This is a genomic window from Sphingomonas hengshuiensis (assembly GCF_000935025.1).
Lineage (GTDB): Bacteria > Pseudomonadota > Alphaproteobacteria > Sphingomonadales > Sphingomonadaceae > Sphingomonas > Sphingomonas hengshuiensis.
Genome location: NZ_CP010836.1, coordinates 4137192 through 4362892 on the forward strand (window position 1 = coordinate 4137192; position 225701 = coordinate 4362892).

Annotated in this window: 225 protein-coding genes, 1 tRNA gene, 9 pseudogenes and 1 riboswitch (2 of these 236 cut by a window edge); of the genes and pseudogenes, 89 read left to right on the forward strand and 146 right to left on the reverse strand. The window is 66.1% G+C overall.

The genetic code is table 11. The annotated features are described in order from the left end of the window. Positions 1 to 1351, reverse strand: partial view of a helicase-related protein gene (locus TS85_RS18705; protein ID WP_044334254.1) — the 5' portion only. Its footprint begins 1154 nt before the window's first position; only the first 1351 of its 2505 coding nucleotides appear in the window; the start codon lies at positions 1349 to 1351; its stop codon lies beyond the left edge, outside the window. A 250-nt stretch (positions 1352 to 1601) separates the two neighbouring features. Here TS85_RS18705 and TS85_RS18710 point away from each other — a divergent pair, with 250 nt between their 5' ends. Next, on the forward strand, positions 1602 to 3083 hold the full coding sequence (locus TS85_RS18710; protein ID WP_044334256.1) for a M23 family metallopeptidase: 1482 nt from the start codon (positions 1602 to 1604) through the stop codon (positions 3081 to 3083). Positions 3084 to 3108: 25 nt separating this feature from the next. Here TS85_RS18710 and TS85_RS18715 read toward each other — a convergent pair whose 3' ends face one another. From TS85_RS18715 to TS85_RS18735, 5 genes are read right to left on the reverse strand one after another with little or no spacing between them, the layout of a single operon-like run. Further along, positions 3109 to 4755, reverse strand: coding sequence for an ATP-binding protein (locus TS85_RS18715; RefSeq protein WP_077228688.1), 1647 nt, complete (start codon positions 4753 to 4755; stop codon positions 3109 to 3111). A gap of 58 nt (positions 4756 to 4813) precedes the next feature. Continuing rightward, the gene (locus tag TS85_RS18720; RefSeq protein WP_173426286.1) at positions 4814 to 5536 is read right to left on the reverse strand and encodes a TIGR02186 family protein; all 723 of its coding nucleotides are present in this window, start codon (positions 5534 to 5536) and stop codon (positions 4814 to 4816) included. A gap of 35 nt (positions 5537 to 5571) precedes the next feature. Then, the gene (locus TS85_RS18725; RefSeq protein ID WP_044334259.1) at positions 5572 to 6489 is read right to left on the reverse strand and encodes a sulfite exporter TauE/SafE family protein; all 918 of its coding nucleotides are present in this window, start codon (positions 6487 to 6489) and stop codon (positions 5572 to 5574) included. Positions 6490 to 6537: 48 nt separating this feature from the next. Then, complete coding sequence (locus tag TS85_RS18730) at positions 6538 to 7566, reverse strand: hypothetical protein (RefSeq protein ID WP_052508006.1); 1029 nt, start codon at positions 7564 to 7566, stop codon at positions 6538 to 6540. Further along, positions 7563 to 8426: a glycosyltransferase family 2 protein gene (locus TS85_RS18735; RefSeq protein ID WP_077228689.1), complete on the reverse strand. Its 864-nt coding sequence runs from the start codon at positions 8424 to 8426 to the stop codon at positions 7563 to 7565. Before TS85_RS18735 ends, TS85_RS18730 begins: the two co-directional genes overlap by 4 nt. 125 nt (positions 8427 to 8551) lie before the next feature. Here TS85_RS18735 and TS85_RS18740 point away from each other — a divergent pair, with 125 nt between their 5' ends. The 4 genes from TS85_RS18740 to TS85_RS25810 are packed head-to-tail and all read left to right on the forward strand — an operon-like array spanning position 8552 to position 10539. Then, on the forward strand, positions 8552 to 9073 hold the full coding sequence (locus TS85_RS18740; RefSeq protein WP_044334261.1) for a helix-turn-helix domain-containing protein: 522 nt from the start codon (positions 8552 to 8554) through the stop codon (positions 9071 to 9073). Between the two features lie 55 nt (positions 9074 to 9128). Then, entirely contained in the window at positions 9129 to 9497 is a 369-nt protein-coding gene (locus tag TS85_RS18745) for a hypothetical protein (protein WP_044334263.1), read from the forward strand. A 32-nt stretch (positions 9498 to 9529) separates the two neighbouring features. Next, entirely contained in the window at positions 9530 to 10006 is a 477-nt protein-coding gene (locus TS85_RS25805; protein ID WP_052508008.1) for a hypothetical protein, read from the forward strand. A gap of 11 nt (positions 10007 to 10017) precedes the next feature. Next, complete coding sequence (locus TS85_RS25810) at positions 10018 to 10539, forward strand: JAB domain-containing protein (RefSeq protein WP_162184740.1); 522 nt, start codon at positions 10018 to 10020, stop codon at positions 10537 to 10539. A 728-nt stretch (positions 10540 to 11267) separates the two neighbouring features. On the opposite strand, the gene adh is transcribed toward TS85_RS25810, so the two are convergent. Beyond that, entirely contained in the window at positions 11268 to 12785 is a 1518-nt protein-coding gene (adh, locus tag TS85_RS18760; RefSeq protein ID WP_407082125.1) for an aldehyde dehydrogenase, read from the reverse strand. A gap of 140 nt (positions 12786 to 12925) precedes the next feature. Next, on the reverse strand, positions 12926 to 13879 hold the full coding sequence (locus tag TS85_RS18765) for a GAF domain-containing protein (RefSeq protein WP_044334267.1): 954 nt from the start codon (positions 13877 to 13879) through the stop codon (positions 12926 to 12928). A gap of 617 nt (positions 13880 to 14496) precedes the next feature. Between TS85_RS18765 and TS85_RS18770 the strand changes: the two genes are divergently transcribed. The 8 genes from TS85_RS18770 to TS85_RS18795 all read left to right on the forward strand — a co-directional run bounded on the left by TS85_RS18770 (position 14497) and on the right by TS85_RS18795 (position 20329). Continuing rightward, entirely contained in the window at positions 14497 to 15246 is a 750-nt protein-coding gene (locus TS85_RS18770; protein WP_044334268.1) for a LuxR family transcriptional regulator, read from the forward strand. An 82-nt stretch (positions 15247 to 15328) separates the two neighbouring features. Beyond that, positions 15329 to 15955, forward strand: a complete 627-nt coding sequence (locus tag TS85_RS18775) for an acyl-homoserine-lactone synthase (protein ID WP_044334269.1) — start codon at positions 15329 to 15331, stop codon at positions 15953 to 15955. Positions 15956 to 15963: 8 nt separating this feature from the next. Then, complete coding sequence (locus TS85_RS18780; protein ID WP_044334270.1) at positions 15964 to 16848, forward strand: phytanoyl-CoA dioxygenase family protein; 885 nt, start codon at positions 15964 to 15966, stop codon at positions 16846 to 16848. Further along, positions 16845 to 17429: a GntR family transcriptional regulator gene (locus tag TS85_RS24270; RefSeq protein WP_052508010.1), complete on the forward strand. Its 585-nt coding sequence runs from the start codon at positions 16845 to 16847 to the stop codon at positions 17427 to 17429. The genes TS85_RS18780 and TS85_RS24270 overlap by 4 nt, the downstream gene beginning before the upstream one ends. A gap of 97 nt (positions 17430 to 17526) precedes the next feature. Then, positions 17527 to 17658 (forward strand): benenodin family lasso peptide, encoded by a 132-nt coding sequence (locus TS85_RS25555; protein WP_227698536.1) that lies wholly within the window; start codon positions 17527 to 17529, stop codon positions 17656 to 17658. A gap of 79 nt (positions 17659 to 17737) precedes the next feature. Next, positions 17738 to 17860, forward strand: a complete 123-nt coding sequence (locus TS85_RS26280) for a hypothetical protein (RefSeq protein ID WP_265102099.1) — start codon at positions 17738 to 17740, stop codon at positions 17858 to 17860. Positions 17861 to 17924: 64 nt separating this feature from the next. Next, entirely contained in the window at positions 17925 to 18581 is a 657-nt protein-coding gene (locus tag TS85_RS24275) for a lasso peptide biosynthesis B2 protein (protein ID WP_052508011.1), read from the forward strand. Continuing rightward, positions 18578 to 20329 (forward strand): asparagine synthase-related protein, encoded by a 1752-nt coding sequence (locus TS85_RS18795; RefSeq protein WP_044334272.1) that lies wholly within the window; start codon positions 18578 to 18580, stop codon positions 20327 to 20329. Before TS85_RS24275 ends, TS85_RS18795 begins: the two co-directional genes overlap by 4 nt. On the opposite strand, the gene TS85_RS18800 is transcribed toward TS85_RS18795, so the two are convergent. The 4 genes from TS85_RS18800 to TS85_RS18815 all read right to left on the reverse strand — a co-directional run bounded on the left by TS85_RS18800 (position 20318) and on the right by TS85_RS18815 (position 27004). Next, positions 20318 to 22384, reverse strand: coding sequence for an Atxe2 family lasso peptide isopeptidase (locus tag TS85_RS18800; RefSeq protein WP_162184741.1), 2067 nt, complete (start codon positions 22382 to 22384; stop codon positions 20318 to 20320). The two genes, TS85_RS18795 and TS85_RS18800, sit on opposite strands and share 12 nt — an antisense overlap. 38 nt (positions 22385 to 22422) lie before the next feature. Continuing rightward, on the reverse strand, positions 22423 to 25338 hold the full coding sequence (locus tag TS85_RS18805; RefSeq protein ID WP_162184742.1) for a TonB-dependent receptor: 2916 nt from the start codon (positions 25336 to 25338) through the stop codon (positions 22423 to 22425). A 116-nt stretch (positions 25339 to 25454) separates the two neighbouring features. Beyond that, a complete protein-coding gene (locus TS85_RS18810) occupies positions 25455 to 26447 on the reverse strand; it encodes a FecR family protein (RefSeq protein WP_052508013.1) in 993 nt (330 codons plus the stop codon). Next, positions 26447 to 27004, reverse strand: a complete 558-nt coding sequence (locus TS85_RS18815) for an RNA polymerase sigma factor (protein WP_077228693.1) — start codon at positions 27002 to 27004, stop codon at positions 26447 to 26449. The genes TS85_RS18810 and TS85_RS18815 overlap by 1 nt, the downstream gene beginning before the upstream one ends. A 569-nt stretch (positions 27005 to 27573) precedes the next feature. Here TS85_RS18815 and TS85_RS18820 point away from each other — a divergent pair. From TS85_RS18820 to TS85_RS25565, 8 genes are all read left to right on the forward strand, one after another. Next, positions 27574 to 28473, forward strand: a complete 900-nt coding sequence (locus tag TS85_RS18820; RefSeq protein ID WP_044334276.1) for a LysR family transcriptional regulator — start codon at positions 27574 to 27576, stop codon at positions 28471 to 28473. A gap of 137 nt (positions 28474 to 28610) precedes the next feature. After that, on the forward strand, positions 28611 to 28775 hold the full coding sequence (locus tag TS85_RS25560) for an SOS response-associated peptidase family protein (RefSeq protein ID WP_155006477.1): 165 nt from the start codon (positions 28611 to 28613) through the stop codon (positions 28773 to 28775). 142 nt (positions 28776 to 28917) lie between these two features. Continuing rightward, positions 28918 to 29502: a hypothetical protein gene (locus TS85_RS18830; protein WP_052508015.1), complete on the forward strand. Its 585-nt coding sequence runs from the start codon at positions 28918 to 28920 to the stop codon at positions 29500 to 29502. A 533-nt stretch (positions 29503 to 30035) separates the two neighbouring features. Continuing rightward, a complete protein-coding gene (locus tag TS85_RS18835; RefSeq protein WP_044334277.1) occupies positions 30036 to 30236 on the forward strand; it encodes a hypothetical protein in 201 nt (66 codons plus the stop codon). A 20-nt stretch (positions 30237 to 30256) separates the two neighbouring features. Beyond that, a complete protein-coding gene (locus TS85_RS26450) occupies positions 30257 to 30847 on the forward strand; it encodes a helix-turn-helix domain-containing protein (RefSeq protein ID WP_227698807.1) in 591 nt (196 codons plus the stop codon). 59 nt (positions 30848 to 30906) lie between these two features. Continuing rightward, entirely contained in the window at positions 30907 to 31257 is a 351-nt protein-coding gene (locus TS85_RS18840) for a hypothetical protein (protein WP_044334278.1), read from the forward strand. Positions 31258 to 31326: 69 nt separating this feature from the next. Beyond that, the gene (locus tag TS85_RS18845) at positions 31327 to 31797 is read left to right on the forward strand and encodes a hypothetical protein (RefSeq protein WP_155006478.1); all 471 of its coding nucleotides are present in this window, start codon (positions 31327 to 31329) and stop codon (positions 31795 to 31797) included. Then, positions 31757 to 32257: a helix-turn-helix domain-containing protein gene (locus tag TS85_RS25565; RefSeq protein WP_155006479.1), complete on the forward strand. Its 501-nt coding sequence runs from the start codon at positions 31757 to 31759 to the stop codon at positions 32255 to 32257. Before TS85_RS18845 ends, TS85_RS25565 begins: the two co-directional genes overlap by 41 nt. Before the next feature lie 2 nt (positions 32258 to 32259). On the opposite strand, the gene TS85_RS18850 is transcribed toward TS85_RS25565, so the two are convergent. The 12 genes and pseudogenes from TS85_RS18850 to trbB form a co-directional block, all read right to left on the reverse strand. Beyond that, positions 32260 to 32481, reverse strand: a complete 222-nt coding sequence (locus TS85_RS18850; protein ID WP_044334280.1) for a hypothetical protein — start codon at positions 32479 to 32481, stop codon at positions 32260 to 32262. A gap of 55 nt (positions 32482 to 32536) precedes the next feature. Continuing rightward, a complete protein-coding gene (locus TS85_RS18855; RefSeq protein WP_044334282.1) occupies positions 32537 to 32749 on the reverse strand; it encodes a DUF2274 domain-containing protein in 213 nt (70 codons plus the stop codon). Then, a complete protein-coding gene (locus tag TS85_RS18860; RefSeq protein WP_044334283.1) occupies positions 32746 to 33954 on the reverse strand; it encodes a TrbI/VirB10 family protein in 1209 nt (402 codons plus the stop codon). The genes TS85_RS18855 and TS85_RS18860 overlap by 4 nt, the downstream gene beginning before the upstream one ends. Continuing rightward, positions 33951 to 34958: a P-type conjugative transfer protein TrbG gene (gene trbG / locus TS85_RS18865; RefSeq protein ID WP_044334284.1), complete on the reverse strand. Its 1008-nt coding sequence runs from the start codon at positions 34956 to 34958 to the stop codon at positions 33951 to 33953. The genes TS85_RS18860 and trbG overlap by 4 nt, the downstream gene beginning before the upstream one ends. After that, positions 34955 to 35638, reverse strand: coding sequence for a conjugal transfer protein TrbF (gene trbF, locus TS85_RS18870; RefSeq protein WP_044334286.1), 684 nt, complete (start codon positions 35636 to 35638; stop codon positions 34955 to 34957). Before trbF ends, trbG begins: the two co-directional genes overlap by 4 nt. Positions 35639 to 35642: 4 nt before the next feature. Next, a complete protein-coding gene (trbL, locus tag TS85_RS18875) occupies positions 35643 to 37094 on the reverse strand; it encodes a P-type conjugative transfer protein TrbL (RefSeq protein WP_044334287.1) in 1452 nt (483 codons plus the stop codon). 1 nt (position 37095) lies between these two features. Next, entirely contained in the window at positions 37096 to 37446 is a 351-nt protein-coding gene (gene trbK-alt / locus TS85_RS18880; protein WP_044334288.1) for a putative entry exclusion protein TrbK-alt, read from the reverse strand. A 10-nt stretch (positions 37447 to 37456) separates the two neighbouring features. Further along, entirely contained in the window at positions 37457 to 38206 is a 750-nt protein-coding gene (gene trbJ, locus TS85_RS18885) for a P-type conjugative transfer protein TrbJ (RefSeq protein WP_155006611.1), read from the reverse strand. Between the two features lie 5 nt (positions 38207 to 38211). Continuing rightward, the gene (gene trbE, locus TS85_RS18890; protein ID WP_044334290.1) at positions 38212 to 40638 is read right to left on the reverse strand and encodes a conjugal transfer protein TrbE; all 2427 of its coding nucleotides are present in this window, start codon (positions 40636 to 40638) and stop codon (positions 38212 to 38214) included. A 7-nt stretch (positions 40639 to 40645) separates the two neighbouring features. After that, positions 40646 to 40924, reverse strand: coding sequence for a VirB3 family type IV secretion system protein (locus TS85_RS18895; protein WP_044334291.1), 279 nt, complete (start codon positions 40922 to 40924; stop codon positions 40646 to 40648). After that, positions 40924 to 41253, reverse strand: a complete 330-nt coding sequence (locus TS85_RS18900; RefSeq protein ID WP_044334292.1) for a TrbC/VirB2 family protein — start codon at positions 41251 to 41253, stop codon at positions 40924 to 40926. The genes TS85_RS18895 and TS85_RS18900 overlap by 1 nt, the downstream gene beginning before the upstream one ends. Then, positions 41250 to 42175 (reverse strand): annotated as a pseudogene (gene trbB, locus TS85_RS18905) (P-type conjugative transfer ATPase TrbB). Before trbB ends, TS85_RS18900 begins: the two are co-directional and overlap by 4 nt. A gap of 707 nt (positions 42176 to 42882) precedes the next feature. Here trbB and TS85_RS18910 point away from each other — a divergent pair. Then, positions 42883 to 43485, forward strand: a complete 603-nt coding sequence (locus TS85_RS18910) for a hypothetical protein (protein WP_155006480.1) — start codon at positions 42883 to 42885, stop codon at positions 43483 to 43485. 49 nt (positions 43486 to 43534) lie between these two features. Here the strand turns inward: TS85_RS18910 and TS85_RS18915 are convergent, their stop codons facing one another. The 16 genes and pseudogenes from TS85_RS18915 to TS85_RS18980 all read right to left on the reverse strand — a co-directional run bounded on the left by TS85_RS18915 (position 43535) and on the right by TS85_RS18980 (position 54586). Then, complete coding sequence (locus TS85_RS18915) at positions 43535 to 43951, reverse strand: hypothetical protein (RefSeq protein ID WP_044334295.1); 417 nt, start codon at positions 43949 to 43951, stop codon at positions 43535 to 43537. Beyond that, positions 43948 to 45924 (reverse strand): conjugal transfer protein TraG, encoded by a 1977-nt coding sequence (locus TS85_RS18920; protein ID WP_044334297.1) that lies wholly within the window; start codon positions 45922 to 45924, stop codon positions 43948 to 43950. Before TS85_RS18920 ends, TS85_RS18915 begins: the two co-directional genes overlap by 4 nt. Before the next feature lie 11 nt (positions 45925 to 45935). After that, positions 45936 to 47675 carry a relaxase/mobilization nuclease domain-containing protein gene (locus TS85_RS18925; protein WP_455430884.1) on the reverse strand — a complete coding sequence of 580 codons (1740 nt, stop codon included), beginning with the start codon at positions 47673 to 47675 and terminating at the stop codon, positions 45936 to 45938. A 247-nt stretch (positions 47676 to 47922) separates the two neighbouring features. Beyond that, positions 47923 to 48564, reverse strand: a complete 642-nt coding sequence (locus TS85_RS18930; RefSeq protein WP_227698537.1) for a lytic transglycosylase domain-containing protein — start codon at positions 48562 to 48564, stop codon at positions 47923 to 47925. A 62-nt stretch (positions 48565 to 48626) separates the two neighbouring features. Next, positions 48627 to 48971 carry a DUF736 domain-containing protein gene (locus TS85_RS18935; protein ID WP_044334301.1) on the reverse strand — a complete coding sequence of 115 codons (345 nt, stop codon included), beginning with the start codon at positions 48969 to 48971 and terminating at the stop codon, positions 48627 to 48629. Continuing rightward, complete coding sequence (locus tag TS85_RS18940; protein ID WP_044334302.1) at positions 48971 to 49552, reverse strand: S26 family signal peptidase; 582 nt, start codon at positions 49550 to 49552, stop codon at positions 48971 to 48973. Before TS85_RS18940 ends, TS85_RS18935 begins: the two co-directional genes overlap by 1 nt. Next, a complete protein-coding gene (locus TS85_RS18945; protein ID WP_077228696.1) occupies positions 49549 to 50079 on the reverse strand; it encodes a DUF2840 domain-containing protein in 531 nt (176 codons plus the stop codon). Before TS85_RS18945 ends, TS85_RS18940 begins: the two co-directional genes overlap by 4 nt. Further along, on the reverse strand, positions 50076 to 50351 hold the full coding sequence (locus TS85_RS18950; RefSeq protein WP_044334303.1) for a helix-turn-helix transcriptional regulator: 276 nt from the start codon (positions 50349 to 50351) through the stop codon (positions 50076 to 50078). The genes TS85_RS18945 and TS85_RS18950 overlap by 4 nt, the downstream gene beginning before the upstream one ends. Positions 50352 to 50471: 120 nt before the next feature. Continuing rightward, a complete protein-coding gene (locus tag TS85_RS24280; protein ID WP_162184743.1) occupies positions 50472 to 50963 on the reverse strand; it encodes a DNA -binding domain-containing protein in 492 nt (163 codons plus the stop codon). 96 nt (positions 50964 to 51059) lie between these two features. Next, positions 51060 to 51185 (reverse strand): annotated as a pseudogene (locus TS85_RS26455) (transcriptional regulator domain-containing protein); the annotation flags it as partial. A 227-nt stretch (positions 51186 to 51412) separates the two neighbouring features. Continuing rightward, the gene (locus tag TS85_RS18960; RefSeq protein ID WP_044334305.1) at positions 51413 to 51736 is read right to left on the reverse strand and encodes a DUF736 domain-containing protein; all 324 of its coding nucleotides are present in this window, start codon (positions 51734 to 51736) and stop codon (positions 51413 to 51415) included. A gap of 573 nt (positions 51737 to 52309) precedes the next feature. Further along, positions 52310 to 52492 (reverse strand): hypothetical protein, encoded by a 183-nt coding sequence (locus tag TS85_RS24285; protein WP_052508020.1) that lies wholly within the window; start codon positions 52490 to 52492, stop codon positions 52310 to 52312. 30 nt (positions 52493 to 52522) lie between these two features. Next, positions 52523 to 52717, reverse strand: coding sequence for a hypothetical protein (locus TS85_RS24290; RefSeq protein ID WP_155006481.1), 195 nt, complete (start codon positions 52715 to 52717; stop codon positions 52523 to 52525). A 123-nt stretch (positions 52718 to 52840) separates the two neighbouring features. Further along, on the reverse strand, positions 52841 to 53008 hold the full coding sequence (locus tag TS85_RS25895) for a hypothetical protein (RefSeq protein ID WP_173426246.1): 168 nt from the start codon (positions 53006 to 53008) through the stop codon (positions 52841 to 52843). 418 nt (positions 53009 to 53426) lie between these two features. Next, positions 53427 to 53789 carry a nucleotidyl transferase AbiEii/AbiGii toxin family protein gene (locus TS85_RS18970; RefSeq protein WP_044334309.1) on the reverse strand — a complete coding sequence of 121 codons (363 nt, stop codon included), beginning with the start codon at positions 53787 to 53789 and terminating at the stop codon, positions 53427 to 53429. Positions 53790 to 54388: 599 nt separating this feature from the next. Then, positions 54389 to 54586 carry a hypothetical protein gene (locus tag TS85_RS18980; protein ID WP_044336648.1) on the reverse strand — a complete coding sequence of 66 codons (198 nt, stop codon included), beginning with the start codon at positions 54584 to 54586 and terminating at the stop codon, positions 54389 to 54391. A 123-nt stretch (positions 54587 to 54709) separates the two neighbouring features. On the opposite strand from TS85_RS18980, the gene TS85_RS18985 reads away from it, so the two are divergent. Further along, positions 54710 to 55357 (forward strand): SOS response-associated peptidase, encoded by a 648-nt coding sequence (locus TS85_RS18985; protein WP_044334314.1) that lies wholly within the window; start codon positions 54710 to 54712, stop codon positions 55355 to 55357. 335 nt (positions 55358 to 55692) lie between these two features. Here TS85_RS18985 and TS85_RS18990 read toward each other — a convergent pair whose 3' ends face one another. From TS85_RS18990 to TS85_RS25580, 4 genes and pseudogenes are all read right to left on the reverse strand, one after another. Next, positions 55693 to 56292: a glutathione S-transferase gene (locus TS85_RS18990; protein ID WP_077228698.1), complete on the reverse strand. Its 600-nt coding sequence runs from the start codon at positions 56290 to 56292 to the stop codon at positions 55693 to 55695. 432 nt (positions 56293 to 56724) lie between these two features. Beyond that, positions 56725 to 57021 (reverse strand): hypothetical protein, encoded by a 297-nt coding sequence (locus TS85_RS18995; RefSeq protein ID WP_227698538.1) that lies wholly within the window; start codon positions 57019 to 57021, stop codon positions 56725 to 56727. A 55-nt stretch (positions 57022 to 57076) separates the two neighbouring features. After that, a pseudogene (locus TS85_RS19000) lies at positions 57077 to 57746 on the reverse strand (DsbA family oxidoreductase). Positions 57747 to 58629: 883 nt separating this feature from the next. Further along, positions 58630 to 59280 (reverse strand): DUF2971 domain-containing protein, encoded by a 651-nt coding sequence (locus TS85_RS25580; protein WP_155006483.1) that lies wholly within the window; start codon positions 59278 to 59280, stop codon positions 58630 to 58632. Between the two features lie 992 nt (positions 59281 to 60272). Here TS85_RS25580 and TS85_RS25815 point away from each other — a divergent pair. Then, a complete protein-coding gene (locus tag TS85_RS25815) occupies positions 60273 to 60650 on the forward strand; it encodes a DUF4406 domain-containing protein (RefSeq protein WP_162184744.1) in 378 nt (125 codons plus the stop codon). Positions 60651 to 60671: 21 nt separating this feature from the next. Here TS85_RS25815 and TS85_RS19015 read toward each other — a convergent pair whose 3' ends face one another. From TS85_RS19015 to TS85_RS19040, 6 genes are all read right to left on the reverse strand, one after another. After that, a complete protein-coding gene (locus tag TS85_RS19015) occupies positions 60672 to 62132 on the reverse strand; it encodes a hypothetical protein (protein ID WP_044334318.1) in 1461 nt (486 codons plus the stop codon). Positions 62133 to 62146: 14 nt separating this feature from the next. Then, complete coding sequence (locus tag TS85_RS19020; protein WP_044334320.1) at positions 62147 to 62422, reverse strand: hypothetical protein; 276 nt, start codon at positions 62420 to 62422, stop codon at positions 62147 to 62149. Positions 62423 to 62769: 347 nt separating this feature from the next. After that, positions 62770 to 64128: a hypothetical protein gene (locus tag TS85_RS19025; RefSeq protein WP_044334322.1), complete on the reverse strand. Its 1359-nt coding sequence runs from the start codon at positions 64126 to 64128 to the stop codon at positions 62770 to 62772. A 238-nt stretch (positions 64129 to 64366) separates the two neighbouring features. Continuing rightward, a complete protein-coding gene (locus tag TS85_RS19030; RefSeq protein WP_044334324.1) occupies positions 64367 to 65059 on the reverse strand; it encodes a DUF7002 family protein in 693 nt (230 codons plus the stop codon). Between the two features lies 1 nt (position 65060). Continuing rightward, a complete protein-coding gene (locus TS85_RS19035) occupies positions 65061 to 66656 on the reverse strand; it encodes an adenylosuccinate synthetase (RefSeq protein WP_044334326.1) in 1596 nt (531 codons plus the stop codon). Positions 66657 to 66876: 220 nt separating this feature from the next. Further along, on the reverse strand, positions 66877 to 67038 hold the full coding sequence (locus TS85_RS19040; protein WP_227698539.1) for a hypothetical protein: 162 nt from the start codon (positions 67036 to 67038) through the stop codon (positions 66877 to 66879). Positions 67039 to 67116: 78 nt separating this feature from the next. Between TS85_RS19040 and TS85_RS19045 the strand changes: the two are divergent. Continuing rightward, positions 67117 to 67941 (forward strand): annotated as a pseudogene (locus TS85_RS19045) (transposase); the annotation flags it as partial. 562 nt (positions 67942 to 68503) lie between these two features. On the opposite strand, the gene TS85_RS19050 reads toward TS85_RS19045, so the two are convergent. From TS85_RS19050 to TS85_RS19110, 12 genes and pseudogenes are all read right to left on the reverse strand, one after another. Beyond that, positions 68504 to 69409: a HEPN domain-containing protein gene (locus tag TS85_RS19050; protein ID WP_044336657.1), complete on the reverse strand. Its 906-nt coding sequence runs from the start codon at positions 69407 to 69409 to the stop codon at positions 68504 to 68506. Positions 69410 to 69456: 47 nt separating this feature from the next. Then, positions 69457 to 69648: a sigma factor-like helix-turn-helix DNA-binding protein gene (locus tag TS85_RS25585; protein ID WP_155006484.1), complete on the reverse strand. Its 192-nt coding sequence runs from the start codon at positions 69646 to 69648 to the stop codon at positions 69457 to 69459. A 622-nt stretch (positions 69649 to 70270) separates the two neighbouring features. Then, positions 70271 to 71293, reverse strand: a complete 1023-nt coding sequence (locus TS85_RS19055; protein ID WP_044330860.1) for an IS110 family RNA-guided transposase — start codon at positions 71291 to 71293, stop codon at positions 70271 to 70273. A 156-nt stretch (positions 71294 to 71449) separates the two neighbouring features. Next, complete coding sequence (locus TS85_RS19060) at positions 71450 to 72373, reverse strand: DUF2493 domain-containing protein (RefSeq protein ID WP_044334328.1); 924 nt, start codon at positions 72371 to 72373, stop codon at positions 71450 to 71452. 310 nt (positions 72374 to 72683) lie between these two features. Continuing rightward, complete coding sequence (locus tag TS85_RS19065) at positions 72684 to 73709, reverse strand: DUF7146 domain-containing protein (RefSeq protein ID WP_044334330.1); 1026 nt, start codon at positions 73707 to 73709, stop codon at positions 72684 to 72686. Positions 73710 to 73723: 14 nt separating this feature from the next. Further along, a complete protein-coding gene (locus TS85_RS19070; RefSeq protein WP_155006485.1) occupies positions 73724 to 73981 on the reverse strand; it encodes a hypothetical protein in 258 nt (85 codons plus the stop codon). A 242-nt stretch (positions 73982 to 74223) separates the two neighbouring features. Next, a complete protein-coding gene (locus TS85_RS19080; RefSeq protein ID WP_044334335.1) occupies positions 74224 to 74448 on the reverse strand; it encodes a DUF6117 family protein in 225 nt (74 codons plus the stop codon). A 64-nt stretch (positions 74449 to 74512) separates the two neighbouring features. Beyond that, positions 74513 to 76624, reverse strand: a complete 2112-nt coding sequence (locus TS85_RS19085; protein WP_044334340.1) for a ParB/RepB/Spo0J family partition protein — start codon at positions 76622 to 76624, stop codon at positions 74513 to 74515. A gap of 122 nt (positions 76625 to 76746) precedes the next feature. Then, positions 76747 to 77946: a hypothetical protein gene (locus TS85_RS19090; RefSeq protein WP_044334342.1), complete on the reverse strand. Its 1200-nt coding sequence runs from the start codon at positions 77944 to 77946 to the stop codon at positions 76747 to 76749. A gap of 178 nt (positions 77947 to 78124) precedes the next feature. Further along, positions 78125 to 79342 (reverse strand): annotated as a pseudogene (locus TS85_RS19095) (IS3 family transposase). Positions 79343 to 79473: 131 nt separating this feature from the next. Further along, on the reverse strand, positions 79474 to 81045 hold the full coding sequence (locus TS85_RS19105; RefSeq protein WP_052508022.1) for a sulfatase family protein: 1572 nt from the start codon (positions 81043 to 81045) through the stop codon (positions 79474 to 79476). A 52-nt stretch (positions 81046 to 81097) separates the two neighbouring features. Continuing rightward, positions 81098 to 83764: a TonB-dependent receptor gene (locus tag TS85_RS19110; protein ID WP_162184745.1), complete on the reverse strand. Its 2667-nt coding sequence runs from the start codon at positions 83762 to 83764 to the stop codon at positions 81098 to 81100. Between the two features lie 800 nt (positions 83765 to 84564). Between TS85_RS19110 and TS85_RS19115 the strand changes: the two genes are divergently transcribed. Then, on the forward strand, positions 84565 to 84762 hold the full coding sequence (locus TS85_RS19115) for a DUF6961 family protein (RefSeq protein WP_155006486.1): 198 nt from the start codon (positions 84565 to 84567) through the stop codon (positions 84760 to 84762). Positions 84763 to 84777: 15 nt separating this feature from the next. Then, positions 84778 to 84972 (forward strand): DUF5818 domain-containing protein, encoded by a 195-nt coding sequence (locus TS85_RS19120; RefSeq protein ID WP_155006487.1) that lies wholly within the window; start codon positions 84778 to 84780, stop codon positions 84970 to 84972. A gap of 190 nt (positions 84973 to 85162) precedes the next feature. Here TS85_RS19120 and TS85_RS19125 read toward each other — a convergent pair whose 3' ends face one another. After that, positions 85163 to 86425 (reverse strand): MBL fold metallo-hydrolase, encoded by a 1263-nt coding sequence (locus tag TS85_RS19125; RefSeq protein ID WP_044334349.1) that lies wholly within the window; start codon positions 86423 to 86425, stop codon positions 85163 to 85165. A gap of 471 nt (positions 86426 to 86896) precedes the next feature. Between TS85_RS19125 and TS85_RS19130 the strand changes: the two genes are divergently transcribed. Both TS85_RS19130 and TS85_RS19135 read left to right on the forward strand, forming a co-directional pair. After that, on the forward strand, positions 86897 to 87505 hold the full coding sequence (locus TS85_RS19130; protein ID WP_044334350.1) for a type IV toxin-antitoxin system AbiEi family antitoxin domain-containing protein: 609 nt from the start codon (positions 86897 to 86899) through the stop codon (positions 87503 to 87505). A 29-nt stretch (positions 87506 to 87534) separates the two neighbouring features. Beyond that, a complete protein-coding gene (locus TS85_RS19135; RefSeq protein ID WP_227698540.1) occupies positions 87535 to 88416 on the forward strand; it encodes a nucleotidyl transferase AbiEii/AbiGii toxin family protein in 882 nt (293 codons plus the stop codon). 178 nt (positions 88417 to 88594) lie between these two features. Here the strand turns inward: TS85_RS19135 and TS85_RS19140 are convergent, their stop codons facing one another. Both TS85_RS19140 and TS85_RS19145 read right to left on the reverse strand, forming a co-directional pair. Then, entirely contained in the window at positions 88595 to 89923 is a 1329-nt protein-coding gene (locus TS85_RS19140) for an amidohydrolase (RefSeq protein ID WP_044334353.1), read from the reverse strand. Positions 89924 to 90032: 109 nt separating this feature from the next. Next, positions 90033 to 92975, reverse strand: a complete 2943-nt coding sequence (locus TS85_RS19145; protein WP_077228702.1) for a TonB-dependent receptor domain-containing protein — start codon at positions 92973 to 92975, stop codon at positions 90033 to 90035. Between the two features lie 264 nt (positions 92976 to 93239). Between TS85_RS19145 and TS85_RS19150 the strand changes: the two genes are divergently transcribed. Together TS85_RS19150 and TS85_RS19155 are read left to right on the forward strand one after the other, a co-directional pair. Then, positions 93240 to 94361, forward strand: coding sequence for a PepSY-associated TM helix domain-containing protein (locus tag TS85_RS19150; RefSeq protein WP_162184747.1), 1122 nt, complete (start codon positions 93240 to 93242; stop codon positions 94359 to 94361). 116 nt (positions 94362 to 94477) lie between these two features. After that, positions 94478 to 94930 (forward strand): MarR family winged helix-turn-helix transcriptional regulator, encoded by a 453-nt coding sequence (locus tag TS85_RS19155; protein WP_077228704.1) that lies wholly within the window; start codon positions 94478 to 94480, stop codon positions 94928 to 94930. Positions 94931 to 95244: 314 nt separating this feature from the next. Here the strand turns inward: TS85_RS19155 and tnpC are convergent, their stop codons facing one another. The 9 genes from tnpC to TS85_RS19200 form a co-directional block, all read right to left on the reverse strand. Next, positions 95245 to 96738, reverse strand: a complete 1494-nt coding sequence (gene tnpC / locus TS85_RS19160) for an IS66 family transposase (RefSeq protein WP_044336661.1) — start codon at positions 96736 to 96738, stop codon at positions 95245 to 95247. A gap of 121 nt (positions 96739 to 96859) precedes the next feature. Further along, positions 96860 to 97207, reverse strand: coding sequence for an IS66 family insertion sequence element accessory protein TnpB (tnpB, locus tag TS85_RS19165; protein ID WP_044334359.1), 348 nt, complete (start codon positions 97205 to 97207; stop codon positions 96860 to 96862). Next, positions 97204 to 97578, reverse strand: coding sequence for an IS66-like element accessory protein TnpA (gene tnpA, locus TS85_RS19170; RefSeq protein WP_044334361.1), 375 nt, complete (start codon positions 97576 to 97578; stop codon positions 97204 to 97206). Before tnpA ends, tnpB (TS85_RS19165) begins: the two co-directional genes overlap by 4 nt. Before the next feature lie 273 nt (positions 97579 to 97851). Continuing rightward, on the reverse strand, positions 97852 to 99012 hold the full coding sequence (locus TS85_RS24855) for a hydrolase (RefSeq protein WP_407082126.1): 1161 nt from the start codon (positions 99010 to 99012) through the stop codon (positions 97852 to 97854). A gap of 62 nt (positions 99013 to 99074) precedes the next feature. Continuing rightward, positions 99075 to 100481, reverse strand: coding sequence for a succinylglutamate-semialdehyde dehydrogenase (gene astD, locus TS85_RS19180; protein ID WP_044334364.1), 1407 nt, complete (start codon positions 100479 to 100481; stop codon positions 99075 to 99077). Next, the gene (locus TS85_RS19185; RefSeq protein WP_044334366.1) at positions 100478 to 101482 is read right to left on the reverse strand and encodes an arginine N-succinyltransferase; all 1005 of its coding nucleotides are present in this window, start codon (positions 101480 to 101482) and stop codon (positions 100478 to 100480) included. Before TS85_RS19185 ends, astD begins: the two co-directional genes overlap by 4 nt. Next, on the reverse strand, positions 101482 to 102690 hold the full coding sequence (locus tag TS85_RS19190; protein ID WP_044334368.1) for an aspartate aminotransferase family protein: 1209 nt from the start codon (positions 102688 to 102690) through the stop codon (positions 101482 to 101484). The genes TS85_RS19185 and TS85_RS19190 overlap by 1 nt, the downstream gene beginning before the upstream one ends. A gap of 4 nt (positions 102691 to 102694) precedes the next feature. Then, entirely contained in the window at positions 102695 to 104044 is a 1350-nt protein-coding gene (locus TS85_RS19195) for an FAD-binding oxidoreductase (protein WP_227698808.1), read from the reverse strand. 71 nt (positions 104045 to 104115) lie between these two features. Then, positions 104116 to 105138, reverse strand: a complete 1023-nt coding sequence (locus tag TS85_RS19200; RefSeq protein WP_044334370.1) for a 2-oxoadipate dioxygenase/decarboxylase family protein — start codon at positions 105136 to 105138, stop codon at positions 104116 to 104118. 95 nt (positions 105139 to 105233) lie between these two features. On the opposite strand from TS85_RS19200, the gene TS85_RS19205 reads away from it, so the two are divergent. Further along, positions 105234 to 106148 carry a LysR substrate-binding domain-containing protein gene (locus TS85_RS19205; RefSeq protein WP_044334371.1) on the forward strand — a complete coding sequence of 305 codons (915 nt, stop codon included), beginning with the start codon at positions 105234 to 105236 and terminating at the stop codon, positions 106146 to 106148. A 53-nt stretch (positions 106149 to 106201) separates the two neighbouring features. Here TS85_RS19205 and tnpB (TS85_RS25590) read toward each other — a convergent pair whose 3' ends face one another. The 3 genes from tnpB (TS85_RS25590) to TS85_RS25010 all read right to left on the reverse strand — a co-directional run bounded on the left by tnpB (TS85_RS25590) (position 106202) and on the right by TS85_RS25010 (position 109515). After that, positions 106202 to 106801, reverse strand: a complete 600-nt coding sequence (gene tnpB, locus TS85_RS25590) for an IS66 family insertion sequence element accessory protein TnpB (protein WP_077228706.1) — start codon at positions 106799 to 106801, stop codon at positions 106202 to 106204. Between the two features lie 120 nt (positions 106802 to 106921). Then, positions 106922 to 108553 (reverse strand): tannase/feruloyl esterase family alpha/beta hydrolase, encoded by a 1632-nt coding sequence (locus TS85_RS19215; RefSeq protein ID WP_162184749.1) that lies wholly within the window; start codon positions 108551 to 108553, stop codon positions 106922 to 106924. 210 nt (positions 108554 to 108763) lie between these two features. Continuing rightward, positions 108764 to 109515, reverse strand: a protein-coding gene (locus tag TS85_RS25010; protein WP_155006490.1) for an IS5 family transposase whose coding sequence is annotated in 2 segments (ribosomal slippage) — positions 108764 to 109185 and positions 109185 to 109515 — 753 coding nt in all. Because the reading frame shifts where the segments join, the coding sequence is not laid out codon by codon here. 89 nt (positions 109516 to 109604) lie between these two features. Here TS85_RS25010 and TS85_RS19230 point away from each other — a divergent pair. Continuing rightward, a pseudogene (locus TS85_RS19230) lies at positions 109605 to 109727 on the forward strand (transposase domain-containing protein); the annotation flags it as partial. Then, the gene (locus tag TS85_RS19235; RefSeq protein WP_052508025.1) at positions 109724 to 110290 is read left to right on the forward strand and encodes a plasmid pRiA4b ORF-3 family protein; all 567 of its coding nucleotides are present in this window, start codon (positions 109724 to 109726) and stop codon (positions 110288 to 110290) included. The pseudogene TS85_RS19230 and the gene TS85_RS19235, both read left to right, overlap by 4 nt. A gap of 31 nt (positions 110291 to 110321) precedes the next feature. Here TS85_RS19235 and TS85_RS25595 read toward each other — a convergent pair. Further along, positions 110322 to 110459: pseudogene (locus tag TS85_RS25595) on the reverse strand (IS3 family transposase); the annotation flags it as partial. A 345-nt stretch (positions 110460 to 110804) separates the two neighbouring features. Between TS85_RS25595 and TS85_RS19240 the strand changes: the two are divergent. The 3 genes from TS85_RS19240 to TS85_RS19245 are packed head-to-tail and all read left to right on the forward strand — an operon-like array spanning position 110805 to position 113060. Next, positions 110805 to 111002, forward strand: coding sequence for a hypothetical protein (locus TS85_RS19240; protein WP_044334376.1), 198 nt, complete (start codon positions 110805 to 110807; stop codon positions 111000 to 111002). After that, positions 110992 to 111396, forward strand: a complete 405-nt coding sequence (locus tag TS85_RS26165; protein WP_227698541.1) for a recombinase family protein — start codon at positions 110992 to 110994, stop codon at positions 111394 to 111396. Before TS85_RS19240 ends, TS85_RS26165 begins: the two co-directional genes overlap by 11 nt. After that, the gene (locus TS85_RS19245) at positions 111315 to 113060 is read left to right on the forward strand and encodes a recombinase family protein (protein WP_227698542.1); all 1746 of its coding nucleotides are present in this window, start codon (positions 111315 to 111317) and stop codon (positions 113058 to 113060) included. Before TS85_RS26165 ends, TS85_RS19245 begins: the two co-directional genes overlap by 82 nt. Positions 113061 to 113083: 23 nt before the next feature. On the opposite strand, the pseudogene TS85_RS19250 reads toward TS85_RS19245, so the two are convergent. Next, a pseudogene (locus tag TS85_RS19250) lies at positions 113084 to 113313 on the reverse strand (transposase); the annotation flags it as partial. 46 nt (positions 113314 to 113359) lie between these two features. On the opposite strand from TS85_RS19250, the gene TS85_RS19255 reads away from it, so the two are divergent. Then, a complete protein-coding gene (locus tag TS85_RS19255) occupies positions 113360 to 113593 on the forward strand; it encodes a hypothetical protein (protein WP_044334378.1) in 234 nt (77 codons plus the stop codon). A gap of 91 nt (positions 113594 to 113684) precedes the next feature. On the opposite strand, the gene TS85_RS19260 is transcribed toward TS85_RS19255, so the two are convergent. The 3 genes and pseudogenes from TS85_RS19260 to TS85_RS26170 all read right to left on the reverse strand — a co-directional run. Continuing rightward, positions 113685 to 115277, reverse strand: coding sequence for a recombinase family protein (locus tag TS85_RS19260; RefSeq protein ID WP_044334379.1), 1593 nt, complete (start codon positions 115275 to 115277; stop codon positions 113685 to 113687). A gap of 157 nt (positions 115278 to 115434) precedes the next feature. Next, on the reverse strand, positions 115435 to 115638 hold the full coding sequence (locus tag TS85_RS25600) for a hypothetical protein (RefSeq protein WP_155006491.1): 204 nt from the start codon (positions 115636 to 115638) through the stop codon (positions 115435 to 115437). A gap of 536 nt (positions 115639 to 116174) precedes the next feature. After that, positions 116175 to 117082, reverse strand: a pseudogene (locus TS85_RS26170) (DDE-type integrase/transposase/recombinase); the annotation flags it as partial. Positions 117083 to 117209: 127 nt separating this feature from the next. On the opposite strand from TS85_RS26170, the gene TS85_RS19275 reads away from it, so the two are divergent. The 6 genes from TS85_RS19275 (at position 117210) to TS85_RS24870 (ending at position 122515) form a co-directional block, all read left to right on the forward strand. Then, a complete protein-coding gene (locus tag TS85_RS19275) occupies positions 117210 to 118550 on the forward strand; it encodes a hypothetical protein (RefSeq protein WP_155006492.1) in 1341 nt (446 codons plus the stop codon). A gap of 82 nt (positions 118551 to 118632) precedes the next feature. After that, complete coding sequence (locus TS85_RS19280; protein WP_044334382.1) at positions 118633 to 119394, forward strand: hypothetical protein; 762 nt, start codon at positions 118633 to 118635, stop codon at positions 119392 to 119394. Positions 119395 to 119396: 2 nt separating this feature from the next. Further along, complete coding sequence (locus TS85_RS19285) at positions 119397 to 120713, forward strand: hypothetical protein (RefSeq protein ID WP_044334383.1); 1317 nt, start codon at positions 119397 to 119399, stop codon at positions 120711 to 120713. Next, entirely contained in the window at positions 120710 to 121630 is a 921-nt protein-coding gene (locus TS85_RS19290) for an OmpA family protein (protein WP_155006493.1), read from the forward strand. Before TS85_RS19285 ends, TS85_RS19290 begins: the two co-directional genes overlap by 4 nt. Before the next feature lie 4 nt (positions 121631 to 121634). After that, entirely contained in the window at positions 121635 to 121853 is a 219-nt protein-coding gene (locus TS85_RS25605) for a hypothetical protein (protein ID WP_155006494.1), read from the forward strand. Positions 121854 to 121939: 86 nt separating this feature from the next. Beyond that, positions 121940 to 122515: a thermonuclease family protein gene (locus TS85_RS24870; protein ID WP_227698543.1), complete on the forward strand. Its 576-nt coding sequence runs from the start codon at positions 121940 to 121942 to the stop codon at positions 122513 to 122515. Between the two features lie 253 nt (positions 122516 to 122768). Here TS85_RS24870 and TS85_RS19295 read toward each other — a convergent pair whose 3' ends face one another. Further along, the gene (locus TS85_RS19295) at positions 122769 to 123512 is read right to left on the reverse strand and encodes a glycosyltransferase (RefSeq protein ID WP_227698544.1); all 744 of its coding nucleotides are present in this window, start codon (positions 123510 to 123512) and stop codon (positions 122769 to 122771) included. Positions 123513 to 123684: 172 nt separating this feature from the next. Between TS85_RS19295 and TS85_RS19300 the strand changes: the two genes are divergently transcribed. Both TS85_RS19300 and pbpC read left to right on the forward strand, forming a co-directional pair. Further along, positions 123685 to 129432 (forward strand): alpha-2-macroglobulin family protein, encoded by a 5748-nt coding sequence (locus tag TS85_RS19300; RefSeq protein WP_044334385.1) that lies wholly within the window; start codon positions 123685 to 123687, stop codon positions 129430 to 129432. A gap of 176 nt (positions 129433 to 129608) precedes the next feature. Continuing rightward, positions 129609 to 131681: a penicillin-binding protein 1C gene (gene pbpC, locus TS85_RS19305; protein ID WP_044336665.1), complete on the forward strand. Its 2073-nt coding sequence runs from the start codon at positions 129609 to 129611 to the stop codon at positions 131679 to 131681. A gap of 183 nt (positions 131682 to 131864) precedes the next feature. Here pbpC and TS85_RS19310 read toward each other — a convergent pair whose 3' ends face one another. Further along, positions 131865 to 132386, reverse strand: a complete 522-nt coding sequence (locus tag TS85_RS19310; protein WP_044334386.1) for an RcnB family protein — start codon at positions 132384 to 132386, stop codon at positions 131865 to 131867. A 111-nt stretch (positions 132387 to 132497) separates the two neighbouring features. Continuing rightward, complete coding sequence (locus tag TS85_RS19315; protein WP_077228875.1) at positions 132498 to 132974, reverse strand: outer membrane protein assembly factor BamE; 477 nt, start codon at positions 132972 to 132974, stop codon at positions 132498 to 132500. Between the two features lie 118 nt (positions 132975 to 133092). On the opposite strand from TS85_RS19315, the gene TS85_RS19320 reads away from it, so the two are divergent. Both TS85_RS19320 and TS85_RS19325 read left to right on the forward strand, forming a co-directional pair. Continuing rightward, entirely contained in the window at positions 133093 to 133605 is a 513-nt protein-coding gene (locus tag TS85_RS19320) for a ubiquinol-cytochrome C chaperone family protein (protein WP_044336667.1), read from the forward strand. Beyond that, positions 133602 to 134135, forward strand: coding sequence for a YceD family protein (locus TS85_RS19325; protein ID WP_044334387.1), 534 nt, complete (start codon positions 133602 to 133604; stop codon positions 134133 to 134135). The genes TS85_RS19320 and TS85_RS19325 overlap by 4 nt, the downstream gene beginning before the upstream one ends. Here the strand turns inward: TS85_RS19325 and TS85_RS19330 are convergent. Next, positions 134132 to 134404, reverse strand: coding sequence for a hypothetical protein (locus TS85_RS19330; protein WP_044334388.1), 273 nt, complete (start codon positions 134402 to 134404; stop codon positions 134132 to 134134). The genes TS85_RS19325 and TS85_RS19330 overlap by 4 nt on opposite strands. Positions 134405 to 134498: 94 nt before the next feature. Then, entirely contained in the window at positions 134499 to 135152 is a 654-nt protein-coding gene (locus TS85_RS19335; RefSeq protein WP_044334389.1) for a TetR/AcrR family transcriptional regulator, read from the reverse strand. Positions 135153 to 135269: 117 nt separating this feature from the next. Between TS85_RS19335 and TS85_RS19340 the strand changes: the two genes are divergently transcribed. After that, positions 135270 to 137624, forward strand: a complete 2355-nt coding sequence (locus TS85_RS19340) for a TonB-dependent receptor (protein WP_044334390.1) — start codon at positions 135270 to 135272, stop codon at positions 137622 to 137624. 157 nt (positions 137625 to 137781) lie between these two features. Next, positions 137782 to 139029 (forward strand): spinster family MFS transporter, encoded by a 1248-nt coding sequence (locus TS85_RS19345; RefSeq protein ID WP_044334391.1) that lies wholly within the window; start codon positions 137782 to 137784, stop codon positions 139027 to 139029. Positions 139030 to 139038: 9 nt separating this feature from the next. Here TS85_RS19345 and TS85_RS19350 read toward each other — a convergent pair whose 3' ends face one another. The 9 genes from TS85_RS19350 to rpmI all read right to left on the reverse strand — a co-directional run bounded on the left by TS85_RS19350 (position 139039) and on the right by rpmI (position 147888). Then, positions 139039 to 140610: a peptide chain release factor 3 gene (locus TS85_RS19350; protein WP_044334392.1), complete on the reverse strand. Its 1572-nt coding sequence runs from the start codon at positions 140608 to 140610 to the stop codon at positions 139039 to 139041. Positions 140611 to 140628: 18 nt separating this feature from the next. Further along, entirely contained in the window at positions 140629 to 141492 is an 864-nt protein-coding gene (locus TS85_RS19355; protein ID WP_044336668.1) for an aldose 1-epimerase family protein, read from the reverse strand. Continuing rightward, a complete protein-coding gene (locus tag TS85_RS19360) occupies positions 141489 to 142088 on the reverse strand; it encodes a cytochrome b (RefSeq protein WP_155006495.1) in 600 nt (199 codons plus the stop codon). The genes TS85_RS19355 and TS85_RS19360 overlap by 4 nt, the downstream gene beginning before the upstream one ends. Before the next feature lie 21 nt (positions 142089 to 142109). Further along, positions 142110 to 142853: an SDR family NAD(P)-dependent oxidoreductase gene (locus tag TS85_RS19365; protein ID WP_044334393.1), complete on the reverse strand. Its 744-nt coding sequence runs from the start codon at positions 142851 to 142853 to the stop codon at positions 142110 to 142112. 154 nt (positions 142854 to 143007) lie between these two features. Further along, positions 143008 to 145431 (reverse strand): phenylalanine--tRNA ligase subunit beta, encoded by a 2424-nt coding sequence (pheT, locus tag TS85_RS19370; RefSeq protein WP_044334394.1) that lies wholly within the window; start codon positions 145429 to 145431, stop codon positions 143008 to 143010. Continuing rightward, a complete protein-coding gene (gene pheS, locus TS85_RS19375) occupies positions 145428 to 146528 on the reverse strand; it encodes a phenylalanine--tRNA ligase subunit alpha (protein ID WP_044334395.1) in 1101 nt (366 codons plus the stop codon). The genes pheT and pheS overlap by 4 nt, the downstream gene beginning before the upstream one ends. 71 nt (positions 146529 to 146599) lie before the next feature. Continuing rightward, positions 146600 to 147220, reverse strand: a complete 621-nt coding sequence (locus TS85_RS19380; RefSeq protein WP_044334396.1) for a LysE family translocator — start codon at positions 147218 to 147220, stop codon at positions 146600 to 146602. Positions 147221 to 147305: 85 nt separating this feature from the next. Further along, on the reverse strand, positions 147306 to 147671 hold the full coding sequence (rplT, locus tag TS85_RS19385; RefSeq protein WP_044334397.1) for a 50S ribosomal protein L20: 366 nt from the start codon (positions 147669 to 147671) through the stop codon (positions 147306 to 147308). 13 nt (positions 147672 to 147684) lie between these two features. Continuing rightward, on the reverse strand, positions 147685 to 147888 hold the full coding sequence (gene rpmI, locus TS85_RS19390) for a 50S ribosomal protein L35 (RefSeq protein WP_044334398.1): 204 nt from the start codon (positions 147886 to 147888) through the stop codon (positions 147685 to 147687). 190 nt (positions 147889 to 148078) lie between these two features. Further along, positions 148079 to 148279: riboswitch (cobalamin riboswitch) on the forward strand. 172 nt (positions 148280 to 148451) lie between these two features. Between rpmI and TS85_RS19395 the strand changes: the two genes are divergently transcribed. From TS85_RS19395 to TS85_RS19405, 3 genes are read left to right on the forward strand one after another with little or no spacing between them, the layout of a single operon-like run. Next, positions 148452 to 150371 (forward strand): TonB-dependent receptor plug domain-containing protein, encoded by a 1920-nt coding sequence (locus TS85_RS19395; protein ID WP_044334399.1) that lies wholly within the window; start codon positions 148452 to 148454, stop codon positions 150369 to 150371. A gap of 13 nt (positions 150372 to 150384) precedes the next feature. Next, complete coding sequence (locus tag TS85_RS19400) at positions 150385 to 150930, forward strand: hypothetical protein (RefSeq protein WP_052508028.1); 546 nt, start codon at positions 150385 to 150387, stop codon at positions 150928 to 150930. Beyond that, a complete protein-coding gene (locus TS85_RS19405; protein WP_044334400.1) occupies positions 150927 to 151856 on the forward strand; it encodes a cobalamin-binding protein in 930 nt (309 codons plus the stop codon). Before TS85_RS19400 ends, TS85_RS19405 begins: the two co-directional genes overlap by 4 nt. Before the next feature lie 8 nt (positions 151857 to 151864). Here TS85_RS19405 and TS85_RS19410 read toward each other — a convergent pair whose 3' ends face one another. After that, positions 151865 to 152425: a TlpA family protein disulfide reductase gene (locus tag TS85_RS19410; protein WP_320407129.1), complete on the reverse strand. Its 561-nt coding sequence runs from the start codon at positions 152423 to 152425 to the stop codon at positions 151865 to 151867. 16 nt (positions 152426 to 152441) lie between these two features. Between TS85_RS19410 and argH the strand changes: the two genes are divergently transcribed. The 5 genes from argH to TS85_RS19435 are packed head-to-tail and all read left to right on the forward strand — an operon-like array spanning position 152442 to position 157040. Then, on the forward strand, positions 152442 to 153821 hold the full coding sequence (gene argH, locus TS85_RS19415; protein ID WP_044334401.1) for an argininosuccinate lyase: 1380 nt from the start codon (positions 152442 to 152444) through the stop codon (positions 153819 to 153821). Further along, positions 153818 to 154060, forward strand: coding sequence for a hypothetical protein (locus TS85_RS19420; RefSeq protein ID WP_044334402.1), 243 nt, complete (start codon positions 153818 to 153820; stop codon positions 154058 to 154060). The genes argH and TS85_RS19420 overlap by 4 nt, the downstream gene beginning before the upstream one ends. A 12-nt stretch (positions 154061 to 154072) precedes the next feature. Continuing rightward, positions 154073 to 155332 carry a diaminopimelate decarboxylase gene (lysA, locus tag TS85_RS19425; protein ID WP_044334403.1) on the forward strand — a complete coding sequence of 420 codons (1260 nt, stop codon included), beginning with the start codon at positions 154073 to 154075 and terminating at the stop codon, positions 155330 to 155332. Beyond that, the gene (locus tag TS85_RS19430) at positions 155329 to 156090 is read left to right on the forward strand and encodes a precorrin-2 dehydrogenase/sirohydrochlorin ferrochelatase family protein (RefSeq protein WP_044334404.1); all 762 of its coding nucleotides are present in this window, start codon (positions 155329 to 155331) and stop codon (positions 156088 to 156090) included. The genes lysA and TS85_RS19430 overlap by 4 nt, the downstream gene beginning before the upstream one ends. Beyond that, complete coding sequence (locus TS85_RS19435) at positions 156087 to 157040, forward strand: zinc transporter ZntB (RefSeq protein WP_044334405.1); 954 nt, start codon at positions 156087 to 156089, stop codon at positions 157038 to 157040. Before TS85_RS19430 ends, TS85_RS19435 begins: the two co-directional genes overlap by 4 nt. Before the next feature lie 3 nt (positions 157041 to 157043). Here the strand turns inward: TS85_RS19435 and TS85_RS19440 are convergent, their stop codons facing one another. Both TS85_RS19440 and TS85_RS19445 read right to left on the reverse strand, forming a co-directional pair. Then, the gene (locus TS85_RS19440; protein WP_044334406.1) at positions 157044 to 157637 is read right to left on the reverse strand and encodes a response regulator transcription factor; all 594 of its coding nucleotides are present in this window, start codon (positions 157635 to 157637) and stop codon (positions 157044 to 157046) included. A gap of 88 nt (positions 157638 to 157725) precedes the next feature. Continuing rightward, complete coding sequence (locus tag TS85_RS19445; protein ID WP_044334407.1) at positions 157726 to 158259, reverse strand: NADPH-dependent FMN reductase; 534 nt, start codon at positions 158257 to 158259, stop codon at positions 157726 to 157728. 104 nt (positions 158260 to 158363) lie between these two features. On the opposite strand from TS85_RS19445, the gene TS85_RS19450 reads away from it, so the two are divergent. Then, positions 158364 to 159443, forward strand: a complete 1080-nt coding sequence (locus TS85_RS19450) for a CaiB/BaiF CoA transferase family protein (protein ID WP_044334408.1) — start codon at positions 158364 to 158366, stop codon at positions 159441 to 159443. Position 159444: 1 nt separating this feature from the next. Here TS85_RS19450 and TS85_RS19455 read toward each other — a convergent pair whose 3' ends face one another. From TS85_RS19455 to TS85_RS19540, 18 genes are all read right to left on the reverse strand, one after another. Then, a complete protein-coding gene (locus TS85_RS19455) occupies positions 159445 to 159843 on the reverse strand; it encodes a flagellar export chaperone FliS (protein ID WP_044334409.1) in 399 nt (132 codons plus the stop codon). Then, positions 159843 to 161249, reverse strand: coding sequence for a flagellar filament capping protein FliD (gene fliD, locus TS85_RS19460; RefSeq protein ID WP_052508029.1), 1407 nt, complete (start codon positions 161247 to 161249; stop codon positions 159843 to 159845). The genes TS85_RS19455 and fliD overlap by 1 nt, the downstream gene beginning before the upstream one ends. A gap of 43 nt (positions 161250 to 161292) precedes the next feature. Next, entirely contained in the window at positions 161293 to 162432 is a 1140-nt protein-coding gene (gene flhB / locus TS85_RS19465) for a flagellar type III secretion system protein FlhB (protein ID WP_044334410.1), read from the reverse strand. Then, positions 162432 to 163199 (reverse strand): flagellar biosynthetic protein FliR, encoded by a 768-nt coding sequence (gene fliR / locus TS85_RS19470; RefSeq protein ID WP_052508030.1) that lies wholly within the window; start codon positions 163197 to 163199, stop codon positions 162432 to 162434. Before fliR ends, flhB begins: the two co-directional genes overlap by 1 nt. Before the next feature lie 202 nt (positions 163200 to 163401). Continuing rightward, positions 163402 to 163671, reverse strand: coding sequence for a flagellar biosynthesis protein FliQ (gene fliQ / locus TS85_RS19475; protein WP_044334412.1), 270 nt, complete (start codon positions 163669 to 163671; stop codon positions 163402 to 163404). A gap of 3 nt (positions 163672 to 163674) precedes the next feature. Next, a complete protein-coding gene (fliP, locus tag TS85_RS19480) occupies positions 163675 to 164496 on the reverse strand; it encodes a flagellar type III secretion system pore protein FliP (protein ID WP_044334413.1) in 822 nt (273 codons plus the stop codon). Beyond that, complete coding sequence (locus TS85_RS19485; protein ID WP_227698545.1) at positions 164496 to 164723, reverse strand: flagellar biosynthetic protein FliO; 228 nt, start codon at positions 164721 to 164723, stop codon at positions 164496 to 164498. Before TS85_RS19485 ends, fliP begins: the two co-directional genes overlap by 1 nt. 23 nt (positions 164724 to 164746) lie before the next feature. After that, positions 164747 to 165046 (reverse strand): flagellar motor switch protein FliN, encoded by a 300-nt coding sequence (gene fliN, locus TS85_RS19490; RefSeq protein WP_044334416.1) that lies wholly within the window; start codon positions 165044 to 165046, stop codon positions 164747 to 164749. Further along, positions 165043 to 165987, reverse strand: coding sequence for a flagellar motor switch protein FliM (locus tag TS85_RS19495; protein WP_044334418.1), 945 nt, complete (start codon positions 165985 to 165987; stop codon positions 165043 to 165045). The genes fliN and TS85_RS19495 overlap by 4 nt, the downstream gene beginning before the upstream one ends. A gap of 6 nt (positions 165988 to 165993) precedes the next feature. Next, positions 165994 to 166620, reverse strand: coding sequence for a flagellar basal body-associated FliL family protein (locus TS85_RS19500; RefSeq protein WP_044334419.1), 627 nt, complete (start codon positions 166618 to 166620; stop codon positions 165994 to 165996). Positions 166621 to 166637: 17 nt separating this feature from the next. Continuing rightward, positions 166638 to 167630: a flagellar hook-length control protein FliK gene (locus TS85_RS19505; protein ID WP_162184750.1), complete on the reverse strand. Its 993-nt coding sequence runs from the start codon at positions 167628 to 167630 to the stop codon at positions 166638 to 166640. Between the two features lie 159 nt (positions 167631 to 167789). Continuing rightward, positions 167790 to 168218: a hypothetical protein gene (locus TS85_RS19510; RefSeq protein WP_044334423.1), complete on the reverse strand. Its 429-nt coding sequence runs from the start codon at positions 168216 to 168218 to the stop codon at positions 167790 to 167792. Then, positions 168211 to 169539, reverse strand: coding sequence for a FliI/YscN family ATPase (locus tag TS85_RS19515; protein WP_044334424.1), 1329 nt, complete (start codon positions 169537 to 169539; stop codon positions 168211 to 168213). The genes TS85_RS19510 and TS85_RS19515 overlap by 8 nt, the downstream gene beginning before the upstream one ends. Continuing rightward, a complete protein-coding gene (locus TS85_RS19520; RefSeq protein ID WP_044334425.1) occupies positions 169533 to 170270 on the reverse strand; it encodes a FliH/SctL family protein in 738 nt (245 codons plus the stop codon). Before TS85_RS19520 ends, TS85_RS19515 begins: the two co-directional genes overlap by 7 nt. Then, positions 170263 to 171273 carry a flagellar motor switch protein FliG gene (gene fliG / locus TS85_RS19525; RefSeq protein WP_044334426.1) on the reverse strand — a complete coding sequence of 337 codons (1011 nt, stop codon included), beginning with the start codon at positions 171271 to 171273 and terminating at the stop codon, positions 170263 to 170265. Before fliG ends, TS85_RS19520 begins: the two co-directional genes overlap by 8 nt. Beyond that, positions 171270 to 172973, reverse strand: a complete 1704-nt coding sequence (fliF, locus tag TS85_RS19530) for a flagellar basal-body MS-ring/collar protein FliF (RefSeq protein WP_044334427.1) — start codon at positions 172971 to 172973, stop codon at positions 171270 to 171272. Before fliF ends, fliG begins: the two co-directional genes overlap by 4 nt. Positions 172974 to 172977: 4 nt before the next feature. Then, positions 172978 to 173328 (reverse strand): flagellar hook-basal body complex protein FliE, encoded by a 351-nt coding sequence (gene fliE, locus TS85_RS19535; RefSeq protein ID WP_044334428.1) that lies wholly within the window; start codon positions 173326 to 173328, stop codon positions 172978 to 172980. Then, a complete protein-coding gene (locus TS85_RS19540; RefSeq protein WP_044334429.1) occupies positions 173325 to 174575 on the reverse strand; it encodes a sigma-54 interaction domain-containing protein in 1251 nt (416 codons plus the stop codon). The genes fliE and TS85_RS19540 overlap by 4 nt, the downstream gene beginning before the upstream one ends. A 220-nt stretch (positions 174576 to 174795) precedes the next feature. Here TS85_RS19540 and TS85_RS19545 point away from each other — a divergent pair, with 220 nt between their 5' ends. Both TS85_RS19545 and TS85_RS19550 read left to right on the forward strand, forming a co-directional pair. Next, entirely contained in the window at positions 174796 to 175614 is an 819-nt protein-coding gene (locus tag TS85_RS19545; protein WP_044334431.1) for a flagellin N-terminal helical domain-containing protein, read from the forward strand. Between the two features lie 175 nt (positions 175615 to 175789). Beyond that, entirely contained in the window at positions 175790 to 176983 is a 1194-nt protein-coding gene (locus TS85_RS19550) for a dipeptidase (RefSeq protein ID WP_044334433.1), read from the forward strand. Here TS85_RS19550 and TS85_RS19555 read toward each other — a convergent pair. From TS85_RS19555 to TS85_RS19590, 8 genes are all read right to left on the reverse strand, one after another. Beyond that, positions 176980 to 177726 (reverse strand): sigma-70 family RNA polymerase sigma factor, encoded by a 747-nt coding sequence (locus TS85_RS19555; RefSeq protein WP_044334435.1) that lies wholly within the window; start codon positions 177724 to 177726, stop codon positions 176980 to 176982. The genes TS85_RS19550 and TS85_RS19555 overlap by 4 nt on opposite strands. Positions 177727 to 177755: 29 nt before the next feature. Further along, positions 177756 to 179834 carry a flagellar biosynthesis protein FlhA gene (flhA, locus tag TS85_RS19560; RefSeq protein ID WP_077228712.1) on the reverse strand — a complete coding sequence of 693 codons (2079 nt, stop codon included), beginning with the start codon at positions 179832 to 179834 and terminating at the stop codon, positions 177756 to 177758. Next, positions 179831 to 180697, reverse strand: coding sequence for a flagellar protein FlgJ (locus TS85_RS19565; RefSeq protein ID WP_044334437.1), 867 nt, complete (start codon positions 180695 to 180697; stop codon positions 179831 to 179833). Before TS85_RS19565 ends, flhA begins: the two co-directional genes overlap by 4 nt. A 61-nt stretch (positions 180698 to 180758) precedes the next feature. After that, positions 180759 to 181070, reverse strand: coding sequence for a hypothetical protein (locus tag TS85_RS19570; protein WP_044334439.1), 312 nt, complete (start codon positions 181068 to 181070; stop codon positions 180759 to 180761). Beyond that, positions 181057 to 181350, reverse strand: coding sequence for a flagellar biosynthesis anti-sigma factor FlgM (gene flgM, locus TS85_RS19575; protein ID WP_044334440.1), 294 nt, complete (start codon positions 181348 to 181350; stop codon positions 181057 to 181059). Before flgM ends, TS85_RS19570 begins: the two co-directional genes overlap by 14 nt. A gap of 73 nt (positions 181351 to 181423) precedes the next feature. Beyond that, positions 181424 to 181948, reverse strand: coding sequence for a flagella basal body P-ring formation protein FlgA (locus TS85_RS19580; protein ID WP_044336674.1), 525 nt, complete (start codon positions 181946 to 181948; stop codon positions 181424 to 181426). A gap of 55 nt (positions 181949 to 182003) precedes the next feature. Further along, positions 182004 to 182525: a flagellar motor protein MotB gene (locus tag TS85_RS19585; RefSeq protein ID WP_052508031.1), complete on the reverse strand. Its 522-nt coding sequence runs from the start codon at positions 182523 to 182525 to the stop codon at positions 182004 to 182006. Continuing rightward, positions 182522 to 183187 (reverse strand): motility protein A, encoded by a 666-nt coding sequence (locus tag TS85_RS19590; RefSeq protein WP_044336676.1) that lies wholly within the window; start codon positions 183185 to 183187, stop codon positions 182522 to 182524. The genes TS85_RS19585 and TS85_RS19590 overlap by 4 nt, the downstream gene beginning before the upstream one ends. Positions 183188 to 183406: 219 nt before the next feature. On the opposite strand from TS85_RS19590, the gene TS85_RS19595 reads away from it, so the two are divergent. From TS85_RS19595 to TS85_RS19655, 13 genes are all read left to right on the forward strand, one after another. Next, complete coding sequence (locus TS85_RS19595; protein WP_407082095.1) at positions 183407 to 183757, forward strand: flagellar basal body rod protein FlgB; 351 nt, start codon at positions 183407 to 183409, stop codon at positions 183755 to 183757. Between the two features lie 2 nt (positions 183758 to 183759). Then, positions 183760 to 184170 (forward strand): flagellar basal body rod protein FlgC, encoded by a 411-nt coding sequence (gene flgC / locus TS85_RS19600; RefSeq protein ID WP_044334443.1) that lies wholly within the window; start codon positions 183760 to 183762, stop codon positions 184168 to 184170. Positions 184171 to 184172: 2 nt separating this feature from the next. Further along, positions 184173 to 184856 carry a flagellar hook assembly protein FlgD gene (locus TS85_RS19605; RefSeq protein ID WP_227698546.1) on the forward strand — a complete coding sequence of 228 codons (684 nt, stop codon included), beginning with the start codon at positions 184173 to 184175 and terminating at the stop codon, positions 184854 to 184856. A 21-nt stretch (positions 184857 to 184877) separates the two neighbouring features. After that, a complete protein-coding gene (locus TS85_RS19610; protein WP_044334445.1) occupies positions 184878 to 186161 on the forward strand; it encodes a flagellar hook protein FlgE in 1284 nt (427 codons plus the stop codon). A gap of 25 nt (positions 186162 to 186186) precedes the next feature. Then, positions 186187 to 186930, forward strand: a complete 744-nt coding sequence (gene flgF / locus TS85_RS19615) for a flagellar basal-body rod protein FlgF (RefSeq protein ID WP_044334448.1) — start codon at positions 186187 to 186189, stop codon at positions 186928 to 186930. 12 nt (positions 186931 to 186942) lie between these two features. Further along, positions 186943 to 187731, forward strand: a complete 789-nt coding sequence (gene flgG, locus TS85_RS19620) for a flagellar basal-body rod protein FlgG (RefSeq protein WP_044334450.1) — start codon at positions 186943 to 186945, stop codon at positions 187729 to 187731. Between the two features lie 10 nt (positions 187732 to 187741). Further along, a complete protein-coding gene (locus TS85_RS19625) occupies positions 187742 to 188437 on the forward strand; it encodes a flagellar basal body L-ring protein FlgH (RefSeq protein WP_155006496.1) in 696 nt (231 codons plus the stop codon). 14 nt (positions 188438 to 188451) lie between these two features. After that, positions 188452 to 189546, forward strand: coding sequence for a flagellar basal body P-ring protein FlgI (locus tag TS85_RS19630; protein WP_044336678.1), 1095 nt, complete (start codon positions 188452 to 188454; stop codon positions 189544 to 189546). A 5-nt stretch (positions 189547 to 189551) separates the two neighbouring features. Continuing rightward, entirely contained in the window at positions 189552 to 189875 is a 324-nt protein-coding gene (locus TS85_RS19635) for a rod-binding protein (RefSeq protein WP_044336679.1), read from the forward strand. Then, positions 189872 to 191206, forward strand: a complete 1335-nt coding sequence (gene flgK / locus TS85_RS19640; protein WP_044334451.1) for a flagellar hook-associated protein FlgK — start codon at positions 189872 to 189874, stop codon at positions 191204 to 191206. The genes TS85_RS19635 and flgK overlap by 4 nt, the downstream gene beginning before the upstream one ends. Then, entirely contained in the window at positions 191206 to 192102 is an 897-nt protein-coding gene (gene flgL / locus TS85_RS19645; RefSeq protein WP_044334453.1) for a flagellar hook-associated protein FlgL, read from the forward strand. Before flgK ends, flgL begins: the two co-directional genes overlap by 1 nt. Positions 192103 to 192191: 89 nt before the next feature. After that, positions 192192 to 193055: a flagellar motor stator protein MotA gene (motA, locus tag TS85_RS19650; protein ID WP_044334455.1), complete on the forward strand. Its 864-nt coding sequence runs from the start codon at positions 192192 to 192194 to the stop codon at positions 193053 to 193055. A 4-nt stretch (positions 193056 to 193059) separates the two neighbouring features. Next, positions 193060 to 194010 (forward strand): flagellar motor protein MotB, encoded by a 951-nt coding sequence (locus TS85_RS19655; RefSeq protein WP_044334457.1) that lies wholly within the window; start codon positions 193060 to 193062, stop codon positions 194008 to 194010. A gap of 299 nt (positions 194011 to 194309) precedes the next feature. On the opposite strand, the gene TS85_RS19660 is transcribed toward TS85_RS19655, so the two are convergent. Next, a complete protein-coding gene (locus tag TS85_RS19660; RefSeq protein WP_044329667.1) occupies positions 194310 to 195332 on the reverse strand; it encodes an IS110 family RNA-guided transposase in 1023 nt (340 codons plus the stop codon). A 104-nt stretch (positions 195333 to 195436) separates the two neighbouring features. Between TS85_RS19660 and TS85_RS25020 the strand changes: the two genes are divergently transcribed. After that, positions 195437 to 196382 (forward strand): IS630 family transposase gene (locus TS85_RS25020; protein WP_155006497.1). Its coding sequence is split into 2 segments (ribosomal slippage): positions 195437 to 195774 and positions 195773 to 196382, totalling 948 coding nucleotides; the frame shifts between segments, so codons are not numbered across the junction. Between the two features lie 12 nt (positions 196383 to 196394). Here TS85_RS25020 and TS85_RS19675 read toward each other — a convergent pair. Together TS85_RS19675 and TS85_RS19680 are read right to left on the reverse strand one after the other, a co-directional pair. Beyond that, the gene (locus TS85_RS19675) at positions 196395 to 199238 is read right to left on the reverse strand and encodes a TonB-dependent receptor (RefSeq protein WP_052508032.1); all 2844 of its coding nucleotides are present in this window, start codon (positions 199236 to 199238) and stop codon (positions 196395 to 196397) included. Between the two features lie 148 nt (positions 199239 to 199386). Further along, positions 199387 to 199473: transfer RNA gene (locus TS85_RS19680), tRNA-Leu, on the reverse strand. 127 nt (positions 199474 to 199600) lie between these two features. Here TS85_RS19680 and TS85_RS19685 point away from each other — a divergent pair. Further along, positions 199601 to 200974, forward strand: coding sequence for an MATE family efflux transporter (locus TS85_RS19685; RefSeq protein ID WP_044334462.1), 1374 nt, complete (start codon positions 199601 to 199603; stop codon positions 200972 to 200974). On the opposite strand, the gene TS85_RS19690 is transcribed toward TS85_RS19685, so the two are convergent. Continuing rightward, positions 200946 to 201677, reverse strand: coding sequence for an MJ0042-type zinc finger domain-containing protein (locus TS85_RS19690; RefSeq protein WP_044334464.1), 732 nt, complete (start codon positions 201675 to 201677; stop codon positions 200946 to 200948). The two genes, TS85_RS19685 and TS85_RS19690, sit on opposite strands and share 29 nt — an antisense overlap. A gap of 195 nt (positions 201678 to 201872) precedes the next feature. Here TS85_RS19690 and ftsE point away from each other — a divergent pair, with 195 nt between their 5' ends. The 4 genes from ftsE to TS85_RS19710 are packed head-to-tail and all read left to right on the forward strand — an operon-like array spanning position 201873 to position 204664. Next, positions 201873 to 202574 (forward strand): cell division ATP-binding protein FtsE, encoded by a 702-nt coding sequence (gene ftsE, locus TS85_RS19695; protein WP_044334467.1) that lies wholly within the window; start codon positions 201873 to 201875, stop codon positions 202572 to 202574. Positions 202575 to 202576: 2 nt separating this feature from the next. Beyond that, on the forward strand, positions 202577 to 203449 hold the full coding sequence (locus TS85_RS19700) for a cell division protein FtsX (RefSeq protein ID WP_227698547.1): 873 nt from the start codon (positions 202577 to 202579) through the stop codon (positions 203447 to 203449). Further along, positions 203446 to 203979 carry a YdcF family protein gene (locus TS85_RS19705; RefSeq protein WP_044334471.1) on the forward strand — a complete coding sequence of 178 codons (534 nt, stop codon included), beginning with the start codon at positions 203446 to 203448 and terminating at the stop codon, positions 203977 to 203979. Before TS85_RS19700 ends, TS85_RS19705 begins: the two co-directional genes overlap by 4 nt. A 1-nt stretch (position 203980) precedes the next feature. Continuing rightward, positions 203981 to 204664 (forward strand): lysophospholipid acyltransferase family protein, encoded by a 684-nt coding sequence (locus TS85_RS19710; RefSeq protein ID WP_044334473.1) that lies wholly within the window; start codon positions 203981 to 203983, stop codon positions 204662 to 204664. Positions 204665 to 204666: 2 nt separating this feature from the next. Here the strand turns inward: TS85_RS19710 and TS85_RS19715 are convergent, their stop codons facing one another. Both TS85_RS19715 and hisC read right to left on the reverse strand, forming a co-directional pair. After that, on the reverse strand, positions 204667 to 205575 hold the full coding sequence (locus TS85_RS19715; RefSeq protein ID WP_044334474.1) for a prephenate/arogenate dehydrogenase family protein: 909 nt from the start codon (positions 205573 to 205575) through the stop codon (positions 204667 to 204669). Next, the gene (gene hisC, locus TS85_RS19720) at positions 205575 to 206669 is read right to left on the reverse strand and encodes a histidinol-phosphate transaminase (protein ID WP_044334476.1); all 1095 of its coding nucleotides are present in this window, start codon (positions 206667 to 206669) and stop codon (positions 205575 to 205577) included. The genes TS85_RS19715 and hisC overlap by 1 nt, the downstream gene beginning before the upstream one ends. Before the next feature lie 85 nt (positions 206670 to 206754). Here hisC and TS85_RS19725 point away from each other — a divergent pair, with 85 nt between their 5' ends. From TS85_RS19725 to TS85_RS19745, 5 genes are read left to right on the forward strand one after another with little or no spacing between them, the layout of a single operon-like run. Continuing rightward, positions 206755 to 208278: a flavin monoamine oxidase family protein gene (locus TS85_RS19725; RefSeq protein ID WP_044334478.1), complete on the forward strand. Its 1524-nt coding sequence runs from the start codon at positions 206755 to 206757 to the stop codon at positions 208276 to 208278. Positions 208279 to 208331: 53 nt separating this feature from the next. Continuing rightward, entirely contained in the window at positions 208332 to 209456 is a 1125-nt protein-coding gene (gene metX / locus TS85_RS19730; RefSeq protein ID WP_044334480.1) for a homoserine O-acetyltransferase MetX, read from the forward strand. After that, entirely contained in the window at positions 209453 to 209875 is a 423-nt protein-coding gene (locus TS85_RS19735) for a GNAT family N-acetyltransferase (protein WP_044334482.1), read from the forward strand. The genes metX and TS85_RS19735 overlap by 4 nt, the downstream gene beginning before the upstream one ends. Then, positions 209872 to 210459 (forward strand): methionine biosynthesis protein MetW, encoded by a 588-nt coding sequence (metW, locus tag TS85_RS19740; protein ID WP_044334484.1) that lies wholly within the window; start codon positions 209872 to 209874, stop codon positions 210457 to 210459. The genes TS85_RS19735 and metW overlap by 4 nt, the downstream gene beginning before the upstream one ends. A gap of 1 nt (position 210460) precedes the next feature. Further along, positions 210461 to 211315 (forward strand): pirin family protein, encoded by an 855-nt coding sequence (locus tag TS85_RS19745; RefSeq protein WP_044334486.1) that lies wholly within the window; start codon positions 210461 to 210463, stop codon positions 211313 to 211315. On the opposite strand, the gene TS85_RS19750 is transcribed toward TS85_RS19745, so the two are convergent. Together TS85_RS19750 and ssb are read right to left on the reverse strand one after the other, a co-directional pair. Continuing rightward, positions 211312 to 211590: a hypothetical protein gene (locus tag TS85_RS19750; protein ID WP_227698548.1), complete on the reverse strand. Its 279-nt coding sequence runs from the start codon at positions 211588 to 211590 to the stop codon at positions 211312 to 211314. The two genes, TS85_RS19745 and TS85_RS19750, sit on opposite strands and share 4 nt — an antisense overlap. 173 nt (positions 211591 to 211763) lie before the next feature. Continuing rightward, a complete protein-coding gene (ssb, locus tag TS85_RS19755) occupies positions 211764 to 212303 on the reverse strand; it encodes a single-stranded DNA-binding protein (protein WP_044334489.1) in 540 nt (179 codons plus the stop codon). A gap of 57 nt (positions 212304 to 212360) precedes the next feature. Between ssb and TS85_RS24875 the strand changes: the two genes are divergently transcribed. After that, entirely contained in the window at positions 212361 to 212534 is a 174-nt protein-coding gene (locus TS85_RS24875) for a DUF4169 family protein (protein ID WP_077228715.1), read from the forward strand. On the opposite strand, the gene feoB is transcribed toward TS85_RS24875, so the two are convergent. From feoB to TS85_RS19775, 4 genes are all read right to left on the reverse strand, one after another. Next, positions 212531 to 214390 carry a ferrous iron transporter B gene (gene feoB / locus TS85_RS19760; protein WP_044334490.1) on the reverse strand — a complete coding sequence of 620 codons (1860 nt, stop codon included), beginning with the start codon at positions 214388 to 214390 and terminating at the stop codon, positions 212531 to 212533. The two genes, TS85_RS24875 and feoB, sit on opposite strands and share 4 nt — an antisense overlap. 4 nt (positions 214391 to 214394) lie before the next feature. Then, positions 214395 to 214676 carry a FeoA family protein gene (locus TS85_RS19765; RefSeq protein ID WP_044334491.1) on the reverse strand — a complete coding sequence of 94 codons (282 nt, stop codon included), beginning with the start codon at positions 214674 to 214676 and terminating at the stop codon, positions 214395 to 214397. Positions 214677 to 214754: 78 nt separating this feature from the next. Continuing rightward, positions 214755 to 215420: a COQ9 family protein gene (locus TS85_RS19770; RefSeq protein WP_044334493.1), complete on the reverse strand. Its 666-nt coding sequence runs from the start codon at positions 215418 to 215420 to the stop codon at positions 214755 to 214757. Positions 215421 to 215429: 9 nt separating this feature from the next. Beyond that, on the reverse strand, positions 215430 to 216374 hold the full coding sequence (locus TS85_RS19775; protein ID WP_044334495.1) for a DMT family transporter: 945 nt from the start codon (positions 216372 to 216374) through the stop codon (positions 215430 to 215432). 53 nt (positions 216375 to 216427) lie between these two features. On the opposite strand from TS85_RS19775, the gene TS85_RS19780 reads away from it, so the two are divergent. Beyond that, on the forward strand, positions 216428 to 217513 hold the full coding sequence (locus TS85_RS19780) for an alkene reductase (RefSeq protein ID WP_044334497.1): 1086 nt from the start codon (positions 216428 to 216430) through the stop codon (positions 217511 to 217513). Here the strand turns inward: TS85_RS19780 and TS85_RS19785 are convergent. From TS85_RS19785 to TS85_RS19820, 8 genes are all read right to left on the reverse strand, one after another. Next, entirely contained in the window at positions 217486 to 217944 is a 459-nt protein-coding gene (locus tag TS85_RS19785) for a hypothetical protein (RefSeq protein ID WP_044334499.1), read from the reverse strand. The genes TS85_RS19780 and TS85_RS19785 overlap by 28 nt on opposite strands. A gap of 3 nt (positions 217945 to 217947) precedes the next feature. Beyond that, positions 217948 to 218367, reverse strand: coding sequence for a 6,7-dimethyl-8-ribityllumazine synthase (gene ribH, locus TS85_RS19790; RefSeq protein WP_044334501.1), 420 nt, complete (start codon positions 218365 to 218367; stop codon positions 217948 to 217950). A 4-nt stretch (positions 218368 to 218371) separates the two neighbouring features. Then, on the reverse strand, positions 218372 to 219505 hold the full coding sequence (ribB, locus tag TS85_RS19795; RefSeq protein WP_044334503.1) for a 3,4-dihydroxy-2-butanone-4-phosphate synthase: 1134 nt from the start codon (positions 219503 to 219505) through the stop codon (positions 218372 to 218374). Beyond that, a complete protein-coding gene (locus tag TS85_RS19800) occupies positions 219492 to 220103 on the reverse strand; it encodes a riboflavin synthase (protein ID WP_044334505.1) in 612 nt (203 codons plus the stop codon). Before TS85_RS19800 ends, ribB begins: the two co-directional genes overlap by 14 nt. Next, entirely contained in the window at positions 220103 to 221047 is a 945-nt protein-coding gene (gene ribD, locus TS85_RS19805) for a bifunctional diaminohydroxyphosphoribosylaminopyrimidine deaminase/5-amino-6-(5-phosphoribosylamino)uracil reductase RibD (RefSeq protein ID WP_265102116.1), read from the reverse strand. The genes TS85_RS19800 and ribD overlap by 1 nt, the downstream gene beginning before the upstream one ends. Then, positions 221044 to 221391: a hypothetical protein gene (locus TS85_RS19810; RefSeq protein WP_044334507.1), complete on the reverse strand. Its 348-nt coding sequence runs from the start codon at positions 221389 to 221391 to the stop codon at positions 221044 to 221046. The genes ribD and TS85_RS19810 overlap by 4 nt, the downstream gene beginning before the upstream one ends. Positions 221392 to 221446: 55 nt before the next feature. Then, the gene (locus TS85_RS19815; protein ID WP_044334509.1) at positions 221447 to 222112 is read right to left on the reverse strand and encodes an energy transducer TonB; all 666 of its coding nucleotides are present in this window, start codon (positions 222110 to 222112) and stop codon (positions 221447 to 221449) included. Positions 222113 to 222190: 78 nt separating this feature from the next. Further along, positions 222191 to 223522, reverse strand: coding sequence for a glutamate--tRNA ligase (locus TS85_RS19820; protein WP_044334510.1), 1332 nt, complete (start codon positions 223520 to 223522; stop codon positions 222191 to 222193). Positions 223523 to 223624: 102 nt separating this feature from the next. Here TS85_RS19820 and TS85_RS19825 point away from each other — a divergent pair, with 102 nt between their 5' ends. Beyond that, the gene (locus tag TS85_RS19825; RefSeq protein ID WP_044334511.1) at positions 223625 to 224560 is read left to right on the forward strand and encodes a ribose-phosphate pyrophosphokinase; all 936 of its coding nucleotides are present in this window, start codon (positions 223625 to 223627) and stop codon (positions 224558 to 224560) included. A gap of 155 nt (positions 224561 to 224715) precedes the next feature. Here the strand turns inward: TS85_RS19825 and TS85_RS19830 are convergent, their stop codons facing one another. Further along, entirely contained in the window at positions 224716 to 225465 is a 750-nt protein-coding gene (locus TS85_RS19830; protein WP_044334512.1) for a sulfite exporter TauE/SafE family protein, read from the reverse strand. A gap of 53 nt (positions 225466 to 225518) precedes the next feature. Between TS85_RS19830 and TS85_RS19835 the strand changes: the two genes are divergently transcribed. After that, positions 225519 to 225701 carry the 5' portion of an antibiotic biosynthesis monooxygenase family protein gene (locus TS85_RS19835; protein ID WP_044334514.1) on the forward strand. Its footprint extends 141 nt past the window's final position, so the window shows 183 of its 324 coding nt (coding positions 1-183); its start codon is at positions 225519 to 225521; its stop codon lies off the right edge, out of view.

The window sequence follows — 225701 nt, forward strand, 5'->3', positions numbered from 1 at the left end:
AGTCGGCGCGGTGCGCGATATAGGCCCAGCTCCGCGCCGCCGCGATCCGCCCGGCCAGCGTCTCGACATCGCCGCCCATATTGTCGAGCCGCTGGATCTCGTCGGCAAACCATTGGTGCGGGACATGGCCATTGGCCTCGGACAGATGCCCGAACAATTTGCCGACGAAGCGTGCATGCGGATCGGCGCCGAGCTTGCGGAAATCGGGCAGCCCACACGCCGCCCAGAGCCGCTGCACCATTCGCGGCGAACGGACGCGGGCGCGCACCCAATCCTCCTCCGCCAGCCGCTTGAGCACCGCGAGGTCGACCGCCTCGGGCGCCGCGCGCAAAACCTCGTGGCGGGGGCGCAGTTCCAGGCTGGCGACCAGCGCGTCGATACTGTCGAAATCGGGTTCGCCGTTGCGCCAATAGAGATGCTCGAGCCGCGGCACCTGATGCGCCTCGATCGCCAGCACTTCCTCGGGCGTGAAGGCATTGGGGCCCTGTTCGTGGAGCGCGCCGAAGCTGCCGTCGCGCTGGTGGCGCCCGGCGCGGCCCGCAATCTGCGCCATTTCGGCGACGGTCAGCCGCCGCTGGCGCCGCCCGTCGAACTTGTTGAGCGAGGCAAAGGCAACATGCGCCACGTCCATGTTGAGCCCCATGCCGATCGCGTCGGTGGCGACGAGATAATCGACTTCGCCCGCCTGGAACATCGCGACCTGGGCGTTGCGGGTACGCGGGGACAGCGCCCCCATCACCACCGCCGCCCCGCCGCGCAGCCGCCGCAGCGCTTCCGCCACGGCATAGACTTCCTCGGCGGAGAAGGCGACGATCGCCGAGCGGCGCGGCAGCCGCGAGAGCTTTTTCGCGCCCGCATAGCTGAGCGTCGAGAAGCGCGGACGCCCGACGATCTCCGCCTCGGGAACCAGCGCCTTGAGCATCGGGCGCAGCGAATCCGATCCCAGGATCATCGTCTCCTCACGCCCCCGCGCGCGCAACAGCCGGTCGGTGAAGACATGGCCGCGCTCGGGGTCGGCGCCCAGTTGCGCCTCGTCCAGCGCGACGAATGCGAAGTCGCGTGGCATGCCCGCAACGGCGGTCGCGCCACTGTCGAGCGGCATGCTTTCGGCGGTGCACAGGAACCAGCGCGCATTGGGGGGCACGATCCGTTCCTCGCCGGTGACGAGCGCCACCTGTGCCGCGCCCTTGATCGCGACCACCCGGTCATAGACCTCGCGCGCGAGCAGCCGCAGCGGAAAGCCGATCATCCCGCTGGCGTGCCCGCACATCCGCTCGACCGCGAGATGGGTCTTGCCGGTGTTGGTCGGACCCAGGACCGCAGTGACGGGGGGACGCTCGAACAGGCTCATTATCTTCCAAGATCGTCGTGAGTCGGCGCTTAGGCAACTCCCGATCCCGGAAATATGCATTAACCTAGTTGCTTTTCCGGGGGTTTCCGCCGCGAGAATCTCTTTATCTCGGCGCCGGCACCACTCGCCGCAGCCCGCGGCCGCATTAGGCCTGCTTAATTTGACTTTAAGTCTCCCCACCCACAACCCTCTGCGTCGGGCCGGGGGACGCGGCGCCATCGTCAACGAGCTTTTCAGGGGGCAGCGCGCCTTGTTCCTGCGGAACGATCATGGACTGGAACTGGGGGGAGCACCCGCGATCCCCGCCGTCCCTGCGCGCGCGCCGCTGCTTTCGTCCAAATCGCCTGTCAGCCGCCTCGCCGACTTCGAACTGGCGCCGGACCTTGGATCGCAGATCGGATCGCTCACCTGGTTCCGGGGCGCGGCGACGTGCCTGGGGCTGTGCGCGGTGACGCTGCTGCTCGCGCCGGGGTTCGAGACGCCGATCTACGGCACCATCGCCGCGCCGCTCCAGGGCAGCGACTGGGATGCGGCACGGGCACAGGCGATCGCACCGCTCGGCAAGGGAGCGACGACCGGATACCGCGTTGCCGCCACCCGCCTGGTCGCGCCACTAACCGACACGCCCGAACGGCCGATCATCGAATCCGCAGTGAAGCTGGGCTCGGGGGCCGCGCTGGTGGGGGTGCTCCAGCGCTCGGGCGTGGGCAAGGGCGATGCCGGACAGGTCGGCGCGCTGATCGGCGACGCCGTGGCGCTGGGCGATATCCAGCCCGGCACGATGCTGGAGATGACGCTGGGCCGCCGCAGCGACAAGTCGCAGCCCCGCCCATTGGAAAAGCTGGCGTTCCGGGCCAAGTTCGACCTCAAGCTCGAAGTGTCGCGCAACGGCGATGCGCTGGCGCTGAAGCAGATTCCGATCGCGATCGATCGCACGCCGCTGCGCATCCAGGGGACGATCGGCCCCAGCCTCTATCGCTCGGCGCGCGCCGCCGGGGCGCCGGCGAAGGCCGTCGAGGCCTTCATCAAGACGCTGGCCAGCCGCGTGCCGGTGTCGCGGCTGGGCTCGGGCTGCACCTTCGACATGATCGTGGGACAGGCGCGGGCGGAAACCGGCGAGGTCCAGCTCGGCAAGCTGATGTATGCCGGGGTCACGGGCTGTGCGAACAAGGTCCAGCTTCTCCCCTGGGAAAGCGACGGCAAGACCGAATGGTTCGACGGCGCCGGCCGCGGCAACAAGACCGGCATGATGGCGATGCCCGCCAATGGCCGCTTCTCCTCGGGCTTCGGGATGCGGCGCCATCCGCTGCTGGGCTTCACCCGGATGCACAAGGGCATCGACATCGCCGCCCCCTGGGGATCGCCGGTGTTCGCCGCGACCGACGGCGTCGTCCAGTTCGCCGGGCGCAGCGCAGGCTATGGCAATTTCATCAAGCTCAGCCATGGCGGCGCGTTCGGCACCGGCTATGGCCATCTCAGCCGCATCCTGGTGCGCAGCGGCCAGCGCGTGCGCAAGGGGCAACAGATCGGCGCGATCGGCAATACCGGCCTGTCGACCGGGCCGCACCTTCATTACGAACTGTACCGCAGCGGCGTGGCAGTGAACCCGCGATCGGTATCGTTCACTTCGGTCCGCCAGTTGACCGGCGGCGACCTCAGCCATTTCAAGGCGAAGCTGGGCGCGATGCTCGCGGTGCCGGTGGGGCACGGCGCGGTGAAGGACAACGACTGAGAAGGATAACGCCTGAGTCTGGCGGCTACTTCCCCTGCGCCCGCCAGCGCTTGATCGTGCGCTGAAGCATCTCCTCCTCGCCGCCGCTGTGCCGCCACAGTTCGGAGAAGAGCGGATCTTCGGATGCCGGGCGCTTGTTCTCCTCCAGCGAATCGAACAACAGCCGGATCGGCGTCGCGACGCCCTCGCCCACCGCGATACACTCGCGGTTGCGCAGCGCGGGGATCGCGTCGAGGAAGCCGCGTGCGCCCTCGGGCATTGCGGCGCGGACGAAGGCCTGGTCGCGCTCGTTATTGAGCCGCATCGACAATATCGTGCCGCATTGCGACAGCACGCCCTCGGCCAGGTCCGACGGGCGCTGGGTGATCAGCCCCAGCGATACGCCATATTTGCGCCCCTCCTTCGCGATCCGGCTGAGGATGCGCCCGACCGAGGAGCCGTCGGCGTTGCGCTCGTTAGGGACATAGCGGTGCGCCTCCTCGCATACGAGCAGCACCGGGCGCCGCGTCTCGCCGCGCGACCAGATTGCGAAGTCGAACACCATGCGGCTGAGCACCGCCACGACCACTGACGTGATCTCGCTCGGTACCCCCGACACGTCGATGATCGAGATCGGCTTGCCCTCGCCCGGCAGCCGGAACACCCGCGCCAGGAACGCCGCCATCGTGTCCGCCACCAGCAGTCCCGAGAACATGAAGGCATAGCGCGGATCGGTCTTGATCTCGTCGATCTTGCCGCGCAGCCGCAGATAGGGTGCGGTGTCGGTCGCCTTGTCCATCTTGCCCATCTCGAGCTGGAGGATCTGGTTCAGGTCCGACAGCAGATAGGGGATCGGCGCGTCGACGGTCAGCTTGGCGATGTCCTGCGCCAGCCGGTTCTTGCCCTTGGCGAGCAACAGGCAGCGCGCGAGGATGTCGGCATCGACCTGGCGATCCGAACCCTGGCTGGTCAGCAGGACTTCGCAATGCTCCTCGAAGTTCATCAGCCAATAGGGCATCTGCAGGTTCGAGACGTCGTACAGCGCCCCGATCGTCTTGAACGCGCTGGCATATTCGCCATGCGGATCGATCATCACGATATGGCCCTGCGGCGCCATCTCGCAGATCCGGTGGAGGATCAGCGCTGCTGCGGTGGACTTGCCGGTGCCGGTGGAGCCCAGCAGCGCGAAATGCTTGCCGAGCATCGCATCGACATACAGCGCCGCGCGGATATCGCGGGTCGGGTAGACATGGCCGATCTCGATATGCGCGCGATCCTCGGCGGCGTGGATCTGGACGAGGTCGGCGGTGGAGACCGGAAATACCGGGCAGCCGGGAATCGGATAGCGCGTCACCCCGCGGCGAAAGCGGAACAGCTTGCCGGTCAGCTTTTCCTCGTCCCCCTCGCCCAGGAAATCGACCTGCGCGTCGATCCGCCCGCCCGAATCCAGCCGCAGCGCGCGGACATTGGCGAGCAGCCAGCTGCTGCCGACGCGCATCTTGACCTGGCTGCCGACCTGGCCGGCATGCGCGATCGCGGTGTCGGCGCTGTCCGCCAGCGCCTCGATCTCGGCGGGGTCGAGCACCACCCGGCTCGACGCGCCGGCGATCTCGAGCACGGCGCCGATCGCACGCGCCGGACCCTGAATCGGCGCGCCGTCACTGATCGCACCGCGCGCGCACTGCCCTTCCATCGCTAACTCCCCGCGTTCGAAGGCGAAACCATGCACCCGGGGAGTAAAGATTGCGTGTTCAGAACCGCCGCCAGAGCGCCCCCGCGCCCCAGCCGAACAGCACCGACAATGCGACCGCGACCAGGCCATAGGCCACCGAATGGCGATCGGCGCTGCTCGCCACGAAGCGCTCGAACCCCGATTTGCGGATGTCGATCGTGCGCACCGCGGCCGCCAATACGCGCCCGTCCTTGATCAGGAAGGTCTCCGCCGTGAAACGCCCCACCGGGACGCGCGCCGGGATGTTGAGCCGCGCGCGATACAGCACGCCGTCGGTAATCTCGACCGCGCCCTGCGCCTCATAATAGAGCCCGCCGCGGCGGCGCAGGTCGACCAGCCCGTGATCGAACTGCGCCTGGACCTCGGGCGGCGCACTCGATGCAGGGGAAAGCTGGAGGCTGTCGACGCCCAGTTCATAGATGGCGCGGGTGCGCTCGTCGACAAGCTGGCGGATCGGCCGGGACGAGGCGATCGCGTAGAAGCTGGGGGCGGAGCGATAGCGCATGCGATCGGCGTTGACCCAGATGCCCGCGACCTTCTCCTTCTCGCGCACCTGGACCGATTCGGTCGGGCCCTTGATCACCACGACGATATCCGCGGGCGCGGTGCTGCGATCGGGGGCCCCGCCCGCGGGATAGAGGATCGCGCCGAACAGCAGCAGCTCGGCGCCGGTGAACGAATAGGCGATCTCGATCGCGCGCTGCGACACGTCGGGAACCAGCACCGGCTTGGCCTGCGCCATCAGCAGCGGTGCCAGCAGGACCAGCAGCGCGCGCCTCACCCGACGATCTCGACCGAATAGAGTTCGTCGGGGCGCCATGCGAGCCCGAGCAGCATCCGCGCCGCGACCAGCAACACCATCACCGCCAGCGCGAGGCGGAGATATTCGGGCTTCACCTTCTGCGCGAACCGCGCGCCGAGCTGGGCGCCGGTAACCGATCCGAGCAGCAGCAGGACCGCGAGGACGATGTCGACCGCCTTGGTCGTGGTGGCATGGACCATCGTCGCCGCGGCAGTGACGAACAGGATCTGGAACAGCGACGTGCCGACCACGACCTGCGTCCCCATGCCGAGCAGGTACAGCATCGCCGGCACCAGGATGAACCCGCCGCCGACGCCGAGCAACACGGTCAGGATGCCGGTGAAAAACCCCAGCAGCAGCGGGGCGAGCGGGGAAATATACAGCCCCGAGCGATAGAAGCGCCAGCGCAGCGGCAGCATCGCGACCAGCGGATGGTGGCGGCGCTTGCGCGGGCGGGGCGGGCGCGCGCCGCGCTCGACGCGGACCGCAGTGATCGATTCCTGCAGCATCAGCCCGCCAATGGAGCCGAGCATCAGCACATAGAGGATGCCGATCACGGTATCGATCTGTCCCGTCGCCTGGAGCAGGCGGAATACGCCCGCGCCGGCGATGCTGCCGAGCACGCCCCCCGCGACGAGCACGCCCCCCATCGTCACATCGACGCCGCCGCGCCGGAAATGCGCGAACACCCCCGACACGCTGGCGCCGGTCACCTGGCTGGCCGCGGAAGCGGCGGCAACCGTGGGCGGGATGCCATAGAAGATCAGCAGCGGCGTGGTGAGGAACCCGCCACCCACGCCGAACATCCCAGAGAGCAGCCCGACGCCGAGCCCGAGGGCCACGATCACCAGCGCGTTGACCGAGAGATTCGCGATCGGGAGGTAAAGATCCATGGCTGCAAGGCGATACCGTGTTTGGCGTCGAAGGCAAAAGCCCAGCGTTCAGAAATCGCCGCCGAGCGTCAGCGCGAGCCCCGATCCCGGGCGCGCCTGACCCGCGACGCGCTGGCGCCAGTCCAGCGTGACGCGGAGCATCCGCTGCGCGACGGGCACCGAGACGATCGCCGTCGGGCCGAGATCGAGCCGCGCCACACCCCGCTGCGCCGCCCCCCACGCCCCCGCGCCGAATGCCAGCCGCGCACCGCCAGTGTCGCCCGCGGTGCGCAATCCGCGAACCGCGCCATCGGCATAGGGCTCCCATCGGGTGCGATGCACCGCGCCCGCCTGAATATAGGATTCGAGCCGGAACCCGCCTGCGATCCGCGTGTCGCCGCCGCCCACCATCCCGATTCCCGCGCCGCCCGCCACGCCGTCGAGCCCGAAGCGCCGCTCGACTGCGATCCGCAGCGGAAGCCGCGCGGCGGGCTGCCACTCGACTCCCAGCGCCGCCTCGCGCCCTGCACCGGCGAGCGGCGCTGTCAGCCGCGCCACCGCCGCAACGCGCGCGCGCGGCACTGCCAGCCATGCGACGCGCAGCCCCGCCTGCCCGCCGCCGAGCTGCCCCGCCCCCGGCGCGGCGCCGATACCGGTGCCGGCGCGCGCGACGATCCACAGGCTGGTGGACCAGCGATCGGGCAACGGGGTCAGCCGGTCGGGAATGGAGGGTGCAACCGCGATGGCGACCGCGGGAGGCATGGCCTCGGCGGACGCGTCCAGCCCCACCGCGAACAGCCCCACTCGCGGCTGCAGGTCGCGCGCCGAAGCGGCGACCCGCTCCACCCCGGGCGGCGGACGTCGTGCGGGCAGCAGTTCTGCCGGCGGTTGCGCGCTACCTGCCGCCGGCCAAGGCCCGACCGCGCGGCGATTTGCGCGGTCGGGCGGCACGCGCGCGGGCGCGGAGACTGGCGCCGCAACCTCGAGCGCAACCGCGCTCTCGCCCGCCGGCCAGAGCAGCAGCACGCGCGCCCCGATCCACGTCGCCGCCACCAGCCCCACGAAGCGCAGCGGGCGTCCCCGCCCGGCCTTCGTCACGGGCTCCGCTCGCGCGGGGCCTCGTCCGGGAATTCATGCGCGGTCTTTTCCCAGGTCGGCGCACCGCCGGCGAGGATGCGGGCATACAGCATCATTGCCCGTCGCGCGGCGAGCAACCCGATATAATTGCCCACTGCCATCCGCGGCGCCGACCATAAAGCCTCGCGCCAGCCATAGGCGCGCAGGACGAACGCCGCCCGCACGACCAGCCGCCAGCCAAGCAGCAGGAGGTTCGCGAGAAGCAGCGCCTGCACCCCGGGCGTGATGGGAGGCGCTACGCTGTCCAGCGCCCAATGCAGCCCCAGCGACACCCCCCAGGCGACGAGCGCGCAATAGCCGATTGCAAGCACCGGCATCGCGAGCGCTACCCGGCGATCGCGCATCCGCATCCAGTGATCGCCGACATGGAGCGGCGCGCTCCACCCGGTACGATCCCAGCCGGCAAGCGCGATCCCCGTCAGCCAGCGCGCCTTCTGGCGCACCGCCGCGTCGATCGTGCCGGGAAAATAGGCGCGGACCGCAACCGGAGGCCCGCCCGGCGCCTCGGCGATGCGGAGCAGCCTGGCGATGCCGCCCATCGCGCCGATGGTGAGGCCCAGCTCGTAATCCTCGGTCAGGCTGGTCGCATCGAACGGGGCGCCGCCACGCAGCGCGGCGATCCGCGCGAGCATCTCGCGGCGGATCGCACAGCCGACTCCGGCCAGCGGCAGCCCCGCCCCCAATGCCTGGCGCACCAGCAGTTGCTTGCCATGCGCCTCCGCGATTTGATCTTTAGCAGCGCATCGCGCTCCGGCATGTGAACGCCGCGCAACTATTCCATGAGTTCGTTGTGTTGCTGAGGCGCAACACAATATTGCCATCTTTGCTACTCAGCGTTCACCATCTTGTTTCGGCCCCGACATTTCCATCGCAATCTACTCGGCGGCAGCGCCGCAGCTCTGATCCCTTGTTTGCCTGCGGCCCCTGCTAACCATAGTGTCGGCCCATGGGGGACGATCCACGCGCACTACTCACCGAGTCGCAGCTCGCGTGCCTTCGCCTGGTTCATGTCGGATCATCCAAGCGGATCGCCCAGGTTCGGGGCGGTTCGCATCACACGATCGATCACCACATCAAGGGGGCGCTCTCGCGACTGGGCCTCGAGGATCGAGACACAGCCGCCGCGTTGATTCGCGACTGGGACCGGCGGGATAGCCAAGACTTGGCTACCCCGTCGCCGCCCATTGTCTACACTCCCCCAGAGCCCGCAGAAGCTGCCTTGGCAGATGCCGAAAACACAGGCTCGATCAATCAGGTGGCGGACGTGACAGTTCCGTATGTCATACAACTTCCACCCGAAAGGCAGACCCTGCTGGACATGTTGGGAGAGTTCGAACCCGCAAAATTGAATGCCGCCAGCCGAATGGCCCTGGCCACAGCCATCGCGCTAGCCATGACCATGCTGATGGGCGGTCTTAGCCTGTTTCTCGCAGGCATCCTGACGGCGGGTCGGGCACTTCTGAACTAGACGCATCTCCGTTCCAGGAACCATGCCAGCGCATTTCTGCGCGGGAAGGGAGTGTATGCCCGATCAGACCACTATCGACGCCGTCTGCGACGTCGCGAACGCCACGCTTGCCTCCGAACGAGGCTCAAATGAAACGATCCGATCGATCGCGGATTTGGTCCTCCGCGCGACAACCCAGGAAGCTGCGCTGGAGCTGCCGCCCTATTCCACCCAGCCGATATTCCACCATCTTCAGACGGCGATGGACCGCGCATTCGACACCCGGCGCGCCGTGGTGGATGCGCACCTGGAACTCGGCAAGCTGGCCGACAGGCTTGGCGCCAGCCGCGCCCTGCTGGGCGACGTGTTCCCTTGCCCATCCTTCCCAAAGGGCGAACTCGAAGCAAGCAACGTTCGACCGCTGGCGAGAGCTTCCCGCGGTTGACGCATAGGCATGTCGGCACCACCACTGCCGACATGTCCCATGTTCTTCTGTTCGTCGCCCTCCTCGCCCTCACGACCGTTTACGCGGTCTGGCGAGGGGGCGCCCCAGAGCGCATCGGCGCCGCTATCCTTCTCGTTGGCGTCATTGCCACTCCGATCGCCGCATCGGCGTCTCACGTCCGATGGCAGCAGGTGGAAGTCGGGGTGATGCTAACGGATGGCGCTGCGCTCGCCGCTTTCTTGGTGCTGATGATATGGGCAAATCGCCTATGGCCGATCGCGATGACCAGCCTGCTGATACTCCAGTTGGCCGGCCACCTTCTCAAGCTGCTGGACCCCACGCTGTATCCGTTCCTGTATTGGGTGACGGCGACGGTCTGGGGCTATCTCATGCTCGCGGTTCTCGCGTCCGGCACATGGTTGCACCGCCGACGTTTACGGAGTCACGGATACGACAATGCCTGGAGCAAGTCCTGGCACCGTACACCGCCGAGCGATCCCGGGAGCTAGCGGATCAACTGTTGCGCTATCACGGATCGCTTAGTGCCCTGCTGGCGGCGGATATAACACTCTTGGCTGAACAACTGGGCAATCCTGCCGCCGCCGAGCACCTCGCGGCGATCCGACGTATTCAAACCCTTGCCGCCAGCGAGGCGGTCAAGCCTGGTCAGATTATCAAGCATTCGGACACTCTGTTCGAGTACCTTAGAATCACCTTGGCGCACGAACGGGCGGAGCAGGTACGCTGCCTCCACCTGAACTGTCGTAACGAATTGCTGGCCGACGAATTAGTCACCAGCGGGTCGCTTGAGAGCGCTCCGTTCTACGTCCGCGAGATCGTCCGGCGCGCGATACAACTTGGGGCTGCGGGGCTGTTCGTTGTGCATAATCACCCGTCAGGCGATCCCACACCGAGCCGGCAAGACATCTCCGCGACACGGAGCCTGGCCGAAGTGGCCAAGCATTTCCAAATCGTGATCCACGACCACCTAATCGTCGCCCGCGACGGGATCATCAGTATGCGGGCCGAGGGGAAGATATGACCAGGGTGTAACAGGCGAGCGAACCCTGTTGGCATTGTCCAGCATATCCAGACCGTGTTGCACATGCGCGGCAACCTGCGTCTCCCCAAGCCTCTCGGACAGCGCAATCGCCCGCTCCAGATGAAGCCGCAGGTCTTCTCTTCCTTCATAGCTTTGCATTCGCGGACACTGGAGAAATCCGCGCGGGGTCACAAGGCCGGATTGGGCCGGTGTGGACGCTACGGGTTCAGGACCATTTGGCGAACGGTGGCAGCGCTATATTATGCGCCCGAAAAGAGCATTCGAATGAAATTAGAGGCTGTCGACGGTGATGACGCTCCGATCCGCAGACGGTTGGATGTCGTCCCGGCAAGCGTGCCGGTCCCAGTTACTAGCTTACCGCCGTTGACCTGCACGGCACTTGAGCCATTCGCGAATATGCTGCGGAGAACAATCCACAATTTGGCCGTGAGCGTAATTGCGGGTTCCAAGGGAAAGCGAGCGATTCTGGCTCAGTAGCGGGCGCCGTCGACGGCTTCGGGATGCCCAAATAGAGCCGCTCGTTCATGAGTCCCGCTTGATCGCTCACACCCAGTTGCAGCCATCGGAATTGTTCCCGGGCCCCGGCGGACGAAAGCAAGCCAGCCACAGGGTCAGCGCCGATCAGCAGAACACCAGCTCGACCTTGGCCCATCGTTGGGGCGACGCGGTACAGCCCCGCGCCGGCGCCCGGCGCGGGGAACCTCGGATCAGAAGAAACCCAGCTTTTTCGGGCTGTAGCTGACCAGCATGTTCTTGGTCTGCTGATAGTGATCGAGCATCATCTTGTGGTTCTCGCGACCGATGCCCGACTGCTTGTACCCACCGAACGCGGCGTGCGCCGGATAGGCGTGGTAGCAGTTGGTCCACACCCGCCCGGCCTTGATCGCGCGGCCGAAGCGGTAGCAGGTATTGGCATCGCGGCTCCACACACCGGCCCCAAGGCCATAGGGCGTGTCGTTGGCGATCTGCAGCGCCTCGTCCTCATCCTTGAAGGTGGTGACGGACAGGACCGGGCCAAAAATCTCCTCCTGGAAGATCCGCATCTTGTTGTGGCCACGGAACACGGTCGGCTGGACATAGAAGCCGCCCGAAAGATCGCCGCCCAGATCGGCCGCGCCGCCGCCGATCAGCAACTCCGCGCCTTCGTTCCGACCGATATCGATATAGGACAGGATCTTCTGCTGCTGCTCCGACGACGCCTGCGCGCCGATCATCGTGGCGGGATCGAGCGGGCTGCCCTGCACGATCGCCTTCACCCGGGCGAGCGCACGCTCCATGAAGCGATCATAGATCTTCTCATGCACCAGCGCCCGGCTGGGGCAGGTGCAGACCTCGCCCTGGTTTAGCGCAAACATCACAAAGCCTTCGACCGCCTTGTCGAGGAAATCATCGTCCTCGCGGGTCACGTCCTCGAAGAAGATGTTGGGCGATTTGCCGCCCAGTTCCAGCGTGACCGGGATCAGATTTTCGCTGGCATATTGCATGATAAGCCGACCGGTGCCGGTCTCGCCGGTAAACGCGATCTTGGCGATGCGGCGCGACGAGGCGAGCGGCTTGCCGGCTTCCAGCCCAAAGCCGTTGACGATGTTGAGCACGCCCGGCGGCAACAAATCGCCGATCAGCTCGGCCCAGACCAGAATCGAAGCCGGGGTCTGCTCGGCGGGCTTCAGCACCACGCAATTGCCCGCCGCGAGTGCCGGCGCCAGCTTCCACGCCGCCATCAGCAGCGGGAAATTCCACGGGATGATCTGCCCCACCACGCCCAGCGGTTCGTGGAAATGATAGGCGATGGTGTCGTTGTCGATCTCGCCGATCGAACCTTCCTGCGCACGCACCACACCGGCGAAATAGCGGAAATGGTCGATCGCCAGCGGCACGTCCGCCGCCATGGTCTCGCGGATCGGCTTGCCATTGTCCCAGGTTTCTGCGGTGGCCAGCTTTTCGAGATTGGCCTCCATCCGGTCGGCGATACGGTTGAGCATGCGCGCGCGCTCGCCAACCGGCGTGCGCCCCCAGGCATCGGCAGCGGCATGGGCGGCATCCAGCGCCAGTTCGACGTCGGCGGCATCCGAACGGGCGATCTCGCACACCACTTGGCCGGTGATCGGCGAGACATTCTGGAAATAGCGGCCCGCCGTCGGCGCGACGAAGCGGCCACCGATGAAATTGTCATAGCGTGCGGCGAACGGCGCCTTCAGCGCGCTCGCGCGGTTCTCAACCAGCATGTCCATATGCCCGGATCCTCTTGCCTAGATGTGCAGCGCCGTGATCAGCGTCGGGCGAGGAGGATGCCCCTCGGCGGAGCGGACGGAAAGAGACGGCAGCGAGGCGATCGTCGGTCCTGTCTCAGTACTGAGACAGGTGGTCAGTCCTGGAACCGCGCCCGGGCAAGCCGCCGGTAAAAGGTCGCCCGGCCGATGCCGAGCAGCCGCGCCGCCGCACTGGCATTACCGCCCGCACAAGCGAGCGCCTGGCGCAACACGGTGCGATCGGCGTCGTCGAACGACGGCGCGGCTCCCTCGCCCAGCAGCGATTCGAGCGGCCGTGGATCGAGCCGCGGCCCGGCGCCCAGCCCCAATCGCAGCCGCGCGGCCCGGCTGGCGCCGACCACCAGATCGTCGCGGTCGACCGAGAGCAACGCCGTGCCGCTCGCCGCATCATCGGCCAGAAACAGGATGCGGCGATCGGCGAAATGGCGGCAGAAATAATCGCGTTCGATCCGTCGCGCCGCGTCCCGCACCAGCGAGGCGATCATCTCCGCCATCGCGGGGCCATGGTCCGCCCGGCAACTCGACACATCGAGCGCGGCGACGAGCCGTCCCTCGGGATCGTGCACCGGCGCGTCCATGCAACTGATACCGATATTACGGCTGGCGAAATGCTGATCGCGTTGGATGATCACCGGCTTGTCCTCGAACAGGCAGGTGCCAATGCCATTGGTGCCCTCCTCCGCTTCGCCCCAGCGCGCGCCCTCTACCAGGCCCGTTCGGCCAAAGGCTTCCGCATCTCCGGGGGCGGAGCGTGTTTCGAGGATTACGCCCTCTGCGTCGCTGAGTACGACGCCGCAGCCGCTGCGGCCAACCGCACGGAACATCTCGTCCAGTACCGGCGCGGCGACCGCCAGCAGCGGCTGGTGCAACGTCCGCCGCTCGGTGAGCGCAACCGCACCGATCCTCTCGCGCGTACCCGCCTCCGGATCAAGTTTGTGATGGATCGCCGAACGGCACCAGGACGCAGCCAGCGGCGACACAGCAGCGCTACTCGGCGAGCGCACGGCATCGAGCACGAGATCTGCATGGCGCGACGAGTGGGCGGGCATCGGGAACTCCGTTATGCGGCAATGCTGCGCGCTATGCTCCGTGCCCGTCAAGCCGGGCTTATCCCCTATGAAGCGCCAGTGACCGCCGCATCGACCTGGCTTCTAGACTAGTGAACTAGCACTGCGAAGGCAGAGGCCACAGGTTCGAATCCTGTCGGTTTCACCATCTTTTCAATATCTTAGCACCGGAAGCGCGTCCGCCACTTTTCCACTCTCACCAGATTCTCACAGATTACGAGACTGGCCCCTAAGACGCGCACCCAAGCTATTGGTCCTCCGCCGGTTTGAATCGCGCGTCTTGGGTCCGAGTCGGCGCATGTCGTAGGGTTGGTGAGGCTAAGGTCGCCGTGCAAACACCGTTCGCGTCTCCCCTGGCGAGAGATCGACTGCCGAAGGCTCATTCCGAATAATTATTTCGAGATAAACTTGGTTTTGCCTAAAGCGAGGCCTAGTCGAATTGCCCGCCCATTTTGACAACGCGATGTTTTTGCTAGAATATTCGGATAGCAGATTCGCTCTGGCGGCTACCTTGAGAAGTTGTCCGGCCACGGGCCCTAGTAAGGCGTTCTATGGAGTATGCGGGTTGAGGTCCGCAGTCCGAGACGGCCAGGGTGCGTATGCCACGTTTGGCGATTGCGGAGTTGTTCGTTCAGAATGCGAAGGTCGCGACGACGGCCGATGCCCTGCGGACTTCCCTCCTGCAAAGTTGCGAAGCAATGGGAGTGCGATATTTTGCTCTCACACATCACATCAATTTCGGGCGCGACGGTGTTCCGGCCATACGGCTGCACAACTACCCCTCGAGATGGGAAGAATGGTTTGACCAGAACGAACTAGGTCGATCTGATCCAATCCATCGCGCTTGCCACAAAGCCAGCTTCGGATTTCCATGGGCCGCTGTCCCTGACATGATTAAGCTGACACCCGACGACCGGTACGTGCTTGATCGAGCCTATTTGGTCGGCATCGGCGAGGGCTTCACGATCCCGGCAAGCGTTCCAGGTGAGATCCTGGGCTCTTGCTCATTCGCGGTCGATGCAGGCAAACCCTTCCCGGAGGAATTTCACGGTGTTTGCCAGTTGGTCGGCGGGTTCGCGTTCGAAGCGGCTCGCCGTCTTTCCGGTGTTCGAGATATGTCCATCGACCACGCCGCCATTCTGACCGATCGTCAGCGCGATTGCGTGCTTTGGGCGGCGCGCGGAAAGACCGATTGGGAAATCGCGGTCATCCTCGGCGTCAGCCACGAGACCGTCATTCAGCATTTGAAGCATGCGCGCGAACGCTATGGGGTCCAAAAGCGTGCCATGCTCGCGGTTCGCGCCCTTTTCGACGGTTTGATCAGCTTTTCCGACATTTTGAAGCACTGACGCTACCCCCATTTCTGGGAATATCGCGCCCTATCTCCGACGCGGATGCTGGCCCCCTCATCAATCCGAGGGGGTACGCTCCATGGTTCTTCTCATCGATTCCGAAAGCGGCGGCATCAGCGACGTTGCGTTCCGCTCAATGCTCGCGGCGCGCAAACGCGTGTTCATTGATCTCCTCAAATGGGATCTCCCGGTCCTGGGCGGGCGTTACGAGATCGACCGGTTTGACGACACACAAGCGCGCTATCTGATCCTCACCGACTTCGATCATCATCACCTTGCCTCCGCACGCCTGCTGCCGACGACACGGCCGCATATCCTGGACTCGATTTTTCCCGCGCTGTGCGCAGGCGAGCCACCGCGTGGTCCGGCGGTCTGGGAAGTTACGCGGTTCTGCCTGGATCGCCGGCTACGGTCCGCCAAGCGTCGCCAGGTGCGCGACCAGCTTGTCACTGCCCTGGCCGTGTACGCGCTCGAAACCGGTATCGACAGATACACTGGCGTTGCCGAGATGCGATGGCTCCAGCAGATCCTGAGTTTTGGATGGGATTGTCGTGCCATCGGCGAACCGCTGCGAAGCGGCGGAAGCCTGCTTGGCGCGCTCGAGATCGCAATCACCCCGAATACGCCGGCGGAGCTGGCGGCCGGTGGAGTCTGGTCACCCCTCCCCATTCACCAAGCGCCGGCCCGCCGCGCCGTAAACGCGTGAGAACCGCCATGGCAAACGCGCAAGATGCAAAGCCTGCCGGCATCGGCACCGCCACTGACTTGCTGAAGACGCAGGGTTGGTGCGTCATTCCGAACGCCCTGCCCATTGAGACCATCGCAGCGCTCGTCGCAGATCTCGATCCGATCTACGAAGCTACGCCGTTTTGCGAAGGCGACTTTTATGGCGGGCGTACCAAGCGGTTCGGCAGCTTGCTGAAGCGTTCGCATCACGCTGCCGACCTGGCGCTTGAGGAACGCATCCTTAGCGTGGCGACCGGACTGCTCGCACCTTGGTGCGATACAATCCAACTCAACCTGATGCAGGCGATTGCCTTACATCCAGGCGCCCCCGCGCAATTCCCGCACCGCGACCAGGACATGTGGCAGGGTGCCAAGGGAGAGGTCGAGTATCTTGTCAACGTGATGTGGCCGCTAACGCCCTTCACTGTCGAGAACGGCGCCACGATCCTTTATCCGGGCAGCCATGGGCGCGCAGCGCTGACCGAGACCTTCCCAGAGCGTTCCACCGTCGCAGTGTTCAATCCAGGCGATGCGTTCCTGTTCCTCGGCTCCACCCTCCATGGTGCGGGCGCCAACCTGAGCGACGAGGTTCGCAAGGCCGTGGTCGTGAGTTACTGCCTCGGCTGGCTCAAGCCCTACGAGAACCAGTGGCTATCCTATCCGCCGGAGGTTGCGCGCGCCTTCTCGCCCGAGCTCGCCGGTCTGATCGGCTATCGCCAGCACCGGCCCAACCTCGGCAATTACGAGGGCGTGTGTCCCTCACTCCTCCTTACCGGCAATCTCCCCGAGCATATCGGCGCGGTCGATGCGCTTCGGCCAGACCAGGCCGAAGCCGTGGCCGCTCACCGGATGGCACAGGAAGCTTTGGCATGAGCCCGATCCAGGCGATGGAGAGAAGCTATTCAACCCTCAAGCAAATGCTGCGGGAGGGGCGCTATGCTCCAGGCGCTCGCCTTGAAGCAAATCGCCTGGCAGAAGCGCTTGGCGTGAGCATGACGCCGGTGCGCGATGTCCTTCACCGGCTGGTCGGCGAGCGCCTGGTCGAGGCGACCAGCGGCGAAGGCTTTCACGTTCCGCGCCTGACGGAGGGTGAACTCCGGGACCTCTACGAGTGGAACTCGGCACTGCTACTCATCGCAGTGAGAACCACCCGCGAAGAGCCGCAAACCCTGTCGCTGGAGGACTTGCTGGGAACGGGAGCGGACCAGACGGCTTTGGTTTTCGAACGCATGGCGTCTGCGGCCCCCAACCAGGAGATACGCGCGTCCATCGCAAGCGCGAGCGACCGCCTTCACGCGTTTCGAATGCTTGAGGACATAATCCTGGGGCCGATGATCGGGGAACTCGATGAACTCATGATTCGTAATCATGGTCAGCCGCAGTCTATCCGGCGATATCATTTGCGTCGGATGCGCGCCGTCTCTCTTTTGCTGCGCGAACGCGACAAAGTTTGAAAGATCAGCGAACGATTATAATCGGATTATAAACTTCTTATAAGCAATCCGCCGTTCGATCTTCTTCTCGTCGCATTCAGCGACACGGAGAATGACCATGGACCGCGAAACCATCGAACCCATCGATCTCATCGACCTCGGCGCAGCCAGCGCTGAAACCCAGGGCGCCCTCGACGGCCAGTATGACGTCGTCGGGCTGATCCCGCGCGAAGGCCTGTCGGACGACTGATCAGAGCGTGCCGGTCCGGCTCGGTGCCGGGCCGGCGCAATCAGCGCACCCGCTTTCCGACGCAATACGGAGATTTCCCATGAAGAACGAAGAGGCGCAGGCTGTCGACCCGATCGGCCTGGGCGCCGAGACCCTGGGCAGCTGTACCGGCATGTTCGAGGTGGTCGGATTCGTCCTGCCGCAAGGCCTGTCGGATTACTGATCGTTCGCGGCGGCCAGCGCAGCAGCAGCTTGCGCCGCCCGACCCAAAGGAGCCGGCACCCGGCATGTTCTGGCGCATATTGCCACATGCGACCGCATGCGTCGCATCCGACTCGCTGTTCGTCCTGGATGTCCGGCAGGACCGGTACTTTCGGGTTCCGGCCGCAGCATCAAGCGAGATGCTTGCCTGGCTCGACCGCAACTATTCCGCGGTTACCCCCAAGGCCGTGATCGACACGCTGATCCGAGCGCGCGTCCTGAAGGAAGGCGATCCGGAGCCAACCAACGTGCTCAAGGAGCGCGTGACGATCCCTGCCGGGCTCGGCCGAGCCGATGCGTCGGAACGCGGCAACGGGCTCCCTTTCCGAGTCGCGATGAGCGTCGCCAGCATGCGGCTGTCACTGCGCGCCTTCTCGCTGAACCACATTCTGACCGGGATATTCACCCGGGGCCCTATGCTCCCACGGAGCAATGTGCAGGCCGCACTCGCCGAAGCGCAAGCGTTCGAGCGTGCCCGACGAATGGTGCCTATCGCCCGCAACTGCCTGCTCGATTCGCTCGCGCTTGAGCGCTGGCTCGCCCGACGGGGCCTTGGATCGCAGCTCGTATTCGGTATCACCCCCGAGCCTTTCGCCGCCCATTGCTGGCTACAGACCCCGGACGTGATCCTCAACGACAGCTTCGATCACGTGTCGGGCTTCACTCCGATTCTCGCGATATGAACAAGGCTTTCTACTTGGCGGTCGTCGCCCGTCCAGGGCCCGAGGCCGCCGAGCGGATGCACCGGCTCACCGAGAAACTGCAGGCGCCAGGCATGGCCGATTTGGTCGCGGTGCCAGAGCTTCGGGTTGTCGGCGACCCGGCGGCAGCGCAACTCACGCTGCCAAACGGCCGAGGCATTATCTTGGGGCATCTGTTCCGACGCGTGGACAGCAAGCGCGTGACCGCGATGTCAGGAGAGGAGGCGCTTTCCTCCCGCGACTTCGTGAAAGCCTATTGGGGCGGCTATGTTGCAATCCGCGCCTTCGAGGACCGAGTCGAGATTCTGCGCGACCCCTCGGGCATGGTGCCTTGCTACCACGCCGAGATCGACGGCGTGCATGTCCTGACTTCGCGGCCTGACTTGCTGTTCGGCACCGGCCTGCTCGACCCCATCATCGACTGGACGATCGTGGCGCAGTCGCTTGTCTATCGCGATTTCCGACCGGCGCGCACCTGTCTTCGGGGGGTGAGCGAGTTGCTCCCCGGCGCAGTGCTCGACCTGAGTGAGCGCGGCGCTTCCACGCATTGCGCCTGGTCGCCCTGGCAGTTTGCGCAGCCCGCAGCCCGGATCACCGACCCTGCGGAAGCGATTACGACCCTGCGCGATGTCATGATCGTGACGCTGGGCGCATGGGCCGGTTGCTTCGAGCGCCCGATGATCGAGATCTCCGGCGGTCTCGATTCTTCGATCGTCGCCGCCGGGATGCGCGCTCCGGGGCCGGCGATTCACTGCCTCACCTTCGGTCCGGCGGCCGGAGATGCCAGCGAGCTGCCATGGGCGCGAGCGGTCGCCGAGCATCTGGGATATCCGCTCGCCGAGCTGGTCGCGGACGCCGCAACGGTCGATATCGGCCACAGCGATGCGCAGGATTTGCCGAGACCCTGCGCGCGCGCCTTTTCCCAGGCGCTCGATCGTCCGATCCAGAAGGTGGCGGCCAAGCTTTGCATCGACGCGTTCTTTGGCGGCGGCGGCGGGGACAGCATGTTCTGCCTCACCCATTCGGCGCTGCCGTTGATCGATCGCCTGACGGCCGAGGGACTCGGCAGGGGCATCTTCGAAAGCGCTGGCGACATCGCTCAGCTGACGCGAACCAATATCTGGAAGGTGCTTGCAGCCGCTGCCCGGCGCTTGCCTCGGGCGCATTCTTCAATGCCAAGGCCGATGACCAACGCCTTCCTCGCGCGGCATGTCCCCGAGACCCTGCCCTGGCCGGAGGGCAATTCCTGGCTCGCTGCCCCTCCGGGAGTCCCGCCTGGAAAACGCAATCACGTCTGGTCGATCATCGGGATCCAGAACCAGCTCGAAGGCTATGGCCGCGAGGCCATGGCTCCCCTGCTGGCACCGCTTTTGTCCCAGCCGATCGCCGAGACCTGCATCGCCATTCCGACTTGGTATTGGTGCATTGGCGGCAATAACCGCGCGGTGGCGCGTGAGGCATTCCGGGATCGCCTCCCCGCGTCGGTCATCGACCGCCGCACCAAGGTCTCGTTCAGCAGCCTCGCCTATCGGGTGATCCGGGCGAACATGACGATTTTGCGCGAGATGCTCCTGGACGGCGCGCTCGCGCGGCAAGGACTGCTAGACCGGGAGCGCATTGCCGGCTTTCTGGACGGCACGATGGCGGACGGCGAGGCGCTCCCGGAACTCATGGCGCTCGTCGAGGTCGAGGCGTGGGTGCGGCATTGGGAAGCCCGGTCACTTCGGTGACGCCGCTCGCATGACCTTCCAACGCGCGATCTCGGCAGCCAGCGCGGGATCGTTCGATTCGAGCCCGAGGAGCCAGAAATCAAACCAGGCGATGTTGCGGTCGTAGATGGCCAAACGGTGCGCCGGATGATGCTTGGTGTGCCATTCGTCGGAATAGACATACATCTCGACCGGGGCGTCATGCGCTTTGAGCGCGGCAAAGGCCTCCTGCGCCATCCGAAACTCGCCGTCGGCCAGGTTCATCAGCAGCGGCACCCGGAGATGGTCGGCATTCAAAGCGATCGACTGGCCTCGCCAGAACTCCCGGCCATCCGCGCCCGCGGGCGGGTAGCCCACGCCTTGCACGACATTGTTGCCGTAGCCCGGCCCCGCATTGAAGGCCGCATTGGGGTCGTCGCAGCAGGACGAAATGATCGCAGCCTTGAAGCGAGTCGAATTGTTGAGCGCGAACTGGACGGTGCTTGCGCCGTCGCTCAAGCCGGTGATTCCGATCAACCGCGAATCGGCCACCCCCTTGGCGATCACGGTATCGATTCCGGCCTCGAGCGCAGTGAAGATGCGTCGCCGCCCCGACCAGTTCCTGACCTTGACGCGCTGCGCGGCCTCGGCGCTGGCTTTCGCGGCAGCCTCCGGGGCTTCAGCGGGCCACTGGAAGTTGAGCACGGCATAGCCCCGCGCGGCGAGCAGCTGGATCGGGTATTCGTCGCCCTGCCCGCCGCGCTGAAAACCCCGCGAGACATATTGGACGATGATGAGGGGATGGCGCTCGCCTGGTTTGTGAGTCGGCGGGAGCGTCAGGTCACCATAGGTGCGCACGCCGTCCCGGTCGGTCCAGGTCAGCCGCTCTACCTTGCCCAGCGGAAAGCCCGCAAACTCCGGATTGGGATCGAAGACCGTCGTACTGCTGCCGGTCGCCGGATCGATGCGCTCGAGGACTCGGGGGTGCGTGGCCGTCTCTCGCGCGCAGATCAGCGATGCACCCGTCAGCGCGCATCCTGGGAGGAAATCCTTGGTCTCGAGCACGAGGCGCGGACCCGGCTCGGCGCTCGGGCGCCACCGGTACAGCGCACTGCGTCCGCCATTGTCGGCATTGCCGTTGCGCAGAATGTAGAGGACGTCAGACCCGCTCCACCAGAGAGCAGCGATCGGCTCGCGGCAGGCCCGGCTCGTGCAAGGCACGCTCTGACCGTCCACTTCCACCCACAGCAAAGTGGGACCACGGGGGAGATCGGCACGCTCGCTCGCCACCCAGGCGCGGTTACCGGTTGGCGAGGCCGCTGTGGCGCCTGCGTCCGCAGGAAATACGACCGCAGCGTCACCCTTCATCGCGGCGGCCTGTTCCACCGAGACCACACGGCTTTCCCCGGTCGCGAGGTCGAGCGCATTGATCTCGGTCGGCAGCGGCAGCTTGGGCGTAGGTCTCGCATAGGCGATCGACCAGAAGCGTTCGTCATAGAGATAGCCCGACCGCCCCTCGCGCTCGATTTCGGCGACCCCGGCATCGAACAGCCTGCGCGTCGTGAACAGCAAGGTCCGGCCGTCCTTGCTCCAGGCAAGGCTGCGCGGCTCGGTGGTGAGGTTGGTCACCTGCTCCGCAGGGGCGCCTTCGAGACCGACCCGCCAAATCTGGGTTTGGCCCCTGTCGCGGCGAAGATAGGCAAGCGAGGTCCCGCCGGGCGACCATAGTGGCGGCTCGGTGACTGGCAGCCCCGAGGGCACGCCCGTGACGCCGTAAGGGTCGGTCATCGCCTGGATGAACTCGCCGCCGACATCGAGCAGGCGAAACGCGATGCGTCCGTCCAACGACACCAGCATCACTCCGAAGCAATAGCTATCAGTGTCGGGATCGGCTCGCCGCAGGATCAGCGCCGCATACCTGCCGTCCGGAGACAGGCTGAAGGCGGGCCTTTTGGCGCTGTCGAACATCATCCCAAAGTCGCGCAGCTCGATCAGATCGCGCGCGGCGATCGCCCGTTGACCTGTTGCCGCCCTGGAGGAGGGCGGCAACAGGCGCTCCCCACATGCCGCGGGCGTTGCGTGCGCCACCCCGGTCATGCAGGCGAGCAAGGGGATGGTAGCGCGGATCAGGTGCCTCACCATGATTTGGAGACCTGCAGCGCAACAAAGCGGCCCATCGGGTTCGCATTCTCGCCATCGAAGCCGACCGCGAGCGTACCGACGACATAGCTCACATAAGGCGGATCGGAATCGAACAGGTTGCTCGCGTTGAGCGCGACACGGAGCCCCTTGAACGGTCCTGAGGACTGCTGGAAACTGTAACCCAGATTGAGGTCGAACGTCGTCCAGGACGAGACGCGCTGCGCCGGGGTGACGGTCCTGTTCTGATAGCCGTCGGCATAATTGGCGAACAACGCGACCCCAACGCCGCCCTTGTTCCAGGTCGCGCGCCCGCGAACACGCAGGTCTATCGGATTGCCGACGGTATCGACCACATCGACCGGCGCCGAGGTCGCGGTCAGCTGCTGCTTGATCTCGAAGATATAGGTCCCGGTCGCGCCGATCGTGGCATTCCCGCCGCCCAGCCCGAAATCATATTGTAGGTCGAGATCGAGCCCGGACTGCTTGACGACCGACAGATTGCGGGTCCGGGCATCTGCGATCGCGATGATCGGCGCGGTGCTGGGGATGCCCGCCAGGTCCAGATAATATGGCGAGGCGAACAACTCGGCGATACGCGCTGCCGACGGATTGAAGGTCAGGATCGGTGCATAGATGTCGCGATTGATCAGATAGGTGGTGACGCTTGAGGCGACCGAGGCGATCCTGTCACGGTACTTGACGTCGAACCAGGTGACGCCAAGCCGCAGCCCGGACAGCATTGCGGGTTTCAAATCCGCTCCCAGCGTCCAGGTCGTGGCGCGCTCGGGCCCCAGATCCGGGTCGTTGCCGCGGATAACCATGATGTTCGACATGCCGGTCGGGGACTGGGGATCGACCACCGGATAGGCGAACTGCCCGAACGTGTCGGGATCCTGGCGAAGCTCGGTAACGCCGGGCGCGCGGAACGACTTGCCGTAGCTTCCGCGCAGCGTAATGCCGCCAAGCGGTTCCCAGGCAAAGCTGACTTTCGGGTTCGTGGTGCTGCCGAAGTCGCTGTAATGTTCCGAACGAAGCGCCGCCGACAGATCGAGGCGGCGGAACAGCGGCACCGCCGTCGCCTCGTTGAACACGGGAATTCGCACCTCCGCATAGGCGCCCTTGACCGTGCGCGGCCCGGGCAACGGGGTCAGCGCGTTGGCGCGCGGTGCCAGCATGGATGTGTAGGAGATATTCTCGCGGTCCCGGTAACGGTCCTCGCGATATTCCCCGCCGACCGCGATGCGGACGTCACCCGCCGGCAATGCGAACAGCGGACCATCTGCGCGCAGCGAAGCCGACCAGACCAAGGCGTCCCAGCGCCTCTTGCTGTAACCGCGGATGGACTCGATCGTGGCGGGATTGGTCGAAGGCCCGTCGCCCAGAAGATTATAGGCGGTGGCGGGGTTTGTGTCGGCCAGCGCCAGCGCGAGGCGCGCCGAGTTGACGCGGTTCAGATAGTCATAGCGCTCGTCCTGCTTGCCCCAGGTGCCGTGCGCATCGACAGACCAGCCGCCCAGCGTCAGGTCTAGGCCCGCCGTGCCGCCATAAGCCCGGACGTCGCCTCGATAGCGCTCGTTTCCGAGGTCGCGCACGAAGCTGTAATTCACTCCGATCGGCAGGTGTGTGCCGATCGGATCGACATAATAGGGATTGGTGACCGGGACCGTGCGACGTGTATCTGCGCCGCTGCGGACCGCGACGTCGAACTTTCGCCAGGTCCCCAGGCCGCGGGCGTAGAAGCGCAGATTGCCGGTCAGGTCCTGGCTGAACGAGACGAACAGCGAATGGCGCTGCTGCTCGGGCAGGATATCGGTGCCGCCCCAGCCATCCCCACGATTGATCGCCCCGCGCGTCAATTTCGCGGCCGTCAGCCCGTTGCCGAACTGTCCGCGGGGGATAGCGAAGTTGATCCCTCCCGCGACGATCGTGCCTGGGCTCGCATAATTGCCACGATAGTCACCGCCGCCAAAGGCGCGAAGGTCGTCGGTGATATAGGGCCTATCGTCGGCGGAGAGATTGTCGCGGTGGTAGAACTCATAGGCCGCGACCAGATTACCGCCGGACCATTTTGCCCCGAGAACCTGGCTGAACTGATATTCCTGGGCGTCGCCATCGGCTGTGCCGATGCGGAAGCTTGACTCGGCGCCGCTGAAGTTATTGCGGGTCACCACGTTCACCACGCCCGCGACGGCATCCGAACCATAGATGGCGGAGGAACCGTCGGGTACGATCTCGACGCGTTCTATCGCCGAAGCGGGAATGACGGAAAGGTCTGAGAAGGTGCCCGAAAATCCCCCAAGCGGTGGCCGGTCTCCGTTAATGAGGACCAAGGTCGAGCCTTGGCCAAGGCCACGCAGATTCACGCCGACCCCGCGGCTGACATTGCCGTTGCCGGCGCCGGTGATCAGCCCGCTCATCCCCTCGATCGCGCCGCCGCTGTAATTCTGCGGGATTGATTGCACGATCTGCTGGGTCGTGGCGAAGCCGGCTTCGGCCATGTCGTTGCGGTCGATGCTGATGACCGGCACGCCGACGGGTCCGCTACCGCGTATGCGGGTTCCGGTGACCAGTATTTCGCGCTCGCCTTCTGCGATCTGGTTTCCCTCCGGGGCGGGATCGTCGCGCTGCACGACCAGCGTTGCCCCGACGGTTACGACACGCAAATGGCTGCCTCGCAGCAACTGGGCCACGGCTGCCGAAGGAAGATAGCGGCCCTTGAGTGCCGGTGCGGTAAGGCCATCGACAAGGTCGGTCGGAGCGATAACCGGCGTGCCCGATTGCTGCGCGACCTGACGCAATGCAGCTCCCAGGTCCTGGCTCGGCACGTCGTACTTGCGCGCGCCATCGGTCCGCTGCGCGATCGCGACCGGCACCGTCATTACAATCGCCGTGCTTGCTAGTGCCAGCACGCCCCTCTTCCCCAACCGCATATTCTGCTCCCAATTTCGTCATCGAAATGACCGTCTGGGAGGAGAGACAATGCGGCACGGAAAACCCGCCCGAATTTCTTTCGTTGGTTCGGTGCCTAGCGCTTGAGGACGAAATCGCCCTGTGTGGTGCGCTCGACCCGCAGCGAAAATGCCGAAGCGAGACTTGCGGCAAGTTGCTCGACCGGGACAGGTCGGAACGCGCCGGTGACCCGCAGCGAGGCAAGCGCCGGATCGCCTAGCCGGACCTTCTTTGCCGAATAGCGATTGGTCTGCTGGAGCACATCGCCGAGCGGGACGGCGTCGAAGTCGAGCATGCCAGACACCCATTGCTGCGCGCCGATGCTTGCCTTGGCAACCCGCGGATGCGCGGGAACGTCGGTAAAGCACTCACCCGGCGCGAGCCGCGTCACGGCGGCGACACCGCCGGCCGGCGTCAGGCCGCGAACATCGACCGCGCCGCGCAAGAGGGTCACCCTCACGCCTCCCGGCTCGAACCCTATATCGAACAGCGTCCCGCGCGCGGTTACCGTCCGGCCGGCCGCCTCCACCAGGAAGGGGCGCGAAGCGTCATGGATTACGTCGAACCGCGCCCGGCCCCTTGTCAGGCGGACAACCCGCGCTTCGCCAGAGAACCGCACATCGATCGCGCTGTCTGTGTCGAGCGTGACGGTCGTGCCGTCGGCGAGCTTGAAGGCGCGGATTTCGCCGATCCGGCTCGCCTGAAGATCCTCGGCGGCCACAAGCGCTGGCAAAGGCTGCCCGACTGGCACGCGATGCAGCCACAAGCCGGCCAGCAAGGCCAGAACCATCGCCAGCGCAAAGCCAGCGCGCGCAACGGGCAGTTGCCAGAGTGGCAGACGCCGCTCGGGAAGCCGTCTTGCCCGTCCCATCGCGGTGCCGGCCAGGCCCGCCGTTGTCTGCCATTGCCGCTCCGCCTCCGCATAGGCTGCGCGATGCGCTGGGTCAGCAGCGCGCCAGCGCTCGAACGCAAGGAGCGCCGCGGCGCGGTCAGGTCCCTGCATCCGCGCAAACCACTGGGCTGCCTGATGGTCGGCTCCGTCCGTGCGGCCGCCTTCGCCACGCGCCATCAGTCCCGGCCTGCATTCTTCAACAGCATCGCCATCGCCTGTGCCATCTGCTTCTCGACGCCCGAGACTGTCATACCCGTGCGCTCCGCAATTTCGGCGTAACTCATCCCATCGAGGCGAACTGCCATGAATATTTCCCGAGTCTTGGGCTTCATCCGGCGCATTACCGCTTCGGCCCGCGCGAGGCCATCGCGCGCTTCGAGACGGGCGACCTCATTCCTATCTGAAACCGCCTCGTCGTCATAGACGACGTGAAGGCGCTCGCCGCGTGCCGCCGCGCTCTTGGCCTGGTTGCGCATCAGATTGCGCGCGATCTGCCAGAGAAACGCGCGAGGCCGAAGGATTGCGTCGGAACGACCCTGCTCGCTTTGCGCCAACCTCAAAAAGGCTTCCTGCGCGACGTCGCCGGCATCCTCGGGATTAGAACGATGCCGCGTGATGAACCGCACCAGGGCCTGGCGCTCGTTGCGATAGATCATCTCGATGCCTGGCGCCGCGTTCGCAGGCACCTCGGCGTCCTCCAGGGCCGGTGCGATCGAAGGCAATGGGGGCGACATTCAGGCCGCTCCCGTTGCCGGACACGGAACAAGCCTCGCCCTGATCGTCAAGCGCATCGTAATGCCTCCCATGGCGAGGCATCCGGCTGGAAGCCGGGTGTTGAGAACAAGTTTGAGGACTTGCGCCGACGCCTTTAGTCGCGAACGACCTGAACATGCGCGTCGGCCACCCGGCCGCTAGAGCCTGGATTGGGGAGCTCAAACGAGGTTCTCAAGCCTCGGCGCCGTGCTTTGGACGACGCATTCCAAGACTTGGATTGGAACAGATCTAAATGCAAGGCAATCGATAAACCAAGGAATCGTAGTCACTTCGGACCGATTCCGACCGCAACCGGTGCAAACGTGCAACACACACCGCCTGGCTATTCGACTTGCGGGCGCGGCTCGGTGAAACCAGCGGCCCTGGAGGTGGTGCGAGCGACGGGCTTGGGTAGCATAGAGGCGAAGCAATAGAACCGGCTTCGCACCCCCATTTCTTAGAATGGCGGCTCGGCTACTTGACGGTGATGGTACAGCTATCGTGATCGCCGGCTTAACCACCGGCCACGCAACTCGGCAGAGAGGCTGGGATGATCGAGGTTCATTTGCTGCGCTACGCGCTTGCGGCAGCCGACACCGGCAGCTTCAGCAAGGCAGCCGACCGGTTCGGGGTCAAGCAATCGACGCTGAGCAAGCAGGTCCACTACCTCGAAGACCGGATCGGCCTCGCGCTGTTCCGACGCTCGACCCAGGGGGTGATTCCGACCAGCCCCGGTGAAGGTTTCCTGCGCAAGGCACGAAATATCGTCGCTGATATCGACGCGCTCGACCAGGAATGCGCCGCGATGGCACGCGGGACAGCCGGGCTGCTGCGGTTCGGCTTTCACGGCTCGCTCGGCAGCGGCGACCTGTCGGCAGTTGTGCGCGAGTTCCGAGCCGCCTGTCCCGATGTGGAGTTGTCGGCAAAGGAGCGGAGCCGCACACGGCTGCTGCGAGGTCTGGAGCGTGACCAGCTCGATTTCGCGGTGATGTGCGGACAGGCGGAACGTCCCGGCATCACCTCGCTATCCTTTTGGAGCGAAAAAGTGATGATCGGCTTCGCGCATGGCGATCCGCTGTGCGCTCGCGCGCCACTATACTGGACAGATCTCAGGGGAATGACCTTCGTCATCTCCCAGGTCGATCCCGGACCGTACCTCAACGATCTCGTAACCTCTCGCCTTTCCGGTCCAGGGTTTGGCCCGAGCGTGCGCATCCAGGATGTGCGGCGTGAGAACCTGCTGCCTTTCGCGGGCAACGGACATGTCGTCGTGACGACAGGGATAGCACGCGACGGCGATGACTGCGTGCTCTGCCCGGTCCATGATCCGTTCGGTCCCACCTATCTCGAGCAGGCGATCCACTGGCGACGCGACAATCAGAGTGCCGTTCTCCGGCGCTTCCTGACGATGCTCGCGAAGCGGTACGGTCGAACGCTGCCCTGCCTTTGAAACTGCGCGCGCGGGTCGAAGGACGCGCTTTCGATTCCGGGCGCGGCCTGATCGTCGCCGGCGGCGTCACGAAACCACCGATCCGCCGTCGGCGAAGCGCGCCAAAGCGCCGATCCAAACGCAAATAGCTGTTTACGATGTTGGCGACTGCGCCCGGCCCGCACGTCGCGCGCTATCACAGTCGGCAGATCGTGATGCTCGGGCGGGACGACTGGGGCCGCTGGCTTGATTCGACTGTCCCTGCCGGAGAGGTCCTGCTCCCGGCGCCAGCGGGCACGCTCGAGGTGACCCAGATCCGCTGACCGACACCGAGCTTCGACTTTTCCGTCTAGCGCAATTCAATCCTCTGACTGCGCGTCGGCACCGCAGAAATTGCAATGATTATTGACTTGTTGACTTAGAATACGAGGCAACCCTAACTCGTGCGCTCTAGGGGGAGGCAATATGAAATCGGTATTTTCCGGCGTCGCAATGGCGCTGGCTTTCATCACGACTGCAAACGCTCAAACTGTGACAGCGCCACCAGCTGAGACCGCAAGTTCCGAGAACGCCGCCATTCTACGCGCAGGAACGTCTGTGCCGCTGCGCACGCTCACCGAGCTGACCACGGAAGGCAAGAAGTTGAAGGTGGGCTACCGCTTCAATTTGGAAGTCTCGGAGCCTGTCACTGTCAACAACAAGATCGTGATTCCCGTTGGCAGCCCCGCGATGGGCGAGGTCGTCAGCGTCCGCAACAAGGGCATGTGGGGGAAGTCGGGGAAGATCGAAGTGCGGATCCTCTATGTCCGCGCGAATGACCTCCAGATCCGGCTTTCGGGCTCGATGGACGACAAGGGCGTCACCGGCACGGCGGGCGTCGTGGGCGCAGCTGTCCTGCTCCCGGTCGCAGGATTTTTCCTTACGGGCACCAGTGCGCGCATTCCGGCCGGCAGCAATATGACCGGATTTGTGGAAGAGGACGTCCCGATCACCTTTGCGCCCGGCGCGCCTGTCGGCATGACCGTCCCAACGTCTGACCCAGCAAAGTAGACTATTCGGGGGAGGTTGCCGAATGCCCGCACTCTTCGACGCGCCTTCCCCGATACTGCCCGTTCAACCTTGGGGATGAAGCCTTGGCCGCACCCGAGTGATCTTCCTGCCGATGGCAGGCTGATGCGGGGATGTGTGGCTGCCATCGTCATTGCTGGCGCGTTGGTCGCGCTGTACGGCCTCATAGCCTCGTTCGCCTGAAATCGAGCATCCCGCCGCCGCGCGCCATAGCGCGACTGCACTGCACCTGCTGCATCAATCCACATCTTAAATCTCGCACCCTCCGCCGCGCCGCCGCGCCGCCGCGCCGCCGCGCGCGCAAGCGGGGACAATGCATCGAACGTCATTCATAAAACGGGCGGGCGAAGCGGAAGAAAATCGGGCATTCCCGGCGGCAGTGGCACACGGACCGCTGCCCGTTGCGGGAGGTCCCGACGACCTCCCGCAACATATCATTTCAGTTCTTGTCCCACTTCGTGCTCCGGTCCTCATTGCCCTCGCTTGTCTGCTATCGAGCATCCGCGCATACTGGAATGATGATTCAACGGGCCGTCGATACCGCAGCGCTGCATCGCAAACTCGACACCCAAATCGAGACGGCGATCATGATCGCCGAGCATCTCGGAGCGACACTAGTTACCTGCCACCTGCAAATGGCGCGCGACATGCTCGGCGTCCCGCTTTCAGCTGTGGGCGGCCCCAATCATGACTCAACCGCCCCGGATCCGGAATGATGGCGGCAGCTGGCCCGTTCATGCCCGCTTGTGTGGCGCCCCTGGGCAAGCCGGAAAAGGGAAAGGCGGCGAGTCGAGTGCACCGCCTAACGACCCGGCAGAAGGATTGCCTGCGGCTTGTTGCAAAGGGCTACACGTCAAAGGAGATCGGGCGGCAGCTCGGCATATCCTATTCCACGGTCGACAATCACCTGCTGGCCGCTGTCCAGCTACTCGAGGTGCCAGGACGGGCAGAAGCCGCCCGCAAACTTGCAGACCATGAGCAAGCGATCAGGCAAGAGCAGCTACCAAGCAGGCCGGACGCCAGCGAGAGGCACGCGCCTCCACCCGCCGGGACTGTCGATGGGCACTCCGAAATGGTTGGGCAGGAACTGCCTAGGCAGCCGCTGCCGGTTGCCCAAACCCCCAGCCCGGCGGATGAAAGATCCCAGGTTGCAGGTGCCCCGTCGGAAAGCCGCCCGGGCAGATTGCTTCCGCCGATCGGGGGACGGGAAAATGTTCTATCTGGATCACGACGGATCTACGCGATTGCAAGGATCTCACTGTTCTCGACCCTCATGTTTGTCGCTTGCGTAATCGTAATTCGAACGTGCTTCGACGCGCTGCGCTGAAGCGCTGAAGAATCTCCACAATCTAGAAATTTAAGCGCCGTACGGCGCAAGGAGGAGTCATGACTAAGCTTACCGAGGGCGCCGCCCGGGTGATCGCTGGCGACATCACCGATGTCTTCAACGCCGCCGACACCGCACTTCTTGCCAGTGCGCGTGTTGCGGGATCGGTGCTGGAGGGCACTGCCGGTTCGGGAATGCATCCCCGCACAAAGCAAAAGCTGCTGGAGACACTGAACGACGGGTATGGCAAGATCCTCGCGGGGCGCAAGGAGATGGTTCAGGCGCAAGTCCAGATGGTCGTTATTCAGCGTCAGAGCAATCTCGACACGGTCGACTTCGGCTGCTGGGGCGCTCCCGCGACTTTCTTCACGACCGCCGAAGCCAAGATCGACGAATCTGCGGTCGTTTGATCCATCACCATCCGCTCCGGGCCGACCTTGCCTTGACGCCCAGCACATCTGTGTGATGGAGTCAGTGCAATGGTCGGCACTCTGTTCTCAATTTTGTTGTCCGCAAGCTGCGCATATGCCTGGTTCGCTGGGGGAACTGAAGGCCGATGTATTGTCGTAATGCTCATTGCTGCCGCTTTGCTAAGTGTGCCAGCCTCGTGGTTGGATTACGGATGGCATCACACACAAATTCCCGTATTCGGGATAGACGTACTGCTGCTCGGAGGCCTCGTCCTTATGGCGCTGCGAAGTCGGTCATATTGGCCGCTCTGGATGGCGGCGTTTCACCTTATCAGCGTGACCACGCACGCCGCAACAATTGCCCAGCCCGCGCTGAAACCAATCATTTATTTCGCTCTCCAGTCGTTCTGGAGTCTGCCGCTACTGCTCGCGATGGTTGCGGGCATTATGCTGGATCGACGTGCGGGCATATTGCCCCCGAGCAGGCCAGAGCCGATCGATGAACGAACCCAGGTCAAAGACCGGCTCCGGGCCGACTGAGGATGAATTCGCGGTGCTCGCGAGGGAATGCCGCACGATCGCCGACCAGCTTGCAGAGCTGTCTCGTCAGAAGGAGCCTGATAGCCGGCTAGCCCGGGGACCACGCCTGTCTGAGGTCGCTCAGATCCGTCGCTACCTGGCCTCTCGTCGTTTACGAGAAAATTTGCTCCCCGCGGAGCTTTTCGCAGACCCGGCATGGGATATATTGCTTGATCTCTTCGCGTGTGAGCTGGAAGGAACGCGCGTATCGGTGTCGAGCGCATGCATTGCTTCCTGCGTTCCGGCAACCACAGGTCTGCGGTGGTTGAGCCACCTCGAAAAGCTGGGGATGATCAGTCGTGAGTCCGACGCGATCGACGCCCGGCGAACCTATATTCGTCTCACTGACGCCGCACGCGATCCGATCCGAACATGGCTGGAACGCGTGCCTTGGATGGCTCTGCCGGGCGCAGGTCGCTAGCATTAAAATTCGTGCGCCACAGTCCGAGGCCGAGCGCAAAAGGCGCCCACAGCAAGCAGCGTCACTGCTGCTGGCTGGCTATACGGCAAGGCTTCCAGCGCCATCCTCAACATCGCGCTGCCGCCGAGACCGATGCAGCAGCCATGCACCTGATGCGAGGCTTCGGCTTTCGCGAGGCTGAACGCGAACAGCCACTTCCACAGATATAATCCGGTCATCACCATACCGCATTGCAAGCGCCAATCCGAGGTTGGTACCCATTGGCATATGCTGCATGGGTCACTGTCGCCTGACCTTCGCAAAACCACGGTCGGTCGCCATGAACTGGGCGAGCATGGGGACAATCAGTTTCGCCGGACCTTGCGACGCCTGACCGGTAGCGCTCGCATGGGCTTCTGCATAGGCAGTCAGGTCCCGATAGACTTCTGCGGGAACGTCGATCGACACCCTGACCGGCTTGTCATCGGCGATGGGGCCAAGCTTGAGCGTCATTTCGTCCCTCCATCGGTCGCTGCCATCACGATGTCTCGGGTGACAATCACGCGAAGCTGAAAGCCTGGCCGTATCGTGAGCGTGGGCCGCACATTCATCTGTCGACGGACGAGATCCTGACCGGTGCGTCCGATCGATTCCGAAGTCCCTTGACGCAGCGCTCTGAGGAGACCGTCATCGTCGCTGTTCCCGAGCTGCGTGCCGACACTTAGAAGCGTCGAGATCAACGCGGCGCGCAACATGCTGCCCCAATGGTGTTTCACCTGGTCCTGCAGGCCGGAATAGCCCGACGCATCCGCGCCTGGCAGCCGGTCGAGCTCCATCGAGCGCCCGTCAGGAAGGATGAGCCGGTCCCAGGCGAGCAGAACCCGGCTCTGGCCGATTGATATCTCTGAATCATATTCGCCGATCAGCCGGCTCCCTTGCGGGATCAACAGGTACTTTCCGGTCACGCTGTCATAGACATTTTGCGTGACCTGAGCAGTGATCGTGCCGGGCAGGTCCGAGCGGATGCCCGTGATCAACGCGGCAGGAATGATGCTTCCCGCCTGCACGACATAGGGGGAAGTAGAAGACTTTAGCCGATAACCGCTCTCGATTTGGCCATTTCCGGAAGAACGCATAAAGTCCCGCTTCGCGGCTTGGCCTGATCCTCCGCCTGGGCTGAAGGGGGTCGCTGGCGCGGCCCTCGCATTAGCAAGCCCAAGGCTTTGTGCCGCTGATCCAGACGCCGCAACTGCAGGTCCGGCGGCGCCGCCACCGTCAACGAAAACCTTGCTCGTGCGCGCGGCGTCGCGCTCCTGACGCGCCCGCTCGCGTGCCGCCTGGGCGGCATTGGCGGCCGGAGCTGCGGAAGGGGCGCCCATCGGCGGTCGCGGAACATCGACCCCACGTTGTTGCGCAGACAGGATCGGCCTGCCCAGATCGCCCGGAAGTGGCGGACCCAGCCTGGGCACCTGCGAATAGTCCTTGGCCGCGGCGGCAAGGTTGTCGGACGTCGCACGATTGTCGGTCGCGTATAGCTCGGTTTGACTCTTCGGCGTCGACGGCTGGAGGCCATAGATCAGCGCGCCGCCGATGCCGGCAGTCGTGACCAATCCGACGGCAACCAGGGCCTTACGCGAAAGACGCATCACGTGAGGCGGATCGCCGCGCAGGCGCAGATCGGCAACACCAACGGGCTCGGGTTCAGCAGCGGCATTCATTTCGCCTTCTCCACCGGCATCGCACCGTCACGCAGAACGCGCACTCGCTTCTCGGACCTTCCTGACCCGAGCCGCAGCTCGGCGCCGGCGAACAGGCGATCGACCACAAGATAGCGCCCGCGAACACGGTAGTTGACCAGTTCGCCTTCGCCCTTGGAAGCGACGACGAACAACGGAGGAAGATCGCTCTGGCCGATGTTCGCCGGAAGCTCGATGAACACCTGCCGCCCGTCATCGAATGCGCGCAGCGGTCGCCACGACGGGCGATCGCCCTCAATCCTGTAGCGGAAGTTCAGCGCATCAATCTCGATGTTGCGCACGACCGGGGCGGCTGCCGCCGCTTCGCGACTCCGGGCGGTGAGCGCGATCAACGCGTCCTGCGGATAGGTCCAGGACACCGAGGCCATGTATGTCTCGGGCGTCGAGCGCAGCTCCAGATGATAGGTCCGCCGGTCAGTGTTGATCACCAGATTGGTGACGAGACCGGTCCTTGTGGGCTTGATCAGGATATGGACGCGCTGCCCCGCCCCCGATCCGCTGACAGTGTCGCCGATGATCCAGCGAACGGTATCGCCCGCAGCAACGGGACCTGGCCCGACCAACTGCTCGCCTTCCTGCAGCGCAATGTCGGTGACCTGACCGGGCGCGGAATAGAGTTGATAGAGCGCGCCTTCTGCCCAGGGGTAAAGCTGGATCGCGTTGAGAAACCCGTCGCGCACGGGTTGCATGCGTGCGGCAGCATTGGCGGTGCCGATCCGGGTCTTCGGGTCTGAGCGTTCTGGCGCTGATGCGGTCGAGACCGGCTTCAACTGCCCCGGCAAGGGGAGCGGCTCGGGAATGCGGACGATCTCGACAGTCTTGGGCTGTTCCGGCTCCGGTGCCGCTGCAGGAGCGGCGTCGAAGGTCAGCGGTACAGTCTGCGCGTGGGATGCGCTGCATGCAGCAAGCGGCAAGGCAGCGAGCGTCGCCAGGGCCGGCAGAATTGCCATAGGGATGGGGGTCATTGCGTGAGTTCCTTTGACCAGCTGAGGGCGCTGACGAATACGCCGAGGGGATTCTTGCGGAGCGCCTCGGGGGTACGCGGAGTCTGGATCACGATCGTCGCGATCGCCGACCAGCGCTCGGTCGCGGCGAGGCTGCCGTCCTGGTAACGCCGTTCGATCCACGAGATGCGGAAGCTGCTATCGGAGGCGCGGATCACGCTGGAGATATCGACCGCGACCTGGAATTTGCCGACCTGCGCGAAGGGGTCGTTGTTGCGGGCATAGTCGTTGAGTGCGAGGGCACCCTTGGCGGTCGTGAAGTCATAGGCCCGCAGCCAGTTTTGGCGCAGCACGACCGGGTCGGCCGGAATGCCCCGGAAATTCTCGATGAAGCGCGCCAGGTGATACGCGATTTGCGGATCGCTCGGATGATAGTCCGCGTCGGCGGGTGCTACGGCCTGCGCTTCGCCCATCTTATCGACCTGGACGATCCAGGGGGTGATCGAGCCGCGCATCGCCATGCCGATCAGGCCGGCGGTGGACAGTGCCAGCAGGGCGAGTGCGGCGAAGCAGGCGAGGCGCCAGTTGCGGGCCTGCACCCGGCCGGAGCCGATGCGGTCGTCCCAGGCCTGCCCGGCCCGCTGATAGGGCGTCTCGGGTTCTGGGGTAGCGCCGTAGCGCACTGTCGATCGTCGAAACATATATTCACTCCTTGTCGGTGACGCTGACGGAGGCGCCGGGGCCGCTGCTGTCGCCGCCGCGCAATGTGTGTGTGGCAACACTGGCGCCGTGGACGATCGCCTGGTGTCGGCGCATCGACTTGGCCCAGGCGGGTGGTTCGCTACGGGGGGCATCGGGTGCAGGCGGAGCCGCGTCCGACGACGCCTCCGGGGCAGCTGGCGACGGCGTTCCCGCTTCGGCCTGGGGAAGCGGTGCCCCTCCGCTATCGCGCTCAACCGGGCCGGGGCGGGTCTGGGGCTTAGGAACGCCACCAGAGTCCCGCTCGACTCCTGCGGGAACCGGTGCAGGTCCGGTATTGCTGCCGCCGCTATCGCCAGAACCGCCGCCGGTTGCCGCAGAGCCACTGGAGGAACCGCCGGTTGTACGCCGGAGCGGCGACAGGGCGCTGCTGGCGGCGGTGCGCCCGACATTGCCAAGACCCGATGCGACACCGGACATGCCCGACTTACCTGCCGCTCCAGAACGATAAGCGCTGGTCGCGGTGCTGACGGTTCGTCCTGCACCCGCGAGCGCACCGCCGGTAGTACCGAGCGCGGCGCCCCCGGCAGCCGCGCCGGCTGCGATCACGCCGCCCGCGGCGAGTGTGGTGCCGGCCGCCGCGCCTGCGCCGAGCTGCGGGCCTCCGGAGACGATGCCGCTGGCGATGCCGGGGCCGAATGTTCCCAGGCCAAGAAGGCATAGCGCGCCCAGCACGATCGCCATGGCGTCCTCGATCGTCGGCTGCGCGTTGCCGATCGCGTCGGTGAATTCTGAGAAGAGCGTCGAGCCGATGCCGACGATCACTGCGATTACCAGAACCTTTATGCCCGAGGAGACGACGTTGCCGAGCACGCGTTCGGCCATGAACGCGGTCTTCCCGAACAGACCAAACGGGATCAGCACGAACCCGCACAGCACGGTCAGCTTGAACTCGATAAGCGTCACGAACAGCTGCACGGCCAGCACGAAGAAGGCGAGCAGCACGATCGCCCAAGCGAACAGCAGGACGACGATCTGGATGAAGTTCTCGAAGAAGCTGATGTAGCCCATCAGCCCGGAGATCGAGTCGAGGATGGGACGACCGGCGTCGAGACCCACCTGGGCGACGCGCCCCGGCTGGAGCAGTTCGGCGGTGGTGAATCCCGTGCCGGAAGCCTTGAGGCCAAGGCCGGCGAAGCTCTCGAAGACGATCCTCGCGAGCATGTTCCAGTTGCCGATGATGTAGGCGAAGATGCCGACGAACAGCGTCTTCTTGACCAGCCGGGCGATAATGTCGTCGCCCTCACCGAAGGTCCAGAACAGCGCCGCGAGCGTCACGTCGATGACGATCAGCGTGGTTGCTAGAAACGCCACCTCGCCCTGCAGCAGGCCGAATCCTGAATCGATATAGGAGGTGAATACCTCGAGAAACCGGTCGACGACGCCTGTGCCGCCCATGTCACTGCTCCTGCTGTGTGTTGGCGATGGCCTCGTTCACGAGAATCGCCGGCTCGGAGGATTTGCCTGGCGCATCGTCCCCAGCCGGTTCGACGGGCGGCGATCGCTCCCCCAGGAACCGTCGGCGGTTCTCGGCCCAGGCTGCGAGGCAGCCCGGGTCCGAGCCCGCCGCCTGCCCGGCCAACTGGCAGCTCCGGAGCTTTGCCTGGAGCGGGTCTGTGGGCAGGTCGGTCGAGAGCGGCGGAAGCGGTGATGCCAGCTTCGGCTCGTCGCGCAGGGCGAGCAGACCCATGGCGGACGCAACGCCGAGACACGCAAATGCACCGATGCGAGCCGGAAGCCGGATGTTCATCACCCAAGCCTCAGCGGTGGAACATCTGAACCGGGGTCGGCTGATAGCCGATCCCGGGAGCGAGAAACCGGCGTAGCTGCTCGCGTCCCTGGTCCTGCGCGGCAGCACGCTGCGAGGCTTCGAGCGCCTGGGCCCGGCCCTGGGCTGCCACCACCGCGGTCAGGTCTGCCAGCTGTCGGGCTTGCAGCGCGAGAAGCTGGTTTCCGGCCTGGGCCGCCTGCAGAGCGCCCGATGCCGACTGGCTGGAGGCGACGATGCGGCTCATCGCGTCGCGCGATCCCTCGATATTGCCGACAACGCCGGCCTGGACCTTGAGCGCATCCTCGAACCCGGCGACCGTGTCCTCCCAGCGGGCACGAGCATTGTCGACCAGCGCCTTGTCGGTCGCCGACATGGGCGCTCCGCGGTATCGGCTGGTGAAGGCCTCATCGATCGACTGGACCGAATAGGCGATCCGCTGGGCGTTTCCGAGCAACTGCTGGGTCTGCCGCACCTGCGACTGGAGCTCGGGCAGCGCGGAGGTCGGCAGCGACGCCAGATTCTTCGCGTCGTTGATCAGCGACTCCGCTTCGTTCTGAAGCGATTTGATCTGGTTGTTGATCTGCTCGAGCGTGCGGGCCGCCGTCAGTACGTTCTGCGAATAATTGGTCGGGTCGTAGACGATCCCGCCGAACTGGGCGTGGGCTGGCGCCGCGGTGCAGGCGATCAGCAGGGCGGAGCCGCATGAAAGCGCGTAGCGGCGAAGCGAAGAGGAACACATCATAGTTACTCCTGGGCCGTGAGGGGGAGAAGATCCGCGGCCCAATCGAGGCCGCGGGCGCGCAGCCACGCGGCGGCGAAACCGGCGCGGCCATGGGCTTCGAGAAGTTCGGCGATGCGGCGCTGGTCGGTGCGTGACGAGGCGGCCGTGAAGGCGAGCGCGACCTCACCCAGTCCAAGATCGAACAAGCGGTTGCCGCGACGCGACTGGCAATAATAGTCGCGCTTGGGGATCGCCCGGGCGAGGATCTCGATTTGCCGTTCGTTCAGCCCGAAGCGACGATAGATGGCGGCAATCTGTGGCTCGAACGCACGCTCGTTGGGGAGGAAGATGCGGGTCGGGCAGCTCTCGACGATCGCAGGCGCGATCGCCGAGGTCTCGATATCGGCGAGGCTCTGGGTCGCGAACACAACGCTCGCATTCTTCTTGCGCAGCGTCTTGAGCCACTCGCGCAACTGCGCAGCGAACGCCGGGCTGTCTAGGACGAGCCAGCCCTCGTCGATAATGATCATCGTCGGGGCGCCGTCGAGATTCGCCTCGATCCGGTGGAAGAGGTAGGAGAGCACTGCTGGCGCCGCAGCACTGCCGACCAGGCCCTCGGTTTCGAAGGCCTGGACGCGCGCTTCACCAAGGTGCTCGGACTCGGCGTCGAGAAGCTGACCATGCGGCCCCCCGACGCAATAGGGACCAAGCGCCTGCTTGAGCTGCTGCGATTGGAGCAGCACTGCGAGACCGGTCAGCGTCCGCTCCGACACCGGCGCGGATGCCAGCGAATTCAGCGCGGCCCAAAGATGCTCCTTGCCCTGCGGGTCGAGCACTACGCCTTCCGCGCCGAAGATCGCGGCGAGCCATTCGGTCGCCCAGCTGCGCTCCGCAAGGTCGTCGATCCTGGCCAAGGGCTGCAGCCGGACGGCGTGCGCGCTCTCGTCCTGCAGCGCGTGGCCGAGATCCTGCCAGTCGCCACCCATCGCCAATGCTGCGGCGCGGATCGACCCGCCGAAATCGAAAGCGAAGATTTGCGCATTCTCGTAGCGACGAAATTGCATCGCCATCAGCGCGAGCAGCACCGATTTGCCGGCGCCGGTCGGGCCAGCAATCAGGGTATGGCCGACATCGCCGACATGTAGCGAGAAGCGGAACGGCGTCGAGCCCTCGGTCCGCGCGAAGAAGAGCGGCGGCGCTTCGAAATGCTCATCGGCCACCGGCCCCGCCCAGACTGCAGAAAGCGGCACCATGTGCGCCAGGTTTAGGGTCGAGATAGGAGGCTGGCGGACATTGGCGTAGACATGACCGGGCAAGCTGCCGAGCCAGGCCTCGACCGCGTTCATGCCTTCGGCAATCACCGTGAAGTCGCGGCCCTGCACGACCTTCTCGACCAGTCGTAGCTTCTCGGCTGCCAGACCTGGATCGGCGTCCCAGACACTGATCGTCGCGGTCACATAGGCCTGCCCGACCCTGTCCGCGCCGAGTTCCTGCAGCGCGAGATCGGCGTCGGCCGCCTTGTTCGATGCATCGTTGTCGACCAGCACCGACGCCTCGTTGGTCATCACCTCTTTCAGGATCGCAGCGATCGACTTGCGCTTGGCGAACCACTGCCGCCGGATACGGCCGAGCAGCTTTGTCGCGTCGGTCTTGTCGAGCGTGATCGCGCGCGTGACCCAGCGGTAGGGGAACGCCAGCCGATTGAGGTCATCGAGCAGCCCCGGGAAGGTGGCGCTTGGAAAGCCGGTGACGGTCAGGGACCGGAGGTGCTGGCTGCCCAGCCGCGGCTCGAGGCCGCCAACCAGCGGCTCATCGGCCAGGATCGCGTCCAGATACATCGGCGTCTCGGGGACGCGGACGCGCTGGCGCTTGGTGGAAATCGTCGAGTGGAGATAGGTGAGCGTCTCGCCATCATCGAGCCAATGCGCCTCGGGCAGAAAGCCCTCGAGCAGCTGCAGCAGGCGAGCGCTGCGATCGGCAAAATTGGCGAGCAGCTCGTCGGGATCGATACCCCTTCGCGACCGCCCCTCGTACAGCCAGCCTTCGGCGCGGGCGGCGTCCTCGGCAGGCGGCATCCATTGCAGCGTCAGATAATAGGCGCTTTCGAAATGCGCCCCTTCCTCACCGAACTGCTCGCGGCGTTCGCGTTCGACCAGCGCCGAGGCCGGATCGGGGAAGCCGCTGTCAGGATAGTCCTGGGCCGTCAGGCGCTGCGCTTCGACGAAGATTGCCCAGCCGGATCCGAGCCGGCGCAACGCGCTGTTAAGACGGCCGGCAGTCGCGACGAGTTCGGCGGGCGTCGCGGAATCCAGGTCGGGACCCCGGATGGAAGCGGTACGCTGGAACGAGCCGTCCTTGTTGAGCACGACACCGGGCGCGACCAATGCTGCCCAGGGCAGGAAGTCGGCGAGCGTCGAACCGCGCGCGCGATATTCGCGGAGGGACATCATGGCCGCCTCACGCGCGCAGGAAGGCGGGGTAGCGCATGTGGCGCCGGCCGACTTCAAGGAATTGGGGATCCCGGCGCGCCGCCCAGACGGCGGCGGCATGTCCGACTGCCCAGAGCGCCAAGCCGACCAGCCACAGCCGCAGGCCGAGCCCGACTGCACCGGCTAGCGTGCCGTTGACGATCGCGACAGAGCGTGGCGCGCCGCCGAGCAGGATCTGCTCGGTCAGCGCCCGGTGGACGGGCGCGAAATAGCCGGGGACGGCCGCGCCGGGATCAAAGCTTTCCATCAGATCAGCGCCCCGCCGCCGAAGCTGAAGAAGCTAAGGAAGAAGGAGCTCGCAGCGAATGCGATGCTGAGCCCAAAGACGATCTGAATGAGCCGTCGGAAACCGCCCGAGGTCTCCCCGAAAGCGAGGGTCAGGCCGGTCACGATGATGATGATCACCGCGATGATCTTGGCGACGGGCCCTTCGATGCTCTCCAGGATCGACTGGAGCGGACTTTCCCAGGGCATCGACGATCCCGATGCGTGCGCCGTGCCGGCGGTGAGCGCAACAAGGGTGCAGGTGTAGAGAGCCGTCCCGCGGATGCGGGCGGCGGAAAGCGAGACGTTCATTCGGACTCTCCGTTGGTAAGGAAATGAAGGCGGTATTCGCCGGAGGGATCGAGACCCTCGACCCGGGCGAGTTCTGCGAGACGGCGACCGGTCCCGTTCCGCACCAGCACCGCGATCAATCCGATCGTCTCGGCGATCAGCGGGCGCGGCACCGTGGTGACGGCTTCCTGGATGAGCTGTTCGAGCCGGCGCAGTGCGCCGAGCGCGGTGCCGGCATGGATGGTCCCGAAACCACCGGGATGACCGGTGCCCCAGGCCTTGAGGAGGTCGAGCGCCTCGGCGCCACGGACCTCACCGATCGGGATGCGGTCGGGGCGCAGGCGAAGTGAGGACCGCACCAGGTCAGAGAGGGTCGCCACCCCTTCCTTGGTTCGCATCGCGACCAGGTTGGGCGCGGTGCATTGCAGCTCGCGGGTGTCCTCGATCATGACGATGCGGTCCTGGCTGCGGGAAATCTCGGCGAGCAGCGCGTTGGTCAGGGTGGTCTTGCCGGTCCCGGTGCCGCCAGCGACGAGGATGTTCTCGCGTCCCGTCACCGCAATTCGGAGCGACGCGCATTGGGTGGCGGAGATTATGCCCGACGCGACATAGTCGTCGAGAGTGAAGACAGCGACCGCAGGCTTACGATCGCGAAGGCGGGTGCCGTGACCACCGGCGGCAGCAGGCCCTCGAAGCGCTCGCCCGATTCCGGAAGCTCTGCCGAGACACGCGGCGAGCGAGCGTGGACCTCGGTGCCAACATGATGCGCAACAAGGCGAATGATGCGTTCGCCGTCGGCGGCTGGCACGGTCATCCCCGTATCGGCCAGGCCAGTGCCAAGCCGATCGATCCACAGTCGGCCATCGGGATTGAGCATGACCTCGACGATCTCGGGATCGTCCAGCCATACCGCGATCGACGTGCCAAGCGCAGTCCGCAACATGCGCGCGCCGCGGCGCGAAGCTTCTGAACGGGCTGGAGCTGCGGTCACTGATCGGCACCCTGTGCTAGGGCCGGAGCAACAGTGCGCCGGCGACAGGGCTGACTAAGGAGGTACGAAAATGACGATCCGCAACAAGAACTTGATCGCTTCGGGCTCTAGCGTAGAAGAAGAAACATTCGGCTAGCCAACCGGACCGTTAAAGCTCCTTGGTTTGACTGCTGACCGCGATTCAATAGCTGCGACTCGGGGAACGAGGAATCTGTCAGGGTTACCGAGCTATGACACGGCGAGAGTCATGTCACTGCACCTATATTATGTGCGGAAGTCGAGTTAGGTTCGGTCCGTTTGGCACAGACCTAAGCCTTTGGGGATATGATGAGCAGTTGTGTAGATTGCCCGAACCCTCCGGGCGGCCAAGTGTGCTGCGACGATGGCCAGACGCCGATCTGCGTAATCAAGAATGGTGCGCCTTTCGCCCTTTGTCGGACAATCCCTCGACAGGCGGCGCAACGCCCGGAATTGCTGGTGTCGGCAGTCGTTACGGCGGTTCTTCCCATCATCGGTGAGGAATATCTCGGGGAAGCCTTGGCGAGGTCTAACTTCGTGAGCGGGAGCGTTCGTTTCGAGAGCATCGACGGTCGAGTGAGCTTTTCTGCCAAGCACGCGGCAGCAGGCAGCGGCAGCCAAGCGGGTGTGGCGGCACTCTGATGCCGGATGCGAATTCTGGTTTGCGCAAGGACATGGTCGAGATCACGAAGTCCGCGATCTCGATATTCAGGAAGCGACCCGGCTGGGGCTATCTAAACCTTGCGCGGATGGGCTTGGCGATCGTCGCACTGGGCGTCTCGGTACTGGTCCCGGGCCTGTGGGAAACGATTTTGAACCTTGCGCTCGTCGTTCTCGGGCGTCCCGAAAGTCAAACGAGCCTACAGGCCGCGTTCGACTATCAAAACCTGATCGCCGCGGCGGTCATCGTTGTCGGGCTCGCTCTGATTGCATGGAGCGCACATCTGTACCATGAATTCACCTCCCGCCAGGGGCCAAGCAACGAACATGACGGAAAGTTCAGCCTGCAGGTTCAGCAAGGGACCTCGCTAGAGGACCTCGTCGAGATGATGGCCGACATTACCGGCACTTCCGTTGACCTGTCAGCACTCGACGCTCCTCAGAAGCTGCGAAAGATCGCGCCCGGCGTTTTGAAGGCAGCGAGTTTCGATGACTTTCTCGACCAAGTGGAGGCGAGAACCGTACCACCGCTGAAATTATGTTGGTCGCAGACCGCTAACTTCTATGCGCTGAGACCTGCCTGACCGCGCGATTCCTGTGCGAGGACAGCACGTCTACTCCGGGGCACCAGCATCATGATGGCTCGATATCTTCGGAAATCTCATTCTTGAGCCGCGGCCCGAACTCCATCCGACGGTTGAGCGCCTCGATAAAACGCTCCCAGCGTTCCTTGCCCATGGCCTGCGCCGCCGGGCGTGCAGTGTCGGGCAGTGGCGGATTGTTGACCAGCCAGAAGCGTACGAACAAGGCCAGCGTCTCGTTGCTGAGCTCGACATGCCACGCCAGCCGGTCCGCTTGGCGCGCAAGTCGATCGAGCCGACGGCAAAGGACGGCCTCGAGATGCTCGCTGCTGTCTCCGGACAGGAAGGAGGACAGCGCGGTCTCTACTACCAACGCCTGCGTCACGCGCTTGCGCGCCGCATAATCGGCGAGCTGCCCGGACAGATCCGGCGGTAGCCGAAACGTGTGTTTGATACGCAGCGTGCTCATAGTTCGATTCCATCCTTAGGGTCGAGTGAGGCCTGGCGGGCGTTGCCATGCATCCGCTCGTTTACGCGCCGCGTAACTGCCGCATCGTCGCTGGCGCCGTCGTCGAATTCGAACTCGCCGGGCGGCGGCAGCGGCGGCGGTGGTACGATCTCCTGTTCAACGGGCAGCTCGGGCTCGCGCCGGATGCCGCCATTGGCCTGATCGTCCGCCCCTGCCTGCGCATCGGCGGCAGCAGGGCCCTGGCCGGGTGTCGCAAAGCCCGCCCAGTCATTCGCGCGCGAGCCCCGCGCGGTGGCCGACGCTGGCGGATCCATGATCCGGGCAGTCAAACGCCGATCGGAATAATATCGCACTTTCAGCGCCCGGATCGGATGGACACCTGCGACCATCACGATTTCGTCGTCGGGCGGCAGTTGCATGACTTCGCCCGGCGTGAGCAGCGCACGTGCGGTCTCGGTGCGCGACACCATGAGGTGTCCAAGCCAGGGCGACAGCCGATGCCCCGCATAGTTCTTCATCGCGCGCATCTCGGTGGCGGTACCGAGCGCGTCCGAGATCCGCCTGGCAGTGCGTTCGTCGTTGGTCGCAAAGCTTACCCTGACATGGCAATTGTCGAGGATCGCGTTGTTGGGCCCGTATGCCTTTTCGATCTGGTTGAGCGACTGGGCGATCAGGAACGCTTTCAGTCCGTAGCCGGCCATGAAGGCGAGCGCGGACTCGAAGAAATCCAGCCGTCCCAGCGCCGGAAACTCGTCGAGCATAAGCAGCACCTTGTGCCGCTTCGCGCTGGGCTTCAGTTCCTCGGTCAGCCGCCTGCCAATCTGGTTGAGCAGCAGACGAATCAGCGGCTTGGTGCGGCTGATGTCCGACGGCGGCACCACCAGGTAGAGCGTGGCCGGCCGATCGGCCTCGACAATATCGGCAATCCGCCATTCGGATGTGCTGGTCACGCGCGCGATGATTGGATCGCGGTAGAGCCCCAGGAAGGACATTGCGGTCGAGAGCACACCCGAGCGCTCATTCTCGGACTTGTTGAGCAGCTCGCGCGCGGCAGACGCCACCACGGGGTGAACGCCAGCGTCTCCCAGATGCCGGGTCGACATCATCGCGTCGAGCGTCGCCTCGATCGTGCGCCCGGGATCCGAGAGAAAGGCGGCGACCCCGGCAAGCGTCTTGTCGGGCTCGGCATAGAGGACGTGGAGGATGGCTCCGACCAGCAACGCGTGACTGGTCTTCTCCCAGTGGTTTCGACGCTCGAGCGAGCCTTCGGGATCGACCAGCACGTCGGCGACATTCTGCACGTCGCGCACTTCCCATTCGCCCTTTCGAACCTCGAGCAAGGGATTGTAGGCGGACGAGGCTGGGTTGGTCGGGTCGAACAGCAAGACCTTGCCGACCCGTGCTCGAAAGCCCGCGGTCAATGTCCAGTTCTCGCCCTTGATGTCGTGGACGATCGCCGAGCCGGCCCAGGTCAGCAGTGAGGGGATGACGAGGCCGACGCCCTTGCCCGATCTGGTGGGCGCAAAGCACAGCACATGTTCCGGTCCGTCGTGCCGCAAATAGGCATTGTCGAGCCGGCCGAGCACGACGCCGTCATCCCTGAGCAGGCCCGCTTGCTCGACCTCGCGCGCCGTTGCCCAGCGCGCCGACCCATAGGTTTGGGCGACCTTGCGCTCGCGCGCGCGCCACACCGACATGGCGATCGCCACCACCACCGCCGCGATCCCGCCCGACGCGGCGATATAGGCACCGCGAACGAAGATGGCGGGCGCGTAGGCGTCGTAGCTGAACCACCACCAGAAAAAGGCAGGCGGCGGATAGACCGGATAGCCCGCCAACCAGAACCAGGGTGGGCCAAGCGCCGCCTGATATCCGAGCGCATCGGCAGTCCATTGCGTAGCGCCCCACACCGCGCCGGCCACGATCAGCAGAACGATGATCACCTGGCCCCACAGGATCTTGGTCGATTGCATTTGCCCGTCTCCTAGATGCCGAGGCCGCGGCTGCGGCCGATGGTCCACTCAATGCCGCCACCCGCAGCCATGGTGCCGGTCACGCTTGCCCCAAGCTGCTGATCGAGCGCGGGGCGCCAGGGCACGAGCTGGAAGCCGAGGCCATCGTCGATCATCGCGAAGCGGCCCGATGCCAGCGTCACGCGCTCGCGGTAGGTGCCGGCGATCGTCGATCCCGGCCTGGTCTCATAGGGCGTGAGCCCGGTGCGCTGCGATATCCGCGCCGCCGCCTCGCGCAGATCGGCAGCGCGGAGCGTCTCGATCAGGTTCGGGGCCAGCGCGGCGCGGCCGCCGCGCCGGGATGCCAGCCCCTCGGCAATCAGATGCTCCTCGCGTGCCGCCATCGCCTCCCGGACTTCGGCGCCAAAGCCCTGGTTGGCGGGCGCGAAGTCCCGGGCGAGCAACTGGCGATCGAGCCACGTCGCCCCCCGCGCTGTGACCTGCTGGCCGATCGGCAGATCGCTGCGCACGGCAAGCGCGGTGCGCGGTGCCCTGCCCCGGTCCTGCCAGGTGCGCAGTTCGACGATCGCACCAGGGGCGGCATCGCTGGTCAACTCGAGATCGCGAAGGCGCAGATGGTGGTGACGGCCATCGATGCCATCGACAATCGCATAGGCGGTGCCCGCAAGCTCGTCCTGATGGCCGCGCGCGACCAGCCTTCCGATCACCGGCGCGGCTTCGCCGGACGGGTGGATTGCGAGCCGCCCTTCGTCGATGCGGTGCCCGGCGTCGCGCATCGCGCGGTGCATTGTCTTGATGATGTCGCTGCGATCGCCGAGCGCACGGAGCCGGGCCTCGGCATCGGGCTTGAGAACCCAGCGCGCGGGCCCGGCGGGGGTGGCGATGCCGAGCCGCTCGAGCTTCTGCGCCCGTCCGGTCAGGAGCAAATTGCGGCGGTCTGACTTGGCCCCCGGTTCAGGCCGCAGATCGACGATCCCATCCTCACTTGCACGCGCGCGCAAGCCGCGGTCGAGGCCCGTCCACCGATCGGCCTCGACTTCCCGCCCCAGCGCCTGGTCAATCTCACGCGCGCTGCGTGGCCCAAGCTCAAGCGTTGCCCGGCTCTCGGCGCGATCGCGAAGCCCGTGGGAAATATAGTCGCGGTCGATCACGAGATCGGCGCCGTCATCGGTGACCCCGCGGACCAGGACATGGACGTGCGGATTGTCGGTATTCCAGTGATCGACCGCGACCCAGTCGAGCTGCGTGCCCAGATCCTTGGACACGTCGTCCATCAGCTCTCGGGTGAATGCCTTCAGGTCGGCAAGCTGGCCGCCATCTTCCGGCGACACGATGAAGCGGAAATGATGGCGATCATCGGCGCAACGCCCGGCGAATGCGTCGCCGCTTGCCTGGTCGGACCGCGCATCGAACATCGAGGCCTCCCGACCATCGCGGGTCACGCCGTCGCGTTCGAGATAGGCGACATGCCGGCCAAGCGGCGCCGATGTGAAGCGCGGCCCCGTGTGGCGGACGACCCGGGCCTTGATCACCACCCGGCGCGACATGGCCGAGCGCCTGCCCGCGAGCGCGGCGACACGGCCTCGGCCCAGCCGCCCGGTCCCGCCCCCGCGCCGTGTCGACCGCCGCGCGAAGCCGGCGCGCGCCGCCGCGCGCTTGACCTGCGCGGCCAGGCTCAGCAGCTTGACGCGGCCCGAACCCCGGCTTCGTCCCTTTCCGGGCTTGGTCCGAAAATCGTCCTCTTCGGTCACGATCGTGCCCCCGGCGAGGCTGCCAGCGCTTCGAGCGTTGATTTTCCAGGATAAAATCGGGGAGGCGACGGCAGGGGTACGCGGGCGACGGCGCAAATTCTTCTGCAGGAACAACCACATGCCCGCCCGGAGACGGCGGCGCTTTTATCTCGCCATCCCCAGCTACCCCTCCCTGCTGCCCCTCCTAAGCTCTCATCGCGCTTTCCATTGGCGAGGCAAACGACGTCCAACATGGCCAACCATCCAGTCATTTCGGATCCCCGGTCCGTCGTACGAAGACAGAGTCTTGTGCGGGTCCGGACGCGTTGGATTGCGGCACCGATGTCGGTTCGGGAGACGTAGATGCAGGGTCCCGACCGGCGTCATGCTCCGCCACCTTGGGTGCGCGGACGAACAGTTCCGCGCGTCGCCAGGCCTCGGGATCGGGCAGTTCCCGCACGGCAATTTGAACATCGCCGCCCATCCTTCGGCCAGACAGTCTGGCGACATAGGCTATGGTTTCGGCAGGCAGCGGACGCCCGGCCAGATAGGCTTCGTAGCGTCCCGGACCCGCATTATACGCGGCGAGAAAGCCAGGATCGCCATAGCGATCGAGCAACGCGCGAAGATATGCGGCGCCGGCGAGGATGTTGTCGCACGGGTCGAATGGATCGACCCCGAGGCCATGAAGCTGGCGCAGTTCGGCCCAGGTTCCGGGCATCAGTTGCATCAAGCCCATCGCCCCCTTGGGCGATACCGCGAAGACCACACCACCGCTTTCGACGGCGATCACCGCGCGAATAAGCGTGTCCGGGAGCGCAAAGCGCCGGGCCGCGGTTGCGATCGGCGCGTCGAGGTTTACAGCCGGCGAACATGCCGCTGCGGCAGGCCGCGCCTGCGCGCTCGCCATGGCAGCACACAAGCACGCCAGCACGGCTGGTCCCCTGCATCGGCGGCCGATCGCTCCGCGCATTACTGCTGCTCGGTTTCGCGACGGCGCTGATTGCGCTGCCAGAAGAGCAGATGCGGCTGCCCCTCGAGCATGGGCCGGAACAGGTTCGCGCGGATCGGCCGGGGAAGAATGGGATCGTCGATGACGATGGCGACATAGGCGCCCGCCTTCTCACCGGTGCGCTTCCAGCCGGCGCCGACTTCGGGTCCGTCGCCGGCCTCGCCGACATGGACGCGGTAGTCGGGCGCGTTCGGGATATCGCTCCGCGTCGCGGGCACGATCGTCAGCGCGGCGCCGAACGCGAGGATCTCAAGGCGCCCGGTAAAGCCGTCGTCGCGCGCGTTGAACACACCAATATTGATCATCACTTGCTCCTTTTTGCGTCGGGTTCAGGGGAGGTTTCGCGCCCGCCGGGCGCGCTTGCCGGAGCGGTTTCGTCACCGCCGGGAAGCCAAAGCGGATCGAGTACCGCGACGATTCCGTGAGCTGGCACCGGCCCGAAATACCGCCCGTCGAAGCTGCCGGCAGATGCGGGATTGAGCAGGAAAACCTCGCCGGGACGTACGGTCCGGCATCCGCTCCAACGCGGCAGGGGACGCCCCAAACGGTCGTGCATCCGAGCCTCGGCAACGCGCTTTCCGTCGATCAAAATCGTCAGGCCGGCGCGGCACACCGTCTGTCCCGACACGCCGGCGACATGCTTCAGCATGGGCACGCGCAAGGGCAGATAATGGCGCTCGGCCATCTGCACAGCGACCGGCGCAGGCGCATGCGCCGCGACGAGGTCGCCGAGTTTGGCGGTGCGTGGAGGACGGGCCGAATAGAGACCGACCGGAACGCTGGCGCTGGCGTTCCAGACCAGACGCGGCGCCGGGCGGATGAATGCCGGAAGCACCACGGCGCCGATCGCGCAATAGCCGGTGAGCAGGATATGGAAGCGCTTCATGCCCCCAGGCTCCGGCGCAGCAGCCACGCGCGATGCCGCGCCAGCGAATAGGCGCGCGGTGGGTAACCGGCGATCAGCCTGTTATGCGCATGACGCCAGTAATCGGGTGCGACCGCGCACGGATCGACGCCGATATCTTCAATGGCGTCGATCAGGAGCAGGCATGTCCGAACCTTGGGCCAGCCGCCGAGATGCAGAAGCAGTTCGCCGCCGGGCGAGACGCAGGGCAAGGTCGAATAGGCCTGGCCAGGCCCGACGGCGCGCACGATATCGAGCCGCGACAGCAGCGTTCCATAGTCGTTTGACGCCCAGCGCACGAAGGCAAAGACGCTGCCTGCGGTGAAGGAAAGCAGGCGGTGGCGACGGTCCAGGACCTGATCGCGGATCGGCTCGCCGAAGCGGATCCAGCGTTCGGTGGCCTGCTCGACCCAGGTCAGTTCGACCGTGGTTATCCCGGCGCCGGCAGAGCCTTGTCCGCTCGGCGGGACAACGCCTGGCGCGTGTGCGGAGGCGATGGCGGCGCTCATCGCCGCACCGCGCCTTTCTTGTCGAGAACGCTGGTGTCGATGGGTTTGGCAGGATGCACGATGCTCGCGGTGGCGTCCGAGGTCGAGCGCCGAACGCCCTGATCAGCCCAGCGCAGCAGGTCGTCGACTGCGTAGACGACGCGCCCGCCAAGCTTGCGATAGGCAGGCCCCGTGCCATAGCAGCGATGCTTCTCCAGCGTGCGCGCCGACAGGCCGAGCAGGATCGCGGCATCGGGTGTACGCAACAGGGGCTGCGTCGTCTCATTGGGCATCTGCGTCTCCAGGCGTTGACCCGGCAAGCGCGGCGGGCCCGTTCCAATCACGGGCTTGCAATGGCGGCTGATGGCGGGGCCGAAGGAGCGGCCAAAACCGCCCCTCGGGAAATGTCGCCCCTAGCTCTGGAGCAAGTCGCGATAGCCCGATGCGGCAAGGTCGCGGGCCTCCGCGACGAGCCGCTGGACCCGCCTGCGCTCGCTGGTCGCCTTCCATGCCAGCGCATCGGTTCCGGCGAGCCAGGGGTAGACGAGGCGAAGGCCGATCTCGCGGTTGCTGGCGCCAGCCAGCGACGCGTCGAGGATGCGCAGGAGCAGCGTCAGGCGTTGCCGCTGCAAGGCGCTAGGCCGCAGCACCGACGCCGGTTCTGCCATGCTCAGACCCGCAAGCATCCGGCGCGCGGCGTCGCAGGCGGCAGCGCGCAGTGGGTCGCCCAGCGGTGGCAACAGGATCACGAGCGGCGCGCCCGGCGACGCCGCCAGGACGCGCCAACGGTGCCGAACGCCGGCGATGTCGAAGACGAGGTGGCGTCCATCGGCGGCGTCATGATCGGCGGCCGGGACAATATCGGGTCGTCGCGCGGCGCCGGGGAAACGCCCGGGCGCAGGCACCAGAGATACGATCGTCGATGCACATTCCGTACGCCAGATCGCAGGCTCGCAGCGTACCGAACGCTCCGGATCGAACAGGCGCACGAGGCCCCAGCGGCTGGCATTGTCGCTCGCAAGCGACAAAGATTCAGCCGCCGCCGATGCTTCACGCGCGCGCCATGCTGCGCGATAGCCGGCATTTCGCCGCAGGAATTCCTGCGCGAAATCGGCGCGGTCGTGCTTCGCGAGACCTGCGGCGACGTGCGCCGATACGGGCGGATTGGTAGCGACTTCGGGCGCTCCGGCTCGGGACTATTCCCGGCGGTCACGCTCGCGAGACTTGCTCTTTGCTCGAAGACCCGAGGATTGCGGAGCATTCTCCTGTCGCGGGGAGAGCCCCGCACGCACTGCATTCGCGAGGCGCAAATGCGAAAGGCGCCCCACCTTGCGGCGGGGCGCCTTGGCCTCGATCAGTCGTTGGCGGAGCGCCGCGGGCGCGACCAGATCAGGCTGTAGGTTTCACCGCCCTCGTCGTCGAAGAGGTTCGCGAAGATGGGCTGGGTGAAGCTGGGATCGTCGAGCTTGACCGAGAGATAGTCGCGCTGTTCCGCGGAGGTCTTGGCCCAGGCGGCGCCGATTTCCGCGCGGCCGACATAAACCCGGTGGGTGGGTGCGTTGTCGTTCGGGCGGTTTTCCTCCGGAACGATCCGGACGCCCTTGGCCTGGACGCTGAGGGTCACGATCGAGCCCTGATATTCCTCGCCGACCTTCTTGAAGCTGCCGATGTTCGCCATTGTACTAGTCCTTCATTCCCGGGCCGCCCCATGCGGCCTCGATGGCGTTCGAAGGCCGGGTGCGCATGACGCCGCAGCTTTGCCCGCAGCGAAGCGGAGGACTGCAGACGCGGACTTTCTTGCCTCGCGAGGAATGGGCGTGAGCCCAGGGGAAGAAAGTCCTGGCGACGCAGTTGCGGCTAGTCAGGCGAGGCGAAGCCGCCGCCCGGCCAGATAGCCATAGGAGAGGCCTCAGGGGCGGCCGGGGTACGGGACCAAGACGGCGAACCACCTGCGCCAGAGGGTATCGGCGTGGCATATCGAGCCGGTAACCCGCGTCCTGGCTTGGCATCCTGGTTTCCCGGAAAGGCACTCACAACGAATGCGCCCTCCCCGGTCGACGCCGTCCGCGCTGATCGGCGTCGCCCAGGCCAGTCCAGCCCGGAAACGCCTATTCGAGTCAGCCGCGACCCGCCAAACCTGCCGGATATTGCGCCTCCGACGACGTGGCGGGACCTCTGCCATCGGTGCCTCCTCGGAATCCGTCCATGGCAGTTCGAGACCGTGCCCCCGCCGAGACGGGGAACCCGATCGTCAGGCCGAGCCGGCTTTCGGCGCGCGAACGGATGTGGAAACCTTCTCGGAAATCTCCGCAAGCGATGCGGCGAGCCGGTTCAGCGCGGAGCTATCGGTCGGCGCACAGTCGTAGCGCGTCGTCAGATATTCGCGTCGCTCGGACAGCCGCGCGAGACGGCTGAGCGGGCGCTGCTTCAGCACCCGCTTGGCGCCGACGGCGCACCTCGACCGCTAGGCGAAATCGTGCTGGAGGCGCCGGACCGCGATGGGAGAATGCCCGGTCGCGAGCAGATAGGCGTTCAAGTAGAGCTCGATCGCGTGGATGGCGAGAAGCCGATAGGGCGCGCGCGACAGCGGCGCGCGCCGGCGACCGATAGGGAGCAAGGCTTCGGCGGCGCGCCGATACGCATCCGCAAGCGCCAGCACATCGCACGGACTCGCCGTGTCCCCCGGGTATGTCGTCTGCCCCTCAATCGACATCCCGGGCATCGTAAGCAGGGATCGGCAAACGTCCCTAACGGGTCGGTTTGCGGCCCGGTGATACCGGGCCTATCGCAGAAACGGATCATATTCGCGGACGATCGACGATGGATCGCCATCAAACTCCCGCGCCTCGGCGACGCCGAACTTGCTGCCGTTGATCCGGAACACCACGACGATGGTCATCAGCGTCCGTGCGAGGCTCCAGGCGTTTCTCTGGGCGAGGTTCAGCGGCATCTCCAAGCTCCTGTCTCGGAGCGAGGACCATCCCCGCTCGACAGGCGCCCGAAGTGTCCGGCGCACGGCTGCAATCACCGTGCAGCCGCAGGCGAAGCGGCCGCATGCACAGCATAGCGGACCCTTTACGGGTTGATGGCGTCAGGCCGTGCGCCGGGCCAAGGAAGTGCCTCCAAGAGCGGAGACGTGCCCGATGCGGGCGGCGGGCCGATGTGGAGATCGTTCGCTTGCAACGCTGCAGTCGCTGGTCCGGCTTGACCGGTTGATTGCCCAAATATCGATGGGCGCACGGTCGCATTGACCCCGGTCCTGCCGGGTCCGCGCGCGGTAACTGTCAGGTGTCTCGTTACCTTGGCAACCCCGCCAGCAGAGCGCAGCGCGCAGGGCTCGGGGGTAGCCAGAAGTTGCGAGCGAGCACTCAGCCTGCGTCGTTGATGCGCTTTTCGAGCGCGTCCAGGCCCGCCAGCAATTCCTTGAATGCTGGCGGGTCGTCCAAGAACATGTCGGCCATGGCTGCGTAATCTCGCGCGAGTGCGTCGCGGATCGCGTCCGACGGAGACAAGCGCAGTGTCACGAAGACTGCGGTCGCATAGGATGCCGAGGCGTCGGCGAACATCAGGCTCTTGTTGCGCACGACATGGTCGAGCAGGTCGTGCTCGGCGAGCGCAGCGGCGGTCACGCCGGCGTGGTCTAGCATTAGCAGGTCGTAATAATTCCGCGAAAGTCCGTCGCGCAGCTTGCCGTTATGGTGCAGCGCATGATCCCCGCCGCAGGCCGACAAAAGCGCACTCTCGCGAAAGGCCGGCCCGGCAGGGCGGCGTGCGCGCGGGCCTGTGGGCCAGCCGCCGCCCTGACCTCCGGCCGCGCGAGCGTGCCACGCGGCAAGCAAAGACGCGCGCCCCCTGGTGGCGCCGAAGGTGCCGCCAGCGTGCGCTCCGCCGGTCCCGCGCTCCGCAGACTTCGACCGAAAGCCGCCCGTTAGCTACCTGACAGGCGCGAGCCGGTCAGCCGGATATAAGATGGCGGATTTTGCGCGTTACCGAGCCTAGCTTCGGTGCCGCGCGATCAGTTTCTTCCACTCATAATCGCTGGGGTCCGGCAAGGAGTCGCCGGTCGGCGCGTCCTTGGTCTTCTCGATTCGAGGCGCGACCTTCTTCCCATTCCGTACGCGGCAACGCGCGCAGAACAGTCGCCGGGGTGCCTCCCTAACGTTGTCGCTCCAGTGGCGATTGTAGAAAAGGTACCAGAGGCCCCCGCCGCTCACGACGCGTATGTATTTGCAGTGCGGACAACTGAGCCGGACGTTCCAGTGCCCCAAGGCGAGATCCGTGATGGTTCGCAAGGGAGGCCAATCGTCCGCGAGGTTGTCCCGACGCGCCATCAGAACAGGCTCGGCTGAACCTCACGCCCGGAGAGGAACTGCAAGCGCGCCGTCTGAGCCGCCTGGACAGCGCGACGGTAATGAATGGTTCCAAACCGCTCGGCCTCTTCAAAGCCAACGGGTGCCACCTCGTCTGTGGGGAAACAGGCGTCGTATATCCCGCGCGCGGCGGCGCGAAGGCAGACATCGTGCTGCATGATGAACCTCACTGCTCGAATCGAAGGACGGCAACGTAGAGCGATTCAAATGCAGGCGGAAGAACTTTGTTCTCTTTTCGTTCGCGGTGTTGCTCTAGCCGGCGCGCGCGCTACACTCGCGGCATGTGCAATCTTTACGCGGTCCGCAAAAGCGCGGCTGAGGTCGCTGCCTACTTCCGGGCGGCCAACCCCGTGCTGTCCAATGCCGGCGAAGAGATTTACCCTGGAGCGCCCGGTTTGGTCGTTCGGGAGCAGGAAGGCGTGCGCGTCATGCAGTCGATGGTTTGGGGCTTTCCGCTTCGCCTGAAGACGATGAAGCCGGAAGCCAAGCCAAAGCCCGTCAACAACATTGCCGATCTCAACAAGGGCATGTGGGTGGGCCTCGCGCGCAAGCCGGAGTGGCGCTGCCTGATCCCGCTAACCGCGTTCGCAGAAGCCGAGGGCGAAAAGGGATCGAAGACCCGCACTTGGTTCACCGTGAAGGGCCAGCCGACCTTCGCTTGGGCAGGTCTTTGGCGCGACAGCGTCGAATGGGGCCCGGTCTATTCAGGCGTAATGACTGAATGCAACGAAGCCATCCGCCCGGTTCATGATCGTATGCCGGTGTTGCTTCATGCCGACGAGTACGATCGCTGGCTGCGCGGAAGCTTCGACGATCTCATTGCCTTCCAGGAACGCTGTTTCCCCGATGATCTGATCGAGATGACGCGAACCGACGAACTTTGGGTGAAGCGCAAGATCGCGCAGTCGGATGTGATGGCCGCGTCGTAGTTGGACCTCGCGCCACGACCGTCTTCTCACGCACCCCGCGGAGCATAGCTCTCGACCAGCCTTGAGAGGCGCGGTGCGCCGCCGATCGTTCAGCGGCGCTGGCGGATGCCAGCAATCTCGGTGATCTCGAACCCGCGATCCGGCGCACACCTTCAGCGAGCCTCTACCAAATATCTGCCAGGGGACCGCTCAGTTGGGCTGCGTCTCCAGGGTGTCCGGTGTAAAAGGCGCACCGCGCCGTGCGCGGATTGGGTTGTCCGCACTGGCAGTGGGCGAATGTGTAGGCCGACCGCCAAGCACTGCTAGACGAGGCACGCGTCGCCGAGCCGTCGTCCTTAGGGAGACCAGGGCGGTACGCGGACCATGATCGTTTGGAACAGGTCAGACGCCAGATGCCACGCCAGCCACGTTTTCAGATGGGGCAGAGGCTGGGCGCCGAACCACTCTCGATCCGTGGCTGCAAACTGCCTGATGAAAGGCATTATGGCGGCGTCCGCGAACCCGCGATCTGGGCCGCAAAGTTGGCCTGTGGCAGCCAGCCGGGCATCGATCTCGCGTAGAAAATCCAGCCCGCGCTGCCGGTGAACGAGTGGATCGCAGTCATGGCGATCCGGGTATTTGTATCGGTCGAGATCCTGTTTGAACGCGCCGTCGTTGATCGCAATCAGCGCCCTGTCATCCCGGGCGAGCCAGTTTTCGGGGTCGCTGACCTCAAGAACGCGACGCATGATGTCGAGGCTTTCGTCAATCACGGCGCCACTGGCCAGCTGGAGTACCGGAACGGTCCCCTTGGGCGAGGCCGACAACATCGCGGCGGGTTTGTCGGCCAGCCTGACTTCGCGAAGCTCGTAGCGCGTACCGCTGATTGCAAGCGCCAAACGCGCCCGCATCGCGTACGGGCAACGCCGAAAGCTATAGAGAACCGGGCTGACCATGACAGACATGCGCGCCTAAACTTCTTGCTGCCAGATATCCAGACAGTCCTTCATCGGAGGCGGTGACCATACAGCACGGCTGGTCTGTGGATCGAGGGGCTCCCGAGCTCGAAGACCGATGGCTTTCCTGCATATTGCCCGATGTGGTTGGCTAGCCGCTTCGACCGTTTCTCCAGCCCCGAGCTTAGCGATCCGTCCGGCAGGTCGGGCAGTTTTTTTGGCGGGCATCAGGTCGAAGGGCGGCCGCACCTGGCTCGTGCCGGGGCGCTTGCGCGCCGAGGCCAATGGCGCCTGGCTCGCCAAACGCGGCGTGTTGCGGCACGCCCATAATGCGACGAGGACGGGGACGCGCTGTATATGTCGCCTACCGAACCTATGATCAGGCCGATCCGCAGGTGACGACGCAAGCGCCATAGCGCCGGCGCTCGAGCGTCACCCTATCGATCGAGACCGGCTCACCACCCGATGGTGCTCGACATACTGCAACCGCTCGAGCAGGAAGCGTTCGTCCTCGGGACAATATCGCGCGAACGCGATATCCTCGCCGGCAAAGCTGCGAATTGCATCGAGCGGCTCCTGCCAGCTCAGCGTCGTCACTTCGCTGCGCCCGTCGCCCAGCTCGCGGAGCAGCATCTGGAACCCGCGATTTCCCGGTGTCGCCGCGTAGTCGGCGGTGCCGGTAGCGTTGATACAGGCAACATAGTCGGCGTCGTCGGCAGTGCAGATCACCCCGGTCTATTGGCGCAGGATGAGCGTCATATCGGTCATCGGAACTCTCCTCTTTTCAGGCCATGTCGGCGCGTTCGGCGCCCTCGGCTGCGATATTGCGCAGTGCCTCCTCGAACGCCTCGGGTGGCTGACCTCCCGAAATCAGATATCGGTCGTTGACCACCACCGCCGGGGCCGCACTGATCCCACGCGATTGCCACAGCCGCTCGGCGTCGCGAACCTCGTCGCCGTACCGGCCCGAGGAAAGGACCTCGCCGGCCGCGTCCGGATCGAGGCCCGGCTTTGGCCGCCGTCGCGATCAGCACGTCGCGGTCCGACGGATCGCGGCCGTCGGTGAAATAGGCTTCGAACAGCGCGGTCTTCAGCGCCTTTTGCTGGCCCGTGGCCTTCGCCCAATGGAGCAGGCGATGCGCGTCGAAGGTGTTGTAGATGCGGCTCTGGTCGGACATCGCGAAGGTGAAACCGAGCCCCGCCCCGCGATCGCGAATCATCGTGCGGTTGGCGGCCAATTGCTCCGGCGTCGATCCGTACTTCCGCCCGATATGCTCTACGATGTTCTCGCCTTCCGGGACCATGTCGGGATTGAGCTCGAACGGCTGGAAGACGATGTCCGCCTCGACTGCGTCGCCGGCACTTACCAGCGCGGTTTCGAGCCCGCGCAGCCCAATGACGCACCAGGGACAGGACACGTCCGAGACGAAATCGATCTTCAACCTGGTCGTCATCCTATCCTCCGCGATCTGCCCTCGCCCATATGGCGTGCGACGCCCGATTCGCCAGCGTCGTTCAATCCGCCGACCGGAGCTTGTCCTCCGCCCGCGCCAGGAAGGCGTCGGCATCATGGCGCTCGTGCAATTGTTCGGACAGTTCGCCGGTCACGCGGTTGACCATGCGGCCGCGCTGGACAGCCGATTTCGCGGCGAGGGCGCCGTCTCAGCGCTAGACAAGCAGATAGTCGTAGACCTGCGAGAATTCGTCGGGGCCATAGCCCAGACCCCTGGCGATCGTGCCGTACACGGTCAATCGTCCACTGCGGAATGAACTGAACTGGTCCAGAGCGGCACTTCGCCGCGACAATCTCGAACGGCAGCAAAGTCCCGAAAAAACGCCGTACCACTCAGACCGCAGTCGACCACATTCAGTCGTTCGTCAGCAGCTTGTTGAACGGCGGCTCCCTCAGAAACCTGCCTCTGACTGGGCGGAAGATTTCTGGGCCCAGGCGCACCCTGATTACTGTCGTTCGCCAGGTCGGTCGCAATCCTAAAAGCCGACGTTGGTTCAGTTCGAATTTGCGGGCAGGCTACACGCAGCTCAGCGCCTCAACCACCTGTCTTGGGCAATCGTTAGAGAGTGCCTGTGTCACCGCCGTGAGGCACGGCTGCGCCGCATCGCCCTTTTCGTTGCGCATCAGTTCGATCCAGCGTGACGGATGTTAGCGCAAAAGCATGCCGAACATGTAGGACAGGAGGAACGACCGGTGTACCTCGGACAGGCGGTCGCCGGCCGGAAATGTCCCGACGATGAACATGCCCTCGTTTCCCGTGAACTGCACTAGAGGCAGTTCGACCTTAGCCGCGCTCTCCGGAAGCCGGCGATGGTTTGTCAGCTCTACAGCGAGGGATGCGCGATCTTCGCCTTTTCCTCGAGCATATCGCGCCAGCGCTGATTGTTCATAAGATGGGAGTGGTGATAATTGAGCTGGGCCGCACCCGGCATCGCCTTCAAAGTGCGGATGAGGGTCTGAACCAGTGGACTCGGAGCTAGCGGACTGAACACGATCGTATCAATCAACGAAAGATCGATGTCGATGTAACGCACTTCATTCGACTCGAGGCTTTGCGAGCGAGCGATCAGTCGATATTCCTTTTCGTCGCGAAAGACATCGCGCTTTAGGAACGGCAGTTCGTCTGTAACAAACTCCAGGCCTGCCATCTTTTCATGCGTCATGTAGCGCACAGGTCCGTGCAGCAGTTCACCTTCGTTCTTGAGTCGAGCAAGCAGAGGAATTCGATGAAAGACAATGCAAGCACCGGCTGCGTGACCGGCGAAAACTTGCCAATGGTGGAAAGTCTCACGGGTCTGCGTCATGCACAACGCAACGAGACCAGGCGCACCGATCCTCGTACGGTACATTCCCATAGCATGCCGATCGTTCATATCGACCCAGCGCGTCGGGCTGAGCAGCGTCAGTCGTCGTTCCTGAACTACATCAATGACGCTCAATATGTCCGTGTACCGCCGGATCATATGATAGGTCATGATGTGCTGCCCCTGCCCGCTGCTGGTGCTGTGATGCCCCGACCGCAGACCCTTAGTCGAGCACGATCCGCAACGCGGGCAAACTCTTCTGGCGAGGACTGAGTTTGCGGCGGCCTAAATATGGACGGCCATCCCGGTGGCATAGATTCGCGCTCCGGGCGCAGGCCTGAAACTTTCGGATGGCCGCTCTGGGCCGAAGCCGCCATTTGCCAAGCCTTGCGGATGGCGGGTTAGTCCCACGACACCACGTTCGCTTCCGACGCCAGTCGACCAAAATGCGTCGTTCGCGGTCGGACTTTGAACGACAGCTTGTGCCAGAACCTGCCGTTCGCTCCGCGCGAAGCCGCCTGACAGCAAAGCGCCCGATAATCGGTCATTCAAGCGATCGAAGCGAATTGCGAAAAGCGGCCCGTCAGCTTCGGAGTGACGAAGCGCCAATCGAACGGCTGGAAGTGGGTGCCTTGCCGCCCACCGGCTTTTATGCGGACGATTGCGATAGCTGCCGGTCATCGTGGCCTTTCGGGATGATAATGTCCCCTTCGCACCTCCCGAAATAGGTGGGCGGTAAGGTGCTTTCGAGACCATGACGGCATTGCAAAGGATAGTTCGCCGAATCGTCGGCGTCGCTTGCGCGCAGAAAGGAGTGCTATGACGTTCATTGCTCGGAATACTGCGCTGGCGAAACTGCGGCGGCTGTGGCTAGGTGCATTTGGGTAGTTGGAGGGACCAGATTGTGCGCTCAGCTTCATTGCCTTTCGATCTCTCCCATGCTGCATAGCAGCACGCCCTCGGATGTCATCGCGGCGCCTGCGCTAGGCGAGGCTTCGGTCGCCGAAGATCCGTATCACTTGGCGGTCTTTCAAGCTTGGGCATGTGCGTTCGGCGCGTCGGCGGTCGTCTATCTCAGCGGCCCAATCACGACGGGCAAACGCTTGCTTGCTGCGATCGAGGAAGGCCGGCCGCTCGACACTGTCCTGCCCGAGAATCTGGCAGTGATGCGCGAGACCGCGCATCGCCTGCGTCAGCAAGTCCCGCCGATCGTTCTCGATCCGTCGCCGCTCGTGGTCGCGCATTGGTCGCAGCAGCAATATATGCTGCTTTGGCGCGGGCTGATCGAGCGGCATGCGCGCGAAGTCCGCTTCATGCCTGACTGGGAATATAGCCGGGGCTGCGCGGAAGAATTCGTGTTCGCTGCGGCGCTGGGTATCCCGACGCTCGATCTGGACGGATCCGCCATCGCACCCGTTGCCGGTGCCGCGCGATTGGCGCGCGCCATCGACAGGTTGAACAAAAGCATCGCGGGGCACGAGCGTCTGGCAGCACTTGCCTCGGCTCTGAATGCGCTTCGAAACGAGCTTGGTGGCGGTTAAGCGCTGCGGCGCCTGTTCGCCCTAGCCGCCAACCAGCCGATGGACAAAGCCCGGTGCATAGATCAGTCCATAGACCAAGGTCACCATCGTACCGCCGTACAAGCCGAGCAACAGCCAATGGGCGCCACGCGCTTGAAGATTGGCGCGCCTGGCCAGCGATAACGAGATGCCGCGTGCCAGCTGCGCCAGCTTTCTGGGGCTGCGTCGCAGCAAGCGGACACCATCATCTGACACCAGCAAGCTGATCAAAGAGACGGCGACACAAACCACGACGATCGCGATGAACGGAAGACGGGCGACAAATTCAAGCCAGCCCTGCGGGAGGTTCAGGTCGATCAATCCAGGGCGCTGCCAGGCTTTGGGCGGCATGTCGATTTTCGAATTATGGGTCGAGATCAGGGAGCTCAGCAGCGAGATCGCGGCGATCGACGAGGCCAGCGCAGCGATTAGCATCGAGGTATTATGCGTGCGGCGCGCTTGTGCCTGCTCGATCAGAACGCGGGTCGATTCCTTGATATGGGCATAGTCGTAGCTATGGACCGTCTTGTTCGGGATGAATTCCGAAGGCCGGCTGTCCTTGCGCAAATAGGGCAGCAGCGTCTTCTGGAAAGCGTCGGCATAAGCGAGGATGCCCATGGCTTGACGCAGGTCGATGAGCTTGCCAGCCCTGACCAGCTTTTCGACCGCACGCGATAGCGACCACAGGGTTTCGCGCCGCCATTTCTCCTCGCCGGCCCGGTGGCGGTCGGCGTCGAGCGTGTTGACCGGGACCAACGGCGTGATCTGGTCCGAGGAAGGCTCATGGTGGGTGTGGTGATGCACCATGTCCTTGAGGAAGAAATAGGCCTGGCGGGCATGGACATAAAGCTGCTCGCGCTTGATCCCGGTTGCCAGGACCTCCTCTGAATACCAGAGACGAAGCTCGCCGGTTCGCATCAAGGCGAACTCGACGCGCACGGCGCTGGGCACGCGCCAGCGCACGAGTTGGCTCAGATCCGACTGGAGCAGGTCCAGCGCACGGTCCGGACGTTCCTCGCTGCCGCCGAGGTGCGCGCGAATTTCGTCAAGCATCCAGCGCTGCTGAAGGCGGTCGCGCGGCAGGGGACGCGGGATCATGTAGATCGCGCCGGTCAGCCCGCCCTGCTCATCGAGTGCGTGGCGGACCCGCTTTTCCCCGCGCCGCGGTTCAACGATGCCGATCGGGGCGGAGACTGGTTCGGTCGTGCCGATCAACAGCCAATGCTGGACGATATCCGGCCAGATTAAGCGGTTCACCCACTTCCAAGCAAGGAAGTCGTCCGTCTCGCGCCGTTGCAATACCGCGACCAGGCGATCGCTTCGCCCATCATAGCTTTGCGTGAAATGATGCACGCCGGGGCCGCGCCCCGAGCCGATCAGGCTGAACGATAAATGGCTGCCGACATTCGGAACCCAGCCGGCATAGGAATGCGGACTCGCCGCCCAGGGCGCGAAATGCGTCACGAAACGTCTGGCGGTTAAAGCGCGTCGCGGGCGATGGTACGGGTGCCGCGCATCTCGACCTCACCGTCTTCATTGACCGACGCGCGCAGCCCTTCGCGGACCGTAACCAAAGAACCGGTATCCTGCTTGCGGACGGTGCCGCGCCAAAGCGAGCCGAGACTGACGCCGCCCCGCAGATATTCATCAGTCTGACGAACACCGCCATTCAGCACATGCAAAAGTGCCGCCACGGTCATGGCCAGCAGGATCATGATCGCGATCACGACGGCGGCAGAAAGCAGATCGGCCATTTGTTCCCTTTATGCGCCTTGACGGAGCAAATTGCAATATGTCCAACGCAGACGCACGCACAATAGTCGCATCGTGCCGACAAGGTTCAAAACGGAACTGTCTTGCGGTACGCCCCCATGGTCTAGAAGCCGCACCAAGCAAATGCAATCCCGGTACGCACACGTAATAAAAGGCCATTCCAGCGGCATTTTAGCCTCGCTGCTCTTCACGCCCTTGCCCCTGCCGCAAGACGAGCGGGGTCTCTTGGCAACGACGACAAGACGCAGCGTGAATAACTGTGCGGCGCGAATGGTCGCGTGCGCGATATCCCTCGGGCACGGCGGTACATCGCGCGGGCCCACTTCGATCAGCCCGCGGCGATCCGCGCCGGCAGGCCGGCGCGCCGCAACACATCGGCGATATGACTGGTAAGGCCGAATTGGCCGATCAAATTGACGCCGCCATCCCCCGGCAGGCCTTCGAGCAATCGCCTGAGCTTTTCGAGACCGTCCTCGACCTTGAAATCGGTCCAGACCTGCGCCTCGCCGGGCACGACCGCCGTTGCCGTCGAGATCGTCGCGCCCAAGTGCAACTGGACAATCCAGACCTGCTGCCCGTCATGCACCCATTCGAAGCGCACCGGGCCAAAAGCCGCCTGGAGCCGATCGAACGCGTGCGTGACCGCAGAAATGATTTCCGCGGGCAATGCCTCCGGATCGCGTGTCCCGAGCATGAAGAGATCGCCTTCGCCGGCTAGGCCCTCGACGGCGAGCGAACCGTCGGCCTGGACTATCGCTGCACCCGAATATCGCGCCGGTACGGCATCCTGGCGCAAGATCGAGGCAAGTATCGTGCCAGCAGGATCTTCCTTGGCCATCAAGTCATAGGGGTCGGTCCAGCCCTTGACGGTCGTGTACAAACCCGGATGCGGCTCGGTTGGGCAGGTTCTGATCCACACTTCGGCCGAGCCGGTCGCGGTGCCAAAGGCAAAGGGCGCCACGCGCCGCGGGATCGCCAGCGTATTGGGGACAGGCAGGCCCGCCAGATGCGCCATCATCAACCCATAGGCCTTGTCGCCGAGATGGCGGCTAAACCGGTTGGGCCAGCGATAGCCCGGCTCGGCCTCATCAGGCACATCGTCTTCCTGTTCCCAGAGCAATGTATGGCTTGCGCGCCAGCCCTGGAGCAGCGGATGGATCGAGAATTCGGTGCGCCGGCCCGGGCATGCCTCGAGATCGGGCGTGAAGCCATAGACCGTCGTCAGCAGCGCCATGCCCATTTCGAAGGGCAGAGAGGCCACGCCGGGCTTTTCGACACAGCGCGGCGTATCGTCGGGCGAGAATTCGATAAGTCCGCCCTGGACGACGCCCGAGACGCCACCGTCCCGGACATCGATGGTCTCGTTGACGATGAGGTGCAGGCCTTCGCCGGCGAGCCGTTCGAGTGCGGCAACGACCGTTTCCACGCTATCCAGCGCGTAGAGGAATTCGCGGCTCCGCGGATCATGCGGCACATAGCTGCGCACGTTGACGGTTCCGCTCCCGCTGGCGTCGAGCAGCGCAGCGACGGCCGCTGCTACACTCTCGAAACGAAAATTGGGCGTGCGATTGCGCAGGCGGCAAAAGCTCTGAATCAATCCATCGGTCGCCGGGCGAAATGCAACGAACTGGGCGACATTCGCGCCAGTCGCGAGACGATTGAGCACTTCGTCCTTTTGAAGATCCATCGTTTTCACTTCCTTACAGCCAGTGCTCAACCGGCTGACGCTCTGCCGATTCCGCTCTTCACGGACCGCGGCGCAATACCCCATGCACATTCCCCGACTCTGAATTTGACGTGTTTATACGTCTGCATTCGAGCATCGGGATAGGGGTATGAAGGGTGAACGCGGCGTTACCATGGCCCAGCCCGGAAGGACCGGCCCCGCGAAATGCGCCAAACCGAGGCAGCCGCGCTGTGAACCTTCAAGGGTGATCGCCGGCGCCGGCATGCGGCGCTTGCCAGATTTGCTCGAGAATCTGATCGTTACGCACCGAATGTACTGCGAGCACGAAATCGGCGACGTCAGGAACCGAATGATCCACAACCAGCTCGACGACATTATTTTCAAGCGCGCGTGACTTGGCACGCTCGGCAAACGGAAAGTCCGCGATCCGTTTGAACGTAGCGAGGCCGCGGGGCTGCGGCTTGAACAGGGTCGAGCCGCTATTGATCGGGCTGAGCCAGATCCGCTCCTTGTGCTTGGCAACCAGGCTAGCCGTATCGAGCGTCAAGACGGTTTGGGTGACGCCGCGATACGCCTTTGCGCCGAGCAGCCGCCAGATCCGGCTCTTCGATAGCCAGAAAAAGGTCCGCGAATTCAGCAATTCATACCATTGCTGTGGCGTCAGACCGTCCTGCAGGCATTTCGCCAGTGCATCGTCATGCATTGGCTTTTGATCGCGCAGCACCGCCAGCGGCAGGCCGTCGGCGTTAAGCGGTACCGATTCCGGCCGCCGGCATGAGCCGAGCAAATGCCGGCGCGGATCCACGACGCCATAAGAATCGAGCAAGGCAGCCGCACTTTTCAGGCCGTGGCTGTGGATCGCCTCCCAGGCGCCGTCATGCGCCATATGGTAGAGACGCGGATAGCGCTGAACCAATTCGCTTTCGGTCATGTCAGAAGCCTCGTTCGATCACGCCGTCCAGCGCAAATGCCTTGGAAATAAGCGTCACGGGCGTACCCGCGACCCGTTCGAGCCGCCTAATGAAGTCCTGCGCGCTTGGATTCAATGTCTCAAAGCTGGTGGCCTCGCGGTTCTCGATACCGAGATAGTCTGCGAAGGTGATCGCAATGTCGGTCGCGCCATTGAGCTCGGCCGAGCGGCGGATTTGCGCCCAGTCGAATTCCGCTATCCGCCGCTCGACGCCCGAGATCGTCCCTTTTTCGACCTTACGAAATTCCCCGACGGAAATGCCCGACCGCTCGGCAAGTTCGGCCATGCTGATATTGCGCCCCATCCACCCGGACGTGCCGCCGACCCGGATCGGATAGGTTCTGACCACCATGATGATCTTGCGCACGCGACGCGGCGATATGCCGGCGTCCGACAAACAGCCGGCCGCGGACGTCTCGCGCGATGTCACGCTTGGCCAGAAGCCGTGATGGAGACTGAGCAGCGTGCCCTGGGTTCCTTCAAGCAGCACGCGCGTGCGGCTGGCAAAGTGCCGATCCAGCTCGGCGCGCACGTCACGGATGAAGTCCTGCAGCTGTCCGACGTCGCGCGCCAGCTGTACCGCCGGACCAAACATTGGCGTATCGCCGCGATTGGCGATTTTTCGTGCCGAAGCGGCGCCGACGCCTTGCTTGGTAGACGAAATCGACTGAAGCGCACTGGACTCTAGGCGGCGATCCTCGTCATCGATGACCATCGCCTGCGGGTCGATCGACAGGCGCTCCGGGGTCAGTCCCTGATCCATGATCTCGCGCAGCAGTTGCGGTAGCCATAGCGTCGACCCTGCTCCGATCAGGATCTTGGCATGCTTGTTCGAACCGGTTCCCGATGGCAGCTGGACATATTTATATTCGGGCTCCTTGACGAGATGACCGGCATTGGGGCCGCCGATCCGCATCAGCACCCCATAATGTTTGGCAAGATGGGCGCAGACATTGCCCTTGCCCTCGCTACCATATTGACCGCCGACGATCACATCGACCAACGCCTCGCGGCTGCGCGGGCCGTCGCCTTCGAACCACTCCATCGCGGTGATCGCCAGGGTGTCGGGCGCGACAAAATCGGTGTCGAGCACCAAGTCTGCCAGGGCTTGCAGCGCACCGACGCTCGCCTCGGTCTTGTTGCGCTTGACTTCGTCGTAGGTCGGGAACTCCTTGAGATGCGCGGGGCGGCCGAGATAGCGCCGCTCGAGCGTCGCATCCTCGGCATGCAGGTGAATATGAAAGACCTGACCGGGCCACCGGCTGCGCAGCGCTTCCACCTGTTCCGGGATCCTCGCCGAATCGAGAAGCAGTATCTGGTCGGCTGGTGCGCCGGTTCCGGCCGCCGCGACGGCGTCGGTCACCCACCTGCCGTTGGTCTGCGCATCCAGCTGATCACCGGCCGCCTGCAGTGCGCCGCGATCGTCGGATGTCCCCAGACGCTGCTGGATGAAGGTGCGCGTCGACACGCGCGTTGCGCCGGCAATCTTCAACAGCGCACTGCCGAACGAGGTTTTGCCGACCGCAACCGGGCCGGAAAGCACGATCAACAAGCGCATGATATCTCCTCTAAAAACGATATCCGTTCCCCGAACCGAGCAATATAGTCGACGAATATTGCTTGGGTAGTGGGTTGTTATACCTCCGGAATGGGCATAGACTAGCCAGTAGAACCGGTGAGACCTATGCCGATGGTTCGGTGAGGCTTGTCGCACCGCGAAGTGAAGTGGCTGTGCTCAACTCCACTTCGCGGAATTTGCCGATATCGGTTCGACACGCTCAGGCTGCCCACATTTCATTCAAGATCTTGGCTGCCATCGAAGCCTTATCCTGCGGCAGGAACCGGCCATAATGTTTGGCGACCATCTCAGGTGTATCCTGGATCGCGTAGCTTGCTTGCTCATAGGAACCAGTCTGCTTAAAAACATGCGTCGCCAGCACGTCGCGGACGCTATTCGGCTCATGGGGGCAGGGGACGGGGGCACACTGACACTCCGCCCCGATCGGCATCGCTGAACCGCGGCGTTCGGCGGCGCGACGCCGGTGCCGCCCCGGCAGCTGGCGGTGGCCGATCCGGCCGCTCGGTGGACGGCGGCGTCGCGCGACCGCGCCTTCTTCGCCTATTCGACCAACTATCTGATCGACCTCGACCATGCCGTGATCGTCGATGTCGAGGCGACCGCCGCCATCCGCCAGGCCGGGGTCACCGCCCAGCGTCGGATGATCGAGCGCACGCACACCCGGTTCGGGCTGTGGCCCGAGCGGCTTGAGGCGGATACCGGATACGGCGATGCCAGGAACCTGACCTGGCTGGTGGAGGAACGCGGCATCGGGCCGCACATCCCGGTGTTCGACAAGTCGGCCCGGCGCGACGGCAGCTTCGAGCGCGCCGACTTCGTCTTCGACCATGACGACGACAGCTATGCCTGCCCCGCCGGCAAGCGCCTGCGGCAACGCCGGAAGCACTATCGGGAAGCGCTCCCCTTCGTCGACGCGGAGGGCATGACCCGGTACCGCGCCAGCAAGCGCGATTGCGACGCCTGCGCCCTCAAGCCGCGTTGCTGCCCCAACGCGCCCGCTCGCAAGATCCTGCGCTCGATCCACGAGGGCGCCAGCGACATGGCGCGCGATATCGCCACCACCGACGCCTATGTCGCATCCCGACGACAGCGAAAGAAGGTCGAGATGCTGTTTGCCCACCTCAAGCGCATCCTGAAGCTCGGGCGCTTGCGGCTGCGAGGGCCCAACGGAGCGAAGGACGAATTCCTCCTCGCCGCCACCGCCCAGAACCTCCGCAAGCTCGCCAAGCTCATCCGGATGCCGGCCATGGCCGGAGCGCGGTGAGCGACGAGGCAACTCGTCAGCGTCGCGCAGCCATCACGCCGACCGGCGACAGACACCGCCTTTTTCAACATTGGGTAATGGTCGTTCTCCTCTTCTACATCGGAGCCGATCCTATCGGTCTCCATCGAAGAGCAGCCAGACCATTACCCAATGTTGAAATACTCCTGCGAACCCGGCCGTGGGCTCTGGCCAGGAAATATTACTGCAAACACAAGCGGATTCCCACATTTATGTTGCTCGATCGCCGCTAATCTTGAGTGACTATTGCTTTGCCGCTCACGCGTGCGGACCCCTTGCGGAGTTTTTCAACAGAATATCCCAGCTCCGGACCTTCGTGCGCGTGCGGCGGCGGGTCGCGGGAACGGCGGGTATTAGGGACAGGGATAGAGGCGCTAAACGACAACAGTTGGGACGCAAAGCTGACTAACTGACCCCTCGCGTTCGCGATCGTTATCGCCTGGGGCGCCCGAGACCCTTCAGGGGCTCGGTGCCGCGCAGCGGCATAGAGCGCGGTCGCGCCGCAGGCGCGAAACGCCCACTAATACTGCAGTGCTGACACCTGTCAGGCGTTTGCTTCCGAACGCAGGATTTCCAACTGCTCGAGGCTCAACACTTGCACGATATCACGCAGCCGGCTCACCGATGCCTTTAGCGTCGCGAGATCCTCGTTCTCGATCTCATAGCTGGGCGAATAGCGCGCCTCGACATAGGCTCGCTTCAACAGTTCGAAACGGCGCCGATCAATACGAGTCGCACGCGGCCATGCATCGACCAAGCGCGGCTCCTTGTCCTCTGACAAGGACCGCAGGAATTTGATGTTGTGCGACCGTGGGAAGTAGAGCGTCCGTACCAACAGGAAGCACGCGTAGGCACGCTCCGTCGCTTGGTGCAGCGTAAAGGCGGCGAGATTCCTGTTTCCGATGCTCAGATAGTGCTCCGCACCTGAGAGGAGATCAGCGATGTCAGGATACCAATGGTCGAAATATTTCTGCGCCATCATTAATGCATCCGCCGCCGTCAGCGGCTTCGGCGCCGCCAGCGCATGCTGCGGCAACTCATACAGCACCACGCCGTCGCGGACGATATCGACCCAAAAATACTCGCCGCGGTGCAGCGCCTGATTCACCTCATTCAGGGTGTGGACGATGATGTTGACCGGACGCAGCACCGCGCGATCGTGGAGGATCTTGTCCTCGGCGATATACCAGTAGGCGGCGATATCGGTGAGGTCCTCGTGGCTGACGATCACCAACAGGTCGAAATCGGACTGATAGCCATTGTCCGGCTCATCGACCCAGTCGTCACGCGCGTAGCTGCCGAACAGGATGATCTTGAGGATCTTGCCGTTCTTCTTCCACGGCTGGGTCGAGGTCGAGATCGCCTGCGCGAACTCGGCCATCAGCGTGTCGCGCACGCGGGCAAGCTCAGCCTGCTGGACATCGGGCAAGTGATCGAGATCGACGCGCATGTTCATTTCCTAGCTGTGGCTGGCCGTTTCCTCAATGTTCCTGCCGGTCATTCCCGAAATTGCATGAGATGCAGCATCGCGGAGGCGAGAAGGCGCTCGACCTCGGACACGGCGATGTCGAGCTCGACCGCGATCTGGAAATAGTCGAGGTCGCAGTAGCGTGCGCGACAAAATACCCGCCATTCAGGGTCGGGCATGGCGTCTATCGCAAGGCGCAACCTTCTAAGTTCGCGGTTCATGATCCTTCTCCATCGCATGGCGGCCGAAGCCGGGGGAAAGGCGGTTCGGGCCCGCGACAGGAGGCGGGGTGCACCCGCAGGGCCGGAACGAATGTGTGGACGGCCCCTGCAAGTCGGCTTCTGCAAACCCTACTTCCCTCCTCCCGCACCGGAACCCCGGAGTGGGGTGGGCGGCGAAAATCGACCGGAAAGGCACGCCGCAAAGGCGGGCTGCACCCGAAGGGCCGCAACACCGTGGAGGACCGGCGCGCAGCGCCGGTTGCGGCTCGCCGAGGCGGGCCTAGCAGGGAGAGCCGGCCATCCCGCTTCGGGGGTCAGGCCAACAGACACGCCGCCGCGCGACAGCGCGGCGTCCACTGAGCTCTTCGATAAATTATGCGAGGTGACACCGAGCATGACTTCGATCGGTCGGGTGCGGTCATGTGTCCGGCCTGTTGGTGCGGTCGACGACCGCTGGCCCTGATGAAATCCGCGGATCGCACGTTCCATCAGAGAAACGGGCTCGAAGGCTCCCTTCGTTTTCCGAACTGAGCAATCCCCGGCTCAACCGGTTCGTCATCATGGCTTGGGCACCACCTCGCTTCCTTCGGAGCCAGGCTCCGCGGGAAACTCTACAAATGCGTCATGATGTCCTCGCCGGCGCGCGAAAACTGCCGCCGCGCGTGAGGATCGCCCAGATGATCCGCGCCATCTTGTTCGCCAGCGCGACGGCCGCGACCAGCGGTGGCCGACGTTCCATCAGCGCCATCAACCAGGGCGAGGCCTTCTCTGGCGCGACGCGGGCGCGCTTGATTACCGAGAAGGCACCAAGCACCAACAGCGTTCGCAGGGTCTGATCACCCGCCTTGGTGATTCGCCCGAGCCGGGCCTTGCCGCCGGTCGAGTTCTGGCGCGGTGTCAGGCCAAGCCAGGCTGCGAAGTCGCGGCCCGTTGGAAATCTAGAAACATCCCCGGCAAGCGCAATGATCGTTGTCGAGGTCACCGGTCCCACGCCCGGAATCGTACTCAGCCGCTTGCAGGTATCGTCGAACTGCGTGCTGGCCGCGATCTGGTGATCGAGGGTCACCAACCGGGCTTCCACCGCTCGAATAGCATCAGCGAGCAATCGATAGGGCTCGCGGATCAACTCCGGGAGGCGATCGTCGCCCGCGCTCGCGATGCGCAGAATCTCGGTCGCGCCGCCAAGCCCCTGGTTGGTCACAATGCCAAACTCGGCCATCCCGGCGCGAAGGGCGTTCAACATGGCGGTGCGCTGACCGACAAACTGGGTCCGCAGCCGATGCATCAAGGCCAGCGCCTGTGTGTCCGGCGCCTTGATCGGCACAAAGCGCATGGTCGGTCTGGTCACCGCTTCGCAGATACCCTCCGCGTCGGCCGCATCGTTCTTGCCGCGCTTCACATAGGGCTTCACGTAGTGCGCCGGCATGAGGCGAACATCGTGGCCGAGCGACTGGAGATGGCGACCCCAGTAATGCGCCGTGCCGCACGCTTCGATCCCAACGAGGCATGGCGGGATCTCTTCGAATAGCCGAACGAGCTGCGCTCGAGAATAGCGCTTGCGGAGCACTACCGTGCCCGCCGCATCCACCGCGTGCACTTGGAACACGTGCTTCGCGATATCCAAACCGATCGTTGCGATCTCCATCTCCGTTCCTCCTGTCATGCTGCGAATCAGCAACTGATGGTATCCCGCAGCCGTCCCACCTCATCAGAGGAGGACGCGGGCCTGGGCCCGCGTTGCGGCCCGCCGGCGCGGGCCCAGGCCTGGCTCGCCCGGCTTGGGCTGCGTTGGAGGCGACGATCATCGCTGCCTGCGGTCGATGATCGCGATGCCGGCGCTGCGCGCCTTGTCGAACAAATTGTCCTGAATGCCACCGCCCGGGAAGATGATGATGCCACGCGGCATGCAGGCAATCACGCGGTCGTTGCGCTTGAACGGAGCGGATGCCCGATTGTGCTTCACGAAGTCGGGCTTGAACGGCACCTGCGGGATCTTGCGCTCGCCTGCCCAGAGCGAAGCGATATGCTCGGCGCCTTTGCTGGCCCCGCCGTGGATCAGGACCATCGCCGGGTGGCGGCTATGGACCTTGTCGAGCACCTGCCAGATCGTGCGATGATCCATGTAATCGGTGCCACCGCTGACATAAATGCGCTCGCCGGGTGGTAGGAGGAGCTTTGCATCGGTCCAGCGCCGATCGTTCACGAATTCGCGGCTTTCGATCACCGCCGCGGTCATCGCAGCGCGGTTGAGCATCGAGCCGCTCTTGGGCAGCCAGGGTTTGCGGAAATAGTGGCGAAACTGCTCGGCGAATGCTTCGCGATACGCTTCCATCGCGTCGCGGCGCTCGATCATGCTCCTGCCCTCGGCGATCAGCGTTTCGAGTTCGACCGACTTGACCTCGGACCCGTCCTGCTCGCGCTGGAGGCGCTTCTGCGCCAGCTCGTTGCTATCCAGCTGCCGGTCGGCCCGCTCGGTCGCGCGGTGAAAGACATTGGTGAACCCCCAGAGGAGTTCCTCGAGTTCGGGCTCGAGGCGGGTATCGGCGAGGCTGGCGCCCATCGCGTCGAAGGTGTCGGCTGCCGCTGCCTCGATCAGGCGCCCCTCGGGCAGTGGCCTCGGATCGAGATCATCGTCGAATGGCCGTCGGCCGAACAGTTCCAGTTCCTCCAGCAAATGGGCGAACTGCGATCCGCCCTCGCCCGCCCTGTCGTGAAAATCGTCCATCCGAAGTGCTCCTAGCTGGGGCCGCGTCGCTGCGGCCTTCCTGGCGACAAGAGGCGGTATCGCGCGTGCCCGCGCACGACCGAGCGCAGCGGCCGGCAAAGCCGGCGGGCGCCGAAGCACAGCGGAGGACCCGGGAGCGCGGCTATTTTGCTTCGCGATGCAAAGCGGGCCGCAGGCACGCGGCGGAAAATAGCCGCGCGGACGGGTTGCACGGGCACGCGCGATGCCGCCCCGTCGCCCTCTGGGAAGGCGTATGGCGCGGACTCTCGCCAGCGGAGCAACGGGGGCGATGCCTCCCGGTCATGGGGTATCAGGGACGATCTTCGGGCAATATCTGTGCGAGGAGCCGCGTGCGCACCGCTTCCAGACCGAACGCGCCAAGATCCGCGTTGAGGTCACCCAGTTCGGAATCGAGGGGGCGAACATAGACTCCGCACTTTCGGGCGCGGCTTGCCAGCGCGGCGAACGCCTTGCGACCGGCGGGATCGCGCTCGCGGGCAACATAGAGCCGCCGAAGCATGGGCGGAAATTCCAGGGCAGCGAGATGCGCCGATGACAGTGCCGCGATCGCCGGCAGCGTCGGGACCGCGGCGTAAAGCGATAAGGTCGATTCGATACCCTCGCCGGCAGCCATGACCGGGGCGGCGATCCCGAAGCGGACGCCATTGCCGAGGAGATGGCCCATCGCTCGTCGCGGATAGGCGACAGGCGCCTTGCCCGATCCGTCCGGGGTCAACCAGGTGCGATGCGCACCGGTCACGTTGCCCGCGATATCGGTCACCGCAGCGATCATCGCCGGCATGGCGCACGGAACATCGCCGCGGTCGTCGATCGAACGACGATACCAGCAGCGTGGGTGGAAATGCAGAGCGTCCAGGCCGGGCAATGGCGCAATGCCGCGGCCGCGCAGATAGGTTTCGACCTGCGTGCCGGCGATGGACTTGCACATCGCCATCAGACGCCGCGCTGCTCCAGGCGAACACGCCGAAGCGTCGCGGGCCACCTTCATGCTGGCGGAAACGGAAGATTCGGGCAGGCTGAGAAAGCGCCGCGCCTCGGCAAGAGCTTCCCCCAGCGTTCCGGTCAGCGTCGATGCGCGGATGATGTCGAGCAGGTCGCCATGTTCGCCCGACTCCGCGTCAGTCCATTTGCCCGCCCGGCCGGTTCCGTCGGGACTGTCACGGAGGCGCACATAGAGGCTGCGACCCGGCGTGTTGCGAACATCGCCGACCTGCCAGTAATTGCCTTCGCGGCGGCCGTTGGAAAGATAGCGCCGGCACAGTCTTTCGGCTTGCCCCGCCAGGTCGCGCGCGATCGCGCTTGCAGGATGCTCCATCGCCCGTCTCCCGCTCAGACCGCGCCGGCAGTGCGCGCCTCGACCCGCGAGATCGGAAAGCGTTCGAGCAGCCTCGCCAGAATCGCCGGACCATCGCCGCGGGTCGGCACGAACAGGCTCAGCCTCCACGATATGATCCCGGACATCAGGCCCATCGCCTTGAGGCTTTCTGCACCGAGGGGGTTGAAGCCGGCCAGCTCGATGCGGTGGAGACGCATCGCGAGACCGCGCTGATTCCGTTGGCGTTCAGCGAGGCACAGCGCCATCGGCATCGCGCGCACCAAGCGCTGCGATCATCGTCGTGCGATGCCCGTGGGCGTCGATCCGGGCGTCCGGTTCGAGGATAGACAAAAGCTCGAGTGCGGCGCGGCGAAGGCCGTGGGCGGGGTCGGGGGAAAGGCGAAGCGGGCGCATCAGGTTGCGCTCCGCCAAGGATCCGCAGGTTCATGGCAGGTCTCCGGAATTTGGGAGGCGGCGGACATTTCGGGTCGCGCATGGATCGTCAGCTAGCGGGTTACGCCGTGTCCTCGGGCGGCCGGTAGAGCGCGAAAGGATCGCCGTCGGCAAGATGCCCGAACGGCGTCGTGCAATAGGCCGAGCCGTCAAAGCCGACGGCACACAGGACGTACCGAGGTTCGCCGGATGCGGCGTCGGCGCATTCGAGGAGGGCAAGATTGCCGTCCGCGGCAGCCCGCAACAGCGTGTCGAAATTGGTGCGATATGTGTCTGGGATAGCCATCGGGCGCTCCTGCTGCTGAAGGGGACAAGAGGAGCGGGACGGTCAACGCCCGCTCCCCAGTCGGTCACTGGGCGGCGATCGCCATCGGCTCCTCGTCCCCGGACGCATCCGGCATGGCGAGGAAGGCAGGGAGCTCGACCGCCGCCGTGGCATCGAGCAGCTCGGCGCGGGCGGGCAGCTCGGGAGTGCGCAGCGGCTCGGGCAGCCAGCCCGCGCCGTCCATCAGCCGTTCGGCCTCGCGGGCCATGTCCGGCTTCTTCAGATGGTCGATCAGCGCAGCGGTCTCGCCGCCCTTGCCTTCCCTCACCGCGTCGAGAATGCGCGCCTTGGTCACCTTGCCGAAGAAATTGTCGGCTGTGGGCTTCCAGCCGCAGGCGACCATGTCGAGCCCGGCCGCGCGAGCAAGGACGTGGCTGTGCACGAGCCGCCGTTCGACTATGTGCGCCGAGATGCGCCCATTGTCGTAGTTGGGCGCCACTTCGTAGAGCGCGTTCACCGAATAAGCGGCGCAATGCGCGAACAGCTCGGCCTGCTCGGCAGCGTCGAGCAGCTGAAGCGCGTCCCAGAGGTCCCGATCGGATTGGGGCAAGCGCTCTTTCCACAGGGCGTGCCGGGCCTCGATCGCGATGGCGGCGGGACTGTCCTTCATGCCGGTGGGCTGGAAGCCGAACCCGACCCTGGTCAGGCTGACCGTGAGGCAGCTCTCAGTGCGGCCATGATAAAGGCAAGCCAGCACGAAATTGTGCAGCACCGCCGCGAACGCGACCTGAGGATTACCGGCGATCGCGTCCTGGAGCGCGAGGGTACGCTCGGCCGTAAGTTCGGAGAGGAGGCGGTCGGGCAGCGGCTTCAGACCCTCCTCCTCGTCTCCGGTCTGCGGCTCGTCCCCATCGGATTGGGGTTCAGGCCTGAGCTGAGGGTCACCGTTATCGACCGCGTCATCCCGCTGCCCGCCCTCGCCTTCCTCGTGATGTTCGGTCTCGACGACCGGCTCGTCCTCGGGTCGAACCCAGCCGGGATCGACCAGGAATTCGCCGTTCCGCTCGATCGTGACGAACACGCCCGCCATCGCCATCTCGGCGGGGTCGTAGGTCCAGGTGCCGCCAGCGAGCTCGGCAATATGCTCGTCGAGCGCGTTCACCCGCGCATCGATTTCATCCGGGATCTCGTCGGCACCGCTCCACGCGGCCTCGAGCGCTTCCGCCTCGGCCTGGAGCGTGGCCACTTCGGCCAAATCCGCCTCGGTCGGCGGAGTGTGGGTCGCCTCGATCGGTCGCAGCCCGTGGTGATAGCCATAGGGCAGATCGATCGCCGCCTCGACCCACTTCCATCCTTCGGCGCGGATGCGGTCGGCCTCGGCGCCGAGCTTCTCGAGCACGAGCTGGTCGAGCAGTGCGGCATCCTGCAGCCAGCCGCCGCGGTCCTCCTCGAACAGGTCGCGCACCACGCAACCGCCGCCCGCGAGATAGGTGTCGATGCCAACGAACAGCGCTCGCGGATCGCCTGCGGGGACCGTGGTCTCGTTCAGGCGGGCACGGATGAAATGCGCCGACTGGTTGTGATGACCCTGGACCAGCTCCCAAACCCGCTCCTGGCGAACAGGGTCATCGCAAACGGTGAACGCCATCAGTTGCTCGAGGGTCATGCCGTCGGCGGCATAGACTTCGTGCAACGCGGGCGACACGCAAGCGAGCTTGAGCCGCTGCCGCACGACTGCGGGTGTGACGTGGAACCGCGCCGCGACATCCTCGATCCCACCGCCCTGGTCGACAAGGCTCTGCATGGCGCGGAATTCGTCGAGCGGATGAAGCGCCTCGCGGAACGCATTCTCGGCATAGCTGTCCTCCTCGGCCGAGACATCGCCGTCGGCGGGCTTGACCACGCAGGGGATGACCGCGTCGGCGGCGAGACGCTTGCGCTTGATGAGGATCTCGAGCGCGCGGTAGCGCCGACCTCCGGCGGGCACGTGGAACGTGCCGGTATACTGGCCCTCGGCGTCGAGCAGCGGCCGGACGCTGAGGCCCTGGAGCAGCCCGCGGCGTTCGATGTCGCCGGCCAGGTCCTCGATCGTGACGCCGTTCTTCACGCGGCGCACGTTCGACTGGGACAGGACCAGGAGGTTGAAGGGAATCCCCTGCGCGGGCGCGAGGACGATCTTGGGTTGGGCTTTCGCCATGTCGGTTCTCCACATGGCGGGAGGGTAAGGAGACTCTCTCCCGACCTTCATCCCGCCATGGGAACGGCGCAGCCCTCACCCTTTAGGAGGAGGACTGCGCCGCCTGGCGAAACTGACGTGGATCAGTGCGCGGCCGCGAGGAGCTTCGCGGCCTTGCCTTCAAGATCGAGCCGCGCATCCTGGTGCGGCTTGTCGCGGGCGAGCGCGGTGATCCCCTGGACGAAGTCGAAGATCGAGGTGGGCGGATGCCCCTCCTCGTCGAGCACGGTCGCGATGATCCTGCCGGTCTCCGCCTTGGAGAAGCCACGCTTGCGCAGGAAATCCTGCCGGTCCTCGTCAGTGCGGGCGACGATGCGCTGCCGCGCGGCCATGATTCCGGACATGAAGGGCTGGGGCGACGAGGTCGCAAAATTCTCCAGCGCCGGCGCCGCCTCGTGCGCGAACCGGTTCGCGGCGAACTTGCTGTGTCGGATGCTGATCTCCTCGAAGCCCTCGGCGCCCCAGATGTTGCGGTTCATGCAGACCGCGCGGAGATAGAAGGACGCCATGCCGAGCGTCTTCGCGCCGACCTCGCTGTTCCAGCAGTAGAAGCCGCGGAAGAACAGGTCCGGATCGCCATTGGGCAGCCGACCGGCCTCGATCGGATGGGCGTCATCGACGAGGAACAGGAACACGTCGCGGTCGCTCGCATAGAGGGTGGTGGTGTCCCTGGTGATCTCGACATTGGGATTGTGCATCATCGTGGACCAGTCGAGCAGGCCGGGGACCTTCCAGCGGGTGTCACCGGTGCCGTTGCCGGCGATTTTCATTACCGCTTCGACCAGCTCATGGTCCCAGATCCGTCCGTAATCGGGTCCGGTCACAGCGCGCAGCTCGGTGCGCCCGTCCTCGGTTTCGAGGGTCTTCATCAACTCGCCCCGGTGAGAGAGCAGGCCGTGCTGGAGATTGATCCCGGCAAGCGGCGCGGGAAGCTGGCGCAGATAGCCCGAAGGCGCGCCGACCAGGCTGCAAAGCTGGCCGAACGACCAATGGGTTGGTGCCACCGGCTCGTCGCGGCCTGGCACGATCAAAGCGAGGCGTTCGGCATTGTCGCAGCTCGCCTCCACCCGGACCTCCCGGGTCTCGACGGTGCGGGTCGTGGCGCGCGTTGCGCGCGCCAGCGTCGCCGCATGGAGCTCGCGCAACGAGAGATAGCGCTCGTCGTCGGGGCGCGAGAACCATTCGGACGAGACGCGCCCGATGCGAGATCCTCGCGAGATATCGACCTTGTAGGGACCCGGACGCCGGGGCGGCGCGGATGCGTGATTGAGGACAGTCGCCATGGAATTTCTCCGCGACGGGTGCCGAGAGACTTTCTCTCAACCCTGACCCGTCACGGCCGAACCGGCCGCGCTCATCCTCTTCGGGGCGCCCGCGGGGCCGCCCGCTGTAGAAGGGACAGAGGTGGTCCCGCCTTCTTGGACAGTTTTGCGGCTGAGCTAAGCTAATCCGGGTTGTCGATCATGCCGCCATTCTGGTCATCAGATCATGGGGGGCATGCCCCCCATGATCTGAAGCGCCGATCCACCCATAGGCTTCCGCCGGAGTTCGCCCGGCTAGTCCCGAGTGGGGTCGCTGGTGATTGTAATAGGTGATCCACCGGCCAAGGCCAGCTCGCAGCTCCGAGCCGGTCTCGAACGCGTGCAGATAGACGCACGCATATTTGAGGGAGCGCCACAGCCGCTCGATGAAGACATTGTCCATCCACCGACCCCTCCGTCCATGCTGATCCGCACCTCGGCGCCGCGCAGCACGCTGGTGAACGCAAAGCTGGTAAACTGGCTGCCCTGATCCGTGTTGAAGATCTCAGGCCGACCGAAGCGCGCCAGCGCTTCCTCCAGCGCCGCGACGCAGAAGCCCGCGTCCATCGTGTTCGACAGTCGCAAGGCCCGCACCTTTCGCGTCGCCCAGTCCATGATCGCGACCAGATACAGGAAGCCCCGGCGCATCGGGATATAGGTCACGTCCGCGCACCAGACGTGGTTCGGTCGCTCGATCGCCAGCTTGCGCAGCAGATAGGGATAGACTCGGTGCTGCGGGTGCGGATCACTCGTGCGCGGCCGCTGGTAGATCGGCGACCGCCCTCCACCGCTTTCCAACGATGCTGCGCATCGTTGGAGCCTTGCGCGGCTCCGCCCATCTTCGCCATCAGCCGCCGCACCCGTCGTCGTCCGACATCATGGCCATTGCGGCGCAGATGCCGGACCATCTGGCGGCTGCCGTACCACGGCATGTCGAGGAACGCCGCATCAATCACCCGCATCAGCGCCAGCGTCTCTTCGGTCTCCGGCACTGGCGCGTAATAGTAGCTCGACCGGCTGATCGACAGCAGGCGGCATTGCGCCGCGATCGACAGGCAGTGGTGAGCAGGATCGATCCACTCCCGCCGCCGTGCCACGCTCATCGACCGGAGGCCTTCGCTAAAAAATCCCGCTCCACCAGCAACTGCCCGATCTTCGCGTGCAGCTTGTCCACCTCGGCGTCGCTGGCTGCTCGGGCCGCATCACCCGCGCCGGAGAACGTCACCGACATCCCCTCGATAGCCTGCCGCTTCCAGGCCGCGATCATCGTGTGGTGGACGCCATGTTTGGCCGCCAGTTCCGCAAGGTCGCCACGGATCGACTCCAGCGCAACCTTGGCCTTGAAATCTGCGCTGTAGCGCTTCCTCGTCGTCTTCATTCCCGTCCGTTCCTCACGTCGGGATTAGCTTAACGCCCTGCCCAGAAATCCGGGACCACCTCTGAGAGGAAGTCACCGCCTCCGTCATGCGTGCGTTCGAGCATCTCGCGATCCGGGGATCGCGACGGGCTTCAACCCCTCTTTCGCCCTTGTTGCGGGGTCCGGAAGAAAGATGGCGGGAAGCCGGCCTGCGGGCTGCCGGCGGCGTTGCGCAGCTCGTTGCGCTCGCCCGCGTCCGCGCTAAGCGGAATCTGCATGCCGTTGGTTTCGTCCAGCAGCGCGAACAATTTGCCGCTCAGGCGTTCGGCCAGGTCTTCATGGCCGGGTCGCGCCAGCAGATTGTCGTTTTCGTGCGGATCGGCGACGATGTCATAGAGCTCGTCCAAATCCCAGATGCCGTGGAAATGCATATATTTGTAGCGGTCCTCACGCAGAGCGTGCACCGTCGGCGTCTGCGGGAAATTGCGTTCCCAATAATATTCGTAGAGCAGCTCGCTGCGCCACGGTGCCTTGGGATCCTGCGCCAGCGGCAGCATGTCGGATCCGGCCATATAGTCCGGCGCCTCGAGCCCCGCCGCAGCTAGCAGCGTCGGCGCGATGTCGATATTGGCGACCACGGACTCGATCGTGCTGCCCGGTTTGAACAGCGAGGGGCAGCGCACCAGCAACGGCACGCGCATCGATTCCTCATAGGCGTTGCGCTTGTCGATCAGTCCGTGCTCGCCAAACAGGAAGCCATTGTCGCCCATATAGACGATCAGCGTGTCGTCGAGCTCACCGCGCTGTTCGAGCAAATCCAGGATCCGCGCCAACCCTTCGTCAACGGCGAGCAGCGTCTCCATGTAGCGCTTGTAATAGTCGGCGATGTCGAGCGTGCCGTGATAGGCATAATCCACGCCGTGCCAGCTGTTGCGCTGGTTCTCGACCCACATCGGGCGCCCCGGCACCCCGGGCTTCATGTTCTCGGGGTAGCGGAAGGTTTCGTTGTCGTAGCGCCCCTTGTGGCGCTCGGCCGGCAGGAACTCGGCATGCACAGCCTTGTGCGCCAGATGCATCATCCACGGCTTGTTGCGATCGCGCTTGCGGATCCAGTCGATCGCATAGTCGGTCAGCTCGTCGGTGATATAGCCCTTTTGCGGGACCTGCCGGCCGTTGACGTTGAGTCCGTTCGGGCTCGGCAGATAGGTACCCTGTCCCTTGAAACTCACCCAATGGTCGAAGCCGGGTTGCGGGGCATCGCCTTCGTTGCCCATATGCCATTTGCCGATGAACGCCGTGTCGTACCCGGCGCGCTGCAGATACCTGGGATAGAAGATCAGCTCGGGCGGGAACGGATGGTTGTTGTCCACCACCTTGTGCTGATGCGCGTAGAGGCCGGTGAGGATCGAGGCGCGTGACGGCGAGCAGAGCGCCGTCGTCACAAACGCGTTGCGGAAATGCGTGCCCTCGCGCGCCAGCCGATCGAGGGTCGGCGTGTCGCCAAAGTCCTGGGCTTTCATGAACCCCATCGCGTCGTAGCGATGATCGTCGGTAAGGACGAACAGGATGTTCTTCGGCTTCACGCCCGGCTTGCGCTTGAGCCGCAGGTCCTGCTTCCCAGGCTGCCCCTGCGCGACCTGCGCACCGGCCGCCCAGGAATAGAGCCCGAACGCGCCGCCGCTGCCTGCGAGCAGCACGCCGCGCCGATCAAGTTTGTCGACCATGTCATTCTCCCTTGCGATCGGCCGGCACCTGGCCGGCGCGATCCTGAATTTGTCAGAAGTTGAGGCGGATACCGCCGAACACGCGGCGCCCGGCATCAAGATAATTCGCGGGAAGCCCCGTGGTGTATTCCACGATCTCGTCGCGATCGAGCAGGTTCACGGCCTCCAGCACCACCGAGGCATTGGGCGTGACCTTGAGGCTGATGCTCGCATCGAGCGTGCCGAAGGCGCGGTTCACCCGCCCCTGGGCGGGCGCGGCAGCTGCGGAGGCCAGATAACTGCTCCGCCAGGAATAGGAGACGCGCGCGCCGACCGGCCCTTTCTCGTAATAGCCTATCAGATTGTAATTGTGCTTCGATGCCGCGGTCAGCTGGTTGGGATCGCTATTGTCGATGTAGGTGTAGTTGACGATTGCCCCCAAGCCGTCGAGCGGGGCCGGCAGCCAGGTGAAGGCCTGCTGGAAATAGAGCTCGACACCCTTGAGATCGACGCCCGCGCCGTTGACCAGTTGGCTTACCGTGAAGTCGGTCTGGATCGTCGTCGTGCCGGTCGTCCGGATATAGGAAACGGGCAGCGAGATGATGCTGGTCTCACGACGTATCAGGCTCTCGAGGTTCTTGTAGAAAAGCGATGCCCCGACCAGCGAGTCACGTCCGAAATAGTATTCGACCGTCGCGTCAAGATTGTTCGAGCGAAAGGGATCTAGATACGGGTTGTTGCGCGTTACCGTCAGGGCGTTTCCGTTGGCGGTTGTGGTCGGCGAGATGTCCCCCAGATTGGGGCGCGAGATCGTCCGCGACGCCGAGAAGCGCAGTTGCAGTTTGTCGGTGGCCTCGAACTTGAGATTGAGGCTCGGCAGCCAGTCCCAATAGCTCCGTTCCGCCCGAAGCGGCGCGGCGGCAGGCACACGGGTGGTCATGCCAGTCTCGACGGCCACGGTGATGCCGTTGAGATCCGGCGCGACGCCCACCGTTGTCTGGTTGGTACGCACTCCCCGCAATCCCAGATTGCCGGTGAACTTGCCGAAAGCGAAGTCGCCACGCGCATAGAAGGCCAGAATCTTCTCCTTGACGTCGAGGATACCGGTAGCGTCGTTGGTATAGGTGCCCGCCGCGATCAGCTGGGCCTTGGTGAACCGGGATGCGAACGACTTGGCGTCCGAACCGAGCCAGTTGCTCGGGAAGGACGCGCTGCCGCCATAGCTGCCGAGGAACGATCCCGAACCCGGACGGATCGGGATCATGAAGGGGGCAGCGCTGAACGAGCCCACGATAGGCCCCGCCGGTAGCCCACCATAGAGCTGGGCGACGCCGGCGGCGGCAATCGTCAGAGTCTTGTTGTCGGAATAGAGCGCGCGATCGGTGTATTTCACACCCGCCCTCAGCGCCGTGAGCCCACGATCTCCAAAGGCGCGCCGGACGTCGAGCTTGATGTCTCGCAGGCGGTCGGTGGTGATGCGATCGAGTTCGCCGTTCAGGCTGAGCAGGCGGAAATTGTTCGCATCGAGCTTCCGATCGGCAAAGCCATCGAGATAGGTGATGCTCGGAATGGAATCGCCGGGATTGGCGACAACCCGGACAGTCCCGTTGATGCTGTCGGCGATGTTGAGCGTATCGCGGGTCTGGCGCGAGCCCTGTTCAGACCCTTCCAAGACCACGGTCCACCCACCGCTCTCGAACTTCGCACCGCCGATGACGGAGCGGATATAGCCGCTGCGATCCTGATAGCGCCCCCCATCGCGCAGATCGATCCCACTGACGGTGAAGTCGGTCGCCGTCTCGACCCCGTCCAGCACCTGGGTATGCGACGCCACGGCCCCGCTCGATCCGGCGAAATTCTGCCAGTTCTCCTGCCGCACCGCTTCGACATCTACATGTGTGTAGAAGCCGTCGACATAGAGTTCGAGCTTGTCGCTTGGACGGAACTGCACCGATGCGATGCCGCTGAGCCGACGGTTATTCTCGGTGAACATGTCGTGGATGATGAGACCGGGGATCCGGACGAGCTTGTTAGGCTCGATCACGCCGTTGCCGTTGAGGTCGTCGGCACCACCGCCCAGCGGTACGCCCTGTGCCTCGGTCACGGTGTTCCAGCCGGTTTCCACCTGCTGGGTTTGCGGGCGCCGCTGGGAATAGGAGGCGCCCAGGGTCACCCCCAATCGGCCGTCGAGGAAAGTATCCGCGTAGAGGCCCGAGATGCGCGGCGACGCCTTGCCGGAATTGCTCTCATATTCCGCTTGTGCCGACACGGCGAGCACGCGCTTGCCGATGTCGAGCGCGCGCGGCGTCCGCACGTTCACGGTGCCCGCCAGGCCACCGTCCTCGAGATCGGCGGTCGGCGACTTATAGACCTCCAGGGTCCGCACGAACTCGGGTGCCAGCGCCGAGAAATCGAACGAACGCGAGACGCCCGCGAACAGGTCGTTGAGCGCGTTGGGGACGGCACGACCATTCAGCGTGACCAGCGTGAAGGTGTCCGGAAGCCCGCGGATGTTGACGCTGCGCCCCTCACCGCGCGTGCGGTTGATCTGTACGCCGGTGATGCGCTGCACCGACTCGGCGACGTTCACATCCGGGAAGCGGCCAATGTCCTCCGCACTGATCACATCGACGATACTGTCGGCATTGCGCTTGATCCGCACCGCCTGCTCGATACCGCCACGGATGCCGATCACAACGATATCAGGCCCGGTCGTACCGTCGGCCTCCAACTGTCCCACCACCGGTTCTCCCGCCCCCTGCTGCGCTGTCTGGGCGATGGAGACCCCAGGCACGCCAACCAACATCGATGCCGCAGCACCGGCGACCCACTTTCTATTCGCGCTCATTCTTGCTCCCCGAGCGTTGCCATTACCCTATTATTTCTATCGGAATGATGGGATTAGCGAACAAGCTTTCCTTGCCAGCTCGACAAAGGAGGTTGCCAGGATCAGTGCGCAGGCACCGGGAGATCGCCCGCTATAGCCCCAGACCGTGAATTTCGGCTGTCGGCGCGAAACAGTTCCGGCATCGCCATGATGCTGGGAAGCTTAGGGCAATCGCGCCGCAGAATTGCCACTCTGACCTCCATCCTGGCCTGGATAGCAACGGGATGCGAGCGGAGCTCTGCTCGGCAACGGCGGCTTTCGAGATCGAGCCTTTGAGTTTGAAATGACCGAACTGAGGGCGCAAAGCCGACCTCATCCGGCTGCGCTCGCGATCGTCACCGCCCATGGCGGCCGAGACCTTCCAGGGCTCGGTGCCGCGGAGCGGCATAGAGCGCGGTCGCGCCGAAGGCGCGAAGCGCCCAGATCGAGGCGACTTCCACATCGACCAAAAGGTTGGCTTCGGGACGCAATTGCCCAGCTGCGCGGACATGACGAGAGCCCGTAACCCCCATCAGTCCGCCGTAGGGCTGCGACTATCGCCATCGGCGCCGCTCGCCCAGCCACCGATGCGACTTCGGGCTGGCCGCAGCCACCAGACCGCCCGCGCGCCTTTGCTGCTTACGATCCGGGCCGGAACCGGATAGCAACGCATCATGGTCGACGAACGTGAGCTCTGGGCATGCGCGAACCAGGTGATCCGGCAACATGGTGCCGAGGCCTCGTCGTTTGCGAAAAAGCGTGCCGAGGAACTACTCCGCATCGGCGATCAGAAGGGAAACGCAGTCTTCCTGGCGATAGCAACGCGTGTCGACCAGCTTGAATGCCTGGTTGCTCCCGGCACGCCGCACTGAGCACACATCATGCCGATGGGAACGAGGCACCGCGTCACCCGAATTCTGAAGGACTCCCGCCGGGGCCTGATCCTCGAGATCGCCGATGGCGATGTCTATGCGCTCGACTGCGAGCGGGATGCGCGAAAGCATCTGGGCCAGAAGGTCACGGTGGAGGGCATCCGGTCCGGTTTCGATCGGATCGATGTCGAGTGGATCGGAGCCGCCTAGCGGATCTCACCCGGCCGCTCCGGCACAAGACAGGTTCTTCGATTTCATCGCATGCCGACGCTGCATGGAACCGAGCGCGGCAAGGCTAGGTCCAGACGGCGCCCGCGAGCCTGCGGGGCGTCACCGCGCATATTCCCGCTCAGTCGCCTGGAGTATGCCAGCGGGCACGCCCTCGCGTCGTAGTGCTCGGTTACTGTGCTATCCGGACATCGATCATGCCCGATGCATCGCCGCGGACGATCACGGTGCCGTCCCACCCGGTCGCGTAGACTGCATGATCCATCGCGAACGGCAGGAAGGTCTTCACGGCCTTGGCGACCTGCACGGACTTGGTGGCACGCCTCCCGCTAACCGCGCTGTAGAGCAGGTCGGTCGTCACCTTGCGAGGATGGCCATAAGCCCAGGCCGTCCATTTCTCCTGCGTCGTCCAAGGTCCCATCGACATAACGGCGACCTGCGGTGAAACCGCCGCGAGGAACGGGGCGGTGGTGCCGTTGACCGCACCATGGTGGCTGACTTCAAGCACATCGGCGTCGAGCATGGCAGTGCCCGAATAGCGCGCGATAAGATCAGTGATGGCAGCGTTCTCGATGTCGCCGGGAAACAGGAATGCGGTCTCGCCATAATCGACGCGGATCACGAGGCTGTGATTATTGCCATTGTCCATGTCGTCATCCCCCCAGTCTGCGGGACGATATTCGGTACCATCGGGCAACTCACGGCCGCCTGCCAGAATGCGGACTTTTGGATCGGTGCCCGCGCATGCCAGCGGGTCGATCACGCCGTCGGTAAGCCCCACCCTGCCCGCGGCCTCGACCTCGCCTTCGGAAACGGGCCTGAGCGCGATTTGCGGCGCAGTCTGCTGTGCGTGGTTCAACATCCACCTGGCGTTGGAGCGGCCAGACCCTCGCGCGACGCCATTATAGACATAGGCGCCCACCTTGAATCGCGTCGCGACCTTGTCGAGGCTGGCATTGTGGTCGATGTGCGTGTGCGTGACATACACAGCCGCAAGGCGACCATCGAGATCGGTGCGGCGGGCAAAGAAAGCGTCGAGATAGTCGAGCAGACGAGCCTCGGCATCCGCGCCGCGGCCACCGGCATCGATCAGGATCGCGCCGCAGGGAAATTCCAGCAATGCCGAATTGCCCTGGTCGACATCGATGAAATGCGCGACCACCGCGCCTGCCGGAGCCACGAGCCCGTCGGCGCCGCTCGGTGGAATGCGACGGACATAGCTTTGGTAGATCCAGCCTTCCCGACCGTCCTCCAGGCGGACATGATAATAGCCCGCACGGCGGACCCCGCCATCCAACAGCGTGAGTTGAGCGCCGATCTTGGGATAGTCGATCTTCGCGCTTTCGCGGGCAGGCGCGGCGCGCACCGTGACATGCCGGAGGACGACGACCTCCTGGGCACTGGCAGCAACCGGCAAGAGCGACGCGAACAGCATCGCGCTCACAATAAGCAGGCCTCGAATGGGAAGCAGGATAGCGCGCATGAGGGGTTCCCAGGTCGATACGCGGCACTCTTGGAGAAGCATCCGCCGATCGGTTCCCCTCGTCAATCGCGGGTCGCCCGACCACACCATTTCGGTTTGAATTGTCCGCGTGCCGTGACTTCCAGCCCGCTCCGGCGACCGTCAATAGTCGATTTCCGCACGTCCTGATGCGCTGCACGGTTCCGGTACTCGCGCGCGCCAGCGTCAAGCGAAATTGCGCTGGCAAAAGTATCGGTGACCATACGCCCTGTTCGTAGGAGATCGGGGGGAACATTTACGGCTCAGATGCGGCTCGATGGCGCCTTGGTGGTTGATCCGAATCGCCGCCAGCAAGCGGTGCCTCTCTGCCTGCCAATCTCTTGGCCTCTCCGATACAAAAGCTTGGTCATTGCATGTAAACACCGAGGACTTATATCATGCCGCATGGAACCGACGACTCATCGACAACGGGCCCTGGAGGTCGTTCGGCACCGCGGCATAGCGCGGGGACGCGATTTCGATGCGGCCGGCATCACGCGGGCGACCCTGCAAAGGCTGCGTGACGAAGGCGTCCTCCAGCAGGTCGGCCGCGGACTCTACAAGCTGGCCGATGCTGAGGTCGACAGCGCGACGAGCCTGGCCGAGGCCGTCCGCATCCAGCCACGCGGCGTCATCTGCCTGCTGTCGGCGCTGCAGTTCCACGAACTGACCACGCAGACGCCCCATGCCGTGTGGATGATGCTCGGCCAAAAGGACTGGGCACCGGTCAATCCGTCCGTGGCGCTGAAGATTGTTCGCGCGAGCGGCGAAGCGCTGACAGCGGGCGTCGAGACACACGTCATCGACGGCGTTCCCGTGCCCATCACCGTACCGGCCAAGACCGTCGCCGACTGCTTCAAGCACCGCAACAAGATCGGTATCGACGTGGCGGTCGAGGCCCTGCGCGATTTCATGAAATCCCGACCCCGTCCGGACCTCAATGCGATCTACCGTTACGCCCAGCTCGATCGGGTCCAATCGGTGATCCGGCCCTACCTAGAAGCCATGACATGAGCCGGCCGCCGAAGAATATGGCGATTTCGGTGCGCGACCGGCTGACGGCGGTTGCCCGCGAGCGCCGGGAAAACGCACAGCTGCTAATGACCCGCTACGTCATTGAGCGCCTGCTCTTTCGTCTCAGCCTGTCGCCACATCGCGACCGGTTCGTGCTCAAGGGCGCGATGCTGTTCAGCCTGTGGGCGGCAGCGCCCTATCGCGCCACCGGCGACCTCGATCTGCTGGGCATAGGGGAAAATGCGCCCGAGCAGCTCGCAGCGGTTTTTCAGGAAATCCTTGGCGTCGCGGTCGATGACGACGGCATCGTGTTCCGGCCAGAAACCCTGCGCGCTGCCGCCGCCCGTGCCGAGGATGAATATGCCGGCGTCCGTATCGACTTCGTCGCCGAACTCGCGGGCGCACGCCTGCCGATGCACGTCGACATCGGCTATGGCGACGCGATCACGCCGGGCGCGATCGAGATCGAATATCCGTCGTTGCTCGGCCAGCCCACCGCGCATCTTCGGGCCTATCCGCCCGAAACGGTGGTGGCCGAGAAATTCCAGGCCATGGTCGCGCTCGGTATGCTGAACACGCGCCTGAAGGATTTCTACGATATCTGGGCGATCGCGGGATCGTTCGCGTTCGATGGCGCCGTGCTGTCGCGCGCCATCCAGGCCACCTTCGATCGCCGCCAAACCCCGTTGCCCGTACAGACGCCTCCGGCGCTCACGCCCGCCTTCGCCGACGAAAAGCAGGACCAATGGACAGCGTTCCTGCGGCGGACCGAAATCGCGCTGGCGCCCGAACCGTTCGCGGCAATCCAGGCCCAAATCGCGACGTTGGTAATGCCGCCGGTGCTGGCGCTCGCCCAAGGCGCCGGCTTTGACAGCAAATGGCCCAGTGGAGGTCCCTGGCAGGAGAAGTGACGATATGGATGTGCAGACGGGCACTTCGGAAGATCGTTCGATAATCGGTGATTACCCGGTGATTACCTGGGCAATCGCATAATTACGGATCAGCATGATTCTCGATTTCTGCTCAATACCTTGCGAGCGATTGGCGACTAAGGCTTGGTATTACACCCTGCCCAAGCCATGGAATGGCTCAAGGAGCGTGGTGGGCATCCAGAAAAGCAAGGGCGCTCAGCACATGAGCCGTCACGCCGACCGGAAGCACCGCTTCGTCTATGTCGAAACGGTCGCTATGGTTGGTGGGCGCCTGGGCCGGGTCTATGCCCGCCGGGGTCGAGCCTAGAATATAATAAAGCCCGGGGATTTCCTGTTCGAGGAACGAGAAATCCTCTGCCGCGCCACGCAGGCGGCTGTTGGGATCGACCCCGGCGACCCCGGCGGCGGCGCGGAGCGCGGGCATGAGGCTATCAAGCAACTTTGGATCGTTGCGCGTTACCGGTGTGCTGTCAGTAAAGCTGACCCGTGCCTGCGCGCCGTAGCTTTGAGCCAGGCCGTCTATGCTGGTACGGATGAGGGCCTGGATGCTGGCTTGCTGATCCTGATCGAAGGTTCGGATGATGCCGCGCATTTCGGCCGTGCCGGGCAGGATATTCTTGCGCAGCCCAGCCTTAAGCGACCCCACCGAGATCACATTGGGGTAGGCGACCAGGTCCAGCCGCCGGGCGGAAATAGTCGTCAGCGACTTGACGATATCGGCGCTCAGATTGATCAGGTCTGTTCCTTCCCAAGGCCGGCCAGCATGGGTTTGCCGCCCGGTAAGGTCGATGGAAAGGTCGGTCGACCCCGCAAGGAAGGGTCCGGGGCGCACCTGTATCTGGCCGACCGGGCCGGGCTCGACATGCAACGCCAGAATCGCCGACGGCTTTTCGCGCGCGAAGAGGCCGTCGGCCAGCATCGCCCTGGCGCCCGACACCATGTTCGGCGGGCCGCCCTCTTCCGCCGGTTGGAAAATGAACATGATCGTGCCGCTGATACGGTCGCGCATCCCGGCCAGCACCGTCGCGGCGCCCATCAGCATGGCGGTGTGGGCATCATGACCACAGCCATGCATAACAGGCACTTCATGGCCGTCGAAAAGGCCGGTCGCCTGCGACGCGAAGGGCAGGCCAGTCGCCTCACGGATCGGGAGGGCATCCATGTCGGCGCGCAGGGCCAATATCGCCCCCGGTCGCGCACCCCGTAACAGGCCGACGACTCCCGTCCGGCCGACCCCTGTGCGTACCTCGTCAAAGCCCAGGCGACGCAGATGAGCGGCGACGAGGGTCGCCGTGCGCCGTTCCTCATTGGCCAGTTCGGGATGGCTGTGGATGTCCCGGCGCCATTCCCTGACCTGCGGCGCGACTGCGGCGACCCGGGCGCTGACGTCGGGGGGCGGGGCGGGCGCCTCTGCCCGCACAGCACCGGACCAAGCCAGGGCGAGGCATGGCAGCAGGACGAGCGATAGGGCAGGGAAGTGAAACATGCTGAATCCTTTCATCCTCTGAACATGGGCCGGGCCGCGCCGGACGACAGGACGGTGCGGCGCGACATGATGCACGCCACCGCGCCTGCTCCCGATCAATCCGGACTCGTCAGAAGCTTTTATTGACGGTCAGGGATACGGTGCGGCCATAAATGGTAGCATTGGATGCATCATAGACTTCCGCGGCGTTGCCCGAAACGATCCGACCAGTATCGACAAAGGGCGGGTCTTTGTCGAACAGGTTGGTCGCCCCCAGGGTCAGGCGGGTTCTACCTAGCACGCCACCGCCATCGGGGAAGGCATAGGACAGGCGCAGGTCGAACGTGTTCCAGGATCCGATCCTCAGATCCTGCGTGTTGACGGTCGGCGCCCCGGTGGAGGAAGCAACATAACAGCCGCCCGCCCGGCACTTATAGGACGCGGTATGGTTGACTGTACCCTGCGCCGAGAAGCCGCCGGAGATCCACTCGACCCCGGCCCGACCGCGGAAGTTCACAGGGTTGCCGGTACTTTCATAGACGCCCAGCTTGCTTTCATAGGCGCCGCCCGGCGTCGACTGGACATCGTAGGAACTCACGATGGTACCATTGCCGAACAGCGAGAGGCGCCCGATGCCCCCTACATCGAAGCCATAGCTGGCAGCCAGGTCGAAACCGTCCATGCGCAAAGATGCCAGGTTCATCTGCGTGGCATAGATGATGGCCTGAATCTGGCTGGCCGTGCGCGTCGGCCCAGGCCCTGACAGGCCGGTGAACCGCGGATCGTCCATGAGCGCCTGAACGACCGCGTCGTCGGGATCGAAATCCAGATTGCTGATATAGGGGCTGGATCCGGTAGCGAAATAGCTCGACAGGATGCTGGCCAGCGACCCCGATGTGATGCGGACCAGGCGATCCTTGATCTTGATATGGTAATAATTGACGCTCGCCCGGAAATTGGGCAGCTGTGGCGACTCGATGTCAAAGCCCAGGCTCCAGCTGCTTGCTTTTTCCGGCTTGAGCTTTGCGGACGTGCCCCCAGCAACCACCATGCCGGTGAAGGAGCAGTTGCCGCTTCCGCCCGGTGTCCCGCTATAGCCGTTAAGTGTCACCAGCGTGGTGGTGCAGGGCGCGGTATAAAAGGAATTGGCATAAAAGATGGCGTTGCCGCCGTTCACAGGCTGAACCCCGGTGAACTGATAGCGCATGGGCGGGGTGTGGAACGACGTGCCCCAGCTTCCCCGCAGGTTGAAGCCCTCGACAGGGGCGTAGCGAAAGCCGAATTTCGGATTGGTTGTGCGGAAGCCGGACAGATCGTTCGACCGTTCGTGTCGGAGCGCCACCGAAAAATCGAGATTGACGATGCCCCGAATGGCGTTGCGCCGCGAAAATAGCGGCAGCGACAATTCGCCAAAGGCGGCGAACACATTCTGGGTGGTCGCGCCATAGGGCACGGTCGTGTCGTCGATGCTGCGATAGTTGAAGGTCAGTTCGCCGTCGATTTTCTCACGCCGCCAATCAATGCCGGTCGCCACCTTGAACGCACCGCCGGGCAGGTCGATCAGGCTACCGTCAACCTTCAGCGTCGCCTGCAGGACGCGCGAGGTAAAGGTCAGATCCTCATAGCCGACCAGCTGGTTATAAAGCGTGTCGCTGAGCGGCTCGGTCGAATAGGGGTTCCAGGTTTCATAGCCCAGGCTGTTACAATAGGCCTGCGCCGCCGTCGCGGGCGTTGCCACGGTGCCCATCAGCGAACAGGCGACGGAGCTGGGCGCGGAAGCGCCGGTGCTCAGCTTTTCGATGACATTGCTGTCGCGCAGCGCCGTCTGGTAGCGATTTTGCCGTTCCTGACTGTAGGAAACGCCAAGGTCCATCGCCCAAGTGGGCGCGAAGGACCAGGACGAACCGGCATTGAGGGCCAGACTGTCAACCTTGACTTTGCGCTCCTGCACCAAGTCGTCGATCAGCACGCCGAAATTGTTGGTTACCCCGCTAATATAGGCGGGATTGCTGGTCGGAACGGTGCCGTAATAGGCCAGGTAGCCCAGATTATATTTACCCTTGCGATGGGTATATCGGCCATCGACGCGCAGCGTCAGACTGTCCGAAACCCCCTGGTCGAATGCCGCAAACAGGCTGTGTCGCTCCATTTCCGGGACGATGTCGACATCATTCCACGGGTCGAAGCTATTGCCTATGCCACCGGTTGTCGGCGTCAGGTCGGCAATGGTAAGGCCCGTTCCGTCGCCTTGCGGCACCGTATAGGCGACCGCGCCATTGTAGGCGGCGTTACCCGAGAAAATATTGGCGGCAGCCCCCGCCCGACTGGTATAGGCTGGCCAGCTGACACCGCCATAGGATGACAGGTTGCCGCCCTTGAACCCGCGGTCATTCGCCAGCACGTTCGCGCGCCGATTATATTCATATCCCACGACGAAGCCGCCGCTGTTCCAGTTGCGGCCATAGCTGATGCCGCCCTGATATTCCATTTCGCCGCCGCGGGTGGCGGCGCCGATCCGGCCGGATGCATCGAAGCCCTTTTGCCGCTTTTTAAGGACGATATTGGCGACGCCCCCAACGGCATCCGATCCATAGACCGCCGACGCGCCGTCCTGCAGTATCTCTATGCGTTCAATGGCATTGGTGGGAATGTTCGATATATCGACAAAGTCGCCAAATTGACCTGACAGCGCGACACGGCGCCCGTTGACCAGCACCAGCGTGGACAGTGACCCCAGCCCGCGCAGGTTGATGCCGGCGCCGCCGGTCAGGTTGGCCGCCGCAGAACTGCTGTCCTGCCCCCCCCTGTTCCCATCGGGATTGGCAACGCCGCCCGCGAAATTGACCGGCAGGTCGCGCATCAGGTCGGCCAGCGTCGCGCGGCCGGATTTGGCGATCGCGGTAGCGTCCATCGTTTGGATGGGGCTGCCGATCACCGGCGCACCGCGAATATTGGTGCCGGTTACAATGATTTCCTGCCCTGCATCGTCGTCCTGGGCATAGGCGAACTGCGCTTGCCCGATGGCGAGCAGTGACACCGTTGCCAGTGTCGCTAAACGGAATGGTCCCGTCATAAATTTACCCCTTTTCCTCGCTCAGATTTCCCGCTAAGCGAAAATACAATGTGTACGTTATATTTTTTGGAGTCAAAGCCTTTTCGCAATTCACAATAATATTTCATACTTTTGAAAAATAATAATATTATGCCAAATTGACTACAAATAGCAGTCGCAGCGGAGCTGCGTGGCGAAGCGATATGACAATTCAGCGATCAGGGTGGGGGCGAAAGAACAGATATGCAAAGCGCAGCAGATCGGGCCAGGCCGGCCGGGCCGCGATTGAGCCGCAAGGCACAAATCCGGCAATTCTGGCTAAAAATCCATCGCTGGATGGGGCTGGCCGGGTTGCTGTTCATGGCGGCTTTCGGCCTGACGGGCGCCCTGCTAGTCTGGCCCACGACATTCGACGCCATGGCGCACCCCGCACGCTATCCCAGCGTTTCGAACCGCGATTTCGTCCCCGACACAGCCTTCCTGACCAAGGCGGCGGCGGCTTTGCCGATGGGCGATCGGATCAGCGGATTGCGGGTGATGCAGGGCCAAGGGGCCATCCTGGTCGCCGGTGAAGCACGGGGACGGCCTCCGCTCGGCCTTGGCCCCGCCAGCCGGGTCCAGCTCTGGCTGCATCCGCAAACAGGCGAGTTGCTCGACCGGCAGGAGCGAGCGGGCGGCTTCATCTGGGCCTTACACGCGCTGCACGGCCATATGCTGCTGAAGCAGGGCGGGCGCATCGTCGTCGCATTACTCGGCGCCGGGTTGCTTGCCCTGTCCGCGATCGGCCTGTGGCTCTGGTGGCCGGGCCTGCGATCGGTGCGGCAGGGGCTGCGTTGGCGCAAGCAATTCAGCCGTTCCATGAACCTGCACCGTCAGGCGGGGGCAATCGTCGCCCTGATATTGCTGGTGGAGGCATTTACCGGCGCATGGCTTGCCCTGCCCACCCTGTTCGCCCAGATCGTTTCCCCCGGCAGCATGTCAGGACGGACCGAGGCCAGCGAAGGGCCGCCGACCACGCGACCGGCCGCCTCTACCATGCTCAATGCCGATCAGGCGGTACGCCGCGCCCGGACGTTGACGACGCCGGATGCCCGGTTGACGAGCATTTTCTTCCCGGACGACGCGAAGGGCCTATGGGCAATAGGCCTTGCCGCGCCATCGGCTCGCCCGGTCACGATCATGATCGACGACCGCACGGGCTCTGCCTCGCTCCGTCCCGCGCCGCGCCCCGACCGCGCCGAACGGGCGGCGGGATTGATGATGACGATCCACGCCGGACGATTTGGCCTGGCCGGCCAGATCATCGTTTTCCTGTCGGGACTGGTGCTCACCCTGTTGGCCGTCACCGGCTTGCTGCTCTGGCTTCAGGGGCACACCCTGCGCCGCCGCCGGATGCGCCGGACATGATGGAAAGGAATTGATCCCGCGCACGCGCCCGCCACCGGCCTGCATGTTGCGGCGTATGCCGGGCACCTATCCGCCAAGAACGGACATGATAGAATAAGAGTTGGAGAGTTGCCGAAATGACATCAAAAACCACGATTCCATTCGAGAATTTCGAACTGAGCCGGTCCCCCGGTCATTTACTACGCCGGTGCCACCAGCGCAGCCATGAGATATTCCATCACCATGCCGGCGAGTTCGACCTGACCCGGCAGCAATTCGCCATGCTGCTCGCCGTGTTCCGGCATCCCGGGGCCAGCGTGCAGGACATGGCCGATCTGACCGCAGTCGACCGCAATACGCTGGTCGGCATCGTTCAGCGACTGGTGGCCAAGGGGCTGGTGAAGAAGCAGCGTTCGTCACGTGATGCCCGGGCCTATGAACTGGAGATTCAGGCGAGCGGGATCGACCTGCTCGAACGCATGGAAGAGAGCATAAACGAGGTACAGGACAAGATATTCGAGCCCTTATCCGATGACGAGCGCGAAATTTTCATCCTCTGTGCCCAGAAACTGAGCGGCATCGGATTCTGAACATAACGGAGCCAAATTCCCGAAGCTCCCATGATTCCGGTTCGGGGCACTCCTTCCTCGACCAGCGCCGTATCGGCATCTGCCCCCAACATGGGCCTTGAAGCCGTGAGCGGCTCGCTTTCCCTTGTGCTTGACCCAGCGCGCATCTCCATCGTCCTCGCTGGCAGAGGCGATGATGGTCGCATCGACCAGCGTGCCTGCCTTGACCGTTACTGCCTTGGATGTGAGCTGCGCTGTCACTGTCGTGAACAGCAGTCGATCCAGCTTATCTGCCTGCGGCGCTTGGTCAGTAAGCGCGGTCTGCAGGCCGCAGATTATGCGGCTTGCGCGGTTGGCTGCTCCGCTGGCGGGGTCCAGTTCCACGGCAGGAGTTCGTCCCAGCGCGCGGCGGGCCAGTCGCCGGCAACCTTGGCGATGACGTCAGCGATATAGGCCTGCGGGTCGATGCCGCTCGCCTTGCAGGTCTGGATAACGGTGTAGATGGCTGCGGCGCGTTCACCGCCCACGCGCGAGCCGGCGAACAGCCAGTTGCGACGGCCGATGGCGACGCCGCGTAGCGCGCGTTCGGCGATGTTGTTGTCGATCTCCAGTCGGCCGTTGTCGAGGAAGCGCGACAGCGCTGGCCAGCGCTTGGTGCCATACGCAATTGCCTTCGCCATGTCGGACTTGGGCGACAGGCGACGCAGCGCGGTGTCGAGCACTTCGCGCAAGGCCTCGGCCAGCGGTTTGCTGCGTTCCTGCCGTGCCCGGTGCCGGATATCCGGCGGCTGGCCGCGCACCTCGGCCTCGACGGCGTAGAGCGCGCCGATCCGCTCCAGAATGTCGGTAGTCAACGGCGTGGAGGTGCGCTCATGCAGGTCAAAGATCTTGCGCCGGAAATGTGCCCAACAGGCAACCTCAGTCACGCCGCCCCGATACAGCCCGTCATAGCCGGCATAGGCATCGGCCTGGAGGAATCCGCGAAAGCCGGCGAGATGCGCCAGCGGGTGCGCGCCGGTGCGGTCCGGCGTGAAGCGATACCAGGTCGCGCGCGGCGCCGTGCTGCCCGAGGCCTGGTCGTCGGCCGCGTACACCCATAGCCGCCCGGTTGCGGTCTTGCCGCGGCCGGGGTCGAGCACCGGTACCGGCGTGTCGTCGGCATGGATCTTGTCGGCCTTGAGGACTTCGTCGCGGATGCGGGCGACGACCGGATCGAGCAACGCTGCGGCCTGTCCGGCCCAGCCGGCCAGCGTCGAGCGGTCGATATCGAGCCCTTGCGCCGCCATCATCTCGGCCTGGCGATACAAGGGGAGATGGTGCTCGAACTTGGATACCACGACATGCGCGAGCGTGGCGAAGCTGGCCTTGCCGCGCGCGACGGCGCTGGCCGGCGCGGGTGCCTGGACAATCTTCTCGCAGACCCGGCAGCTATATTTGGGCCGGATGTTGCGCACGACCCGCCAACGCACCGGCACCACGTCGAGCATCTCATGGGCATCCATGCCCAGCCGGCGCACCGCGCCGCCGCAATCCGGGCAGGTGCAGGTGCCCGAGGCCGGTTCGTGGACAACGTCCTCGCGCGGCAGATGCGCCGGCAGGCTGCGAACCGGTGCCGGCCGCGCCGTCGCCTCCGACGGGCGCTCCTCTACCGGCGCCGCGTCGCGCTCGGCTTCCAGCTCTTCCAGCGCCAGTTCGAGCTGCTCGATCTCGCGGCCCAGCTTCTCGGACGAGGCGCCGAACTGCATCCGCCGCAGCCGGGCGATCTGCCCGCGCAAGCTGTCGATGAGCAGATCGCGCGCGGCGAGCGCGGCATTGGCCCGGGCGAGCATCGCCTCCAGCGCGGCGATCCGCGCGGTGGCATCGGCAGGGGAAACGGGCGCTTCCGGCACCCGGATTTCCTAGCAGATCGCAGCGCTTCAGGCGAGCAAAACCGACGCAAAACCGCCGGTTTCAGCCCGCCAGCGTCGGCGTGCACGTCCGCTCCGGACGGCGCCAGTCGATGCCCTCCAGCAGCATCGACAATTGCGCCGGCGTCAGCACCACCGTGCCGCTCGCCGTCACCGGCCAGACGAAACGGCCCCGGTCGAGCCGCTTCGAAAACAGGCAAAGGCCTTGCCCGTCGAACCAGAGCAGCTTGACCAGATGCCCGCGCTTGCCGCGAAACGCGAACAGCGCGCCCGAATGCGGGTTTTGCGCCAGTACCTGCTGCACCAGCACCGCCAGCCCGTCGAAGCCCTTGCGCATATCTGTCACGCCGCACGCCAGGTATACCCGCGTCGGCAACGGCGCCGGGCTCACCGCAGCACCGACAACACCCGCGCCAGCGCCTCCGCATCCACCCCGCCGTCGACGCTGATCCGCACGCCGCCGGGCAACGCGATATCGATGCGCCCCGACGAACACGGAACCGGCGGCGACGCCGGCACGATCGGCTCGGCGAGCCGAACCTCGGCAAACACCGGCAGCGAAGGCGCAGCCCCGGCCAGCCTGCCTTCGCGCAGTTGCTTGCGCCACGTATAGATCAGGCTGCTCGACACCTCGCGCCGGGCGATCACATCGCAGACCCGAACGCCGGGTTGGAACGCCTCGGCCAGGATCTCCAGCTTCTCCGCGTCCGACCAGCGCCGCCGGCCCGACACCCGGCCCACGACCTCCATGCGACCAGTCATACGAGTGCTCCTATGACTGGTCGTCGAACCCGAAACTTCCTGCACCACCACCGCCCTCGTCAAAGGCGGCAAGCATCCCGGCTATCGACGATGCCGCAAGGCGGCCTGCAGACCGCGCTTACCTTGGTCAGGCATCCCCGCCAGCCGATCAGCGTGTTGTCGACCACCAGGTACGGCTTGCCTCCATGGCTGCCGGGCCTGCGCTTACTCAGCTCTATCTACCGACTTGGCTCACGAGTCATATCTTTCGTGAGCGCCAACCGCCGGCCGGTATTAGAATGAAGGCATACCCTCACGGGCAAGATGGCATAGAAGGAGCGCGGACAGCGAGGCACGTTCAGCCAGACTGGACGGTATCAAATATTCGTCGGAAGAATGGATTGCGCCGCCGCGCACGCCCATTGTATCCACCACCGGAACCCCACAAGCTGCGATATTGTTGCCATCACAAACCCCGCCCGTGTCGCGCCATCCGATATTCTGGCCCAGTGCTTTGCCGCAGTCCTGAACTAGGCGAAGCAGAGCAAGCGTAGGTTCGTCCAGCGGTTTGGGTAGGCGCGTGAAGCTGCCGTGAACGTGAACACCGATATCGCGAGATCGGGAGACATCATCCAAGATGGCCTGCAAGGCGATCTCGGCCAAACGCTTATGTTCAGGGCTTCGTGGGCGCATATTGACGTGCAGAACCGCATGGGAAGGCACGACATTGTGCGGGCCGCCACCATCGATGCGCGCAGGATTAACGCTCAGACCATCGCGGACCATTGCTTCAAGCCCGAGCGCGATATCGGCCGCGGCCAGCAACGCATTACGGCCGTCTTGGGGGTTGCGCCCTGCATGTGCGCTGCGTCCAGTCACGATGATCGAGAAATTGCCACTACCTGGTCGCGCGCCGGCGAGCGTGCCGTCCGGGAGCGCAGATGGCTCATAAGTGAATGCAGCAAGCTTATTGCGCGCAGCATTTGCGATCAGAGGTGCCGATCCCTGCGAACCTATCTCCTCATCGCTGTTGAGTACGACCTGATAGCCGATCCGCTCGCGCAGCAGCGAGAGTTCGAGCGCGCGCAGCGCCGCCAGCATGATGGCAATGCCGCCCTTCATGTCGGCGACGCCGGGACCTACTAGAAGGCCCTCCGCGCGCCACGTGCAGTCTTGAAATGCGCTATCAGCGGCGAATACCGTGTCCATGTGTCCGGTGAGGAGAAGCTGGATCGGCGCCTCCGGCCGAACGGTGAGGAGGATATTATCGCCGAATTGGACTCGCTTTTCGCAGCCGTCCCCGCGGATCACGGTGCTGGCATGCGCAGGAAGCCGTTCTAGCCGTCCCGGCAGCACCGCGAACGCATCGCACAACCGATCCGCCATGTTGGCAAGACCTGCCATGTTACCCGAACCACTGTTGATGGAGGACCATTCGAGGACCTGATCGAGCATGGGCGCGGAGGCCGCCGCCTCCACCACGGCCCGATCGGTGCCGACCAGTTGGGCGGTATCGATCACAGCCCGGGAAGCGCTTGTGTCTCCACGATGCCGGCCTCGAAGCTGGCTGCGGGCCAAGCGCAGTAGTCGGCGGCATAGTAGGCACTGGGCCGATGATTACCGCTGTCTCCCAGGCCTCCGAACGGCATTGAGGACGCCGCGCCGGTGGTCGGTCGATTCCAATTAACCACGCCCGCGCGCGACCCTGCCGCAAAGCGCTCCCATAACTGCGCATCTGCGCTGACCAGCCCGGCGGAGAGACCGTAGTTCGTGGCATTGGCTTCAGCGATGGCCGCGTCGAAGTCGGGCATACGGCGTACCTGGAGGACGGGCGCAAAGATTTCGCTGTCGGGCATCGCAAGCCCTGTCGTCTCCAGGACCACCGGCGCCATGAACGCGCGGCTACGCTCTTCCAGCGGGCGTGACGGCAGCAGCACCCGCGCACCGTTACCAATCAGGCCCTCCACCGCATCGTGCGCCGCATCTGCAGCGCGGGCGGAGATCAGCGGGCCCATGAAGGCGTCGCCAGCCTCGTCCCATGCCGCGACCGGCAGGCGGGCGGCGAGATCCACCACAGCTTCAACGAACCGGTCACCGTCCGCGCCGACGGGAACGATCAGGCGGCGCGCGCAGGAACAGCGCTGACCGGTGGTGACGAACGCGGAGTGTGCGACCAGAGAAGCGATCGCCTGTTCATCGCCGTCCCAAGCCAACATCGGATTGTTGCCCCCCAGTTCCAACGCCAGTATCACATGCGGACGATCGGCAAAGAGGCGCCGGAAATGCGCTCCCGCACCCGCAGAACCCGTGAATAGCAGACCATCGATGTCGGCCTCGACCAGTGCCGCGCCCGTCTCCCGCCCGCCCTGTAGAACCTGCAGCACGTCTTCGGGCAAGCCCGCCGTTCGCCACGCCTGCATCATGCGCTCCGCCGTGGCAGGGGCTTCCTCGGAGGGCTTGAAGACCACCGTGTTGCCGGCCAGCAGCGCAGGAACGATGTGCCCGTTCGGCAAGTGGCCAGGGAAGTTGTAGGGGCCCAGCACCAGCATAACCCCATGCGGGCGATGTCGCAGAACGGCGCGGCCGAACGGCATCGTCTGCTCGCGGCTGCCTGCACGTTCGGCCTGTGCAGTGATGGAGATTTCCACCTTGCCTACCATCGCGGCTACTTCGGCGCGGGTCTCCCAGAGCAGCTTACCAGTCTCGCGCGAGAGAATTTCACTCAATCCAACAGCATCTGCCTTGAGGGCATCCGCGTAGCGGCGGGCTAGTGCAATGCGCTCCTCCAGCGGGGTCGCGGCCCAACCCGGGAAGGCGGCGCGGGCACGTTCCACGGCGGTACCGCACTCGGCGGGCGTGGCCGCCGAGCCGTCCCAGACGACCGCCTCGCTGGCGGGATCGATCGAACGCAGCAATTGGGTCATGCACTCACCTGAACCAAGGCGCCGTCGTTGAACCCCAGAAGAGCCAGCGTGGCGGAGGAAACGAGAACGTGGTCGGCACCGATCCGCGCCGGCGCGCGGGTTGCACGAAATCCTTGGATTGCCGTCGTCGACAAAAGCGCTAACTCGGCATCTTCCACATCGCCCACGCGCCAGGGCAGCATGCGTGCCCGAGCCAGAGTGCGAATGGAATCGCGCGGCGCCGTCATTGTCGGTCCGCCATCGAAGATATCGACGAGGCCGGAATGGCGAAAACCCTCCTTCTCCAGCATCCGCTTCGCCGTAACGCCATGACGGTGAACGGCGCCGATCACGTCCCGGGCATCCGCGTTGACCAGTTCGAGGTAGATCGGATGACGCGGGGCAAGGTCGCGAATGAACTGGCCGTCGGTGGACGTGATCATGCGGTCCGCGTCCTCGAACGGCAGGCGGTAGAATTTGCTGGCGATGCCATCCCAGAACGGGCTGTTGTCCGCGTCATCGAACCATCCGCGCAATTCGGCCATTACGGTATCGCAGAACCGATCGCGTTCAGTGCCGATCAGCAGATATCGCGAGCGGGCCAGTAGTGATCCGGCCCCGCTCTGACGCTTGCCCGGTCGCAGGAACAGCGTACCGACCTCCGAACAATCGCCGCACTCGTTCACCAGCACAAGCGCCTTGTGATCGAAGCGCGTCTCGGTCGCGGAGGAGTACTGCTCCATCGTCACCACGCGGAAAGAAAAATGGGGGCGCTGGATGCCCACCCCGCCCTTGACGGCGGCAAGACCATCGACCTGCCCTGTCTCGGTGTTCTCGAGCATCAGCACGAACCAGGCTTGGCGAGGGAGGACGTCCCCCGCAAAGCTCGCCTGCGACAGCAACAGGCGTTCGGACAAAACGCCCCTGTCCTCCGGCAGGCTCGTGAAGCCTCTGCCGGACAGGTACGCCAGTTCCATCAGAGCATCGATGTCGGCGGGGCCCGCCTGACGGACAACCAGCATCAGGCCGCCGCATCCGCCGGAACGGCGGCCTTCGTTCGAGTAGCTGCAAAGGTCGCCTCAAGGCGCACCACGGCCTCGTCCGCTTCCTCGCGGGTCAGCAGCAGCGAAGGCAGCATGCGCACGCAATTCTCGCCGCCGCCCGCGATCAGCAGGCCGTGATCGCGCGCGATCGCCATCATCTCGCGGTTGTTGGTAACGAGCTTGACGCCGACCAAAAGCCCCTTGCCACGCACGTCCACGGCGATGTCGGGATAGCGGGCCACGAGTTCGCTCAACGCAGCCTTAAGGTGCGCCGAGACGTCGCGAACGTTGGCCAGCGTCTCTTCCGCAGCGATGATGTCAAACGCGGCGCCGGCGACGGCCATCGCCAGCGGATTGCCGCCGAAGGTGGAACCGTGGACGCCCACGATCATGCCCTGCGCCGCCTTCGCGCTGGCAAGGCACGCGCCGACCGGGAAGCCGCCGCCCAGCGCCTTGGCCACCGCCATCAGGTCGGGCTCAACACCTTCGAACCACTGGTGCGCAAAGAGTTTGCCGGTGCGGCCCATACCGCATTGGACCTCGTCGAATATTAGCAGCGTGCCGGTCTCGTCGCATAGCTCGCGTACGCGCCGCAGCCATGCCTCATCCAGTGCACGGGCGCCGCCCTCACCCTGTACCGGCTCGACGATAACGGCAGCGGCGGTAGGGCGGTGGATGGCGGCTTCGATGGCATCCATGTCATCGACGAGGAACTGCTCGTAGCCCGGCAGGCACGGGCCAAAACCATCGAGGTACGACGGGTTGCCCGAGGCATTGACCGCAGCATAGGTGCGCCCGTGGAACGAACCCGCAAAGCCGAAGATATCGATCCGCTCCGGCGCACCATTGACCGAATGGTAGCGGCGCGCGGCCTTCAGCGCACATTCGACGGCTTCTGAGCCAGAGTTGCCGAAGAACACCACGTCCGCGAACGAGTTCTGCGTCAGCTTGCGCGCGAGTTCCTCCTGTCCCGGGATGCGGAAGATGTTGGAGACGTGCCACAGTTTGCCCGCCTGCGCGGTCAGCGCAGAAACGAGCGCGGGGTGCGTGTGGCCAAGGCCGTTGGTGGCAATACCCTGCACAAGGTCGAGAAATACGCGCCCGTCGGCGGCGTGCAGCCACGCGCCCTCACCGCGCTCGACTTCGACGGGCGCGCGGTTGTAGACCGCCATCAGCTCGTTCGACATTGCTTCACTCCATTCCGAAATCGATGCGCCCGCCGGGGACGGGTGCGAAAAGACGTTGCACAGCGCCCGTCAGCTTCCTGACACGAGCAGACACGAAGCGCCGATAATTCGAGATATTGCGTGGGCCGATGCCATGTTCGGCGCTGAAACTGCCGCCGTATTCACGCACTACAGTGTCGAAGATGATAGCCCGTGCGCGCTCGACGGCGGCAGCGTCGACCGGACCAGAATCACGCGGCCAAACACAGTTATAATGAAGGCCGCCATCGCCGATGTGACCGAAATCGTGCGGCACCAGTGCCGGCACTTCTGTCGCAATCCGGGCAGCTACATCGTCGCGGAAGCGCATCACCTGGCCGCGCGTCAAGGCGATATCGCAGGCGACGACGGTGCCGCTGGCGCGCAACCCTTCGGGGACGGCATGCCGGATGGCCCACAGGCCGTCGCGATGGTCGATTGCGACATCCAGGATCGGCGCATCATCACCCTCCATCAGCGGCGCGAGCAGTTCGGCAAGCTGCTCTTCCAGCCATTCGGCCTCGAACGCCGCCCCTGCGGAGATTTCCAGCAGCACGACATAAGGCGGGGTGGGTGCGAACGGCGCGCGCAGACCCGGGACGTGGCCTAGCGCTGCCTCGAATGCTTTGGGGCCAATTCCTTCGAATGCAGTCAACAGGGTGCCCAGACCGCCCTCCAATACCCGCAGCAGGTCCAGAACTTTGTGCGGATCGCGCAGGGCCACCATCGCGGTCAGCTGAACTGATGGCAGAGGTTGAAGCGCTACTGTCACCCGCGTGACAATGCCCATCGACCCGCCGCTCCCAACCAGCAGCTGCTTCAGGTCGATACCGGTATTGTTCTTCCACAGCGGCGCGCCCAGCGTCAGTCGCGTGCCTTTGCCATCCGCCATGACGACGTCGAGCACCATCAGGTTCGCGCGCACATCGCCATAGCGCAGCAGTCTTGCACCGCCCGTATTGGCGGCAACCATACCGCCCAGCGATGGATCGGCGCCAAGATCCACTGGGAAGAACAGGCCGTGTTCAGCAGCCGCTGCATTCAATGCGGACAGGCGCACGCCGGCATCAACCGTCGCGGTCCGGTTCTCAGGGTCGATCGAAATATAGCGTGAAAGGCGGTCGAGGTTGATGACTAGATCACCATTTTCCGCGAGACCAGCGCCCGCCAGCCCAGTGCAGGCGCCTTGTACCACGAGACGCAAACCCTCGTCCGCTGTCAGTCGTACCAAAGCAGATACGCCCTGTTCATCGACCGGCCGCACTACGGCTAGCGGTAGCCCGCCGCCCATACCGCGACCGTCCATACGATAACCGGCCAGATCATCGGAGTTCACCAAGACATTGGATGCTCCCACAATGCCCCGTAAACGCTCGAGGACCCCCTCATTAGATGGCAGGGAGGTGCTCATGCCGCCTTAGTCATGTGGAAGATTCCGGTCGCGTTGCCGCTGTCGAAGGAAAGGTCGAGGACGCCTGTATCGGGATCAAGATCCCGGCTTATGAATTCATAGAACGAACCTGGAACAAAAAGGGTCTGGTCGCCTTCAGGCGTGGAAAACTTCCTTTCGATCATGTCAGCTCGATAAGCGGTCTGCCGGACACGTCCCTTGCGCGAGACCTCGATTTTTTCTTTCATCGGTCGCCCCATTGCCTTTTGTTCCGCAGCCAGCTTGTCGATGTCGGGGACACGATCGGTCGCGTGATTGAAGGCGTTACCTTCGGTGGCGATCCAAGCTGCTTCCTTGGACACGATCTTCAGCACTTCGTAATCGGCAAGTGAGGGCTGGGCATGTTGGCGATCGAACGCTCGCACGAGAGTAGGCAGCACCCGCCTCGCTTCTTCGAAGGACAGCGCCTGCCCAGCGGCGAAACGTGCCAGCGCGGCGTTTGCAGCCGCATCGAGCGGATCCTGCGAGGTGCCGAACACGCGCTGCGCCGCCGCGCCGAACGCCTCATCGAACTCCTCGACATGCAGTTCGCTGACGAAGAATTGTGGGATCGTCTCGGGAAAATCACGATGACGATAGGCCCGGCCCGTCATCTTCAGGGTAGGAAGCGGGTAGATAGCGGCGACTTCGTAGCCAAGGGGCTCTAGGATGCGCCGGAAGGCAAGTTCGCCCTGCGGCAGCAGCCCAGTCATGCCATCCGGGAAGCGAATCGTTCGGATTGCACCATGATCGAAGCAGACCTTGCCCCCGGACCAGCGCACATCGTCGACATAAGTTGCACCGCTCGGCACGCGGTAAAGAAGGTCGGCGAACAGGACGAGGTTCAGTGCCGCAGCGAAGCAGGAGCGAGTTACGCCCTGACCGTCGGCCTGGGCTGCGGGCACCATCGGCTCAAGCAGGTTCTCAATGTAATCCCGGCGGCTTTCATCTAGAAGTGTCCCGGCCAGTGCTAGCGCACCGCATTCATTCTGAACGATCATGTTTGAGGAACTCCCTTGGGCCAATTGAGGACCTTATGAACCTGTGATAGTGATTCACGAAATCGATTAGGATCATCTACAAATGACGTTTTGGCATGAGTGAGAGCCGGCGCCTCCTGCCACCGATGTCCGCGCTCAACACTTTTGTGGCAGCCGCTCGCTATGACAGCTTCTCGCGCGCAGGCGAACAAGTGGGACTGACTCAAAGTGCCGTCAGCCGGCAGGTCGCTATACTTGAGGACTGGTTGCAGACCCCGCTGTTCGATCGGCGCGGGCGGCGCGTTTCGCTCAACTCCGCAGGGCAGGCTTATGCTGACCAGATCCGCCCTGCTCTCGACCGCGTTCGCGCAGCAACCGAGCGGGCTCTGCGGCACCGCGAAGGTCGAGAACTTTTGATTGCTACGCTGCCCAGCTTCGGAATGCGATGGCTTGCCCCGCGACTGCCCGAGTTGACCCTTCGTCATCCAGGCATGACGGTCAGCTTCTCCCTACGGTCGCTTCCCTTTGATCTGAGGGACGAGACGTTTGATGCTGCAGTGCATTTCGGGCAACCGGACTGGCCGAACGGATCGCATCTTTTTCTCTTTCGTGAAGAGGCGATCGTCGTCGCGGCGCCGGATTGGCTCGCAGCTCATAGGGTTGCTTCGCCGGAGGATCTCGTTGGCCTGCCACTGCTTTCGCAGTCCTCCCGCTCCACTGCTTGGTCGCGATGGTTCGCGAGTTGCGGCATAGCCTGTCCGGAAACGATCGTTGGCGCCAAGTTCGAGCAGTTCCTTATGCTTGCGCAGGCGGCTGCAGCCGGTGCAGGCGCCGCCCTGATCCCACGGTTCTTGATCGAACCTGAAATTAAGTCTGGGACTTTGGTGCAGCCTTTTGCGCAAACCCTGTCGAGCGACGATGCCTATTACCTTGTCACCCGTCTTGATCGACCCGACGATGTATCGGTTAATATGTTCCGGGATTGGATCGCAGACCATGCAGAAATAGAAGCTTCGTCCCTCACAAGCTGAGCGCTAATGAGACCTGCGCGGGTGGGTGTAGACGGGCACGAATGTTGCTAGTTCTATGGGTTTTCCGAGGAGGAGGGCATCGGGTGGCGCAGCGTTCGATTGGTCAGGAGCGGTTTGGCTTTGCGGAGCGCAAGCGGGCGACTTCGTCGCTCGACGGGCTTGCCTATCGCGGCAATCCCCGAGAAGGGATCACGCTGCAACTCGCGCTCGACCAGCGCGGCGAGACCCACCATGCCCTTCCGGAAGTCGACCGGCTTGACCGCCACCAGCACCTTCAACGGCCCCGGCGGAATGATCACCGCGCTACCTTCGCCGCCAGCAAAACACGCTCGATATGATCGGCGCTGGCCCCGTCCGGCACCCGGATCGTCATGCCGCCAAGCTCGATCAGGATTTCCCCGCACGCCCATCAGACATGGCCAACTGAGCGACAATCGCCGACACGAACGCCGTTTCGTCGCCCGCCTGCATCCGGTCGCGCGCCTCGCGTCGCCAAGCGTAGAGATGCTGATCCGCGCCGCCTCCGTCCGGCTTGCTCCTTCGTAGATCGCCGCCAGCGCCAGCAAGCGCCGCGTTTGCGCGCCGTCCTTCGAATGGCAGGCCGCCTTTCTCACAGAGGACGCATCATAATCCGGGCGAAGCGGGATCGGCATGGCAAACTCCTATCCGTTTGCCAGGTTGAATCAGCGATCCCCGATAGCTGCAACCCATTCGAGTCACGATCTCCGAGCTTTGGTATAAGGCCCCGCCCGGCAGCAGAAATATCTGAGGTGTCAGGGGGCCGTGCGCCGATAGCTTTCGGTCGCACCCATATCACCCTTCCCCTTATAACGGGACAGGGCGGGCCACGGGTAAAAGGCGCGCTGCCGCATCGGTGCCGTTCCGGGCATGTCTCCCATCATCAGTTGCGACGGGGCGACCTTCTGTTCAACCCAGCGAACAAGCGCGGATTGCGCATCGAACACGAACGGGCCGGTGCCGCCGCTGCCATGGGCCATTCCGGGAATGACATAGAGTTGGACGAAATCGGCGACCGTGCCTGCCCCCATCTTCTTGTTGACCTCCGCGAACCAGTCGATGGTCATTGCCGCCGAAACCATCGCATCGCCCCAACCATGAACGATGATCATCTTGCCGCCGCGTGCGTGAAAGGCGCTGAGGTCGATCGCGTCAGGGTCCAGCGTTCGCGACATCTCGTCGATCCTGGCCTTTTCCTTAACATAATGAAACTGGGTCCAGTCGTAGCCGGGACCGGGATTGTCCTTGACCGCCATGTAGCGCAGACCCGTGGCCGCGCCGGTCAGGGCGAAGGGGATGCCCGGTACGGCCGGGCCGGGCGGCGGCAGGATTGACCCTGCCCAGTCCATTTCAGACCCGATGTCGACCGGATAATCGAAATAGGTTTCCCCCCGCTCGTTCGTCGGCTTCGTATAGATTTTGCGCAGCGCCGCGACCTGGGCACCGTTCAGGCATTCGTTTTTGCCTTCCGATTGTCCCGCCTTGCACAGCAATATGGCAGGATCGTACCGGCATTGGCGCGGGTCGTCGATCACGCCGTCCCTTGCGCCGTCCAGAGCATCGCATGCCTGCGTCACCGAACGATGGATTAGGGGGATTTTGTCGGACGCCATGACCGGGCGTTTCCCGTCGGGGTAGACGGCCAGTGCCAGCCAGGGAAAATGGGCGGCGTTTTTGGGGTTATAGTGGACGACCGGGGCCTTCACGAATACGCCGTCAAAATCCTCGGGATAGCGCTGAACCGTCATCAGCCCGGCATTTCCCCCCTTGGAAAAACCGGCAATGTAGCTGTGGTGCGGCCCCTTGCCGTAAAATTCCGATATGATGGCTTTTGCCGCCTGTGCCGACACATGATTGGCGCGATAGGCAAAATCGACGCGGGCCTGTTGGTTGTTATGGGCCCACACCCCGTCGAAGGGGGCTCGACCATAGTGGCCGCCATCGTTCGTCAGCGTCGCATAGCCGCCGTGCAGGCCGGGCACGACGATGTCTTCCCCCACCTTTCCGCACCACGCGTCACAGGCCGCGAGCATGAAGCGACCGTTCCATGCATTGGAAAGGGGTAGCGAAAGGCTGAATTTAACGGACGGCGTGATATATCCTTCTACCTTGCAATGGGTCGGATAGACGGAGATTTCCTGCATCGGATTGCCTTGCGAATGGCTTCGCCGCACGAACATCATCCGTTCTTGCGGGGAAGCGACCCGACCTGCAACGACTGCGGTCGAAACGATGACGCCCGGCGTGTCGGCCACCGTTTCGATGTTAAGATTGTTGATCGCGTGGCATCGGGCCGCAAATTCCGCCGGAACGGCGGGAGTTGCTGGCGCGGGTTCGGCCTGTGCCGACGGTATGGTGGCAAGTGCCGCTGTCATAATGACGGTCATAGTTTCGAATATTTTCATCAACCCCCCTGTCTGGCTGGAGCGCTACCCTCAGCCCCCGGCTCAGCCTGCCTTTTCAGGCACCTGCCGCTTGAGGGTAGTTATCGACCGACCGAAACAATAACGCACACATTGCATTTTGCAATCGCATAGGTTGTGTACGGCAAGTCCTGCAAATTGTGGCCGGGCACGCTGACTAGGGCCTGTGGGGATTCATCGAGATTTGATGATGGCGGCAGCGAGGTAGATCATGGCCTCGAAGCTGCGGTCTGTTTTGCAGGCGCGCATGGCGATGCGCTTGAACTCTTTGAGTTTACAGAAGAAGTTTTCGACGAGGTGGCGCCACGTATAGATGGCGGCATCGATCTTGAGCTTCTGTGCGCGGCCGGGGTGCTGCGAGATGACGACGCGGGCGCCACGCTCGTTGAGTTCGGTGACAAGCGCATTGCTGTCGAAGGCCTTGTCGGCGATCAGCCCGTCAAAGGCGATGCCGTCAATGAGCGGCGGCACCTCGACGCTGTCATTGCGCTGGCCCGGCATCAGCCGGAAGCGCACCAGATTGCCCAGCGCGTCGGTGAGCACCAGGATCTTGGTCGTCATGCCGCCCTTGGAGCGGCCAATGGCCTGGCTCCGAGTCCCCCTTTTACGCCCTGCCCGTGGCGGTGGACCTTCACGATCGTGGCATCGACCATGGCGTATTCCATATCCGGATCATCCGACAGCGCATCGAATATACGCCTGAAAACATCGGCTTCCCGCCAGTCGCGGAACCGCCGAAACGCCGTGCTCCAGTTGCCGAACCGCTCCGGAAGATCGCGCCATGGACTGCCCGTGCGAGCAATCCACAGCACTGCCTCCAGGAACAGCCGGTTGTTCCTCCCGCTACGTCCGGGGTCGCTCGGCTTGCCCAGGCACTGCGGCTCGATCTTCGCCCACTGGGCGTCCGTCAGAATATCTCGATCCATCCGCAGCGTGATGATGTGGACGCCCCCGCATGATCGAAGCTCCCAAGATTCATGGCGACGAAACGCCGGTCACATTGCTCATGGGTGAGGAGGCTTGGTTTACCGACGTCATCGCGCGTATCGGCAACCACCCGATCAACCGGATCGACGAATTGCTGCCATGGAACTGGCATGCGGCGAGAGAAGTCCAGAACCTGGAGTATGCTGCTTGAGCAACGCCTTCATCGTGCGGATGACAATCACCTTGGACGACGTGACCCCGGCCGTCAGCCGCGTGATCGAAGTGCCGCTGGGTATCCGGCTTGACCGTCTTCACAGCGTCTTCCAGGCGGCATTGGCGTGGACGGACAGTCATCTGTGGGAGCTGACCTTCGGCCGTACTGGCTTCGGCATCCCGGATCCCGAATATGGCTTTGGCGGTCCGCTCGATGCCCGCAAAACGACCTTGGGTCAGGCTCTGGAGGGGATGAGGGGCAAGACCTTCCGATACCTTTACGACTTCGGTGATGCCTGGGAGCACAGCGTCAAAATCCAGGGCATCGCTCCGGCCGAGCCCCAAGGCAGCTATCCTCGCCTGCTCGCAGCGACCGGCATGCGACCGCCAGAGGACTCAGGCGGACCTTGGGGCTATGCCGAGATGCTAGAGGCTCTCGCCGATCCGACCCATGAATACCATGAGGAGGCGTTGGAAGCCTTGGGCGACGACCATGATCCCGATGCTCAGCCCGACGTCGACCTCATCCATAACCGCTTAGCAGTGCTCGCAAAGAAATGACCGGCCCCCACTGAGTGGTCCGTGCTGATTGTTAGTGCATTGTCACCTCCATCGCCAGTGTCGCCCGGAGGTGGAGCGAAGCGGAACCGGAGGGCGGCACTGGCGATGGAACGGCTTCCGGGGCCGGTGGGCGGTAGCCCAGGCTGCTGTGCGGGCGAACGGTATTGTAGAACGCGGCAACGGAACGCCCACGGGACCGATGTTCGCGAGATTCTCTATCGGTGGCACCCTTGGGCGGGGCGGCGGGTTCACATTCATGAGACCGTCGAGCGGGTGGGCTTGAACATTTACCGCTGCAGTATCGGCGGTTCGATGTCGGAGCGCTGTCTTGAGGTTCCGGCATGGATGTTCGATCGCGGGATTTGCGCCAAGGTGCGTTTCGGCGCTGCTCCCCATGTTGATATTGGCGCGCTGGTTGACCTGGTAAAGCTGCTGCGGGGGACGCGCCCTATTTCGGCTCCGCCGATTTCGGGCGCAGCATCGGGCTCTCACGACTCGCATCGAGGAGGCCTTCATGCCGCGCAAGCCCATGACGTTTCAGTTCGATCTGTTTTCCAGCCCTCGCGATCCCGGGATCGCGCAGATGCCGCAGTGGCGGGCTCTGCCGATAGCGACGCGCCAGAAGTTGATGCCGCTGATCGTGCGCCTGCTCCTCGACCACGCCACCGCCGATCCCGCCCTGGCCAGGGAGGAGATGCGCGATGATATTTGAGAAGATCGGCCCCCAGCATCTCGGGCGCAAGGCGATCCTTTATGTGCGGCAGTCGTCGGCGCATCAGGTCCTGCACAATCGGGAGAGCAGCGCCTTGCAATACGCCATGCGCGATCGCCTCGTGGCGCTGGGCTGGTCGCGCATCGAGACCGTCGATGACGATCTCGGGCGATCCGCAGCAGGCGGGGTGACGCGTGCCGGTTTCGACCGGATGGTGGCCGAGGTCTGCCTCGGCAAGGTCGGCGCCGCCGCGGCGCGGGAAGTCTCGCGTTTCGCCCGCAACAGTCGCGATTGGCAGCAACTCATCGAGATGTGCCGCGTCGTCGATACTGTACTGATCGACCAGGAGATCGTGCGCCGCGCCAGGGCAACGATCGGCTGCTGCTGGGCCTGAAGGGAAGCCTCAATGAGTATGAGCTCGACCTTCTGCGGCAACGTTCTCTCTCGGCGCGCTATGAGAAGGCCCGCCGCGGCGAACTCATCGTCGCCGCTCCAGTCGGCTTTGTGAAAGCAGGGGGTCGGATCGAGAAGGATCCCGACCGCCGTGTCCAGGAAGCGATTGCCCTCGTCTTCGACAAGGTGTCCGAGCTCGGCAGCGCGCGGCGGGCGTTGCTCTGGTTCAGAGAGCATGGCCTGGATTTGCCCGCAAGACGCAACAACGGTGATGTCGTGTGGCGCAGGCCAAGTTATGCGACGATCCATCGGATGATCGATAACCCGATCTACGGCGGCGCCTATGCCTATGGTAAAACAAGTGTCGTAGCCGGATATGATGGTACCACCATGCGGTCGAGGAGTCGTCGCAAAGGGCGGGATGAGTGGCTGGCGCTGATCCCCGGCTCACATGAAGGGTATGTCAGCTGGGAGCGATCGGAGGATATCCGTAAACAAGTGAGCGACAATGTCCCCATCAGCCGACATCACGGCGCCCCGAAGCACGGCGACGCCCTCCTCGCAGGGCTGGTTCGCTGTCGGCGCTGCGGACGCAAGCTGACCGTGCGCTACACCGGCACCAAGCACGATATTCCCCGTTACTCCTGCTGGCGCGGCCTACTCGATAATGGCGAACCGCGCTGCATCGCCTTCGGCGGATTGCGCGTCGATGACGCGATCGAGCAAGCGCTCATCCCGGTCATCGAGCCCGGCGCGATCACGGCCGCAGTCGAGGCCGAGACACAGGCTTCCGGTCACCGCGACCAGGTTCGGGACGCGCTGACGCGCGATCTCGAGGCTGCCAGCTACGACGTGGATCGGGCCTTCCGGCAATATGACGCCACCGATCCGCAGAACCGACTGGTGGCGGCAGAGTTGGAGACGAGATGGAACCGGGCGCTTGCGCGGGTCGGCGAGATCGAGGCTCGGATCGCCGCGCACGATGGATCAACACCGGATCGAGCATCACTGTCTTGCGCCGATATCGCCGAGCTCGCGACCGATCTCAAAGCCGTCTGGACGGCTCAGCGGACCAACGCACGTCTCAAGAAGCGCATCGTGCGCACCCTCATTCATGAGGTTGTCGCCGACATCGACGATGACGCCTCCGAGATCGTCCTGCTGGTCCATTGGGCCGGTGGCATTCATAGCGAGTTGCGGTTGCCGAAGCGACGCCGCGGGCAGCGCAACGCGACATCTGCCGATATCCTCGCTGCCGTCCGGCAACTCGTTCTCATCGCCAGTGACGATCTGATCGCTGGCATCCTCAACCGCAATGGTCTGATGACGGGCAACGGCAATCGCTGGACGCGCGAACGTGTCACTGCGCTCCGGTCGCATCACAGGATTCCAGTGTTTCGGGCCGCGCCGGATGGAGACGAGCCGTGGCTCAACCTGAGCGGCGCCGCGCGCCATGTCGGCGTTACCGCCAAGACGCTTCGGCTCGCTGCCGAAGCGGGTGATATCGAAGCGATCCATCCCTTGCCCGATGGGCCTTGGATATTCAGCAGAGCCGAGCTTACCGGTCCAGGCGCTCGACAGATCGCCGACCGCGCGCGGCTGAACCCAAAATACCCCACGGGATCGCACCCCGATCAGCAAAGCCTATTCACTTCAACAACATAGACAGATGGGTGTTATGAAACAGGATTGTAATAGGTGATCCACCGGCCGAGGCCAGCCGCAACTCCGAGCCGGTCTCGAAGGCATGAAGGTAGACGCATTCGTACTTCAATGACCGCCAAAGGCGTTCGATGAAGACGTTGTCCATCCAGCGGCCCGTCCCGTCCATGCTGATGCGGACCTCGGCGTCGCGCAGCACGCTGGTGACGGCTTGCGACGTAAATTGGCTGCCCTGGTCGGTATTGAAGATCTCGGGCGCCCTGGAACTGGGCACCTCGGATGCAGGTTGCTAAGGCCGCCTGATGTCGGAACCGTCGATGGTGTTCACCGCTCGCTACGCCGCGAGATGGCTCGGCGTCGACATCGACGTGGTCGAGGTACTTGCCCGGGAGATGGCCCCCGAAGACGGTTGCCTCGCCGTCATCGACAGCCTCGACGACGACGCTGTCTCCACAACAGCGTTCACCCGGCGCGGTCTCGACCACCTCGACGAACTTCTCAATCAGCGGCGCTCGGACTTCATGCAGGAAAGCTGACACCACCCGCGGCCTTCGGCGGATGGATACGATGAAATCGGGGTCGCCGTGCTATCATTGCCTCGGCAACCTTGAGAGGTAGGGTTCTCGCTTAGCGAGCCGAGCTTACGCTCCCTTTGGGGCATTGCATGGTGAGCGCCAGCACCTGATCGACTTGGCGGACCACTTCCAACTCCACGCCCCGCTTTGCCGCTGGCATGACGATGATCCGAGAGATCATGCTGCGCGCTCGCGGAACAGCTTCGATGGCGGCATGCGGCTCAGCCAGTGCAGCCTCCAACGCCTCGACTTGCCGGCGATACTCCTCCTCCAGCCGAGGGTGGAAGCTCAGCACCGTCGGGATCGCGTCTATGCTGGAAAGCTCACGGGTCAGCCGCTCCGTGTCCGCCTTCGCCGCAGCCAGCATGACCCGTATCTCTGCAAACTCGCTGCCGCCATCCGCAAAGGCTTCGAGCATACGCTTCGCCTTGCGCTCCGCCTCGCAGAGCTGGCGCTCGATTCGCGCGCGATCACGGGTGAGGGCGGCTGACTGGCGCGCGAAGTCACGATGGTATTCGCGGACATAGGCGGCCACCACGTCGGGGGCGAGCATGTTGGCCTTCAGATCGGCGAGCACGCGGCGCTCATATTGGCGCGTCGCGATGTTGCGGTTGTTGGCGCAGGCATTGCCCAGGCGGTGGCGGCTGCATCCCCAGTTGAGGCTGCTGATCTTGATCCACGGTCCGCCGCAGACGCCGCATTCCCCCAGGCCTGAAAGCAGATGCTTCGGCCGGCGCTGTCGATCGACGGGAACGCCTCTGTTCGCTTCGATGCGATCATGGACCCGCTGCCAGAGCGCGTCGTCGACAATGCGCAGGTCGGGCACATCGTGCTCGACGATAGCCGTCCGGTCCGGGTTGGGCCGCATCAACTTGCGCCGCGTCACCGGGTTCATCGCCGACTTGGATCGGCCGTAGACCAGCTTGCCCAGGTAGACGCGATTACGAAGGATGCCGAAGCCGGTCTTGTTGTGGCCGAGGATCGTGCTCGTCTGCCAGATCGCGCCGCCGCGCGGCGGTCGCACACCCTCTGCATTAAGCGTCATGGCGATGGCGCGCGGGCTGATACCGGCGGCGTACTCGCGGAAGATCCTGCGCACCACCTCTGCGCGCTCCGCATCGATTTCGCGTAGCCCGGCGACGAGCTGACCGCGCTCGTCCAGCCGATTGGCGATGCGGTAGCCATAAGCTACGCCGCTGGACGCCCGGCCCCGGTTGATGTTGGCGATATGGCCGCGCCTGCTGCGCGCTGCGAGATCGGTGCGGAACTGAGAGTCGGTAAAGCCCTTGATCAGGCCGATGATCGGCGTGACCGTACCGTCGAACAGGGTAAAAAGCCGTGCTCCGGCGAATTCCAGCCGTTCGCGGATCATGTGCGCGTCGGCAACGTGTCGGGAGACGCGATCCGTGGATTCGGCAAGCACCTGGTCGATGCCGCCGCCCTCCACCAAGCGGAGCATAGAACTTAGGCCGGGGCGCTGATCTTCGCCGATACCGGCGGCGCCGGAGGTCGCGACATCCTGAAACACGGCGATGACCGGCCAGCCTTCGCGATCGGCGCGCTCACGGCAGACGGCAATCTGATCTTCGGCGGAGCGAGGATTCTGGTTATCGCTGCTGAAGCGGGCGTAGATCACGGTACGCACCGAATATCTCCCTTTTGGAGCGAAAAGCGGCTATGTCTCTGGTAACATTAGCGCGCGCGAGTGCCTCGGCGAACGCAATCATATCCGTATCGGAGCAAGTTCTTGTGGTCGCCATCACATGCGCCGGCAGAAGCTCAGGAGTCCGCAGGACATAGCGTCAGTCCGCCAGATGCTCGAAAATCGAGATGGACGTTTTTGGGCGTCCGACCGAGCCAGAGTCTCGCGAGGATGTAACGCGTGTTGGACTGGACGCTTTCGTGAGGCTGCTGTGCGCAATCGGATCATTCAGAGGGGCGCGGTTGAGGCCGGTACGGGTGAGCGCCACCTTGCGGCGGATCATGCGGTAGGGACGGTTGGACATGCGTCGATCCTTCTCGCGCTGCCTATGTCTTTTCGGAGCAGGATCAGGCGCGAGGCATGGGCGCAAGGGGCGACGTTCGATGGTCGTACTGTAGCGTGCAAAAACAAGCTGGCGTCGAGGTTGGTCTCCAGGTTCCCCGATCTTTGGCGTCTCACGCCTGCGGCGTGACCGCGCTCTACACCGTTGCGCGGCGCCGAGTCGCTCTACGGCGTTTCGGTCCCGTCGGATGACGATCGGCTAACGCGCGCCGGCAAGTGCCGGTTGAAGCGGAACGCGGGAATCAGCTGAGCGCACACTGGCGCGCTCTTGGCAGAGACGCCAGAGGTCGCAGCGTTCTTTGTGCCGCGTGGCACGCCCGATCCGGCCGGAAGGCGCGGCGGCGGCTGGCACACGGGTGCGTGCGCACGCCGCCGCGACGGTCGGCCGGATTCGAGAGAGCCGACTTTGTGCAGCGCCGCTGGCGCTGGGCAGCGCTGCGCGCTGATTGGCTGCGGTCGCGCCGCTGCGCGGCGCGGCGTTGGCCTCTGTGCAACCGGTCATGTGGGTGACGTTTCAGACCGGGCAGCTGGGTGACAGTTTCCGCGCATGGAACGCCGGTTTTGCCCGGGCTTCACTCGGACGAGCTCGTTCTTGCCGTTGATGTAGCCGAGCGGAAGCGCGCCGTAGCGGACCTCGTATTGGTCCTCCGCTATCTCGAAGATACCGATGCGTTCGCCTCTGAGCACCTCCGATACGAACAGCTCACGCCGATGCCACTTGATCGATCCGCTCAGATGAACCGGGCGGACGTGAGTGGCACCCCAATGTTCCGCGAGCGCAGCTTGCCATCCCAGAGGCGCGTGCTGGGATGATAGACCCTCGCCGGCGGGATCTGACCGAGTGCCTCATTCGGTCATTCGTCGTTGAAGATGTGCCGGAACCGCTCAAGCCGCGCCAGTTGCGCCTTCGCCGTAAGCGAAGGCGGGGTTGCTGCCTTGCGCTTGAGCGTCTGATGCATTCGCTCGTGGCGGCCGTTCTCTTGTGGTTTGCCGGGTGTGATCCGTTCTGGCGTGATCCCCATTCGCACGAAGTTGACCGCCAGCCTCGATAGCTCACCCGCGGCGGTTGATCCGAACGGCGGCCCATTGTCGGATCGGATCGCGCGCGGCAGCCCATATTCCTTGAACGCCCTGACTAGGATCGGCCACACTGTCTCGAAGTCCGGATGCTCGACCGCCTGGCAGACCAGCAGATAGCGGCTGGCCGCGTCGGTGACGGTGAACGGCAGTACCCGCACGCCGTCGCCGGTCTTCCAGAAGCCCTTTAAGTCGATGCACCAGACGTCGTTCGGTGCATCAGCACCGCGAAATGGACGCTGCGCAGTCGGCGCGCGAGGACGCAGTTTGCGAGCCCGGACCAGGCCCTCGCGTTTGAGTATGTCGCAGATAGTCGACGCCGCCGGCCACTTCCTTGGTTAGGACGCGAGCAGAAGTTGCTTGGATTCTCACGTCGCCCCCGTCTAGGTTCGATTTATGGGGGCATGGCCGAAGGTTAGGGGATTCTTCGATCGGAGCGAGCCGCTGCGCGCTCCGATGGACGATCCTTTTATTCAGATAGACAGGGCGGAGGCGACTTCGGCACTCCGCTTGCGCGAACGTGGCGCCGAACAGGGAGCTTTGGAGCTTCCCGCGACGTCCATGCAGACGCTGGACGTCGTAGAGGCCGATGTCGCCGCCTTCATTCAGGACCACTTCGAGCGTGCCCAGATTGATGCGGCAAACAGCATTCGGACTTATGATTCTCGACTCAATGCACTGTCGTTGATCGCGAATCTTAGCTCTATCCGGACGCAGGCGATGATTGCCCTGAGCGATTTCAAGGCCGAGGTTGTCAATCGTCGTGGCCGACTTACAACCAGCCGCGACGCCATCGTCGACAGCTACGCCGAGCTTCGCGACTTCCGTAAGGACAATCGTCTCAGGCGGCCCGCGCACGATGCTCCACCCAGCACTGCGACCATCGGGACCATCCTCGTTTGCTGGCTGCTCGAGACTATTGCGAACTCTATGTTCCTGCGGCTTGGTGACAGCATGGGGTGGTTGGGCGGCGTCATCGCCGCCGCGGTCGTCGGCGCGATCAACGTCGGTGTGGCCGCTGTGGTCGGGCGTGTCCTCTGGCCCTTGGTGAACCGCCGTGAGACCGGCATGCGCGTCGTCGGGTGGCTGGCTATCGCCACATGGTTCGTCCTGACCGTGACCTGGAACCTCCTCGCGGGTCATTACCGGGATGCGAAGTCGCTGGCGCTGCCCAGCCCAGAGACGGCGGCGCTCGGGATGCTCGGGTCCGGTCTAGAAAGCATCTACTCCTACGGGCTTCTCATCGCCGGTCTGGTCTTCGCCTTCGGTGCCGCGATCTCAGGCTATAAGATGGACGATCCCTATCCCGGCTACGGACCGGTATCGCGCAGACATGCTAAGCGGTGCGATGACTACGTCACCGATGTCGAGGATGCGACGGGTGAGCTGACGGCCATCCGGGACGACGCCGTCGGCGAGGCGACCGATGTGCGGTTGGAGCTCGGACGCCAACTGGCGCAGCGTCAGCAGATACTGACGCACCGGGACGCCTTCCGGCGTCGTTACGAGGAATACGCCGAGCATCTCGAAGCGACCGCGAACGCCCTCCTGCAGGAGTATCGTACCGCCAACCGATCGGCACGGTCCACCGACGCGCCCACGCGTTTCGACCAGACCTGGTCGCTGCCGCGATCTCCGTTGCCCCATGCCCCAGGTGAGGACGTGCCGCGATCGGCCATCGACGCGGCGGAAGCGGACCTTGAGCAGACGGTCACCAACATCTCGAAGGCGTTCGACGAGGCCATCGGTAGCTTCGAGCCCCTCGATGAACTGAAGAGGCGGATCGCCGATGGCTAGGTCTCCCAGGGATCGTGCTAGGGGACGGGATCGGGGCCGATCCGCGGCCTCGAACCGAGCGGGTGCCGAGAGCCGCACCGCCATGTTCAAGATCGTTGCGGTCGTGGGCGTCGTCCTAATCGTGGGCGTGGTCTATTTCACGGTGGCGTCCGCTCGTCGCGATCTCGACCCTGTCACCCTCTGTCCGACGATGGCCGACAGCGTCACCGTCCTGCTTGTCGACGTGACGGATCCGATGAACACCGCTCAACGTCAGGACTTCGCCAACCAGCTCGCGAAGCTGAAGAACTCGATCCCTCGTTACGGGAAGCTGATCGTCGCGAAGGTGGATGCGACGGGTGACCAGCTTCTCGCGCCTGTGATCACGAGGTGCAATCCTGGAACGGCGGAGGACGTCAGCTCGACGACTGGCGACCCGGCCGCCGTGCAGAGGCAGTGGGCGGACGGCTTCGACAAGCCGCTGACGCTGGCGTTCGAGCAGCTCGCCAAGGCCAGCGGTGCAGGACAATCCCCCATACTCGAAAGCATCCAGTCCACGGCGCTGACGGAATTCCAGAAGCCCGGACTAGAGAATACGCCTAAGCGGCTGATCGTCGCGTCCGACCTTCTCCAGAACACCGGAGACGTTAGCTTCTACCGTAGTCTCCCAGAACCGCGGACGTTCACGGACAGTGGCCCGTTTCGCCGCGTGCGCACTGACCTGCGGGGTGTAGACGTGGAGTTGTGGATGCTCGAGCGATCCGACGCGGCGTCGACGCAGCCGCGTTCGCTGGCTGAGCTCTGGGAACGCATCATCGGCGCCGAAGGCGGCGAGGTGCGTCGAATCTACAACGTGAGTGGGTGAGGATGAGCGATATGCAAGGCCACCAGCGGAACGTCCTCGAGGAACGAGGTTGGATCGACCGGTGGGGGTTCTTGCTGTTCGCCTTCGGCGGCGCAGGAAGCATCCTCATCGCCAAGGCGGTAGGCCTCACGGCGATCCCTGTCGCCGTCGGCGCCGCCATCGCGATGGTCGCGTACGCCTTCGTCGTCCAGACCTCAGGCACCGGACGGCTCCGCGCCGATCAGGCGGGTGACAACTGCTACTACCTAGGCCTGATCTACACGCTCATCAGCCTGGCCTATGCGATCTTCTTCTTTGATCCGGCGACGACCGCGACCACGGTAGTACAGGGGTTCGGCGTTGCGCTCGCGACGACGATCATGGGGCTCATCCTGCGCGTTTTCTTCAGCCAGAGCCGCGTGGACCTCGTCGAAACCGAGGACACCGCACGTATTGAGCTCGCGGATGCGGCAGGCAGGTTGAAGGCCGAGCTTCAGGCGATGACGGTCAGCATGAGCGACTATGGCCGCGAGACCCGTCAGACGCTTGAGGAGCTTCGCGCGCAGATCGTCGGGGACCTAATCGACGTACAGGGGCAGGCCACCAAGGCTATTGCCGAGACGGTGGCGGTAGCGAGCAAGGCAATCTCGACGGCGTCGATGTCGTCTCGCGATGGGGTCGCCGCGATGTCCGCGGAGGCCACGGCTGCGGTGAACCAGCAATCAGTCGAGGCGATAGCCCGCGCGAAGCGGATGTCGACCGCGACCGACAAGATAGTCGCCGGAATCGAGAAGCATGCCGAGGCAATGGGGGGCATCGAACGATCCTCGACAGCCATCGCAGCCAGCCTCGTCACGCTTGAGGGCGCAGCCGAGCGGACGCAGCAAAACCTTGGGGAGCTGTCTCGTCGATCCGAGGAACTGGCCGGGGCGCAGACCACGCTGGCGAAGACCGGAGACGACCTGCGTGGTGCCGTGGCGGGAATGGTGGATCAGGTGAAGGGCTTCGACGCGACGACCATGAGGTTCGACACCGCGCTTAAGTCGAGACTGGAAGAGCTGAAAGACGTGCCCGGGGACATGGCAGCACGCACCGCTGAGGCATTCCAGCGCGCATCCACGGCGATGCAGGATCAGTTCACCGCAATCGCCGGGGGGCAGCGCGAATTCGCCAATCAGCTCTCCCTCCGGACGGAGGAGAGCGTCGCGATACTCGATCGTCACAACGCTGCGATGGAGGAGGAACTGGCGCGCTCGCGCGATAATGTCTCGAAGGTCCACGGCGCGCTGGTCGAGATGACCGGGACGCTCGTTTCGCGGGTTCGGACGGCAGACGCGTGAACGATCCGCAGCTCGATTTACGTCAGGACAAGTCATACAGACGTGGTCTCGTCCTCGGATTGACGATGGCCGAAGTTATGATCCTGCTGCTGTTCGTCCTCCTAATGGCCTTGGCGGCCGCGTTGCAGAACCGCGATGATCGGATTCGCGTCCTGGACGGCGGTGGCGCTTCCCGAATGGTGGAGGAGTTGCAGCGTGCCTACCCGCAGGCGAAGAGCTCCGACGACTACTTCAAGGAGTTGACTCGCGCGATCGAGGCCAGGCGGCAGGTCGAAGAGGCTGGCGCGAAGGACGGGACGAAGAACCTCCTCGCCGACGCCGAGGTTGGGCGTCAGGTCCGCGAGGCCGCCGCGTCGAGTGGCGTCAAGGACCCGGAGAAATTCGTTAAGGAGGTCGTGGCGGCATCGACCAAGGGACGGAAGGGCCAGTGGCCGCCGTTCTTCAGTCTGAGCGAGGCCGGTGGATACTTCTTTGATAGCGGCAAGGCGACGTTGCGGCCTGAATTCGAGCGTAGCCTGAGATCGGAAGTCATCCCGATGCTGGCGAAGAGCGTGGCCGACTACGACGTCGACGTCATTGAGGTTATTGGCCACACTGACGAGGTTCCGATGTCGGGCATTAGCAATCTGGACGCCGCTCTCATCCAGGCTTCGGTCGGTCGCGTGCCCATCGGCGCCTTGCGGTCAAATGATAATGCAGGGCTGGCGATGGCGCGCGCCGTTGCTGTTGTCCAGCAGCTTCGGGCGGATCCCCGACTTCGGGGGGCTGTCATCCTGCCATTGTCGGGCGCACAGATGATCGTGCCTGTCGATGGGGTGGCGAACGGCTCCGCTCGGGGCAGCGACCAGCGCCGGCGCCGCATCGAAATCCGACTTAGGAAATCGACCCAGCAGGCGTCGCCGGTGGTGAGGAGGTAGTTCGATGGACCAGCTCGACGTCAATCTATCGGAACTGCGGATTGCGCTGGTTGAGAAGCGGCGGGCCAGAGCTTCTCGCATAACGCCCGTCGCGCGCATGGGCGACGATGGCGGCAATCACGATGCGTCGATGATTTCCGAGGTGTCGTGCGACCAGTCGCCCCCCCGTTCCATCGAGCCGGAACAGGCCCGCAGCTGGTTTCAGCGCTTGTTTGGCGCCTAATGTCCGCGCGAGGCAGCCGTGGGGTTCGAGCTGGCCGCCGCGGCCGTCGCTCCGAAGTGCGAGGCGACCGACGTGGGCGGCTCGGAGTGTCCGAGCGCTTTCTCCTCGCGGCGGTGTCATTGATCTTCGTCGGTGTTTTCGCATTCACCTACCTTTACGCCGATCGTAATCGTCGTTCGGCGCCCCTCGCAGCGTTTGGTGCGGATCGACCTTTACCGGTTGATATCGTGGATGCACCACGCGAGCCCCCCGGCAATCGAGCGATTGCCGATATACGGACACCCACTCCGTCCGGGCGTCCAGTAGTCGCGGGTCCCGCACCGACCTTTTCCATCTGCCATACTGGGGGCGGCGCGAACTGCGTGGTGGACGGTGATACTGCTTGGATTCGTGGCGAGAAGATACGCATCGCTGACATCGACGCACCCGAGACGCATCCGCCACGGTGCCAGTCGGAGGCAAGTCTCGGCAACAGGGCGACGGAACGTTTGGCGGAGTTGATGAACTCCGGACCGTTCGAATTGCGGACGCTCGACCGGGACATCGATCGGTACGGGCGCAAGCTCCGGGTTCTGGTCCGAGATGGCCGGTCGCTGGGCGATCAGCTCGTTGCTGAAGGGCTTGCACGCTCTTGGGAAGGGCGACGCCGGCCGTGGTGCTGAGGGACGAGCTTTGTCAGCGATGGCGCGCGTTAATCAAGATCACCTGAACGAACGACAACTTCTGGGATCGATGTCGGACCTCGAAACGACCGGAATTAGGGCGCATAGCGGTCGCAGGCGATGCTAATTCGGCCCAAGAGATCGTGCGCGAAGTGTGGGGAAAAATGTTGGGTAGGCGACCTTTGCCAGAAATATTCTATAGGACAATTAGTGCTTTATAGTGAATTCTGAGCTTCCTCCCGGGTAGCCCCGTTCAAGTAAACAGCGGCCCGCGAGTCCTTCCCAGCAATGAAGCAGCGCAAAGCTGATGACCGACATTCGGAAATTGTACTGTTAATGCGCAATTTGCTTCGGCGAACTCATCGCCATAATGGCCCGAGACGAAGCGCGAGCGCGGGTGCGGCAGGGGCAGCACCGGCAACTGGACGGCGTCGAACAACCGCATCCCGTGCGCATAGACTTCCAGTTCGCGCGGGTGGACGACGTCCTCGGCATCGTGGAGCACGATCGCAAGCGCCGTGAACCCCTCCGCCGCCTCGTCGCGGAGCAGCGCGCGCCACAGCGCATTGAGGCAATCGGCCTTGGTCGTCGGCCCGGGCACCGCGCCGATCACCAGCCGCACGCGCGGATCGCCTGTTGCCACCTCGGCGACCGCGGCGATCGTCGCGGGATCGTTGGGATAGGTCCCGACATAGAGCGCGAAGTCGGTCGCGCCGAACCGTGCCAGCGCGCTGCGCAGCATCGCGCCGATCACTGCCGATTCGTCCCATGCCGGCACGAATATCGCGATGCGCCCGGCCGCCTGCACGATCTCTCCGGCCCCGGCGTCCGCAGCGCGCGCGCCAAGGCGGACGAGCCCCCGCAACCGGCGCATGGCGTAGAGGATGTCGACCAGCAGGTCGTCGAGACCGCCGACAAGGAAGCCCAGCGCCGCGAACAGCGTCGCCTCGCGTACGGCCGCATCGATTGCGGCGGTCAGCATCGCCCCCAGCTGCACCGATATCCCTCCGAATCGGACAAGCCATTAGTCATGACGTCACCGAAACGAGCAAGCCATGCGGAGGGAATAGCCGACAAAATACTCCGATTCGGCGGTTAATTCGCCGCTGGACACCCCGCCCTCCCCCGCTAGGGTGCGGCGCCAATAGGGGAGACGTGCTGTGAAGCGCATGACCAAGCTCGGAATTTTGGCGCTGCTGCTGGCGCCGCTGGGCGCGATTGCCGCGATGGGCGACAACAGCCCGCAGGTCGAACTGGCGACGCCCGGCGTGGGTGATGGCGCGATCGAGCGCTTCACCGTACGCTTCAACCAGGCGATGGTCCCCCTTGGCGATCCGCGCGCAGCGGGGCCGTTCGAAGTCGAATGCCCGGTGGCTGGCGAAGGGCGCTGGGTCGACCAGCAGACCTTTGTCCATGATTTCGCCACCCCGCTCCCCGGCGGCGTCACCTGCACCTTCACGATAAAGCCAAAGCTCAAATCGGTTTCGGGCTATGCGATCGCCGGCCAGACCAAATTCACCGTCGACAGCGGCGGCCCGATCGCGCGCGCGGTGCTGCCGAGCCGCTATGGCCGCGAGATCGAGGAGGATCAGACCTTCCTCGTCGCCGCCAACCTCGCGCCCGATCCCGCCTCAGTCGCCGCCGGCGCCTATTGCGCGGTCGACGGCATCGGCGAGAAGATTCCGGTCGATGTGCTGCCCGCCGCCGTTGCAGGCAAGCTGATCGCCGATCTCGGCACCGATCGCTGGGAGATGCAGAGCTTCCTGGAAGAAGCGGGCCTGCCCAAGGCGCTCCCCGCCGCCGAGGCCGACCGGATCAAGGCGACCGCCAGCGTTGTCGCGCTCAAATGCCGCCGCCCGCTGCCTCCCGGGCGCGACATGGCGCTGATATGGGGCAAGGACATCAAGAGCGCATCGGGACGCGCTGCGGGCACCGACCAGCGCTTCGACTTCACCGTGCGCAAGCCGTTCACCGCGCGCTTGGAATGCTCGCGCGTCAATCCGCAGGCGGGGTGCAACCCGGTGCAGGAGGCGTTCGTGCGCTTCTCCGCGCCGATCCCGCGCGCGCAGGCGGAGGCGATCCGCATCAAGCTGCCCGACGGCAAGGAACTGAGCCCCGCGCTGTCCGACGAGGACAAAAGGCGCGCGACGATCGGCGATGTGAAGTTCAAGGCACCACTCCCCGCCGCCGTCACCGCGCAGCTCGTGCTCCCCGCCGATGTCGCCGACGAGAGCGGGCGCAAGCTGTCCAATGCCGAGCGCTTCCCGCTCGAAGTGAAGTTCGACGAAGCGCCGCCGCTGATCAAGTTCGCGGCCAATTTCGGGATATTGGAGGCCAAGGAAGGCGGCGTGCTGCCCGTCAGCGTCCGCAATATCGAAGGCGCGCTGACGGCCAAGCAGATGAGCGTCGAGGGCCAGAGCCTGAAGGTAGAGGGCGGCGATGGCGAGATCGCCAAATGGCTGCGCGCGATCGACGATGCCGCCAGCACCAAGAGCGACGAAGTCAAGCGCGGCACCGAAACGGTACGCATCAACCAGACCGGCGCAAAGCCGCTGCTCACCCCCGCCACCGGCAAGCCGCTCCAGATCGGGCTGCCCGGCGCGGGCAAGGACTTCGAAGTCATCGGCGTGCCGCTGACCAAGCCCGGATTCTATATCGTCGAGTTCGCGAGTCCCAAGCTCGGCCAGGCGCTGCTGGGCCGCGCGGCGCCGCGCTATGTCGCGGCGGGCGCGCTCGTCACCAATATGAGCGTCCATTTCAAATGGGGACGCGCGTCGTCGCTGGTCTGGGTGACATCGCTCGACACCGGCCAGGGCGTCGCCGCCGCCGAGGTGCGGATCACCGACAGCTGCACCGGGCAAGTGCTTGCCAAGGGAACCACCGACAGCTCGGGCCGGCTGGGCGTGCCCGCCGGGCTGCCCGAGCCCGAAACCTATGCGAATTGCGAGAACGGTAATGCCTCGCCGCTGATGGTGTCGGCGCGCAAGGCCGATGATTTCAGCTTCACGCTCACCGATTGGGGCCAGGGCATCCGGCCCTATGATTTCGACTTGCCCTATGGCTATTCGAAGCCAGAGCAGATTTTCCACACCGTGTTCGATCGCGCGCTCGTCCGCCAGGGCGAGACGATCCACATGAAGCACATCGTCCGCCAGCCGATCGTCTCGGGCTTCGCCACGTCGCCGGCGTTCAGCGGGACTTTGCGGCTGTCGCATCGCGGCTCGGACACCAAGTACGAACTGCCGCTGACGATCGACACCAATGGGATCGGCGAGACCGAATGGACTGCGCCCCAGGGCGCGAAGATGGGCGAGTACGACATCCAGGTCGTCTATCAGCAGGATGGCGGCGAAAAGACGCTCTATACCAGCCAGTCGTTCAAGGTGGACGAGTATAAGCTGCCGACGATGAAGGCGTCGGTCGCCGGGCCGAAAGAGGCGGCGGTGCGCCCGCGCACGTTGCCGCTCGACCTGTTCGTCGGCTATCTGTCCGGCGGCGGCGCGGCGAACCTGCCGGTCGAATTGCGCGTCGGTTATTTCGAGGGATTCCCGACGCCGTCGGGCTATGAGGCGTACAGCTTTGGCGGGCGCCCGCTGACGGAGGGCGTCAAGCCGCTCAACGGCAGCGACGAGACCGACGAGCAATCGACTCCGCTCCCCCCGACCCAGACGCTGCCGGTGACGCTGGGCGCCGACGGCACCGCGCGGACGACGATCGACGTTCCCCAGTCGCTCGACCAGTCGACCAACCTGCAGGTCGAGATGGACTATCAAGACGCCAATGGCGAAATCCTGACCGCGTCGCACCGCGTGCCGATCTTCACTTCGGGCGTACAGCTGGGCATCAAGACCGATGGCTGGCTGATGAAGCAGGACGATTTGCGGCTGCGCTTCGTCGCGCTCGACACCGCGGGCAAGCCGCTGGCGAACCAGAATATCTCGGTCGAGCTGTACAGCCGCGAAATCCTGACCGCGCGGCGGCGGCTGATCGGCGGCTTCTATGCCTATGACAATCAGATGAAGACGACCAAGCTGGGCGCGACCTGCTCGGCGACCACCGATGCGCAGGGGCTGGCGACGTGCCAGATGGCGCCCGGCGTCTCGGGCGAAGTCTATGCCGTCGCGACGACGACCGACGCCAATGGCAATGTCGCGCGCTCGACGCGTTCGGTATGGCTGGTCGGCGACGAGGATTGGTGGTTCGGCGGCGACAATGGCGACCGGATGGACCTGATCCCCGAGCAGACCGAGTATAAGGCAGGCGAGACCGCCAAGTTCCAGGTGCGGATGCCCTTCCGCGAGGCGACCGCGCTGGTGACGGTCGAGCGCGAGGGCGTGCTGTCGAGCTTCGTCGTCGGGCTGTCGGGCAAGGACCCGGTGATCGAAGTGCCGATGCCCGGCGACTATGCCCCCGATGTCTATGTGTCGGTCATGGCGGTGCGCGGGCGCGTCGCGGGCTGGTCCAATTGGGGATCGAGCCTTGCGCGCGACTGGGGCCTGCCCTTCTTCTCGAAGGATGGCGGCGCGCCGACCGCGACGGTCGATCTCGCCAAGCCCGCCTATCGCCTGGGCATCGCCAAGGTTAAGGTCGGGTGGGAAGGCCATCGGCTGGGCGTGACGGTCAAGGCCGACAAGCCGAGCTATGCGACGCGCGACACCGCGAACATCGATCTCGAGGTCAAAAACCCCGACGGCAGCCCCGCCGCGCAGGCCGATGTCGCCTTCGCCGCGGTCGACGAGGCGTTGCTCCAGCTTGCCCCCAATGAAAGCTGGGACGTGCTTTCGGCGATGATGGGGGATCGCCCGCTCTCGGTGCTCACCTCCACTGCGCAAACGCAGGTCGTCGGCAAGCGCCATTACGGCAAGAAGGCGGTCGAGGCGGGCGGCGGCGGTGGCGGTGACCTGTCCGGGCTCAACCGTGAGAATTTCCAGCCGGTGCTGCTATGGAAGGGCAAGGTCGCGCTCGACGCCAAGGGCCATGCCCGCGTCCAGGTGCCGCTGTCCGACGCGCTGACCTCGTTCAAGCTGGTCGCCATCGCCACCAACGGCGCGCAATGGTTCGGCACCGGCGAGGCCAGCGTGCGCACCGCGCAGGACCTGACCATCTATGCCGGGGTGCCGACTCTGGTCCGCACCGGCGACACCTATGGCGCGATGTTCACGCTGCGCAACGGATCGAGCAAGCCGATGCGCGTCACCGCCGAAGTCGCGCTGAGCCCGGCCATCGCCTCGGGCAAGCCGCTGACGGTGGACATTCCGGCGGGCGGCGCCGCGCCGGTTACGTGGAACCTGACCGCGCCTGCGCAAGCCGGCAAGCTCAGCTGGACGGTCACCGCCAAATCCGCCGACGGCAAGGCGGTGGACCGCGTGACGGTGGCGCAGGACGTGATCAACGCGGTGCCGGTCGAAACCTGGGCCGCCAGCCTGACGCGAGTCGGCACCACCCTGCCGATCGCAGCCCCGGCGGGGGCGCTGCCTGGGTTCGGCATGGTCGAAGTGACGCTGGCCGACACGCTGGCGCCTCCGCTCCAGGGGGTGCGCGACTATATGTCCGCCTATCCCTATGGCTGTCTCGAGCAGCGCACGTCGAAGGCGATTGCGCTGGGCGACAGCGGCGCATGGACGCTGATCGCGGGCGAACTTCCCGCCTATCAGGATGGCGACGGGCTGCTCCGCTATTTCCCCGGCGAATGGCCGGGGTCGGAGGCGCTGACGGCGTACATGCTCTCGATCACCGCCGAGGCGGGGCTGCCACTGCCCGATGCGCCGCGCGCGAAGATGCTCGATGCGATGAAGGCAGTGCTCGACGGACGGCTGCGCCACGAGGATTATGGCGATGTCCGCTTCCAGAAGATCGCGGCGTTCGCGGCGCTGGCGCGGCAGGGCGCGGCGACTCCGGCGATGCTCGGCCAGCTCGGTATCGCCCCTGCCGAAATGCCCACGGCGCTGCTCGCAGACTATGCGATCGCGCTGGGCAAGGTGCCGGGGCTCGCCAATGGCGCCGCGCTGCGCGCCGCCGCCGAACAGACGCTCAAGACCCGGCTGAACTATGAGGGCACCCGCATCGACCTGAGCGACAAGGGCGCGAGCCCCTGGTGGCTGATGTCGTCGGATAACGAAGCGGCGATCAAGGCCGTGCTTGCGACGCTCGGCCGCCCCGGCTGGCAGGACGAGTCGGGCAAGATGATGGTGGGCGTCGCGATGCGCCAGCAGCGCGGCCATTGGGGCACCACTACCGCCAATGCCTGGGGCGCGATCGCGGCGCGCAAGTTCAACGCGCTGTATCCGGCGGAGGCGATAGCCGGCGTGACCACGGCGTCGTTCGGCACCACCAGCGTCAGCCGAAGCTGGCCGCTCGCCTTGCCGCAGCGGATGTTCACGCTGCCGCTGCCGTTCCAGTCGACTCCGCTCGCGCTGACCCAGGCCGGCGGCGCCGCGCCCTGGGCGTTCGTCCGGGTCAAGGCGGCGGTGCCGCTCACCCAGCCGCTGATGGCGGGGTACAAGATGACCAAGCAGGTCAGTGTGGTGCAGGGCATGACCCCCGGGCGGACGACGCGCGGCGACGTGATCAAGGTCACGATCACCGTCGAGGCCTCCGCAGAACGCAACTGGGTAGTGGTCGAGGACCCCGTGCCCGCGGGCGCCACGGTGATCGGGTCGCTGGGCGGACAGTCCCAGATGCTGGCGGCACAGGCCGATAGCGGCGAGGGCGTCTCGCCCAACTGGACCGAGCGCGGGCGCGACTCCTGGCGCGCCTATTTCGGATGGGTGCCGCGCGGGACCTTCACCGTCTCCTATGTGATGCGGCTCAACAGCGCCGGGCGGTTCAGCCTGCCGTCGACGCGCGTCGAGGCGATGTATTCGCCCGAGATTCGCGCCGCGCTGCCGAACCAGCCGGTGGTCGTCGCCGAACGGTGAAGCTGCCCCGCCTGCCGGAGTCGTTGCCTGCGCGCGTGCGCCGCTGGATCGTGCGCATCGACGGCTTTCCGCAGGCGCTTGCCGGCTGGGCCGGCGCCGAGCGGGCGGCGTGGCGCGCGCGCGGCTGGCGCGGGGTCTTTACCCCGCGCCGCCTGATCCTCGGCGCCACCGGCACCGTGCTGCTCGGATTCGGGACGCTCTACTGGACCACGCTGCCGCCGCCGCTCCCCGGCTATGCCGCGGTCCGCGCCAAATGGCAGCCGTCCGAGGCGTGGCTCTACGATCGCAACGGGCGGCTGATCGACAGCAGCCGGGTCGATTATCAAGCACGGCGGCTGGCCTGGACGCCGCTTGCCGATATCGCCCCGGCCGCGCGCGACGCGCTGGTCGGTGCCGAGGACCGCCGCTTTCGCAGCCATGGCGGGATCGACTGGATCGCGATTGGCGGCGCAATCCGCGACAAGCTGGCCGGGCGCCACGCGCGCGGCGCCTCGACGCTCTCGATGCAGGTCGCGGCCTATCTGGCCCCCGGTCTCGCCACGCCGGGACGGCGCACCAACTGGGACAAGCTGCGCCAGATGCGCAGCGGCGCGGCGATCGAGGCGAGCTGGAGCAAGGACCAGATCCTGGAGGCCTATCTCAACCTCGCCGGGTTTCGCGGCGAGGCGCAGGGGATCGGCGCCGCCGCGCTGGGGCTGTTCGGCAAGACCCCCGCGGCACTGACGCGCGACGACGGCCTGCTGCTCGCCGCGCTGCTGCCCAATCCGCGTGCCGGCGCGAGCGAGATCGCCCGCCGCGCCTGTGCGCTCAGCCATGATGCCGATTGCAGCCGCTTTGCCGGCGCGGCGGCGTCGATGCTCGGCCCGGCGCGCACGCTCGCGCTCGATCCGGGGCTGGCGCCGCATCTCTCGGGGCGTCTCCTGACCACGCCGGGCGCGAAGGTCACGACCACGCTCGACGCGCGCATCCAGGCGTTCGCGATCGCCGCGCTGCGCCGCCAGTTGGTCGGGCTGGGCGGCAGCCGTGCGCGCGACGGCGCGGTGGTCGTGGTCGACAATGCCAGCGGCGACGTGCTCGCCTATGTCGGCGGGATTGGCGGCGAATCGACGGCGCCCGCAGTCGACGGTGCGGCGGCGTATCGCCAGGCGGGATCGACGCTCAAGCCGTTTCTCTACGCCCAGGCGATCGAGAAAGGGTATCTGACCGCCGCATCGATCCTCGACGATTCGCCGGTGCAGCTCGACACCGCATCGGGGCTGTACGTGCCCCAGAATTACGACAAGGCATTCAAGGGGCCGGTATCGGCGCGCGTTGCGCTGGCGGGATCGCTCAACGTGCCCGCAGTGCGCACATTGCTGCTGACCGGAGTCGATGCGTTCCGCGATCGGCTATGGGATACCGGCTATCGCGGGCTGGTCGAGGACGGCCAATATTATGGCTATTCGCTCGCGCTGGGCTCCGCCGAAGTCACGCTGACGGAGCAGGTCGCGGCATTTCGCAGCCTCGCGCTCGGCGGGCGCTGGGCGCCGCTGCGGCTTACGAAGGACGATCCGCACGTGGCCCCGCGGGCGATCACCAGTCCGCAGGCGGCGTGGATCGTCGCCGATATCCTCGCCGATCCCAATGCCCGCGCCGGCACCTTCGGCGTCGATTCGGCGCTGCGCCTCCCCTTCTGGGCAGCGGCGAAGACGGGCACGTCGAAGGCGATGCGCGACAATTGGTGCATCGGTTTTTCGGATCGGTTCACGGTCGGGGTATGGGTCGGCAACCTCGAAGGCGATCCCATGCGCGCGGTCTCGGGCACCAGCGGCGCCGCGCCGGTGTGGCGCGACATGATGATCGCGCTGCATCAGGGCCGCCCCAGCCATGCGTCCCCGCCACCGCCGGGAATCGAGACGCGCGCGATCCGCTTCGCCGCCGGCATCGAACAGCCCCGGCGGGAGTATTTCACGCGCGGCACGGCGCTGACCGACGTCGCATCGGCACCGGCGGCGGCGCGGCGCCCGCGTATCGTCAATCCGGTTGCGGGCAGCGTCTATGCGCTCGACCCCGATATTCCGCGCGACCGCCAGCGGCTGGCAATCGGGGTTTCGGGCGAAGTGATGGGGCACCGGCTAAGGCTCGATGCCCGGGATCTGGGGTCCGCCGATTCGCATCCGCTGGTGCTGGCGCCGCGCGGGCGCCACCGGTTGCAACTGGTCGATCTGGGCGGGCGGGTGGTCGACCAGGTGCTCTTCACCATCCGCTGAAGCGGCCGCGGTCGGGGTCTCTGGCGACAGGGGTTCCGCCGACGTGAAAAATCACACGATCGCCACGGCACCGAAACACGCCGCCGCGCGTTCTCTCGCCCGGTCCTATCCCCCCTTTCGGGACCGTGCCCACGGGCACCGGCCGCGCCGTCCCCCCGGCGGCGCGGCCGAACCGCTATTGGCTCACCAATAGAAGGACGGGATCACGCGCAGCACGACGCCACGGCGCGTATCGACCAAGAGCACGTCGTTATAATGCCGCACCCAGGTCTGGAAACGGCCGGCACGCGGCAGGTGGTAGCGCCACGGATCGGCGACGACGAAGCGCGAGCCATAATAGGGTGCGCCGATCCGCCCGCCCGGACGGAAGCGGTTATATGCGAACGGCGCCCGCCAATTCCCGCGTGCGTAGAGCCCGCGATTGCCATTGCGGTGCGCCCGCCAATCGTCATTGCCCCAGTTGCGGTCGCGGTCGCGCAGGTCCTCGCGATATTCCTGGTGCGCCTCGCGGACGTCGCGGCGCTGTTCGCGCACGTCGCGCGGACTGCCATGGCGCTGGGCCTGGCGCAGCTCGCGCTGTTCCTCGCGAATGTCCTGGCGATCGCGGCGCAATTCGCGCTGCGATTGCGCGCTGGCGACGGTTGGGATGGCGACCGCCGGCAGGGCGACTGCGGCGAACAGCGCGGCGGTGATGATCTTCTTCATGGCGTCCTCCAAATCAATTCAGGTCCGGCACCAGGTGTCGGGACGCTGTTGTTCTGGAGCAGCCGGGCTGAACGCGGCGGGAACGCGTTTGTCAGCCAATAGCAAGAATGATTACTGGCCGCCGCCCGGTGCACCGCCACCGCCGGTGCCCGGTGCGCCGACCGTGCCGATATTGCCGAACAGGTCGGAGAAGAAGCTGCGCTTGTGGCCGAGCGTCGGCGTGGTCTTGCCATAGGGATCGATCGACGCGATCATTTCCTTGCCCATCCGATCGACCGTGGCGACATTGCCCGCGGCGTCGAATCGGATGCGCAGCGTGGTCTGGTCCGCCGGCTTGAGCGTCTGGAAGCCCAGATTGCTGCTGTCGCGCGACACATAATACCATTCGCCTTCGGCGAACTGGCTGGTCAGCGTCGGGCGGCCCAGCGTCTGGAGCACCGAGTCGCGATTATCGATGCCGGGCTGGATCGCGTCGACCAGTTCCTTGTCGATGACATAGCCCTGGTGCGTCTTCATCGGCGCGCATGCCCCGGTCCCGAGGGCGATGAGCAGCGCGGCACAGCCAAGCGCGCGGACGGGAAGGGGCATCATGGTCTCCAGCAGAACGCAGCACGGGCGCGCATTGCATCGCGCGCCGTTCGCCTCAATATGCGGCAAAATGCGGCCAAACAAGGTCGCACCCCTCCACGCCGGGACAGAAGACGACATGGGATTGCTTCAAAAGCTGTTGCGGCGCTCCGATCGGGGCAGCGTACCGGTGTTGTACCGCGCCGTCGTCGAGCGCGGGCGCGCGGCGCATTGGTACGAAACGGGCGCGGTCCCCGACACGATCGACGGGCGATTCGACATGATCGCCGCGGTGCTCGCGGTGGTGCTGCTGCGGCTGGAACGCGAGCCCGAGGGGATCGCGCCCAGCACGGTGCTGGCCGAATGCTTTATCGAGGATATGGACGGGCAATTGCGCGAGATCGGAGTCGGCGACGTGGTGGTCGGCAAGCATATGGGCAAGATGATGGGAATGCTGGGCGGAAGGCTGGGGGCCTATCGCGACGGGCTTGCCAATGGAACTCTGGGGGCGGCAATCGTCCGCAACATCTATCGCAGCAACGCCCCCGCGCCCGCCGCGCTGGCGCATGTCGAGCAATCACTGACGGCGCTGGCGAAGGCGCTGTCTGCACAGCCGATCGTGGCGATCATCGCCGGGGAGCTGCCGCGATGACCCCCGAATTCCCCCGCCCGCAACGGCTCGACCAGATCGGCACCGGCGACAACCAGATCGTGCTGGCCGCCGACGCGGACGAACGCGCCGCGCTGGCCAAGCGATTCGGGCTGCTGTCGCTGGAAGCCCTCGAATCGCGCTTCGTCCTGCGCCGCGAATCGCAGGGGATCGTCGCGCGCGGGCATGTCTCGGCGCGGGTGACGCAGGCCTGCGTCGCCACCGGCACGCCGCTTCCCGCCACGGTCGAGGAGGATTTCGCGATCCGCTTCCTTCCCGAACCCGCCGGCGGCAGCGTCGACGACGAAGTCGAATTGTCGGCGGACGAATGCGACATCGTCTTCTATACGGGCAACGCCATCGACCTGGGCGAAGCTGCGGCGGAGACGATGGCGCTCGCGCTCGACCCCTTTCCGCGCAGCCCGCAAGCGGCTTCCGTGCTGAAGGCCGCAGGCGTGCTCAGCGAGGAGGAGGCGAAGCCGTTCGGCGCGCTCGCCGGATTGAAGGACGCGCTCGCGAAGAAGGGTTCCTAGATCTCGATCACTTCCCTGGTATCGCCGGGCTCTACGAAGCCGCGGATGATGGTCAGCATCCCCTCGGTCCCGAACAGCTGGTAGAGCGTGAACAGCCCGCCCGCGAGCGCCCCGTCGAGCTGCCAGGAGAAGCGGTCCATGCGGCACCCCTCCATGTCGACGCCGGTGCCCGCATATTTGAGCACCACGTCGCGGAAGGTGCAGTTGCGATAGCTGTTGCCGTCCAGCGTGACGGTGGTGCGTTCGAAAATCTGGTCCACATAGTCCATCGTGGCGGCCCCTAATCCGGTCTGGTGGCGCCGAAGCGCGGTTGCCCGTGCCCCAATCCACGCATTGGCGCGCTTGTCCAGCCGCGTTGCGCCGTCACCCCTCGGGCGCGAGCCCTTTGGCCAGCAGCGTCGCGACGGTCTCGGCGATCGCCTCCGGTGCCGCATCCTCGGCCCAGACGCTGTAGCGCAGCCCCAGGAACACGTTCATCCCCATGATCGCCCAGGCATGGACCTCGCCGACGTCGCTGCGCACTTCGCCGCGCGCCGCCGCGGCCTGGAGCCGGCGGGCGATGCGATCGGCGGTGGTCGCATAATGGAGCCGGAAACTCTCGGGATCGACGAATTCGGCCTCGTCGATGATCCGGTAGATTTCCTTGTGCGTCCGCGCAAAGCCGATGAACGCCGCCAGCGCGGCCTGTTCGGCGGCGATCTGGTCGGGCGCGCCCTTCAGCGCGGGGGCGACATGGTCGCGCACCTGGTCCGACATGTCGCGGACGAGCGCGCGGAACACCGCGTCCTTCGAATCGAAATAGGTGTAGAAGCTGCCCAGTGCGACGCCCGCGCGGCGGGTAATCCCGCTGATCGAGCCCTCGTGAAACCCCTTTTCGCCGAACTCGGCGGCGGCGGCATCGAGGATCGCGCGCAGCGTACGCCGCCCGCGTGCGGTGCGCGGCTCCTTGCCGGCGCTCGCGACGTCGCCGCCCTGTTCGGCCTGCGATGTGGCCTGGGTGCCACGCGCGCTAACCATTTCGCCTCTCCCCTTTCGATCCGAAGTTGAAACCCGGTTCAGGTTTCAGTATAGCCTCTGTCAACCGCACACAACCCGCCACCAAGGACGGGCCGAAATCGGGGGAGGAACGCACTGATGTCTGCACGGATACCATCTGCTCGCACGTTTTTGTCCACTGGCGCCGCACTAGTGGCGCTGGGGGCGGCGCCCGCCTTCGCACAGGACGCGACTGCAGCCTATGACGCGCAAGCCGACGCCGCCGCCGATCAGGCCGACGGCGAGATCGTCGTCACTGCGCGCCGCCGCGAAGAGCGCCTGCTCGACGTGCCGACCGCCGTCACCGCGCTGAGTGCCGCGACGCTCGACCAGCGCGGCGCGGTCGACCTGACCGACATCCAGAATTTCACGCCCAACACCACGCTCAAAAGCGCGCGCGGGACCAATTCGACGCTCGCCGCCTTCATCCGCGGCGTCGGCCAGCAGGACCCGGTGCCGGGGTTCGAGGCGGGGATCGGCATCTATCTCGACGATGTCTATCTCAACCGTCCCCAGGCGGCGGTACTCGATATCTATGACGTCGAGCGCATCGAAGTGCTGCGCGGGCCGCAGGGCACGCTGTACGGGCGCAACACGATCGGCGGCGCGGTCAAATATGTGACCAAGAAGCTCGCCGACGTGCCGACGCTGTCGGTGCGTGGCGCCTATGGATCGTACAACCAGGCCGATGTGGTCGTCAGCGCGTCGCTGCCGCTGGGTTCCGGTTTCAAGTTCGGCGTGGGCGGCGCGCGGCTGACGCGCGACGGCTTTGGCGAGAACAAGACGCTGGGCATCGACAATTATAACAAGGACCTATGGGCGGCACGCGGCACGCTCGAGTTCGAAACCCCCGATGCGCGCATGTCGATCCGGCTGACCGGCGACTATACCCATGACAAGTCGAACGCGCGCAATGGCCACCGGCTGTTCGCGGGGCTGCTCACCGGCTCCCCGTCGCTGGGCAATGTCTATGATACCAATGCGGGCCTGCGGAATCCGGAGAACGATATCGAGGCGGGCGGTATCTCGATGACCGTCAACGCCGAACTGAGCGACCGCATCACGCTGCGCAGCATCAGCGCCTATCGCGAGGACACGTCCTACACCCCGATCGACTTCGATTCGACGCCCTCGGTCGATGTCGACGTTCCGGCGGTGTACAAGAACGACCAGACCAGCCAGGAATTCCAGCTCCTCTACAATAGTGAGAAGCTCAACGGCCTGTTCGGCTATTATTATCTGGGCGCAAAGGCGACGACCGGGTTCGGCGTGCTGCTGTCGACCACGCTGGCGGGGCTGAACGCCTATACGGCGGGCGATGTGCGGACCGAGACGCATTCGGTCTATGGCGACTTCACCTACGACATCACGCCGCAGTTCAGCCTGACCGTGGGCGGTCGCTATACCTGGGACCAGCGCCAGTCGCGGGTGTTCAAGGCGAATTATATCGGGCTGACCAGCGAGTTCGGCGGCACTCCGATCGCGTTCGGCAATCCTTCCACCGATTTCCGCGGCACCGCCAATTTCAAGCGCTTCACCCCGCGGGCAACGCTCAGCTTCAAGCCGACCGAGAACCACATGCTCTATGCCTCCTATTCGGAAGGCTTCAAGGGCGGCGGCTTCGATCCGCGCGGCTCGGGCACCTCGGCGCCGATCAGCAATGTCGCGGCAGGGCGCACCTACCAGGACATCTATAACTACCTGTCCTTCGATCCCGAAACGGTGAAGAGCTATGAGATCGGGTGGAAGGGATCGGCATTCGATCGCCGTCTTACCTGGGCGCTCGACGGCTTCTATTCAAACTATAGCGATGTCCAGATCCCCGGATCGGTCGGCTGCCTGGTCGGCGGGGTCCAGACCTTTTGCGGGATCACCACCAATGCGGCGAAGGCCGATATCAAGGGCGTAGAGCTGGAGAGCAACGCCGTGCTCGCGCGCGGCTTCGCGGGGCCGGGATCGAATCTGAGCTTCACCGGATCGCTCGGCTATATCGACGCCAAGTATAAGCGCTTCATCGGGCCGACCGGCGTCGACATCGCCAATGTCCGCGTGTTCCAGAACACCCCCGAATGGAACCTCACCGGCACGCTCGGCGCCGCGCTGCCGGTGGCGAGCGGCCAGCTCACGCTGAACGGCACCGCCGCCTATCGGAGCCTGACCCACCAGTTCGAATTCGCGAGCCCGTTCCTCGACCAGCCGGGCTATACGCTGTTCGACGCGAACCTGACCTACAGCTTCGCCGAGGGCCGCTATACGATCGGCATCCACGGCAAGAACCTGACCGGCGAGACGTACAAGATCGGCGGATACCAGTATATTTCCAGCACCATCGCGGGCGTGCCGATCAAGAACGCCTCGGGCGGATACACGCCGACGCTGGGCAAGGAAGGGATCGCCACCGCCTTCTACGGCAATCCACGCCAGATTTTCGCGACGTTCGGCGTGAAGTTCTGATCGCGGCTCGATCGCCCTCACCCTTCCCACCGCCTTTGGCGGCGGGCCCCTTCCCTCTCCCGTCGGGAGAGGGAGGGAGGCGCGAAGCGCCGGAAGGGTGAGGGTGACCCGCTCGCCCACTGGCGCCTCGGCGTCGATCGCGGCAAAGGATTCCCCGATGCAGCCCGCCCGCCCTTCCGCCCCGCGCGGCATCGTCCTGGCGATGCTGCTGCTGGTCTATATCTTCAACTTCCTCGACCGGCAGATCCTCAGCATCCTCGCCCAGCCGGTAAAGGCCGATCTCGGCCTGGACGACGCCCAGCTCGGGATGCTCGGCGGGCTCGCCTTTGCCGTGCTCTATTCGACGCTCGCGATTCCGCTGGCGCTGCTCGCCGACCGCACGAGCCGGAGCTGGGTCATCACTGTGTCGCTCGCGGTATGGAGCGCGTTCACGGCGCTGTGCGGGACGGCGCAGAGCTTCACCTCGATGTTCCTGTTCCGCCTCGGCGTCGGCGTCGGCGAGGCGGGGGGCGTCGCGCCCAGCTATGCGCTGATCGGCGATGCCTATCCGCCCGAGCGGCGCGCGCGGGCGCTGTCGATCTATTCGCTCGGCATACCGCTCGGCTCGGCGGGCGGCGCACTGCTGGGCGGGTATATCGCGCAGACCGTGGAGTGGCGCACGGCGTTCCTGGTCGTGGGGGTGCTGGGCCTGCTCGTCGCCATCCCGTTCAAGCTGATCGTCCGCGATCCGCCGCGCAGGGCGGTCCCGGCGGGGCAGGTGCCGATCTGGCACGTGTTCGGCATCCTCGCCGTCAAGCCCAGCTTCTGGCTGCTCGCCTTCGGCGCGGCGGCGGGATCGATGTGCGGCTATGGCGTCGCCTTCTGGTTGCCCAGCATGGTGATGCGCAGCTTCGGGCTCAATCTCGGCCAGGTCGGCCAGTTCTTCGGCGCGCTGCTGCTCACCGGCGGGGTTGCGGGGATATTGCTCGGCGGCTGGCTGGGGGACCGGATGGGTGGCCGGAACAAGCGCTGGTACGCGCTCGCCCCGGCGCTTTGCTATGTCGCGGGCACGCCGCTGTTCATCGCCGGCGTGCTGGCGGGAAGCTGGCAGGCGGCGTTCGCGTTGTTCGTGCTGCCCCAGGCGCTGGTCTATGTGTGGCTCGGCCCGGTGCTCACCGCGGTCCAGCACCTCGTTCCTGCGCATATGCGCGCCACGGCCTCCGCCTGCTTCCTGCTGATCAACAATTTGATCGGGCTGGGGCTGGGAAGCTGGGTCGTGGGCTCGCTGTCCAAGGCGCTGACCCCCGCTTATGGCGCCGCCGACGGCCTGCGCTATGCGATCGCCACCGGGCTGTGCCTGTATCTGGTCGCAGGCGCGCTGATGGCGCTGGCGAGCCGCAAGCTGGCGAGCGACTGGGTGGCGTAGCGCGCCGCCCTATCGCTCGCGGGTCGCGGCGAACTTCACCTTGGTATAGCGGTCGGCGATATAGCCGACTTCCCACGCCGATTTTGCCATGAACACCGGGTTGCCGTCGCGGTCCTTGGCCATCGCGCCGCGATTGAGCCCCATGAATTCCTGCAAATCCTTGGGGTCCTCGCTCGAAATCCAGCGCGCGGTTTCGAACGGCGCCATTTCGAGCCCCGCCGCGACCTTATACTCCGCCTCCAGCCGGCTGAGCAGCACTTCGAGCTGGAGCTGGCCGACCACGCCGATGATCCAGTTCGAGCCGATATCGGGATAGAAAACCTGGGTCACGCCCTCTTCGGCCATGTCGTCGAGCGCCTTGCGGAGCTGCTTGGTCTTGGTCGGGTCCTTCAGCGCGACGCGGCGCAGGATTTCGGGGGCGAAATTGGGCAGCCCGGTGAAGCGCACATCGGCGCGCTCGCTCAGTGTGTCGCCGACGCGCAGCACGCCGTGGTTGGGGATGCCGATGATATCGCCCGGATAGGCCTCGTCCGCCAGCTCGCGCTCACGGGCGAAGAACAGGATCGGCGAATGGATCGCGATCGGCTTGCCGTGCCCGGTCGGGGTCAGCTTCATGCCGCGCTTGAACACCCCCGAGCACAGCCGCATGAACGCGATACGATCGCGGTGATTGGGGTCCATGTTCGCCTGGACCTTGAACACGAAGCCCGTGACTTCGTCGCGGCTGGGCGCGACCGGCTCGGGCTCGGCGGGCTGGGTGCGGGGCGGCGGCGCAAAGGCGGCGATGGCGTTGATCAGCGAATCGACGCCGAACTCCTTGAGCGCGGAGCCGAAATAGACCGGGGTCAGGTCGCCGCCCTGATAGGCCTCGACGCTGAACGGCTCGTACCCGGCCATCGCCAGCTCGGCATCCTCGCGCAGCTTGGCGACGCCCTCTGCCGAGAGGATCTCGTCGAGCTTCGGATCGTCGAGCCCGGTCGTCTCCACAACCTTGCCCTGAAACTCGCGGCTTCCGCCCTCGGGCAGCAGCAGGCGGTTGGCGACCAGGTCGTAAATCCCCTCGAACTCGCCGCCCATGCCCACCGGCCAGGTCATCGGCACCACGTCAAGCGCGAGCATGTCGGCGATCTCGTCGAGCGTCTCGAACACCGGGCGGCCTTCGCGGTCGACCTTGTTGACGAAGGTGATGATCGGCACGTTGCGCAACCGGCAGACTTCGAACAGCTTCCGGGTCTGCGGCTCGATGCCCTTGGCGGCGTCGATCACCATCACCGCCGAATCGACGGCGGTCAGCGTGCGATAGGTGTCCTCGCTGAAATCCTCATGCCCCGGCGTATCGAGCAGGTTGAAAGTAATCCCCTCACGCTCGAACGTCATTACGCTGGACGTGACCGAGATGCCGCGCTGCTGCTCGATCTTCATCCAGTCGGAGCGCGCGCGGCGGGCCTGGCCGCGCGCCTTGACCTCGCCGGCAAGATGGATCGCGCCGCCGAACAGCAACAGCTTTTCGGTCAGCGTGGTCTTGCCCGCATCGGGATGCGAGATGATCGCGAAGGTACGACGGTCGGAAACGGAAGCCATGCCGCGCGCCCTAGCGGGTTACACGCGCAGCGTCACCTCCATGCTGAAGGTCCGCGCGGCGCCGGGCGCCAGCCGCAGCATGCCCGGCTTGTCCCAAATCTCACCGTCGAACCCCACCGGGTCGGCATGGCCCTGCCATGGCTCGATACACACGAAGCGCGCGCCGGCTTTGCTCCAGATCGCGAGGCTCGGCATGTCGGGAAAGGCGAAGTCGAGCTGTGGCCCCTCCGGGGCGCCATAGGACAGCGCGCGGCTGGCGGGCGCCTGCCACACCAGTGCATCCTGCGCGAACAGGTCGTCGTGCAGCGCCAGCGTGTCGCCCTCGACCGGGCTTGGTCGAGTCGCGGGGCCGATCAGCCCGCCTTGAATCGCGTTGAGCGCTCCGGGTTCGGGGTGGGCGAACCGGATGCGGTGCGCTTCCTTCGCCCCGCCGCCCGGCAATGGCCACGCAAAGGCGGGGTGGAAGCCGAAGCTGGCGGGCATGTCGACGTCGCCGGTATTAGTCACGGTGATCGCCATGCGCAGCGTCGCGCCCGTGAGCGCATAGGCCGCATCAAGCGCGAAGGCGAAGGGATAGACCGCCCGCGTCGCCTCGTCGTCGGTCAGGCGGAACAGCACGCGATCCGCCGCCTGCTCGACCAGCGCGAAATCGCGGCGCCGTGCGAAGCCGTGCTGCGGCAGGGGGTATTCGGTGTCCCCGATCCGGTATCGATCCCCCGCAAGCCGCCCGACGATCGGGAACAGCAGCGGCGCCCGACCCGCCCAATAGGCCGGGTCGGCATCGGTCATCAGCTCGCGCCCCGCCGAATCGCGCAGCGACGAGAGTTCGGCGCCGAGCGGGTTGATGGTCGCCCTCAGCGCGTCCGATTCGATCGCAATCATCGCGCGAGCGGCGCCTTCACCCACGGCGCCATCCGCACCAGCACGCGATCGCGGACATGATAATGGTGGTAGAGCGCGGCAAGCGCATGGCCGAACGCCAGCACCACGATGATCCAGCCGACCAATTCGTGCCGCTCCATCATCATATGATGCTCCTCGCGGCTCCATGCGGCGAAGGGCGGTTGGAGCAGCAGCCCGAAGAAATTGAGCGGCTTGCCCTCGGACCAGCGCCCGATCCAGCCGAGCACCGCCTCCGCTGCGAGCAGCAAATAGAGCAGGCCATGGACGGCACGCGCGGCGATCGTCTGCCATCCCGCCGTCAGCGGTGCGACGCGGTGGCCGGGGAGCAGCCGCCAGACCAGCCGGGCGACGATCACTGCGGTCAGCAGCACGCCCAGCGACATATGCGTGATCACCAGGAAGCGATGCGTCGGGCGATCGAACCAGCCCCAGGTCTGCGCGGTGACGAACTGCGCGATGACCAATGCGGCGGTCGCCCAGTGGAGCGCTATCGATACCCGGTCATAATGCATCGCATCGTCGCCCTCGGCGATCCCCGCAACGCTGTCGATCACGGCTTCGGTCCCACGGTCCATGCGCATTCCCCCGGTGTTCGTTCAGCCCTCGCGGTGCACGAGGAACGGCGACCATGCCTGATTGACTGGCATGAGTTCCAGTTTGTTGATGTTGAGGTGCGGCGGCAGTGTCGCGACCCACAGCATCGTCTCGGCAATATCCTCGCCGGTCATCGGGTTGACCCCGGCATAGACCTTGTCCGACACGTCCTGGCTGCCGCTGCGGACCAGCGTGAATTCGGTTTCGACCATGCCAGGCTCGATCGACGTCACGCGCACCCCCGTCCCGATCAGGTCCGACCGCAGGTTGAGGCTGAACTGGTGGACGAACGACTTGGTCGCGCCATAGGTGTTGCCGCCCGGATAGGGGTAGGTCGCCGCAACAGACGACAGATTGATGATCGCGCCCTTGCGCTCGATCAAACCGGGCAACAATTTGTGGGTGATCGAGACCAGAGCGGTGATGTTGGTGTCGATCATCGTCTTCCAGTTGGAAAGCGATGCCTGTTGCGCGGGCTCCAGCCCCAATGCCAGCCCGGCATTGTTGATCAGCAGGTCGATGGCCGAAAACGGCGCGGGCAGCGCGTCGAGCGCGGCGTCCCGCGCGGCCTCATCCCGCACGTCGAATACCAGCGGCAGGAATCGCTCGCCCAGTTCGGCGGCCAGCGCGTCGAGCCGGTCGGCGCGGCGTCCGGTGCCGATGACGTGCCAGCCAGCGTCGATAAACGCCCGCGCCGCCGCTTCGCCGATGCCGGCGGTCGCGCCGGTGATGAGTGCCGTTGCCATGTGCCTTGCTCCTGGATCGCGACAGCGTGAATCGTTCATTTTGTCCGTCACCCTGAACTCGTTTCAGGGTCCAACGCGCCACAGGCGAATGCAGTGCTTGCTGCACGATGGATGCTGAAACAAGTTCAGCATGACGGCGTGAGAATAAGGCGGCTCAACCGCGCAACACCGCCCCCAGCTTGCCCGCCGCCGCGACGACCTTTGCCGCGATGCCCTTGAGCTCCTCATCGGTGAAGCTCTTCTCGCCGGGCTGGAGCGTCACTTCGATGCCGAGCGACTTCTGCCCCTCGGGAACGCCGGCGCCGGTGAACAGGTCGAACAGCCGCGCGTCGACGATCGCCGCCTTGTCCGCACCCTTCACCGTGCGGACCAGATCGCCCGCGACCATATCGGCGGGCACCAGGAACGCGAAGTCGCGCGTCACCGGCTGAAGCGCGGGCGGGGTGTAGGCGGGGCGCATAAACCCGGTTCCGCCGCGCTTCCCCGGCAGCGCGTCGAGGTAAATCTCCACCGCCGCGACATCGCCATCAAGGTCGAATGCCTTGAGCACGCTCGGATGCACCATCCCAAACGCCGCCAGCACGGTCTTCGGCCCCAGCCTGAGCGTCGCCGACTGGCCGGGGTGGTACACCGCCCCCGCTTCCCCCATCACTTGCAAATTCGCAACCGGCGCACCGACCGCTTCCAGCAGCGCCAGTGCCTCGGCCTTCGCATCGAACGGGCCGAAGGGCTGTGCCTTGCCACTCTGCCAGCCACGCGGCGCCTTTGCCCCCGCCAGCACCACGCCCAGCGTCAGCCGCTCCTTGTCCGCGAGATAGCGGCGGCCCAGCTCGAACAGCCGCACGCTGCCCTGACCGCGCTTGAGGTTGCGCTCTGCGGCGGCGAGCAGCCCCGGCAGCAGCGAGGGGCGCATGACCTTCATGTCCTCGCTGATCGGATTGGCGAGGGTCCATGCCCCGCCACCGAACGGCGCGGCTTCGCTTTCGGAGAGGAAGCTCCACGTCACCGCTTCGTTGAGACCGCGCGCGGCGGCGGTGCGGCGTGCCTTGCGCTCCAGCTTCTGTTCGGGCGTCGCGGTCGGGCGCGCCACGCCGTGGATGCGCGACAGCGGCGTCGAGGGGACCTTGTCGATCCCCTCGATGCGGACGACTTCCTCGACCAGGTCGGCGGAGCCGTCGACATCGCGGCGCCAGCTCGGCGCAGTGACGCGCAGCGCGTCGAACGTGGCGATGTCGGTGGGGTCGCCATTGGCGTCGAGCGGCTCGACGGTGAAGCCCAGGCTTTCGAGGATGTCCTTCTGCCGCGCCGCCGGGATCGCCAGCCCGCCCAGCGTCTCGGCCAGCGCCGGATCATAGCCGAAGGTCGCCCCCACGCGCGGCGGCTTCCCGCTGCGGGTGACCTCGCTCGGGGTGCCGCCGCACAGCGCCAGCACCAGCCGAGTCGCGATCGCCAGCCCGTCGTTGAGGAATTCGGGGTCGACCCCGCGCTCAAAGCGGGTGCGCGCATCGCTGGTCAGCAACAGCTTCTGGCCGGTCCGGGCGATGTGCTCGGGATCGAAATAGGCGCATTCGATCAGCACGTCGGTCGTCGTCTCCGAACAGCCCGAATGCTCGCCGCCCATGATCCCGCCAATGTCGTGGACCGCCAAGTCGTCGGCGATCACGGTCATGCCTTCGCTCAGCGTATAGGTCTTGCCGTTGAGCGCGACGACGCTCTCGCCCGCCTTTGCCGGGCGCGCGACCAGCCCGCCGGTCAGCGTCGCCAGGTCATAGACGTGGAGCGGTCGCCCCAGCCCGAACATCACGAAATTGGTGATGTCGACCAAAGCCGAGATCGGCTTCTGCCCCACGGCCTTCAGCCGCGCCTGCAGCCAGTCGGGCGAGGGGCCGTTCTGCACCCCGCGCACGATCTGCCCGTAAAAGGCCGGGCAGGCTGCCGCATCGTCGGTGCGCACGTCCGGCCCCGCGCCCTGCGGCACGATATCCGGCAGGCCCGCCACCACCGCGTCGAGCGGCTTCAGCGTCCCCAGCCCCGCCGCCGCGAGATCGCGCGCGATGCCGCGCACGCCCATGCAGTCCTGGCGATTGGGCGTGATCGACACGTCGATCACCGGATCGTTCAGCCCGGCATAGTCGGGAAAGGGCGTACCAATGGGCGCATCGGCGGGAAGCTCGATGATCCCGTCATGGTCCTCGCCCAGCTCCAGCTCGCGCGTCGAGCACATCATGCCGTTCGATTCGACCCCGCGAATCGCCGAGACCTTGAGCTGCATCCCGTTGGCGGGGACCACCGCCCCCGGCAGCCCGAGCACGCCGACCAGCCCCGCGCGGGCATTGGGCGCACCGCACACGACCTGGAGCACGCCGTCCCCGGTATCGACCGACAGCACCTGCAACTTGTCCGCCTGCGGATGCCGTTCGGCAGTCAGCACGCGCGCGACCTTGAAGCCCGCCAGCTTCTCGCCCGGATTCTCGACGCCCTCTACCTCCAGCCCGATGCGCGTCAGCGCCTCGACCACGGTGTCCAGGTCCGCATCGGTCTCCAGATGCTCCTTGAGCCAGCCCAATGTGAACTTCATGCGCCGACTCCCCCGCTCAGCGTGGGCACGTCGAGCGCCGAGAAGCCATAATGTTTGAGCCAGCGCAGATCGCCGTCGAAGAACGCCCGCAAGTCATCCATCCCATATTTGAGCATCGCCAGCCGATCGACGCCGGTGCCAAAGGCAAAGCCCTGCCATTCGTTCGGGTCGAGCCCGCACGCCTCGATCACGCGCCGGTGGACCATGCCGCTGCCCAGCACTTCCATCCAGCCGCCGTTTTCGGACTGGCGCGGATCGCCGCCGATCACGCGCTTGCCGTCCTTCAGCGTGTAGCCGACATCGACTTCGGCACCCGGCTCGGTGAACGGGAAATAGCTGGGGCGCAGCCGCAGGACGATGTCGTCGCGCTCGAAAAACGCCTTGAGGAACGTCTCCAGCGTCCATTTGAGATGGCCGAGCGTGATACCCTTGTCGATCACCAGCCCTTCGATCTGGTGGAACATCGGGGTGTGGGTGGCATCCGAATCCGAACGATAGACGCGGCCCGGCGCGATGATGCGGATCGGCGGCTTCTGCGTCACCATGGTGCGGATCTGCACCGGGCTGGTGTGCGTGCGCAGCAGCATCCGCTGCTCGGCACCCTCGGCTTCGGGGAAATAGAAAGTGTCGTGCATCGCCCGAGCCGGATGCGTCTCGGGGATGTTGAGCGCCGTGAAATTATGCCAGTCGTCCTCAATCTCCGGCCCGGTCGCCACTGCGAAGCCCAGATCGGCGAAGATTTCCGCCAGCTCGTCCATCACCTGGCTCACCGGATGGATGCTGCCCGGGGCGACGCCATCGACCGGCAGCGTCATGTCGACGGTCTCGCTCGCCAGCCGCGCGTCGAGCGCCGCCGCCTCCAGCGCCGCCTTGCGCGTCGCCAGCGCCGCGGTCACCGCTTCGCGCAGCGCATGGATGCGCGGCCCCTGTGCCTGGCGCTCGTCAGGGCTCATCCCCCCCAGCGTCTTGAGCAGCGCGGTGACCGCGCCCTGCTTGCCGAGCGCATGAACGCGCACCGCTTCGAGGGCGTCGAGCCCCGCTGCGGCGTCGATCGCGGCGATTAGGTCGCCGCGCAATTGGTCGAGATCGGTGGTCATGGCGTTCCGTCTTGCTATGCGAGGAGGTCCGAACCCCAGTCGGGGCCGCGGGTCAAGGTCTGGCGCGGCGATTACACCCGGCTGCTGAGCAACGCCGCGCCAAAGGCGACGAACACGCCGCCGGTAATGCGGTTGAACAGCCGCTGGCGACCGGCGGGCGCCAGGAAGCGCGCGAGCGAGCGCCCACCAAGCGCATAGACCGAGAACCAGAATGCCTCGATCGCGGCGAACGTCACGATCAGGATGCCGACCTGCGGCGCGAAGGGGCGCGCTACGTCGAGGAACTGGGGGAACAGCGCGGCGGCGAAGATGATCAGCTTGGGGTTGGACAGCCCCGTGCCGAGCCCCGTCAGGTATCGCGCCCGAACCGACTGACGCACCCTCGCCGTCGCTGACTCCGCCGCTTCGACCGGCGCGCGCCACGCCTTGATGCCCAGCCACACCAGATAGGCGACGCCCACATAGCGCAATATGTCGTACAGCCCCGGCGACGCCTTGAGCAGCGCGCCCAGCCCTGCGGCGGAGGCGACGAGGCAGAACAGGTTCGCGCTCATCAGTCCGGCCGTGGTCGGCAACACACGGCCTGCGCCTTCGCGGATGCTCTGCACCATCACGTGGAGCATGTTCGGTCCCGGCGTCATCGATACAAAGAACACGGCGGTGACGTATAGCCACCAGGTCTTCATCGCCATTCTATGTCTCCCCCCGGAGGCTGAAACGAAAAAGGGCGCCGGTGGATACCACCGACGCCCCTTGTCTGGTCGCGTACAGGTCGCCTCAGGCGGCCTGGGGCAGTGCCGCCTTCGCCTGCGCGATGATCGCGCTAAACGCCGCGCCTTCGTGCATCGCAATGTCGGCCAGGACCTTCCGGTCGAGCTGAATGCCCGCCAGCTTGAGCCCGTGCATGAACTGCGAATAGGTCAGGCCCTCGGCGCGGACGCCGGCGTTGATACGCTGGATCCACAGGCCGCGGAACGTGCGCTTCTTAACCTTACGGTCGCGATAGGCGTACTGGCCGGCCTTTTCTACGGCCTGGCGCGCGATGCGGATCGTGTTCTTGCGACGGCCATAATAGCCCTTCGCCTGATCCAAAATCCGCTTATGCTTCGCCTTGGTGGTCGTGCCACGCTTTACTCGTGCCATCTAGCGGCCCTCCTTACTTCAGGCCGTAGGGCGCCCACTGGCGCACATGGGCAACATCGGCATCGGCGAGCACAGACGTGCCGCGATTCTGGCGGATATACTTCGCGTTGTGCGAAATCAGTCGGTGGCGCTTGCCGGCGACTCCATGCTTCACCTTGCCAGTGGCGGTGAACTTGAAGCGCTTCTTCACGCCGCTCTTCGTCTTGAGCTTGGGCATTTTCGTCTCCTTATGGTTCGACGATTGCGAACAGCCACGGCAGCCCTAATGGCCGGACGGTCCCTCGATCGCGGAAAGGCGGGCGCATAGCCCAAGGGTTCGGGCTTTGCAACCCGCGCGCCGAACCGCTTCGCACTTGCGATATGCGACGAGGCGAGTATTGGAGCCGATGGGCGGCGGCAACAGCGGCTGCCCGAAAACTTGCGCCGGTAACGGGAATGCAGTGCGGGCCCTCGCGGCCTTATTCTGCGGCTATCCCTGTAACTGTAAGCGGCGAGTTCGGCGTGCTGGCGGCCCTATCGGAGCCGCAGCCACTGGGAGTGATCCCGGGAAGGCGCATGCCGGGCGGTGACCCGTGAGCCAGGAGACCGACCGACGCATGTCGCTCTTGCCGGGCTCAGGGATTGGCCAGGCGCGGAAGGTTTCTGTCTGAGCGACAGCAGCGGCTCGGGGCCGCTCCGGTGGATGCCGGCGGGCGCGTTTTGTGCCCCGCCGCCGGCATGCCCGGCCGCGTGCGCGGAGGTCCCGGCCTGGTTCGCTCGGGTACGCAGGACCGTTTCGACATGAAGACCCTTGTTTCCACAGCCGCGCTCGCCGCGTGCCTCCTCCCCTATGCCGCCGCCGCCCAGAGCGCCGACCCGGACACCGACAGCGAAGCGCTGATCGTCACCGGCACGCGCAGCGCGCAGCCGATCGCCGTCGACCGGTTCGGCGGATCGGTGACGGTGATCGACGAGAAGACGCTCGACCAGCGCCAGGTGCGCGAGATCGCCGATGTGCTCCGCGACGTCCCCGGCGTCGCGGTCAGCGGCGTCGGCGGCCAGACCCAGATCCGCATCCGCGGGACCGAGGCAAATCAAGTGCTGGTGCTGATCGATGGCATCGAAGTCTCCGATCCCTATTCGGGCGAGTTCGACTTTGGCAGCCTCGCCGCCGATTCGGCCGCCCGCGTCGAAGTGCTGCGCGGCCAGCAGAGCGCGCTGTACGGATCGGACGCGATCGGCGGCGTGGTGCAGTATATCACGCTCGACGGGCGCGAGGCACCGGGCTTCCGCGTCCGTGCCGAGGGCGGATCGTTTGGCACGTTCAACGCAGCAGCCCGCGCGGCGGGCACCAAAGGTGCGTTCGACTATGCGCTGTCGGCAACCCGCGTCGAAACCGATGGTGCCCCCGGCACGCGTGACGGCACCCGCAACCTCGGCCACACGAGCAATGCGCTGTCGGCCAAGCTCGGCTGGTCGCCCAGCGCCACATTCCGACTGACCGGCGTGGGCCGCTATGCCCGCACCGTCAGCGATTATAACGACCAGGATTTCGATTCGACCAGCCCGACCTTCGGCTATGCGGTCGATTCGCCCGGCAATTATGTCCGCAATCGCGGGCTCTATGCGCTGGTGCGCGGTGAGCTTGCCCTGCTCGACGGGCGCTGGACCCAGGCGGTGAGCGCACAGGTCGCCGATACCAAGCGCGACGGCTTCGACGCGGACGAAGCCAGCTATGGCAATCGCGGCACCCGGCTCAAGGGCTCCTATGAGACGACGCTACGCGCGACGACGGGCGCGCTTCAGCACAGCCTGACCCTCGCGTTCGATGCCGAGCGCGAGCGTTTCCGCAACGCCGACCCGAGCGGCTATGGCTTTAATGGCTGGCGGCGCACCGACAATCTCGGCTTTGTCGGCCAGTACGGGCTGAGCGCGGGCGCGCTTTCGCTCGGCGGGTCGGTGCGGCGCGACAGCAACAGCCGGTTCGCGGATACCACCACCTATCGCGTCCAGGGCAGCTATGGCTTCGACTTCGGGCTGCGGCTGCGCGCGGCGGCGGGGTCGGGCGTCAAGAATCCCGGCGCGACCGAGCTGTTCGGCTATGTCGACGGCAAATATATCGGCAATCCGAACCTCAAGCCCGAACGGTCCGAGGGCTGGGAGGCCGGCGCCGAACAGAGCCTGCTCGGCGAACAGGTCACGATCGGCGCGACTTATTTCCAGAGCGTGCTCAAGAACGAGATCTACACCACCTATCCCGCCCCGACCTATGTCGCCACGCCCGGCAACCGCGCGACCGACTCGCGCCAGCACGGCGTCGAGACCTTCCTGCGCGCGCGGATCGGCGATGCCTGGCGTGTCGACCTGGCCTATACCCACCTCAAGGCACGCGAGAACGGCGTGCGCGAAGTGCGGCGTCCGGACGACATCGGCAGCGCGTCGCTGGCATGGCGCGCGCCGGGCAATCGCGGCGGGCTGACCTTCACCGTGCGCCATACCGGGCAGCAGACCGACTTTGCCTATACCGACCCCAGCTTCGTGCCGGTCACCGTGCGGCTGAATTCGTACACTTTGGGCCAGATCGCGGGCGATTGGGACCTGGGCAGCGGCGTCGGGCTGTTCGCGCGGGTCGAGAACGCCTTCGACGCCAAGTACGAACAGGTGTTCAGCTTCACCAATCCCGGCACGGCGGCCTATGCCGGCGTCCGTGCAAGCTTCTGATCGGGAGGGCGCAATGAACGATCGAAACGTACAGCGCGAGGGCGCGCTGCAATGGGGATGGTCGGCTGCGATTGCGGTCGCCGCAGTGGCGGGGAGCGTGGTGACCGCGTGCATGATGCCCTTCGTCGCGGTGGCGGTGATGGCGGCGGCGACGCTGCGCGCGCCACAGGCAGTGGCGACCGTCGCGGTCGCCTGGGCGGCGAACCAGCTGCTCGGATTCGCGCTGATGGGCTATCCGATGACCGACTATGCGCTGGGCTGGGGCCTGGCGCTGGGCGCCGCGAGCATGGCGGCGCTGGGGATTGCCATCGCGATCCTGCGCCGCGGCGTGTGGGACGCCCGGCTGGTGCTGGCCGCGCTCGCCGGGTTCGGCGGGTTCGAGCTGCTGCTCTATGGCTATGCGCATCTGGCGGGCGGGCTGGGGACCTTCACCCCCGCGATCGTCGGTCAGCTCGCGCTGAACGAAGGGCTGTGGCTCGCGGGGCTGCTCGCCGCGCGCGCGCTGCTCCACCGCGCGGCGCCGGGGCTGGTGCCCGCGCTCGGCATGGGCGCGCGATGACCGAAGCGCTCCGCATCGTATCGCTGCTCCCCAGCGCCACCGAAGTCGCGGTGGCGCTGGGGCTGGGCGATTCGCTGGTGGGGCGGTCGCATGAATGCGACTTCCCCCGGTTCGTCGCGGACCTGCCGGTCTGCACCGCGACCAAGCTGGAAAAGGGGCTCCGCTCGGTCGAGATCGACCGGCGGGTGCAGGAGATCGTGCGCCAGGGGCTGTCGGTCTATGAAGTCCATGCCGAGCTGCTGCGCAGCCTGAAGCCCGACGTGATCCTGACCCAGACGCAATGCGCGATCTGCGCAGTGACGCCTGCGGACCTCGAGGAATCGCTATGTGATTGGGCGGGCACCGCACCCGCGCTGATCTCGCTCGCGCCCGATACGCTGGGCGATGTGTGGGACGATTTCCGCCATGTCGCCAAGGCCGTCGGCCGCGTCGCCGAGGGAGAAAAGGTGATCGCCGGGCTCCAGGCGCGGCTGGCGCAGATTCGCACCGAGTCGCGCCGCCGGGGCGCGGTACCGCGCGTGGCGGCGATCGAGTGGTTCGACCCTTTGATGGCGGCGGGAAACTGGGTGCCCGAACTGATCGCCTGCGCCGGCGGCGACCCGCTGTTCGTAGCACCCGGCGAACATTCGCCGTGGTTAGACTGGGGCGCGCTGGTCGCGACCGATCCCGATGTCATCGTGATGATGCCGTGCGGCTATCAGATTCCGCAGAGCCTGGCGGATATCCAGTCGGTGATCGGCGATCCGCGCTGGAACGGGCTGTCCGCGGTCAGGAAGGGCCATGTGTTCCTCGCCGACGGCCATCATTTCTTCAACCGCCCCGGCCCGCGACTGGTCGAATCGGCGGCGATCCTGGCCGAGATTTTCGACGTCTGGGCACAGGGTGGCGCCGATTCGGGCGAGGGCTGGATGCGGGTGACCGAGTAGCGGGGGGCTTACCCCGCCTCGGCGATCAGCGCCGCCGCTTGCGGCCCGTCCCATTCCATCCCGCCGGTGACGCGCCACACTTCGCGGCCCGCAGCGTCGAAAAGGATCGTCGTCGGCAGGTTGAGCCCCAACCCCAGGCTGAACCCCGTTTCGGGATCGAGATAGGGCTCCAGCGCCTTGAACTTCGCCTGCGCGAAGAAGGGCGTGACCTTTGCGGCGCCCTCGATATCCTGGCTGACCACCAGCACCTTCAGTGCATCGCCGCGCGCCACCGCGAGCGCGTCGAGCGTCGGCATTTCCTTGACGCACGGCGCGCACCAGGTCGCCCAGAGGTTGAGCAGCACCGGCTTTCCCCGGAAGCTGGCGAGCGTCACCTTGGCGCCCTTGGGATCGAGGAACGGCGTGGTGGGTGCCGCCTCGCCCTTGTGGCTGCGATCGATATTGGGGCCGGGCGCGGGGGCGGTTGCGTTGGCAACGCTCTCGTTCGCTTGCTGCGGAGCCTGGGATTGCCTATCGCACCCGGAAATTACGGTCGCGGACAGCAGGAGAAGCGCGATTTCTGAGCGCAAGGACAGCTCCAATGCAATGTGGGGGGGGCGTTTCGCCGAAGGACCCTCTGCGGTGATGCGGGAGATAAACGCCTCGATCCCCTTCGACAAGCGGATGTGGCAGCAGGATATTCGCGGCAGCCGCGCGCATGTCGCGATGCTCGGGCAGCAGGGCATCGTCGCGCCCGAGGATGCCGCCGCGATCGCAGCCGGGCTGGAGCAGGTCGCCGCCGAGTTCGAGGCAGCGGGCGTCCCCGACGACCTTGCGCTCGAGGACATCCACATGCTCACCGAGGCGCGGCTTTCCGACCGGATCGGGCCGGTCGCGGGGCGCCTCCACACCGCGCGCTCGCGCAACGACCAGGTGGCGACCGATTTCCGCCTGTGGGTGCGCGACGCGATCGACCAGGCCGAGGCCGCGCTGGGCGCGCTCCAGGACGCGCTGCTCTCGCGCGCCGAGGAGCATGCCGACAGCGTGATGCCCGGCTTCACCCACCTCCAGGTCGCGCAGCCGGTGACGCTGGGGCATCATCTGATGGCCTATGTCGAGATGGTCGCGCGCGATCGCTCGCGGCTGACCGATGCGCGCGCGCGCATGAACCTGTGCCCGCTGGGCTCGGCTGCGCTGGCGGGCACGGGGTTTGACCTCGATCGCGGGATGACCGCCGCCGCGCTCGGCTTTGACGGGCCGACGCGCAATTCGCTCGATTCGGTGTCCGACCGCGACTTTGCGATCGAATATCTGACCGCGGCGGCACAGACCGCGCTCCACCTGAGCCGGCTGGCCGAGGAATTCGTGATCTGGGCCAGCCAGCCCTTCGGCTTCGTCTCCTTGAGCGATCAATGGTCGACCGGCAGCTCGATCATGCCGCAGAAGCGCAATCCCGATGCGGCAGAGCTGGTGCGCGGCCATTCGGGGCGCATCGTCGGCAGCCTGGTCAGCCTGATGATCACGATGAAGGGCCTCCCCCTCGCCTATTCGAAGGACATGCAGGACGACAAGCCGCCGGTGTTCGAGGCGCACGACCTGCTCGGCCTGTCGATCGCGGCGATGACCGGGATGGTCGAAAGCGCGACCTTTCGCACCGATCGGATGCGCAGCGCCGCCGAGGCGGGGTTCTCCACCGCCACCGACCTGGCCGACTGGCTGGTGCGCGAAGGCGGCATCCCGTTTCGCGAGGCGCACCACATCACCGGGCGCGCCGTCGCGGCGGCGGAGGCGGCGGGTATCCGGCTCGATCAGTTATCGATCACCCAACTCAAGGAAATCGACGACAGGATCGACGATCGCGTATACGGCGTGCTCAGCGTCGAGGCGTCGGTATCCAGCCGCACCAGCTTCGGCGGCACCGCCCCGGTGCGGGTGCGCGAGGCGATTGCCGCGGCACGCCGGGGACGCGAGGAGGACGTGCGATGAAGCGATTGCTGCCCCCGATGCTGCTGGCCGCGCTGGTGCTGGGCGGTTGTGGCGCGCGCGAGGCATTGGCGCCACCCACCGGCCAGGCGATGCCCCCCGCCCCCTATGGCGCGACCGCGACCCCGACTGCCGACGACCTGCTCGGCCCGCCCGACCAGACCCGCCCGGCGCGTAGCGACGACCTGATCCAGAGTTCGGAGAAACGGCGCACCGACAAGTTCGATCTCCCGCCCAACTGAATTCGGAATCCCATGGACCATTTTTCCCTGATCGACGGCGAACTGCATGTCGAGAATGTCCCGCTCGCCCGCATTGCCGAGGCGGTGGGCACCCCCGTCTATGTCTATTCAACGGCGACCTTCCAGCGCCACGCCCGCGTGTTCCGCGACGGGCTGAAGGACGTGCCGCGTACGCATCTGGCATTCGCGGTAAAAGCCAATCCCAATCTGGCGGTGCTGCGGCTGCTCGCCAATGAAGGCTTTGGCGCCGATGTGGTGTCGGGCGGCGAGCTGGAACGCGCGCTGGCCGGGGGCATGGCCGCGAAAGACATCGTGTTCTCCGGGGTCGGCAAGACCCGCGCCGAGCTGGCGCAGGGGCTCGATGTCGGGATCGGCCAGTTCAACCTCGAGCTGGAGGAAGAGGGCGTCGTGCTGGCGCAGCTCGCCGCCGCACGCGGCATCCGGGCACCCGCCACGCTGCGCGTAAACCCCGATGTCGACGCGGGCACGCACGAGAAGATTTCGACGGGCAAGGCCGAAAACAAGTTTGGCCTTCCGATCAGCGAGGCGCGCGCGATCTTCGACCGGCTCGCGCCGCTGCCCGGGCTCGATCTGCGTGGGATCGCGGTGCATATCGGTAGCCAGCTCAGCAGCCTGGACCCGCTCGAAAAGGCGTTCTCGCGCCTCGGCGACCTGATCGCGGAACTCCGCGCGGCGGGGCATAGCATCACCCATGTCGATCTGGGCGGCGGGCTGGGCGTGCCCTATCGCGCCAGCGACAACCCGCCGTCGCCTGCCGAATTCGGCGCGATGGTGGCGCGGGTGACGCGCGACTGGGACGTCGAGCTGATGTTTGAGCCGGGCCGGGTGATCTCCGCCAATGCCGGCGTGCTGCTGACCCAGGTGCTATGGGTCAAGCCGGGGGTGGTGCATCCCTATGTCATCGTCGATGCAGCGATGAACGATCTGGCGCGGGTCGCGCTGTACGACGCCTATCATGATTTCGAGGCGGTACGCCCGACCGGCGCGAAGATGATCGCCAATGTCGCCGGGCCGGTGTGCGAAAGCAGCGACGTGTTCGCCAAGGGGCGCGAGATCGACGTGGTGGCCGGGGGCGATCTCGCCATCTTCCGCTCGGCGGGGGCCTATGGCGCGACGATGGCGAGCACCTACAACAGCCGCCCGCTGGTCCCCGAGGTGCTGGTCTCCGGCGACCGGTTCGAAATCGTCGCCAACCGCATCTCCGCCGCGACGATCATGGGCGCCGAAACGGTCCCGGACTGGCTGAAATGAGCCTCCACGCCCTGCCGCTGTTCGTGAAGCTGGCGGGGCGGCCGGTCATGCTGATCGGCACGGGCGAGGCGGCGGACGCCAAGCGGCGCCTGCTCGAACGTGCCGGCGCAGTGATCGTCGATGAAGCGGCGCAGGCCGCGCTGGCGATCGTCGCGCTCGACGACCCGGAGCCCGTCGTGGCGCGGCTGCGCGCGCGCGGGGTGCTGGTCAATGCCGTCGATCGTCCTGCGCTATGCGACTTCACCCTGCCGGCCATCGTCGATCGCGATCCCGTTCTGGTCGCGATCGGCACCGGCGGGGCATCGGCAGGCATGGCGGCGGCGCTGCGCCAGCGGCTCGAGGCGCTGCTCCCCGCGAGCCTGGGCCCGCGCGTCCGCGCGCTGGCGGCGGCGCGCGATGCGATCCGCGCGCGCTGGCCCGAGGCTGGCGAACGGCGGCGCGCACTCGCCAACGCCTTCGCCGGGCCGCTCGACCCGCTGACCGAGGCTCCGGCGGACGCCGTCGACACCTGGCTGGCGGCGGAGGACACGCCGCAGGAGGGCGGGCTCTTGCGTTTCCGGCTGGCCTCGCCCGATCCCGACGATCTGACGCTGCGCCAGGCACGCGCGCTTGCGCAGGCCGACCGGGTCTTCCATCGCCGCGACGTGCCCGCCGCCCTTCTCGACCGCGCCCGCGCCGATGCCGAGCGCATCGCCTGCGACGCCCCACCCGCCGCACCCGGCGACGGCCTTGCGGTCGATCTGGAAATGGCGCGATGAGCGGCTTTGCCTATGTCGTGAAGGACGGCAAGGCCGAGGCACGCTCGCTCAAGCAGGCGGTCCATGACGCGGGCGACCTGACCTGGGTCCACCTCACCACCAATGACGAGCGCGCCAAATTATGGCTGGGCGGCGAGGCGAAGCTGTCGGCTTATGTCATCGAGGCACTGACCGCCGTCGAGACGCGCCCGCGCTGCGATGCAGTGGGGACCGGCGCGGTGATCAACCTGCGCGGGCTGTCGTCGGACCCGCTCGAAGCGTCGGACCCGCTGGCGTCGATCCGCATCTATGCTGTGGGCAAGTGCGTGTTTTCGGTCACCCGCAAGCAGCTCACTGCGCTGCCGCCGGTGCGCGAGCTGGTCGAGGGCGGGCAGATCCTCGACCCCGGCGACCTGATCGCCGCCTTTGCGCAGGAGATCACCGAGGAACTCGATCCGATGGTCGCGACGCTGGGCGACACGCTCGACGATTGCGAGGAGCAGATTGCCGAGCACAAGGCCTTCGCGCTGCGCCGCCGGGTCAACCAGACGCGCAGCCAGGCGATTGGCTATCGCCGCTTCCTCAACCCGCAGCGCGCGGCGCTGGAGAAGCTCGCCGCGCTGCCCGGCGACTGGCTGCGCGACGATGACCGGCTGCACCTCAGCGCCGCCGCCGACCGCGCCGCCCGGATGGCGGAGGAGCTGGAAAGCATCCGCGAGCGCGCCGCGCTGACGCACGAGACGCTCACCGACCTGCGCGCCGAGCAGATCGACCAGCGATCGCTGATGATCGCGATCGTCGCGATGGTGTTCCTCCCGCTGACCTTCCTCACCGGGCTGTTGGGAATGAATGTCGACGGCATCCCCTATGCGCACGAGCCCTGGGCCTTTTGGGGCGTGGTCGGAGTCTCCGTGGCGCTCTCGGGCGGGATCAGTGCGTATTTCATCCGCCGCCACTGGTTCGACGGATAGGGTTCAGCCCCGGCTCTGCAGCCGATCGAGTTCATCATGGAGCCCCTGGACCGAGGCGATCAGCCGGGCGCGGTCGGCGCGGGCGCTGACCAGGTCGGCACGCATCTCGCCCAGTTCGATGGCCCGCGCGGCGATCCGCGCGTCGAGCGCCAGGTTGCTGCGCTTGAGCGTGTCGATTCGGGCGGCGCGGCCCAGAATCCGCTCGATCCGCGCCGCAAGCACCGCGAAGTCGCAGGGTTTCGCCACGCAATCATCGGCCCCCGCGCGCAATGCCTGGACGATCGCGTCGGGCTCGCCGCGCGCGGTGAGGAACAGCAGCGGCAGGTCGGCAGTGTCGCGCGAGCCGCGGATTTCCTGCACCATGTGCAGCCCGCCCAGATCGTCGCCGGTCCTGTCGAGCAGCACCAGATCGAACCCGCGCCCGGCGATCAGTTCGAGCGCCTGGCCGCTCGAATCGCTGAGCACCACCATATAGCCGAGCTGCCCCAGCGGCTGTGCCAGCGCGTTCAGACTCGGGCGATCATCGCCCACCGCGAGGATCGATCGCGTCGCGCGGCGGCGAGGCCCGCTCAGCTGCTGGCTGGATACATGCTCCATGTGCGACCCCGATATGCTCTAGGATCAACACGCTAGGGTAAAGCCCTCACGAAAACGTTAAGCGCTTCCGCGGGGGCACGGCACGCGCTCAGCGCGCGAGAAAGCCGAAGATCTGGTCGACCATGATCGCCATTGGCGCCGCGCTCTGGGCCACGGCTTCGGGTTCGGCGGTGTTGATCGCGAGCCCCATCGGAGTCGGCCAGCCGCGCAGCGCATGCGTCACGGTGCGCAGCGCATGGAGCGTCGAGACCGCCCCCTGCCACCCGGCGCCGGTTGCGATCAGCCCGACCGGCATCCCGTCGAAATAGACGCGATCGTGGGTCCGCAGCTCCTCGACATAGTCGAGCGCGTTCTTGACCATCCCCGACAGCGTGCCGTGATAGCCCGGCGAGCCGACGATCACTGCATCGGCGGTGCGCAGCGCGTCGAGATAGCGCCCGATCGCCGGCACCGCCTCGTGCGGGCCGGGCTCGTAATGCGGGAAGGCGATGTCCGGCCCGGTGAACAGGCTGGTGCTGGCGCCGCGCGCGCGCGCAAGATCCAGCGCGGCGGACAAAAGCCGCCCGGTCGAGGAGTCGGGCCGAAGGGTTCCGCCCAGGGCGACGATATGCGGTGCGCTCATGCCGCTGCCGCTAGCGCAAAGCGGATGCCCGCGCCAGTATCCCCGCGTGGCGCCGGATGCACCGCCGAGCTATGGTCGCGCCGGGACACAGGCGGGGACAGGCGATGGTGGATTCGACACGGGGGCCGCTGACGGGGGTGCGAATCGTCGAGTTCGATACGCCCGGCCCGGTCTCGCTCGCCTGCATGCTGCTTGCGGACATGGGCTGCGACGTCATCCGCATTCGCCGCGACGGCCCCGATTCGGGGGCGGTGGCGCCGATCCTGTATCGCGGGCGCAGCGACGTCACGCTCGATCTGACCAGCGTCGCGGACCGCGAACAGGCGCTCGCGCTGGTCGCGCAGGCCGATGGCGTGGTCGAGGGATTCCGCATCGGGGTCGCCGAACAGCTCGGGCTCGACCCGGCGCGCTGCCTCGCCGCCAACCCGCGACTGGTTTATGGCCGCACCAGCGGCTGGGGACGCGACGGGCCGCTCGCGGGCACCCCCGGCAACGATATCAACCATCTGGCGCTGTCGGGGGCATTGCACGCGATCGGGACCCCGGCGTCGCCGGTGCCGCCGCTCAACCTGATCGGCGAATATGCCGGCGGGGCGATGTTCCTCGCGCTCGGGATGGTCGCGGGCATCCTCGCGGCACAGGCGACGGGACGCGGCCAGGTGATCGAGGCGGCGCAGATCGACGGCGCGGCGGCGCTGATGACGCTCTATTACGCGCTGCACGGCGCGGGGCGCTGGGCCGATGCGCGCGGCGCGAACCTGATTGACGGCGGGGCGCCCTTTTATCGCTGCTACGCCTGTGCCGATGGGCGGCATGTCGCGGTGGGCGCGCTGGAGCCGCATGCTTATGCCGCGCTGTGCAACGGGCTCGGCATCGACCCTGCCCGGTTCGAGCAATATGACCGCGCCGCGTGGCACGACATGGCAACGGCATTTTCCGAAGGCTTCGCCACGCGCGGGCGCGACGAATGGGCCGCGCATTTCGGGCAAGGCGAGGCGTGCGTGACCCCCGTGCTCTCGCTGGCCGAAGCCCCGCTCCATCCGCATAATCGCGCCCGCGAGACCTTTGCAGCGCCCACCGGACGGATGCAGCCCATGCCCGCCCCGCGCTTTTCGTCGGCGGCGGGCGGCGTCCCCACCGGCGAGACGACGAGCGTCGAGGCCGTGCTCGCCCGCTGGGGCTAGCCTAGCCGCGCAGCTGTGCCCAGGCGCCGGCGATCTCGTCCAGGCTCGTTGCGGCGTCGCGGAAGGGCTGGGGGTCGGTGCCCAGGCTGGCGCGGACCACGTCCTGCCGCAGCCCATGGTAGAAGGTCGCCAGCGTCCGAGACACCGCCCCGCCACGCTCGAAATCCAGCCCCGCCTCGAGCGCGAACAGCACCGAGGTTGCACGCGCGATGCGCTCGCTCTTGACCGCAAACTGGCGCTTCTCGGTGGCCCAGGCGGCTGCGCGCAACGCCGCAGCGCCCTCCTCGTACAGCAGCCCGACCAACGCATGCGGATCGCTGGCAGCCGTGCGCCCGGCGATGTCGATGCGGCGATAGGTAGCGGCAGGGTTGCCCGCCAGTGTCGAGGCGTAGCGAGTCATCAGTCGTCCGAGTTCCAGGCGTCAACCTGCTGGGTCAGATAGTCCTGGGTGGATTTATACGCCGCGACCTTCGCATCCATTGCGCCATATTGCTGGGTCAAGCGCGTCCGCATCGTCTCGGTCGCAGTCGCGATCTCGTCCTTTGTTTCGGCGATCGCCGTCTGCGCCTTGGTATATTTGGCTTCGCTGGCCCCCAGCCCGGTCGTCGTGCTGGTCGCCGCGGTCGTGATCGCCGCCAGCGCTTTCGAAAGCCCCGCGCCCGAGGCGAAGATCGCCTCGACATTCTGCGGATAGGTGGCGAGCACCTTGGAAACGCGCGTATCGTCGACCTTCAGCGTGCCGTCCCGCTGCGTCGCGATGCCCAGATCGGCAAGCGTGCTGGGCGAGCCCGACTCCGCATCGGGCACCAGCGCGGTCAGCATCAGCGACCGGAGCTGGCGCAGCACGTCCTTTGCCGCAGGATCGCTGCGCAGCGTGCCATCCTTGGCGTCGACCGCGTCGCTGAACGACGTGACCAGGTCGTTATAGGTCGTGACGAAGCTGCTTATCGTGCTGGTGAGCGTCGCCGTGGGGAAGGTCGACCCGATCGTGACCTTCGTGCCCTCGGATGCGGAGATGAGGTCGACCTTCACGCCATCGAACAGGCCATAGACCGTGTTGGTCGGGTAGCTGAGCTCGACGCCGTCGCTGACGACAATGGCGTTCTGCGCGGCGGTGCTGATCGTCGATCCGGTGGCCGTGCGCCCGATGTCGAGCGCGGCGAGATCGCCAGTGCCGACCAGTTCGAACGCCTGCGACTTGCCCGTCGCGCCCTTCACCACCAGCCGCGCGCCGTTGGTGTCGCTCACCACCGACGCGGTCACGCCGGCCTTGGCGGCGTTGATCGCGCTCGCGATGCCCGACAGCGACGCATTGGACGAATCGATCGTGATCTCGACCGGGCTGCCGCCACCCGCGGTGAAATCGGTCATCGCGCCGCCCTCGACGGTCGCGGTGCCGAAGGTGAGCGTCAGCGTGCCCGTGCCGACGCTGGTCGTCGATCCGCCCGCAAAGGCCGCGCTGCTCGCGACCTGCGCCTGCGCGCGCTGGCGCACCTCGAGCGTTCCCGAGAGCCCGGTCAGGTCCGCGCCCGCAAGCCGCGTCACCGCGACGACGCTGGTGTTCGAGCTGCTCGGTTGCGTCGCCAGCGTGCCGCCTGCGGTGAGCGACGTCAGCGCGGTCGAGAAATCGCTGATGCTGCTCTTGAGCTCGGAGACCTTGGAGATCTGGGCGGTGAGCGTCTCGGTCTTCTTGGTCACCGCATTGTTCTTGGCTTCGAACGAAGCCTCGACCAGCGAGTTGACGAGCGCGGTTATGTCGATCCCCGACCCGGTCCCCAATGTCTTCGCAATCGATTCGATGGCCATGAAAATTCCCCTGATCCGATAAGCGACCGCGCGGCGGCGCGCTTTAGGCCGGCTGGCCGATTTTGCGGCCGTTTTCGTCGAACAATGCCGTCTCCGGCACGCGCACCGACGGCGCTGCGGCGGCGCCGGCGCCCGCATTCACGCCGAACACGAAGGCGAGCACCGTCGCGATCGCGAGGTACAGGTCGTCGCGCACCTCCTGATTCTCGCGGCTGGTGTAATAGACGGCACGCGCCAGGCTCGGATATTCGAGCACCGGCACGTCCAGCTCGGCGGCCAGTTCGCGGATCGCCAGCGCAGTCGCCCCGCGCCCCTTCGCCACCACCACCGGCACCTTGTCGCGGCCCTGGTCGTAGCGCAGCGCCACCGCGAAATGGGTCGGGTTGGTGAGCACGACCTGCGCGGTCGCCACGGTCTTGCGGAAGCCGCCCTTCAATATCTCGCGCTGGCGCTGGCGCAGCATCCCCTTCAGCTCGGGCGAGCCTTCGGTTTCCTTGTGCTCGTCCTTCACTTCCTGTTTCGACATGCGCAGTTGCTGGAGGTGGCGCAGGATCTGGATCGGCAGGTCGACGCCCGCGATCAGCACCAGCCCCGATGCCATGACGAATAACAGGGTCACGAACTGGCTGCCCATCGCGCCGACCGCGCCGTTGAGGTCCGCCGAGACGAGCCCCATCGCGCGCTGCGTCATCGACCATAGCATCCACGCGCCGATCGCGCCGAGCAGCACGACCTTGAGCAGCGACTTGCCCAGCTCGATCAGCCCGGTGGGGCCGAACATCCGCTTCAGCCCGGCGCCGGGATTGATCCGCGAGCCCTTGGGCGCGAACGACTTGCTGTTCCAGCCGAACGATCCGAGCGCCGCCTGGCTGGCGATCGTGGCGATCATCGCCCACACGAACAGACTGATCAGCGCCGGGGCGAGCTTCCACCCGGCCGAGGCCAGCGGGCGCCAGGGTTCGAAATCCTCGACGTCGCGCAGATCGAACGAGAAGCTGGCGATCATCACTGCCTTGCACGCCGCGATCAGCGAAGGGCCGAAAAACGCCATCCATGCGCACCCCGCCAGGATGACCAGCGCAGTGCCGAAATCCTTCGACTTGAGAAGCTGGCCGTCCTCTACCGCCTTGCGCTTGCGCTTGGGGGTTGGGGCTTCGGTCTTTTCGCCGGCGCTCTCCGACATCAGCCGAGCACCAGCCGGGGCACCGCATCGAGACTTTCTCGAATGATTACAAGTAGATAGTCACCCATCGCTGGCAGCGCGAGCAGGATCGCGACGACCCCCATCGCCAGGCTCGCGGGGAGGCCGACCGCGAACAGATTGAGCGCGGGCGCGGCGCGGCTGAGCATCCCCACTACGATGTTGAGGCACAGCAGCAGGAAGCCGACCGGCAGCGCGAGCAGCAACCCGGCGAGAAACGCATAGCCGCCGAACAGCGCGATGCCGAGCAGCCGCTGCGGCGCGATCCAGTCTCCCGGCGGCATCACCTCATAGCTGCGCATCACCAGATCGACGAGGACGAGATGCCCGTCCACCGCGAGGAACAGCAAGGTGAGCAGCAGCGACAGGAACTGGCCGAGCGCCGGGCTGCTATGCCCGCTCGCCGGATCGACGGCATTGGCGAAGCCCAGCCCCATCGACATGCCGATGACCTCGCTGGCGATCAGCGGGGCTGCGAACGCGATCTGGAGCACGAAGCCGAGCGCGAGCCCGATCAGTGCCTCTGCCCCGACCGCGACGAAGGTGTTGACTGCGAAAATCTGGGGCGGGGGGACGATGTGGGCGGCGTTGACCACCAGCACCCCGATCGCCCCGGTCAGCGCGATCCGCGCGGGCAGCGGGATGGCGACCGCGCTGAACACCGGCGCCGCGAGGAACGCCGCGCCCACACGCACCATCGCGAACAGCAATGCCCAGAGCTGCGGCTCGATCGAGAGGCCGAAGCCCATCAAAATCCCTCTCCCATCGGGAGAGGGAGGGAGCCGCCAAAGGCGGCGGAAGGGTGAGGGCAGGATGAGACAAACACCCTCACCCTCCCACTCGGCTGCGCCGAGCGGGCCCAGTTTCGGGTCAGCAACGCCCCGCGTTGCTGAGGCCATGCTGGGGGCATGGCCGACCCGAAACTCTCTCCCGCTGGGAGAGGGCAAATTGTCACTTCACCAGGTCCGGGATGCGCTCGAAAATGCTCGTCGTGAAATCGCCGAGCAGCCCCAGGATCATGCCGCCGAAGATCACCAGGCTGACCCCCACGACGATCAGCTTGGGGACGAAGGTGAGCGTCTGTTCCTGGATCGAGGTCGCGGCCTGGACCATGCCGAGGATCAGCCCCGCGAGCAGCGCGGGGATCAGGATCGGCGCCGATGCCAGCGCGAGCACCCACATCGCTTCGCGCGCTACTGTCAGGAAATAATCGGCGTCCATCGCTTAGCTCGCAAAGCTGGAGGCAAGGCTGCCCATCGTCAGCGCCCATCCGTCGACCAGCACGAACAGCAGCAGCTTGAACGGCAATGAGATGATCGTCGGCGACATCATCATCATGCCGAGGCTCATCAGCACGGTGGCGACGACGAGGTCGATGACGAGGAAGGGCAGGAAGATCAGGAACCCGATCTGGAACGCGGTCTTCAGCTCGCTGGTGACAAAGGCGGGGAGCAGGACCGAGAAGGGCACGTCGTCGGGGCTGGCATAGGGGCCGCTCTTGGCCATGTCGGCGAACATCTTCACGTCGCGGTTGCGGGTCTGCTTGATCATGAAGCCGTGGAGCGCGGTGCCGGTGCCCGAAATCATCTGGGTCGCGGTGATCCGCCCTTCCGCATAGGGCTGGATCGCCGTCACGTTCGCCTGGTTCACCACCGGCGCCATCACGAAGAAGCTGAGGAACAGCGACAGCCCGATCAGCACCTGGTTGGGCGGGGTCTGTTGCAGTCCCAGCGCCTGGCGCAACAGCGACAGCACGATGATGATGCGGGTGAAGCTGGTCATCATCAGCACGATGCCGGGCAGGACCGACAACAGCCCCATGATGATCAGCACCTGGAGCGACAGGCTGAGCGGCGCATTGCCGCCGCCCAGATCGCCCAGCGCGCGATCGACCGCGTCGCCCATACCCGGCGTGGCCGCCGGGGCGGGTAGCGGGGCGCCCTGTGCAAAGGCAGGGCCTGCGAACAGGATCAGAAAGCCGAGCAGCGCGACGAACAGCGCGGCGCGCGTGCCGATCGTGCGCGGGGCCGGAAGCAGCACGCGCATCACCGCGCCGCCTTATCCACCAGCGTCACCCCGGTCCGGCTGACCGACAGGAGCAGCTTCGCACCCTCGAACTCCACGACCGCGAGGCGCAGGCCGGGGGCGAGCATCATCGTCTCCTTGACCTGCACCAACCGCTCGCCCTGCTGCCGGGGCAGCCGTGCCTCCAACTTGCGCCACGCATAGAGGCAGCCGATCAGCAGCCCGCAGACCAGAGGCAGCAGGATCACCAGCTTTAGGATATACGACCACATCATGCGCGTGCGGCCCGCTTGTCGGGGCTGACCAGCTCGGTCATGCGCACGCCGAATTTCTCGCCCACCGTCACCACTTCGCCGCGGCCGATCAGCGTGCCGTTGACGAACACGTCGAGCAGCTCGTTGGCGTCGCGGTCCAGCTCGATCACGCTCGTCTCGCCCAGCGCGAGCAGCTCGCGCAGGCTGAGCGACGTCGAGCCGATCTCGACCGTCAGCTTGACGTCGACATCCTGGAGCAGCCGGAAATTGGCGGCGAGCGCGGAATCGATCGGGAAACCCCCGGTCATCTCGGTCATCGGAAATCCTCTTCGGTAAGCGGTTCGAGGCTGGTGAGGCGCACCGCCGCACGGCCATTGGCAGTGCCGACCAGCCCGGTGCCGAGGCGGCGCGACGCCACCATCACCGGGACTTCGGCACCGAATTCGATCGGGATCACGTCGCCCGCCTTGAGCTCGAGCAGGCGGCCCAGCGACAGCACCGGCTCGGCCAGTACCGAGCGGACCGGCAGCCGCACGTTCATCACCGCGCGGGTCAGCCCGGTGCGCCAGCGCGGCTCGACATCCTCGGCGACGCCATGGACCTTGACGGTGAGCGCGGCGCCATGCGGCTTGAGCGCAGCCATGGGATAGAGGATGTCGACGAAGCGCGGCTTGGCATCACCCTGCGCCATGCCGAAGCGCGTCACGACGACGGGATCGTCGCCGCCCAGTTCGGGCTGTGCCGCGATGTTTGCCTCGACGGCGCGAAAGCCGATGCGGACCAGCGGTTCCCAGGCGGCATCGAGCGGGGCGACGAGCCCCTGGCCCAGCCGGGCGACCAGCGCCTCTGCCGCCGGCGTGAATTCCTCGGGCATCTGCGCCGGTGCCTCGCCCTCACCGCCGAAAAAGGCGTCGAGCATTTCCAGCACCAGCCGCGCGTCGAGCACCAATTGCGCCTTGCTCCGCGCGCTGCCCATCGCCAGCGGCTGCCACGCCGTAAGCCCGGCGCCGCGCTCGGCCTTGTAATCCGCGAAACGCTCGACGGTGAGCGGTTCGGCCCAGACGCGCAGGTCGCAGCGCAGCATCGCCTCGAACACGCCCTTCAGCGACTTGGCCAGCCGCGCGCTCAGATGCTGGAGCGTGACGAGGTCGCCGAACGGATTCGGGTTCGCCGCGCCCAGCGCCGGCGCGTGTTCCGCGCCGGCCCGGGGGCGTTCCCGCCGTTCGGCAGCCGGAGTGTCTGAAGGGCTGTTAACCATGCCCGTTCACTGAACGATAAAATTGGTAAAATAGACGTTACTAACCCCGCCAAAGCCTTCCTTTTCCTTCAGAACGGCGTTGATCGCCTTGACCAGCCGATCCTGGATGTGGCGCTTGCCCTCGGCGGTGAACACCTCCTCCTCGGAGGTTTCGCCCAGCGCCATCAGCACCTGCGACCGGATCGCGATCTCGTGCGTCTTGATGTTCTCGAGCACCCGCTGGTCATACGGCGTCGACACCGCGACCCCGACCTGGATGAAATGGACGCTGCCCTGGAGGTTCGACGTGAACTCCTTTTCCAGCGGGTAATAGCTGGACGCATATTTGTCGCCGCCTTCGCCCGCAGGCGTCGGCTTGCCGCCCTCCCCCGCTGCGGGAGCCGCTTCGCCATGTTCGCCGCCCTCGCCTTCGCCGCCGCCGGCCAGCGTCGCGCGCTTCTCCTCGCTCTTGGGGACAAGCTTGGGCGTGTCGTCGGCTTCGGCATGGGGGGCGGCGTTGAACCAGCCCGCCTGCATCGCATAAACGGCGCCGCCGCCGCCAGCGGCCAGCGCCAGCACGGGCAGCCCGATCAGCAGGAGCAGCTTGCCCTTCTTCTTCGGGGCGGCGGTCTTTTCGTCCTTGGTATCGGCCATGATGGTCTCCCTAGATCTCAGGCGATTCGGTCATCGGTGGAGGCGGTATCGGCGCTCGCGGAAGCGGCGCGCGGGGCGAGCGGGGGCGGAGTCTCCTGCCACTGCTGACGGGCGGCGTTGCCCTGCCCGGCGCCACCGCTATCGACGCTGGTCTGGCCGAGCCGCAGCCCGCGCGCTTCGGCGAGGTCGGCGAGCCTGGGCTGGGCGTCGGCCAGCGCCTGGCGCGCCGCGGGGGTGTCGGCGGCGAAGCGGACATGGACACGGTCGCCCTCGTTCCGGATCGACACATCGACGGTGCCCAGCGCATCGGGGGCGAGGCGGATGCGGGTCTCGCGCACCGGGCCGGCATCGCGCAGCGCCTCGATGCGCTCGATCATCTGTCCGGTCCATTCCTGGCGGCGCAGGTCGAGCGTGCCGTCCTGCGTCTGTGCGGCGGGAGCGATCGCAGGCGTTGCGGCGGTAGCGTCGAGCGCGGCGAGCGGCGCCGTGGCGAGCGGGTCGCGCTGGGCGCGGCGCGGCGCGGCGGGCTCGGCCAGCGCCTGAAACAGCGGCGCGGCGAGTGCGGCGACGGTGGTCAGGACCGGCGCGGACGTGGCGGGGTCTGCCGCTGGTTGCGTGGGTGCGGGCGCCGGGTGCGGAGCGCCTGCGCGGGCGGGCGGCGTGGGCGCGGCTTCCGGCAGGTCGGGCATGGGCTGGAGCTCGGGCACGGGGAGGGTCTCGGCACTGGCCCCGGCTTCGGGCGCGACCGTGGCGGCGGGCGCTGTCCCCTCAGCGGCTGCGGCCTCGCCCGCCAGTGCGGGCACGGGCGCCGCATCGCCACCGGGCGGGGCGATCCGCGCGCTCAGTCCGGGCGCGACCAACGTCGGCCGTGCGGCGTCTGGGGCAATCGGCATCGCGAACCACGCAAAGGCGATGTCGGTCGAGGGATCCGCCTCGTCCTCCGGGCTCGCGGCATCGTCCTGCGGCAAGTCCTTGCCGGGCGCGGCACTGCGTTGCCGGGTTGCCGCCACCGCGTCGGGAGTGGCGGCGGGCGGCTCTGGCAGCGCGAAGGCGCGCTCTCCCGCGCCCGAGCGCACAGGCGCGGGAGGCGTCGCTATGGAGGCTGCGGCGAGGGTGGAAACGGACTGGAGCAAGCGAGATTTCCCGGCGACAAAGGCTTTGCCGGGAATTCAGCAAATATCGTGCCGATTGCGCCCGGTGGGCGGCAGTGCCTCCAGCGCGCGCAGTTCCTTCAGCGCGGCTTCGGCGGATTCGCGGGTGATCAGCTTTTCGATCGCGCTCTGATCGCGCCGCGCCTCCAGCGTGGCGGCGCGCGCAGCGTCGAGACCCTGCTCGGCAACCGCGACGCGGCGTTCGGCGGCATGCGCGGACTGGTGGAGCCGGTCGCGATAATAAGCGGCGGCGATCAGCGATCCGGCAGACTGGGCAGCCGCGCCCGCGACCGGGGCGACATTGGCCGCAAGCGCCGCGATCCGTTCGCGCAACTGCGCCTCCTGCGCGACGCGGGCATGGGCCTTTGCCTCGTCGGCGCGGACCTGGTCGAGCTGGAGCGTGCGGACGCGCAGCAGCCGGGCGAGCGTCTTCGGGCTCCTAGCCATCGCCGAACACGCCGGTCAGCTCGGCGACCGCATCGGGCAGGCTGACGATCTCGTCCGATCCCTGGCGGATATATTCCATCACGGCCGGGTGGCACGCGATCGCAGCGTCGATCTCGGCATCGGCGCCGGCGCGATAGGCGCCCATCAGCACCAGGTCGCGATTCTCCTCATAGGTCGCGAGATGGCGGCGCAGCACCCGCGCGGCGTGGAGGTGCGCGGGGCCGGCAATGTCGGTCATGACCCGGCTGACCGACGGCCCCAGGTCGATCGCGGGATAGACGCCGCGCTCGGCCAGCGCGCGGCTGAGCACGATATGCCCGTCAAGGATCGAGCGCGCCGAATCGACCACCGGATCGTTGCCGTCGTCGCCGTCGGCCAGCACGGTATAGATTGCAGTGATCGATCCGCCGCTGGCGACGTCGGTGCCTGCGCGCTCGATCAGCCCGGGCAGCATCGCGATCGCCGAGGGGGGATAGCCGCGCGCGCTGGCCGGTTCGCCCAGAGCCAGCCCGATCTCGCGCCCCGCATGCGCGACGCGCGTCAGGCTGTCCATGATCAGCAGGACCTTCTTGCCCTCCGCGCGAAACGCCTCGGCGATGGCAGTGGCGCGCAGCGCGCCGCGGATGCGCAGCACCGGCGAATGGTTGGCGGGGACCGCGACCACGACCGAGCGCGCCCGCGCGGCGCCCGCGACCTTGGTCTCCAGAAAGTCGGATACTTCGCGGCTGCGCTCGCCGATCAGGCCGATGACCACGACTTCGGCTTCGGCGGCGCGGACCATCATGCCCAGCAGCACCGACTTGCCGACGCCCGAGCCCGCCATGATCCCGACGCGCTGGCCCTGGCCGATGGTGAGCAGCCCGTTGATCGCGCGCACGCCGACGTCCATCGGCTGGAGCACGCGCCCGCGATCCAGCGGCGACTGGAGCTTGCCCGCCAGCGGCCAGCGGCCCGCACCCCGGATCGGGCCGAGCCCGTCGATCGGCTTGCCCGCGCCATCCACCACGCGCCCGAGCAGCGCCCCACCCACCTCTGCCTCGCCCGGCGCGCCGATCGGGCGGACGGGGGCGTTGGGGAGCAGCGCGGCGGGTCCACCAAGGTTCATCATCAGCGTCTTGCCGCCGCGAAAGCCGATCACTTCGGCCTCGACGCGGGCATCGCCGGTGCCGATCGCACAGACCGTGCCCACGGGCAGCGACACGCCGATCGCCTCCATCAACAGCCCGTCATAGGAGGACAGCCGCCCCGATACCGAGGGGCGCGGCGTGAAATCGCCCGCGGCCAGGCTGTCGAGATAATCTTCGGGAAAACGGTTCAGCATAGGGGCGGAATCGGCACGCGGTCGATCGCCTGGGCGAGTTGCTCGAGCCATAGATCGGGGCCGTCCTCGACGATCGTCGAAGCGCTTTCGACGACAAAGCCGCCCCGCGCGATATGCGGGTCGCCGACTGGGAATATGTTGATCGGCAGCCGGTCCCTGAGCGTCTCGACATCATCGGGATGCAGCCGCAGCAGCGCCGATTCGGCCTTGTCCGCCAGCAGCTCCACTGCCGCCCCGACGCGCGCGGCGAGCACATCGGGCGCCACGCCCGTCTCGCCGACCATGCGCGACACGAGGTGGAGCACGGTCTGGCGCAAATGCCCCGCCATCCGCTCGCGATCGAAATGCGCACCGGTCGCCAGCGCCTTCGACACCTGGTCGAGCAGCGCGGCCTCGCGCGCCTTGGCCTCGGCGACTTCGGCAAGCGCCGCCGCGCGCCCCTCGGCAAAACCCGCAGAACGCGCATCGGCGATCACGTCCGCGAACGCGCCATGCGGATGCACCTCGGGCGCGAACGGGTCCCACCCTTCGGTCGGCTTGTTCGCGGGATCGGCGGGCGAGAAGTGGCGCGGCGCGACCGGCGCCATCGGCGGGGCGGGCGGCTCGAAAATCTGGCGGCCGATCGCTGCAATGTCCGATGCGGCGAAATCGGCGCCCTTGCCAAACGCGCGCTGGAGGATGTGCTCTGCCGCCTGGATGCGGCCGGTGAAACCGGGGGCGAAATCAGACATAATCGTCGTCGCCGCCCTTGCCCGGCATTTGCAGCGTCCCGTCCTTCACCAGCCCGCGCGCAATCGCGATCATGACCTTTTGCGCCTCCAGCACATCGGCGAGCTTCATCGGCCCGCGCGCCTCGATCTCGTCGCGGATGCCGTCCGCAGCACGGCTCGACATACATCCCAGGAAGCGATTGCGCACCGCCTCCTCGACGCCCTTGAGCGACTTGACCAGCGTATCGCTGTCGATGTTGCGGATCAGCGTCGACAGATTCTTGTCGTCCAGTTCCAGCAGATTGTCGAACACGAACATCGCCTCCTCGATCGCGCGCGCAACGTCGCGGTCGATCTTGGCGAGCTTGGGCATCACGCGCTGTTCGGTGATCTTGCGCGCGCCCGACAGGATCTTGGCCGCCTCGCGCGTGCCGCCCAGCTGGCGCCCGCGCGGCTTGCGGCTGGCACCGGCGCGGGCGGAGAGCATCGCCTTCAACGTCTCGATCGCCTCGGGCGGGACCGGGCCGAGCTTGGCGACCCGGCGCAAAATCTGCGGCTGGAGCGCCTCGGGCAGATGGTCGAACACCTGCGCGGCGATATCGGGGTCGAGATTGACGAGCAGCACCGCCGCGATCTGCGGATGCTCGGCCTCGACCATCGCCGCGATCTCCTGCGGTTCGAACCAGGCGAGCAGTTCGAGCCCGCTCGACGCCTGGGGCGGCATGATCCGCGCCAGCACGCTCTCGGCGCGATCGGCGCCCAGCGCGCGCGTCATCATCCCCTCGATCCGGGGCGCGGGGTCGAAATCGACGCTGGTCCGCTCGCGTGCCTTGCCGACGAAATCGTCGAGCACGGTCTCGACTTCGCTCTCAGTGACGTCGGCGACTTCGAACATTGCCTTGCCCAGCAGCCGCACTTCGTCGGGATCGAGTTTTTGCAGGATCGCGGCGGCCTCTTCCTCGCCGACGAGCATCATCAGCACGGCGGCGCGTTCGGTGCCGGTGAAATGGCGGGCCATCGTCATGGGGCGTCGGCCTTGATCATGTCGCGCACCGCCAATGCGGCGCGCGCGGGATTGTCGCGGGTGAAGCCGCGGACCAGCCCGACGCGCTCGTCATAGCTGTTGCCGCGCGCCTCGAGCATGTCGATGCTGACATTGGCGGGCGGGGCGAACGGGGCCCCTTCCTCCTGCGACACGGCCGGCCCTGCCGGCCCGCCGATCGCCAGCGCGAGGCGATCGGACGCCGGTTCCTCGCGCTTCTTCATCAGCCCCTTGGCGAGCGGGCGCACACCCAGCAGCAACACGAGCAGCGCGATCACCAGCGCGGTGCCGTTGCGCGCCGCCAGCGCCACCCAGGATGCGTCGTACCAGGGCCGCTGGTCGAGCAGCTCGGCGGCGGGACTGGGCGAGAATTTGCGGCTGACCACCGTCACCTGATCGGCGCGATTGCCGTCATAGCCGACCGCGGCACGGACCAGTTGCGTGATCTGCGCAATCTCGACTGCGCCGCGCGGCTTGCCCGGCTCCTCGCGCAGCAACACCGCGACCGACAGCCGCTTGACGCCGCCCGGCATCGCGCGCGTCACCGACACCTGCTTGCCGGTCTCATAGGTGCGGGTGAAGCTGTCGGTCTGCTTCTGTTGCGGGCCGGCGGGCGCAGCGGGCACCGCCGCAGCGCCGGGCGCGGGCGTGGCGCCGGGCTGGGGCTGCTGATTGGGCGCGACCATCGTGCTGGCGGGCGGCGGGGTGTTCGACAGCGCACCGGGAATGCCCCCGGGCGCGGCACCGTCCTTCGACGATCCGGTCCAGGCCCCCTGCTCGGCGCGGACCACCGCGCCTTCCTTGTCATAGCTTTCGCGCGTCGCCTGGTTCTCGTCGAGGTCGACATCGGCCTGGACCTCGGCAGTGAAATTGCCCTGGCCGACCAGCGGCGTGAGCAGCTGGTTGAGCTGGGTGCGGTATTTGTCCTCGACGCGGCGCTGGAAATCGATGCGGGTGTCGCCCGCCGACGTGCCGCCCGCCCCCGATTTGGAGAGCAGCGCACCCATCTGGTCAACGATCGTCACCGATTCGGGCTGCATCCCCGGCACCGACGAGGCGACGAGGTTGACGATCGAGCGCACCTGCGCATCGCCCAGCACGCGTCCGGGCTGAAGCTTCAGGATCACGCTGGCCGAGGGCGCGGCGCGATCGCGGACAAAGGCGGAGGCTTCGGGCGTGGCGAGGTGGACGCGCGCCTCGGCGACCGAATCGATTTCCTCGATCGATCGCGCCAGCTCGGTCTCGCGCGCCTGGCGCAGCCTTTCGCCTTCCACGGCGCGGCTGACGCCCATCGGGAGCTGGTCGAGAATCTGGTAGCCGCCGGGATGCGCCTTGGGCAGGTCCTGCGCCGCGAGCAGCATCCGCGCCTTGTGGTAATCATCCTCGGCGACGGTGATCGATCCCGAAGCGTCGATCGCGCTGGCGATGCTCGCGCCTTCCAGCGCGCTGCTGATCGCGGCCTTGTCGGCGTCGCTGACATTGGCGAACAGGATGCGTTGCGGCGAGGTCGCGACCATCGACCAGGCGAGCAGCCCGGCGGCGATCACGCCGATCAGCAGCAGCAGCGGCATCGCGCGGCGCACGGCGGGCTGGGCGAGCAGCCCGCGCACCTGCTGGAGCGGGGCGGCGAGGCGATCCGCCGCGGGCAGCGACGGCGGGGCGGGGGTAAGGCTGGTGCTCATCCGATCAGACCGGCATGCTCATAATGTCCTTGTATGCGGACAGGAGTTTGTTGCGGACCTGCAGCGTCGCCTCGAACCCGACCGAGGCCTGTTGGCGCGCCAGCATCACCTTGGCGATGTCGATCGTCTCGCCGCGTTCGTAGGATTCGGACAGCGCGCCCGCCTGGTTCTGCGCCTGGTTGACCTGGGCAAAGGCATCCTTGAACGCCGCGGTGAAATCGGCGGGCTTGGTATCCCCTGCCGGGGCTGCCGCAGGTGCCTGGTTGGCGCGGGCGAGCGCGGAGTTGCGTTCCAGTATCTGGGCACGCAGCGCCATCACCCGATCGACGCTCATCGGCCCGGTCACGCTGCTCATGCCGACACCTTGCGCAGCGGGTCGATCGCCTCACCCTGTTCGCGTGCCTTGGCCAGGCGATAGCGCAGCGTGCGTTCGGAAATGCCCAGCCGCCGCGCCGCCTCGATCCGGCTGCCGTTGCAGTCGGCCAGCGTCTCGCGGATCGCCTGGAATTCGTGCATCTGGACGATGTTGCTCAGCGTGTCGGGCCGCTCGACGCGCGTCTCCGCCGGACGGTCGAAGATCAGATGGTGCGGCTCGATCGTCTCGCCTGCGCACAGCAGCAGCGCGCGCTGGATGACATTTTCCAGCTCGCGGACATTGCCCGGCCAGTCATGGTCGCACAGCGCCTCCACGGCGTCGCCCGAAATCCAGGGGAGCTGATCACGCTCGCCCGCGTGGCGCAGTACCATCGCCGCAGCCAGCGCGGGGATATCGCCCGCGCGATCCGCCAGCGGCTTGGTGGCGAGCGGGAAGACCGACAGCCGGTAATAGAGATCGGCGCGGAACCGCCCCGCGGCGACTTCGCCCTGAAGATCGCGATTGGCGCAGGCGATCACCCGCACGTCGATCTTCTCCGGCGTCGTCGCGCCGATCGGCACGACTTCGCGCTCCTGGAGCGCGCGGAGCAGCTTCGCCTGGAGCTGGATCGGCATTTCGGCGATTTCATCGAGGAGCAGCGTGCCGCCCTGTGCAGCGCGGAAAAAGCCCTGCCCGCCCGAGGATGCGCCGGTGAACGCGCCCTTCTGATGCCCGAACAGCATCGCCTCGAGCATCGCCTCGGGCAGCGCGGCGCAATTGATCGCCACGAACGGGCCGTCGCGGCGGGTCGATCCGTTGTGGATCGCTCGCGCGAGCACTTCCTTGCCGGTGCCGGTCGGGCCGTTGATCAGCACGGTGATGTCGGCGGCCGCGACACGCTCGGCGAGCGCGAGCAGCGCCAGGCTCTCGGGATCGGCGGCGACCGGCTCGAACGGCCCGCGCGCCATCGCGCTGGCAAAGCCGCTGCCGATCGCGGCGTCCGCGGCGGAATAGGAGAGGTGCGCCGGTGCGCCGTCGCGGAAGGGCATCGCGACCCGGTCGCCATCGCCCAGGATCAGCGTGCGTGCGGCGACGGGCGGAATCTCGCCCACCGCCACGAGGAACAGGTCGTTCGCCCCCGGCTTGCCCCCCTCGCACGATCCGATCGCGAAGCCCTGCGCGCGCAGTGCCGAGACCAGCGCGTATTTCTGCCGAAGCACCGCCGCGGATGGAATGATGGATCGCATGTGGTCGCCCCCCTGTGACTCCTGTTTGCGTGAAATATAGTTAACGCCCCGTAAATCTACGTAACCCCCGCGCTCCCTGGGTCCCGGCGCGCCCCTGCGCGTGCGCGTAAGGCGGATTTTTTCGCTTAAGTCGGGTCGGGCGCTGCCGTTCCTAGCTTTGGCGGCTCCGGGCTCCCGTTCAGGGGGGACGCGGGAAGCCGGCAAGCATGGAGACTCTGACATGACTGTTATCGGAACCAATTCGGCGTCGCTGCGCGCCGCAAACGCATCGAACGCCGCCAGCAAGATGCTCGCGACGTCGATGGAGCGCCTGTCGACCGGCAAGCGCATCAACGGCGCCAAGGACGACGCCGCCGGCCTCGCGATCGCTTCGTCGATGACCTCGTCGATTCGCGGCATGAACCAGGGCATTCGCAACGCGAACGACGGCATCTCGATGGCGCAGACCGCCGAAGGCGCGCTGGGCGAAGTCACCAACATGCTGCAGCGTATCCGCGAGCTGTCGGTCCAGTCGGCTTCGGGCACCTATTCCGACGACGACCGCGCCAACCTGCAGACCGAAGTGACTGCGCTGACCGGCCAGATCACGAGCATCCTCGACAATACCAGCTTCAACGGCGTCAAGCTGTTCACCGGCGACGCCGGCGATGCGGGCAAGGTGACGATCCAGACCGGATCGAGCGCCAGCGACACCGTCGAGCTCGACTTCTCCGAGCTCGACCTGACCGACGCGACCGCCATCGACATCTCTGCAGCCGCAGACGCTTCGGACGCACTGGAGACGATCGACACCGCGCTGACCACGGTCAACACCGCGCGCGCCAGCCTGGGCGCCGGCCAGAGCCAGCTCGAATCGGTCGTCAACAACCTGACCTCGAACGTCGAGAATGTCAGCGACGCGCGCAGCCGCATCGAGGACGCCGATTATTCGTCCGAGACCGCCGCACTCGCCAAGGCGCAGATCCTGTCGCAGGCATCGACCGCGATGCTATCGCAGGCGAACCAGAGCCAGCAGGGCGTGCTGAAGCTTCTCGGCTGATCGCGGCCCGGTCGGGGTGTCACCCCCCTGACAGGCGCCGCGGCCGGCAACTCCCCGGCTTCGCCCGGGGGGCGCGTATGGGAAGCCCCGGTGGTCCGCGACCACCGGGGCTTTTCGTTCGCCTGCGCTTGCCGCATGAAGCAGGGCGACGCCCCTTATTGCCGGAGACCTGACCATGCGGCCCATCGCCTCCCCCTCGCTGCTCGCGCTGTCGCTGATGCTGGCGATGCCCGCCGCGGCGCAGGTGTCCCCCGCCGATCGGCTGGCGCACGACCAGATGCTGGTGCTCGACACGCATCTGGATACGCCCGAGCTGTTCGAACATCCCGACTGGCGGTTCGAGCGCTGGCACGACCGCGATTTCGACAAGAGCCAGGTCGATCTGCCCCGGATGCAGCAGGGCGGGCTGGATGGCGGATTCTTCGTGATCTACACCAGCCAGGGGCCGTTGACGCCCGAGGGCTATGCCAAGGCCCGCGACGGCGCGCTGATCCGCGCGACCTGGATCCAGCGCGTGGTCGCCGCCAATCCCGACACCATGGCCTTCGCCACCACCGCCGCCGATGCCGCGCGGATCGCCGCGACGGGCAAGCGGATCGTGTATCAGAGCATCGAGAACAGCTATCCGCTCGGCGAGGACCTGGGGCTGCTCACCACCTTCCATGCGCTCGGCGTGCGGATGGCGGGGCCGGTGCATTTCCGCAACAACCAGTTCGCCGACAGCGCCACCGACACCCCGCGCTGGAACGGGCTGAGCCCGCTGGGCCGGCAATGGGTGGCGGAGATGAACCGGCTGGGGATGGTGATCGACGCCAGCCACGCCTCCGACGCGGTGCTCGACCAGCTGATCGCGCTGTCCAAGACGCCGATCATCCTGTCGCATTCGGGCCCGCGCGCGATTTTTGACCATCCGCGCAACATCGACGACGAGCGGATGCGCAAGCTCGCCAAGGCGGGCGGGGTGATGCAGGTCAACAGCGTGTATCTCGCCCCGCTCGACCGCGATCCCGCGCGCAACAAGGTGTCCGAGCGGCAGGACCAGTGGTGGGCGCTCTCCCCCGCCGAGCAGCGCACGCTGATCGCCGACAAGGCCGCGGCGGACGCGGCCAATCCCTATAAGGGCGCCGATTTCGAGCTGTTCATGAAGAGCCTGCTCCATGCGATCGCGGTGATGGGCGTGGACCATGTCGGGATCGGCGCCGATTGGGACGGCGGCGGCGGGGTGACGGGGCTGGAGGACATCACGCTGTTGCCCAAAGTCACCGCCCGCCTGCGCAAGGAAGGCTTCAAAGACGCCGATATCGAGAAGATCTGGAGCGGCAACGTCCTCCGGCTGCTCGCGCAGGCGGAAAAGGCGGCGGGTAATTAACCCCGCCGCTGGAGCGCGCGCTTCAGCCGGGCGTGCGCCGATGCCTTGATCTGGCAGATTCGCGCCGCGCCCACGCCGAGGACCTGGCCGATTTCCTCGAGGTTGAGCTCCTCGACATAATAAAGCTGGATCACCTGCGCCTCGCGCTCGGGCAGAGATGCGATCGCGGCAACGAGCGTGTCGCGCTGGTCGCGGTCGGCGAGCTGGTCGAAGGCGTCGGGGGCGTCGGACATGAACCAGGGCGAATCATCGGCATAATGGTCGTCGATCGATTCGAAGCGCAGCGCCTCTGCGGTCGCATAGTCGGTGCGCAGCTTCTCCGGCGTCACCCCCAGCTTCTCGGCGACCTCGGCGTCGCTCGGCAAATGGCCCGACGCGGCGGCCAGCGCGGCCACTGCGTTCTGGTACTCCCGCCGCCGCCGCATCGCGCCCCGGGTCAGCGTCGCCTGGCGCCGCAGCTCGTCGATCATCGCGCCGCGCAGCCGCGTCGCCAGATATTGTTCGAACGTCACCTGCCCGCGATCCTCGAAGCCGCTCACCGCCTCGACCAGCGCGACCAGCCCGATCTGAATCAGGTCCTCGACATCGACGATCGCGCTCATCGATCCGTGGATGTGCCACGCGATGCGCCGCACCAGCGGCAGATGGCGGCGCACCAGCGCCTCCGCATCGCGCCGCGGCGCGCGCCGGCGGGCATAGGTCAGCGGCGAGGTATCCGGCACGTGTTGGGCCAATGAAGCCATGGGTCCGAGCTTCCTGAGGGGTGTTGCGTTCATGCGGCCAGCGCCTCCGGCGCACCGATCACCGCGACGACTTCGACGGCCTTGTCCTCGGGCACTTCGAAGAAGCTCATCACCGGCGTATCGGGCAGGATGGTCTTGACCAGCTTGCGGATCGCGACGCGGATCGCCGGCTGGACGACCAGCGCAAAGGGCTTGGCCTCGGCGATCAGCGGCGCGGCGGCGTGTTGCAGCGCGTCGGCGATGCGGCGGCCCAGCTCGGGCTCGATCGTATGGCGGCGCGCGGGATCGGAACGGACCGCCTGGCCGAGCAGCGATTCAAGCTGCCCCTCCAGCGTCATCACCCGCAGCGGCTCGCGCACCCCGCACAGCCGCTGGATGATCAGCGGGCCGAGATCGGGGCGGATCAGCTCCAATATCTCCTCGGCGTCGAGCGAGCGCTGTGCAGCGACGGCAATGGCGGCGGCGATCCGGCGGAATTCGCGCAGCGGCACATTCTCCGCCAGCAACCCGCGAAGGACCGTCGTCAGCGTCGTCAGCGGCACCGGCTGCGGACACAGGGCAGCGACCAGCGCGGCGGCGCGCTCCTTCAGCCCGTCGAGCAGCGACTGGACCTCGTCCGGCCCCAGCAGGTCGGCGGCGTTCTGGAGCAGAACCTGGTTCAGGTGCGTCGCGATCACCGTGCCCGGATCGACCACCAGATAGCCCGCCCCCGTCGCGGCATCGCCATCGGCGGCGGGAATCCACACGGCGTCGAGCCCGAAGGTCGGGTCCTTGACCGCCTTGCCCTTGAGCGTGCCGACTGCCTGTCCGGTGTCGAGCGCGAGCACCTGGTCGGGCGCCACGCTGTCCTCGCCCACCACCACGCCGCCCAGCACGATGCGATAGGTGAAGGGCGCAAGGTTGATGTCATCGCGGACGCGGACCTGCGGCACGACGAAGCCGAGTTCCTTCGAAAGCTGGCGGCGGACGCCGGTGATCCGCCCCATCAGCGGCCCGCCGCGCCGCTCGTCGACCAGCGGCACCAACCCGTACCCGATGTCGAGCATGACCTGCATCGTGTCGGTGACTTCCTCCCACCCGATCCGCGACAGGTCGACCGGCTCGGGCGCAGGCGCGGCGGGTGGCGGGCGCTTGGCGATCTTGTTGAGCTTCCACGCGGCGAACCCGGCGGCCCCGGCGGCGGAGAGGATCACGACATGCGGCATCCCCGGCAGCAGCCCGAGCAGCCCGAGGATGCCGGCGACCGGCCCCCAGGTCTTGGCATTGCTGAACTGGCTGCCGATCTGGCCGGCAAGGTCGTGGCTGGAGGTGACGCGCGTGACGATCGCGGCGGCGGCGATCGACAGCATCAGCGAGGGCAATTGCGCGACCAGCGCGTCGCCGATCGCGAGCAACACATAGGTCTGCGCCGCCTCGCCCACCGCCATCTGGTGGCTGACGACGCCGAGAATCAGCCCGCCGACGATGTTGATCGCGAGGATCAGCAGCCCGGCGATCGCGTCGCCCTTCACGAATTTCGACGAACCGTCCATCGCGCCGTGGAAATCGGCCTCGGTCGCCACCTCGGCGCGGCGCGCGCGCGCCTCGTCCGGGGTGACGAGCCCGGCGTTCAGATCGGCGTCGATCGCCATCTGCTTGCCCGGCAGCGCATCGAGGGTGAAGCGCGCCGCGACTTCGGAGACGCGCCCGGCGCCCTTGGTCACGACGATCATGTTGATGATGATCAGGATCGCGAACACGAACAGCCCGACGACATAGTCGCCGCCGATCAGGAAGGTGCCGAACGCCTCGATCACATGCCCCGCCGCGGCCTCGCCCTCATGGCCATGGACCAGCACGACGCGCGTCGAGGCGACGTTGAGCCCGAGGCGGAACAGCGTCGCGAACAGCAAGACGGTCGGAAAGGCGGAAAAATCGAGCGGCTTTTGCGCATTGAGCGCGACCATCAGCACCGCGAGGCTGATCATGATGTTCATCACGAAGAACACGTCGAGCAGGAAGGCCGGGATCGGCACCACCATCAGCGCGACGAGCAGCAGGATCGCACCGGGGAGCGAGAAGCTCTTCAGCGTGGCACCGAAGCCGCCGGGAAGCGCCAGCGCACTCACGAGGCGCGTGCCCCGAGATTGGCGAGCATCAGATAGGCGAGCCGCGCCGTTTCCGGCGTCGGGCGCATCGCCGCCTCTGCGGTCGCGCGCGCCGAACGCCCGGCATTTAGCTGAGCCAGTGTCGTCTCGACCCAATGCCGGTCACCGCCGACGGCTTCGTTGCCGAGCACGACCTCGGACTCGCCAAAGTCCATCGCGTCGATGGAATCGCCCAGCCCCGCGCCGTCCAGCCCGGTGGCGGCAGTCGCGGCGCCGCTGTTCAGCTTGGCTTCGAACTGGTCGTAAATCTCGCCCAGCGAGCGCGGCTGGCCAGCGCCGTCATAGAAGATGCTGCGATTGGCGCGTGCTGCGGCGGGGAACATCGCCGCGCCGGCGCGATCGGGATTCGCCGCCATCGCGCCCAGAAAGCTGCGCGCGCCGCCCAGCCCCAGGAAATGCGCCATGTAGAGGTCGGTGCCGGTGGTCGGGCGATCGAGCGATTGCTCCAGCGCCGCCTTGTTATCCGATGCATGTTCGGCGGCCATGATCGCCGCGGTCTGCGGATCGCGGCGCAGGTCGAGGATCGCCTGGCGCGTCGCCGGATCGGAGACGACGAACGTGCCGCTCGCGGTCTGGCGGATGCTGTCCGCCGCCCAGCCCAACCCATGGTCGGCGCCATGATCCTTGATCACGCCGAGCCAGCTCTGCTCGATGAACTGGTACAGCCCGGTCGCGCTGGAGGTGCCGGCGCGCGCATCGGCGCGCAGACCGCTTTCGACCTGTGCCTGTCCCAGCAGATAGTGGAAGTCGACGCCGGTCTTGCGGCTCGCGGCGGCGATCGCCGTTTGTACGCTCGCCTTTGCGCTGACCGAAACTACGCTCATCGATACCTTGTCCGAAAGCCCTTGGTGCGGGGCAAATCAGCAAGGATCGTGCCAAAAACCCTCAGGCCAGCGCATAGCCTCCGGGGCGATAGGCCGGGGCGGCATTGCCGGACAGAAGTTGCAGGCGGCGGCGAACATTTGCCGCCATCAGGTTGACGTAGATGCGGCAGGTCTCGTTCAGCCGCTGCGCCTCGGCGGCGAGCGCGCGCACTTCGGCATTCGGGGCCTCGCCGTCGCACAGCGCGACGGCATCGATCCCGACAAGCTTGGCCCGGGTCGCCGCCTCCAGCGCGGGCAGATCGTTGCTCTTGAGCGCGGCGATCTCCGCATGGAGCGATTCGATCACGGCGATCAGCGCGTCACGCCGGGTCATCGGAATTCCATTCGTTCTTGAGCGCCAGCATCCGGTCGGCGACGGCCCCGGGGTCGCGCGAATAGCGCCCCTCCTGGATCGCGGCGCGAAGCCGGGCGACACGCTCGGCGTCGACGGGGGGCTTGGCGGCCAGTTCGGCGGAAAGCTGCGCGGCGGTCGATTGCACTGCGGGGGCCTCACTCGCGACCGGCTTGGCTGCTTCCACGGGCGCAGCACGGCCGATCGGCGCAATGCGCCGGTCGGAGACCGCGCCTGCCTTGTTGCCGATTGGATCCACCATTGCTGCCATCCCAAAGTTCCAGGTCTGCACCGAGTAGAACGACCGCCCAATGACAGGCTTTAACAAAAAGTTTTCAGTCGCCCCAGCCCGGTAATCGCGCCCGACCGGGCTCGACTGCGATCGCCTGCACCGGCGGCTTCCTGTCGTCGATGCGCACCATCAGCCGCCCGCCCGCAAGGGCATCGTTCATCGCCACGCCGTCGCGGGTGATCGAAAAGCCATTGGCGCCGACTGCGATCGTGATCGTGTCGCCGCGCCGGATGACCGGCATCGCCTTTACCGACGCCGCTGGCGCGGCAGTGGCGGGCGCCGCAGCCGGGGCGGCGCGCGGCACGGCGTTGACCGGCACGAAGATCCGCCATCCCGGCGCCATGCACCGGATGACGACCGCGTCCTTCGCCTCGGTCCGCCATTCGAGCTGCGGCGCCGCGCACTGCGCCAGCTTGAGCCGGGGGTCGACGGGAGCCCTGGCCCCGCCTTCGGAGCCGATCGGCTTGCCGGTGAACTGGCTCACGATCGTGTCGAGCATCGCGGTCGACTGGAATGGCTCGGCGGCGGCAGCGGGGGATGCGGCGGCGAGCGCCAGGATCAGGAACATGGCGGTTTCCTTGTTGGGAGCGGAAGGCGGCAAGACGGGGTTGCCGGGCGGCAAATCATTGCCGCCCCCCGTCATAGCCGAGGGTGAGAAGCGCTCGGCGTTCGCCGCGGCCGGTGGCGATGGCGATCCGCTCGGGCGAAACCGCGCCTGCACGGATCAATATCGCGGCGACGGCACGCGCGCGGTCGGCGGCGAGGATCGGGCCGCTGCCGGTGATCGGGTCGACATCGCCGGGGCTGCCATCGACTTCGCCGGTGATCCGCAGCCGGGTGCGGGGGTCGCGCGCCGCCGAGCGGGCCCAGGCGATCGCTGCGGCGCTGTCCCCCGGCTGCATCGATCCGGGCGCGAAGCCGGTCACGGCGGCCAGTTCGACGGGCATGGCGGGGGTCTCGGCGACGCCGAAGCCCGCGCGAATGCCTGCCGCCAGCGCACGTGGCTCGACCTGATTGGCCTGGAGGAAGACGAAGAAGCCGACCAGCAGCAGCGAGAGGTCGGCGAGCGTTATCAGCCACAGCGGGCGCGCCGGAGCATCGCCCTCAGCCTCGAACAGCGGGTCGGCGGGCTCGGGCGCAGTCATGCCGCCGCCTCGCGCAGCTCGCGGCGCACGCGGGGCTCGATTGCCGCAAGCGCGATCAGCGGCGGATCGATCCGCGCGCGCTCCTGCGCCTCGATCCGCGCGCTCCGCCGCAGCCGCGCCGCGACCGGCAGCGCGACCAGGCTGGCGAGCAGCGCGCCGTATAGCGTCGCCAGCAGCGCCACCGCCATCGCCCCGCCGATCGCGGCGGGATCGCGCATCGCGGTGAACATCTGGACCAGCCCGACCAGCGTGCCGACCATCCCCATCGCGGGCGCACTCTCGGCGGCGCAGGTCCACATGTCGGCGGCGGCGCGGTGACGCTCGAACCGTGCGATGCGGCGCTGGCGGAGCAGCGTCGCGACCGCCTCGCCATCGGCGCCGTCGACGATCTCGGCGACGGCGGCGGCAATGTCGGGATCGGCGATCACGGTGCGATCCAGCGCGATCAGCCCGTGGCGCCGCGCGATCCGGGTGAGCGCATTCGCCTGTTCGACCAAAGGCGCGGCGTCGAAGCGGCGGCGGAACAGCACGCGCAAAGCCGACAGGCCGCGCACAAGGTCCGACGCCGGGGTCCGCAGCACCACGGCGAGCACGGTGCCGCCGCCAACGATGCCGATCGCGACCGGATCGAGAAACGGCGCCAGCGCGGGAAGAGCGATCATGTCCATGCGCTCGCGAAGTGCAAGCGCCGGGCCAGTTTCCCGCCGCAACCGCGCGCTTCCGCACCCGGCGCCACCGCGGCACCCCGTTGCCGTCCTACCGGCAAAAACCTGCCGGTCAGTGCCTGCAACGCGTCGCCGGGGCGGCTCTCGGCGCCCTCCGGCGATTTGGCACGGCCATTGCTTATAACCCGGCGAAGCTTGGGCGAAAGGACCGTGCAGATGACCGACAGCCTTTTCGGCGTACATGGTGCAGCACTTTCGGTGCGGTCGCAGCGCATGGGCGTGCTGGCGTCGAACATCGCGAACGCCTCGACCCCCGGCTACAAGGCCAAGGACATCGACTTCCGCGCGGCGCTGGCGTCCGCGGATGCGCCCGGCGGATCGATCGACGGCGCGATCGACGCGGCCACGCTGTACCGCGTGCCGGTCCAGTCCTCTGCCGACGGCAACACCGTCGAGCTGACCACCGAACAAACCGCCTTTGCCGAGAATGCCGTCGCCTATCAGACGACGCTCTCCTTCCTCAACGGGCGGATCGGCCAGATCTCGCGCGCGCTGAAGGGTGAATGAGCATGGGGGACCAGCCGCTCTCGATATTCCAGGTCTCGGGCCGCGCGATGAGCGCGCAGCTCGTGCGGATGAACACCACCGCGTCGAACCTCGCCAATGCCGGCACCGTCGCATCGAGTTCGAGCGCCGCCTATCGCACGATCAAGCCGGTGTTCCGCACCGCCTTCGATGCGGCGAGCGGGATGGCGACGGTCGATGTCGAGCAGGTGGTGACCGCGGGCGCCGAGCCCGAGAAGCGCTACGACCCCGGCAACCCGATGGCCGACCAGGACGGCAATGTCTGGGAAAGCGCCGTCGATGAAACCCGCGAGCTCGTCGACATGATGGAGAGCGCACGCACCTACCAGAACAATGTCGAGGTGATGCAGACTGCCAAGTCGCTGATCGTCGATACCCTCAAGCTGGGCCGCTGATCATGACGGATTTCGATACCACCCTTGCCAGCCTGGGCATCGCCCGCTCGGGCACGAGCACCACGACCGCCGCGTCGAACACCAGCTCGAGCGACATGGACCAGGCCGATTTCCTGACGCTGCTGACCGCGCAGCTCAAGAACCAGGACCCGTTCGATCCGGTCGATAACAGCGAGATGGTCGCGCAGATGGCGCAGATCTCAAGCTCGTCGGGCATCAGCGAGATGAACACCACGCTGAAGGCAATTGCCGACAAGCTTGGCACCACCTCGCTCGGCGACGCGATCGGCTATGTCGGCAAGACCGTGCTGACCGCAGGCGACACCGCCTATCCCCGCACCAGCGGCGGGCTGGCCGGCGCAGTGAGCCTGGGCGGCGACGCCACCCAGGTCAGCGTCACGATCCAGTCGTCGACGGGCGAGACGCTCAAGACGATCGATCTCGGCGCGCAGGACGCGGGCGCCGTCGCCTGGGACTGGGACGGCACCACCGACAGCGGCGATGCCGCAGGCGACGGCCCGTTCACGATCAAGGTCACCGCGACCGGCACCGATGGCAGCGTCGATGCGACGCCGCTGGTCTGGGCGCCGGTCACCACGGTCTCGCTCGGCACCGACGGCACGCCCGTGCTCACGCTGCCCGGCATCGGCCAGGTTCCGCTCTCCGCCGTCTGGCAAGTCGGCTGACCCCCAAACAGGAGTAACCCCATGTCCTTCTACACAGCGCTTAGCGGGCTCCAGGGCGCCCAGAGCGAGATGGCCGCCATCTCGAACAACATCGCCAATGTCTCGACCAACGGCTTCAAGAAGAGCGCAACTCAGTTCGCCGATGTGATCGCATCGACCTCGACGTCGAGCCCGACCCAGATCGTGGGATCGGGGACCGTGGTGAAATCGGTGCGCCAGCAATTCGGCCAGGGCGGCTTTACCCAGACCGATTCGGCGCTCGACGTCGCGATTTCGGGGGACGGCTTCTTCGTCGTGAAGGGCAGCGGCGCAGGCAACAGCGTGTCCTATACCCGCAACGGCAGCTTCCAGGTCGACGCCAGCCGCACCGTCGTCGATGGCCAGGGCAATGCGCTGCAAGTCTATCCGGTCGACAGCACCGGGTCCGTCGCCGCGAGCGGTCTCGGCGCCACCACCAGCCTCAAATTGCCGGCGACCAGCGGGACGCCGGTTGCGACCAGCAAGGTCGCGCTGTCGGTGGACCTGAGCGCAAACGCAACGATCCCGTCGGAAGCGGCGGAGGGCAGCACTGCCTTCGATCGGACCGACCCGAGCACCTATAACAATTCGACGCAGACAACGATCTATGACGCCAGCGGCAACGCGCTGACGATGACGAGCTATTTCGTCCGCGACACTGCGCCGACCGAAGCCGATGCGTCGAGCAGCTGGTCGGTCTATTCGTTCGTCGGCGACCAGCAGCTCAGCACGGCCACGGGCGATGCAGTCTCGCTCACCTTCGACGCGAGCGGCACGCTCACCGCACCGACGACGGCGACGGCATTGACCGGCTTCACGCCCGCGGGCGCCACTACCGAACAGCCGCTGACACTCGATTTCGGCACCGCGACCAACCAGGCCGGCTCGGTCTTCAGCGTCGATGCCAAGTCGCAGGACGGCAAGACCGTCGGCCAGTTCCAGAGCGTGGCGATCGCCGACGACGGCACCGTCACGGCGACCTTCTCGAACGGCGACACCCAGGCGCTGGGCAAGGTGGTGCTCGCCAATTTCGCGAACCCCGCGGGGCTGCGCCAGCTGGGCGACAGCAGCTGGGCGGCGACCGGGATTTCGGGCGACCCGCAGCTGGCGCAGCCCGGCGATGCCGGCACCGGCGCGCTGATGTCGGGCGCCATCGAACAGTCGAACGTCGACATCACCGAGGAGCTGGTCGCGCTGATCGCCGCACAGCGCAATTTCCAGGCGAATGCGAAGGCGCTCGATACCGCGAGCCAGCTCTCGCAGACCATCTTCAACATCCGCAGCTGACGACAGGGGCTGAGGGAAACCCGCAATGGACCGTCTTGTCTACACCGCGATGTCCGGCCTCAAGAGCCAGATGGCCGCCCAGTCGACGATCGCGAACAACATCGCGAACGCATCGACGATCGGCTATCGCGCCGACCGCGTCACGTTCGACCGGATGGTGCTCCAGGGCAGCGGCATGGATTCGCGCCAGATGGCGGCGGAGGAAGTCAACGACTTCGATCGCCGCGCGGGCACGATCGTCCAGACCGCGCGCCCGCTCGACGTGGCGGTGACCACCGATTCGTGGATCGCGGTCCAGGCCGCGGACGGCAGCGAAGCCTATACGCGGCGCGGCGACCTGTCGGTCGCCGCCTCGGGCGTCTTGGAAACCGGCGACGGTTTCCCGGTGATGGGGTCGGGGGGCCCCATCACCGTGCCGCCCTATCAATCGATCGCCATCGCACCCGACGGCACCGTGTCGATCGTGCCCGCAGGCGGCGATTCGACCCAGCCGCAGGTGATCGACCGCATCAAGCTGGTCAGCACCGAGGGCAGCCAGACGGTCAAGGGCCTCGACAATCTGCTCCATGTGAAGGCCGGCGGCGCGCTGCCGGGCGACATGGACGCCAAGGTCCAGGCCGGGTCGCTCGAACAATCGAACGTCAACCTGACCGAAGCGCTGGTCGACATGATCGAGAACCAGCGCAGCTACGAAGTGCAGGCGAACCTGCTCAAGGAAGCCAAGAACATGGACGAGAGCGCCGCATCGCTGATGCGGATGCCCGGCTAAGGGGAAAAGACGATGGGTTCATCCGCAATGCACATCGCGCGTACCGGGCTCGACGCCCAGGATACGCGGATGCGCGTGATCTCGAACAACCTCGCCAACGTCAACACGACGGGGTTCAAGCGCGACCGCGCCTCATTCCAGACGCTTGCCTATCAGGTCGTCACCGCGCCGGGCGCAGCGAGCACGGCGGAGACCAAATATGCCACCGGGCTGAACATGGGCACCGGCGTCCGCATCCAGGGCACGTCGCGGATCGAGACGCAGGGCTCGCTCGCGACAACGGGCAATTCGCTCGACCTCGCGCTCGACGGCAATGGCTATTTCCAGGTGCAGATGCCGGGGGGCACGCTGGGCTATACCCGCGCGGGCAATTTCTCGCGCTCGGCCGAGGGGCTGGTCGTCACCTCGGAGGGCTATCAGGTGATGCCGGGGATCACCGTTCCCGAAGGCGCGACCTCGATCACGATCGGCACCGACGGCACCGTCTCGGCCCAGCTTCAGGGCCAGACCGAGAGCAGCCAGATCGGCCAGCTTCAGGTCGCCAGTTTCGCCAACCCCGCCGGATTGCAGGCGACCGGCGACAATTACCTGATCGAGACCGCGGCCAGCGGCGCCGCCAATCTCGGCGTGCCCGGCGAGGATGGCCGGGGCAATATTCGCCAGGGGATGCTGGAGGGGTCGAACGTCAATGTCGTCGAGGAACTGGTCGACATGATCGAGACCCAGCGCGCCTATGAGGTCAATTCCAAGATGATCTCGGCCACCGACGAAATGCTGAAATATGTCAACCAGAACATCTGAGGGCCGTGCCATGAAGTTCCTTGCCGGCATCGCCGCAGGTTCGCTGCTCGCCTGTGCGCTGGCGCTCACCGCCACGCCCGCCAAGGCGCAGATACTCGGGATCGGCAAGAAGAAGGTGCGCGAGGATTTCTCGGTCACGCTCCCCGCCGCCGTCCCCGCGGCGGCGCCCGCCAATGGCGCGATCTTCCAGGCCGGCGACGGCTATGCCGCGCTGTACGAGGGCCAGCGTGCGCGCCGGGTCGGCGATCCGTTGACGATCGTGCTCGTCGAACGCACCAGCGCCTCCAAATCGGCGGGGAGCAAGCTCGACAGCAGCGGCAGCGCCTCGCTCACCCCGCCCACCACGGGCGCGCTCTCGCTGTTCAAACAGAGCGACGCCAGCGCGAGCGGCGCCCGCAATTTCACCGGCACCGGCAGCGCCGACCAGGCCAACGCCTTGTCGGGCGAGATCAGCGTGACGGTCGCCGCGGTCTATCCCAACGGCACGATGCTTGTGCAGGGGCAGAAGCGCGTGACGCTCAACCGCGGCGACGAATTCCTCCAGATCAAGGGCATCGTCCGCCCGGCGGACATCGACGCGAACAACCGCGTAGCCAGTACGCGCGTCGCCGACGCCCGCATCGCCTATACCGGCAAGGGCGATGTCGCCCGCGCCAGCCGCCAGGGCTGGCTCAGCCGGTTCTTCCAGATGATCAGCCCCTTCTGATGCGGAGCGCGCACATGATCCGGCTTTGCCTAGCAGCACTCGCCCTGCTCGCCGCCGCGGCCCCGGCATCGGCGCAGCGCGTCAAGGATCTGGGCGGGTTCCAGGGCATCCGTACCAACCAGCTTACCGGCTATGGCATCGTCGTCGGGCTTCCGGGGACCGGCGACGACAATCTGGAATATACCGTCCAGTCGATGAAGAGCGTCACTTCGCGATTGGGCTTGCAACTGCCCAGCGGAGTCGCGCCGGGGCTCAAGAACGCAGCGGTGGTGATGGTCACCGCCGAGCTTCCCGCCTTCGCCAAGCCGGGGCAGAAGCTCGACATCACGGTATCGTCGATGGGCAAGTCCAAGTCGCTGCGCGGCGGCACGCTGATCCTCACCCCGCTCCAGGGCGCCGATGGCCAGATCTATGCGATGGCGCAGGGCAATCTCGCGGTCGGCGGGCTGGGCGCCGAGGGCAAGGACGGGTCGCAGATCGTCGTCAACACCCCCTCCAGCGGACGCATCCCCGAGGGTGCGACGGTCGAGCGCACCGTCGACACCGGTTTCGACCGCTCACCCTTCCTGACCTTCAACCTCGCGCGCGCCGACTTCACCACGGCGCAGCGGGTGCAGGATGCGATCAACACGCGCTTCGGCGGGGGCCGGGCGCGCGCGATCGACGGCGTGTCGATCGCGGTGTCCGCACCCGCGGGCGCCGACATCCGCGCCGAGCTGATGAGCGAGATCGAGAATCTCACCGTCGAGGCCGCCGAGGCCCCCGCACGGGTGATCGTAAACGCCCGCACCGGCACCGTGGTCATCAACTCGGCGGTGCGCGTCACCCCCGCTGCGGTAACCCATGGTAAACTGACCGTTCGTATTGATGAACGACAGGAAGCGAGCCAGCCCGCCCCGTTCAGCAAGGGCGAAACCGTGATGGAGCAGCATAGCGGGGTTGGCGTCGAAGAGGAGAAGCGCCCGATGTTCCTGATCGAACCCGGCCCGAAGCTCGCCGATGTGGTCAAGGCGGTCAACGCGATCGGCGCGTCGCCCGCCGACCTGGTCGCGATCCTCGAGGCGCTCAAGGAAGCCGGCGCGCTCAAGGCCGAGCTGATCATCCTGTGACCGACATGCCGTCCTCGATCGCGAGCGTGGGCGCGAGCCTGGGCAGCGGCGTGTCGACCGACACGTCGCGGCTGGCCTCGCGCGAGAATCTCGACGCCGCCGGACAGCGTTTCGAGGCGATCTTCACGGGGATGATGCTCAAATCGATGCGCGCGGCGAAGCTGGGCGACGGGCTGTTCGACAGCAAGGCGCAGGAGCAGTTCCGCGACATGCAGGACCAGCAGCTCGCACAGAACATGGCCACACACGCACCGATGGGGATCGGCAAGGCGATGACGGCGTTTCTCGCGCGCTCCGCCGCCGTCGATGAAGGAGGCGGTGCGCCATGAGCAACCTGCTCTCGATCGCGGCATCGGGGGTCCGCGCCTATCAGACGGCGCTGACCACCGTGTCCGAGAATATCGCCAATGCCGGCACCACGGGCTATGCCCGGCGGACCGCGGCGGTCAGCGAAGTCGCCTCGACCGGAATCGCGACCAACAGCCTGAACGGATTGGGCGTCAGCGTGCTCGGCGTCACCCGCGCGACGGATCTCGTCCGCAGTGCCGACGTCCGCGACGCCAGCGCCGACCTCGCCAAGACCGAAACCGCCGCGGCCTGGATGACGCAGATCGAAACCGTGCTGACCGGCAACCAGCTCAGCGACAGCCTCTCGCAATTCTTCAGCGCGACCAAGACCGTCGCGGCGGATGCCTCGGCGCTGCCCGCGCGCGCCGCCATGCTCGAGGCGGCGTCCGCCGTCGCGACGGCGTTCTCGGCGACCGGCAGCGCACTGGCCGGTGCCGCCAGCGACCTCGACGCGACCGCACAGGCCGCGGTGTCGCAGCTCAACGGTCTCGCCACCGCGCTCGCGAAGGTCAATGCCGGGCTTGGCCGCGCCACCCCGGGGACCAGCGGCGCCGCGGCGCTGCTCGACCAGCGCGACCAGCTTCTCGAAGAGATGAGTGCGCTCACCGACGTCTCGGTCACGCTCGATGCGGCGGGGCGCGCGGCGGTGCGCGTCGGCGGCGCCTCCGGCCCGGCACTGGTCGATGCCGATGGCGTCGGGCAGCTGGTCTATAACCGCAGCGGCGGCGCAGTCGCGTTTTCGGTCGATCGCGGCGGCGAGGCGCTCGCAGTGTCGCCAACCGGGGGCGCGCTCGCCGGTATCGCCGAGGGCGCATCCCGTATCGCCGATGCGCAGGACGGCATCGCCGCATTGGCGAAGGACTTTGCCGAGGGGGCGAACGCCGTGCAGGCCGCGGGTGAGGACCTCGACAGCGCAACCGGCAGCGCGCTCTTCACGATCGGCGACCCGGCGTCGCAACTGGCCGTCGCGCTCACCGACCCGCGCGGCATCGCTGCGGCGGCAACCGGCGGCGGAACGCGCGACAACAGCAACCTCGCCGGATTCGATACGCTGCGCAGCACGGGCAAGGTCGAGACCGGGCTGTCGGATATGACCGCGGCAAATGCGTCGGCACTCGCCGCGCGCACATCGGTGGCGGAGGCGCAGACGGTGATCCGCGACAACGCCGTCAGCGCACGCGATTCGGTCACCGGCGTCAATATCGACGAAGAGGCCGTCGACCTGCTGCGGTTCCAGCAGGCCTATCAGGCGTCGAGCCGCGCGATCCAGGTCGCGCGCGACACGCTGCAATCGATCCTGGATATCCGCTGATGCGCATCACCACCTCCCAGTCCTTCGACCGGCCCTCGTCGCTGATGCAGCAGCTCACTGCAAAGGCCGATGCGCTTCAGACGCAGATCGCGACGACCAAGCGCTTTACCGCGCCGTCCGAGGATGCGGGCGCCTATGCCCAGCTGCAGAGCCTGAAGCGCGCGAGCACCGATGCAAGCGCCTATTCGGCGAATATCGACCTGGCGCAGGGGTTGCTCGCCCAGGCGGACACTGCGCTCGGCAGCGTCGAGACGCAGTTGCAGCGTGCGCAGGAGCTCGCGAGCAAGGCGGCGAACGACACCTATTCGGAAAGCGATCGCGCGGCGATCAAGACCGAGCTGGACACGATCCGCGAGACGCTGCTCGCGCTCGCGAACAGCACCGACATGCGCGGGCAGCCGATGTTCGGCGGGGCGACGGGCGACACCGCCTATGTAACCAACGCCGATGGCTCGGTCACCTATGCGGGGGAAGGCACCCCGGCGTCGATCCCGGTGGGCGACGGCTATAGCGTGGCGCCCAGCGTAACCGGCGAGCGCGCCTTTGCCAGCGCGGACGGCGACATTTTCTCGGTGCTGAGTGCGCTGTCGGCGGCGCTGGGCGGCGAGGGCGACACCAGCGCGGCGGCGCAGACCGCGATGGCCGGGATCGCCGAGGTCCAGAGCAATGTCGCACTCAGCCGCACGTCGATCGGCGCCCGCGCCGCGCGGCTCGACCTCGATGCCGAGGCGGTGACCGCGGCGGATGCCGCGCGCGAGACCAGCCGCGCGACGCTCGAGGATACCGACATCGCGACGACGACCGTGGAGCTTCAAAAGGCGCTGACCGCGCTTCAGGCGACACAGTCCAGCTTCACCAAGCTCTCCAGCCTCTCGCTGTTCGACTATCTGTCGTAATCCCGCGCGATTAGGGCGCAAGCCCGCGGGGAATCGGTCGTTAACCTAGACAGGCGGGCGCACGGCCCGAGGGGGAATTCGGAAAAGCCATGTATCCAGTGATCGGCCTTGTCGTGCTGCTGACGATGGTGTTCGGCGGCTTCACGATTACGGGAGGCGCGCTCGGCCCCGTGATGGAGGCGATTCCGCACGAGATGCTGATCATCGGCGGTGCGGCGCTGGGGGCGCTGATCATCGGCAATTCGATGAAGGAACTGAAGGCGCTGGGCGGCGGCGTCGCCAAGGTGTTCAAAGGGCCGAAATACAAGAAGCAGGACTATCTCGACACGATCTTTCTGGTGTCGAAGCTGATGAAGATGCTGCGCACCGACGGCCCGATCGCGCTCGAGCCGCATGTCGAGGACCCCAAGTCGAGCGCGCTCTTCGCCGAATATCCCCGTCTGCTTGCGGACCATATGCTGATCAACCTGATCACCGACACGCTGCGCCTCGTCGTGGTATCGTCGGGCACGCTCGACGTGCACGCGGTCGAGGATGTGATGGACAATGCCATCAAGACCCACCACCATGAAGTCCAGGGGCCGCAGACCACGCTCCAGTCGCTGGGCGACGCGCTGCCCGCGCTGGGCATCGTCGCGGCGGTGCTGGGCGTGGTGAAGACGATGGGGTCGATCGACAAGCCGCCCGCGATCCTGGGCGCGATGATCGGGTCGGCGCTGGTCGGGACGTTCATGGGCGTGCTGCTCGCCTATGGCATCGTCGCGCCGCTGGCGGGGCGGCTCCAGCAGGTGATCGATGCCGATGCCGCGATCTATCACGTCGTAAAGCAGATCATCATCGCCTCGCTCCACGGCCATCCCCAGCCGCTGGTGATCGAAGCCGCACGCTCGGGCATCGCGCATGCGAACCAGCCAGGCTTCGGCGAAGTGTTCGACGGCTTACGCGGACGCTGACGCCATGGCCGCCGCCCGCGCTCCCCACGGATCGAACCAGCCGCCGAAGATCATCGTCAAGAAGGTCTATGTCGAAGGGCATGGCGGCCATCATGGCGGCGCGTGGAAGGTCGCCTATGCCGATTTCGTGACCGCGATGATGGCGTTCTTCCTGCTGATGTGGCTGCTGGGCGCGACGAACGAGAAGCAGCGCAAGGCGCTCGCCGATTATTTCGCGCCGACATTGGTCGAACTCAGGCAGAACAGCGCCGGGTCGAACGGACTGCTCGGCGGCGACGCGATCAACAGCGTGGATAACTACCCGGCAAAAGCATCCCAGACCGGCACCAAGGCGCTCACCGTGCCCGTCGGCGGGGTCGGCGGCACCAACGTCGGCACGGGGGACAAGGGATCGCTGAAGGACCAGCGCGCAATGACCGCGCAGGACCAGAAGAATTTCACCGAGACCAGCCGCAAGATCCTGGCGCGGATGCGTGCCACGCCTTCGCTTGCGAAGCTGGCCAACCATATCCGCTTCGTGCCCACCCGCGACGGGATGCGGATCGACCTGCTCGACGACGTCAATTATTCGATGTTCGACCTCGGCACCACGGCGCTGGTTGCGGACGCAAGCGCGCTGATCGGGACGATCGCCGAATCGATCGCGGGGATGGAAAACCCGATCATGATCCGCGGCCATACCGACAGCCTCGCTTATGGCGACCCGCGCAACATGAACAACTGGATGCTGTCGAGCGGACGCGCCGAGGCGACGCGGCGGCGCCTCGCCTCGGGCGGGGTACGCGAGATGCGGTTCGAGCGCATCGAGGGCGTCGCCGACCGCGAGCCGCTGATCGCCGACAACCCGATGGACCCGCGCAACCGCCGCGTCGCGATCACCCTGCTCTATCGCCGGATCGTCGATCAGGACCCCGGGCCGAAGACGCACCTGGGCGCCGAGCCGAGCGCGCCTTAGCGCCGTTTGTGATCTGACGGAATCGTAGGGATTCCCAAAGTGGTGGAGTTCTGATTCATATGTGGACGCCCCCTTGGCAAGGGCATTTTGTCGGGATGGGTTTGATCGGTTGCTTTCATATGTCCGGCCTGTTTGTGCGGCATACGTGTTGCCGCTGGCCCTGATGGAAATCCGCCGGTGAGGTCCCTAAACAGGCTGCCGCGCGTTGAAGCGCATTGAATCAGACGGGTTGGTCTCACCATTGGCTCGATCGTTACTCATCATCGACTGCCATTACCATTTCGGGTGACCTGGGCTGATCAGGTCAAATTGGCGTAAGGGTGATAGGCCTCCTTGCGGGTCAGCACGACCCAAGCGATCCGAGCGAGTTTGTTAGCCAGGGCCACCGAGACGAGCCGGAAGGGCTTTTTCTCGGAGAGCTTCCTGATCCAGTCCGCCATCGGCGTTGGCTTATCCTTGACGTGGCGCATGACTGCGGTGGCTCCGACGACGAGCAATCGGCGCAGGTATCGGTCGCCCTGTTTGGAGATGCCGCCAAGTCTGGTTTTTCCCCCGGTTGAGTGTTGTTGCGGTGTCAGACCGAGCCAGGCGGCGAACTGCCTGCCTGAAGAGAACTGCTCGGCATCCGTAACGGTTGCAGCTATTGCTGTTGCCGTGATGATGCCGAGGCCGGGGATCGCGGCAAGTCGGCGACTGGCCTCGCTCTCGGTATGCCAAGCGGCAAGCTGCTGATCCAGTTCCGCAATCTCGGCGCTGACGGCCATGATCTGTCGGATCAATATCTCCAATGCCGTACGGGCGTAGGATGGCAAGGCATTCCTGTCAGCCATCACCTGCTCGGCCAGCTTGGCGAGGTTGCCAATGCCGGGGTTGGCAACGTGGCCCAGCTCGGCAAGATGCGCACGCAGAGCGTTGGCGAGCATCGTCCGTTGCCGTACGAGAAGGGATCGGGCGCGATGGGTCATAAGAATGCCCTGCTGCTCGATCGTCTTGACGGGTACGAACCGCATTGTCGGCCGCTGCACGGCTTCGCAGATCGCTTCGGCGTCTAGCGCATCGCTCTTGCCCCGCTTCACGTAAGCCTTGACGTACGATGGCGGTATCAGGCGGACTTCGTGGCCCATCGCTGCAAGCGTGCGAGCCCAGTGATGCGCGGTTCCGCAGGCCTCCACCGCGATCAGGCAAGGCGGCAGCTTCGAGAAGAAAGGCAGCATCTGCTTGCGGTGCAGTTTCTTCACCAGCACCGTGGCACCGCTCTCGTCGATGCCGTGTGCCTGGAATACGCTCTTCGCCAGATCGAGCCCAATCGTCGTGATCGTCATGCAAACGCTCCTCTTCCTCTCGGTTGACCGACCGGCAGCATAGCAACTGTCGGTCGGTGCGGGGGCGTCCACATCATCACGCTGGCTGTTGGAGGTCGGCAGGTATGACCAGAGCGTATTCGCAGGATTTGCGCGATCGGGTGATTGCGGCAGTTGAGGAAGAGGGTTTGTCGCGGCGTGAGGCTGCGCGTCGCTATCGGATCAGCGACGCGGCAGCGGTGCGGTGGCTTCAGGCGCTGCGACAAGGTCGGCGCGGCGCGCTGGCGCAGGGCGGGGACCGTCGTTCTCGGTTATCGGTGCATCGTGCCTGGCTGTTGGCGCTGATCGACGCGGAGCCGGACCTGACGCTGCTTGCTGTGGCCGAGCGACTGCTGGACGAGCACGGCGTGAAGGCGGACGCCGGGATGCTGAGCCGCTTCTTCACGGGCAACGGGATCAGCTTCAAAAAAAAGCGTCTACGCCTCCGAACAGCTCCGGCCTGACGTGGTGGCGCGGCGCGAGGCATGGCGGGCAATGCAGCCGATGCTCAGCGCCAAGCGCCTGATCTTCCTCGACGAGACGGGTGTCACCACCAACATGGTCCGGCGCTACGGACGCGGGCCACGCGGAAAGCGGGTCCGCGGCTATGCCCCTGCCGGGCACTGGAAGATAACGACCTTCCTCGCAGGCCTCACGAGCGACGGGATCGTCGCACCTTTCGTCGTTGATGAGCCGATGAACCGGGCGATCTTCACCCAGTATGTCCGCCAATACCTGGTTCCCGAACTCAACCCCGGCGATGTCGTCATCCTTGATAACCTCTCCAGCCACAAAGGCGCAGAAGCTGCGGCGCTGGTCGAAGCCTGCGGGGCCACACTGCTCTTCCTACCCCCCTACAGCCCCGATCTGAACCCGATCGAAATGGTCTTCGCCAAGCTCAAACACCTGCTGCGGAAAGCCGGCGAACGCTCCCGAGAAGGCCTCTGGAACCGCATCGGCTCGCTACTCGACGACTTCCCGCCGCACCAATGCACAAACTACTTCAGGCACGCCGGGTACGCTGCGGTGTGATCACAAACGGCTCTAGAAGAACATCTTCCGCACGCTCAGCCGGAGTGTCCGACCGGTGGGATCGAGCAGGTTCGGCTGATAGGCTATCGGGACCGTTCCCGTCTGGTCGGTCACGCGGCGCCGCGCATCGAACAGGTTATCGACGCGGAAGCTGATTCGGGTCCCGCGCAACCACGGATGCTTGAGCAGCAAGTCGACCTGCTGGCCAAGGTCCGCCTGGGCCACCAGGTTGAACTTCGCGAGGCTCCCGAACCGCAATTGCTCGGTGCTGCCGAGCGCGCCGGTGGTGACGCGGGTGCCGCTTTCCCAGTTGCTGTCGAGCCGCAGCCGGTAGCCGTCGCGCTGGATGCCGGTCTGCACCTCGATCTTGTGCGCGGGCGTGCCCCCGCTCGTGCTGCCGACCGCCGCGCCGTTGAGATAATCGAGCACCGGCAGGCCCTCGCGGATCACGCGCTGGTCGCGGAATACCCAGGTGTGGAAGACGCTGAGCTGGAGGACATTGCCGCCCCCGCCGCCGCGGCCACCGAAGCCGCGGCCGCCACCGCCGGGACCGAACTGGCCCCCGCCGGGGCGCCCGCCGCCCGGTGCCGCGCCTGCACCCTCGCCGGGAGGGCGCTGCCCCTGGCCCTGGCCCTGACCTTGGCCTTGCCCCTGCCCGCCGCGCGCGGCGCCGCCGAACAGGCTCTGCTGCTGCCCGAGTTTACGGAACTGATCGAGTTGCGCCTGCATTTCGGGTGCCAAAGGCTGGCCGGTACGCCGCGATTCGGCCATCGCCTCCTGGAAGGCCGTGCGCCGCGCCTGCAACCGCTTCGCCGCGGGCGAGGCAATCGGCATGAACAGGTTGAAGCCCCATTTGAGCTCGGAATGCTCATAGCGCGCGAAATTGACCGGGCGATAGTCGATGCTCAACAACTGCCCGTTGTCATCGCGGGTGAACCGGTCCCGGAACGCCGCCTCGACCTCCGCAGTCGCGCCGGGGAGGCTGCCCGCGGTGTTGCGATAACGCTGGTTGGTATAGTTGGCGATGATCCCCAGATTGGTCTCGGTAAAGGGGCGGATGTTCAGCCCCAGCTTGAACACGTCCCGGCTGTCGGCCCGAAGCGCGCGGTTTCCCCCGGTGATCGTGGTGACGTTGACGCTTTCGCCCCGGACATAATCGAACACGCGCACATTGGGCGTCGTCACCAGCGGATTGCCGAGCTGCTGCTGAGTCGGTGCATTGCTGTCCTGCGTCCAGCTGACCAGCCCGCGAATCTGGGGAATCGGCGACCAGTTGAAGCCATAGCCGGTGCTGGTGAGCCGTCCGAAATCGGAAAGCTGCTCGACTTCGAAATTGGCGTTGAGCGAGAAATCGCCGATCGCATCGAGCACCGCGTTGCGACGGCTGGTGATCGGCAGGTCGATATTGCCCCGCACGCTGCCGCTGTCGCGCCCGAACGCCGCGGGCGTGGTGATGTTGTTGCGGAAGCTGGTGCTGGAGAAGTCACTCGTCTGACCCGCGACGCGCAGGCTGGCGTTGATCGCGCCTGCCGGCAGGTTGAACAACGGGCCGTTGGTCAGGACGTCGATGCGCCCGACGCTGGACCGCGAGTGCGCGGTTTCGAACGGACGGCTGCGGATCAGGTTCGCCGGGATCGAGCCGAACGGGTTGAAGCTCGTATCGCCCGCGTCGATCGCCGCCTGCATCGCGGTGGGGTCGATCCCCGCATCGTTGACGGCGTCCGTCGTGTTGAGCGTGTAATTGCTCTGGACCGACCAGCGCCAGCTGTCCGCCCAGGGCGTGCCGTCGCCATTGACGGTCAGCCCGGCCTGCGCGCTGCGGGTGCTGCTCGACCGAGTCAGCGGCGACCGGTCGACATAACGCAGCACCTGCACATCGCTGGCAAAGGGCGAATAGGGATTGCCCGCGGGCAAATCGAGCGTGACGCCCGACAGCCCCTGCAGCGACTGGCTCTCGGTCCCCTCAAGCTCCAGCGTAGCGGCAGCCGTGATCTTTTCGGACAAGGGCCGGCGATAGACACCGCTGATCTTCAGGTCCTTTTGCGGGCTGACGAGCGTGCGATAGGGGGTGACGTCGGTGACGTTGGCGGTGCTGGAGAAGGCATCGAGGCCGACCGGGCCGTTCGCCGCCGCGGCAGGCACACCCGCGACAAACTGGGTGTCGCCATTCGCGTCGGTTGCGGTGATGTTACCGCGGCTATCGAACAATGACGTGCCCGCCCGCGATACCCCGCGCTCGCTTTCGAGAATGCCCGACGATTGTTCATAGTCGACGTTGAGCGACAATCGGTCACCGTTTCGGATCTTGTCGAGCTTGGCCTCCACCTCGCCGGCGGCGTTGCCGCCCGCGGTGGGCGTCCGCCCCTCGACCTCGGTCGTGAGCGCCATGAAGCGGGGGCGCAGCACGAAATTGATGACCTTCTGCGAGGCGCTATAGCCATATTTGAGCGCGACCTCCTCGGGCAGCACGTCGATCCGCTCGATCGCCTCGGGCGGCAGGTCGCGGACTTCGCCCATGCTTGCACGGCGCCCGCCGAGCAGGATCACCGGTGGCTCGCCGCCGCGGCCCTGGCCGGTGCCGAGTTGCGCGGCAAGCTGCGTCAGCAGTTCGCCGACGTTGGACGCGCCGAAGGAGCGGATGTCGGCGGGGTTGAGCGAGACTTCGGGCTTGATGTCGCCCGGCACCGCGCCGCGCAGCTCGCCGCGCACGACGATCTCTTCGCCGAAATCGTCAGGCGACGAATCGGGAACTGCCTGGTCCGCTGGGGCGGGCGCCTCCGCCTGTTGCTGCGCCTGGACCGCCCCCGGCATCGCGCCGACCAGCAGCCCCGCGGCGGCACATCCCCATTTGATCATCGCATTGCTCCACGTCCTGCCGGCGACACACTGCCGACCACGAACCGGTGGCTAAAAGCGACTTGTCGCACAATTGTGCCAGATGGCTGGGAAAATTGACCGGGAGAGGGGAGGCTGCGCGGCGTTTCCGCCGCGCACCCCGGTTTCATGGTGCGGCCGAGAAGACTCGAACTTCCACGGGCTTTCGCCCACAACGACCTCAACGTTGCGCGTCTACCAGTTCCGCCACGGCCGCCCGTGAAACTCCGCCGGCGAACCGGCGGCTGGTAAGGCGGTGGCCCCTAGCAATGCCTCCGGGGGAATGCAAGCGGTGCTCCGCGCTTTCCTGATTCGTCGCAACCGCCTACAGGCCATGCCCCGCCATGCCGCACCCGACCAACCCACTCGCGCCCAGCGCCCGCGCCGAGGCGCGCCGAATCCTGGCGCTCGCCTGGCCGGTGATGCTGACCGGGCTCAACTGGACGATCCTGCACGTCACCGATGTCGTCGTCGTGGGGCTGGGCGGCACCGGCGAAGTCGCGGCACTCGGCGCCAGCCGGTCGCTGACCTTTCCGGGGATCGTCATGAGCCTGGGGGCGCTGACCGGCGTGCTGGTCTTCGCCGCCCGCGCCGATGGGGCGGGTGACCAGCGCGAGACCGGGCGCGTGCTGCATCAGGGGCTGATGCTCGCGCTGCTGCTCGGCGCGGTCAGCGCGCTCGGCCTGTTCCTGTGGGCGGAGCCGATGCTGCTGGGGCTTGGCGTCGCTCCGGCGACCGCGCCGCAGGCGGCGCGCGTCGTCGAGATGATGGCGCTCGCCTACCCTGCGCAATGCGTCGTCATCGCGGCGAGCTTTTTCCTCGAGGGGGTGAGCCGGCCCCGCCGGGTGACGGTGGTCAACCTCGCGATCCTGCCGCTCAACGCGCTGCTTGCCTGGGCGCTCTCCGCCGGGCATCTCGGCCTGCCGATGCTCGGCGCCGTCGGGGCGGCGCTGGCGACGGCGATCGCTTCCTGGCTGGGCGCGGCAGGGATGCTTGCCGCCGCCTGGACGCTTCCCGATGCGCGGGCGCGGGGGGTGCGAGCGTTGCCCGCGTTCATGACCCGGGCGACGGCGGCGGGAGCGGGGGCGCTGGCGCGGTTCGGTGTCGTGCCCGCGATCGCGTCGGGACTGGAACTCGTCGGATTCTCGATCCTGATTGCGCTGTCGACGCGGCTGGGCGACGTGACGGCACATGCGTTCCAGATCGTTTTCGCGGTCCACAACGTGACCTTCGCGGTGGCGCTGGGGCTGGGGTCGGCGGCGGGGGTGCGCGCGGGCAATGCCGTGGGCGAGGGCGTGCCCGCCGCCGCGGGCCGGCGCACCGCGATCGCGGCGGCGCTGGCGGCGGGAGCGACGGGACTGCTCGCATTGCTGCTGATGCTTGCCCCCGGCCCTGTGATCGCGCTGTTTCCCGCCACCGAGGAAGTCCAGCGGATGGCGCTGTGGATGCTGCCGATCTGGGCGCCGTTCATCCTGTTCGACGGGGTGCAGGTTGTCTTCGTCTACGCGCTGCGCTCGCTCGGCGATCAGGTCGCGGCGGGAGTCAACGGCATCCTCGCCTTCTTCGTCGTCACCGGCGGCGCAGGGGCGCTGCTGGTCCATGGCGGCGCCGGCCCGATCGGGCTGGTGATCGCATCGGGGATCGGGATGGTGACGGCGGCGCTGCTCAACGGCGGCCGCTTCGCGTGGGTCAGCCGCCGATCTCGCTTGCAAAGCTGAGCTGGACGACCTTGGCGTTGGGCGGCAACCCGACGCGCGCGCCGTTGAAGTCGATCGCGCTTTTCGGCCCCAGTTCACGCCCCATCGGCGTGATCCGCCAGCTATAGACCAGCCGATCGGATCCGTCGCGGAGTTCGACGCGGATGTCGGGCACATGCTGTTTCGTGGTCGTCGGGTTCACGATCCGGCCCGATACCGCGAACACTTCGTTGCCGTTGGTCATCGTCCGCAGCTCGACATTCTTGTCGGCGAACACCAGCGGGGTATCGACTTCGCCCCCGATCCCCAGCCCGAGCTGCGCCGCAAGCCCCGGCGCGCCCGAATAGAGGATCGCGCCCGTGCCGAGCAGCATCGAGAAACCGGCAACGAACGCCGCCGCGGTCCAGCGCCTGGCCGGATTGCGGCGCGGCTTGAACGGAGGCTGCGGTGCGAAAGGATCATATTCCGGGGCGGTCGGGGCCTGGACCGACGCATCCTCGAACACGCGCGGTGGCGTGGCAGGCGCGGGCGCCTCGGCGGGCTTGCGCGGCTCGCGCCGGGGCGGCGGCGCCTCGGGCTCCGCGCGCGTCGCGAGGTCGAGAATGGCGGGGGCCTGGAACCAGCTATGCTTGCAGCTGGCGCACCGCACCGTCCGGCCATCGGCGCCGATCGCGCTATCGGGGACAAGGTACCGGGTCCGGCACTGGCTGCATTCGAGGATCATCTAAGCATCTCACCCCCGGGGCTGGCGATTGCCCGGTGTGGTGATTCTAGACGCAACGACTCGGGGTAACAAGAGTCTCGCCGCTGTCACTTTCGGGCGATCCCCCGGTCGCCACGCTTGAGCGCAAGGAATGGCTGTGCGATGGCGGTGGCCAGCCGACCGGGGGCGCAGGGAGGAACGGCTTAGCCCGAACGCATGGCCAATATCGTGCAATTCGAGAATGTCGGCCTGCGCTATGGGACGGGACCGGAGACGCTATCGGACGTTTCCTTCACACTCCAGAGCGGCGCCTTTTACTTTCTCACCGGCGCATCGGGGGCGGGAAAGACCTCGCTGCTCAAGCTGCTCTACCTCGCCCAGCGTCCGTCGCGCGGCATCGTGCGGCTGTTCGGCGAGGATGCCGGGACATTGCCCCGCACCCGCCTGCCCGGCTTTCGCCGCCGGATCGGCGTGGTGTTCCAGGACTTCCGGCTGGTCCCGCATCTGTCCGCCTATGACAATATCGCGCTGCCGCTGCGCGTCGCCGGGGTGTCCGAAAGCGATGTCGAAGCGCCGGTGCGCGAAATGCTCGCCTGGGTCGGGCTTACCGACCGTGGCCGCGCGAAACCGCCGACGCTGTCCGGCGGCGAGCAGCAGCGCGTCGCGATCGCCCGCGCAGTGATCGGCCGCCCCGAAGTGCTGGTCGCCGACGAACCCACCGGCAATGTCGACCCCGACATGGCCGAACGCCTGCTGCACCTGTTCGATTCGCTCAATCGGCTGGGCACCACGGTGATCGTCGCGACGCATGATTTCCACCTGCTCAATCGCATTCCCAATGCGCATATGATGCGGCTGGAAAAGGGGCGGCTGGGCGACCCCATGGGCACGCTGCGCAACCCGCCGGGCGCGGCATGAGGATGCGCCCCACCGCCCGCGACCGGCGCCTGCTCGACGAGAGCCGGCGGACGCGCGCGATGACAGGGATCATGGCGATCATGCTGTTCCTGACCGTGCTCGCAGGCGCGCTGGGGCTCGGCATGTTCGCGGCGACGGCGCAGCTCGATCGCGCGCTGGCGGGCCGGCTGACCGTGCAGATCATCGACCCCGACGCCGCAACGCGCGACCGGGAGGCACGCGCGATCGTCGCCGAGCTGGCGCGCCTGCCAGGGGTACGGCAGGTCAGCGAAGTCGATCGCGCGCGGCTCGCCGAACTGCTCCGCCCATGGCTCGGCGATGCGGGCCTCGACTCCGACCTGCCGATGCCGGCGATGATCGACGTCGAGGTGCGCGCCGATGCGGTTGCCGCCGTCGAGGCCGCGGCACGGCGGATCGCACCGGGCGCGCGCGTCGATCGGCATGCGCAATGGCTGTCGCCGGTGCGCAGCTTCATGACGACGATGAGTTGGCTCGCGCTGGGGCTGATGCTGCTGATCGCATCGGCGACTGCGGCAGTCGTCCTGCTCGCGGCGCGCTCCGGGCTGGACACGCACCGCGATACGATCGAAGTCCTGCACATGCTTGGCTCCACCGATGTCCAGATTGCGCGGCTGTTCCAGCGCCGGATCGCGTTCGACACTCTGGTCGGCGGGCTGATCGGCGCCGGCGCGGCGCTGGGGCTGGTGTGGTTCCTCCAGGGGCAGATGCGCGGGCTCGGGTCCGAGATGCTGGGCGGCGTGGCGCTTGCGCAGCGCGACTGGCTGATCCTCCTGCTGCTGCCCTTGGCGTTCGCGCTGCTCGCGACGGTGGCAGCGCGCGTCGCGGTGCTGCGCGCGCTGGCCCGCACGCTGTGATCTGGCGCATTCCCCTGTTGGTAGTGCTTGCCTGGCTGCTGGGCTTCGTGGCGTTCATGATCTCGCTCGGCAAGCCGCTCGACGATCGCAAGACCGACGCGATCGTGGTCGTCACCGGCGGCCCCGGGCGGATCGACCGCGGGCTGGCGATATTGCGCAAGGGCGACGCGCAGCGGATGCTGGTCAGCGGCGTCGACCCCGACGTGACCCCGGTCGAGTTCGCGGTGCAATACAAGATCGAGCGCCCGCTGTTCGGATGCTGCATCGATCTGGGCTGGCAGGCAGTCGACACGCGCTCGAATGCCGACGAGACCCAGCAATGGGTCGAGCGGCACGGGTTCAAATCGGTGCGGCTGGTGACCACCGACTGGCATATGCCCCGCGCGCGGATGGAATTGGCCCACGCCCTGGGCTCGACGGTCGAGATTGTCGGTGACGGCGTCCGCAGCACCGCCGGGTTCGCCGTGCTGTTCCGCGAATATCATAAATATCTGGTCCGGCGCATCGCGCTGCTGGTGGGAGCGGGCTGAGATGGTGCGGTTGCGGGCGCTGCTGTTCACGGCGGTTTTCTATGGGTTTTCGGTGCCGATCGTGCTGCTGGCGCCGGTGATGGCAGTGTTCGGCGAGCGCGCGTTCCGGCGCTGGGTGCTGTTGTGGACCGATTTTCACGCCTGGTGCGCCCGCGCTCTGATGGGGATCAGGACGCGCATCGAGGGTGCGCCGCTCGCCACCCCCGCGCTCTATGCGGCGAAGCACCAGAGCTTCTTCGAGACCTTCGAGCTGATGCGGATGCTGGGCGCGCCGGCGGTGGTGATGCGCCAGGAATATGCGCGCATCCCGATATGGGGCTGGGCGGCCAAGCGCTATGGCGTGATCGTGATCGATCGCAGCGGTTCCGCCGCCGCACTCCGCCAGATGATGCGCGAGGCAAAGGCCGCGAGCGCGGCGGGGCGATCGGTGGTGCTCTTTCCCGAGGGCACGCGATCGCCGGTGGGCGAGGCGCCGCCGCTGCGATCCGGGCTGGCCGGGCTGTACCGCGCGATCGGGCTGCCGGTGGTTCCCGTCGCGCTCGACAGCGGCAAGGTGTGGCCCAAGGACGGGCCGATGCGGCCCGGAATCGTCACCTTCCGCTTCGGCACGCCGATTCCGCCGGGATTGAAGCGCGACGCGATCGAGACGCAGGTCCACGCCGCGATCAACGTCCTCAATCGCTAATATTATTCGTGCGCGCGCCCGAAATCGGGGCGTGCATCGTCCTGTCCCTGGTCGATGATCGAGCGGCGCACCGCGCGGGTGCGGGTGAACAAGTCGAACAGCTCGTCGCCCTTGCCCCAGCGGATCGCGCGCTGGAGCGCCGTCAGATCCTCCGAGAAGCGCTGGAGGATCTCCAGAACTGCCTCACGATTGTTCAGGAACACGTCGCGCCACATCGTCGGGTCGGACGCGGCGATGCGCGTGAAATCGCGAAAGCCGCCCGCCGAATATTTGATGACTTCGGACTGAGTCACCTGCTCGAGGTCGGATGCCGTGCCGACGATCGTATAGGCGATCAGATGCGGCACATGGCTGGTCACGGCGAGGACCAGGTCGTGATGCTGCGGCGTCATGCACTCGACATTGGCGCCCAGTGCCTCCCAAAATGCCTGGACCCGCGCCGTGGCGGTCTCCGGCGTCTCGCCATCGGGAGTCAGGATGCACCAGCGCCCGCGAAACAGGCTGGCAAAGCCCGATTCGGGGCCGCAATTCTCGGTCCCCGCGACCGGATGGCCGGGGACGATCGTCGCGCCCGGCAGCGCCTCGCGCAGCGCGGCCAGCACGCTTGCCTTCGATCCGCCGACATCAGTGACGATCGCATCGGCGGGCAGATCGGCGGCCAGATCGCGCGCCGCCGCCGCCATCGCGCCGACGGGCACGCACAGGATCACGAGGTCGGCGTCGATCACGGCGGCGCCCGCGGTATCGGCGACATCGTCGCACAAGTCGATCCGCCGCGCGACTGCGCGCACCTCGGGATCGGCATCAAAGCCGGTCACGCGCGCGGTGGGCATGGTGGCGCGCACCCCGCGCGCGATCGACGAGCCGATCAGCCCCAGCCCGATCACCGTAACACGGGCAAAGGGCAGCATCAGGCGCCCACGATCGCGCGCAACGCCGCGGCGAGCCCGGTAATCTCTTCCTCGGTGCCGATCGTGATGCGCAGCCCGTGCGGCAATCCCTGGCCCGGCAGCCAGCGGACGATATAGCCCGCCGCCATCAGCCCCTTATACGCGGTCTCGGCGCTGACATCGCCTTCGAACAGCACCAGCACGAAATTGGCCTTGGACGGGACGGCGCGCAGCCCCTTATTACCCATCGCATTGACCTGTTCGGCGAACCAGCCGCGCCACTCTGCATTATGCGCGCGGCTATGCTCGACGAAATCCGCCGCGCCCAGTGCCGCGATCGCCGCTTTCTGCGAACCGATGGGGAAGGAGAAGGGCGCGCGGATACGGTGCATCGCGTCGATCACCTCGGGCGCGGCATAGCCCCAGCCGACCCGCGCCGAGGCCAGACCGAATATCTTCGAGAAGGTGCGCGTCACCAGCACATTGGGCTGCGTCCGGGCCAGCTCGAGCCCGCCATCATCGTCCTCGGGGTTCAGATACTCGGTATAGGCCTGGTCGAGGACGAGCAGCACGTCGCGGGGCAGCCCGGCGTGGAGGCGCGCGATCTCGCTGCGGGCGGTGTGGGTGCCGGTGGGATTATTGGGATTGGCGACGAACACCACGCGCGTGCGATCGGTGACGCGCGCCAGGATAGCGTCGACATCGGTCGCGTAATCGCGATCGGGCGCGACGACCGGCGTAGCGCCGACGCGGCGTGCGGCGATGTCGTACACGGCGAAACCGTAGCGGACATAGATGATCTCGTCGCCCTGTCCGGCAAAGGCGCCCGCCGCCAGATGCAGCACTTCATCCGAGCCGGTGCCATAGATGATGCGGTCCGCCTCGACTCCGTAATGCGCCGACAGCGCGTCGCGAAGATCGGCGGCGCTGGCATCGGGATAACGCTCCAGCATCATCGCCGATTCGACATAGGCCGCGCGCGCGACGTCCGGCGTGCCGAACGGATTCTCGTTCGAGGACAGCTTGGCGACCTTGCGGCCGTCATCGGTGGTGGATCGGCCCGGCACATAGGGGGCGATGTCGAGGATCCAGGGCTTTGCGACGAGTGTGGTCATGGCGGCGGGGATTGGCGCAATGGTTACGGGTTGGCAAGGTCCGCGCCGTAAGGCTGCCCCGAACGGGGCGATTGAGGGAGGGGCGATGCGGGGGAGCAGCACGATCTGGCGCGCGCTTGCGCATGCGCGGGGTGCCGATTCACCGGCGCCCGTCTCGGTGTCGCGGCGCGCGCTGCTCAAGGCGGTGACCGCAAGCGGGGTCGCAGCGACGCTGCCGCAGCGGGCCTATGCCCTGCCGGATGCCGGGCGCGTCGCGATCGTCGGCGGTGGGATTGCGGGGCTGAGCGCGCTGCACCACCTGCGCGCGGCGGGGATCGACGCCCATCTCTACGAAGCGCGCGGGCGGATGGGCGGGCGGATGTACACGCATCGCACCGCCGAAGGCGTCGCCTTCGAAGCGGGCGCGCAGCTCGTCAATACCGACCATGGCGACATGCACGCGCTGGCATGCGCCTATGGCGTCGCGCTGATCGATCGCAAGGCCGAGCGGCACCGCACGCTGATTCTGGCCGATGGGCGCGAGATCGGCGATGGCGAGCTTGCCGATGCGCTCCGCCCGATCGCCGACCAGATCAGCCGCGATGCCGCCCGGATGGCACAGGATTATGCGCGCGTCGCGCCAGCGCTGGATGCGCTGTCGATCACCGGCTATCTCGACCGGCACCGCGCGCTGCTCGGCGCCCCCTGGGTCCGCCACCTGCTCGAGGCGACGAGCCGCACCGAATATGGCGTCGAGCCCGGCCAAGCCTCGGCGATCGAGCTGATCCTCAACCTGCCGACGGTCGAGGGCGACAGCGCCGAGGTGCTGGGCGGGGCCGACGAACGCTTCGTGATCGAAGGGGGGAGCAGCACGTTGATCGACGCGATCACCGCGCGCCACGCCGCGTGGATCACCACGGGCAAGCAGCTCGCGCGAATCGCGTCCGCCGGCGCGGGCCTGCGCCTCGCCTTCACCGACGGATCGCGTGTCGATGCGGATCGCGCGATCCTGGCGATCCCCGCGCCGCTGACGCGCCGTGTTCGAGTCGAGGCGCGCTTGCCGCCGCTGTGGCGGGAATTCATCGCAACGGTCGATCTGGGCCGCAACGAAAAGGTGCAGGCGGCAAGCGGATCGCGGCCCTGGCGCGACGCAATCGGCACCGGCGGCGAGCTGTGGCAGACACGCGGCGGCGACGGCTGTGCGCTGGGCTGGGACGGCAGCGTCCACTCCGCCGACGGTGCGCCGGTATGGACGTGGTTCCTGGGCGGGGACGAAGTCGGCGCGGCAGCCGCGCAAAGCGCCACGGCGCTCGCCCAGCGTTTCGCACGCACCGTCGACCAGGCGATCCCCGGCTTCGCGCTCGCGGAGGGGCCGGTCGCCCGGACCAACTGGCACGCGCAGCCGCTGACGCTGGGCGGCTATGTCAATTTCCGCCCCGGCCAGCTGACGCGCTTCGCATCGCTGCTGGGAATCGAATCGGACGATCCGGCGCAGCATCAGGTGCCGCACGCCGGGCCGCTCTATTTCGCGGGCGAGCATCTGTCGGACGCCTATCCCGGCTATATGAACGGCGCGGCGCAGACCGGACGGATGGCCGCAGAAGCGATCAGCGGACGGTCGGCACGCTGACCCAGCGCGCGATGCGGGTTGAACCCGGCGCCGCCGCCCCGTAACGACGGCGCATGTCCGACGATCAGCGCTTCGGTCTTGCCCGCGTGGCGACGTTGCCGGGGCCGCTCAGGCTCGACGGCGGCGTTCTGCTGTCGCCGGTGGACATCGCCTATGAAACCTATGGGACGCTGGCGCCCGATGCGGGCAATGCGATTCTGGTCACCCACGCGCTGACCGGCGACCATCATCTCGCGTCGAACCATCCGGTAACGGGAAAGCCCGGCTGGTGGGCGCGGATGGTCGGGCCCGGCAAGCCGATCGACACGAACCGCTATTTCGTGATCTGCGCCAATGTGCTGGGCAGTTGCATGGGATCGTCGGGACCGGCGAGCATCAACCCCGCGACCGGCAAGCCCTGGGCGATGGCATTCCCGGTCATCACGATCCGCGACATGGTGCGCGCGCAGGCGATGCTGCTCGACCATCTCGGCATCGAGCGGCTGTTCGCGATCGTCGGCGGATCGATGGGGGGGATGCAGGCGCTGAGTTGGACCGCGACCTTCCCGGATCGCGTCGCCTCCGCAGTCATCATCGCCTCCGCCGCGCGGCATTCGGCGCAGAATATCGCGTTCCACGAAGTCGGGCGCCAGGCGATCATGGCCGATCCGCGCTGGCGCGGGGGCGATTATTATGCGGACAACGATCCCCCGACCTCAGGGCTGGCGGTGGCGCGGATGGCGGCGCACATCACCTATTTGTCCGAAGCGGGGCTGACGGCGAAATTCGGCCGCAAGCTCCAGGCGCGCGATGCCAAGACCTTCGGCTTCGACGCCGATTTCCAGGTCGAGAGCTATCTGCGCCACCAGGGGCTGAGTTTCGTCGATCGGTTCGACGCCAATAGCTATCTCTACATCACCCGCGCGCTCGACTATTTCGATCTTGCGGAGGAGCATGGCGGGATGCTCGCCACCGCCTTTCGCGGCAGCCCGACGCGCTTCTGCCTCGTCAGCTTCGACACCGACTGGCTCTATCCGACCAGCGAATCGCGCAGCATCGTCCATGCCCTGAACGCAGCGGGCGCGCCCGCGAGCTTCGTCGAGCTGCGCTCGCCGTTCGGGCACGACGCCTTCCTGCTCGAAAGCCCCGAACTGGACCGGGTGATGGGCGGATTCCTGCGCGCGGGAGAAACGCGGTGACCTATCGGCTTTCTTTCGAGCGCGCCGAGCAGCAACTCGACCTGATCCACGCCTTCCTCAGCGGCGCCTATTGGTCGGTGGGCATCCCGCGCGACGTGGTCGAGCGGGCGATTGCGGGGTCGTTCTGCGCGGGCATGTTCGATGGCGAGGGCGAGCAGGTCGGCTTTGCCCGGCTGATCACCGATCGCGCGACCTTCGCCTATCTCGCCGATGTGTTCGTACTCCCTGCGCATCGCGGGCAGGGCCTGGCGCGGCGGATGATCGAGGGGTTGCAGGGGCATCCCGAGCTTCAGGGGCTGCGGCGCTGGTTGCTCTTCACGCGCGACATGCAGCCGCTCTATGCCAAGCTGGGCTGGACGCCGATCCCGCATCCCGAACGCTGCATGGAGCGCCATTTCGTGGACCTGTACACCGCATGAGCCTGCGCCCCGACCTTGCGATCATCGCCGCCAATGTCGCGCCGGGCAGCCGCGTGCTCGATGTCGGCTGCGGCAATGGCGAGCTGATGGCGGCGCTGCGCGACCAGCGCAATTGCGATGCGCGCGGGCTGGAGCTGGATGCGGGCGACGTCGCCGAGGCGATGGCCAAGGGGCTGCCGGTGATCCAGGGCGATGCCGATACCGACCTGCCCGACTATCCCGATGCCAGCTTCGACTATGCGATCCTCAGCCAGACGCTCCAGACGACGCGGCGGCCCGACTGGGTGCTCGAACAATTGCTGCGGATCGGCGAGCGCGCGTTCGTTTCCTTCCCGAACTTCGCGCATTGGCGGGTACGCGCGTCGCTGCTGGTGGGGGGGCGGATGCCGGTCACCCGGCTGCTGCCGCTCAAATGGTATGCCACGCCGAACATCCACCATGTGACGGTCGACGATTTCCGGGCGCTGCTGAAGGAACGCGGGATCATCGTCGAGGGCTATTGGTTCCTGTCGGGGGACCAGCGGACCGGATCGGCGATGGCCAATCTGTTCGCTGAGCACGCCGTGTTCCTGTTGCGGAGATAAGATGCGACCCGTCCAGCGCCTGCATTCGGCCTATCGCGACGATATCGGCGACCTGGTGACGCGCCGCCCGGTGCCGGGGCCGGGGCTCGACCGGGTGGGGGCGTTCCTGTTCCTCAACCATCACGGGCCGCAAACCTATCCCCCGCACAATCGCGGCCTGCCCTTCGGCCCGCACCCGCATCGCGGGTTCGAGACGGTGACCTTCATCCTTGAGGGCGAGCTGGCGCATACCGATTCGGCGGGGCATGAGAGCATCATCCGCGAGGGCGGGGTCCAGTGGATGACCGCGGGCAGCGGACTGGTCCATGCCGAAATCTCCCCGGATGGCTTCAAGCGGACGGGCGGGCCGCTGGAGATCCTCCAGCTCTGGGTGAACCTGCCCGCGCGGCTGAAGATGTGCGCGCCGCGCTATGTGGGGGTGCAGGCCGATGCGATTCGGGCGATTCCGGGCGAGGGCGCGACGGTGCATCTGGTCTCGGGCGCGTATCGCGGCGAGGCCGGCGCGATCGAGTCGCTGACCGGGGTATTCCTGAGCTGGGTGGAAATCGCTGCCGGTGGGCGCGTTACCTTTGAGGGGCTGCGCGGGCGTGACGTGTTCCTGTACGGCGCGCGCGGGGCGATCGAGGTCGGCGGGACGCTTGTCCCGGCGTTCACGCTCGCCGAACTGGGCGAGGGCGATGCCGTCACGATTGAAGCGCACGAACCGGCGCTGTTCCTGTTCGGCCATGCCGAGCCGATCGACGAGCCGGTGGTGGCGCACGGCCCGTTCGTGATGAACAGCGTAGCCGAAATCCACCAGGCCTATGCCGATTACCAGGCGGGCATATTCGGCGTCGCGGAGATCGTTCGGGGTTAGATCCCGCGGCCCCAGTTGAGCGTCACCCGGGTGCGGCCCTGATAGCTGTCGACCACGACCATGATGCTGCGCCGGCGTTCCTCCCCGGCTTCATACTTGTTCTCGGACAGCGAACGATGCGCGAGGCCCGATGCGTCGATCTGGCTGCGCGACCAGCCCAGCACTGCCTTTGGCGTGGCCGCGGTGGTGTAGACGATCGTCCCCGAGACATGGTTCGGAAGCCCGTCCGGCCCCGAAATGCAGCTGGTGACCTGCGCATCGGCATAGAGGGGCACGAAATCGGGCTTGTTGCTGCAATCGGTCCCCGCCGCGACCGATGCGGAAATGCCGTTGGCGGCCGCCGCGGCGACGTTCTGCGCGGTCGGGTCTTCGACCGTGTCCGACGACGGCCCGCCGCCGCAGCCGACAAGCAGCAGCGGCGCGAGAAGCGCGGCGAGGCGGACCGCGATCAGAACGGCACGTCGTCGTCGAGATCGTCGGGGAAGCCGCCTGCAGGCGCGCTGCTGCGCCCGCCGCCGCTGTTGAAATTGCCGCCGCCGCGGCTCGAGGACTGGCCTGCGAACTCGTCGCCGCCGCCGCCCCAGTCTTCGCCGCCGCCGGCACTGGCACCACCGCCGCGTGCGCCACCCTGGCCCGGCGCGCCGTCGAGCATCGTCAGCACGCTGTTGAAACCCTGGAGCACGATTTCGGTCGAGTAACGGTCGTTACCCTGCTGGTCCTGCCATTTGCGCGTCTGGAGCGCGCCCTCGATATAGACCTTGCTGCCCTTGCGCAGATATTTCTCGGCGACGGTGGCGAGGCCGTCGTTGAAGACCTTCACCGTGTGCCATTCGGTGCGCTCCTTGCGCTCGCCCGAATTGCGGTCCTTCCAGCTTTCGGACGTGGCGATGCGCAGTTCGACCACCTTGCCGCCGTTCTGGAAACTGCGCGATTCGGGATCGCGGCCCAGATTCCCGACGAGGATAACCTTGTTGACGCTGCCGGCCATTCGAAACTCCAGTAAATCGATTGAGCGCGCGATCATCACAGCGCTACAGGAAAGCCCATGGCTGAGATCATTAACCTGAACAAAGCAAGAAAAGCGAGAGCGAAAGCGGCGGCGGCGACACAGGCCGACGCCAACCGCGCGCGCTTTGGCCGGTCAAAGGCCGAGCGCGCCGCCGAAGACGCCGAACGCGCGCGGGCGCAAAAGCTGCTCGACGACGCGAAGCGGGATTAGAGGCCGAGCCCCACTGCGCTCCAATAGGTGATCCCCGCCGCGACATAGGCGAGCGCGAACAGATAGCCGACCATGAAGGCGGGCCATTTCCAGCCATTGGTCTCGCGCCGGGTCACCGCGATCGTCGAGATGCATTGCGGCGCGAACACGAACCACATCAGGAACGCCAGCGCGGTCGGCAGCGTCCAATGGGTGCGCAGATTGTCGCGGATCGTCGCCTCGCCCGACGCATCGTCGGGATTATCGACCGCATAGACGGTGCCGATCGCCGCCACCGCGACTTCGCGCGCGGCCATTGCCGGGATCAGCGCCAGTGCGATGTCACGGTTGAAGCCGATCGGCGCGACGATCGTCTGGAGCCCGTTGCCGATCCGCCCCGCGATCGAATAGTCGACGCGCGAAATCCCGCTGCCCTCGGGCGGCTTGGGGAAGCTCAGCAGCGCCCAGAGCACGACCGTCGTCACCAGGATGATCGTGCCGGCGCGCTTGAGGAAGATCGCCGCGCGCTGCCACAGCCCCAGAGCGACGTCGCCCAGCCGCGGCATCTGGTACTTCGGCATCTCCATCATGAAGCCGCTGGTCGCGCCCTTGGTCACGGTGCTGCGCAGGACGAGCGCCGCGCCGAACGCACCGGCGATGCCCAGGATATAGAGCGAGAACAGCACCAGCCCCTGAAGCCCGATCCCGGGCAGCACCGCGCGATCGGGGATCAGCGCCCCGATGATGATCGTATAGACCGGCAGCCGCGCCGAACACGTCATCAGCGGCGCGATCAGGATCGTCGTCAGCCGGTCCTTCTCGTCCGAAATGGTACGCGTCGCCATGATCCCCGGCACCGCGCAGGCGAAGCTGGACAGCAGCGGGATGAAGGCGCGACCCGACAGGCCGACCCCGGCCATCACCCGGTCCATCAGGAAGGCAGCGCGGACCATATACCCGCTCGCCTCCAGCACGAGGATGAAGGCGAACAGGATCAGAATCTGCGGCAGGAACACCACCACCGCGCCGACCCCGGCAATCACGCCGTCGAGCAGCAGCGAGCGCAGGAAGCCCTGGGGCAACAGGTCCCCGACACCCTCGGCGAGCAGCGCCATCCCCGATTCGATCCAGCCGACCGGCGCTTCGGACCAGGCGAACACCGCCTGGAACATGACGAACATCAGCGACAGGAGGATGATCGGCCCCGCCACCGGGTGGAGCGCGATCGAATCGAGACGATGGGTCCAGCGGCGCGCGGCGGTCTCCGAAACGGTGACTGCGGTGGCGATCTGGCGGGCGCGGCGCTGGAGCACGACGATGTCGTGCGGCACGCCCTCGCCCGCACGGACCTTGTGCGGCAGCGAGCGCACCGCTTCGCCCAGCCGGGCCTTCAGATCGTCGATCCCGCGGCGGCGGACCGCGACCGTCGAGACCACGGGCACGCCCAGTTCGCGGGCAAGCGCGTCGGCATCGAGCGTCAGCCCGTCGCGCTCGGCGAGGTCGACCATGTTGAGCGCGACGATGATCGGCAGCCCCAGCGCGATCAGCTGGAGCGTGAAGCGCAGATGGTTGTCGAGGTTCGACGCATCGATCACGCTGATGATCGCATCGGGCAGCCGCTCGCCCGCCTGGCGCCCGACCAGCACGTCGCGCGTGACCTGTTCATCGGGGCTCGACGGATCGAGGCTATAGGTGCCGGGCAGATCGATCAGCTCGACCGGGCGACCGTCGGGCAGCGCCATCCGGCCCGAGTGACGCTCGACCGTAACGCCGGGATAATTGCCGACTTTCTGGCGCGCGCCGGTCAGCGCGTTGAACAGCGCGCTCTTGCCGGCATTGGGGTTGCCGACCAGCGCAACCAGTGGTGCAGCGTTCATCGCGTCAGCCGGCGTCGGCGGGGGCGGTGCGCACGCGGATCGCGGCGGCGACATGCCGACGCAGCGCGACGGTCATCCGCCCGATGCGGCACGCAACCGGGCCGCCACCGAGCAATCCGGAGCGGTGGAGCATCTCGACCTCGACACCTTCGTCGAGCCCTAGCTCGCGCAGCCGCCGTGCCTCGGGTGGAGTCAGCGCGTGCCATTCGACATCGGTGACCCACGCGATATGGGCACGAGGCACCCTGGCAAGCGTAAGAGGGGTGGACGTCGCGACAGCGTTCATGCTGCGAGTGATTATCAATAACCACCGCGCAGCGCCAGCCCCCTTGGCTAGGTAAAGCTACGCGACCCGCCGATGCCGTCACACCACCGGATAGCGCAGCCGACCGACGAAACGCGACAGGCTCGGGCGATTCTGGGTGCGCGCAAGAAAGCCCGACTTGGCCTTTTCGAACGCCATGATCCCGTCGATCCGGCGCGCGAGAAAGCCGCGCGTATCGGCCCAATCCTCGCTCTCGTCGTTCAGGAACACTGCAATCGTCGCGGCATAGATGCTGCCGAGCAGCGCGCGCTTGGTATAATGGTTGTAATCGGTCGCGGTGTCGCCCGCGAGGCGCCACATCGCATCCGCCGACCGCCAGCCGAGCCGCAGCGCGCGCCGCGCATTTTGCGGCATCGCGAGGATCGCGACGGCACGGCGCAGTGCCTCGCGATTCGGCGCGGCGATCGCGAGCCGCGCCTCGACCAGCGCCGTGGTCCGCTGGCGAATCTTCATCGCCGCCAGCGTCTCCGGGGGCAGCCGCTCGGCCATCTCGGCGTCGATGCTGGCGAACCAGGCATCGATCATCTCGACCGCCGCGCCGCCCGAAAAGGCGAGCCGGGCGATGTCGCGCGCGATCCCCATGCCGTCTGCGGTGGCATCCAGCGCCTGGGCATTCCAGCCGTCGAATGCGGCATTGGCCGCGATCTGCGGCGCAAGCGCGAGGCGGAGTTCGTCGAGCGTGGCGTCTGCGAGAGCTGGGGTCATGTGCCCGATCTAGGCGCTTGCCCCGCGAGTGCCAAGCGTCGGCGCGCTGCGATGCCCCGCGCGGACGAGGACCAGCGCCGCCGCGACCAGCACCGCCCCGACCAGATCGGGCAACGTCAGCCGCTCGGCATAGGCGATCCATCCCACGATCGCGGCGACCACCGGCTGGATCAGCAGCGTGATCCCGACCACCAGCGGCGACAAATGCCCGAGCGCATAGATCATGCAGCCCTGGCCGATGACCTGGCTGAACAGCGCGAGCCCGAGCAGCGGCAACCAATCGCCCGGCACCACGCGCTCGCCCAGCGCGAGGGCGAGGACCAGCAGCGCCGGGATCGTCGCGAACGACGACAGCGCCAGCGCCGGCAGCGGCGTCATCGCGGTGCGCACGCGCGCCATGCAGATGAAATAGACGGCGTAGAGCAAGCCGGCGAACAGGCAGAACAGGTCGCCGGCCAGATGGCGCGGCGACAATTCGGCCGAGCGCCCGAGCAACAGCGCGCCGCCGATCGCCGCGAGCAGCAGCGCCGCCGCCTGCGGACGCGACGGCCACATCCGCGCGACGAGGAACCCGTAGATCGGGTAGATCAAAGTCGCCGAATTGCCGAACAGCGTCGAATTGGCGAGCGTCGTGCGGACGATGCCGACATGCCAGCTCGCCAGATCGGCGGCGAAGGCGAGCCCGGCCACGATCAGCAGCGGCCAATGCCCCCGCGCCGAGCGCAGCGGCCGCTCGCCCATCGCCAGCGCGGCGAAGAGCAGCAGCGGCGTCGCCAGCGCCAGCCGCCAGAAGCCCGATGCCACCGGCCCGACATCGGCCATCCGCACGAACAGCGGCCCGAAGGCCAGCGCGACATTGGCGACGATCGCGGCGACCAGCGCCACGATCGGGGCCGCGCCTGGCAGGGCGCTTGGCGGGGCGATAGTTTTCCTTGGCGAAGCGGACTCGTGCATGGCGCCCTGTAGCGCCCTATCTCCAGTCGTCACAGTCAAAGGACCTTTTGCCGATGCCGAGCCTGTTCGATCCGATCCAGCTGGGTGCCGTCGCCGCCCCGAACCGCATCCTGATGGCGCCGCTGACCCGCGGCCGGTCGACGCGCGAGCATGTCCCCGTGGCGATCATGGCCGATTATTATGCGCAGCGCGCCTCGGCCGGGCTGATCCTGTCCGAGGCGACGGGGATCAGCCGCGAGGGGCTGGGCTGGCCCTATGCGCCGGGGCTGTGGACCGAGGCGCAGGTGGAGGGATGGAAGCCGGTCGTCGAGGCGGTCCACAAGGCGGGCGGGCGCATCTTCGCGCAGCTGTGGCATATGGGCCGGATCGTCCATCCCGATTTCCTCGACGGCGCGGCGCCGCTCTCCTCCTCCGCAACGACCGCGCCGGGCCAGGCGCACACCTATGCCGGCAAGCAGGACTATGCCCAGGCCCGCGCCGCGACGAAGGACGATATCGCCCGCGTGCTCGACGACTATACGCTGGCAACGCGCAACGCGCTCCGCGCCGGGTTCGACGGGGTGCAGCTTCATGCGGCCAATGGCTATCTGATCGACCAGTTCCTGCGCGCCGGCGCCAACCAGCGCGACGACGACTATGGCGGCAGCCCCGAGAATCGCGGGCGGCTGCTGCGCGAGGCGGCCTCGCGGCTGATTGCCGAGGCGGGCGCGGGGCGGACCGCGGTGCGCTTTTCGCCCAATGGCGATTCGCAGGGCGTGACCGACGAGGACCCCGAAGCGGTGTTCGTGCCCGCGGCGCAGTTCCTCTCGGACCAGGGGATCGCGTTCCTCGAACTGCGCGAACAGGGCCCCGAGGGGACGTTCGGGCGCACCGACCAGCCGCGCGTATCGCCCGCGATCCGCAAGGTGTTCACCGGCCCGCTGGTGCTCAACCAGGATTATCATGCCGAGACGGCACAGGCCGAACTCGATTCGGGCAATGCCGATGCGATTGCGTTCGGGCGGCCGTTCATCGCCAATCCCGACCTGGTCGAGCGGCTCCGCACCGGCGCGGCGCTCAACAGCCCCGATGTCGCAACCTTCTACAGCCGCGGCGCCGAGGGCTATACCGACTATCCGGCGCTCGGCGGCACGGCCTGATCGAGCGTGTCGATCCAGCGAGTCGCGGCGGCGCGTAGCCGGCGCCGCGACTCGTCGGCGAAGAACAGCGGCACCAGCAGCAGCGGCACCCAGGGCCATAACACCACGCTGAGCCCGAGCGTCACCGCGACCGCGAACGCTGCGATCTGGGTGAATTTCTGGACACGCGCCTTGTTGGCATAGCTTTCGCGAATCGCGCGCGGCGCCTTATCGTCATACCAAGGCTGGGTCGTGAACAAGGTGTCGCGCGAATCCGCCGGCGCCGTAGCCGCGGGTCGGGAGGGAGCGGGCGCGGGTGCCCGGTCGGTCCTGCCCCGGCGTTCGCGGGTCTCGGCCATTGGTGGCGTCGCCACCGCGCCGGACCAGGTGTCGATCACCTCCAGCCGCCGCCCGCGCTCGACCACCTTGTAGCGAGTCGGCGGCGGCCGCATCGGTCAGCTAAAGCGTTCGGCGAGCGCGAGCATCGCCAGCGCCGCCCTGGCCGCCTCGCCGCCCTTGTCCTTCTGGTCGGGGCGGGCGCGGACCAGCGCCTGTTCCTCATTCTCGACTGTCAGGATGCCGTTGCCTATGGCCACGCCGTCCAGCGCCAGCGCCATCAGCCCGCGTGCGCTTTCGCCCGCGACGATCTCGAAATGATAGGTTTCGCCGCGGATCACCACGCCAAGCGCGACATAGGCGTCGAATGCGTCCGAATCGACCGCGAGCGAAATCGCGCCCGGAATCTCCAGCGCGCCCGGGACGGTGACGACCTCGACTTCGTGCCCCGCTTCCTCGAGCGCCGCGCGGGCACCCTGGAGCAGGAGATCGTTCAGATGCGCATAGAAGCGCGCCTCGACCACAAGAATCCGGGCCATGGTGTCAGTCTCCGTCGATCGGGCGTTCGCCGACGATCGACAGGCCATAGCCGTCGAGTCCGACAAGGGTGTGGTGGGTGTTGGTCAGCAGGATCATGTCGTGGACGCCCAGCTCGGTCAGGATCGTCGCGCCGACGCCGTAATCGCGCAGTTCGTCCATGTCCTTCTGCTCGACCATCCCGGCGCGCACCTGGAGCGCGAGCGTGAAATGGTCCTCGCGCCGCTTGTTGATGACGACGATCACCCCCGCGCCTTCGCGCGCGATGATTTCCATCGACCGCCGCAACAGCCCGCCGCGATCGCCGCCTTCGCCGAACAGGTCGCTGAACGGCGACAGCGCGTGCATCCGGACCAGCGTCGGCTTGGCGGGATCGACCTTGCCCTTGACCAGCGCAACCTGCTCGCTGCCGGTCGCCTTGTTCCAAAAGGTGACGGCGGTCCAGTCGCCGCCCCATTCGCTGACGAACCGCGCCTCGGCACGCTTCTCGACGAGATGATCGTGGCGGCGGCGATAGGCGATCAGGTCGCGGATCGTGCCGATCTTGAGGTTATGATATTGCGCGAACGACACCAGGTCGTCGAGCCGCGCCATCGTGCCGTCGTCCTTCATGATCTCGCAGATCACGCCCGACGGATTGAGCCCGGCCAGCCGCGCGACGTCGACCGCCGCCTCGGTATGACCCGCGCGGACCAGCACGCCGCCTTCGCGCGCGATCAGCGGGAAGACATGGCCGGGGGAGACCAGCGAATCTGCGCCGTTCGCCGAATCGATCGCCACCGCGACGGTGCGCGCGCGGTCCGCGGCGGAGATGCCCGTCGACACGCCTTCCTTCGCCTCGATCGAGACGGTGAACGCCGTGCCGTGGCGGGTGCCGTTGGCGCGGGTCATCGGCTCCAGCCCCAGCGTCTCGACGCGCGACGGCGTGAGCGCGAGGCAGATCAGCCCGCGGCCATAGCGCGCCATGAAGTTGATTGCGTCCGGCGTCGCCATCTGCGCCGGGATCACGAGGTCGCCTTCGTTCTCGCGATCCTCGTCATCGACCAGGATGAACATCCGGCCATTGCGCGCCTCGTCGATCAGCTCCTCGGGCGTCGAGAGGAAGCCATGCTTCAAACGGGCGAGTTCAACCTTTTGCACGAAGCGCCTCCATGCGCTGTAAATAGCGGGCCAGCACGTCGATCTCGAGATTGACGGCGTCGCCGGCGGACAATCCGCCAAGCGTCGTCACTGCGGCGGTATGCGGGATGATGTTGAGCGCGAAATGGGTGCTGCCGTCGGGCTGGTCGGCGACTTCGTTGACCGTCAGCGAAACGCCGTCGACAGTGATCGATCCCTTGGCCGCAAGATAGGGGGCCAGCGCGGCGGGCACCGATATGCCGATGCGGCGCGAATCGCCCTCGGGACAGATGCCCAGCACGGTGCCGACACCGTCGACATGGCCCGTGACGATATGTCCGCCCAGCTCGTCGCCCAGCCGCAGCGCGCGTTCGAGGTTGATCCGGCGCCCTTGCGTCCACTGGTCGCGCGCGGTGCGCGACACAGTCTCGCCCGACACGTCGAACGCGACCCAGCCCGGCGCTTTGTCGACCACGGTCAGGCATACGCCCGAACAGGCGATCGAGGCGCCCAGGTCGATCGATTCGACCTCATAGGCAGTGGACACGCGCACGCGCAGGTCGCCCTGGCGCTCGACGGCATCGATCGTGCCGACATCGGTGATGATTCCGGTAAACATCAGTTGGCCGCGTAGACCTCGACGCGGTCGCTGCCAAGCATCTGTGTGTCTGACAGCCGCCACCGCCCATGCGCGCTCGCCAGCGACACGAGCCCGAGGTCGCCGAGCGCCGGCTTGCCCGCGCCGAGCAGGATCGGCGCACGATAGAGCAGCAGCCGGTCGACCAGCCCGGCGCGGACGAAGGCGGCGGCGGTTTCGGCTCCGCCCTCGACAAGCAGGTGATCGACATTCTCCAGCGCGGCGATGTCATCGGGGCGCCGCAACGTCCCCGAAGAGGACAGGACCAGCACGCGGGGCGAGCGCGCCTCCAGCCCCGGCAGCCGCACGTCGAGGGTGGGGCGATCGATCTCCCATGTACCGCGCCCGACGAGGATCGCCTCGTTACGCGCACGCTCGAGATGGGCGTGGGCGCGCGCCTGGGGGCCCGTGATCCAGCGGCTTTCGCCCGAGGGCAGGGCGATGCGCCCGTCGAGCGAAGTCGCCAGCTTGAGCGTCACAAAGGGGCGGCCCTGTGCGCGGCGCGTGAGGAAGCCCGCCATCGCCCCGCGCGCCTGCTCCGCGAGAACGCCCGGCTCCACCGCGATGCCGGCATCGCGCAGCCGGGCGATGCCGAGCCCGTCGGTGCGCGGGTCGGGGTCGCCGATCGCCACCACCACCTGTCCCACGCCGGCGGCGATCAACAGGTCGGCACAGGCCGGGCCGCGCGCAGAGTCATGCGCGCAGGGTTCGAGCGTGACGTAGCAGGTGGCGCCGCGCGCCCGGTCGCCCGCCTGGGCCAGCGCCATCGCCTCGGCATGGGGGCGCCCGCCGGGCTGGGTCCAGCCGCGCCCGACGACGCGGCCATCGGCGACGATCACGCAGCCGACATTGGGATTGGGCGCAGTACGCCCCCGCCCGCGCTGCGACAGCGCCAGCGCGGCCGCCATCCAGCGGGCGTGGTTCAGATGCCCCACTTTTTCAGGCTGTCGTCGACGCGCTTGAATTCTTCCTGGCGCTGTTTCCGGCGCTTTTCCATCTCGGCCTCGGCGGCGTGCTTCTTGACCTGGTCGATCTTCTGCTGGGCGCGAATCTCGTCGTCGGTGCGGGTCAGCGGCCAGCTTTCGGCGTAGATGATGTTGCGCTTATACGGGACCGGGATGTTCGAATCCTTGATGAACACCACGATGACGGTGAAGGTCAGCACCATCGACAGCATCATGAACCACAGCTCATAGGGCTTTCGCTGCGCAAGGAAGACGCGCAGGTCACGGATCGCGCGAAGGGGCGAGATATTCTTGAGAAGGCTCATCTGGCGCCCAAGATAAGGACGCGGGGGCCGAAGGCAAACCCCCGCGCCGGGCGACTCACTGATTCTCCAGCTCGAAGCGGACGTTCATCACCTTCCAGCTCTCCTCCGGCACGCCGCCGCGCGTCGCGGGCTTGAAGCGCCATTTGGCCAGCGCCTGGCGCCGGGTCGCCTCGAAGAAGGCGGGGCTGGTCGCGGCAAGCTCGCGCACGTCCTTCACCCGCCCGTCGGTGCCGATCAGCACGCGGACGCTGACGGTGCCGTTGCGCTCGGCGCGCAGTTCGGCGGCGGGATAGGCGGGCTGGAAGTCCTTGAGGTAGCGCGGGTCCTGCGCCGAATTGACCAGCGGCGGCAGCGGCGGCGGCGGGTCGAGGACGGTAGTAGGCCCGGTTGGCAGATCGCGCCCGGCAGCCGGCGGATCGGTGGGCAGGGCGTCGGTGCCGGCGATAATCGGGTCGCGGAACGTCTCGATCTGGGGCTTGGGGATATAGGGCGTGGGATCGGGTGTCGTCGGCTGCTGGGCCTTGGGCGGCTCCTTCTTCACCTCGGGCGGGTCGAGAGGCAAGGGAACGTTGTCCACGATCAGAGTGGTCGGGGGCTTGGGCTTCAGTATGTCGGGCACCGAGTAGATCAGCCCGGCGAGGATCGCGCCGTTGATGGCGAGCGCAGCGCCCAGGCTGACGGTGCGCGATTTGGGGGCGGTATAGCGGGTGTCGGCGTACATGGCTTGCACTCCTCTCCTAACCGGTCGAGCCGGAAAGGTAATGATACAACGTTACGCACGCGACGTAAAGCGGCGCGGTCAAGCCGCCGCGCGGAGCCGCGCCGAGGCGCGCTCTGCGCCGATCAGCGGCAGCAGCGCCGCCATGTCGGGGCCATGTTCGCGTCCGGTAAGCGCGAGTCGCAGCGGCAGGAACAGCGCGCGCCCCTTGCGCCCGCTGGCATCCTTGAGCGCGGCGGTGAGCGCGCGCCACGGATCGCCGCTCCAATCGAGCGACTCGGCGAGCTGTGCCGCCTGCGCCACGAAGCCGCGATCCTCCTCGGCCAGTTCGGGGGGCGTGACGGGGCCTTCGATCACCTGCCACCAGTCCGCCGCCTCGGCGACAGTGGTCAGGTTGGGGCGGATCGCGTCCCACGCCGCGTCGCCCATTCCGACGGGCAGCCGCTCGGCAACCTGCGCGAAGCCAAGCTGGTGGACGATGCGGCTGCTCAGCGCGGCCAGCTCAGCCTCGTCGAAGCGCGCCGGGGCGCGGCCGAACTGGGCGAAATCGAATCCGGCGATCAGCGGCGCTGGGTCGGCAAAGGGCTCGACCGGGGCGCTGGTGCCGATGCGGGCGAGCAGCGCGACCAGCGCCTGCGGCTCGATCCCCGCCTCGCGGAAATGCCCGACGCCGAGCGCGCCGAGGCGTTTCGACAGCTTGCCCTCGGCGCCGGTCAGCAGCGCTTCATGCGCGAAGTCGGGGGGCGCGGCGCCCATCGCCTGGAACATCTGAAGCTGGAGCGCGGTGTTCGATACGTGATCCTCGCCCCGCACCACATGGGTAATACCCATGTCGACATCGTCGATCACGCTGGGCAGCAGATACAGCCACGACCCGTCCGCGCGGCGAATGACGGGATCACTCATCGTCGTCGCATCGAAACGCTGGGGGCCGCGAATCAGGTCCTCCCACACGATCGGCACGTGATCGAGGTGGAAGCGCCAATGCGGGCGGCGCCCCTCGGCTTCGAACGCGGCGCGCTCCGCATCGGTGAGTGTAAGCGCCGTCCGCTCGTAGATTGGCGGCAGCCCGCGCCCAAGCAGCACCTTGCGGCGCAGTTCCAGCTCGTCGGGGGTTTCATAGGCGGGATAGATCCAGCGCTTCGCGACCAGTTGCTCGAAAACCGCCTCATAGCGATCGAATCGCGCCGACTGGCGTTCCTCGCCATCGGGAACCAGCCCCAGCCACGCCAGATCGGCGCGGATCGATTCGACGAACCGCTCCTCCGAGCGCGCGCCGTCGGTATCGTCGATCCGCAGCAGGAACCGTCCGCCATTGGCCCGTGCGAACAGCCAGTTATGCAGCGCCGTTCGGATATTGCCGACGTGCAGCGTGCCGGTGGGGCTGGGGGCGAAGCGGGTGATGACGGTCATGGCCGGGACCTAAGCCCGGCGGGCGGGGGCGGCAATGCCCCTTTGCCTTCGCGCCACACCCCTCTAAGGGACCCAAAACAGCATCAGCGACGGGACACGCGCATGAAACTACTGGCCGGCAATTCGAACATGCCGCTCGCCAAGGCGATCGCCGATTATCTGGAGATCCCCCTGACCCAGGCGAATGTCCGCCGCTTCGCCGACGAGGAGATCTTCGTCGAGGTGCTGGACAATGTCCGCGGCGAGGACGTGTTCGTGGTCCAGTCGACCAGCTTCCCGGTCAACGACAATCTGATGGAGCTGCTGATCATGGTCGACGCGCTCAAGCGCGCATCGGCCAAGCGGATCACCGCGGTGCTCCCCTATTTCGGCTATGCCCGCCAGGACCGGAAGCCAGGGCCCCGCACTCCGATCTCGGCCAAGCTGGTCGCCAATCTGATCACCGTGGCGGGTGCCGACCGCGTGCTGTCGGTCGATCTCCATGCCGGGCAGATCCAGGGCTTTTTCGATATTCCGACCGACAATCTGTACGGCGCCCCGGTGATGTCCGCCGACATCCGCACGCGCTTTCCCGACAAGCAGTGGATGGTGGTGTCGCCCGACGTCGGCGGCGTGGTGCGCGCCCGATCGCTCGCCAAGCGACTCGACAATGCCCCGCTGGCGATCGTCGACAAGCGCCGCGAGCGGCCCGGCGAATCCGAAGTGATGAACATCATCGGCCAGGTCGAGGGGCGGTTCTGCATCCTGATCGACGATATCGTCGATTCGGCGGGGACGCTCTGCAACGCCGCCGCCGCGCTCAAGGCGGCGGGGGCGGAGGACGTCATCGCCTATTGCACCCACGGCGTGCTGTCGGGCGGGGCGGTGGCGCGCGTCGACGGGTCGGCGCTGCGCGAGCTGGTGATCACCGATTCGATCGGCAACCACGCGATCATCGCCGCCAGCGCAAAGATCCGCCACCTGACGATCGCGCCGCTGCTGGCCGAGGCGGTGCGCCGGATCGCCGACGAAAGCTCGGTCTCCAGCCTGTTCGACTGAGCCGCGCGGCGCGGCTAAGTTTAGGAAGTTTAGGGTCCGACGGGGTCGCGCCGGGCCGCGACTCGGGCGCGTGGAAAGGGTGCGGGTGCCGGCCATGTCGGCGACCACAGCACGCGAAATCCTACATTGCCAGATCTACCGTGGAAGCCACCCGCTCACGCCACCGCTTCCCACAGCAGCGCCACCCCCACGGCGATCATCAGCCAGTAGATCGCCGTGTAGAAGCGCTCGGGCGCGACGCGGCGCACCAGCCAGACGCCCGCCAGCGTCGATCCGAGCGCGAGCGGGAGCAGCGCGGCGGCGGTGAGCAGATTGGCGCGAGTGAACTGGCCAAGTGCGAAATAAGCAGGCACTTTCAGCCAGTTAGTCGCCGCGAAATAGAGCGCCGTCGTGCCCACCAGCACGTCGCGCGGCAAATTGCGCGGCAGCACCCAGAGCTGGAACGGCGGCGCGCCGGCATGCGCGATCTGGCTGGTGAAACCCGATACCAGCCCGAACACCGACCCCATCCATTCGGGCCAGCGCCCGGCAACGCGCGGCGCCGGATGCCGCGCCACCCATAGCCGGTGCGCGCCGAACAGGATCGAGACCAGCCCCACCGCCGCCATCACCCCCACCGGCGACACCGACGCGGCAAAGGCATAGCCCAGCCAGATGCCGAGCAGCGACCCCGGCAGCATCCAGCCGATCAGCCGCCAGTCGACGCTGCGGCGGAACGCCCATACCCCCACGGCATCCTGCGCGATCAGGATCGGGAGCAGGATCGCCGCGGCACGCACCGGATCGACTGCAAAAGCCAGCATCGGCAGCGACAGCGCGCCCATTCCCGCAAACCCGCCCTTGGACAGCCCGAGCAGGATCACCGCGGGGATGGCGAGCGCATAGAAATGCCAGTCGGAAATCATGCCCCGCGCCGTAGCGGGTTTGCGGCACGCGCCAAACTGCCTATCGATAGGCGATGGGGAATGCGCGCACCGGGGGCATCGCCGTGATCTTCGTCGCCGCGCGGACGACGGAGGACGATGCCGGCTATGCCGCCGCCGCCGCGGCGATGGACGCGCTCGCCGCGCGCCAGCCGGGGTATCGCGGAGTCGATTCGGTGCGCGGCGCGGATGGCGTGGGAATCACGGTCAGCTATTGG

Bases quoted from the DNA above. Each gene is read 5' to 3' on its own strand.
- TS85_RS18715 (WP_077228688.1), bottom strand. From the start codon at position 4,755: ATGGAAGGGCAGTGCGCGCGCGGTGCGATCAGTGACGGCGCGCCGATT.
- TS85_RS18720 (WP_173426286.1), bottom strand. From the start codon at position 5,536: ATGGCGCAGGCCAAGCCGGTGCTGGTTCCCGACGTGTCGCAGCGCGCG.
- TS85_RS18725 (WP_044334259.1), bottom strand. From the start codon at position 6,489: ATGGATCTTTACCTCCCGATCGCGAATCTCTCGGTCAACGCGCTGGTG.
- TS85_RS18735 (WP_077228689.1), bottom strand. From the start codon at position 8,426: ATGGCAATATTGTGTTGCGCCTCAGCAACACAACGAACTCATGGAATA.
- TS85_RS18740 (WP_044334261.1), top strand. From the start codon at position 8,552: ATGGGGGACGATCCACGCGCACTACTCACCGAGTCGCAGCTCGCGTGC.
- TS85_RS18745 (WP_044334263.1), top strand. From the start codon at position 9,129: ATGCCCGATCAGACCACTATCGACGCCGTCTGCGACGTCGCGAACGCC.
- TS85_RS25805 (WP_052508008.1), top strand. From the start codon at position 9,530: ATGTCCCATGTTCTTCTGTTCGTCGCCCTCCTCGCCCTCACGACCGTT.
- adh (WP_407082125.1), bottom strand. From the start codon at position 12,785: ATGCTGGTTGAGAACCGCGCGAGCGCGCTGAAGGCGCCGTTCGCCGCA.
- TS85_RS18765 (WP_044334267.1), bottom strand. From the start codon at position 13,879: ATGCCCGCCCACTCGTCGCGCCATGCAGATCTCGTGCTCGATGCCGTG.
- TS85_RS18770 (WP_044334268.1), top strand. From the start codon at position 14,497: ATGCCACGTTTGGCGATTGCGGAGTTGTTCGTTCAGAATGCGAAGGTC.
- TS85_RS18775 (WP_044334269.1), top strand. From the start codon at position 15,329: ATGGTTCTTCTCATCGATTCCGAAAGCGGCGGCATCAGCGACGTTGCG.
- TS85_RS18780 (WP_044334270.1), top strand. From the start codon at position 15,964: ATGGCAAACGCGCAAGATGCAAAGCCTGCCGGCATCGGCACCGCCACT.
- TS85_RS24270 (WP_052508010.1), top strand. From the start codon at position 16,845: ATGAGCCCGATCCAGGCGATGGAGAGAAGCTATTCAACCCTCAAGCAA.
- TS85_RS25555 (WP_227698536.1), top strand. From the start codon at position 17,527: ATGGACCGCGAAACCATCGAACCCATCGATCTCATCGACCTCGGCGCA.
- TS85_RS26280 (WP_265102099.1), top strand. From the start codon at position 17,738: ATGAAGAACGAAGAGGCGCAGGCTGTCGACCCGATCGGCCTGGGCGCC.
- TS85_RS24275 (WP_052508011.1), top strand. From the start codon at position 17,925: ATGTTCTGGCGCATATTGCCACATGCGACCGCATGCGTCGCATCCGAC.
- TS85_RS18795 (WP_044334272.1), top strand. From the start codon at position 18,578: ATGAACAAGGCTTTCTACTTGGCGGTCGTCGCCCGTCCAGGGCCCGAG.
- TS85_RS18800 (WP_162184741.1), bottom strand. From the start codon at position 22,384: ATGACCGGGGTGGCGCACGCAACGCCCGCGGCATGTGGGGAGCGCCTG.
- TS85_RS18810 (WP_052508013.1), bottom strand. From the start codon at position 26,447: ATGGCGCGTGGCGAAGGCGGCCGCACGGACGGAGCCGACCATCAGGCA.
- TS85_RS18815 (WP_077228693.1), bottom strand. From the start codon at position 27,004: ATGTCGCCCCCATTGCCTTCGATCGCACCGGCCCTGGAGGACGCCGAG.
- TS85_RS18820 (WP_044334276.1), top strand. From the start codon at position 27,574: ATGATCGAGGTTCATTTGCTGCGCTACGCGCTTGCGGCAGCCGACACC.
- TS85_RS25560 (WP_155006477.1), top strand. From the start codon at position 28,611: ATGTTGGCGACTGCGCCCGGCCCGCACGTCGCGCGCTATCACAGTCGG.
- TS85_RS18830 (WP_052508015.1), top strand. From the start codon at position 28,918: ATGAAATCGGTATTTTCCGGCGTCGCAATGGCGCTGGCTTTCATCACG.
- TS85_RS18835 (WP_044334277.1), top strand. From the start codon at position 30,036: ATGATGATTCAACGGGCCGTCGATACCGCAGCGCTGCATCGCAAACTC.
- TS85_RS26450 (WP_227698807.1), top strand. From the start codon at position 30,257: ATGCCCGCTTGTGTGGCGCCCCTGGGCAAGCCGGAAAAGGGAAAGGCG.
- TS85_RS18840 (WP_044334278.1), top strand. From the start codon at position 30,907: ATGACTAAGCTTACCGAGGGCGCCGCCCGGGTGATCGCTGGCGACATC.
- TS85_RS18845 (WP_155006478.1), top strand. From the start codon at position 31,327: ATGGTCGGCACTCTGTTCTCAATTTTGTTGTCCGCAAGCTGCGCATAT.
- TS85_RS25565 (WP_155006479.1), top strand. From the start codon at position 31,757: ATGAACGAACCCAGGTCAAAGACCGGCTCCGGGCCGACTGAGGATGAA.
- TS85_RS18850 (WP_044334280.1), bottom strand. From the start codon at position 32,481: ATGGTGATGACCGGATTATATCTGTGGAAGTGGCTGTTCGCGTTCAGC.
- TS85_RS18855 (WP_044334282.1), bottom strand. From the start codon at position 32,749: ATGACGCTCAAGCTTGGCCCCATCGCCGATGACAAGCCGGTCAGGGTG.
- TS85_RS18860 (WP_044334283.1), bottom strand. From the start codon at position 33,954: ATGAATGCCGCTGCTGAACCCGAGCCCGTTGGTGTTGCCGATCTGCGC.
- trbG (WP_044334284.1), bottom strand. From the start codon at position 34,958: ATGACCCCCATCCCTATGGCAATTCTGCCGGCCCTGGCGACGCTCGCT.
- trbF (WP_044334286.1), bottom strand. From the start codon at position 35,638: ATGTTTCGACGATCGACAGTGCGCTACGGCGCTACCCCAGAACCCGAG.
- trbL (WP_044334287.1), bottom strand. From the start codon at position 37,094: ATGGGCGGCACAGGCGTCGTCGACCGGTTTCTCGAGGTATTCACCTCC.
- trbK-alt (WP_044334288.1), bottom strand. From the start codon at position 37,446: ATGAACATCCGGCTTCCGGCTCGCATCGGTGCATTTGCGTGTCTCGGC.
- trbJ (WP_155006611.1), bottom strand. From the start codon at position 38,206: ATGTGTTCCTCTTCGCTTCGCCGCTACGCGCTTTCATGCGGCTCCGCC.
- trbE (WP_044334290.1), bottom strand. From the start codon at position 40,638: ATGATGTCCCTCCGCGAATATCGCGCGCGCGGTTCGACGCTCGCCGAC.
- TS85_RS18895 (WP_044334291.1), bottom strand. From the start codon at position 40,924: ATGGAAAGCTTTGATCCCGGCGCGGCCGTCCCCGGCTATTTCGCGCCC.
- TS85_RS18900 (WP_044334292.1), bottom strand. From the start codon at position 41,253: ATGAACGTCTCGCTTTCCGCCGCCCGCATCCGCGGGACGGCTCTCTAC.
- TS85_RS18910 (WP_155006480.1), top strand. From the start codon at position 42,883: ATGCCGGATGCGAATTCTGGTTTGCGCAAGGACATGGTCGAGATCACG.
- TS85_RS18915 (WP_044334295.1), bottom strand. From the start codon at position 43,951: ATGAGCACGCTGCGTATCAAACACACGTTTCGGCTACCGCCGGATCTG.
- TS85_RS18920 (WP_044334297.1), bottom strand. From the start codon at position 45,924: ATGCAATCGACCAAGATCCTGTGGGGCCAGGTGATCATCGTTCTGCTG.
- TS85_RS18930 (WP_227698537.1), bottom strand. From the start codon at position 48,564: ATGGCGAGCGCGCAGGCGCGGCCTGCCGCAGCGGCATGTTCGCCGGCT.
- TS85_RS18935 (WP_044334301.1), bottom strand. From the start codon at position 48,971: ATGATCAATATTGGTGTGTTCAACGCGCGCGACGACGGCTTTACCGGG.
- TS85_RS18940 (WP_044334302.1), bottom strand. From the start codon at position 49,552: ATGAAGCGCTTCCATATCCTGCTCACCGGCTATTGCGCGATCGGCGCC.
- TS85_RS18945 (WP_077228696.1), bottom strand. From the start codon at position 50,079: ATGAGCGCCGCCATCGCCTCCGCACACGCGCCAGGCGTTGTCCCGCCG.
- TS85_RS18950 (WP_044334303.1), bottom strand. From the start codon at position 50,351: ATGCCCAATGAGACGACGCAGCCCCTGTTGCGTACACCCGATGCCGCG.
- TS85_RS18960 (WP_044334305.1), bottom strand. From the start codon at position 51,736: ATGGCGAACATCGGCAGCTTCAAGAAGGTCGGCGAGGAATATCAGGGC.
- TS85_RS25895 (WP_173426246.1), bottom strand. From the start codon at position 53,008: ATGCCGCTGAACCTCGCCCAGAGAAACGCCTGGAGCCTCGCACGGACG.
- TS85_RS18980 (WP_044336648.1), bottom strand. From the start codon at position 54,586: ATGCAGCACGATGTCTGCCTTCGCGCCGCCGCGCGCGGGATATACGAC.
- TS85_RS18985 (WP_044334314.1), top strand. From the start codon at position 54,710: ATGTGCAATCTTTACGCGGTCCGCAAAAGCGCGGCTGAGGTCGCTGCC.
- TS85_RS18990 (WP_077228698.1), bottom strand. From the start codon at position 56,292: ATGGTCAGCCCGGTTCTCTATAGCTTTCGGCGTTGCCCGTACGCGATG.
- TS85_RS25580 (WP_155006483.1), bottom strand. From the start codon at position 59,280: ATGACCTATCATATGATCCGGCGGTACACGGACATATTGAGCGTCATT.
- TS85_RS19020 (WP_044334320.1), bottom strand. From the start codon at position 62,422: ATGGCCGATCTGCTTTCTGCCGCCGTCGTGATCGCGATCATGATCCTG.
- TS85_RS19025 (WP_044334322.1), bottom strand. From the start codon at position 64,128: ATGGATCTTCAAAAGGACGAAGTGCTCAATCGTCTCGCGACTGGCGCG.
- TS85_RS19030 (WP_044334324.1), bottom strand. From the start codon at position 65,059: ATGACCGAAAGCGAATTGGTTCAGCGCTATCCGCGTCTCTACCATATG.
- TS85_RS19035 (WP_044334326.1), bottom strand. From the start codon at position 66,656: ATGCGCTTGTTGATCGTGCTTTCCGGCCCGGTTGCGGTCGGCAAAACC.
- TS85_RS19050 (WP_044336657.1), bottom strand. From the start codon at position 69,409: ATGCGCGTCGATCTCGATCACTTGCCCGATGTCCAGCAGGCTGAGCTT.
- TS85_RS25585 (WP_155006484.1), bottom strand. From the start codon at position 69,648: ATGAACCGCGAACTTAGAAGGTTGCGCCTTGCGATAGACGCCATGCCC.
- TS85_RS19055 (WP_044330860.1), bottom strand. From the start codon at position 71,293: ATGGAGATCGCAACGATCGGTTTGGATATCGCGAAGCACGTGTTCCAA.
- TS85_RS19060 (WP_044334328.1), bottom strand. From the start codon at position 72,373: ATGGACGATTTTCACGACAGGGCGGGCGAGGGCGGATCGCAGTTCGCC.
- TS85_RS19065 (WP_044334330.1), bottom strand. From the start codon at position 73,709: ATGGAGCATCCTGCAAGCGCGATCGCGCGCGACCTGGCGGGGCAAGCC.
- TS85_RS19070 (WP_155006485.1), bottom strand. From the start codon at position 73,981: ATGCCGATGGCGCTGTGCCTCGCTGAACGCCAACGGAATCAGCGCGGT.
- TS85_RS19080 (WP_044334335.1), bottom strand. From the start codon at position 74,448: ATGGCTATCCCAGACACATATCGCACCAATTTCGACACGCTGTTGCGG.
- TS85_RS19085 (WP_044334340.1), bottom strand. From the start codon at position 76,624: ATGGCGAAAGCCCAACCCAAGATCGTCCTCGCGCCCGCGCAGGGGATT.
- TS85_RS19090 (WP_044334342.1), bottom strand. From the start codon at position 77,946: ATGGCGACTGTCCTCAATCACGCATCCGCGCCGCCCCGGCGTCCGGGT.
- TS85_RS19105 (WP_052508022.1), bottom strand. From the start codon at position 81,045: ATGGTCGACAAACTTGATCGGCGCGGCGTGCTGCTCGCAGGCAGCGGC.
- TS85_RS19115 (WP_155006486.1), top strand. From the start codon at position 84,565: ATGGTCGACGAACGTGAGCTCTGGGCATGCGCGAACCAGGTGATCCGG.
- TS85_RS19120 (WP_155006487.1), top strand. From the start codon at position 84,778: ATGGGAACGAGGCACCGCGTCACCCGAATTCTGAAGGACTCCCGCCGG.
- TS85_RS19125 (WP_044334349.1), bottom strand. From the start codon at position 86,425: ATGCTGTTCGCGTCGCTCTTGCCGGTTGCTGCCAGTGCCCAGGAGGTC.
- TS85_RS19130 (WP_044334350.1), top strand. From the start codon at position 86,897: ATGGAACCGACGACTCATCGACAACGGGCCCTGGAGGTCGTTCGGCAC.
- TS85_RS19140 (WP_044334353.1), bottom strand. From the start codon at position 89,923: ATGTTTCACTTCCCTGCCCTATCGCTCGTCCTGCTGCCATGCCTCGCC.
- TS85_RS19145 (WP_077228702.1), bottom strand. From the start codon at position 92,975: ATGACGGGACCATTCCGTTTAGCGACACTGGCAACGGTGTCACTGCTC.
- TS85_RS19155 (WP_077228704.1), top strand. From the start codon at position 94,478: ATGACATCAAAAACCACGATTCCATTCGAGAATTTCGAACTGAGCCGG.
- tnpC (WP_044336661.1), bottom strand. From the start codon at position 96,738: ATGCTCGCCCGGGCCAATGCCGCGCTCGCCGCGCGCGATCTGCTCATC.
- tnpA (WP_044334361.1), bottom strand. From the start codon at position 97,578: ATGACTGGTCGCATGGAGGTCGTGGGCCGGGTGTCGGGCCGGCGGCGC.
- TS85_RS24855 (WP_407082126.1), bottom strand. From the start codon at position 99,012: ATGCTCGATCAGGTCCTCGAATGGTCCTCCATCAACAGTGGTTCGGGT.
- astD (WP_044334364.1), bottom strand. From the start codon at position 100,481: ATGACCCAATTGCTGCGTTCGATCGATCCCGCCAGCGAGGCGGTCGTC.
- TS85_RS19185 (WP_044334366.1), bottom strand. From the start codon at position 101,482: ATGCTGGTTGTCCGTCAGGCGGGCCCCGCCGACATCGATGCTCTGATG.
- TS85_RS19190 (WP_044334368.1), bottom strand. From the start codon at position 102,690: ATGTCGAACGAGCTGATGGCGGTCTACAACCGCGCGCCCGTCGAAGTC.
- TS85_RS19200 (WP_044334370.1), bottom strand. From the start codon at position 105,138: ATGATCGTTCAGAATGAATGCGGTGCGCTAGCACTGGCCGGGACACTT.
- TS85_RS19205 (WP_044334371.1), top strand. From the start codon at position 105,234: ATGAGTGAGAGCCGGCGCCTCCTGCCACCGATGTCCGCGCTCAACACT.
- tnpB (WP_077228706.1), bottom strand. From the start codon at position 106,801: ATGCCGATCCCGCTTCGCCCGGATTATGATGCGTCCTCTGTGAGAAAG.
- TS85_RS19215 (WP_162184749.1), bottom strand. From the start codon at position 108,553: ATGACCGTCATTATGACAGCGGCACTTGCCACCATACCGTCGGCACAG.
- TS85_RS19240 (WP_044334376.1), top strand. From the start codon at position 110,805: ATGCCGCGCAAGCCCATGACGTTTCAGTTCGATCTGTTTTCCAGCCCT.
- TS85_RS26165 (WP_227698541.1), top strand. From the start codon at position 110,992: ATGATATTTGAGAAGATCGGCCCCCAGCATCTCGGGCGCAAGGCGATC.
- TS85_RS19255 (WP_044334378.1), top strand. From the start codon at position 113,360: ATGTCGGAACCGTCGATGGTGTTCACCGCTCGCTACGCCGCGAGATGG.
- TS85_RS25600 (WP_155006491.1), bottom strand. From the start codon at position 115,638: ATGTCCAACCGTCCCTACCGCATGATCCGCCGCAAGGTGGCGCTCACC.
- TS85_RS19275 (WP_155006492.1), top strand. From the start codon at position 117,210: ATGGACGATCCTTTTATTCAGATAGACAGGGCGGAGGCGACTTCGGCA.
- TS85_RS19280 (WP_044334382.1), top strand. From the start codon at position 118,633: ATGTTCAAGATCGTTGCGGTCGTGGGCGTCGTCCTAATCGTGGGCGTG.
- TS85_RS19285 (WP_044334383.1), top strand. From the start codon at position 119,397: ATGAGCGATATGCAAGGCCACCAGCGGAACGTCCTCGAGGAACGAGGT.
- TS85_RS25605 (WP_155006494.1), top strand. From the start codon at position 121,635: ATGGACCAGCTCGACGTCAATCTATCGGAACTGCGGATTGCGCTGGTT.
- TS85_RS19300 (WP_044334385.1), top strand. From the start codon at position 123,685: ATGACCAAGCTCGGAATTTTGGCGCTGCTGCTGGCGCCGCTGGGCGCG.
- TS85_RS19310 (WP_044334386.1), bottom strand. From the start codon at position 132,386: ATGAAGAAGATCATCACCGCCGCGCTGTTCGCCGCAGTCGCCCTGCCG.
- TS85_RS19315 (WP_077228875.1), bottom strand. From the start codon at position 132,974: ATGCCCCTTCCCGTCCGCGCGCTTGGCTGTGCCGCGCTGCTCATCGCC.
- TS85_RS19320 (WP_044336667.1), top strand. From the start codon at position 133,093: ATGGGATTGCTTCAAAAGCTGTTGCGGCGCTCCGATCGGGGCAGCGTA.
- TS85_RS19325 (WP_044334387.1), top strand. From the start codon at position 133,602: ATGACCCCCGAATTCCCCCGCCCGCAACGGCTCGACCAGATCGGCACC.
- TS85_RS19330 (WP_044334388.1), bottom strand. From the start codon at position 134,404: ATGGACTATGTGGACCAGATTTTCGAACGCACCACCGTCACGCTGGAC.
- TS85_RS19335 (WP_044334389.1), bottom strand. From the start codon at position 135,152: ATGGTTAGCGCGCGTGGCACCCAGGCCACATCGCAGGCCGAACAGGGC.
- TS85_RS19340 (WP_044334390.1), top strand. From the start codon at position 135,270: ATGTCTGCACGGATACCATCTGCTCGCACGTTTTTGTCCACTGGCGCC.
- TS85_RS19345 (WP_044334391.1), top strand. From the start codon at position 137,782: ATGCAGCCCGCCCGCCCTTCCGCCCCGCGCGGCATCGTCCTGGCGATG.
- TS85_RS19350 (WP_044334392.1), bottom strand. From the start codon at position 140,610: ATGGCTTCCGTTTCCGACCGTCGTACCTTCGCGATCATCTCGCATCCC.
- TS85_RS19355 (WP_044336668.1), bottom strand. From the start codon at position 141,492: ATGATTGCGATCGAATCGGACGCGCTGAGGGCGACCATCAACCCGCTC.
- TS85_RS19360 (WP_155006495.1), bottom strand. From the start codon at position 142,088: ATGGACCGTGGGACCGAAGCCGTGATCGACAGCGTTGCGGGGATCGCC.
- TS85_RS19365 (WP_044334393.1), bottom strand. From the start codon at position 142,853: ATGGCAACGGCACTCATCACCGGCGCGACCGCCGGCATCGGCGAAGCG.
- pheT (WP_044334394.1), bottom strand. From the start codon at position 145,431: ATGAAGTTCACATTGGGCTGGCTCAAGGAGCATCTGGAGACCGATGCG.
- pheS (WP_044334395.1), bottom strand. From the start codon at position 146,528: ATGACCACCGATCTCGACCAATTGCGCGGCGACCTAATCGCCGCGATC.
- TS85_RS19380 (WP_044334396.1), bottom strand. From the start codon at position 147,220: ATGGCGATGAAGACCTGGTGGCTATACGTCACCGCCGTGTTCTTTGTA.
- rplT (WP_044334397.1), bottom strand. From the start codon at position 147,671: ATGGCACGAGTAAAGCGTGGCACGACCACCAAGGCGAAGCATAAGCGG.
- rpmI (WP_044334398.1), bottom strand. From the start codon at position 147,888: ATGCCCAAGCTCAAGACGAAGAGCGGCGTGAAGAAGCGCTTCAAGTTC.
- TS85_RS19395 (WP_044334399.1), top strand. From the start codon at position 148,452: ATGAAGACCCTTGTTTCCACAGCCGCGCTCGCCGCGTGCCTCCTCCCC.
- TS85_RS19400 (WP_052508028.1), top strand. From the start codon at position 150,385: ATGAACGATCGAAACGTACAGCGCGAGGGCGCGCTGCAATGGGGATGG.
- TS85_RS19405 (WP_044334400.1), top strand. From the start codon at position 150,927: ATGACCGAAGCGCTCCGCATCGTATCGCTGCTCCCCAGCGCCACCGAA.
- argH (WP_044334401.1), top strand. From the start codon at position 152,442: ATGTGGGGGGGGCGTTTCGCCGAAGGACCCTCTGCGGTGATGCGGGAG.
- TS85_RS19420 (WP_044334402.1), top strand. From the start codon at position 153,818: ATGAAGCGATTGCTGCCCCCGATGCTGCTGGCCGCGCTGGTGCTGGGC.
- lysA (WP_044334403.1), top strand. From the start codon at position 154,073: ATGGACCATTTTTCCCTGATCGACGGCGAACTGCATGTCGAGAATGTC.
- TS85_RS19430 (WP_044334404.1), top strand. From the start codon at position 155,329: ATGAGCCTCCACGCCCTGCCGCTGTTCGTGAAGCTGGCGGGGCGGCCG.
- TS85_RS19435 (WP_044334405.1), top strand. From the start codon at position 156,087: ATGAGCGGCTTTGCCTATGTCGTGAAGGACGGCAAGGCCGAGGCACGC.
- TS85_RS19440 (WP_044334406.1), bottom strand. From the start codon at position 157,637: ATGGAGCATGTATCCAGCCAGCAGCTGAGCGGGCCTCGCCGCCGCGCG.
- TS85_RS19445 (WP_044334407.1), bottom strand. From the start codon at position 158,259: ATGAGCGCACCGCATATCGTCGCCCTGGGCGGAACCCTTCGGCCCGAC.
- TS85_RS19450 (WP_044334408.1), top strand. From the start codon at position 158,364: ATGGTGGATTCGACACGGGGGCCGCTGACGGGGGTGCGAATCGTCGAG.
- TS85_RS19455 (WP_044334409.1), bottom strand. From the start codon at position 159,843: ATGACTCGCTACGCCTCGACACTGGCGGGCAACCCTGCCGCTACCTAT.
- fliD (WP_052508029.1), bottom strand. From the start codon at position 161,249: ATGGCCATCGAATCGATTGCGAAGACATTGGGGACCGGGTCGGGGATC.
- flhB (WP_044334410.1), bottom strand. From the start codon at position 162,432: ATGTCGGAGAGCGCCGGCGAAAAGACCGAAGCCCCAACCCCCAAGCGC.
- fliR (WP_052508030.1), bottom strand. From the start codon at position 163,199: ATGGGCTTCGGCCTCTCGATCGAGCCGCAGCTCTGGGCATTGCTGTTC.
- fliQ (WP_044334412.1), bottom strand. From the start codon at position 163,671: ATGGACGCCGATTATTTCCTGACAGTAGCGCGCGAAGCGATGTGGGTG.
- fliP (WP_044334413.1), bottom strand. From the start codon at position 164,496: ATGCGCGTGCTGCTTCCGGCCCCGCGCACGATCGGCACGCGCGCCGCG.
- fliN (WP_044334416.1), bottom strand. From the start codon at position 165,046: ATGACCGAGATGACCGGGGGTTTCCCGATCGATTCCGCGCTCGCCGCC.
- TS85_RS19495 (WP_044334418.1), bottom strand. From the start codon at position 165,987: ATGGTTAACAGCCCTTCAGACACTCCGGCTGCCGAACGGCGGGAACGC.
- TS85_RS19500 (WP_044334419.1), bottom strand. From the start codon at position 166,620: ATGGCCGATACCAAGGACGAAAAGACCGCCGCCCCGAAGAAGAAGGGC.
- TS85_RS19510 (WP_044334423.1), bottom strand. From the start codon at position 168,218: ATGGCTAGGAGCCCGAAGACGCTCGCCCGGCTGCTGCGCGTCCGCACG.
- TS85_RS19515 (WP_044334424.1), bottom strand. From the start codon at position 169,539: ATGCTGAACCGTTTTCCCGAAGATTATCTCGACAGCCTGGCCGCGGGC.
- TS85_RS19520 (WP_044334425.1), bottom strand. From the start codon at position 170,270: ATGTCTGATTTCGCCCCCGGTTTCACCGGCCGCATCCAGGCGGCAGAG.
- fliG (WP_044334426.1), bottom strand. From the start codon at position 171,273: ATGACGATGGCCCGCCATTTCACCGGCACCGAACGCGCCGCCGTGCTG.
- fliF (WP_044334427.1), bottom strand. From the start codon at position 172,973: ATGAGCACCAGCCTTACCCCCGCCCCGCCGTCGCTGCCCGCGGCGGAT.
- fliE (WP_044334428.1), bottom strand. From the start codon at position 173,328: ATGAGCAGCGTGACCGGGCCGATGAGCGTCGATCGGGTGATGGCGCTG.
- TS85_RS19540 (WP_044334429.1), bottom strand. From the start codon at position 174,575: ATGCGATCCATCATTCCATCCGCGGCGGTGCTTCGGCAGAAATACGCG.
- TS85_RS19545 (WP_044334431.1), top strand. From the start codon at position 174,796: ATGACTGTTATCGGAACCAATTCGGCGTCGCTGCGCGCCGCAAACGCA.
- TS85_RS19550 (WP_044334433.1), top strand. From the start codon at position 175,790: ATGCGGCCCATCGCCTCCCCCTCGCTGCTCGCGCTGTCGCTGATGCTG.
- TS85_RS19555 (WP_044334435.1), bottom strand. From the start codon at position 177,726: ATGGCTTCATTGGCCCAACACGTGCCGGATACCTCGCCGCTGACCTAT.
- TS85_RS19565 (WP_044334437.1), bottom strand. From the start codon at position 180,697: ATGAGCGTAGTTTCGGTCAGCGCAAAGGCGAGCGTACAAACGGCGATC.
- TS85_RS19570 (WP_044334439.1), bottom strand. From the start codon at position 181,070: ATGACCCGGCGTGACGCGCTGATCGCCGTGATCGAATCGCTCCATGCG.
- flgM (WP_044334440.1), bottom strand. From the start codon at position 181,350: ATGGTGGATCCAATCGGCAACAAGGCAGGCGCGGTCTCCGACCGGCGC.
- TS85_RS19580 (WP_044336674.1), bottom strand. From the start codon at position 181,948: ATGTTCCTGATCCTGGCGCTCGCCGCCGCATCCCCCGCTGCCGCCGCC.
- TS85_RS19585 (WP_052508031.1), bottom strand. From the start codon at position 182,525: ATGACTGCGCCCGAGCCCGCCGACCCGCTGTTCGAGGCTGAGGGCGAT.
- TS85_RS19590 (WP_044336676.1), bottom strand. From the start codon at position 183,187: ATGATCGCTCTTCCCGCGCTGGCGCCGTTTCTCGATCCGGTCGCGATC.
- TS85_RS19595 (WP_407082095.1), top strand. From the start codon at position 183,407: ATGACCGACAGCCTTTTCGGCGTACATGGTGCAGCACTTTCGGTGCGG.
- flgC (WP_044334443.1), top strand. From the start codon at position 183,760: ATGGGGGACCAGCCGCTCTCGATATTCCAGGTCTCGGGCCGCGCGATG.
- TS85_RS19605 (WP_227698546.1), top strand. From the start codon at position 184,173: ATGACGGATTTCGATACCACCCTTGCCAGCCTGGGCATCGCCCGCTCG.
- TS85_RS19610 (WP_044334445.1), top strand. From the start codon at position 184,878: ATGTCCTTCTACACAGCGCTTAGCGGGCTCCAGGGCGCCCAGAGCGAG.
- flgF (WP_044334448.1), top strand. From the start codon at position 186,187: ATGGACCGTCTTGTCTACACCGCGATGTCCGGCCTCAAGAGCCAGATG.
- flgG (WP_044334450.1), top strand. From the start codon at position 186,943: ATGGGTTCATCCGCAATGCACATCGCGCGTACCGGGCTCGACGCCCAG.
- TS85_RS19625 (WP_155006496.1), top strand. From the start codon at position 187,742: ATGAAGTTCCTTGCCGGCATCGCCGCAGGTTCGCTGCTCGCCTGTGCG.
- TS85_RS19630 (WP_044336678.1), top strand. From the start codon at position 188,452: ATGATCCGGCTTTGCCTAGCAGCACTCGCCCTGCTCGCCGCCGCGGCC.
- TS85_RS19635 (WP_044336679.1), top strand. From the start codon at position 189,552: ATGCCGTCCTCGATCGCGAGCGTGGGCGCGAGCCTGGGCAGCGGCGTG.
- flgK (WP_044334451.1), top strand. From the start codon at position 189,872: ATGAGCAACCTGCTCTCGATCGCGGCATCGGGGGTCCGCGCCTATCAG.
- flgL (WP_044334453.1), top strand. From the start codon at position 191,206: ATGCGCATCACCACCTCCCAGTCCTTCGACCGGCCCTCGTCGCTGATG.
- motA (WP_044334455.1), top strand. From the start codon at position 192,192: ATGTATCCAGTGATCGGCCTTGTCGTGCTGCTGACGATGGTGTTCGGC.
- TS85_RS19655 (WP_044334457.1), top strand. From the start codon at position 193,060: ATGGCCGCCGCCCGCGCTCCCCACGGATCGAACCAGCCGCCGAAGATC.
- TS85_RS19660 (WP_044329667.1), bottom strand. From the start codon at position 195,332: ATGACGATCACGACGATTGGGCTCGATCTGGCGAAGAGCGTATTCCAG.
- TS85_RS19675 (WP_052508032.1), bottom strand. From the start codon at position 199,238: ATGATCAAATGGGGATGTGCCGCCGCGGGGCTGCTGGTCGGCGCGATG.
- TS85_RS19685 (WP_044334462.1), top strand. From the start codon at position 199,601: ATGCCGCACCCGACCAACCCACTCGCGCCCAGCGCCCGCGCCGAGGCG.
- TS85_RS19690 (WP_044334464.1), bottom strand. From the start codon at position 201,677: ATGATCCTCGAATGCAGCCAGTGCCGGACCCGGTACCTTGTCCCCGAT.
- ftsE (WP_044334467.1), top strand. From the start codon at position 201,873: ATGGCCAATATCGTGCAATTCGAGAATGTCGGCCTGCGCTATGGGACG.
- TS85_RS19700 (WP_227698547.1), top strand. From the start codon at position 202,577: ATGCGCCCCACCGCCCGCGACCGGCGCCTGCTCGACGAGAGCCGGCGG.
- TS85_RS19710 (WP_044334473.1), top strand. From the start codon at position 203,981: ATGGTGCGGTTGCGGGCGCTGCTGTTCACGGCGGTTTTCTATGGGTTT.
- TS85_RS19715 (WP_044334474.1), bottom strand. From the start codon at position 205,575: ATGCTGCCCTTTGCCCGTGTTACGGTGATCGGGCTGGGGCTGATCGGC.
- hisC (WP_044334476.1), bottom strand. From the start codon at position 206,669: ATGACCACACTCGTCGCAAAGCCCTGGATCCTCGACATCGCCCCCTAT.
- TS85_RS19725 (WP_044334478.1), top strand. From the start codon at position 206,755: ATGCGGGGGAGCAGCACGATCTGGCGCGCGCTTGCGCATGCGCGGGGT.
- metX (WP_044334480.1), top strand. From the start codon at position 208,332: ATGTCCGACGATCAGCGCTTCGGTCTTGCCCGCGTGGCGACGTTGCCG.
- metW (WP_044334484.1), top strand. From the start codon at position 209,872: ATGAGCCTGCGCCCCGACCTTGCGATCATCGCCGCCAATGTCGCGCCG.
- TS85_RS19745 (WP_044334486.1), top strand. From the start codon at position 210,461: ATGCGACCCGTCCAGCGCCTGCATTCGGCCTATCGCGACGATATCGGC.
- ssb (WP_044334489.1), bottom strand. From the start codon at position 212,303: ATGGCCGGCAGCGTCAACAAGGTTATCCTCGTCGGGAATCTGGGCCGC.
- TS85_RS24875 (WP_077228715.1), top strand. From the start codon at position 212,361: ATGGCTGAGATCATTAACCTGAACAAAGCAAGAAAAGCGAGAGCGAAA.
- feoB (WP_044334490.1), bottom strand. From the start codon at position 214,390: ATGAACGCTGCACCACTGGTTGCGCTGGTCGGCAACCCCAATGCCGGC.
- TS85_RS19765 (WP_044334491.1), bottom strand. From the start codon at position 214,676: ATGAACGCTGTCGCGACGTCCACCCCTCTTACGCTTGCCAGGGTGCCT.
- TS85_RS19770 (WP_044334493.1), bottom strand. From the start codon at position 215,420: ATGACCCCAGCTCTCGCAGACGCCACGCTCGACGAACTCCGCCTCGCG.
- TS85_RS19775 (WP_044334495.1), bottom strand. From the start codon at position 216,374: ATGCACGAGTCCGCTTCGCCAAGGAAAACTATCGCCCCGCCAAGCGCC.
- TS85_RS19780 (WP_044334497.1), top strand. From the start codon at position 216,428: ATGCCGAGCCTGTTCGATCCGATCCAGCTGGGTGCCGTCGCCGCCCCG.
- TS85_RS19785 (WP_044334499.1), bottom strand. From the start codon at position 217,944: ATGCGGCCGCCGCCGACTCGCTACAAGGTGGTCGAGCGCGGGCGGCGG.
- ribH (WP_044334501.1), bottom strand. From the start codon at position 218,367: ATGGCCCGGATTCTTGTGGTCGAGGCGCGCTTCTATGCGCATCTGAAC.
- TS85_RS19800 (WP_044334505.1), bottom strand. From the start codon at position 220,103: ATGTTTACCGGAATCATCACCGATGTCGGCACGATCGATGCCGTCGAG.
- TS85_RS19810 (WP_044334507.1), bottom strand. From the start codon at position 221,391: ATGAGCCTTCTCAAGAATATCTCGCCCCTTCGCGCGATCCGTGACCTG.
- TS85_RS19815 (WP_044334509.1), bottom strand. From the start codon at position 222,112: ATGTACGCCGACACCCGCTATACCGCCCCCAAATCGCGCACCGTCAGC.
- TS85_RS19820 (WP_044334510.1), bottom strand. From the start codon at position 223,522: ATGACCGTCATCACCCGCTTCGCCCCCAGCCCCACCGGCACGCTGCAC.
- TS85_RS19825 (WP_044334511.1), top strand. From the start codon at position 223,625: ATGAAACTACTGGCCGGCAATTCGAACATGCCGCTCGCCAAGGCGATC.
- TS85_RS19830 (WP_044334512.1), bottom strand. From the start codon at position 225,465: ATGATTTCCGACTGGCATTTCTATGCGCTCGCCATCCCCGCGGTGATC.